Source organism: Arthrobacter alpinus (genome assembly GCF_001445575.1).
Taxonomy (GTDB): domain Bacteria; phylum Actinomycetota; class Actinomycetes; order Actinomycetales; family Micrococcaceae; genus Specibacter; species Specibacter alpinus_C.
This window is the reverse complement of sequence record NZ_CP013200.1, coordinates 3915686-4146371: the sequence shown is the minus strand read 5'-3', so window position 1 is coordinate 4146371 and position 230686 is coordinate 3915686. Positions and strand designations below refer to the sequence as shown.

Here is a 230686-nt window from a genome sequence, read left to right as displayed (position 1 = left end):
AGCTTTAGAACCAGTGACCCGCACCTTGATGGTGTCGTCCTTATCAGCCTGAACCAGCTTGTACGTTTTGGCTGTGGCTCCCGGGATGGCTGTTCCCGAGCGGTACCACTGGTACTGCAGAGTTGTTCCCGCGGTCCAGGTTCCGGTATTCGCCGTCAAGGTGTAGCCGGTCCGCAAGGTGCCACTAATGGTCGGTGTGGGCGCTGTGAGCGTCAGAGGCGGAACAACTCTCGGCGTAAAGGAGAAATCACGCACGACGACGGTTTCCGGCACCACGTGCGCCGGGTCGCCACCACCGCCCCCTGTGACCCAAAGGTTGAAGTGGATGGCTTCCTTGGCTGGCACGGGGACAGTAGCCCCCTGCATGACTGTCCTCTTGAGCAAGGCACCGGAGTAACCTTCACCGGCATATGTTTCGAAGGTCAATTTGCCCGGCTCCCAGATCAACTTATGGGTCAGGATGAGATCGTTGGTCACATCAAAGGTGATGGTGCTGTTTCCTTCGCCGGCCGGTTTGCTGGCATCAAACCAATAACCATGGCCTTGGGTAACAGGCCAGGATTCACCATAGCTACCTCCTCCTCCCCAAGCAGAGGCTTCACACAAATCGATCTCGTTGAAACCTGGCGCCGCCTCGGGGTCATAGGGGAAGAGGCAACCCCAGACCACTTCTTTCTGGAGCAGGTTGATGTTCTTCTCCACGGTGGTGCTGTACGTTCCGTAGCCGAAACCCTGGCGCGTGGACTGAAGTTCAGCTCCCGCCGGTGCCGATCCGCTCGGGTTGGAAATCTTCAAGGTTACGTAGCCGTTGGCGTCAGGGTTGCTGACATTTGCCGGATCAAAACTCTGGTTGTATTGCGGAGCCCCGCCCCAGAATCGCTTCTGCCAGTTGAAACCCTTCCACGCAAAACTGCCGGCGGGACCTGGATCCTCCGCTGCCGCTGACGTGTTGTCAGCGTGGGATGGGACTGCTCCTGCCAACATGCACATGCTCACCGCCACGAAGAGCGCAAGGTGTTTTCCCCTCCTGGAGAATGCGCTCCGTGTGGGGGGAAATGATTTTTTCTTCGTGTGAAGAAGCGCCAATACCGTCCGTGACATAGCTGAGACCTCCGCTGTTAGGTAACCCCGGTGATCGCTATGGTCCCGGGGGTAGGCAAGTCGGCATATCCCGGCTTGCCTGTGAGCCTGGACATCTGCCCAGTCACTTAGCCACATGCCCCACCCAACGCATGCAACTCCTTGATTATGGGACACGTCACCCAATTTTTGGGCCTCCTGAGCCGTGCCCTGCACCTGATCCATTTGATTCACGCGGCTTTCTCTCCGGCGTCGAGCGTCTGACGGCCCTCACACTCCTCGTGAAGGCCGTTTGGTAGACGCCAAGTTCAGCAGTAGATAGGGTCCCTCGGCCTCAGCGAGATTCCAACACGGGGGAGGCGAGCTCGCCGAGAACGGAGCGTGTGGATTCTGTCCTCGGGCGGTCATAGATACCGAGAAGCCTTTCTGCCTTTTCAGAGCCAACAAGTCCAGCCGCTTTGGCCAAAAGATCTTCCTTGGTAGCGCGAGCCCCAGGTGATCCACGGTATGCATCTGTCCTTGAAATCAGTACCGTGCCGTCCGTCAGTTTGATCTGGGCTTCCGCTGTCCAGGCGGCGGGGAAAGCATCTTCAACTGTTGGGGACGTAACACACCGCACCTTCTGCATCAGGGGCAGGAGGTCCGGGGCAAGCTCGGCTGCGAGATCGAACTGCTCTACCGTTGCGGTCCCCGTAGTGAGGGCGAGCGCGGCGCCGAAGAACATGTTGAACTGCGCGTCGACGGCCGAATTAACGTGAAGTTTCGCTGCGGCAGGAACGCTGACAAGACGGGCCCCGGCCTCAATGACAGCGAGTTCGACGTCGGTAATATCGGCAGCGGTGAGCCCCGGCCTTTGCTTGGCCACATCAAGCAGTAGATCAAGGTTGCCGTGCATGTAGCGACAGCACGGGTAGAGCTTGATACTCGTACGCCAGGCGTAACCGCCAGCGTCGAGAGGGACGTCACGTTCTGGCATGAATCCTTGACCGTAGTTGGTGAGGAATCCATCGCGTCCTTCAAGGGCAGATTCCGGGGCGATGAACCCTGCCCCGGCCAGCCGTACCGCACGGACACCCACAGCCGCCGCGTGGCCAGCGTTCAAACGCTTGGTCCATGCCCCGTCTGAGAGGAATTCGAGGGAGCCTGCCGCCAGGTTCGAGGCAACACCGATGGCATTGACGGTCTGTTCCATCGTCAGCCCCCGAAGCCGCGCCACAGCGGCACTTGCGCCAATGGCACCGGCAACGCCGGTGGGGTGAAAACCGCGACCGTAGCTTTCCGCCGCCCCCAGGACTACCCCCACATGGCACATGATGTCGTACCCGACGGCGGCCGCGTCCAAGAGTTCACCCAGATCGGTTCCCTGTTCCTCGGCGACGGCTAGAAGCGCAGGAAAGATCACCACACCGGGGTGAAGCGACGCCTCTTCGAAGGTGTCGTCAAGCTCAAGTCCATGGGCGGTGATGCCGTTGACGAGCGCCGCATCCTCGACTCCCAGCTTGAGGTCATAGCCGATCACCGAGGCCGGGCCATCGGATGAATGCAGTGGTGTGTAGGCGAGTCTGGCAGAGCGCGCAGATTCCCGTTCGCCCCCACCGAGAGTGATGGCGAGGAAATCGTAGAGAAGCGCTCGCATCCAGTCGCTGCGCTCAGGTGAAAGCGACAACGGTGCCAGTGCATGAAGTGCGTATTTTTGCGCGAGGGACATGAGAGTCCTTTCCTCATCAGCAGCGCATCCGCTGTGATGGACCGGATTAGAGGAACGTGGGGCGTCACCGCCGATGAGCGGCATCAAGGTGCAGGTAAACGAGGATTAAATGTTTCCAGAAAGCCGCTGCAGGGCTACCTTCACCCCCGGCATGAGGGAAGCCCCGCAGCGGTCTATGGTCACAGTTTCACAATGACTGTCTTTGTGGCCGTGTAGGCATCCAGTGATTCAAGGCCCTTTTCACGTCCATAGCCGGACTTCTTGAATCCACCGAATGGGTACTCCACGCCTCCACCGGCCCCATAAGCGTTCACATAGACCTGTCCGGCTTGCACACGTCGGGCGAGTCGGTGAGCCCGTGAAACGTCCTTTGTCCAGACCGCGGCCATGAGCGCATAGTCGGTCCCGTTGGCCAAGGCCACGGCCTCATCCTCGTCTTGAAAAGTCATTGCCACCAGAACAGGCCCGAAAACCTCGTTCTGAGCAATATCTGAGGTGGCGTCGACGCCGGCGATGATGGTGGGTTCAAAGAACGCTCCTGTTTCAAACGACGTTGGAATATTTCCGCCGGTAATAATCGTTCCGTTCGCTCCCTGCACGAAGTCATTGACACGCTTTTGTTGTTTGCGCGAGACCAGCGGGCCCAGATCAAGATCGTCGGAGCCCGGACCAATCGTCACAGCTTCGAAGTTCGTCTTCAATTTTGCAAGTAGTTCCTCTTCTACATCGACGTGAACAAGGAGACGGGAACCTGCCGAACATGTTTGGCCAGCGTTTTGCAAGATCCCTTTGGTAATGAAGGACGCAGCCTGGTCCAGATCTGCATCTGGGAAGACGATGTGCGGGCTCTTTCCGCCAAGTTCTAGCACTGCCGGGATAACGTTTTGAGCCGCGGCTTCAGCAATTGAGGTACCAACCGCCGTCGAGCCCACAAAACCAATATGGTTGATTCCCGGGTGTGCGGCGAGTGCCGCGCCGGCCTCGATACCGATGCCGGTAACAATGTTCAGTACGCCAGCCGGGATTCCGGCTTCGATAGCGAGTTCGGCGATTCGGACTGCAGTACGCGGTGTTTCATCCGCAGGCTTGATCACGACTGTGTTGCCCGTGGCGAGTGCCGGTGCGACAGCCCGACCAAACAGCTGCATGGGGTAGTTCCAGGCAATGACCGATCCGCAAACACCGAGAGGTTCGCGGCGGGTGTACACATGGAAGTTCTCGTCTACGGGAAGGGCCAGTCCATAGTAAGAGTCAATGGCCCGGGCATAGAAGGTGAAGTATCTGGCCAGAACGGTGGCATCAGTGCGTGCCTGAGTGAGTGGTTTGCCCGTATCTTCGGATTCGAGTTGGGTTAGCTCGTCGGCGTTGGCAAGGATCAACGCGGCTAACGCCTGCAGTAAATCTGCGCGGACTTCGGGTTTGGTTGCCGCCCAGCCTGCCTGTGCGGCACGGGCGGAAGCCACGGCCTTGTCGACGTCGTCCGCGTCGCAACGAGATACGTCTCCGAGGACGGCTCCCGACGCTGGATCGATGTTCTGGTAGGTGTTTTTTGCGGCTATGTGCTGACCGTCAATGAAAGCTGTGGTTGCCACAGTCAGTGCTGTGGATGGTGAATTTGTCGTGTCAAGCATGATTCTCCAAGGTTGTGGGGAGGGCAAAGAATGTCAGGGCGGCGATGCCGCCCTGACATTAGCGGTTTAGTCTCCGATGACGATGCCGGCTCGGGTTACTTGCCGAGATTCTGCTGCGGCAACAGCTTCGGCCACCTGATCCAAGGTGTAGTCGGCGTCGACTAGTGATTCCCAAGGGAAGTGAGGTGTATCGGCAATAAATTGAACGGCTTTACCCAGAACCTCTAGGGGGTACCGGATAGCGGCACGGATCTGAACACCGGTTCGGGTGAACAGCCCGGGGTCAAAGTCGGTGAACTTGTTCGGTGAGATGTTACCGATTTCCACGACGATGCCGCCGGCTCGGGCAGAACGAACTGATTCTGAGAACGCGGAGGGTACGCCAGTGAGATCAATGACGACGTCGGCCCCACCTCCGGTAGCGTCCTTGATCATTTGCACACGTCCATTGCCGTCAGCTGCTTGTGAGAGATCAATCGTGTGCTTGGCTCCGAATTCCTTTACCTTATCCAAACGCGACGGGGCCATCTCGGCAACGAAGACCTCAGCTCCGAGCGTTGATGCAACAGCCGAGGCACAGACACCCAAGCCACCGGCTCCAAAAATGACAACCTTGTCACCGTAAGAGACTTCGCCCAGGAGACAGCCGTAGTACACCTGTGACAAAGCACAGTTGGCTGAGGAAGCTGCCTTTGAGGAGACTTCGTCGGGGACCTTGTACACGGCTTGGTTTGGCCCTACCGCGTAATAAGTGCCGAACGTTCCGAAGAAGTGCGGAGCCACATCAGAAGGCGTCGACCAGCCGGTGTAGGCGTTGCGGCAAATATTGCCGTGCCCGTTATTGCATTCAGGACAGCGACGGCACGCCTGGAAGTAGGTGGCAACGACCCTGTCACCGACGCTAAGCGGCTGGCCCGAGAAATCCGTGCTGACGCCTTCCCCCAGCGCGGCGACGCGGCCGATGCCTTCATGCCCCATAACGCAGCCGGGACGAACAAGCGGATGATTTCCGTGGAGGATGTGGACGTCAGAGCCACACACATTAGCGCGAATCATTTTAACGACGAGCCCACCCGCAACCGGGCTTGGCATCTCATAGCTTCGAGCCTCGATAGTGTCGACATCAGCCAAGGTAATGGCTGTCCCGACGAGAGTCTCTACTGTTGTGGTTGTCATTTGTTCTCCTTGGCAGTCGTGGGGGAGGAGGACTGGCTGGCGGCCGTCGCGGCAGCCACAGACGCACCGATATCATCACCGGCACGGAGCGGTCTCCCAGAGAAAATACCTTCGTGGGCGAGGATCGGGCGCCTATCGCCAGCAAGCTCAACATACTTCTCTTCGAGCCTTTCGCGTCGCTCGATCTTTTTCCTCCAGTGCGAGACTGCATCAGGATGGCCTCGGCCGATACCTTCCCAACTGTGCGGCATTTCCGCTCTGCTGGGTCCGGCATCAGCTGCGCCGCCGATGTTCATCCGGCTGGGCACCCGGTTTGTCTCAGAGCCGCATCCGGGGCAATGCGGGTTCGCTGCGCTCATTGATTCCACCCCGGCCTCAAAGCGGTGTCCGCTGGAGCAACGGAAATCGTAAAGGATCATGAGTAGAAGCCGTCCGGTGCGAACGTGAGCTGCTTCTTCTGTTCCTCGTCATGGCCGAAGATCACTTCCGCGTTAGTCTTCTGAGCAATCCTGCGAAGTTTCTCAACTGATTCCAGCCACGCCAGGTTGTTCCAGACAATCGCGGCACCCACTGCTGGCGGGCCCCACGAATCGGCAAGGTATACGGCATCGGAGGTGAAGAGCTTCGTTCCATCGTTTTTGAGATCTACTTGCAAGGACATAGTGCCCCACGTGTGACCTGGCGTCTGAATGACGCTGACCCCAGGTGCAATTTCTTCGTCCCCTTTGATGCCGCCAATGTCCAGCCCCAAAAAGTCATCAGGGATGTGGGCACCTTGGCTGTAGCTCTCGATGGAGGCAACGCCGTCGAGCTCCGCCTGACTCGTCAGGATGCGAGTCTTTCCGTTGTCAAACATGCGGGCGTTCGCCGCGTGGTCGAAGTGGAGGTGCGAAAGAACCAAGATGTCGATGTCACTGGGGGTGAGCTCAAGCTGGGCGAGGCTTGCATCGAGATACCCGGTGTTGCCTGCGGGATCATCGAGGACAGGGAAGAATTTGTCGAAACCTGTTGGGCCCCAATGCTGTTCCCAATTCCGCGGAACGCCGGTGTCCCAGAGGATGCGGCCTTCGGGATGCTCGATGAGAACGGCGTGGGTGGGGACTTGTCCCCAAGCGCGTTCTTCGTGACGGTGATCCCGGTCCTTAATGACGCGTCCTGGCTTGAGTAGTAGCCATGAAAGGTCGGCTTCCATGGTGCCTGATTCCAAAATATGAAGCTTAATCTCATCAACCATGTTGCAATCTCCTTTTGATTGACTTCCCGCCCGTGAAGAGGGCGGTAGGTGGCTCTAGATCGATTAATTCAGTGACACCCGTCACGCTAGTCGAATATATTCGGTTGGTCAACGGGGGTTACATGAGTCAGTTTCTCCTGATAGATTCTGGGAATATTACAAAATATTCGTTGCAAGAAACGACTCGACACTGACAGTCAAAGCGTCCTTGACGTAATACGTGCGAACTAAGCGGGTAGGGCGCTGGCCCGTATCAGGCGCTAGCTCAATAGCTTTCTCCTTAGGGCGTTTGCCGGCTCACACCGGATCGACGACCAGACGGCACAGGTTCGCCTGCAGCCGCCGCAAGAAACCACATGAAGTCAACAGAAATATTAGGGAGCATTCATGAAGATCACCGGAGCTGTTCTTGAAGAAATTGGGTTGCCCCGCCCGTATGCGGAGTCAAAACCCCTCAAAATTGTGGAACTTGAGTTGGACGAGCCTGGCCCCGACGAAGTGTTGATCCGGATCCGTGCTGCAGGCCTGTGCCACTCCGATCTATCTGTTGTCGATGGAAACCGAGTGCGACCCACTCCCATGTTGTTGGGTCATGAGGCCTCGGGCATCGTGGAAAGGCTGGGTGAAAACGTCACTGATCTCGAAATTGGCCAGCAAGTCACCACAGTCTTTCTGCCTCGCTGCGGTGACTGTGACAACTGTCTGACTGATGGAAAGCTGCCCTGCACCCCAGGTTCGATTGCCAATAACGCTGGCTATTTGGTAGGTGATAACTACCGGCTTCACCGGGATGGGCAGGACATCTTCCATCATGTTGGCGTCTCGGGGTTCGCCACTCACGCGGTCCTGAATCGCACGTCGGTGGTTGCCGTCGGTGACGACGTACCCCCTGAGATCGCTGCAGTCCTCGGCTGCGCTGTGCTCACAGGCGGCGGTGCAGTTATCAATGCCGGGAAACCGAGGGACGGCGACGCTGTGATGATCGTTGGGCTCGGCGGCGTCGGCATGGCGGCATTGATCACCGCTATCTCACTGGGAAAGGGCAAGGTCATCGGAGTGGATGCCAACCCCGAGAAGCTCATTAGGGCAACGGAGCTCGGGGCGAGTGAGGTATACACGCCGGAAGAGCTGGCTAAAAATGGTGTCAAGGCGCCGGTGGTCATTGAAGCGGCTGGGCACCCTCGGGCATTCGAGACGGCTGTCGCAGCGACAGGTGTTGGTGGCACAACGGTTACGGTCGGGCTTCCATCGCCTGATGCGCGTTCGAGCATTGCACCGCTAGGTCTGACGGGAGAAGCACGCACAATCATTGGGTCCTACCTCGGCTCATCGGTACCGTCCCGCGATATTCCGTTCTATGCCCAATTGTGGCGTGAGGGAAAACTTCCTGTTGAGGAACTGATATCGGAGCGCATCAACTTCTCCGAGATCAATGATTCGCTCGATAAACTGGCTGACGGTTTGGCTGTGCGCCAAGTGATCATATTTGATCACTAAGTAGGGCAGCAAGAACTAGGGAGGGTGCGGCACTAGTGCCTCACCCTCCCTAGTTCTTTAAGTCATGGCCGCTACCTTCAGACGCCGGCTGTTGTGGTGGGATTTCCATCTTGAGCGGCGGCAACGCGTGCATCGAAGTGAGTAGCAAGCAGCTCTCCCGCGTGAATGATGTGCTCTTGCATGGCTGTCCGCGACGCGTCGGGATCCAGGGACTTGATGCAGAGGAGTAGTTCGGCGTGATCTTCCATTGTGGCCTGGGGCCAGCCAGGAATTGAAGCGTAGAACTCCCGCGGTACATACCGTGTTGTGATTCCTAGAACCCAGATGATTTTCCGAGAATCAGCCATCAAATTGATTTCGCGGTGGAAGGCATGGTTCTTCTCTTCCAACAGCGCATGGTCTTTCCTTGCCGCAGCGGCAATGAGTTCGTGATGCAGGGCCTCGAGTTCATCCGTACCGTGGTCGCTAGCTTTTTCGGCAGCACGAGCTGCGAGTTCGCCGCCGATCAGCGCTTGGACCCGAAAAATATCGCGAATGTCTTGTCCCGTCAGCGGCGAGACTTGGAACCCTCGGCCGGGGACTAGGTCGAGGAAACCCTCAACTCGCAGAGCCTGCAATGCTTCGCGTGCCGGTGTTGTGGATATTCCCAGTTCCTCGCCGACGACTTCCGGCCGAACGGACGTGCCAGGGCGAAGCTCACCCGACATGATGAGACCCCGAATGTGGGCGGAAGCCTTCTCGCTCAGTTGCGGGCCTTGCCTGCTGCTCATATGCTGGCTCTTTCTGTTCAATCGACCCACCTAACATACCGCATCGACCACGGCTGCCACGGGTGGCCGGCTGCACCGCAGTACGGGGGTCGGGAACTGCTAGATGGTACCTCCGGACACGGCTAGATATTGTTCGGAGAAGCCAAATTCGGCCAATATTTTCTGCGTGTGTTGCCCGGTTTCTGGTACTGGATCCATCCGCACCTCGAACTCACGAGACGTCACTGGAGGCAGCAAGGTCTTCAACGACCCAACTGGCGAATCAACAGCTCGCCAACGATTCCGGGCAGCGAGCTGCGGGTGTGCTGAAAACTCCTGCATCGTGCGTAGCTGGGCGTTGGCTATTCCAGCGGCGTCCAAGAGTGCCAGCACCTCGGACACCGGCAATTGTCCCAAGATGGCCGTTATGGACTCGTGCAGTTCCTGACGATGTTCCGTGCGCAGGGAATTGTTTGCAAACCGGGCGTCGACGGCCAGATCCGGTCGGCACAGCACACTCTCGCAGAATTTCGCCCATTCACGTTCGTTCTGAATGCCGAGAAATACCGTGCCGTCAGAGGCTTCGAATGGCCCGTAAGGTGCAATGCTGGCATGTTCTGCGCCGCTGCGAGGGGGCGGCGATCCGCCGTACTCGGCATAGAAGTACGGCTGGGACATCCACTCACCGAGGGACTCGAGCATCGAGATTTCAAGGACGTCACCACGTCCCGTGGTTGCCCGTTGGAGGAGTGCGGTCAAGATACCAGAATAGGTGTACATGCCGGCTGAGACATCTGCGATAGAGACGCCCACCTTGGCTGGCGCGTCACGAGTGCCTGTGACACTGAGCAGGCCGGCCTCACATTGGACCAGCAGGTCGTAGGCTTTCTTCTTTTCGTAGGATCCGCCACGGCCGTAGCCGGAAATGGAGGCGTGGATCAGACGGGGATTCATTGCCAACGCTTTATCGGCGCCCAACCCCAATCGCTCGATGGCCCCGGGGGCAAGGTTCTGCACCAGCACATCTGCGGAGGCAACGAGTTTTTGGAGTACGGCGAGACCTGCTGCGGATTTCAGATCCAGCACAATGCTTTCCTTGGATCTGTTGAGCCATACGAAGTAGCTAGCCATGCCATTGACTTTGGTGTCGTAGCCACGGGCAAAGTCACCGGTGTCTCGTTCCACTTTAATGACCCGGGCGCCAAGATCCGCGAGTTGGCGGGTGGCGAAGGGGGCGGCGACAGCCTGCTCAAGTGAGATGACGGTGAGGCCCTCTAGGGGTAGCTTGCTCATTGCTGCTCCTTGTTGGTGTTCTGAATGATCCGTTGTGCCCTGGCAATGACCGGCCTGTCAATCATCTGCCCCTTGAGCTGGCTTGCGCCCCCAAGTGAGGAGCCCAGTACAGCTGTGGCCCACTCAATCTCTGAGGGGGTTGGCCTAAAGGCTTCGTGGACTACATTCACTTGGTTGGGGTGAATGCAAAGTTTTCCGCCGAAGCCAAAGTTTCGCGCAAGCAGAGCCGAGTCCCGTACCTTCCCGCCGTCACTAATGTCCGTGGACGGCGAATCGAGCGGGGCGGCTATTCCCGCCGCACGTGAAACGAGTACTAGTTGAGCGCGTGCATGGTCCAAGAACCTGTCACCGTTGCCGGAGTTGATATCAAGGGCGTAGTCGATGGCGCCGAAGGCTAACCGGGTAACACCGGGAACCCTTGCCAATTCCAACGAATTCACCAAGCCCTCGGCTGACTCGATGAGAGGGATCAGCGCGAAGTGCGGCGGCATTCTTTGACGTAAACTCTGCACTTCCGCAGGCTGTTCGGCCTTTGGTACGACGAAACCGAGAAGGCCCGAACCGGGTATTTTGGCGGCAGCGAGAAGTTCGCGAACTTCGGCATCATGCTCGGGGGAGCCAACCTGATTCACTCGGATCAAGGCCCGCACGGTGGTGTGATTCGAGTCAGTTGGTGCAATACCCGCTAGAGCCATGGACAAGGCGTCGGCTTTAGCGGACGAAGCGACTGCGTCTTCCAGATCGATGATGACTATGCCCGCTCCGGCAGCTGCTGCTTTGGCGAAACGTTCGGGTCGGTCCGCGGGAACGAAAAGTGCACTCACCGCTGCTGCGACTTGTTCGTTTATTTCCGGGGTTCTCGTCATTGAACATCACCGGTGTCAGGGAGGCTGGACTCGTCGGGGCGTGCTAAATCGATGCCAGGTAGGTGGCCCTGCCTGTAGACCATGAATGTGCGACGGAATGAAATCACAATCTTATTGTCCTGATTGAAACCCTCGGTGGCGACGGTGACCAGCCCAAGATTGGGGCGGGATTCTGATTTTCTCGTGGAGAGGACCTTGGACCTGGAATAGATGGTGTCGCCTTCGAATACAGGCGCCGGCATCCTCACCATGTCCCAGCCCATGTTGGCGAATACGTTCATGGAGAGATCAATGGTCGACTGTCCTGTGACTAGAGCCAAAGTAAAAGTGGAGTTTACTAACGGCAGACCGAACTCAGTTGCTTTGGCAAAATTCCGGTCAATATGAGTTTTAGCCACGTTTTGGGTCATGAGGGTGAAGGTTTGGTTGTCGGCGTCTGTGACTGTCTTACCAAACGGGTGGTAGTAGATGTCGCCGGGGGTGAAGTCCTCAAATAGCCTTCCGGTCCAGCCCTGTACAACGTGGCCGGTCTCGGATGGTGTGGCGGGTGATTGTTCGGGCATTGCTCGATCTCCTTCATGGTGCTTTGGGCGATCTGTGGGTCCTGCGAGACGCCATAATATATTCTCCGTATCAACCCATATTGTTCAGGTTTCCGCAAAATGTCAATGTTTTCAACCTTTCAGCCAATGGAAACTTCAACCTTGTCGTAAGGCAATATATTCTGTAGTCTCTACATTCATAGGGTGACAGGTGGTCACCTGTACTGATCTGTAGGAGCATCGATGGCTAACACGACGAGTGAATTAGTACAGCTGCGTGAGCAGACACGTGAGCTCTGCGCCGGCTTCCCGGACGAGTACTGGCGCGAGACGGATCTCAATCGCCGATACCCACAGGAATTCGTCGACACCCTTACGGAGGCCGGTCTCCTCGGAGCGTTGATTCCGGCAGAGTATGGCGGGCTAGGCCTTGGGTTGACCGAGGCTAGCGTCATTATGGAGGAGATCAATAAGTCGGGAGGTCATTCGGCAGCCTGCCACGCTCAGATGTACACCATGGGCGCTTTGCTTCGGCATGGGAGCTCCGAACAGAAGCAGGAGTACCTGCCGCAGATTGCCTCAGGCTCCTTACGCTTGCAAGCCTTCTCCATCACCGAGGACAAGGCCGGCTCTGACACGACCAGCATAGAGACCACAGCCGTGCGTGATGGCGATGACTTCATAATTTCTGGGCACAAGAGCTGGACGAGTCGTATCGACGAATCGGATCTGCTGCTGGTGTTAGCCCGGACATCGGAGAAGCTTGAGGGACAGGGATCAGATAAGACACACGGACTGACGCTTTTCCTCGTGGATCTTCGCAAAGTTAGGGCGGAGCAGGCGGAGACGCTTGAGGTTGTGAAAGTTCGCACCATGTTTAACTACGCCACAAACCAGATCTTCTACCGTGGCATGCGTGTCCCCGCTGCATCGGTGATTGGCCAGGTGGGCAAGGGCTTCAGATATGTTATCGATGGCTGGAATGCTGAAAGGATCCTCCTTTCAGCCGAGGCGATCGGGGACGGCTATTGGTTCACTTCACGCGCGGTTGATTATGCCAATAGCCGTGAAGTGTTCGGACGGAAGATTAGCGTCAACCAAGGAGTGCAATTCCCTATTACTGATGCCTACATGAAGGTCCGGGCCGCGGACATGATGCGTTATGAGGCCGCCCGCCTTTTCGACGCCGGTGAGCCGTGCGGTGCCGAGGCAAATATGGCCAAGCACCTATCCTCGGAGGCAAGCTGGGCAGCTGCTAACGCCTGCCTCGACACCCATGGCGGTTATGGCTTTGTTGACGAGTACGACGTCGAGCGCAAGTTCCGCGAGACCCGCATGTTCCAGGTGGCGCCGGTGAACAACAACTTGATCAAGAGCTTTATCGGCACCAAGGTCCTGGGCATGGAACGCTCCTACTAACCGTTCTATGGTGGGCACTGCAGTTGCTTCATGCAGAAACAAGCCAAAATAGCCCCTTGCCGGGGCTATTTCTGGTCAATTCATGAGAGATTCAGCAGACGCGGAGCCCGTGCGGCACAAGGTTCAGGTTGATGGCTCACCACTTCTAGGCATTAGCCAAGACTACTGCTGATGTCACCGATTTCCTGAGGTGACGGCCAAGGGGCGGGGTCATCATGGTGGCTAGGTTCGTCATCGGCTGCGCTTCCTCGACGAGCGATTCCCAGTCATAGCTGTCCTGGCTCTCCTCGAGGAAGTCCATGGCTTGCTGCAGATGTGCGGGTTCATAGTTGTGGACCCCGGTGATGGTCTGCAAAGACCTGACCATCCGTTCGGGAACTATCGCGACGGCGGGACCGGGGGACACCGACCCCGCAAGCACTAACCGGCCGCCAATATCCAGGGCCGCGAGTGCTGCAATGACTGCTGGTTGCGCTCCGGACAGTTCCACGGCCACGTCGAAGGTGGCGCCGCCGGTCTCTTCGCCGGCCGCGGTGGTAAGCGTCGCGCCGAACTCGCGGGCCAGCTCCAGCCGTTCGGGGTTGAGATCGCGGACCTCCACCGACGCCGCACCTCGGGACCGTGCCACGGCGCAGGCGACGATCCCCAGCATTCCTGCTCCGCTGACCAAGACCCGCCGCCCCGCAAGAGGGCCGGCTGCTTCGAGGACGGCCATGACTGTGGCCGTGGCGCAGGCTGACGGGGCCGCGGTCCTGTCGGAGATCGTGTCCGGAACCGACACCAAGGTGATGCCGCGGGGGAGGTGGATGTGCGAGGCGTACCCACCGGACATACCCCAGGTGCCGTCCAACGGTTCGTGACCCGTTTTGAGCAGACTCCGGCATTTCGCGCTCATGCCCGCGATGCAGCGATCACATGTACCGCAGGCAACGGTGACGCTCCAGACCACCCGGTCCCCAGCTGCGAGTTCCCGGCCGAGGAAGTCACGCACACCGCCCTCGCCAATGTCCACGATGGAACCAACAGCCTCGTGCCCTAATATTCCAGGGAAGGGACCGCTCCGCCGGCCAGACACCGTATGGATATCTGAACCGCACACCGTCGCCAGAGCGATGGTGGCCAAGGCTTCGCCGGGGGCCAGCTCCGGGGTTGGGATATCCAGTGACTCGAAGTCCTGACCTCCGGTCCATATCTGGGCGGAGACAGTCAGTGGAAGTGCGTGCTTATCCATGCGGAAAGCCTTTCAATCGTGGCGAGGGTGATGTCCGGTGCGTCAGGACAAGCTGCTAGTAGGTGAGCAGCTTGCGAAGGAACATGGCGATTCCTTCGATGATGAGCACGACCGTGATGACCATCAGTGTGAAGGTTATGACGACGTTGTACTGGCTCAGCTGGGCCGCATTGAACATCGCTTGGCCCACACCGCCGGCACCCACCACCGCAAGGACAGTGGCTGCGCGAATATTGGTGTCCATAGCGTAAAAGATATGGCCGATAAACGCCGGCGAGGCCTGGGGCAGGGTGGAGGAGAAGTACACCTGCGGCCGTGAAGCGCCAACTGCCTTGAGTGCGCGCTCGGGTCCCGGATCGACCTCCTCGATCGAGTCAGCCAGAAGCTTTCCAAGCAAGCCGACTGTGCCAATACCGAGGGCGAGTGCCGCAGCGCTGCCGCCGAGGCCGGTTACCAGGATCAATACAATGGCAAGGATCAGTTCCGGGATACCGCGCACAAACAGCAGCGTGAACCGGGCACCCGTGCGGGCGCCATCACTGACGGCAACGTTTCGCGCAGCCAGAGAACCGATGACACTGGAAAGAGCGACGCCGATGAGCGTGCCAGCAAGTGCAATCGCGATGGTGTCCCACAGCATGGAAAGAGACTGAGCCCAGGTGTATTCGCCCGTAGAGAGTGGGAAGAAACTAGCAATACGTTCCGGCAGGACAGCCCAGATGGTGAGGAAGTCACCCCAGGCAGGCTGGGCTACGGCGACCGAGATGGCAATGACGACAAACGCAGTCCAGCCCATAAAGGCGCCACGGGAGCGTTCCCACCTCGTCGGAACAGACGCTGCCGTGTGTCCGCTGCGCAGGATCATCTTGCGGATGCCTCCGGAAATGAGCTCCATGGCAACGCAGAGCAAGAACATGATCAAAGCAACTGCTATGGCCCGCTGGTAATCGAGGCGTTGAATGCTTCCGGAGAGCTCGTAGCCAAGCCCCGGCATGCCAACATAGCCCAAGATGGCTGACGCTCTGAGGTTGATGTCATTGCGGTGCAGAATAGTGGCGACCCAGCTGGGTGTCACCTGCGGGAGGATGCCTGAAACGAACTGCTGCATCTTGGTTCCGCCCGCGGCCCGGATCGCCATGCGCGGTCCCTCATCGATCTGTTCGATAGCATCGGCGAAAAGCTTCCCGATCATTCCAACCGAGTGCAACCCGATGGCCAAAATACCCGGCAGCGAGCCGAGACTGAACACGGTGGCCAGAATAATAATCAGGATGAGTTCAGGGAAAGCACGCGCCAGCACAGTCAGCGCGCGGGCCACCCACTGCAGACTTGGATGCGGGCTGGTGTTGCGGGCCGCCAAGTAGGCGACGGGCAGCGAGATGATGGCCGCAAGGACGGTTCCGCAGATCACGATCGCCAAGGTAAGAATCGTCAGCCACAGCAGTTTTCCGGGTTCAGAAAAGTCCAGGGGAAGCATGCGTGCGAAGAAACGTTGTGCGGAGAGGAGGCTCTTTTGAAAGCCAACACCAGAAAAATCAAGGGATATGAAGGCAAAAATCGCTGCGGCACCGAAGGCGCCGAGGATGCCGGTGACAGTCCATGAGGCCGCCCGGCGCTTGCCCGATCCGCTCCTTGAGGTGTTGTTTTGCTGCGGGCGGGTGGCCAGAACTGTCACGAGACTGCCTGCCGGACCCGCGAAGATACTTCGACCAAGGGTAAGGGCGCCAACGCTTCTGACATTTCGGGCGCGACGGCACTGTAGATCCGCATGACGGAATCCTTATCGATGCCTGTCGTGGGGGTATCAAGGACCACTTTTCCTGCGCGCAGGCCCACGAGGCGATCGCCCCATGACATAGCAAGTTCCACCTGGTGCAGGCTGCAGATGACTGTCAAGCCTCGCTCCCTGCCGATCTCACGGATAAGGTTCATGACCTGCTGTGAGGACTCAGGATCCAGAGACGCGACGGGTTCGTCTGCGAGGAGGATCTCCGGCGACTGCATCAATGCCCGAGCGATCGCGACGCGCTGCTGTTGCCCACCCGAGAGGGTGTCTGCCCGCTGGTGCTCGCGGCCGGCGAGGCCAACGCGCTCAAGGTGACTCAGTGCCATGGAGCGGAATTCTTTAGGGTACATCCAGGTGCCCAGACGCGGCCCTTGGAGGCGTGCAAGGGAACCCGTAAGGACATTCTCGAGCACCGAAAGCGAGCCGACGAGCTCGAATTGTTGAAACACGACGCCGATGCGCGAACGCAGGCTGCGGAGGGCCTTGCCGCGGATCGTGGTGACATCCTCACCCAGGACATTGACGCTGCCTTGGGTAGGGAAATCTAGTTGATTAATATGGCGCAGTAGCGTTGATTTGCCGGATCCTGACAGGCCGAGGAGGACGACGACTTCGCCCTCCTCGACCTTGAGGCTCACGCCGTCAAGGGCGCGGGTTCCGCCATACTGCTTGACAAGCCCGTCGATTTCGACCGCGGGAGCCTTAGACATGAGTTATACGCCTTCGCAGGTTTTGACGTCGGGAAGGGTCTTGCAGAGGTCGCGCAAGGTGTTGTAGTACGCGTCATCCACAGGCTTGTAGCCTTCAGCGAAGAACTTCTCGAATGTCGGTGTGGTGGTAATGCCCGCACCCTTGAGGTCAGCGATGCTCACCGTGGACATCTTCTCTTTCAGCAGGGCCTTCATGTCGGCCGGGAGTGTGTCGGAGATTGAGAACGGAGGACCGGGGACGAAGACTTTCTCGATTACTTTGAGGTCTTCGGTCTTGAACAGGCCGGCGGCCGGGCCGGTGGTGGTGACGGTGGTTTCCTGAGCGAAGCCAGCCTCACACTCGGTGCCCTTGGCGGTCTTCTGAGCAGAGACGTCATGCTTACCGGCAAAAACGGACGTGTAATCGTCCTGTGAAAGGCCAGCCTTGGTGAGCAAGTACTGCGGGAACAAGTACCCGGAGGTCGAGTTCTCGTTGACGAAGCAAACCTTCTTGCCCTTGTACCCGGCGATGTCCTTGATATCGGAGGAAGCCGGAACGATGGCCTCGGAGTAGTAACCAGGCTCATGCGTGCTGGCATCAACCGTGGCGCCCACGGGTGTGAACGTTGCGCCATGGGCCTTGGCCTGGAGGTAGGTGAAGGCCGAGAAGGACACCACATCGACCTGGCCGGCAACGCTGGCCTCGATGAGTGCTGCGTAGTTGGAGGATTCCTTGACCTCAACCTTCTTGCCCGTGACCTTCGCAACGTAGTCGGCAATGGGCTGCCAGGTGGTGGTTGCGGAGCTCTCGTCGGGGACCATCCCGATGACAAGGGTGCTGGAGTCCTTGGCGAACGTGCCGCCGTCGGCGGCGGCGGTTACATCGGCTGCGGAGCCACATGCGCTGAGGGCAAGAATTGCGGCAAGCGCGATGGCCGAGCCCTTAGCGGCGCGGTTCATATGGGCAAGAAACATGGTGGTGCCTTCCAAGGTACGAACGGGGATACAACCAAGTATGTGTGCCGTTCAAAGACGTCTCGTGCCAAATCAGGGAGCGAAAAGGTTAACAAAAATTGAATACTGAAAGTGCCAACAAAAAAGCCCCGGCACCATGAGTGCCGGGGACTTTAAGGGACTGCCCCGGGTTTCATTGACTCTCGGGGTTTAGTGTTTCTAGGCGGCTTCGAGGCCGGTATTCATTGTCTCAAACTCGATCGGTGTTAGCCGGCCAAGTCGTCGTTGTCGGCGTTTCCGGTGGTAGGTTTTCTCGATCCAGGTCACGATTGCCAGCCGCAGTTCCTGCCGCGTGGACCAGCGCTGCCGGTCCAGAACGTTCTTCTGCAGCAGCGCAAAAAATGACTCCATGGCGGCATTGTCAGCACACGCACCCACCCGCCCCATCGACCCAGTCAGCCCGTTGCTCTTCAGGGTCCGGACGAAGGCGTTGGAACGAAATTGAGAGCCACGATCCGAATGCACCACCGCCCCCTGTGGCGACCTTAGCGACACCGCGTTGCGCAGAGCTGCAACGGCCAGAGACGCCTTCATGCGTGAATCAATCGAGTAGCCGACAATTCGATTCGAATGCACGTCCTTGATTGCGCACAGGTACAGCTTGCCCTCATCGGTGCGGTGCTCGGTGATGTCCGTCAACCACAGCCGGTTGGGTGCCGTTGCGGTGAAGTCCCGCTTGACCAGGTCGTCATGGACGGGCGGGCCCGCTTTGCGCGTCAGGCCGCGTTTCTTGGCGAACACGGACCAGATTCGCTGGCTGCTGCACAGGCGCTGGACCCGGTTCTCACCCGCAGCCAGTCCCTGGTCCTTCAACTCGTCAGCAATGAACCGGTACCCGAACGCCGGGTCGTCGCGATGGACATCTAGCGCGGCGTTGATCAGATGCGCATCAGCCCAATCCCGGTCCGTCACCGGAGCCGCCTTCCATGCGTAGAAGGCTTGCTTGGAGAAGCCGAGCACCCGGCAGGCCACCGCGACGGGGACTCCGTCCGCGGCAAGATCAAGGACCAGCGGGAACGTCATTTTGGGGGCAGCTCCCGGGCGAAGAACGCTGCGGCCCGACGCAGGATCTCATTCTCCTGCTCCAGCAGCCGGATGCGTTTCTTCACATCCCGCAGCTCGGCCGCCTCAACAGCGCTTACACCCGGGCGGGTGCCGTCCTCGATATCGGCTTTCTTGAGCCAGTTATGCAGAGTGGCCTCGGAGATCCCGAAATCCCTAGCGATCTGAGCGATCGGTGCTTCATGCTTGCGAGCCACGGAAACAACATCGCGGCGGAACTCGGCGGGAAAAGGCTTAGGCATATCAATATCCTTGCTGCAAGGAACGTATCCTCACAAGTCAGGAGTCAAGCAAAGCCGGGGCAGTCCCAAGTTTTGCCGAAAGAGGCTTTGAGGCCCTGTTGAGTTGCCGAATTCCGTTAGCTGAACAGTGCCGGAAGGTCTTTTACACCGTCAAGAATGTGGTCGTGAGGGTGAGCCGAAAGCTCCGCCCGCCCCAGCTTGCCGGTCAGAACTCCGACGGCAGTTACGCCGGCTTGCGTTGCGGCGAGCAGATCGTTGACGGTGTCGCCAGCGGCGAGGACCGTCCTGACATCCTGCACGCCGGTGCGTTCCATGGCCCGGTGGATCATGAACGGTGCCGGGCGGCCCGAGGCTACCTCGTCTGAGCAGACCACGGCGTCGAGCACCAGGCGAGCTTCTCCGGCGTCGACCGTTTCATCCGCAGAGGCAACAACCCAACCGAGGCTCGCCAACAACGGCTCGGCGACGTCGCGGGAGAACCCTGTAGTGAGGGCAATTTTCACACCTCGCCCGCGAAGGGTAGCGAGGGCTTCCTCGACGCCCGGCAAAGCGATGGGAGGGAGTTCGGCGTAGTAGCTGCCCAAGAGGGATTTGAAGTGGTTGAAGCCGCGCTCAACGAGTTCCAGCGCAGGCTCTGCGCCCACAGCGATCATGAGTCCCGTGATGGCCTCCACCTTGTCAGCGCCCATCCATTCCTGCACTTGGGCATCGCTGGGGCGTGTGCCGGCGACCTCCTGGACAGCGTCGGCAAGGGCCCGGTAGACGGATCCGTGCTCGTCAATGGTGGTGCCAGCCATGTCACAGGCGACAAGTGCGAAGGTCATAAGGTCCTCATTTAATCGAGAGGTACCGGGCCCTGACGGCGCGGTATCCGGGGTGTGGAGTTGTTGTACTTCAATTAAGCGCCGGAGGGGAGTGGTTCCTAGACCAACGGGAGGAAACAAACCGTGAACATTGTGGAGCCAAGGAAAACCTTGGCCAAACTCCTTGCGACGGGGCGGTGCTGGCTTGATTTCGACGGGGCCAACCCCCTGAGATTGAAAGCATGCATGAATATGATTTGCCCCAGACGCTCCCCGAAACTCCCACACCTGTTACCTCTTTCGACGCTGACCTCGTAGTGGTTGGCGCCGGAATTGTTGGGCTGGCCCACGCCGCCCTGGCACTGAATTCGGGGTTGCGTGTCATTGTTATTGACCGCGACCACGAGGCCGTTGGTGCCTCCGTGCGCAACTTTGGACACGCCTGCATTACCGCCCAATCGGGTGAGCTGTACGAGATGGCTCAGGTGTCACGGCGCCATTGGCTCACGATGGCCTCCCGCGCCGGTTTCTGGCTCGCCGAGTCCGGAGCCGTGGTCGTTGCACGCACCGCGACGGAGCTAGCTGTGATGGAAGAACTTTCGGCCACACGTGAACCAGGGCAGGTGGTGCTGCTGGACGCGGCGGAGACCGCCACCCGAATCGGCCGGCCGGATGCCGACGGTATCCATGGGGGTGCCTGGCTCAGAGATGATCTTCGGGTGGATCCCCGCACCACCGTCGCAAAGCTCGCCGCATGGGTTGCTGAGCACGAACGTGGAAGTGTCCGCTGGAACACTGCTGCGCTTGGTTTTGAAGCCAAGAACGACGGCGGTGCCGTCACCATCCGCACCTCCCGCGGGATCCTGCGTGCACGCCAGAGCGTTGTTTGTGTGGGGCACGACATTGACTACCTGTGGCCCGAGCTCGCTGCCGAGCATCAGATTGAACGCTGCTCGTTGCAGATGGCACTCGCCGCGGCTCCAGCGGGTCTGGATCTTGCCCCGGCCGTGCTGACCGCGACCTCCATGCTCCGCTACCCGGCCTTCACCGATATGCCGTCCGCGGCCCGACTCCGCGATGAGGTGCTGGCCAGCAGCCCCGAACTTCTGGACATCGTCGCCAATGTGATGTGCACGCAACGGCCGGACGGGACAGTGATTGTGGGGGACTCCCACGCCTACTCGCTCGCGGTGGCTCCGTTCCTGGAGGAGGACGTCAGCAGGGTCCTCATTCAAGAACAGGTGGACCTCTTAGCCCGCGAACTGACCATCACCCAACGGTGGCAAGGCGTGTACGCGTCCTCCGCCGTCGGGCCCTATCTGGTGCGTGAGGTGGAACCCGGCGTCACTGTCGTCTCGGTCACTTCGGGTGTAGGCATGACGTTGTCCTTCGGGCTGGCCGAGCGGACACTGGGAGCATTTGTGCCAGCTCTGCAGCTGAGTGTTTGAGCGGCTGATTTAGTCTGCGTGAGGGTGCTCGATGTCCAGGCGCACGTGTTGGGCTGCGAAGCGGGTGACGAGGTGCTGCAGGGGAGTGCCGTCGGGCAGGCTGTCCAGCGCCTCGGTGACAAGTACTATTGCGCCGGGCCGTAAAGACAAAAGTTCTGCCTCTGCTGTGGTTGCGTGCCGGGCACCAACAACGGTGGAGCTTCGCACGTAGTCAGCTATACCGCAGGCAAGCAGCGCGGCCGTGACCGATCCGGTGCGTCGAAGTTCGGTCGCGATGTTCGGAAGCCGCTCGACGTCGAACCAGTGCGTGCCCACCGCGATGGGTAGCTGGCCCGTCGAGCGGGCGGTTTCGACGCGGATCGCGTTTCGGTGCGGGAGTCCGAGTCGACGCACAATCTCTTCCGGTGCCTCCTCGACGGTGCTGCTCAGTACCTGGCTGCTCGTGGCTGCGCTGCCTTCATCGCCGAGGCTTCGGCTCAGCCGAGTGCGCAATCCGATCTGGTGCAAGCGTGCAGGTTCGCTGGTCACGAACGTCCCACTGCCGCGCCGGGATTCGACGAGGCCGTCCTCAATCAGGGCTGCGATGGCTTGTCGGGCGGTGTGTCGATTGACGCCGTACCGCTCGGCCAGCATGTTCTCCGTAGGCAGGTTGTCCCCGGCACGCAGCCGGTTTTCGGCGATTTCGCCCCGCAACTCCTCGGTGATCAGGCGCCACGCTGAGTATCCGCTGTTTGATCGCGCGCCTAGCTCAAATTCGCTCACAGTGCTGTCCTTCTCTTCGGTTTACCGAAAGTTCATCTAGTGCTTTCCTTCCTGTTCCCCAGAAAGGCCACGTCCCAAGATTCTACGTGCATAAAATTGAAGTTGTCTAGATGAATAGATAACTTCGAGAAGGGTCAGCCATGAAGGACATCGCATTGTGACTGCACAAGAGAGCGCCGCCTACGGGCTCGCACCGGACGAACGACGACGGGCCGCGCGAGTACTCTCGGGAGCCACTCATGCCGATCTTCACAAGCTGTGGTCCAACTGGGCGGAACAGCCGGAGGTCACGTATCTGCGGGCACCGGAAGCCGGACTCGTCATGGTGCAGGGCCGGATCGGTGGCACCGGCGATCGCTTCAATCTTGGTGAGGCAACGGTAACGCGGGCCACCGTGTTGCTGAGCGGAACCGGGATCGAGGACGTAATTGGCACGTCGTATGTGTTGGGCAGCCACCCCGACCATGCCGGGCTCGCCGCCATCTTTGATGCGCTGCTGCTTGCCCCGGAGCAACGCGCCCGGGTTCTCGCCGAGGTGATCGAGCCGCTTGAGGACGGTCAAAAAGAGCGGGACGCCAGCGCCCAAGCAGACGCGCGCAGCACGGTGGTCGACTTTTTCACAGTTGCTAGGGAAAACGAATGAGAACATTGACAAGCCAGAATCACACACCCGGGTTCGCGAACCCGGTCCACGATGCTCAACACATCTTCCGTGCAGTCTTGGAAGCACTCGCCCGCCCGGGCACTCGGCATCCTCTCGAGGCGACCCTCAACCCTCCAAAACCACTGGGCGCGAGCACCGGCGTGATTATTTTGGCCTTGTGCGATGAGCTGACGCCGATCTGGCTCGACCCTACGCTGCGCGACTCTCCTGCGGTGAGCGGCTGGATCACCTTTCATACCGGTGCACGCATCGTTGAGAATGCCTCAGAGGCGCTGTTTGTTATTGCGTCCTCGCCCAGTGCGGCACCAGCACTTGGCGAATTGATGCGGGGCACCGATGAGGAACCGCATCGCTCCGCAACGCTCATCATTGACGCTCAAGGATCCCGCAGTACCGGTGCTCTGATAGCAAGCGGCCCCGGCATCGCCGGAACCCTTGCCTGGGACGGTGCGGGCCTGCCCAGCGATTTCCTTCCGCAGTGGCGCGAGAACAGGGCGCTGTTTCCTTGCGGCGTGGACATCATCCTCCCAGCCGAAACCACGGTGCTGGGACTGCCCCGCACCACAATGCTGATTGACACGGATCAGCCAAGCCACGAGCAGAGGAACGCCTAATGTATGTTGCCGTCAAGGCAGGCGAGAAGGCGATTGCCAACGCCCACGCGTTGCTCGCCAAGCGTGGGCGTGGTGAGGTCGATGTGCCACGCATCGACTACACACAGATGCGTGACCAAATGGGCGTGCTGGTTTCACGCGTTATGGCCGAAGGATCGCTCTATGACCCCGATCTAGCCGCCAAGGCTCTGCTTCAGGCGCAGGGCGATGTGCTCGAGGCAGTCACACTGCTACGGTCCTACCGCACCACGCTGCCGCGGTTTGGTCTCACGGTTGCCGTGGACACCGCGGGCCTGCCGTCGGAACGACGCGTTTCTGCGACGTTCAAGGACATCCCCGGCGGCCAGCAACTCGGTGCAACGTTCGATTACACGCACCGCCTGCTCTCCGACGAGTTGGGCACCCCCGAGGTGCCTCATGAGGAACTTCCTCCCATTGCGGCGATGCCGCGGGTGACTGATCTGCTGGGCGCCGACGCTCTCATTGAGGCTGACAAACCCGCCGAAGGCTGGAACGATCCAGATCCGGGGGACCTCACCCGTGAACCCACCACCTTCCCCATGAGCCGGGCCGAGCGTCTGCAGGCCCTCAGCCGCGGAGACGAAGGCTTCCTGCTCTCGCTGGGCTATTCCACACAGCGCGGCTTCGGCAACAACCATCCGTTTGTTGGCGAAGTCCGTGTCGGTGAGGTCGAAATCGAGTTTGACGCCCCGGAAATCGGCCACGCCGTGCCGATCGGGTGGATCGAAATGACCGAGTGCCAGATGGTCAACCAATTCGTCGGCAATTCCGAGCAGGCACCACAGTTCACCCGCGGTTATGGTCTGGTCTTCGGCCGAGGCGAGCGCAAGGCGATGTCGATGTCGCTCGTTGATCGTTCGCTGCGGAGCGAGGAGTTCGGCGAGCGCATCGTCTCGCCAGCGCAGGACGAGGAATTTGTGATCGCGCACTCGGACAACGTCCAAGCAACGGGTTTTGTGGAGCACCTCAAGCTGCCGCACTACGTTGATTTCCAAGCGGAGCTTGGGCTGATCCGCAGCCTGCGCCGCGAGTTTGAGGCACGCCATGCCGCTGGCACACGCACCTCCGCCGCCCAAGACCAGAACGGAGAGAACGCATGAGTGCCCCGCGCATCGTTTACAACGAAGGTTATCTCGACGAGCAAACCAAGCGAGTCGTCCGCCGCGCCTTGCTCAAGGGAGTCGCCATTCCCGGCTTTCAGGTACCGTTCGCATCACGTGAAGTGCCGATGCCACGAGGCTGGGGGACCGGGGGAGTGCAAGTCACAGCCGCGGTCATTGGTCCCGCTGACACCCTGAAAGTGATTGATCAGGGTGCCGATGACACGACCAATGCGGTCTCGATCCGGCACTTCTTCGAAAAGGTTGCTGGCGCCGCCAGCACCACGGTTACGGAGCAGGCCACGATCATTCAGACCCGGCACCGGATTCCGGAGACGCCGCTGCGGGAGCACCAGATCATGGTGTACCAGGTGCCGATCCCCGAGCCACTGCGGTTTTTGGAACCGCGCGAAACGGAAACGCGCCGTCTGCACGCGCTGGAGGAGTACGGCCTGATGTACGTCAAGCTCTACGAGGACATCGCCAAGTATGGGCGCATCGCCAAGACCTATGACTACCCGGTGCTGGTGAACGGCCGGTACGTGATGGCGCCGTCGCCCATTCCCAGCTTCGACAACCCCAAGATGCACCAAAGCGCCGCACTGCAGCTCTTCGGTGCCGGCCGGGAGAAACGCATCTACGCGATTCCACCCTACACCGACGTGGAAAGCCTTGGCTTTGAGGACTTCCCGTTCGAACCTCAACGCTTTGACCGGCCGTGCGAGATCTGCGGGTCCTCCGGCGTCTATCTTGACGAGGTCTTCATCGATGACCAGGGCGGTGTGATGTTCGTCTGCTCGGACACTGACTATTGTGAACGCACCGCCACCGCAGGCGAGAGCCGCCAAACGACGGAGATAAGCGCATGAACAACGAAACCCCGCTGCTGAGTGTGACCGGCGCAGGACACCGCTACGGAGACCGCTTCGGCTGCCGCGACGTAAATTTTGAGCTGTGGCCCGGTGAGGTGTTGGCTGTTGTGGGCGAGTCAGGCTCCGGCAAGTCCACCCTGCTTGGCATGCTGTCGCAGCGGCTCACTCTGGATGAGGGAGCCATCAGCTACCTCACGACTCGCGAGGACGGCAACGAATTCACGCTGCTCGACCTGGCGACCTTGAGCGAACGGGAAATCCGCCGGCTGTGGCGCACCGAGTGGGGATTCGTGCACCAGAACGCTGCCGATGGGCTACGGATGCATGTTAGTGCTGGTGGCAACGTCGGGGAACCGCTCATGGCGAATGGATGGCGCAACTACGGCGAGATTCGCAGCGAAGCCGAAACGTGGCTGAGCCGCGTAGAAATCCCGTCGGATCGTATGGACGATACTCCTGCGACCTTCTCGGGTGGAATGCGCCAGCGTGTACAGATCGCGCGCAACCTCGTCTTCGGCCCACGCCTGGTCTTTATGGACGAGCCGACGAGCGGCCTGGACGTATCCGTGCAGGCGCGCCTCCTTGACCTCATCCGCTCACTCGTCGCTGAACTTGGTCTTGCGGTGGTCATCGTTACCCACGATCTGGCCGTTGCCCGGCTCATCTCGCACCGCACGTTGGTGATGAAAGACGGCGCCGTCATCGAATCGGGCCTCACCGACCGTGTTCTCGATGATCCGCAGGCGCCGTACACCCAGCTACTCGTTTCTTCGATCCTTCAGGGCTGATTCCCATGAGCAACAACGTAAACAATGACCTGCCTGAAACTGCCGTGTTGTCCGTGCAGAACGTCGGCAAAACATTCACCCTGCACCTTCAAGAATCACAACAGCTTCCTGTTCTGCAGGGGCTAACCTTTGATGTGCCGCGAGGGGCCTGTGTTGTGCTCGGTGGCGAATCGGGGGCAGGCAAGAGCACCGTGATGAAAATGATTTATGGCAGCTACGGCACAGACTCGGGCCGCATCTTGCTCCGGCACCAAGAAACCGTTCTGGACCTCGTCACGGCGCAACCGCGGCAGGTGCTCGCGGCACGGCGGAACACCTTGGGGTACGTCAGTCAGTTCCTGCGTGCGGTTCCCCGCGTGCCAGCGCTAGATGTCGTCGCCGAGCCACTGATCGAACGCGGCATTGATCGAGAAACGGCTCGCGAACGGGCCGGAGAGCTCCTCGCCAGGCTGAGCATCCCCACCCGACTCTGGAAGCTGCCGCCAGCGACCTTTTCCGGCGGTGAGCAGCAACGCGTCAACATCGCCCGCGGATTCATTCTCGAACGCCCGCTGCTGCTGCTCGATGAGCCCACCGCCTCACTCGATGCCAGAAACCGTGGCGTCGTCGTTGAGCTAATCCGTGAGAGTCTGGCTCGCGGGACCGGGATGCTTGCCATCTTCCACGACGCCGATGTCCGCGAGGCCGTGGCCGATATAACGATCGACGTGCAGTCGTTCACGGCGGCGCACGAACGGGCCGCCGCGTGAAACGATATGCCGTCTACGCAGTCCCCGGAATCAATGCGGAAGAAGCTGCCGAGGCGATTTTGCTCCGGACCGCTGTCGATGACTGGTACGGCCGCCCGGAGTTCGGCGACCTCACAATGGATGCTCAGCGCTACGGATTCCACGCCACACTGAAAGCGCCCTTCCACTTAGCCGCTGGCCGAACGGAAACACAGCTGTGTGCGGCTGCCGATGCGTTCGCTGCAGCGCGCGGACCAGTAGTGATTCCCGCTCCAGCGCCCACAGCGATGGGGAATTTCCGGGCCTTAGTCCCCGGCAGAGACCCGGAGGGCCTGGCTGCGCTCGCCGCCGATGCCCTGCGGGAGTTCGAGGGCTTCCGGGCCCCACTCAACGAAGGTGACATCCGCCGTCGTCGTCCTGAGCTCATGGAGCGGCGCGAGAGGGAACTCTTTGAGCATTGGGGCTATCCCTATGTGCTCGATAAGTTCCTTTTCCACTTCACGCTCACCGGCGACGTTCCGCTGGAGCGCACGGCCGAGATTGACGTTGCCATCAAGGACCATTTCGACGGCGTATCCGGCGTCGATGTGCCGCTCACCGCGATCGCGATCAGCGTCGAGCCCAAGCCCGGCGCTGCCTTCGAGATCCTGTCCGTTCACCCTTTTGCCGCCCACACCGCTTTGGAGACCACTGATGTCCCTCATTCTTCATAATGCCCGTATCGTTCTGGAAAACGAGGTCCTCCATGGATCCGTGCGCATCGAGAACGGCCTGATCGAGGAGATCTCACCTGACCCGCACCTTTCCCTTGATGGTGTGCCGGGCGAGGACATGGGGGCGGATTACCTGCTGCCCGGTCTCGTCGAACTGCACACGGACCAGGTCGAATCGCACTACCAGCCCCGGCCTAAGCGGTTTTGGGATCCGATCCAGGCCGTGATCGCGCACGACGCGCAGATGGCAGCTTCGGGTATGACGACGGTGCTGGACGCGATGCGCATCGGCAGTGGTCCGGGGGAGAACCTGATCAGCGGTAACGCCCGCACACTGGTGAACGCCGTCATCAGCGCGGCCGAGGCGGGCCTGCTGCGTGCCGACCATTACGTGCATCTGCGGTGCGAGGTGGCGACATCGGACGTCGTTGACGTGTTTGATGAGGTGGGCGGGCATGAACGGGTGCGGATGGTCTCGCTCATGGATCACACGCCGGGGCAACGTCAGTATGCAGACATCGAGTCGTTCCGGACCTATATGGTCGGCAAGCACAATATGACCGAGCTGCAGTTCGGGGACCATGTCAGTGAGATGCGGCTACTTTCGGCGAAATTCTCCGATAGTAACCGTCGCAAGATGGCGGGGCGCGCCCACGAACGAGGTATCACGATCGCCGCGCATGACGACGCTACCCAGGCGCACATTGATGAATCGACGGCAGATGGTGTGCGCATCTCGGAATTCCCCACGACCATCCTGGCTGCTCACGCTGCCCGGGCGGCAGGTCAACTCATCGTCATGGGTGCGCCAAATATTGTCCGTGGAGGTTCGCACTCCGGCAACGTCGCCGCCGCTGAGTTGCTGCGTTTGGGGTTGCTCGACATCCTCTCCAGCGATTATGTGCCGTCCAGTCCACTCCACGCAGTTTTTCTGTTGTTCAGCAGCGGGGACATTACCTTGCCTCAGGGGGCTGCGCTGGTGAGCGGCAATCCTGCGCGTGCAGCAGGGCTTGACGATCGCGGCGTCATCGCGCCCGGCAAGAGGGCCGACGTCGTTCGTGTCCAGACATATGAGGGTGCCCCGACGGAGCAATACCCACTCGGATCGTCCCTGCCGATCGTGCGTGGCGTGTGGCGCGAGGGAAAGAGGGTCGCGTGAGTGGCGCCTTCGTGGCCATTGTTGGGCCGAGCGGATCGGGGAAGGATTCGATCATTGACCATGCGCGCCTTGCCGTCGCAGAACGCGGCGGCATCATCTTTCCGCAACGCCAGATCACCCGGCCTTCAGGTGCAGGGGAAGATCATCAGCCGGTGAGCGAGGGCGAATTCGAGGAGGCCAAGGACCGCGGCGAGTTCGCGTTGACGTGGCGAGCTCACGGCTTGGGCTACGGTATCCCGGCCCACGTGTTCGGCGCCGTCGACGCGGGACACGTGGTCGTGGCGAACCTCTCGCGAGGGGTTCTGAAGTACTTGCCCGGCCTGTTCGCGAACGTGCACGTTGTGCGTGTATCGGTTTCGGATGAGGTCCGCCTGGCCCGCATCATCGCCCGCGGTCGCGAGGATCAGAATGCCGCAGCGTCCCGCATGGCTCGCCCCGACCCGGCGCCGGACCAGCCGGCCGATCTGGAGATCGTCAACGACGGCACGCTTGCGGAAGCGAGCGGGAAACTCGTGGAGTTCCTGATCGGCGTCCTCGCTACGGCGGGTGGAACCACGGAACTGCATCGCCAACCCTCGTGAGGCTCGATGCCCCGCACCCGCCATGCAACTCAGGGTTGCGAGAATCGAGATGGTGTGTAGTCGATTCCGCTAAAAGGATCATATGGGCCCTCGTTGGCTGTGACAGCAAGGATTTTGCGACCGCAGGCTCCAGAAGTTTTTTGTCCAAACAGGACAGCTTGGTCTTACTCATCTAGGGTTGAAAGTGGACGAAAGGAGCATCTCATGAAGAAAATCCTCATGGTATTGACCAGCGTTTCCGAGATCGGCGATACAGGCGAGAAGACCGGTTACAACGTGGCTGAGGCTGCGCATCCCTGGAAAGTCTTCAAGGATTCCGGGCATTTCGTTGATTTTGCGTCCATCAAGGGCGGACAACCTCCCCGTGACGAGGTGGACACGACAGATCCCATCCAAGTTGCCTTCACAGAAGATGAGACCACGCGTGCAGGTCTCTACAACACGGCCTCCGTCGACGTCGTAGATCCCGAACAGTACGACGCCGTCTACCTCGTGGGAGGCCACGGCTCCATGTGGGACTTCCCTGACAGCGAAGGCCTGCAGAACCTAGTAGCCAACGTCTACAGTGCCGGCGGTGTGGTGGGCGCGGTCTGCCACGGGCCTGCCGGCCTGGTGAACGTCAAATTGGCCAACGGCATCCACCTCGTCAATGGCCGCAAGGTGGCGGCTTTTACCAACGATGAGGAAATTGCCGCAGGAAAGGACAAAGTCATCCCGTTCTTCCTGGCTGACAGACTTGCGGAACTGGGCGCCACGCACGTCTTTGCGGACGTCTTCGAGGAGAAGGTGGAGGTGGCTGACCGTTTGGTGACAGGCCAGAACCCCGCCTCCGCTGCCGGTGTAGCCAAGGAAATGGAAAAGCTGTTGGCGGAGGTCATTCACCAGGAGAAGGCTGTGGAGCACGACGAGGCGGAAGCAGTCCGTGCCCAGAAGGACGCTGAGAAAGCGGCCAAGAAGGCCGCAACCGATACCGGTCACTGACTCAGCAACCCACACTGAAGCTGGCTGCCACACCGAAGACGGTGCGGCAGCCAGTTCACGTTTGGCTAGAAGTCTGCAGGCTCGTCGCTCGGTGGGGGAGGGGCCAGAACACTCTGTCCCGGAACCCTCAGCCCCAGAACCCCTCGTCCATGGCACGAACGGTTCCGAAGTGACTTATTACTTACGCGGCTGAGGACTCGCGGCCGCGGGGCGGGTGAGTCCGAGGACCACTGCAGTACACACAACAACGCGGATGCCTCTGGGCTCGGTGTCGGCGAAGCTGTTGGCGAGGGCGCCATCGTGGGCGGCGACCAGAGCCCGGGTAAAGGTATCCGGGTCCACCGTCAATTCACAGCCGAAGGCGTTGATGACCTCCATGAGCCTCGGGGTGAGTTGCTCCCGAAGTGCGCTTTCGCGTTCGAGATAGAGCAGTGAGAGCTTAGGATCCCGGGAGGCTTGCGCAGCGAGGTTGGTGCGGATGCGGAACCATTGAACATCGAAGGGAAGCGCGCAGACCACATGGGCGACGGCGGCTTCCAAGTTTTCGAAGACCCCGGGCTGAGAAACGTCATTTGTGCTGGACCGCAACTCCGAAATGAGCTCGTCGGAATGTTGCTCGTAGAGTGCGAGCAAAAGCTCATCCATAGAAGCGAAGTTGGAGTAGAACGCCCCACGGGTGTAGCCGGCATGCTCAGCGATCGCTTCGATACTGACTCTGTCCAGACCGCGTTCGGTCATGAGCTGACGCGCGGCAGAGAGGATTCTCGGGCGCGTTTCGCTGCGCTTGCGAGGCACACGCGCGACTTGATTCCTAACGGTCATAACTCTTTCCTTCGTCAATCCATTGCGATACAGTCTGATTTTAGTACAGGGTGTATCTAAATTGTAGTTGCTGCTGGTCACGCGTGGTCTGCCGAAGACACAGCGCCGCCGGATCAAGGTGAGATAGGGAAAGTGAGAATTAAGATGGATGCTGATGTCATCATTGTCGGCGGAGGGTTGGCCGGCCTCGTTGCCTCGAACGAACTTGTCCGTGCCGGCAAGCGGGTAGCGATCGTTGATCAGGAGAACTCCGCGAACCTCGGTGGCCAAGCCTTCTGGTCTTTCGGTGGCATATTCCTGGTGGACACCCCCATGCAGCGACGCTACGGAGTGAAGGACTCCTTCGAGCTTGCGTGGCAGGACTGGCAGGGAAGTGCGGGCTGGGATCGACTCACCGGGGACCTGCCTCAGGATGAGTGGGCCAAGAAATGGGGGAGGGCCTACGTAGAGTTCGCCGCAGGTGAAAAGCGACGATGGCTACAAGAGCAAGGCGTCAAATTCACGCCGTTGGTCGGGTGGGCCGAACGCGGCGACGGCAAGGCTGGCGGCCACGGTAACTCCGTTCCACGCTTTCACGTCCCGTGGGGAACGGGCACCGGCATCTCTGAACCCTTCGCCGATAAAGCACGTGAGGCTGCCGAAAGTAACCTCGTCACCTTCTACTACCGACATCAGGTCGACGGTCTCATCATGGACGGCAACACGGTAACCGGTGTGCACGGGACAAGACTGGCGCCTGACTCCGCGAAGCGTGGGGTGACCTCAAACCGGGAGAAGATCGGGGAATTCCAGCTGACTGCACAAGCTGTGGTGATTGCCTCGGGTGGGATCGGCGGCAACCACGAACAGGTACGCAAGTGGTGGCCCGAGCGCCTGGGCACACCCCCGAAGACGATGATCACTGGGGTGCCTAAGCACGTCGACGGACGGATGCTGGACATCGCCGACGACGCTGGCGTGCGGCTCGTTAACCGCGACCGCATGTGGCACTACACCGAAGGCGTTCAAAATTGGGACCCGATCTGGCCAAGTCACGGCATCCGCATCCTCCCCGGGCCTTCCTCGATGTGGTTCGACGCCCTCGGCCGGCGCCTGCCCTCACCCGGACTTCCCGGATACGACACCATCGGAACCCTCACGATGCTCCGGAAAACCCCAGACATTCAGAAGTACGACTATTCCTGGTTTATTTTGACCCAAGACATCATTAAGAAGGAGTTCGCTCTCTCCGGATCCGAGCAGAACCCCGATATTACGGACCGGGACCTGAAACTGATGCTGAAAAGCCGGCTCGGTGGCAACGCCACACCGCCTGTGGAAGCCTTCAAGAAGCACGGTGCGGACTTCGTCGTAGCGCAGAACCTCCGTGACCTGGTCGCTGGCATGAATAGGATCACCGATGACCCAATCCTGAACTATGAGGACATCGAACGCCAGATCGTGCAGCGAGACGCGGAAATGACTAACTCGTATTCGAAAGACACCCAGGTGATGGGCATCCACAACGCCCGCCGCTATTTGGGAGACAAGCTGTTCCGTGTGGCTAAGCCACATAAAATCCTTGATCCGGCGCATGGTCCCTTGATCGCGGTGAAACTTCACGTCATCACGCGAAAGACCCTGGGCGGGATCCAGACGGATTTGAACGGGCAAGCGTTCGCGAAGGACGGATCGCCTATTCATGGCTTGTACGCGGCAGGCGAAGCTGCAGGGTTCGGTGGCGGAGGCGCCCACGGGTATAACGCGCTCGAGGGAACCTTCCTAGGCGGTTGTATCTTTACGGGCCGAACTGTGGGCCGCTCGATTGCCCGCCAGCTCTGACAATTTCCCAATTCCCAACACGAAAGGCCGCTGTGGTGCGCCCATGACTGACATCTCTCCCGGAGTGCGGGCTACCTTCTTTGGAACCTCCACGGTGTATCTTACCGACGGAAGCTCACACATCATGATCGACGGATTCCTCACCCGGCCCCCGCTGGTTCGAGTACTCCTAGGAAGGGTTGCGCCCAATCCCCGACGTATCCAAGAAATCCTTGCCCGAGGCGGGGTAAGTGCGCTCGATGCATTATTCGTTGCTCACTCGCACTATGACCACGTGATGGATTCCCCGGAAGTCGTCAAACAACTTGGCGGAACCCTCCACGGCTCGGAATCGAGCCTGAATGTAGGGCGAGGAGCGAATCTGGCTGAGGAGCGCATGCGTGTCATTGACGACGGCGGGCAGTTCAGTTTTGGTGACTTCACAGTTCGAGTTCTCGAAGGAATCCATAGCCCCGGGAATAGGTATCCAGGAACGATCGATAAGCCCCTGGCAACTCCGAGCAAAGCCAGCAATTATCGCGATGGCAACTGCTACTCATTCCACATCACCCACCCCGCCGGAACAGTACTCATACACCCGAGCGCCAACTTCGTGCCCAACAAGTTCAACGGCCTCGACGTAGACGTGCTCTACCTCGGCGTTGGCATTCTCGGGGCGCAATCTGAGCAGTTCCGAGATGACTACTGGCGCCACGTCGTCACCCCCACGAGTCCATCGCGCATCGTGCCGGTTCACTGGGATCACTTCGGGCAACCCCTATCAAGGAACTTACGTGCGCTGCCGCCAGTCCTCGATAAATTCTCCGTGATGAAGGCCTACGTAGAGCGGAAGTGCGCAGAAGAAAGCATCGAGCTCATCGTCCAAAAAGCCTTTGAAACACTTGACCTCTTCACGGCACCTGCGAGAGCATAAAAACGCACCGCGGGTGCCGCTGGGTCAGAGGCCCATCCAACCTAGGGCAGGAGCCCATGGCCCGTGGATTATTTAGCGATCTTCTTCTCTGTAGCAGGAGGACGCATGAGCCCTTGAAGCCCTGAATTCTCCGTCTCAGGGGCTTGCTCCTCGCCGTTGGTAGCGCCGTTGGTAGCGTTGTCGGCTTCGATAGCGACAATGGTGAGGGCTTCGGTTTTGGCCTGCTCGGGCTCGGCGTCACGAGAATCCGTGGTGGCGGTGCCCGCCAAGTTGGCCTCCAACAGTGAACTGCGATGACGGCGAGCGTCAGCCAGCATGAACAAGCGTTCTGCCGCGGCAAAATCGCCCTCCTCCTTGAGGAGAGAACCGGCGGCCATCAAGGCTTCGGCAGCAACGGCGTTTTCGCGGTAATCCAGGAAGGCCCTAGCGGCTGAGTTAGCAGCGATTTCATTGACCTGGGCGCTGACGAGAGTGGCGTCCTCCAGCGAATATCCATGTCCCAGCTGGTACACCTCGTGGTACAGGAAGGCATAGTTTTCCTCCCTGAAGTCCATGGATCGATCCAGGCGAGCCTTCAACTCGGTCTGCTCCGCAGGGGAGAGATCGTCCACTTCAAGGCCAATGCGGTGGGCAAATTCGCGCAAGTATTCAGGGCTGGCCAGTGGCATGCCACTCAGAGCGATGCGAGGCTCGTTCGCCTCTGCTGGCAACGGCTTGCGAGCGGAAAAGAGGGCAAAGAATTTTTGGATCAAGGTGTTCACGGGGTCTCCATTAGTAAAAGCTGCCCTTAAATCTTCTCAGTCTTCGGCGGACTTTGCATGCATGGGATCCAGTGATGCTCGACGCAGTGTGAGGGCCTGCCTGCCGACGTCATGCCACGCCCCGTACCCGCCCGAGCACATAGGATTGTAGCCATGACCACCACCCCCTCGGATTTCTCCCGGCGCCGTCTTGCCATTTTCGCTTTCATGTTGATGTTCGGCATCGGCATGTCATCGTGGGTGGTCCGGACCCCCGCCGTGCGCGATCTGCTGGCAGCCTCCACGGCCGAGATGGGTCTGGTGTTGTTGGGCCTCTCCGTAGGCTCCATGACCGGTGTGCTTTCCTCAGCCTCCGTGGTGCGCCGCCACGGGGTACGCTTCACCGCAATTGTGGGTGGATCCAGTTTCATTACCGGCATCGCCATGATCGGCATCTTCGCGGGAATGTCCAACGTTTCCGGGGTTTTCGCGGGACTAGCACTGGTGGGCTTCGGGATCGGGGTCTCGGAAATCGCCATCAACATTGAAGGCGCGGCACTGGAAACACTCTCCGGGAAATCGGTCATGCCCGCCCTCCACGGCTGCTTTAGCTTAGGAACCGTGATTGGCGCGGTGGTGGGCATCCTCCTGACCTACATTAACTTCTCCGTCACCTGGCAACTGGTGCTGGTAGCCCTGCTTGGCGCCTGCGTGCTGGGCTCCGTGACCCGATTCATCTCAGCTGATACCGGCCGCGTCCCCCGCCTAGCACGCGGCGAGACCACCGAAAATAAACAGCAACCACGCTCATCCTGGCTGGACGCCTGGCGCGAACCACGCATCCTCATGCTTGGACTGATTATCCTCGCCCTGGCGCTCGCCGAAGGATCCGCCATGGACTGGCTGCCACTACTCATGGTGGACGGCCACGGCCTCACGCCCACGCTCGGCTCCGTGGTCTTCGCCGGATTCGCGGCAGCCATGACTCTGGGCCGATTCATGGGTGCCCCCTTGCTGAAGCGGTTCGGCAATGCCACCGTTCTACGTGCCAGCACACTGGTCTCCGCTGCGGGCATTGCGCTCGTGGTCTTCTCCGATAACCCCATCATCGCCGGCGCCGCCGTGCTGCTCTGGGGTGTGGGTGCAGCCCTGGGCTTCCCGGTCACCTTGTCGGCCGCGGCCGAGAGCGAGGACCCCACCTCCTCCGTGGCCGCCGTAGCCACCGCCGGATATGTCGCCTTCCTGGTGGGCCCGCCCTTGCTCGGATTCCTGGGCGAGGAATTTGGCCTGCGCGGGGCCATGATCCTGGTCCTGTTAGTGGTCACGCTCGCCTCCCTGCTGACCAACGCCGCCAAGTCACGTTCCCCCAAGGGAGCCACGGAACTCGAGTCAGCCACCCTCTGACCCTTCCCGTACCCCTCTTAAGGTTCGACGCCGGGAGCCCACCTTTCGTGCGAAAGGTGGGCTCCCGGCGTCGAACCTTAAGAAAGGGGAGGCCCCCTTAGCGAGGCGCGCGGCTACCTCGTGTGCGCGGGAAAATTCCTTACAGCTGGCCGCGGTAAGCCCAAACTTTCACGCAAGGTGCTGCCCGGATAAGCGGTTCGGAACAGGCCGCGCTGCTGCAAGATGGGCACCACGAGTTCCACGAAATCCGTCAGCGATTCAGGATAAGCGGGACACATGAGGTTGAAACCGTCGCAAGCCCCGGACTCAAACCAGTCCTGGACTTCATCCGCTACCTCGGTGGGTGTGCCAATCATCGTGGCATGGCCACCGCCAGCAGCCAGAAATCCCAGCAGTTCACGCAGCGTTGGGTGCTTCGTCTCAATGATGCGCTGCACCGTCAGGTAACGCCCCTGCGGACCCGTGAACAATTTAGCAGCTGGCAACGCAATGACCGGCTCCTCAAGTCCATGGTTGGTGTATTCCTGGCCGGTGAAAATGTTGAGTTGGGCGATGGCCGCGTCAATGTCCAGAAAAGCATCCAGGGCCCGTTTCTTCTCCAACGCCTCGGTGTGGGTGGCCCCGATATAGCTGACCAAGCCGGGGAGGATAGGAACTGCGGGTTCGCTGCGGCCAGCGCTTGCCAGCCGCCGGTGCATATCGGCGGCGAACTCGAGCGCAGAGTCCTTGTCCCATGAGACGGAGTAGATGGCCTCGGCGCAACGGGCAGCAAACTCCCGGCCTGATTCGGAGGAGCCGGCCTGAAAGAGCACGGGGCTGCCTTGCGGTGACCGCGGAACATTTAGGGGACCCGCCACGGAGAAATACTTGCCCTCGTGGTGGATCGGGCGAATGTGCTCGGGATCGATAAACGTTCCGGTCTCCCGATCCCGCGGAAGCGCGTTGTCGGACCATGAATCCCACAGCCGAGTAATCACGTGGACAAATTCATCGGCACGCTCATAGCGCTCGGCATGAGGTGGCAGTGCAGCCATTCCGTGATTCTGGGCTTCGGCATCAAACATGGATGTGACGATGTTGGCCCCCGCCCGGCCGCCGCTGATGTGATCGAGCGAGGCCAGCATCCGGGCGGCATGGAACGGCGTATAAAAACTGGAAGAAACGGTGGTGACCAGCCCGATGTGGTGCGTGGCGCGGGCCATGGCACTCAACGCCGTAATCGGTTCAAGAAGCCCCGGCACACCGGCTGAATACTGCCGGTTGATGCTATGCCCATCCGCGAAGAAGACGGCGTCAAGACAGCCGCTTTCGGCCAGTTGGGCCAGCTCCTCGAAGTAAGCGATGTCGCCAACGCGGTCGGCGCTAGAGTCCGGGTGCCGCCAGCCCATGGTGTGGTGTCCAGCACCAAAGACGAAGGCGTTGATGTGCATTTGTCTTGCAGTGTTCACGATCTTTCCCCGCCTGCTAGTTCATCACCAGTCCGCCGTCGACCACAAGATTTTGTCCCGTCACCGCCCGCGACCATGGAGATGCGAAGAATAAGGCGGCATCGGCAAATTCGGCGGGAGTAGTGACCTTGCGCAGCGGAGTCCCAGCAGCGATCACGTCAAAGACGCTGGCGGGGGTAGCCGAAGAAGCGTCAGTGCTGCGCAACAGCCCGCCGGAAACCATGTTGACGCGGATATTTTCCGGTCCCAGATCGGCCGCGAACGTCCGTGTCAGTGCCAAGAGGGCAGCTTTGGCCGCAGTGTAGTCGTGGTAGGGGACCACGGGATTCTGAAAGAGGTTGGTGCCGATGTTCACAATGGTGCCGAAGCCGGCTTCCCTGAGGCCCGGCAGTACGGCTTGGATGGTGTTCAGTGCCCCGCCAACAACACCGGAGAACTGGGTATGGAATGCCTCGAAGCCAATCTCATCGACTTTGGATCTTCCGTCGCCATTGAAGGAAAAGTCCGGCAAGGCATTGTTGATTAGGGTGGTGAGCGGTGCACCGAAGTGCTCGGCGGCGGCGCTGACCATCGCTGTTACTTCATCGAACGCGGTAACGTCAGCACGCAGCGCAATGGCCCTTTCCGGCCCGAATTCTGCGGCCAGCTGATGGGCGGCGGATTCGCTGTTGCGGTAGTTCAACGCCATCCGGGCGCCTTCACGGGCGAAGGAGCGTGCTATGTCCACACCGAGTCCGCGTCCAGCGCCGGTGATGAGAACTATCTGGTCTTTGATGAGCATGTGTGCACCTTTCAGAAGAGCGAAAGGATGCACAAAAGAGCGAGACATGCGCCGAAAAGGCGCTCTCGTACTAGATATCGGACCGGCATCCCTTCGCTCGGATTATCGAGATCAGGTTCGACGGGTCTAGCTCTCAGCCGCAATGCGGCACCCCGTGCAGTGTCCAAGAGCAAAGCTACCACGCCAGCCCATGGGCTCTCGGCAAGCCCTTGGTGGTAGTCCGTGCGGTTGTCAGAGCTGCCGGCCTCGAGGAAACCATGAGCTTACGGCTTTGTTGACGTCGGGCCGGTTACGGTTCAGCTTGCATGGTGCGTGGGCTGTGTAGCCAGGCCGTTCAGCATGAGATCCAGTCCGAAGGTGAAGATTTGGCCAGCATCCCGATCGGTGGTCGCCAGCAGGCCGGCGCTTATCAATCCGGAACGGGTCTGTTCGTCAGTGACTGAACCCAAAACGTAGGAAACCAGCGCTTCTGCGGCCCATTCGGCTTGATCCGCGGGCAGCTTTTCGCCTTCCAGTAGTACGCCGAAAAGCTGCAGCGGGGTCGTGGACAGTGGATCCAGGGCGTGTGCCAAGGCAACCACCTCGGCGCTGTCCCGAACCGTCAGCAGCGTTTCCCGAACACGCACCGCTAGCTCACGAAGGCTATCTGGAGCCTGAATCGCCACGGGTGTCAGGATCAGTCCGGCGAGCACTGTGAGTAATTCCTGCTTGTTTTTCACATGCCAGTACAGAGCGCCGGGCTGCACGCCAAGATCGCGAGCCAGGCGCCGCATCGACAAGTCCGCGAGGCCGTAGTCACGCAGGATTCCCATGGCTGTCTCCACGATTGCCTCACGCGTTAACGCCATCTTGGCCTACCCTTCCCAGTTCCCCATGCCATTGAGGCACCCCTCCATCTTCCCCCATCAACGGAGCCTCTGATTGACAATGTCCACAGCTCACCTCACTATTGAACAGTGTTCAATTACTTTGCAGACTTAGCCAGTCGCCAACTCGACGGCGCCACCCTGACCCGCGAGGAAGCACTCGCCATCCTTGAATCCGCTGATGATCAGCTGCTCGATCTGGTCGCGGCCGCCGCCCGGCTACGACGGGCCCACTTCGCCAACACGGTCAAGGTCAACTACCTGGTCAACCTCAAATCCGGTCTCTGCCCTGAGGACTGCACCTACTGCTCCCAGCGCCTCGGATCGGCCGCCCAGATCCTGAAATACACCTGGCTCAAACCAGAAGAGGCCGTAGCCCAGGCCGCCAACGGTATCCGCGCTGGCGCCTCGCGGGTGTGCCTGGTCGCCAGCGGCAAGGGGCCCAGCGACCGCGACGTGGACCGCGTAGCCGGGATGGTGGGTAACCTCAAAGAGCAATATCCTGCCGTGGAGGTGTGTGCCTGTCTCGGTATCTTGAAGGAAGGCCAAGCCCAGCGCCTCGCGGCCTCAGGGGCTGATGCGTACAATCACAATCTCAACACCAGCGAAGAAAACTACGCCGAGATCTGCTCCACTCACACCTTCGCCGAGCGTGTGCAGACAGTGGAATATGCCAAGGAAGCCGGCCTGTCACCGTGTTCGGGCCTGATCGTGGGCATGGGGGAGAGCAACAATGATCTCATCGACGCCGTCTTTGCCCTCCGCGACTTGGGCAGCGATTCCATCCCTGTCAACTTCCTCATGCCCTTCGACGGCACCCCGCTGGAAGACACCTGGCTGCTCACCCCCACCCAATGCCTGCGCATCCTGGCCCTGGTTCGTTTCGCCTGCCCCGACACGGAACTACGCTTGGCTGGCGGTCGCGAAATGCATCTACGCACGCTCCAACCACTAGCCCTGCACGTAGCCAACTCACTCTTCCTGGGCGACTACCTCACGAGTGAAGGCCAGTCCGGGGACGATGACCTTGCCATGATCGCGGATAATGGCTTTGTTGTGCTGGGTTCCGAGCCCTCTCAGCAGCAGAAATCGGCCGGCAAGGACTCGGCCGGCAAGGACTCGGCCCACCGAGCCCGGGACGGCGCCGGACCCTCCGCGATCCGTCCCGTCACCATCCGCCGGCGTGGGGCCGGGACGGCCGTGGCCCCTAATGCTTGATGCTGCGGCGAGGGCCGCAGCAACCACTATGAACGTTGTGCCTGGTGCGGATCTGGGGGGACGTGCACTCATTGCTCGGGACAGGGGACTGCTATGGCACCCCTATGCCTCACTGGAAGAAGACGCGCCGTACGCCGTCCACGCTGCCGCCGGGGTAAGGCTAAGCCTTGGTGCCGCCGATGGTCGTGAATTCGAGGCTATCGATGCCATGAGCTCATGGTGGTCCATGATCCACGGCTACCGCAACCCGGTACTGGACCAAGCATTGCAGGAGCAGGCGGGGAAGTTCAGCCACGTCATGTTCGGCGGGCTCACCCACCAGCCCGCCGTGGAACTGGCCGAACGGCTCACCGCCATGACCCCGGACGGTCTGGATCATGTGTTCTTTGCGGACTCGGGCTCGGTGTCTGTTGAAGTGGCTCTCAAGCTCGCCATTCAGTACCAATTGGGCCTCGGCCGCCCTAAGCGCACACAGTTTTTAGCGTTGCGTGGCGGCTATCACGGTGACACTTTCGCGGCCATGAGCGTGTGCGATCCCGTCGACGGCATGCACGCGGCGTTCCCGTCGCTAGTGGCTAAGCACCATTTTCTGCCGCGACCACCTGCGGCCCGGCTCGTGGGTGGGGAACTCGTAGCCGATCCGGCGGACGTCGCAGCCTGGATCGGGGTGTTGGAGGAAACCGTTGCGCTCCATCGGGAGGAGCTGGCCGCCATTATTCTCGAACCTGTGGTGCAGGGCGCGGGCGGCATGCACTTCTACGCACCACAGTGTCTTGCCGCCGCACGCCGCGTGGCCGACGATCACGGACTGCTGCTGATCGTGGATGAAATTGCGACAGGTTTTGGCCGGACCGGCAAGCTCTTTGCCTCGGAGTGGGCAGGTGTGGTGCCGGACATTATGTGCGTGGGCAAGGCACTGAGTGGCGGCTACCTGACGCTGGCGGCCATGCTGTGCTCCGCGCAAGTGGCACGCACCGTCACTGATTCTCCGCTGCGTGCGCTTCTGCATGGACCCACATACATGGCCAATCCATTAGCGTGTGCCGTGGCCTGCGCATCCATGGACCTGTTGTTGTCATCAGAGTGGCAGAGCAACGTGCGACGGATCGGCCAGATCCTCGCCACGGCGCTGGCGCCGGCCGCCAACCTGGGATCCGTGCGGGATGTGCGGGTCCTTGGCGCCATCGGCGTCGTTGAGCTTGCTGAAGCCGTGGATGTCCCTGCAGTGACCCGTGCTGCGCTGGAACACGGTGTCTGGGTGCGGCCCTTTCGCAATCTGGTCTATACGATGCCGCCCTACATCACTGTGCCGGCGGATGTTGCCGCCATTGGCGAGGGCATTGCCGCGGCCATCGCACAGGTGCACGGCTGATGGCGCGGACACCTCACCGCGTGTCCGCGCCAGCAACTATGGGTGTCACGGAGGGTGCAACCACCGCAATGGAGGCCTGGCTGGCCTCACGCGACGAGGTTCGCCGGCAGCGCGGCATTGTGCGCACGGACTCGATCCGGCTGTGGCCGGCCAGCCCGGAAAGCTCAGGAGATCCGGATAGTCCGGAAAGCTCAGGAGATCCGGATAGCCCGGAGGGCGGGACCGCTGGGGAGATCATTGACCTCGCCTCCAATGACTACCTGGGCCTGTCCGCAGATTCACGCGTCATTGCTGCGTCGACGGCGGCGTTACAGGAGTACGGGGCCGGGGCCCGGGCCTCGCGTGTCGTCTGCGGGACCACCCCGGCACATGTGAAACTCGAGGAGCAGCTGAGAGCCTTAACCGGGCAACGGGCTGCGCTCGCATTCTCCAGCGGCTACACAGCAAACCTTGGTGTTGTAACAGCACTTGGCGGGCCGGGAACGCTAATGGTCCATGACGCCCACGTCCACGCATCTCTCATCGATGCCGTTCGACTCTCACGCTCGCCGGCAGTCAGCGTGCCCCACAATTGCCTCACCGCAATCCGCGCGGCACTGCAGCAGCGCACCCAGCCGAGAGCCGTCGTGCTGGTTGAATCCGTGTATTCGGTGCTGGGTGATGTGGCCAATCTGCGCTCACTAGCGCAGATGTGTGCTGAAAGCGATGCCCTTTTGCTGGTCGATGAGGCCCACAGCCTAGGTGTGCTCGGTGGCGGGAGAGGCGCCGTTCACGCGGCGGGCTTGGCGGGTGCGCCGCACGTTGCTGTCACCGCCACGCTATCCAAGTCACTCGGATCCCAGGGGGGTGCCGTTCTGGGCTCGCCCGCGCTGCGTGAGCATCTGGTCAACTCGGCCCGGACCTTCATTTTCGATACCGCACTGGCACCGGCTGCGGCTGCCGGCGCCGCAGAAGCGGCACGGATTGTGCTGGCTGAACCTGAACTGGCAGACCGCGTCTGTGCCAACGCATCCATTCTGGCCCGAAGCTGTGGTGTGCCTGTGGCGGCCGGAGCCGTGCAATCGATTCCCATGGAATCAGCCGCTCGTGCCGCTGAGGTGACTGAGAAGCTGCGGGTGCGCGGGATTCATGTTGCGTGCTTCCGTCCGCCCAGCGTGCCTGACGGCATATCCCGGATCAGGCTCACCTCCCGGGCCACTCTCACGCCGGAGCAACTGCGGCGTGCCACTGAACAGCTCGCTGAGCTGGTGGGGTGGCGTGGATTCGCCAATACCTCCGAGCATTCAACACATACCCGTCCCACCAAGGAGCCCGGTTTTGAACCTGACGAGCATTAGCAATCCGCAATTGGTCAAGGAAGCCATGCGGCGCACAGAGGACTTTGTGCCCACCAACGCCTTGACCTCAGTGGTGGAAATGGCGCCGGGTACGCTGCGCATTCTGGCCAGGGCGAGGTTCGCACTTCCTCCGGTGCTGGCGTCCGCCACGGGGGAGAAACACCGCTCCGTCCGGACTATGGTCGGGAAGTTTTTCACCCCCGCCAAGGTGATGGGCATAACTGAGCACGTCCGTGCACTGAGCGTGGAGCGGCTGAAGGTGACAGCCGAGGCGCTTGACCGCGGCTCCGTGAGCCGCGATGTCCCGGGCAGTAGCGTCGTGGACCTGGCTGAATCGATCGCCATGCACATCCCGCCTATCATCATGGCAGAGCTGACCGGCCTGCCGCTGCCCGAGCTGTCCCTACTGAAACGCTGGAGCCGGGATTCTCTGGAGCTATTCTGGGGTTGGCCAGACGCAGAGAGACAACTTCATCTGGCGCACAGTGCCGCAGAATTTTATTGCTGGCTTCGAGGAGAAGCAGAAGCCGCGCGTGGGACGGATTCCCTCTTCGGGGTGCTGCACGCTGCTGGTCTGAGCCAGGCCGAGGTTTGTTCCTTGGGGTATTTCCTGGTCATTGCCGGCCAAGAAACCACCTCCTTGTTGATCAGCACGGCACTGTATCGAGGGATCGAAAAAGCGCAGAGTCCTGGCGCCCCGGCGTGGGCTGAATTGGCGGAACCCGTTGCGGCCGCCGCGCACGTCCGTAAGGTTCTGGCAACCGAATCTTCCGTGCATACGTGGCGGCGGGCCGTTGCCCGGGACACCACGCTCGGCGGAATCGACCTGCCAGCCGGTGCCGAAATTTTGCTGGAGCTCAGTGGCCATCACCCCGCTGATACGGCCTCGACTGCGTATTCGCTAGCCTTCGGTCATGGTCTGCACCGCTGCCTGGGTGCCAAATTGGCCGAGCTGGAGGCGACGCTCGTGGTGGAGGAAACCGCGCGTGCCCTGCCGGGGCTGGAGCTTACGGGCCCGGAACCTGCCTGGCTTCGGTTGCTGTCCTTCCAAGCGCCGCTCACCGTGAACGTCTCCGGACGGAACAAATGAATCAGCCCACCATCATTTTCGTCACCGGAACCGACACCGGCGTTGGAAAAACTGTCACGACGGCGGCCCTAGCGGCTTCCCTTGCGGCGGCTGGAGCCACCGTGGCCGCTTACAAACCCACCCAAACAGGCGTCACTGGCGAGGAAGCCGGAGACATGGACGAGGTGCGCCGACTCAGCGGAATCTGGAGCGTGACCGAGGGTATCCGGCTGGCGGTGCCCATGGCCCCGGTTGCCGCAGCAGAACTAGAGAGACGGATACTGCCGTCCGTGACCCAGCACGTGAACAACATCAGCGAGGTGCTAGAGACCCACGGCATTGTCCTTGTTGAGGGTGCCGGTGGGCTGCTGGTGGAAATGGATGAACGAGCTCACACACTCGCGGATCTTGCAGGACGTGTGAAGGAACTGGCTCGGGTCCTCACTATTGTGGTCTGCCGGAGTGGTTTGGGGACCTTGAATCACACTGAATTGACGCTTGAAGCCTTGGATCGCCGCGGACTTCCTGCGGCCGGATTGGTCATTGGCTCATGGCCGGAATCGCCCACAGACCTTGAGCGTGGAAACCTCCGCTACCTCAACTCCCTCCGCGTGCCATTGCTGGGCTCCCTGCCAGCAGGCGCGTCCGAGTTGGCGCCGGACACATTCCGGGAGCGCATGCCCCACTATCTGCATCTGCCTCAGTTGTGGTCGGAATCGTAGGGCGGGCGCGCTAGGGCCTCAGCAAGGTACCCACCGAACGGCAGCATCCGGCCGAAGTGCGTCAGTATCAGCTACCTTTTCCTTGCTCCACCAGAGCAAGAATGCACTGACCGCGCATCTCAGCAGCAAATTCTCCGGCGTCGAGGTTTGCGAGCTGACTTAGAGGCGCGCCAGGCGGGCGCGGGCAAAACTGTAGAGTCCGTAGGCAATGAGCCCCACGCCGATCACGATCAAGATGGCCTCCCCGAACGGCAGCGCGACGAGGGCTTTCAATGCGCCATCCAGGCCCGCAGCATCCTTGGGGTCCACCTGCACGGCGGCAACGATGAACAGCACGCCCAACGTCACAATAGCGATGCCCTTGGCAATGTATCCGGTCATCGCCAGCGCATCCACGGCCCTCTTGGCATGACCTGACGGCAGCACGATGTCCTCATGGAACTTCTTTCGGGCGCCCTTGTAAATGAAGTACCCGCCAATGCCAGCCGTGAGAACACCAACAGCGATGAGCAGCGCCTGCCCGCCCGGAAGAGAAAGAATTGTCCCGCTGGCTTGCTGCGCACTCTCGGAAGAATCAGATGGGTGGCGCAGGGCCAGCGAGAGCGCCGTCGACGCCAGTGCGGCATAGGCCACACCCTTGCCGAGCGAAATGGCACTGCGAACCCAACGCTTTTTGGACGAAGACCCTATGCCCAGCGCGGCCTGAGCCAGAAGCCACAGCGCCAGGGCCGTCAGGCCCACCACTGTGACCCACAACAGGATCATGCCGCCGGGCAGCTTCACCATCTGCGCGAAGGCTCCCGACTGGTCCGATTCCCCACCCTGGTGGTTCGCGATCCTTATGGCGAGGTAGCCCATCAGCAAATGCATCAGACCACTGGCCGCGAAGCCGAGCCTTGCCATGATGGTCAGCGCCCGGCTGTTTCCGGCTTTGCTGACAGCCTGATGAGCCTCGTTCGCGGCACTCATGTTCCATCCACCTGGGGTTGGGACTTCTCGCCGCGGATGAGTTCCCCGTGGACGCGGACCGTCCTGTGTGTATCGATGGCCATGATGGCTCCTAGGATGACAAGGGATAGTGAAATGGATGCCGCCGTGTCAGTGATCCAGTGATAGCCCAGGTACAGCCGGCTGGCCACCTGCGCCAGAATGACCACGGCGGCAAGGCTGAACAACAGCACCGTCAGGGCCTGATTTTGACGGCGGCTAGCAATCAGAAAAGCCAGTATGAGCAGGAAATCCGCTGTGCCCAGAACATGGCCGGAGGGAAAGGAGTAGGAGCTGTCGGCCCCCATGAGCATGAGATCCACTGGCGGCCGCGGATGCTGGACCAGTGGGGCGATCACCTTGGCCAAAACCACGCCAGTGATCATCCCGCCTGCCAGCAAGATGGGCCGCCAAGCATGTTTTGCCAGCAGCGTCCAGGCCACAAGGACCACCAGGACAATGATGGGCAATGCAGTGGGGCCGAACGCCACTGCCAACACGCTCATGATGGCCGTGAGCCCATCGCTCCGCAGCGCGAGAAACCAGTCTGCCACCGGCTGATCGAAGCGCTGCAACCCGCTCTGGGTCATGACACTGACAACGAGCAGCCCAAAAAGTACCAGCCCCACCACCATCAGCACTAGCGAGCTGCGGTACAGGCGCCGCCGCGTGGAAGCAGCAACTTTTCTCTCCTCCACAATGAACTTTTGCTGCCAACTCATAGGATCGCTCCCTCCTGTGGGCTTACTTCTTCGACTTGGCTAGTTTGCTTACTTTGGCTAGCTGGTTTACTTTGCCGCGGCCGTCATTCTGATGATCAGCGCCAGTGGCTCCACGCTGACCTTGAGATGGCTCACCTCGCCCAGGTGATCGCCGTCGACCTGGAATTCCTGCGGACTAGCCAGTTCAATGACAGCGGATTTGCCCGAGTAACTCTGAACTGACTTGTTCCGCTTGCTGCCCTTGCCAAAGACGCCGGCCACCACGCTCAACCAGCCAAAGCGGCCGCGCGGGGCGAGGACCAACAGGTCCAAGATGCCGTCGGTGTACAGGGCGTCGGGGAAGATTTGAACATCGCCCATCAGCTTTCCGCAATTACCCACCATCACGCTGCGCACTTTTCGGTGGACGGGGTGGTTCCCCTCAATGGTGATGGTGGCGCCTACGGGCTTGCCTGGAAGCTTGCGGATGCCGGCTTCAACATAGGCCAACCAGCCCACCCGGTCCTTGAGATCATCGTTGGTATCACCCATGATGGCAGCGTCGTAACCCACCCCTGCGGCGACCAGAAAGAGCTGTTCCTGTTTTCCGTGGTCAAGAACGGCCTTGACCACGTCAATTTTCGTTTCGGATCCGGACAAGACACTTTTGGCCGCATTGAGCGGATCGGTGACGTCCATCCCCAAGTTGCGGGCCAGCAAATTACCTGTGCCCAGCGGCATCAAGCCCATGGCGGTGTCAGTGCCGACCAGGACTGAGGCCACCGTGCGGACGGTGCCGTCGCCGCCTGCTGCAATAACGACGTCGACCCCTGCCTCAAGCGCCTGCCTCGCCTGACCGGCGCCCGGGTCTTCCTCAGTGGTTTCCAGCCACAACGGTTCGGCCCAGCCCGCATCAGCGCACAGCTGGAAAAAGTTCGTCTTGAACTCATCATCCGGAGACTTGACAGGGTTAATGACAACGGCGGCGCGCTTGTCCTGCGAAGAGTTATTCTCGGTCATTTTCGTCCCCACTTAGCTGAGCGAATCTAGATCTGAACAGAATAGTAGCCTGTGGTTAGGCGGACAGCAGCTTCTAGAGCATTCCCAGCTCTGCGAGTTGCTCTGCAAGGCCTGCCCCATCCGGCGCCGAAACCCACGGTACATCGCCGTGATGGAACGCGGCACTGTCCTCATGGGTGTGCCCACCGGCCAGCAGCGCCTCGCTGGGGGACAGTTGGCGGATGGCAACAGCCGCTGTTTGCTGTGGATGAGTCCGGGCGAACTCGGCATAAATGGCGGGATCATGCTGGCCGTCGTCGCCGATCAGCAGCCACTTGACGCTTGGGAATTCCTTGGCCAGGCGCGCCAAATTGCCGAGTTTGTGTTGTGGCCCGCTGCGGAACCAATGCTGGCGTGTAGGGCCCCAATCGGTGAGTAACAGCACACCGTCGGGGTACAAGTTCCGGGCCAGGAAGCGGGCCAGCGCCGGGGCCACGTTCCAGGCGCCGGTGGATAAATACAGGATGGGAGCGCCGGGGTTCTGCGCCATGACCCGGTCCAGCATGACGGCCATGCCCGGAGTGGGTGTCCGTGCGCGCTCACTGAGAACCAACGTGTTCCAGAGCGCCAAGAGCGGCCGGGGTAAAGCAGTGACCATGACGGTGTCGTCAATATCAGAGACGATGCCGAAACGGGCATCCGGATCGACGATCTGAACGCGAGCCTGCGCGGGTTCAGCACCGGCACTTCGCAGGGTGATGGTGTGCCATCCCGGTGTCAGGGAGCATTCCAGCACCACATCCACTAGCCCACCGGCATCGGCCTGCACCAGGTGAGCCACGCCGTCGAGCTCTACCTCAACGGTGCTGCTGCGAACGGGCACGCTCATGAAGGCTCGCCAGCCGCGCACAGTGCCTGCGGTGCTGTCCCCGGAGGTGCGCATCAGCACCACCCGGGCCAGCACGCGCACCCAACTGGTGCTGCCGTAGCCGGGGTAGGCCATCACGGTGGGGACCGCGCCGGTTGAGGTGGCAATGCGTCCGCGAATGGTATGGAGGGCATCGGCCACGCGCATGACGTGTCCAAGCAGCGCCCGCGCCCGCGGTGGTGTTGCGGCGGAGTTGGCAGGGGCGCTCGATTGCTGCTTGGCAGTAGTGCCGGACGGGGGCTTGCGCGAAGACGAGGGCATGGTTTTACTGTCCCACAAATGCGGCCCGTGACGCGAGCACGGCGGGGAAGTGCTGGCGTTCGGGGGCATCTGCTGACATGCTCCTAAGTAGCATGTGCGAAAGTCGGGCCGCAGGCCTGCCGTGATGGCGTAAACGCAGCCAGAAGAAGGAGTCCCCATGGAAATGCGGTTGGAATTGGTCCCGCTACCCACCACTGATGTTGATCGAAGCAAAGCCTTCTATCTCGACCAGGTGGGATTCATACTCGATCACGATGTGGAGCCGGGTAACGGTATGCGCGTTGTTCAGATGACTCCGCCGGGGTCAGCATGTTCCGTAGTCGTTGGGGTGGGCATCAGCGACCCAACTGCGGCGCCTGTCCACGGACTTCATTTGGTGGTGGATGACCTTGAGACCGTCCAAGGTGCCCTGCGAGGCAAGGGGGTAGACGTCTCTGACATTAGCGATATGGGAGGCGGCGTCAGGTATGCGTACTTCAGTGATCCTGACGGCAATTCTTGGGCCTTGCAGCAGATATTCGGTTCGCCACGTTTGCCTGAGTAGCGGGGCGGCCGTCAGTTCGGCGGCGACGTAGCAGTTACTTGCCAGACATGCCCATCCGGATCAGCAAAGGCGCCAACGTAACCCCAAGGCTGTTGTCCAGGTGCCGTGACGAGCGTGGCTCCTGCTTGTTGTGCCTGCTTAACCAGTTCGTCGACGCCGGACTCGCTGGCTGCTGTGATGCTGATAAAGGTCTCGCTCTGGCTGCTCGGCGCGACCTCCCGGTTGCCGACAACCCACCCGAACCCTCCGGTGGGAATGAGCATGAGTCGCAGCCCGTCATTGACCCGGAACTGCAAGGGTTCCGGGACGCCGTCCTCGGCGGCCTCACCTATGGGGCTCAGGCCAAGTCCTGCCGTGTAGAAGTCAAAAGATGTGCGGCGGTCAGCGATGGGAAAGCTGATGATTATTGGTGAGTTTTCCATGGCTTCATTATGTACCTCTGGCTTGTGCTGTACCTCGCTGGTATCTCAGTTGGAACCTCAGTTCAGGGCCAGCTCACTTGAGGTCCAGATACATCACATGCAGGCCCACAAAACCGTCCTCGGGATGATTGAAAGCGCCCGGAACTGTGCCGATGATGCGGAATCCGAGGGATTGCCATAGGTGGACCGCCGGGTGATTACTTTCAACGACGGCGTTGAACTGGATGCCACGGTAGCCTTCGTTACGGGCCCAGCTGATGACATACTCTCCGAGGCGGCGTCCGGTGCCGTGGCTCCGGTGCTCCGGATTGACCAGGAATGATGCGGTGGCGATGTGTTGGCCGCGGCCGGGCCGGTTGGGTCCCATTTTTGCCGAGCCGATGATGTGCGGCCCGTCGACGGCGACGACAGTTCGCCCTGGTGCCTGTTCCATCCACCAGGGCCTGGCCTCCTCGAGCGTCTGGTTCTCGGGGAAGGCATAGGTACGTCCTTCGGCCATCGTCGCGCGGTAGAACTCGAAAATGCCTGGCCAGTCTTCCTCAGCACTTACGCGGATGTCCATGAGGTGCAGTCTAACCGGCGTGGCTTCGCGGGATAGGGAAACCTCCCCGGACAGTCTTGTTCTGAATGCTCGACGGCGGCCCGCTCGCCGGAGTGTGCGGGGCCAGTTCGCGCCCAAAACTTAGGCAAGTCCCATTCACCTGCGTTGGGCATCCATGGTGCCGGTTCATGACACGGCACCATGGGTGCAGACCTGAGGCGCTAAGAGAAGTTGATACCACCGTCGATCAATACCGTCTGACCTGTCATGTGATCCGAATCAGGTCCTGAAAGGTATGACACCAACTTGGCGACATCTTCGGGTTCGGAGACTCGGCCAGCCAGGATGTTTGCCACCTGCGACTGGAGTGCGCTGCCGCGTGGCGTTCCATCCCGTTCGGTGAGCTTCTCATCGATGAGCTCCCACATAGCCGTGCCCACAACGCCTGGCGCATAGGCGTTGACAGTAATGTTGTGCTTTGCGAACTCCATTGCCGCAGCCTGCGTCAGCCCACGCACCGCCCACTTGGTTGCCGAATAAGACGCCAACACCGGAAACGGCCGGAAAGCAACGATGGACGCTGCGGCAATGATCTTTCCGCTAGTGCCCTGCGCGATAAAGCGCCGTGCGGCCGATTGGTAGGAGTAGAAGACGCCTTTGAGGTTCACATCGATCATCCTGTCAAGGGCCTCCGGCTTGACATCGAGGATCTCTTCGACCTGGGCGATGCCCGCGTTGGCAATGAACACGCTCAAGTCGCCCAGAGCGTCAGTTCCTTCCTGGATCATGCGCTCGATGTCCTCGGGATTGGAGACGTCCCCCGTAACGCCCACAGCGCGGCGGCCGCGCTGTTCGACGGCGGCAACCACCGCATCGATGTTCTCCTGAGCCCCGGGGATGTCGGCGACAATGATGTCGTTGCCGTCCTCAGCCAGCCTTTCGGCGATGGCCCGCCCAATTCCCCTGCCTGCTCCGGTGATCAAGGCGACGCGTGAAGTGGATGCTTCCATGGTGCTTCCTCCTGAAGTTAGCCGCTCGGGCCGGGACGGCTTGATGATTAGCTAGTCCGATACGATCAGCCTGTGCCCCAGATCACCTTGATGGGCAGCCCTCTTATCGCAGAGTGATAAAGTCAATCTCTTTGCGCTGACCCCAGTGCCCGTGACCTATCAAGGAGTGTGATGGCTCGAGATGGAGTGGATGGTGCACGCATTCTCACCAGCTGATAACAGCTGTTGGCCAGTTTGTGATCTGAGGCACAGACTAAGGGTGTGGCTCCCTGGCTGGCTGTGGCGGCGACGTCTCGTGCCAGCTCCGGGACGCGTGCCCAGCCCGTAAACCAACCGAGGTGACAACGATGGTTTTTCCCGCAAAATATTCATCACTCAATGCCCTGGAATTATCCGATGAGGCCCGGCGGATCCTGACCCGGATCATTCGGGTATCGTTCCCGCATCCGCAATTTCCGGATGGGCCCTACGATCGGATGACCGAGAAAATCATCGAGGCCTCCGCAGAGTCCAGTTGGTTCCGAATGGCCCTGACACAGGGGCTCATGACCTTGGATACGCTCAGTGACGAGCACTTCCTGGACCTGCCAGACGACCGCGCAATTGCCGTGCTCAAACGCATTGCCGACCTGGAATTCTTCGGCTTCATCCGCCGGACCGTGGTGCTGAATCTCTATGACGACCCGGAAGTCTATGCCGCGTTGGGCTATGAAGGTGAATCATTCTCCAAGGGCGGGTACCTCAACCGCGGATTCAACGATCTCACGTGGCTGCCCGAGCCCCGCATCGAAGAAAGTGGCGATCCCATCTGCGATACGGGGCCTCTGCCGTACCCTGTCGCAGCCTACGCACCCGCAGCAGGCATTGAACTCGGCGAGGACGGGCTCAAAGGAGCCGGAATCATTAAGGAAGGGCAAACCTCATGAGCGTCGAAGAAAATTCAGTCCGTTACGAGTACGACGACGACTCCGTAGTTGTCATTGTCGGGTCCGGGGCAGGCGGAGGTACTTTGGCCCACGAGCTGGTCTCCAAGGGCGTGAAGGTCGTTATGCTCGAGGCGGGTCCGTACCTCAAGAATGAGGACTATCACCAAGATGAATGGGGTGCCTTCAACCAGATGGCCTGGCTGGATCCGCGCACCACCACAGGGTCGTGGCGGATCGCCCGAGACTTCCCCAACCTCCCAGCCTGGATCGTGAAAGCCGTGGGCGGAACCACAACCCACTGGTCAGGGGCAACACCGCGTTTCAAGGCCCATGAGTTCAAGGCGCGCAAGACATATGGTCGCATTGACGGAGCCAATTTACTGGACTGGCCCATCACCTTGACCGATCTGGAACCGTATTACGATCTCGCAGAAAAGAAGATGGGCAGCAGCCATCGTCACGGCAGACCGCCGCTGCCGGCCAACAATAACTACAAGGTCTTCGCCAACGGTGCCGAGCGTTTGGGATACCGCCAATACGCCACGGGCCCCTACGCCACCAACGCGGAACCCTATGATGGCCGGCCCGCATCCATTCAGGACGGTTTCAACTTCCAAGGCGATAAGAACAAATCAAAGTGGTCCACCATGGTTTCGGAAATTCCGAAGTCGCTGCGCACCGGGCTGCTGGACCTGCGCCCGGATTCACATGCCGTGCAGGTCACCCACACCGCCAAGGGCAAGGCTGACGGCGTGGTCTATATTGATGCCGATGGCAATCCGCAGCGACAAAAGGCGCGAGTTGTGGCCGTTGCCGGCAACTCCATTGAGACCCCGCGGCTCCTGTTGCTCTCGGCATCGCCGCTCTTCCCGGATGGCTTGGCCAACTCCTCGGGACAACTGGGCCGGAACTATATGCGTCACACCACCGGCACCGTCTTTGCGAAGTTCGATCAGGTCATCAACATGCATCGCGGAGAGACCATGGCCGGGCTGATTGCCGATGAATCTCGACACGATCCCGAGCGCGGATTCTCTGGTGGCTATTACATGGAGACCATCTCGCTTGGGCCGGCGTTCCTGGCGAGCTTTGTGGAGCCCGGGGGATGGGGTCCTGAATTTACGGCGCTGCTGGACAACTACATCAATACGGCTGGGATGTGGATCACCGGTGAGGACATGCCGCAGGAGGGCAATCGGATCACGCTGAATACCAAGGTCACCGACCGGCTCGGCTTGCCCGTCCCCAATGTGCACTTCGATGATCATCCAAACGACGTCGCCATGCGCGAGCATGGGTATCAGCAGGGATCGTTGGTCTTTGAAGCAGTGGGTGCCCTGTCCACACACCGAACTCCGCCGTATCCGTCCACGCACAATCTCGGGACGGCGCGGATGAGCGAGCGTCCGGAAGACGGCGTCGTCAACGCCTTTGGGCAGGCGCATGACGTGCCGAATCTGTTCATTTCGGATGGTTCGCAGTTCACTACGGGTGCTGCCGCCAACCCGACGCTGACGATTGTTGCGCTGGCTATTCGCCAGGCGGAGTACATCGTGGATCAGTTCGCCACATCAGCGCTGTAGCACTGAAGAAGAACTGAGGAGGGGAGTGTGGTGCCCCGCTGACCGGGCCGTTAGCGCCCGAGCAGCGGGGTTCCGCGCAAAGCGCGACTGACGCGCGAGGCCACATCGCGCAGTAGAACAGAAACTTCGCTGTAGCGGGCACGAAACTCGGAAGGGTCCATGGATACGGCGACAGAACCGACCGTCTGCCCTGCTGCAGTGGTGACTGGGGCGGCCATGCAGGACGCGCCGCGGATGAATTCTTCGCGCTCGATCGCGATGCCCGAGGAACGCACCTCATCGAGTTCGATTTCAAAAGCTGCGGGGTCCATGATCGTGGCCGCCGTCATTCCCGGCATTCCGTGGCTCTCAAGGTAGGCCGTGCACCGATCAGTATCCATAGCTGCCAGGAGTACCTTGCCAAATGCTGTGGCATGTGCGCCGTCGTTGAACCCAAAGCCCATGGGCGTGATGCGTGGCCGGGCAGGGGAGTCAACCACGTGGGCCACAACAATATCTTCGCCACGATGGACGGCGTAATAGGCTGCTGCGTCGGCACGCACATGCAGTTCATGCACCAGCCGCGCTACCGACGGAGGTGTTCCAACCTGCCGGCGCAGGGAATTGTCCAAGGCATGCAACTTATAGCCCAGCCCGTAGAGGCTCTCGTCGCGGAGATGGACCAGATGTCCCGAAGCGACCAGCGTCTTCAGGAGCCGATAGACCGTTGGTAGCGGCATGCTCAGCTCAGCTGCTATCTCTTTTGCCGACATTCCACGATTGTGGGCTGCGACCACATCCAGCAGCGCGAAGGCCTTTTGGACCGAAGCAAGACCAGACAGTGAATCGTTGTATCCCATATCCCCATCTTGACTTCGGTGTCCGGTATTTCCAATTTAAGACGGACCGGGCGCCGCGTGACAGGGCTTTGGACTACCATTGGCTGCCAGAGCTCGGCGGCTGCCGTGCCGCTTAGGAGATCTCGAGCTCTCCCATGCGGTCCCAGGCGTCGCCGTCGATCTGCCGGCTGATGATCCGGGGAGTGTCGACAAGTGCCGGTGCCATATCTTTCATGGCTTGCTTAAAGTGGTCGCTTCCGACGTGGTCTGCGGCGGCGGCGTCCTGGAAAGCCTCGACGAGAGTGTACTCATTGGGATTGTCTAGACTGCGCGACCAATCAAACCAAAGATTCCCAGGCTCGGCACGGGTTGCCTCGGTGAAGGTGCGAGTGAGATCGGGCCAGCGCTGTGCCCAGTCGGGCTTGACGTGGAATTTTACGACGATGAAGATCAAGGCAGTGTCCTTTCGGTGCGCTTTACATTCCGCCTTCCCAGACCGAATGTGCTCTGGAATTAGTCTTGCGGCTGATCCTGCCCTAATCAATGGTTGTTATCAGCAGGCGAGAATGCGGACCCCGCTCACCTGGGTGGTGGCATAGGCAAGACCTGTGACATTTGATATGTTGTGAGTCACATCAAATTGTTTCATTCGAGCGAGGATCCATGAAATGACCCTGCAGCAGACACCAGTCAACGCCCCAGAGAGTAATTGGGCAGGCAACCACCACTACCGGGCCACAGTGATTCATCACCCGGAATCGGAAGCCCAGGTGCAGGCTCTGGTACGCGGCGCCAGCTCGGTTCAAGCACTGGGTTCCAGACACTCCTTCAATGCCATTGCCGACACCGACGGTATCCAGATCTGCTTGGACAAGTTGCCCGTTGCCGTCCGCATTGACCCAGAGGCCATGACAGTTACCGTTGGCGGCGGCAGTACATATGGTGCGCTGGCTGTGGAGCTGGCAGCTCACGGATTCGGACTGGCAAACTTGGCCTCCTTGCCTCACATTTCAGTGGCCGGCGCCATCGCCACGGCCACCCACGGTTCCGGAGATGACAACGCAAACCTGGCGGCCGACGTCGTAGGTCTGCGCTTGGTGGACGGCACAGGCGAGGTTCGTTCCGTGAGCCGCGCCGAGACGGGAGACTTTCCCGGATACGTGGTGGGTCTGGGTGCGCTGGGCATCGTGACCGAGGTGACGCTGAGCATTGTGCCCGCGTACTCGGTGGCCCAGCACGTCTATCTTGGCCTCGATTGGGACGCGGTGCTGGCGGATTACGATGCCGTCACCGGGCGGGCGTACTCGGTCAGCCTGTTCACCGACTGGAGCGGTGAGAGCGTTGGCCAAGCCTGGTTCAAGCAGAAAATTGGCGACGGCCGCACCAGTGATTACCCCGCAGAATTACTGGGCGGGACCGCAGCTACTGATGGGGTGCACCCGCTGCCGGGAGTTTCGGCCGTGAACTGCACACAGCAGCTGGGTGTGGCAGGGCCGTGGCAGGATCGGCTCTCGCATTTCCGGATGGAGTTCATGCCTAGTGCCGGCGAGGAGATCCAGACCGAATATCTCATCGATAGGGCCCACGCCGTTCCTGCGATCCAGGCCCTGCGCGCCCTCAGCGCCGTGATTACCCCGCTGCTGCAGGTGGGCGAGATCCGCTCCATCGCAGCCGATGACCTCTGGCTCAGCACCGCTCAGGGGCGCGACAGTGTGGCCTTCCACTTCACCTGGTTCCGTGATCAGGCCGCTGTTGAAGCTGTGGTGAAGGTAGTCGAGGAAGCGCTGGCTCCGTTTGATGCCCGGCCGCACTGGGGCAAAGTGTTCGACGCCGATGCCTCCTCGCTGGCGCCGCTCTACCCGCGCTTTGACGACTTCAAGGCGCTGGCGCAGCGGTTGGATCCCGAGGGGAAGTTCCGTAACGAGTTCTTGCAGCGGGTGGTGTTTGGGGCGTAGCAGGCGGCTCGCGGGCTAGCGGCTGGCGGCTGAGCCCGCTGGCTCTTAGCCAACCGCCTTCTTCAGCAACGCCACGAGCTTCTTCTGATCGGCGGCGGTCAACTTCGTCACGGCGTAGGCGTTGGGCCAGAAGTTGCCGTCGTCCAGTTGCGCATCGGGCTGGAAACCAATGGTGGCATACCTGACCTTGAACTTAGCCGCGGCCTGGAAGAACACCACCACCTTGCCGTCGGCGTTCGTGTAAGCGGGCATGCCGTACCAAGTCTTTGCGCCCAAGGAGGTGTTTTCTTGAACCAGGCTGTGCAGAGTCTGCGCCAGCTCGTGATCCGTGCCGGTCATGTCCGCGATGGCAGCCAAACACGTAGCCTCCATGTCCGCCCCAGCCTTGGCGGCCTTGGCCTCGGCTGCAGCGGCTCGCATCGCTGCCTTTTCCTCTTTACTAAAGGTGGTGTTGACCATGGGACCTTGTCCTTATCTTTGGGTTGAGTGGTTTGCTCTAGGCACCCAACATTAGGGGGCCGCCGTCGTCCTTGCTTCTTGAATCCTGCTCGGAATCTCTGCAACTCTCAATACTGGCGCCACAATCCGCCACGCACCGTCGCCCCGATGTATATTTCAGGGGCCGAGAGTCAACCCCCAGCGGTGAGGAATCCGACGTGTTTGCAGCAGATGTCCAAAACGTTCCCCAGGAAGCATTCACCGGCTATCTGCCCACAAAGGATCGGGTGGATGATCTCGTGGCCCAAGCCCACCAACGCTACGCCGGCCACACAGACGGGACGGTGGCCGACTACATTCCCATCCTTGCCGAAGCCAATCCGAACTGGTTTGGTCTGGCCCTGGTGGGGATCAATGGCAGCACCCACCTGGCCGGCGACGTGGATGTGCACTTCTCCATTCAGTCCATTTCAAAGGCCTTTGTCTTTGCCTTGGTGTGTGAGTCGATCGGGCATGAGGCGGTCCATGAGCGCATTGGCGTGAACAACACTGGCCTGGCCTTCAACTCCGTCATTGCCGTGGAGCTCAATAATGGCAGTCCCATGAACTCCATGGTCAATGCCGGCGCCATCGCCACCACAGCCATGATGCCTGGTGATACTGCGGAGGAACAGTGGGGAGCCGTGCGCTCGGGCCTCTCCCGTTTCGCCGGGCGTCAGTTGGAGATTGACGACGGCGTCTACCTCTCGGAAATGCGCACCAACAAACGCAACCGCTCGATTGCTGGCCTGCTCGACAGTTATGGCCGCCTCGAGAAGGATCCGCTGGAAACCGTCGATGTCTACACCCGGCAGTGCGCCCTGTCGGTGACGGCGAGGGATCTTGCCGTGATGGGTGCGACCCTGGCCGACGGGGGAGTGAACCCTGTGACCGGTGAGCGAGTGGTCTCGGCGGATGTCGCCCGAGACACGCTGTCTCTTTTGGCCTCCTGCGGGATGTATGAGAAATCCGGCGAATGGCTGTTTGAAATTGGGCTGCCAGCCAAATCCGGTGTTACCGGCGGCATTATCTCGATCTCGCCCGGCAAGGGAGCCCTCGCCACGTTCTCACCACCACTGGACTCGGCTGGCAACAGCGTCCGCGGCCAACGGGCCTGCGCCTTCCTATCCCGCGCCTTGGGCCTGAACTTGTTTGCCTCCAGCGCTCACGTTTCTCATCAGGATGGATCTCTCACTCACAGCTGAGGCCTCTTCTGTGGTTCGCAGTTCCAGGCTTTGCCCCTTGAAGTGGCCGCCTGTGCGTTAGCCCGCAGTTGCTTCCGGCTGGGCCCACTGCAGGTTCTTGATGGAGAGTTGCTCCGCCATGTCATCGAGGAAACGGATCACCACTTCACGCTCGGCGGAGTTGAGCCGGGCGGCCGAATAAAAGCGCTTGGCTTGCTGGCGGCCCACCGTGTTCATGGCTGATTCGCGAGTCACATCGGTGATGGCAATGGCCAAGGCCCGACGATCGCTGGGATGCGGTGAGCGGGTGATGTGCCCCGCCCGCTCTAGACGGTCCAGCAATTTGGTGGTGGACGCCGTCGAAATTTTCAGGTGGGCGGCAATGGCGCCCGGGGTGGTGACAGTGCCCGTGTTGGCGGCAACAATGAGGTAATGCAGTGCGCGCATGTCCGTCTGATTCAGCTTCATGTACTTCAACGACGCGTCGGAAAGCAGCTGCTCCGCTTCGCGCAAGCGGCCCAGTGCGGCCATCACCGAACCGATCTGACGCACATCCTCGGGGTCCATGGCGGAGCGATCCACAAGCTTGCTCGCGGGGTCGCTGGCATCGACGTCGTAAATGCTCGGCGGCAACGCTGTGTTTGCTGCCTCGGTACTTTCCATACGGTGATTCTATCCTGATTGAGGTATAACCGCCTCAGCTTCTATCATGCTAGGATATTTGCTAGCTAAGCGAGATTAAATTGCGGCACGACCACGGAGAGTACGGATATGAGCACTGCGGAGAAAACTGCCAAGCGGGGCGAGCACAAAGGCGAGCACAAAGCGCCGCGCAAAATCGCCAAATGGGTGCGCATTCTTTTGCCTACACTCCTTATTGTGGGCTGGCTGGCAGGGGCTGCTGTTGGTGGGCCGTACTTTGGGCGGGTCAGTGAGGTTTCCTCCAACGACCAGACCACATACTTGCCGTCCTCCGCTGATGCCACTCAAGTGCAGAAGATTTTGAGCGAATTCCGCGCTTCGGATGAAATCCCGGCCATTGTGGTCTTCGCTGGAAAAGACAAGCTCACCCCCGAGCAAATTGCCAGCATCTCTTCCGAAGTTAAGGCACTGACGGATATTGCCGGGGTGTCAAAGGACATCTCCCCGGCCATTCCTTCCGAGGATGGCAAGGCTCTGCAGGCATTCGTTCCCGTCCAGGCAGACTCCGAAATTGGTGACGTGGTGGCCGAGATTGGTGACACGCTGCGCTCCACGGCGCCCGACGGCGTGAGTGTTCACGTCACCGGGCCTGCCGGACTCACAGCCGACCTCGTTGCGGGCTTCGCCGGAATTGACGGCATTCTCTTGGGCGTGGCGCTGCTTGCCGTTTTTATCATTCTGATCTGTGTTTACCGTTCCCTCTTGCTCCCCGTAGCGGTGTTGGCGACCAGCATGTTTGCCTTGTGTGTTGCCCTCTTGAGCGTCTGGTGGATGGCGAAGGCTGGCATTTTCATGCTGAGTGGCCAGACGCAAGGCATTTTGTTCATCCTGGTGATTGGTGCGGCAACGGACTATTCCCTCCTCTATGTGTCTCGCTACCGTGAAGAGCTCCGTATGACCAGAGACAAATGGTCTGCCAGCATCCAGGCCATCAAGAAGTCCGCTGAGCCCATCGCAGCCTCCGGAGGAACTGTCATTGTTGGCCTGCTCTGCCTGTTGTTCAGCGACTTGAAGTCAAATAGTTCGCTGGGCCCTGTGGCGGCCGTTGGTATTGTCTTCGCCATGCTCTCGGCGCTCACATTGCTGCCCGCGCTGCTGTTCGCATTCGGCCGGGCTTCCTTCTGGCCGCGCCGCCCGAAGTATGAACCGGAAGTTGTTGCTGCCGAGCATGGCATGGCAACCAAGGGCATCTGGGTCAAGCTGGCTCGTGGCATCAAAAAGCGTCCGCGCACCATCTGGATCGTCACCTCCTTGATCCTGATTGTGGGCGCCATGGGTGCCACTCAGCTCAATGCCAATGGCGTGCCCCAATCCGATTTGGTGTTGGGCGCCTCCGAAGCCCGCGACGGTCAAGTGGTTCTGGGCGAGCACTTCCCCGGTGGTACCGGTAGCCCGGTGCTGGTTGTTGTACCCAAGGCTGAACTTCAGGAAACTGCCAACGTGTTGCTGGGCATGGACGGTGTGGACGGTGTAACTGTTGTAGCGGCTGACTCGCCGAGTGGCGCCGCGACGGTGACCGCCGAGGGGATCCAGGCCATGGGCGCTCCGGGCACCCCCGCTCCGGAAGCTACGGTGGTCAACGGAGACATCATGATTCAGGGAACGCTGGTCTCAGCGGCAGATTCTGACGCCGCGGCCGACGTCGTCCGTACTTTGCGCGACAACCTCGCCAACACTGTGCCAGATGCGCTGGTTGGTGGTGTCACGGCGACGGCCATTGATACGAACGATGCCTCAATTCACGATCGCAACTTGATCATTCCCGTGGTGCTCGGAGTGATTCTGCTGATCCTTATGTTGCTGCTGCGCTCCGTGCTGGCTCCGGTCATCTTGATCCTGACCACGGTCCTGTCCTTTGGAACCGCGCTAGGTGTTGCGGCGCTGGTCTTCAATGGCGTGTTCAAGTTCCCAGGTGCCGATCCTGCGGTTCCCTTGTTCGGCTTCATTTTCCTGGTGGCGTTGGGCATCGATTACAACATTTTCCTGATGACACGCGTGCGGGAAGAATCGCTCAAACACGGGACTCGCGAAGGCATTATGCGGGGGCTGGTGATCACCGGCGGTGTCATTACCTCGGCCGGTCTGGTTCTTGCCGCCACGTTCTCGGCCCTGGCCGTCATCCCCATTCTGTTCTTGGCGCAGATTGCCTTCATCGTGGCCTTCGGTGTCTTGCTCGATACCTTCGTGGTGCGCTCGGTGCTGGTTCCGGCGCTCACTTACGATATTGGCAAGAAAATTTGGTGGCCGTCCAAGTTGGCCCGCATGACTGACGAAGAAGTGGCCAAAGCTGAGGCGGCGTCAAACCTCGCCGAGGATGAAGCCGCGGCAAAGGAAGCCAACCATGAGAAGGCGATGCTCGCCGGGAAGTAGCTGCGCTACCGCCAAGCCTGCCCGTGGGCAATTGCATCATCGACACGGGCAGGCTCGAGCCGTTGGCTGTTCAGCCCCGGCGTGGCGGAGCGGACTGTTTAGTCCCGGTTTTCATCCATGAGCCGGGCAACGTGGAGCGTCAGGTAGGTGGCCTCGTCTTCTGTCATGGGGTCGCCAAGCCGGAGCTCCAGGACGCTTTGAAGTTTGAGGGCTGTGGAGTAGGCCTCCGGGTAGGAATCCCGAATGGCAGAGCCCAGCTTGCCGGCGCCTTCCTCCAGCTGTTCTCCAGAGGCGGCCCGCACAAAGAAATAGCGCAGGTGGGTGATGAAGCGGGCGGAATTGACGGTTTCGCGGTCAATGGGCCGGCCGGTGGCTTGCTCCAGAACGTCGAAGAGCTGGGCAAAAACACCTGTCATTTGGTAGGTGAATGACAAGTCTCCTGCGGTGAATCCGGCATTGACCAGATGCATAGTGATCGAGACGGCCTCCCCATCAGACAGTGGCGAATCGAGGGTGGCGTTGACGTACGCCAGAATCCGCCGGGCTGCCCGTAGTTCCGCGGGGTACAGGTGCGAGACCTCAGCCTGGAGTGGGTACTCGAATTCAATGCCGTTCTGCAATCGCTTGATGGCAAAGCTGAGGTGATCTGCCAGGGCAACCGTCAGGACAGCGCTGCGGCGGATGTCCATTTCAGTGCGTCCGGCGTCCAAAGCTTTGTCTGCGAGGGCAAGAATTTCCGGCGAGAGTGATGCCACCATGGCGCCCAAGGAGTCTGGGCTACGGCCGTCTTCGGGCACGAAAGTGCGGATCACCGCCGTCGGATCAATGCTTTGGCCAGGCTTGGCCTGAAACCCCAGCCCGCGACCGGTCAGGATCACCTCGCGGCCGTCACCGCTGGTTTCGCGGGCAAGGACAACGTTGTTGTTGAACACACGCAGGATTTCCATGCCGCTTACCCTGATTCTTCGAGCCGGAAAGTGTGAATTGTGGACAGGGCGGGGCCTGTTCGGCCCCGCCCCTTGCAGCTAGCTTAGCGTTGCGCCGTTGCTGGAAATGACATTCTTGTACCACTCGAAGGACTTCTTCGGGTACCTATTGAGGGTTCCCGATCCGTCGTCGTTGCGGTCCACATAGACGAATCCGTAGCGCTTGCTCAGCTGCGCGGTGGAGGCGCTGACAACATCGATGCAGCCCCAAGACGTGTACCCCATGACCTCGGCGCCGTCGGCAATAGCCTCGCGGACCTGCACCAGGTGATCGTTCATGTAGTCAATGCGGTAGTCATCTTCCACCGTCTTAACGCCATCGACCTCCACGAGCACATCCTTGGCGCCAATGCCGTTCTCCACAACGAACAGCGGCTTCTGCCAGCGCTCCCAGTAATCATTCATGACCACACGCAGGCCCTGCGGATCAATTTGCCAGCCCCACTCCGAAGCCTCCAAAGTGGGGTTGGGCACGCCGCCCATGATGTTGCCCGGACCCTTGAGCGCAGCCGGATCGGCTGTCTCGCAGACGCTCATGTAGTAGCTGAAGGAGACAAAGTCCACCGTGTTCTTGAGGTCCTCGCGGTCCTGCTCGGTGATATCCAGCGCGATGCCGTTGTCGCGGAAGTAGCGCAGCAGGTAGCCGGGGTAGGCGCCCCGAACGTGGATGTCGCCAAAGGCGTAGCTGCCGTGAGCTGTGTCCATGGCCTTGACCACGTCATCTGGAGACGGGGTCAACGGGTACACCGGCATGGCCAGGATCATGCAGCCAAGCTGCGCGCCAGGCGCGATCTCCCGGGCCAGCTTCGTCACGCGCGCCGAGGCGACGAGCTCGTGGTGGATGGCTTGGTACAGGTCCGTCTCGGACAGCTCGGCCTTCGGCGTGGGAATGCCGCCGGAGAGGAACGGCTCGTGCAGGACCGAGTTGATCTCGTTGAACGTCAGCCAGTACTTCACGCGGCTGCCGAAACGCTCGAACAGCACGCGGCTGTAACGTTCGTAGAAACCGATCATGGCACGGTTGGTCCAGCCGCCGTACGTGCGGGCCAGGTTCAACGGTGTTTCGTAGTGGCTGATGGTCACGAGCGGTTCGATCCCGTGCTTTTCCAGTTCGTCCAGCACCCGATCGTAGAACGCCAAGCCTTCTTCGTTGGGCTGCTCGTCATCACCGTTGGGGAAGATGCGGCTCCAGGCGATGGAGAAGCGGTAGGTCTTGAAGCCCATTTCGGCGAACAGGGCAATGTCCTCGGCGTAGCGGTTGTAGAAGTCAATCGCCACCTGCTTGAGGTTATCCGGCGTGGGACCTTCGGTGGGAGGTGTGGTGATGCCCTGCGGCATGACGTCCTGAATGGACAGGCCCTTGCCGCCGGTGTTGAAAGCGCCCTCGACTTGGTTGGCTGCCGTTGCGCCGCCCCATAGGAATCCCTCAGGGAATGCTCCGGTGGCGGGCTTGGTGATTGCAGTGTTCATGGTGCTTTAGTCCTTTCGGTACTGAGTGTTCAAAGTACTAAGTGTTCAAGGTGCTTAGAGTTCGATGTCCAGGGCCGGGACGCCATGATCCATGTGCCCTTCGCCAACAGGCACCACGGCGGTCAGCTTCTTGGTGTTGGTGACCACCATGATGGTCATGTCGTTGAATCCGGCCTCCTTGATCTTGGCGCGGTCAATCGTGGCCAGCAGATCGCCGGCTTCCACGCGCTGGCCGCGAGTCACGGCGGCCGTGAAGCCCTCGCCCTGCATCTGCACGGTGTCGATGCCGATGTGCACCAGAACCTCAACGCCGCTGTCAGTCTTCAGCCCGTAAGCGTGCCCTGTCTTCATAGCGACCTGAACGGTACCCGAAACGGGGGAGTGGACCGTGTCCTGCTCGGGGATGAAGGCCAGCCCGGTTCCCATGGCCCCGGATGCGAAGACCTTATCTGGCACCTCTGAAAGTGCGACGGCGGTTCCCGTCACCGGTGCGAGGACTACCACGTTGCCGGTGACTTTCTCAGCTGCCACGTCCGTCTCGGAAGTAGCTCCGGCGGTGACGCCGTCAACAGCGGCGTCGCGAGATCCGGCGTCGACCGTGTCAGGGGTCTCGCGAGGGCCGAAGAAGAAGGTGAGCAGGAAGCCGATGGCGATGGCGATGGCAGTACCCACCAGGAGGGTTGCGAAGCTGCCGAAGCTGGTGAAGGCGGGCAGACCGATGAGGGACGGGAACACGAAGGCACTCGCTGCGCTGCCGCCGATGGCTGCGATGGCGCCACCAATTGCGCCGCCGATGATGCCGAAGTAGAACGGCTTCTTCAGAGGCAGGTTCACGCCGTAGATGCCGGGTTCGGTGACGCCGGCCAGGAAGCCGGAGAACGCGGCGGGGGCGGCAACTTCACGGCGCTTGGCGCTGTGTGAACGGATGGCAATGGCCAGCATGGCGGCGGACTGGGCCAGAACGGCAGGAACCAGAGGAGCCATCATGACGGAGTACCCGGTGGTAGCGATCTCGTTGATCATCACTGGGACCAGGCCCCAGTGCATGCCGAAGACCACAAAAACTTGCCAGAAGCCGCCCATGACGGCCCCGGCCAGCCACGGTACGGACGTGAACATGGCGGTGATGCCGGAGGAGAGACCGTTGGCCAAGAAGATCGTGGCCGGGCCAACTGTCAGCAGGGTCAGCGGGACCATGATGGCCATGGCCAGCAGCGGCGTCATGAAGTTGCGGATGGCCGAGGGCAGGGCCTTGAGCAGGAATCGTTCCAGATAGCCCAGGAGCCAGACGGCGACAATGACCGGGATGACGGAGCTGGTGTAGTTCATGACAGCAAACGGGATCCCGACGAAGTCCGACTGGGTGCCGTTCAGCGCCACGATGGAGGGGTAAACCAGAGCGCCGGCGATCGCCATGGCCGTGAACTGGTTGGCCTTGAAGCGCCTGGCGGCCGTGATGGCTAGGAACAGGGGGAGGAAGTAGAACAAGGCGTCGGCGGCCGCGTTCAGGATCACATAGGTGGAGTTCTCGGCGGACATCCAGCCGAAGGTGCCCGCCATGCTCAGGAAGGCCTTGAACAAACCGGCGGCCGCCATGGGCCACAGGATGGGCTGGAAAATGGCTGAAACCATCTGAATGAAGCGGTTGAAGACGTTACCCTTGGCGGGGGATTCCTCAGCAGGGCTGTCATCCCCGCCGAAACGGCTGATCTTGCCCATTTCCGCGAAGACCGTGGGGACTTCATTGCCGATGACCACCTGATACTGGCCGCCAGCCTTCATCACCGTGATGACGCCGGGGAGCTTTTCGACTGCGGCCGTGTTGGCCTGTGCGTCGTCGCGCAGTGTCAGGCGCAACCTCGTGGCGCAGTGCGTTGCCGTTGCGATGTTCTTTTCCCCGCCGACACCCTCCAAGATGTCTGCGGCCAAGGTCCGGTAATTCACGGAAGCCATGGCAATCCTTTCTGTCCATTGACGTCATTCGGGCACAAAAAAAGACCCAAGACGTGCGCTTTCGCGGGTCTCAGGTCTTGCCTCGTAGCCGAGTAACAATCCTTACAGGCAACATTGCCTGCAAGGATCAGCATACCCGTGATTAGCGTCACGGGCAACTTCACGGCCGGATCAGGCCCGCTCCGGTTCCGGGGACTTTGGGCCGGATACCGTCAACGCCCTGAGCCGGACTTTGTTTATACGCACGCCGCGCGGCTGAACTTGCGGTGCAGTCACTGTGGCGCAGCTACGGCGCCTCGAGTTGCGTATAACCAAAGTTTTGGAGGACGCGGCCTGGTTTATACGCAAGCCACGCCCGGTGGGCTCGCGTATAAACCAAGTCCTTGAGGCTGGAGTGGGGCGTTTGCCGCTCAGCGGACCCTGGAGAGCAGGCCAAGTTCGGCGAAGGCTGCTGCGATCCCGTTCTGGCTTGGCGGTAGGGCTGTGCGGTCTGCGATGGCGAGCAGTTCGGGGGAGGATCCCTCAATGGCCACGCCAAGGCCCGCGAAGGCCACCATTTCCAGGTCATTTTGACCGTCACCGAACGCAATGGATGCTGATTTGGCAATGTCGAAGTGGGCAATGACGGCTGCAACGCCGTCGGCCTTGCTGATGCCGCGCTGGAAGAGTTCCCCGGCATGCGGGCCCTCGGCGGCAATGGAATTTGCGACGACGTCAATGTCACCACCGATTTCCGCCACGAGCTCCGCCATGGGGACAGGGGATTCAAAAACGGAGATCTTGGCGAAGGTGGTGGTGCTCAGATCGGCACGGACAGTCAGTCCGGCGAGGATGGCGGAGGATCCCATGGCGCGGTCAGCCGGGGCGCTGGCGTAATGGGCGGCGATGTGTGCGCGCAAACGGTCCTCGCCAGCTGGTGTCACGAAGGTGGCCTTCTGTGATTCGAGCACGTAGACGGCGTCGTGGGCCTCCAAGGCGGCCAGCGCCCGGGTGCGGAGATCAGCGGGGAAGCGCTTGTCCACCAGGACCTCCCCGGCCACCTCAATGTAGGCGCCGGCGCTCGCAACCACGCCGTCAAATCCGGCGCCCATGATGCTTTCGGGAAGCATTGGCAAGGGGCGGCCTGTGCAAATCAAGACCTTGTGGCCGGCCGCACGGACCGCCCTGACGGCCTCCACGTGAGCCTCCGGGACCACCCCGAAATCGGCATAGGTGCCGTCAACATCAAGAAAAATGGCTCGGGTGGTGTGTGCAGTGGCGAGAATGTTGGCGTTCATGATCACGGAGTCTACCTGCGTCAGATGAATGCGCGATGACCGGGTGCCTCCAGTTTGGTCCATGTGCCCGTCAGTTGCTCTCGTCCACGTGCCCGTTCGCTACGCCAGGGACAGGAACAGCTTTTCCAGCTTTCCGCTGTCCAGTTCTTCGCCTTGGCCTGAGGCCAGGCACTCCTTCAAACTGCCAGCAACCAAACCAAAGCCAGCACGGTCCAGTGCTTTTCCGACGGCGGCCATCTGCGTGACGATGTCCTCGCAATCGCGGCCATCTTCGAGCATGCGAATGATGCCAGCCAATTGTCCATTGGCGCGGCGGAGTCGGTTAATGATCGGTTTTGAAGCTTCCTCAGACAGTTGCATGATGCCCCTTTGTGGTTCTATGTCGTGTTGACAGCATACCCCCGGGGGTATGTATTCTGGAAACAGCAGATACCCGTGGGGGTATCGCAAATGAGGAGACCAGCCATGTGCCGTGCCGTGAAATGCCGTTCCTGCAACAAGACCACCTGGGCGGGCTGTGGCAGTCACGTGGATGACGTCATGCGCCACATTCCCAAAGCGGAGCGCTGCTCCTGCGACCCGAACGTACCGGCGGAAGCTAAAGAAACGTCCGGCTGGTTCGCCAAGATCTTCGGCGGAAAGTAAACACACCGTGACCTCGAATCAATTGCGCGTTGTCATCGTGGGCGGTGTGGCGGGTGGCATGTCTGCTGCCACCCGCCTGCGTCGTAACGACGAAAATGCCGTCATCACTGTCTTTGAACGCGGCGAGCATGTCTCCTTTGCCAACTGCGGCCTGCCCTATCATGTGGGCGGAGTCATTGCCGAGCGCGATGCTTTGTTGCTGCAAAGCCCGCAATCGCTGAAGTCCCGCTTCGCTATCGATGTGCATACTCGCCATGAGGTCACCGCTGTGAACGCGGCACAGAAGACCGTGACTGTCCGCAATCTTCTCACCGACGAAATTTTTGAGCAGGCCTATGACGCCCTCGTTTTATCTACCGGAGCCAAGCCAGTGCGGCCCGATCTGCCCGGTATTGAGCGTGCCCACACCCTGCGCGACGTGGCCGATGTAGATGCCATCATGGCAGAACTTACGGCCATGGAAGCCGGTTCCAGTGTGCCTTTGCATGCCGCGATTCTTGGTGGCGGTTTCATTGGTCTGGAACTGGCCGAAAACCTTGCCCTTCGTGGCGTGGAAGTGACGTTGCTGCAGTCAGGTCCGCAGATCCTGGCTCCGCTGGATCCTGAAATGGTAATGCCTGTGGTGGAACGGCTGATGGCCAATGGCGTGAAAGTCCGCACGAATGCGGTTACCTCCACCGTGGAGAAGTACGACATTATCCTCACCGACGGAACGCGCATCGCCGCGGACCTAGTGGTCACCGCTGCTGGCGTGCGCCCGGAAAGCTGGCTGGCGAAAGCTGCCGGCTTGGCGGTGGGTACCCACGGGGGAGTGGTTGTGGATGAATCCCAGCGGACCAGTGACCCGTTCATTTACGCAGTCGGTGACGCGGCTGAAAAGCGCGACGCCGTTTCCGGTGAACCGACGCTGGTGCCGCTGGCACAAACGGCGAACCGGCACGGGCGCCTCGTGGCGGACGTCATCACGGGCCGGACCGTGCAGTCGGCCGCGGTCCTGGGCACCGCCGTCGTCGGTGTCTTTGGCCTGACCGCAGCCATGAGCGGCTGGAATGAGAAGCGGCTGCGGGCTGCCGGGCGGGCGTACCGGGCCATCCATTCGCACCCGGCAAACCACGCCGGCTACTACCCGGGTGCCACGCAAATGTCCCTGAAACTGCTGGTGGATCCGGTCACAGACGCCATTCTCGGCGTGCAGGGCGTGGGTGGCGACGGCGTGGACAAGCGCATCGACGTCATCGCGACAGCCATGCGAGCCGGCATGAGAGCCAGTGAACTTGCTGACCTTGAGCTGGCTTATGCGCCGCAATTTGGCTCGGCCAAGGATCCCGTGAATATGCTCGGGATGATCGCTGACAACCTTGCCGCGGGCGTAGTGAGCACGGTGCAGTGGCATGAACTCTCCGACGCCGTGGCCGCCGGCGCACAGCTGGTTGATGTGCGTACTGCCGGTGAATTTGCCGCCGGAGCCATTGCTGGAGCCGTGAATATCCCGGTGGACGAACTGCGTGAACGGCACGGTGAGCTGCCCGCCGGACCCTTGGTGGTCCACTGCGCGGTGGGTCAGCGCGGCAATACGGCGGCGCGGATTCTGGCGCACCTGGGCTTCACCGTCAGCAATCTGGACGGCGGATTCCTCACCTGGCATAGGGGGATGCGGGCCCAGATCTCGATGGGTGGAGCGGACTTCGGGGCTGTGGCGCCGCGTGCGGCTGACTCAGAAGCGGCAGCCGTGGCTGGATAGGACGGGACAGAGGATCTGGGCACAGCAGATTCTCAGTGTAAGAAGTGCAAGACTTGAGCCATGACGAGCAAAGAGTTCAAGATCGTGCATGAAACGGAGATTGAGGGTACCCCGGAGCAGGTATTCGAGGCCACGCACGGGGCCACATCCGGGTGGATGTGGCCCATGGAGGTTGAGCCGAAACTCGGCGGCGCTGGTCCATTTGGCAGCACCGTCACTGTGTGGGACCCGCCGCACCGCTACGCCAACCGGATGGACGGCGAGGGCGGTTTCTTCAACCAGCTCGAGTTCGATATTTCGGAGTTACCGGACGGTAAATCGTGGCTGCGGTACGTCCACAGCGGCGTTTTCTTCGAGGATTGGGACAATCAGTACGCTGCAGCCGCCAAGCACACCGCCTTCTACCTGCACACCCTGGGCCAGTACGTGCAGTATTTTGCCGGTCGCCAAGCGGCGTTCGCGGACGTGCAGGGGCCCGCGGCTTCCTCTGGGCCTGAGGCTTTTGACGCGGTCAAACACGCGTTGGGTATTCACGACGCCGGAGCCGGGGGACATGTTTCGCTCACCATTGCGGGGATAGGAACCGTTGATGCCGTGGTGGATTACCTCGATGAGAACTTCGTAGGGTTGCGCACCGAGGACGCCATGATCAGGTTCTTTGGACGCAACGCCTTTGGCGCCGTAGTGGGCATGACGATTCATCTCTTTGCCGACGGTGCCGACGCCGAAGCGGCCGGCACAGCGTGGGGTGCGTGGTTGAACGGACTGTACGCATAAGACGTTCCCGCCGGGGCCAGCCGATTCCGTTGGCGCCGCGGTGAGGCTTACGGTGCGGGTGGTTCTAGCTGCCCAGCTTCAGGGCTTGCCAGCCACCTGTGCCGATCTGCAACTTGGCGCCCCACGAGTTGCGAAGGACCGGGTAATAGAACAGGTTGCCGTTGGTGGAGCGGGCTAGGACACCGTAGCTGCCTGCTCCCACATGTCCGGCAATACCAGAAATATGGCTCATGGAGCTCCAGCCGGTCCCCACCACTCGGCGCGCTTCACTGATGAATCCGCCCGTACCAGTGCCGCGGTACAGCAGCATCTGTCCTGAGCTGGTGCGCGCGAGCAGGTCTTGCTTCTTATCGCCATCAAAGTCAGCGGCAAGGATGGTCAAGGATCCCCAGCCTGATCCAATCTGCTGGCGGGTCCCAAACCGAGTGCCGTCTAGGTTTGGATAGAGGAACAATTGCCCGGTAGCGCGGTTTTTGGCGACGATGGAGGGATACGCCGAGCCTGATTTCCACTGAGTGATGACCACGTCATACTGGGCCCATCCTGTGCCGATCGTTTGCGCAGTCTTCAGGGTGCCGTTGGCTTGGCCGAAACTGATTGTGAGCCGTCCGTCCGCCCATACCGCGAACAAGTCCTGGCGGCCGTCGTTGTTGGAGTCCGCTACGGTTAGCTGCTGAACTCCGGCCCAGCCTGCGGAGATGAACTTGCTGTTCCACAAGTCACCGCCCTTGGCCGAGGGGTAGGCATAGAGGTTTCCGGCGGAGTTCACAGCGGCAATGTCGCCCGCTGCTAAGACGGGGCCAGACGTCGGTGCTGGGTGGTCGGCGCGGGGGTCGGTTTGGCCGTCGCTGGCACAGTCGGTGCTGGGGTCGGCTCGGGCGTCGCCGGGTACCTGGCCAGGTTTCCTGCGACCACCGTCATGCCGCTCCAGCCAGCTTTTGTGGTCTTGACGTAGCCCAGCCCAAAGTCGGTGAATCGCTTATCCATCAGTGCCGCACGGTGGCCAGGGGAATTCATCCACCAGTCAACAATCTGTTCGGCCGTGTTGTTGATGCCGATGATTTCCGAGTACGTGTCAAAGCCGGCAGGGAGGATGGACGTGCCGTAGTCCGGGCGATGCAACTTGGCGGTGTCCAGCGTGTCAGCGTTAATTTGCCCGTTCAGTTTCAGAACCCACTCTTGTGAACCAGTGCTAATCGCCGTGTTCAGAACCAGTGGGGCTGCGCCGTTTTGGGCCCGGTAGACGTTGGCCCTGGCCAGTACCTTCGCCACAAAAACGTCATTGGCGTTGGGGACGTAGAAGCCGGCCAGCGCGCGGGCTACAGGGCTCTTGGCTGGTTTGGCCGCTGCGGGGTCTGCCGTCACGATGGGCGATGACGAGGCAATGGCCGACTTCGTTGCACCAGCTTGGCCCGGCTCGGCACCCGCGCTGGCGGCCGGCGTCGCAATGGACGGCGTGGACGTCGTCGCAGGCGTCGGTGTAGCTCCCGCGCCGAGCTCGGCAGAAGCGGCAGGTGCGGGATCCGCCGTCGTACTTGAGGCCGCAGAGGCACTCGGGGCCACAGAGGAAACGGGTGACGGGCTAGAGCTGGCAGGCGGAGATTGTGCCAATGCAGGGGATAAACCCGAGGCCGCTAGGACGGCCGACGCCGCAACGGCGCACAGAAGGCCAGAAATTTTTCGCATGGTGAATCCCCCAGGGACTGTGATGGATCGTGGCAACTCGAGACAAGGATGCTTTTTCATCCTATCCGGGCCGTCAATATCTCCTGGCTATCTTCCGGTTTTGCTGCCCGCAACGGCTAGGATCACTTCAAAACCATTGGGTGGGCCAGATCACTGCGATTTTGGCCGCCGCATCGAAAGCCATGATCGAAAGCCATGAAGGGTCAACGCATGACTGAGAAAACATTGATGACAAGCGCAGTTCTGCGTACCTGCACAGCCACTCGGCCCTATGCGGACAGCGCGCCGCTGGTGCTGGAGCAGCTTCCCATCCCGGTGCCGCGCGCAGGCGAGGTGCTGGTCAAGATCGAACGCGCCAGCCTGTGCCACTCGGACCTGTCCGTCATCAACGGCTCCCGGATCAGGCCGCTCCCCATGGCTTTGGGGCACGAGGCCAGCGGAACCGTGGCCGGCGTCGGGCCTTCCGTGGAGGGTGTGGCTCCGGGTGACCGCGTTGTCCTGGTGTTTGTCCCCAGCTGCGGCAGTTGCAAGGCGTGCGCCAGTGGCCGGCCGGCGCTGTGCCATCGCGGCGCTGCGGCCAATGCCAGCGGCGATCTCCTGCACGGCGAGGCTCTGCTGCGCTCGCAGTCGGGGGAGCGCATCAACCACCATTTAGGTGTGTCGGCGTTCTCGGAATATGCGGTGGTGGCTCGCGAATCCGTGGTGGTGATTGACGACGACGTCCCGCTGGATATCGCTGCCATGTTTGGTTGTGCTGCCCTCACCGGAATTGGTGCCGTCATCCACTCCGCGAAGGTCACCTCGGGCCAAACCGTGATGGTGTTCGGCATGGGGGCGGTGGGTTTGAGTGCGGTCATGGCGGCCGTTCAAATTCCTTTCACCACTGTCATTGCCATTGATCCGCTGCCGGAAAAGCAAGCTCTGGCGCTGCGCTGCGGCGCACACTTCGCCGGGTCCCCGGATGAGGCCGCCGGGCTGGTCGAGGAGCACTCCGGCTTTGGTGCAGATGTGGCCATCGAAGCAGTCGGCAGCGCCAAAGTCATGGAAACCTGCCTGGGGTTGCTGGACCGCGGTGGTGCGCTGGTCTCGGTGGGGCTGCCCCACCCGGACCAGATGCTCAATGTTCAGGCGCTGCAGTTTGCCGGCACGGGTAAGCGGCTGATCGGCTCCTACATGGGTGATGCTGATCCCTCCCGCGACATCCCCGCCTACATTCAAATGTGGCGCGATGGGCAGCTGCCCATCGAGTTGCTGCACACGGACACCATGCCGATTGCGCAGATCAACGAAAGCCTCGATGCCCTGGCGGACGGCCGCGTGGTGCGCCGGCTCTTCACCTTCGGCACTGTTTAGGGCACCTGCTACTTCTCGTCGCGAGCTGCGTCCTAGCGCCAGCCTGGTCTGGGCCCGAGCGTTTCCCGAGCATTTCCACGCGATGCGCACCTAAAATACATGTGCATTTTTGCGCACCTGCTCTGCGCGAATGGTCATTGATGTTCGGGTGAGGGCGCTGGCATACTCGGAGTGCCATGCCGCGTGGTCCAGATCACAATCTGAGTGCACGTCGATCTCAGCGGGATGGCCCAGATGTCAACGTCGACAGGTGCGCCCCGGCGCAGAGGAGTAACAATGAGTACACACGCTGGGCCGACACAATCGGCAAAGGACTCTGGTCTGCGGAAGGTTGTTGCCGCCTCCATGGCTGGAACCGTGGTGGAGTGGTACGAATTTTTCCTCTACGCCACAGCCGTCACCTTGGTGTTTGGCAAGATGTTCTTCCCGAACTCCGGCTCCGAGCTCGACGCGATCATGGCAGGTTTTTTGACCTACGCCGTCGGTTTCGTGGCCCGGCCCATCGGTGGCATCGTCTTTGGCCACTTCGGTGACAAGTTTGGCCGCAAGAAGCTCCTGCAGCTCAGCATCATCCTTGTTGGCGTCTCCACATTCCTCATGGGGTGCCTGCCCAGCTTTGGCCAGGTTGGCTACTGGGCACCGGCACTGCTGGTGGGTCTGCGCTTCATCCAGGGCTTCGCTGTCGGTGGGGAGTGGGGCGGGGCCGTCCTCCTGGTTGCCGAGCACAGTCCCAACAAGTCCCGTGGTTTCTGGGCCTCGTGGCCGCAATCCGCAGTCCCGCTCGGCAACCTTCTGGCCACCGGTGTTCTGCTGACTCTCTCTTCCGTCCTCACCGAAGCTGCCTTCCTGGGCTGGGGTTGGCGCGTGGCCTTCTGGCTCTCAGCTGTGATCGTGCTGATTGGCTACTACATTCGCACCAAGGTCAGCGACGCCCCCATCTTCCTCGAGGCCCGCGAGCAGATCGAAGAAAACCCCGAGGCCGGCTACGGTGTGTTGGAAGTTCTCCGCCGCTACCCCCGCGGCGTGTTCACCGCCATGGGTTTGCGCTTCGCCGAGAATATTCTGTACTACCTTGTGGTCACGTTCTCCATCACGTACTTGAAAATCATCGTCGATATCGATACCTCCCGAATCCTGCTCCTACTGCTTGTAGCGCATGCCATTCACTTCATCGTTGTGCCGCTGGTGGGTAAGCTGTCCGATGCTATTGGACGCCGGCCAACGTACATGCTGGGTGCCATTACTGGAGCTACCTGGGGCTTCTTCGCCTTCCCCATGATGGACACCAAGGACGATCTGATGATCCTTGCCGCCGTCACCATCGGCCTGCTCTTCCACGCATTGATGTACGCCGGACAGCCCGCCATCATGGCCGAAATGTTCCCCACCCGTATGCGCTACTCCGGCGTTTCGCTGGGCTACCAGGTCACCTCGATCGTGGCCGGCTCCATGGCACCGTTTATTGCGACCGGGTTGGTGGAGCACTACAACTCCTCCGTCCCCGTGGCCCTGTACCTGCTCGGCGCCTGCATGGTCACAGCCGTCGCTGTCATCTTCCTCAAGGAAACCAAAGGTGTTTCCCTCCAAGACATTGACGACGCCGATGCTGCCGGAACGCTGGCCCTGGGCCGTGCCGCTGCGGCCAAGTCCGCAACAAGGATGGGCTAGCTGATGAATGTTTCTGCCGTCGGAGTTGCTCCGGGTTTGCCGCCAAGCTCGCTAGCCGGACGCCGCGCACTTGTCACCGGAGGTGCGGGCGGTCTGGGGGCCGCTTGCGCCAGGGCCTTGGCAGCTCAGGGTGCCTACGTCATCGTGGCCGATCGCGATGCCGCCGGTGCTGCCGCAGTTGCCGCCGAGGTGGGCGGGGAAGCCTGGCACGTGGACCTGCTGGATACTCAAGCGCTGGAATCCTTGACGCTGGAGGTTGACATTCTCATCAACAATGCCGGGATTCAAACCATTAGCCCCATCGAGGACTTTGACCCGGCAGCGTTTCGGCGCATCGTCACCATCATGCTGGAGGCGCCGTTCCTGCTGATCCGAGCGGCCCTGCCACACATGTATAAACAAGGTTTTGGGCGGATTGTCAATATGTCCTCGATTCACGGATTGCGAGCCTCGGCTTTCAAATCTGCCTATGTGTCGGCAAAACACGGACTCGAAGGCCTGTCCAAGGTCACCGCCCGCGAGGGTGGGGTGCATGGGGTGACCAGCAACTGTGTCAACCCCGGCTATGTCCGCACATCCCTCGTTGAAGGGCAGATCGCCGACCAGGCTGCATCTCACGGCATCCCTGAAGAACAGGTAGTTTCTGAGATTATGCTGGCCAAGAATGCCATCAAACGGCTGATTGAGCCCGAGGAAATTGCGGGGTTGGTGGCCTGGCTTGCCTCTGACCAGGCCGCCATGGTCACGGGTGCCTCCTATGTCATGGACGGTGGCTGGACCGCGTAAGCCCCCTGGCGCAGACCATAGCGCAGCAATGGCTGGAATTTCATGAACGCTAGCGCACTACCTGCGTTAGCGTTCGGAGTTTTCCAGCCATTGCTTCGCTAGCGTTGTTGGGGCGATGCTGGGCGCGGGGTCTATCAGTCTGGCAGGAGTTGCTTTCGCATTCGCCGGGTCTCTTGGATGAACGCTGCAAGGACGGCCTGCACGGCGGGGGAGCGCATGGACTCTGGCCTGGCAGCTGCCCAATATTGCACCACTTGCCGCACCTCGTTGGGCAGTACCTGCACAAAGTCCTCCCGCCCCTCCACCATGAAGGCCGCAATCATGGCGATGCCACCATTGGAGCGGACAGCCTCGACTTGAGCAAAAACACTCGTCGATTGGAAGTACGCAGAACCAGCAGGGAGCGCGTCTCGCTGCAGGGCCAGTTCCGAGACCTGCAAGGTGGAATCCACATAGGAAATGAAGGGGTGATGGGCTAATTCGGCCACGGTTGTGGGCATCTCATTCTCGGCGGCGTAACCCGGTCCGGCGTAGAGGCGCAGCACGTAGTCAGTCAGCAGCATGGTTTCGGAGCGCCCGGCCTCAACGGTTCCGGGAACCACCTCAATGTCCACCCCGGACCGGTTTTGGCTCAGGCGTCGAGTGGCACTGAGCAATTCCACGCGCAGGAGCGGATGCTGCTTTTGCAGTCTGATGATGGCCGGGGTGGCGATGCGGGCGCCGAAACCATCCGAGGTACTGACCCTCACCACCCCGGAGAGGACGTCGGCCCCTTCCCGGAGGCCGGTACTCAAGGTGGTCAGGCTCTTTTCGATGCCCTCGGCGGCCGAAACAGCTGCCCGGCCTAGCTCCGTCAGTTCCCAGCCCTGTGGGGTCCGCTCCAAGGTGCGCCCGCCAAGCTGCTTATCCAGAGCCAGAATCCGCCGCGAAACTGTGGTGTGTGTGGTTTCCAGGGCGTCGGCAACAGCAGTGAACCGGCCCAGGCGCGCCACCGTGAGGAGAACCAACAAGTCGTCAGGACTGGGAAAACTTTTGAATTCCATCGCCGATGTTCTCCATCTATATATGCAGGCACCCAGCCGCTGCCGTCTATGTGCATAGATGCACATGCACTCTGCCAATTTCGCTCTTGTTTGCACTCTATCAGGGTGTGATGCTGGTCATAGCGGCGCGAAGTTTGTGGCCTAGGACATAATGGCAAAGTAAGCAAAGGAGCTTTCATCATGGCAGTTGTGGCGTGGATTGGTTTGGGCAACATGGGCGGACCCATGACGGCCAATATGGTCAAGGCAGGGCATACCGTCCGGGGCTTTGACCTCAATGCAGATGCCCTCGCGGCCGCTGTTGGCAATGGTGTCGCAGCCGCCGCATCGATCGCCGAGGCTGTTGCCGGTGCCGACGTGGTCTTCACCATGCTGCCCAAGGGCGACCATGTTCGCAGCGTCTACTTTGGGGATGGCGGCATTCTGGATGCCGCGGCTAAGGAAACCCTGCTCATTGATTCCTCCACCATTGATATTGACTCCGCACAGGCCGTGCACGACGCCGCTGCTGCCGCCGGCTTCCGCTTTGTCGATGCCCCTGTTTCAGGCGGCATGAGCGGCGCGGCTGCCGGGTCACTCACCTTCATGATTGGCGGTGAAAGTGGTGCAGTGGCGGACGCCTCGGCCTACATTGAGCCGATGGCCGGCAACATCATTCCCACGGGTGGCGCAACCACCGGCCAAGCCGCCAAGATTTGCAACAACCTGATGCTGTTCATTAACTTGGCCTCCACCGCAGAAGGTGCCGTGCTGGCTGACCGTCTGGGCTTGGATAAGCAGGTCTTCTGGGACATCGCCTCCGTCTCTTCAGGTGACAGCTGGGCGCTGCGCACCTGGTATCCGGTGGCTGGTGTGGTTCCCACCTCAGCGGCCAACAACGATTTTGCGCCGTCCTTCACGGCGGAGCTGGCCAATAAGGATATTGGCTTGGCCATTGCTGCGGCCCGCAGCACCGATACCCCGCTGGAAATTGGCGAGCACGTCCAACAGTTGTTCCAGCGTCTCATTGACCAGGGCGAGGGCGGCAAGGACTGCAGCAGGATTGTCTCCTTGGTTGATGGGTCCCTGAACACTTCCGCCTCAGCCGCTACTGCTTAAGGAAAAGCCATGACTGATGTACAAACGAGCGCAGCAGTTCGCGATTGGCCCATGTGGATTGGTGGCGAAGAAGTCGCCTCCGTCAGCAGCGAATGGCGCACGGTGGAGAACCCCGCCCGCCGCGACACCATGATTGCCCGTGTCCCGGCAGGCAACGAAGCCGATGTGGACCGCGCCGTGGCCGCTGCCCGAGCAGCCTTCCCGGCTTGGCGCGCCCAGCATTTTAGTGGCCGGTCCAAGGCCCTGTTGGCCATTGCCGATGAGCTCGAGGAACGCACCGAGGAATTCGCCAGGCTCACCGCCCTGGACACCGGCAACGCCCTGCGCACCCAGGCCCGCCCCGAAGCAACCACCATGGTGTCCATGTTCCGCTACTTCGCCGGGGTTGCCGGGGAAGTCAAGGGCACCACGCTCCCCGCTGGCGAGAATCAGCTGCAGTACACGCGCCTTGAACCGCTCGGTGTGGTGGCGGCCATCCTGCCCTGGAACTCGCCGCTGATGATCGCCGCGTTCAAGATCCCCGCGGCCCTTGCTGCAGGGAACACCGTCATCATGAAAGCCGCCGACGACGCGCCGCTCACCATTTTGCTACTTGCCCAAGTGTGCAACAAGCACCTGCCAGCCGGCGTCGTCAATGCCATGACAGGCCGCGGCTCAGTCATCGGAGAAGCGCTGTCCAAACATCCCGGTGTGGACAAGGTTTCCTTCACCGGCTCCACCGAGGTGGGTCGGGGAGTGGCCGCCACGGCAGGTGCGCGACTGGCTCATATGTCCTTGGAGCTGGGCGGGAAGAACCCCTCCATCGTGTTCCCCGACGCGGTGGACGATGAACTCATCGACGGCCTGCTCATGGCATCGCGCTTCACACGCCAGGGTCAAAGCTGCACCGCCGGTTCCCGTCTTTTCCTCCACGAGGACATTTACGACGACGTGCTGGCGCGGCTCACTGCCAAGCTCGGTGCTTTGAAGGTGGGCGATCCGCTGGAGGAGGCTACCGACATGGGTGCCGTCATCAATGCCAAGCAGCATGCGGCCATCAGCGGCTACTTGGATGAGGGCCGGGCCACCCCCGGCATGAAGGCCGTGCTCGGCGGCAGTGCACCCACCGACGGTGCGCTGACCGAGGGTTACTATCACTTGCCCACCGTTTTCAGTGGGGCACAGAACGAATTCCGGCTGGCGCAGGAGGAGATCTTTGGCCCGGTGCTGGTGGCGATTCCGTGGAAGGAAACCTCGGAAGTGATCCGCATGGCCAACGACACCAACTTCGGGTTGGCGGCTTATGTGTGGAGCCATAATCTCGATGATGCCTTGAATACCGCCCACCAGGTTGAGGCCGGCTGGGTGCAGGTCAACCAGGGTGGCGGGCAGGTGGCCGGGCAGTCTTACGGAGGCTACAAGCAGAGCGGCATGGGTAGGGAAGTCTCGCTGGAAGGCATGCTGGCCGGGTTCACTCAGACCAAGCAAATCAACGTCCGCCTGCGCGGTGTGCCCAATGGCTAGCGAAACCGATCCCCACCTGAAGCTGCCGTTGGACGGCATCCGGATTCTGGATCTTAGCCGCGCCTTGGCCGGACCGTACGCCACGGCGCTGCTGTCAGACCTGGGCGCTGAGGTGGTCAAGACCGAAAGCATCAAGGGTGGGGACTCCAGCCGGGCCTGGCCCCCGTTCGAAAACGATCACAGCCTGTATTTTGATTCAGCCAACAGGGGCAAGCAGTCCATCGCTGTCGATTTCTATACCCAGCCCGGGCGGGAGCTGCTGTGGAAACTGGCGATGAGCGCCGACGTCGTGGTTGAAAATTTCAGGCCCGGAGTCTTGGCCACCATGGGTCTTGACCCTGATGAGCTGCGCGCGGCCAAGCCGGAGATCATCATCGCGTCGGTGAGCGGCTTCGGCGCCACAGGTCCTCTTTCCACAGCGCCTGGACTGGACCAAGTGGCCCAGGGCATGAGTGGTCTGATGTCCGTGACGGGTGCAGATGCCGATCACATGTACCGGGTGGGTGTGCCCATCGTGGATATGGTGTCCGGCATCAACACGGCGCTGGCTATTGCCGCGGCCCTAGTGGGCAGGGCCCGGACGGGGGAAGGGATGGAGGTCTCGACGTCGCTCCTTGAAACAGGGCTGGCGCTGGGGGCCTTTCAGAGCCAAAATTACCTCAGCAACGGCGAGGTTCCGGTGCCGCTGGGAAATACTCACCCCGTTTTGACCCCCTACGGGGTGTTCGCCACGGCTGACATTCCCATCATCATTGCGGTGGGCAATGAAAAGCAGTGGCAGCAGCTGTGTGTACTGCTCGGTGCGCCCGAACTGGCGCAGCGCCCCGAATACGCCACAGGGAAGCTGCGCCACGGCAACGAAGCGGTGCTCAAAACTGAGATTGAGCGGCTGCTTGCTCGCAGGGTTGCCAGCGAATGGCTCCCGGTGCTGCGTGCCGCTGCGATCCCGGCCGGACCCATTTACAATTACGAACAGGCGTTTGCCGACGAACAGGTCAAATCGCTGGGCATGGTGGAAACTGTGCTCCGTGCAGACGGAACCGAGCTGCCGCTGGTCAGGGGCCCCATTTCGGTCAACCGGCAGGCACCGCGCATCCGCAAGGCGCCGCCGTCGTTGGGGGAGGACACCATGGCCGTGTTGGCCGGGTTGAATCTTACGCAGGAGCAAATCGCCGGTCTTGTGGAGGCCAACATCGTCAAGGCGGCCCCGCGGGTCAGCGTGGAGGCGGCACCATGAGTGCCAACACTTCCAACACTGCCGAATCTGATTCTGAGGGTGGGCACAAGGGTGCCCCGGGCAGTGCTTCTGGCAGAAGTGCTCCTGAGCGTTCGGGGGAGAAGGCCGGAATGCTTCGGATCGAACACTCCGGGCCGGTGGCCATGCTCATCATGGACAACCCGTCCATGCGCAACGCCATCACGCAGGATATGTGGCAACAGTTTGAGGATCGGCTCGCGCAGCTGGAAGCCGACGATTCCGTCAAGGTAGTTGTGGTGCGTGGGGCTGGCGATCACTTCTCCGCCGGGGCAGACATTGCCTCCGTGCAGAAGATCTTGCACGACCCCGCCACCGGGCAGAGCAGTGGAGGCGACATCACTGTTGCCGAAAGTGCGCTGGCGAACTTCCGCAAACCCACCATTGCCGCGATTGACGGCTACTGCGTGGGCGGTGCCTGGCAGATCGCCGGCGCGTGCGATGTTCGACTGGCCTCCAGCCGCGCCGTCTATGGGATCACCCCTGCCAAGATCGGCATTGTGTATCCGCTCTCCGGCATCAAACGGCTGGTGGAGCTGGCCGGACCAGCCACGGCAAAATACCTGCTGCTCAGCGGTGACTTGGTGGACGCCCACGAGGCGCTGCGCCTAGGGCTAGCTACCAAGGTACTGAGCATTGAAACTCTGTGGGATGAAGTGCACGCCTTTGCGCTTCATCTGGCAGCGCGCTCGCAGTTCTCGGCGCAAGGGCACAAGGCGCTCGTCAACGCATTGAGTTCAGGGGCCAGCGCTACCGAGGTAGAACAGCTCAGCGCCTATTGGCAAGGACAGATGGCAATCAGCGACGACGCCGCCATTGGCGTAGCCGCGTTCCTGGCCAAGGAAACCCCGGAATTCACCTGGCTACGCCCGCGCGAAGACTGAGCTGTGAGCTGGCCGGCACTGCAGCCCCTCTGCTGGCGCCCCTGGGTGAGCTAAAACATGCTCCACTGCAAACTTTGCACTTGTGCAAAGTTTGCAGTGGAGCATAAACTGTAGTCATGCAAAAAACTCCCACCGTGCCGCTCCGTGAGCGAAACCGCCTGGAAACATGGGCGCTGATTCATGACAAGGCCTCGGGACTTGCCCTTGACGAAGGCCTAGCAAAAACCACTGTGGAGGCCATCGCCGACGCTGCCGGCATCTCCAAGCGGACGTTCTTCAACTACTTCGCCACGAAGGAAGACGCCATCATGGGCACCCAGCCCCCCACGCTCTCCGATGAGGCCGTGGCAGCGTTCCATGCAGACAGCCACGGCGATCTCTTTGGCCGCACTGTCCGGCTGATGGTTACGGTGATTCGCTCCATGTTCCCGGAAGCATCGCAACAGGCGCGCCGCAAGGCACTCAAGACCAAATACCCGGAGCTCGCCCGCACTGTCCTTCTGCACGTTGCCGCCTCGGAGCTCCTGGTCGAATCAATCCTGGTGGACCGTTATGACGACGCCGATCCTGAATTTGCGCGTGCTGGTGTGCCTGGCGGCCGTGACGGAGCGAAAGCCCTTTTGATGCTTGCCGGAACCGCTATGCGCTTCGCGTTTAGCCGTGACCCAAGCGCCGTCTCCGCAGGCGAAAGCAAAGCCGTGGATGAGTCCATTGAAATTTTCCGAGAGGCAATCAAAGCAACCTTATGAGCAACCAAACCATTGTTGAAACTCCGGTCGACGCCGGAGAAAAACGAAAAATCGTCCTTCTCTTCGCAGGCCTCATGGTCACCATGCTGCTCGCCTCCCTGAACCAGACAGTCCTCTCGACAGCGCTGCCCACCATGGTGGGTGAGCTCAACGGCGTCGAGCATATGGCGTGGGCTATCACCGCATTTATTCTGGCTTCCACCATCATGATGCCGGTCTACGGCAAGCTGGGCGACCTCTTGGGCCGCAAGCCCATGCTGCTGTTCGCCATCTCCATCTTCACCGTTGGCTCGGTCATCGGTGCGCTGGCTCCGGACATGGGCACCCTTATTGCGGCTCGCGTGGTCCAGGGCCTCGGTGGTGGTGGTCTGATGATTCTCTCGCAGGCGACCATTGCCGATGTTGTTCCTGCCCGTGAGCGCGGCAAGTACATGGGCATCATGGGCGGCGTGTTCGCGTTCTCATCGGTTGCCGGTCCGCTGATTGGCGGTGGGCTGACCGAGGGACCGGGTTGGCGCTGGGCGTTCTGGATGAACGTGCCGTTGGCAGTGCTGGCTATCTTCGCCACGATCTTCCTGCTGCACGTGCCCAAGGTTGTGCACGCCACGCGCCCCAAGATTGACTACCTGGGCATGATGCTCATTGCCGTCGCCACCACCGCAATTGTGCTGGTCGGAACCTGGGGCGGTTCACAGTATGCGTGGAGCTCCCCGGAGATCCTGGGTCTTGCTGCCGCCGCCATCATCACGGGTGTCCTGTTCGTGTTTGTGGAACGCCGTGCCAGCGAGCCGGTCATGCCCATGATGCTGTTCAAGAGCCGCAACTTCAACCTGACCACTATTGCCGGTCTGCTCACCGGAATCGCCATGTTTGGTGTGCTTGGCTACATGCCCACGTACATTCAAATGGCCACAGGCTTCTCGGCAGCACAAGCAGGCCTGCTCATGATCCCCATGATGGGCTGCCTGCTGGTCGTCTCGGTTATTGTGGGCCGTCGCGTTTCCACTACGGGCCGGTACAAGGTTGCCCCGATCGCCGGCTCCATTATTCTTGCCGTGTCATTGGCGCTGATGGCCACGCTCCATGCCGATTCGCCCGTCTACCTCATCTGCGTGTACATGGGCATCATGGGCATTGGCTTGGGTGCCAGCATGCAAATCATGACGCTGGTTGCGCAGAACTCCTTCCCGTTGAAGTTTGTTGGCACAGCTACTGCCGGGCAGAACTACTTCCGCCAGGTAGGTGCCACGCTTGGTTCCGCTGTTGTGGGCGCCATGTTCGCCACCCGCCTGCATGAGCTCGTTGCCGAGAAGATCCCCGGAGGCACGGGCGGCGGCGGTGCAGCGTCCTTTACGCCGCACATTGTCAACAGCCTGCCGGATCCCCTGAAGAAGCTCGTGATCGAGTCTTACAACGAGGCCCTGGTCCCGCTGTTCCTCTGGATGGTGCCCCTGGCCGTCATTGCCGCGATCATCCTCTTCTTCGTCAAGGAAGTGCCGCTGGCCACCAAACTTGATGGCGAATCCTCTGTGGACATCTCCACTCCCGAGATGGCCGAGTTTGAAGCTGACGTTATTGAAGCTGACCTGAAGACTGAGTTGACTGCTGAGCTGAAGCACGACGCCGGCCGCCACGGTGATCTGGAGCCGAGCCGTTCCAGCTCGGCCAAGTAAGAGACGGCTCAGTAGGGTTGGGCTCAGCAGGATTGGGCCCAGTAAATGACGGCTCAGTAAGAATTGGGCTCGGTAAGGATTGGGCCCGGTAAGAATGGGCCAGTGAAGAGTCAGCCAGCGCATGTGAAGAGCTGAGACTGTGGCGGTTGCCGGATGATTTCCCTCCGGCAACCGCCACAGTCATTTAATCTGTTTCAACTGGCCGATCGAGTGGCGATCGATTGGCCGAGCCGAGCCTGCAATCAGGGTCTTGGGCTTCGTCTTCGACAAGTTTGCCGCGGGCCAACCGGAATTTCCTTTCTGTCTGGGATGCCAAGGCCTGGTCATGGGTGACCACCAAAATGGTGGTTTTCTTCTCATGGGCCAGGCGGCGGAGCAGCTCGATGATCAGCTCACCCGTTTCGTCGTCGAGGTTTCCCGTGGGTTCATCGGCCAGGATCAGTTTGGGATTGTTAGCCAGCGCCCGGGCGATCGCCACGCGCTGTTGCATGCCGCCGGAGAGCCTGTTGGCCTTGCGGGCGTGCATCTCCTCGGTCAGTCCCACTTGATTGAGGAGCTCGGCGGCGCGGGCGCTGCGTTTAGTGTGCGAGATGCCGGCGAATTCCATGGGCAGCATGACGTTTTCCTTGGCTGAGAGGTTCGGGATCAAGTTGTACCCCTGGAACACAAAGCCAATGTCATCACGGCGGTAGGCCGTCAGCTTCCTATCCGGCAGCTTGGAAATGTTCACGTCATCGACGATCACGTCACCGGAGGTGGCTTTATCAAGGGCGCCCAGCAGGGACAACAGTGTGCTTTTTCCGCTGCCGCTCTTGCCTAGAATGGCCGCGAAGGTGCCGGCTTCCAGGCTGAAGCTCACCCCATTGACGGGTTTGATGGTGCGGTCGCCGGAATTGAAAGACTTGACTACATTTTTCACGCTCAGCATGATTTATTCTCCTCGCAACACTTCGATGGGGCGGACCTTGGCGGTCAGCAGGGCAGGGATCAAGGCGCCAATGGCGGCGATCAGCAAGATGCCCAGCACCCCGATGAGCAGTGTCTGCCAGCCCACCGAGGTGTTGATGGTGCCAATGAGCTGTTCGGCACCGGCGAAGGCGCCACGCGCCCTGTCAAAACCGCCACCACCGCCGGGACCACCACCGGCACCGGGACCACCACCGCCGGGGATGCCGAAGCCGGGACCAGTTGCGGTGCCGGTTGTTGCTGACGCGGTATTGCCGGAAACCAGGGCGTTGGCAATGGGGCTGCTGCTGAAGGCTGCCACCACAGCGCCCACCACGGTGCCCATGACCACCAAGACCATGGCCTCAATCACAAACTGCACGCCGATGGTGCGGTTGGAGGCGCCAATGGCCTTCAATACACCAATCTCACGACGGCGTTCGCGCACCACCATGATCATGATCAACAGCACGATCAAGCCGGCCGTCACCAGCGATGCGATGAAGGCGATGAGTGAGATGTTCTGGACGCTTCCCAGCGATGAAATGGCTGATTCCAGGTTTGCGGAACCTGCGCTGACGTCCACCTTGTCTGCGCCAAGGGCTGCGGTCAGGGCCGTTTGGGTGGAGGCTACGTTGTCAATGCTATTTACTTCCACGTTCAGGCTGCTGAGCTGATCGGCTTGGTCTGACAACGTTTGAGTTGCAGCCAGCGGCAGATAGATGGCGTTGTTGTCGAAGGATGTGCCGGCGTCGAAAATGCCTGTCACCTTCATGGTCCGGTCCTGAACAGTGAACGTGGATCCCACTGTGAGGGAATTCTTCTCAGCCAGTGTGGTCCCTACCAGGGCTTGAGTTGAGGTGGCTGCGAAGTCGCTCAATTCTGCGCCGCTGGTGACGTTGATGGCCGTTCCCGTTGCGGTGGTTGACGTGGCAACACCCGTGGCCTGGATCGGAATGCTGAACGACGGGGCGGCCGTGGTGCTGCCGGAGCTGGTGCCGCCAGAATCGGTGCTGCCGGACGAACTCGAACTGCCGTTGCTATTGTTCCGCTGGCCAATGGCGCCCGGCTCAACAGCGGATTTCAAACTGGTGGTGCCGCTGGTGCCGAAGCCACCCCCGGGTCCGCCGCCCTGCCCGCCGCCAGGTCCTTGCTGGGCAGTACTGCCAGTGCTTCCTGTGCCTCCCGTGCTTCCGGTGGTGCTGGCCGTGGCTGAATTGCCAAGACGGAGTGTCAAGACACCGTTGACAGAGGTGACATTCGCGACGGCGGCTGCCTTGGCGGCGTCTGCCGTGGTCAGCGGAGTGCCACCGCCTAGCCCGCCACGTGATCCTGCCGGATTCACCGTGATGGTGGTGCCCACGGAGGATTTCAGGGAGTCGACCTTTGCGCCTACGGCCTGGTTGGCGACCAACATGGCGAGTGCCAAACCAATGGCCACCGCCAAAATCACTACTACGGCGCCGCTACGCACCTTATTTCGAAACGCATTTCCCACGCTTCTAGAAACCACACCCATTTGTCTTGCTCCCTGCCATGTGGCCGCTCTCGCAGCGGCCGCTCACTTTGATACTCGGTGCGGGACTTTAGCGTCATTTGTGCGCACGCTGTGTGTGGGCTGTGAGAATCATCCCCGGTAGACTGGACGCAGCCAGTACATGCCGACGTAATTGAGGGTCTCTTGCCAGAATTTACTGCCCGATTTGCCACCGCCGCCGAGATCACCGACTGGGACGCGCATGTCACCGCCAATCCCAATGGTGGCAACTTGTTGCAGTCTCAAGCATTTGCGGCCGTGAAGAAGAACTACGGCTGGGACACCCAATTCGTGGTCTTTGAAGGCGCCGGCTACGCCAGCTACAACTTGGTTTTGGAGAAATCCTTTCCCGTGTTGGGCAAGCTGTGGTACCTCATGAAGGGCCCCGATACGGCCGAGGCTGCTCATGTCCCTGCCATGTTGGCAGCGCTGCGGGCGTTCGTGAAGCGGGCCAGGCTCAACGTCTTTGCCGCAAAAATTGAGCCTGACATTGTGGCCTCGGATGAGGCGCACGCACTGTTCAGTGGAGCCGGTCTGCTCAAGGTTGACGACTTGCAGCCGAATGATCACACGGCCATTTTGGACATCACACCTGAACCCAATGAATTGCTGCGCAAGCTGCACTCCCGTGGCCGCAACGCGGTCCGCCGCGCCATCCGCGAAGGTGTGGAAGTGCGGCGTGCCGAACCCACCGAGGAAACCATGCGGACCTTGTACGGGCTCATGGAGGGCACCTTCGAGGCCAAGAATGCTGGCAAGGCACGTGAGTTTGCCTACTTCCAGCAGTTCTGGACGGAGTTCTGCAACCGAGGTCAAGGCCATTTCTTCTTCGTCTATGAAAACGATGTTCCCTCGGTCGGTGCCTTCGTCATCAACTACGGTTCCAAAGCCACTTACAAAGATGGCGGATCGCTGCAGAAGCGGTCGCAGTACGGCGACTCGCACCTGATCCAGTGGGAAGCCATCTTGGATATGAAGGAGCTCGGAGCGGTGGAGTACGATTTCTGCGGAACGCCGCCCTCGGATCGGCTCAAAGACCCCACTCACCCGCATCACGGCCTGGGACTGTTCAAAACCAGCTTCACCAAGACTGTGACTGATTTCATCGGGTGCTGGGACCTGCCGCTGTCGCCGTGGAAGTACAAGATCTGGACTAGCGTGGGGGAGCGGGTTGCACGCCAATTTTACGTGCGCCGCACCGGAGGAAAGTTCTACTAAAGTATGTGGCGTGGGCCGGTTGGTGCGCCAGCTAGGCTGCAGCACCGCAGTAGAGCAACCGATCGGGAAATCAAAACGGTGGAAGGTGTCTTGTGGGAGTTGATCGCTGGAATCCAGCGTCGGGGGACGCGCCAAAAAAAGATGTAAAAGAAGTTCTGACCCCGGCCCAGGCTCGGGCCAACGCCACAGCTAAACGCATGCTCCGCAAGCTGGTGCAGGGGGAGGCCCCGCCCACAGCGCCCATGAGAATTGTTGACCGGCTGGCTGGCAGTCCTTACGCCAACTTCACCATTCAGGTGGGCAAGGCCGAAGAGTCAGCACGGAAGACTATTGACTTCGCGTTGCGACTGGCCGAAACCATGTTCCGCTACGGGGCTGGTGCCCTCGAGGTTGAGACCAGCATCATCGCCGTCACGGCAGCACTGGGCTTGCGCCACATTGAAGTCGACATCACCAACCAGTCAGTCATCATCAACTATGCTCCGCGAGATGCCGTGCCCATCACGCTCTTGCGTGTGGTCAGGTCCTGGACCAACAACTATGCCGGCCTGGTGGAAGTGCACGAACTCGTCACCGACATTGCCAGTGGTGGTGTTAGTCGCGATGAGGCCTACCGGCGCCTGGACATCATCATCAAAAAGCCCAAGCCGTTCCCGCGGTGGATGGTTTCGGTAGCGGAAGCTGTTTTTGCTGCTGCCGTGGTGGGCGTCATTGGTGGCACGGTCTTCGGCGCGCTCGTAGCCTTCGTCACCATCCTTGCTGCGGGGCAAACGGCCCGGGTCTTGGGTAAATGGCGGGTTCCTGATTTCTTTGTGACGGCCATTAGTTCGTTCATTGTCACCATCGTTGCCCTGCTGTGCTTCATGGTGCATCTGCCCTTGAGTCCATCCGTGGTGGTGGCCGGTGGCATCTTGCTGATGCTGCCCTCGGGAAGGCTGGTCTCGGCTGTTCAGGATGCTATTAATGGCTTCCCCGTGACAGCCGCCGGCCGGTTCCTCTCAGCCTTCTTGAGCTTCGGCGCTATTGTGGCGGGTATTTCGGTGGCCCTTGTCACCGGAGCAGTTTTTGGGGCTGAGCGGCTCAATGTGGCCGAGACCATCACAGGCTCGCTGCCCCTATTGTGGGTGCTGGTCTTGGTCGCGGTGGCCACGGTGGCTATTTGTATTGCCGAGCAAACTGCCGTTCGCTTGGTGCTGCCTACGGTGGCCGTGGCCTTGATCGGCTACGTGGTTTACTACTTCTGTATGTACTTAGGCTTGGGCGGACGGTTTGCGCCAGCGGTCGCTGCCGTGGTGATTGGCATGCTGGCCCGCATCATCTCGCTGCGGCTGGGTGCCCCGCAACTGGTGGTGGCCGTCCCCTCGATCATCTTCTTGCTCGTGGGGCTCTCCATCTTCCGCGCCATGTTCGTCATGACGCTGACCCCCGAGGATTCTGTATCCGGAGCCGTGGGCATCTTTAATGCCCTGATCGTCATTCTGGCCGTAGCAGCGGGCGTGGTCCTGGGCGATAACGCCGCACGGCCCTTCACTCGCAGCAACGGCCAGAAGGACCGCCGCCGTAACCGCCGCCGGTAACGGCAAGTCAGCGGCAAGTCAGTGCGTCAGCGGCACAGTCCGCCGGCGCAACCGCCGCCGGTAACGGCAAGTCAGCGGCAAGTCAGTGCGTCAGCGGCACAGTCCGCCGACGCAACCGCCGCCGATAGCTGGCAGCCAGCGGGGAGGCCCAGCGACACAGGCGGGCGTCCCGGAGCGAGGATGGATTTTGCACGCGAGGTACGAGCGGGAAGATCTTACTGCTCGCGAGGGATTCTCGCCTGTGCCGCCGAGCCCAGCTGTTATTTCCAGTTAGAGAATCTTGCCGATGGGCTCGCGCTTTTCGGCTTGGAAGTTGTCTTCGGTTCGGCCGTAGGCCCAGTATCCCGAGAGGGAAACTTGTGAGCGTTCCAGACCGCGCTGCTTGAAGAGGAGATCGCGCAATGCCTTTATGTATTCGCGCTCTCCATGAACAAAAGCGTCAACAGTGCCTTCGGGCCACGGGCCATTGGCTACAGCGTCCAGCAGGACCGTGGACTCGGCCGGGGTCGCCCCTTCGCGGAACACCCAGGTGAGTTCAACGCCGTCGGGCTTGGCGACGGGTTGAATGTCAGCGGCCGAATCGACCTCAATGTAGGCGTGACCGGTTGCTGTGGCGGGCAGCGACTCGATGGCCGCAGCGATGGCCGGCAGCGCGGCTTCGTCGCCGGCAAAAAGGTACCAATCGGCGTCGGGGTTGGGCGTGTAGGCGCCGCCCGGGCCGGTGAAAATAATGCTGTCGCCGGGGACAACTGCGGCTGCCCACGGACCGGCCAAGCCGGAATCGCCGTGCAAGACAAAGTCGATGGCCAACTCCTGCGCGGCCAGGTCCACCCAACGGACGGTATAGGTGCGCGTCACGGGCCAGAACTCACGCGGCAGCGTCTCACGCAGCGCCTCCACGTCCACCGGCTCCGTGTACTCAATGCCGGGATGCAGGAACTGGATTTTCACGTACATGTCTGTGGCATCTTTGGGTGCAAAATTGGCCAACCCGGGGCCGCCAGCCACGATCCGCACCATGTGCGGGCTGAGGGTTTCCTTGCGTAGCACCTGCAGGGTGTGCTGGACACGGGGTTTCCCGCCTCGGCCAGCAGGGCGGGGGGCAGCGGAATTAGTTGTCGTCACGATGAGCTCCTATGTGCCGGGCGGGGCCCGCGTGGTGGGCGCAATAATTACGCCACGTTAGGTTGTCCTAATGAGTCTAGGTCATTGCGGCAGTGCCCAGTCGATCGCGGCGCCTCCTTGCGCTACCAGCTGATCGTTGACGCGGCTAAAGGGCCTGGAGCCAAAGAACCCGCGTGATGCCGACAAAGGGCTAGGGTGCGCCGATTCAATGACCGCCGTCCCCTCCAACAGCGGTGCCAGGTTTTGGGCGTCTTTGCCCCACAACACGCTCACCAGCGGTTTCTTCCTGGCGGCGAGGGTGCGAATGACTGCTTCGGTGACCTCTTCCCACCCACGACGGCGGTGAGAGCCGGCCGCCCCTGGCGCCACCGTGAGCACCCGGTTCAGAAGGAGGACGCCCTGCCGGGACCAGGCGCTAAGGTCGCCGTGGGCCGACGCAGGGATGCCGAGATCAGTGGCGAGCTCCTTGAAAATATTGTTCAAACTGCGGGGGAGCGGGTATGTAGCTCTGTCCACGGAAAACGCCAGGCCCACTGAATGTCCGGGGGTGGGGTAGGGGTCTTGGCCCACAATCAGGACCTTAACCTCCGTCAGCGGTGCGCTCAAGGCACGCAGCACCTGGGTGGGGTGGGGCAGGAAGCGAGTTCCGGCGTCGTACTCGTCTTGAAGCATGGCGCCCAGCGCACGCAACGCAGTTTCCTGCGGGGCCAGAGCCGCGGCCCAATCCGGCGCCATCTGTGAGAGCGGATCGGATTTCAAGGCGGCCAAAGCCTGCAATTGAGTGCCATCCCAAGGTGCAGGGGCTGGCATGTCGAAAAGGCTGGGTTCGCTGTCCATAGTTCCATTGTGAGCCATGGCGAGTACCGGCTGATTCCTCCACAACTAAAGTGTGATGCGTGTCTTCTCCACTGCTCGTCCGCAGAACCCCAAATGACAGGGGTGTGATTCACCCCTTATCATTGACAGTGCGGGCTGGCGATTGCGGCCCGGGTGAGCGAGCGGAACGGAGGGCTATTGTGGCCGAAGCAGTCCAAGCGGAGAACAGCCCTGTGGACCCTGTCGCAGCACCAAAAGACCCGGCAATCCCGGCGGGCCTCAGCACGCGTGAGCAGCAAATGCTGGACCTCGAGCGCCAATGGTGGAAGTACGCCGGCGCCAAGGAACAAGCCATCCGCGATATGTTTGAGCTCTCAGCGACCCACTATTACCAAGTTCTGAATGCGTTGATCGACTCGGAAGCCGCGCTGGCGTATGACCCTATGTTGGTCAAACGCCTACGTAGACTACGTACGTCGCGGCAACAGGCCCGTTCCGCACGGCGGCTCGGGAACTAAACGCACGCCTTCGCCACCGAACCCACAAGGATGACACTGCACAATGAGTAATTACCCGCGGGATGAATTCGACGCCATCGAGGAGCACTCGGCGCGTCACGGCGTCCACCGTTCTTCCTTGGATCCCCAGCGGCGCTCATTGATGCCTTTGATGGTTGTTGGCGTCGTGGCACTGTGCGTGGGCCTGCTGGCCTTCTTCATCATGCCGAAGATGTTCAACACCACCACTCCTCCCGCAGCCGTGGTGGCCCAGAGTTCCACGGCGGCACCGAGTGCGACAGCGGCCCCGGCCACTCCCAGCGCTGCCCCCTCCACCGCTCCGGCGGAAACTCCGACGCCGACGCCCACCCCGACACCCACCCCAACGCCCACCGCCGTGGTGGACAAGACCGTTCCTGTTGCCATCTTCAATGCCGCAGGAGTGTCGGGTCTGGCCGCAAGTTATGCAGGGCGGGTTCAGGCTGATGGGTGGATGGTTTCGCAGTCCGCGAACTGGGCCGGACAGCCCCAGGCCACCTCTGTAATTTTCTACAGCGACGTTGCGCAGAAGGGTAACGCTGAGGCGCTCAGTGCCTTGTTGGGTATCCCGGCCTTGCTGGAGACGCCTGAGCTGGGCGTGCCCCTGGCCGTTGTATTGGGTCCGGGCGCGTAATCTCCTGCTGGTTCGCTGAGTTGCTCAGCCACGGGGTTTCCTGCTGGTTATGCACGGGGAAAGCTAGGAGTTTCCCGGTGGACATGGCGCTGCCCGTCCCGGACGGGGCTAGCAGCTCCCGCGTTCGCCGCAAGCTCATAGTGACGCCTGCGCTTGCACTCTGTGGTGTCGAGTGCTAATTATTGAGTTAGCACTCTGATGTGGTGACTGCTAATTATTAGCCGGTTTTGCTGCCAGAGTATTGAACTTTCCTCACTTGGCGAGGGTTCGCCGCTGGTGTAACTAGATCAGTAGCGGCTAATCCGTCCGTCGCGGGCGCCAGTTGAGGATATAGAAATCGTATAAATGACTGTCCCGAAAGGACTGAAGCCTCCATGGCCAAGCTCATTGCATTTGATGAAGAGGCACGCCGCGGCCTTGAGCGTGGGTTGAACATCCTCGCCGACGCCGTCAAGGTTACCTTGGGCCCGCGCGGTCGCAACGTAGTTCTCGAAAAGAAGTGGGGCGCCCCCACGATCACCAACGATGGTGTATCCATCGCCAAGGAAATTGAACTTGACGATCCTTACGAGAAGATCGGCGCCGAGCTGGTCAAGGAAGTCGCCAAGAAGACTGACGACATCGCCGGTGACGGTACCACCACGGCAACCGTGTTGGCTCAGGCTTTGGTCAAGGAAGGCCTGCGCAACGTAGCTGCCGGAGCTGACCCGCTGTCCCTCAAGCGAGGCATCGAGAAGGCTGTTGCAGCCGTCATCGAGGCGCTGCTTGCTTCCGCCAAGGAAATCGAGACGAAGGAAGAGATCGCCGCTACTGCGTCCATCTCCGCCGGCGACACCGAAATCGGTGCACTCATTGCTGAAGCCCTGGACAAGGTTGGCAAGGAAGGTGTTATCACCGTCGAGGAGTCCAACACCTTCGGCCTGGAGCTCGAACTCACCGAAGGTATGCGCTTCGATAAGGGTTACATCTCCGCTTACTTCGTGACCGACACCGAGCGTCAGGAAACGGTCCTCGAGGACCCGTACATCCTGATCGTGAACTCCAAGATCTCCAGCGTCAAGGACCTTGTTGCAGTTCTGGAAAAGGTCATGGCTTCAAACAAGCCGCTGCTGATCATCGCCGAAGACATTGAAGGCGAAGCACTGGCAACACTGATCGTGAACAAGATCCGTGGCCTGTTCAAGTCCGTTGCCGTCAAGGCTCCGGGCTTCGGTGACCGCCGCAAGGCTCAGCTCTCCGACATCGCCATCCTCACCGGTGGCCAGGTCATCGCTGAAGAAGTAGGCCTCAAGCTGGAAAACACCACGCTTGATCTGCTGGGTAAGGCTCGTAAGGTTGTTGTGACCAAGGACGAGACCACCATTGTTGATGGAGCCGGCGACGCCGAAGCCATCGCAGGCCGTGTTGCTCAGATCCGTGCCGAAATCGAAAACTCAGATTCCGACTACGACCGTGAGAAGCTGCAGGAACGTCTGGCCAAGCTGGCCGGCGGCGTTGCAGTCATCAAGGCTGGTGCCGCAACCGAAGTCGAGCTCAAGGAACGCAAGCACCGCATCGAAGATGCAGTGCGTAACGCCAAGGCTGCTGTCGAAGAAGGCATCGTCCCCGGCGGTGGCGTTGCCCTGATCCAGGCTGGCGTGACTGCATTCGATTCCCTGAACTTGACCGGCGACGAAGCAACAGGCGCCAACATTGTGCGTGTTGCCATTGACGCTCCGTTGAAGCAGATCGCCATCAATGCAGGCCTCGAGCCCGGCGTTGTAGTGGACAAGGTCCGCTCATTGCCCTCCGGTCACGGCTTGAACGCTGCAACCGGCGAGTACGAAGACCTGCTGGCAGCCGGCGTCAACGACCCGGTAAAGGTGACCCGCTCTGCACTCCAGAACGCGGCCTCCATTGCTGCACTGTTCCTCACCACCGAAGCCGTTATCGCCGACAAGCCTGAGAAGGCTGCTCCGGCTGGCGGCGGCGGAGACGACATGGGCGGCATGGGCGGTTTCTAACCCCCACGCCCTAGTCTTCAAGCAAAAGGCGCCATTGCCCCGCGGGCAGTAAGATTTCGCGAACCCCTCGCGTCCTAAGTAAGGACGCGAGGGGCCCAACACGAGCTTGCGAGTGTTGGGAGCGGACTTACGCCATCCCCGCTACAGGCAATGGCGCCTTTTGCTTGCCCATGGTGGGGTCAGAGATGGCACCCACTTGGCATTTAAGTGTCAGTGCAGTCTGAAAGTATGTAACTTATGACAATTATTGCTGCAGCCGATGGTTCGGCTCTTGGAAACCCTGGTCCTGCCGGCTGGGCCTGGTATGTGGATGACAACTGCTGGCGCGCCGGGGGCTGGCCGCACGGCACCAACAATATGGGCGAGCTCATGGCCGTCCTGGATCTGTTCAAGTCCACGGCCCATGTGCCGGAAGAACCCCTGCACATCTTGTGCGACAGCCAGTACGTCATCAACAGCGTCACCAAGTGGATGCCGGGCTGGAAGCGCAAAGGCTGGCGCAAGTCAGACGGCAAGCCCGTACTGAACCTTGAACTACTCAAGGAGATAGACGCGGCGCTCGTGGGCCGCAAATACACCTTTGAATGGGTCAAGGGCCACGCTGGTCACGATCTCAATGAAGCCGCTGACGACCGTGCTCGGGACGCCGCCACCGCCTACCAAGCCAAGCGCGCGCCGAACGCGGGTCCCGGATTCCCTGGTGCCCAGGCCTCAGACTCTGCCCAAACCTCAGACTCTGCCCAGACCGCCAGCGGCTCACAGACCGCCAATGGCACCATGTCCTCTGCCGCTTCTCAGAAATACGACGCCGGGACCTCCACTTCGCTTCAGAGCGCGCCTGCACCGGTCCGTGACTTAGTGCCCGCAGCATTTGGTGAACCAGCACTCTTTGGGGATCAGGACCAGCCTGATCTGTTCTCCGTTCTGGATGATGAGCCGGATCCTTCTTTTGCCCCAGGCCCAGCAACGGGCATTGAAGCAGTCATCGAACAGGAGAGAGAGCTACTGGATCCGCAGGTCCGCTCCGATCCGTTCCGGGTTGCAGAATTGTTGCACCCCGATTTCGAAGAGATAGGTAGCAGCGGTCGAGTGTGGACTAGGACCGAAACCATGCAGATGCTGAGCGAGGCACAATCAGCTGCCATCGACATGGAGGTCATGGCGCTCACTCAGCTTGATACCTCGACCGCGTTGCTGCGCTACCGGAGCAGTTCAGAGGGGCGCTCAGTTTTGCGGAGCTCACTGTGGAGTCTCGATGGCAAGCAGTGGCGCTTGCGCTTTCACCAGGGAACTCTCGAAGCATAGAACGAACAGGGATCAGAACGCTTGGGTTCTGATCCCTTGCGTTCTGATTCCTTGTGTTCAGAACTGTAGTGCTCGCAGCTATGGCACTCAGAACCCTTGTGTTCAGAACGGCGGCGCCAGAACCCTTGCGTTTAGAACGGCGGCGCCAGAACCCTTGCGTTTAGAACGGTGGCGCCATGCCGCCTTGTGTCTGAAGATAGACACGGCCGGTGGGTGTCACGGTCCTAATGACGCCAGGGCTGACATTTTCCACGATCCACCCGGTGTGGGGATCGTCCTTGACATGATGGCAGTACGGGCACCGGGGACGTAAGTTCTCGAGGCTGGTCTCGCCTAATGGCCGGACTGCGCCATCGCTAGAGTAAACAAATCTGTTGTAAGGAGTGGTGTGGTCCAGTTCGCAAGATCTGGCGGGGCGGTCACAGCCAATTCCGGTGCAAACCGGGTCCCGAAAACGCGCTTCCCGGGCCATGGCCTTTGGAGGTTTTCGGGTTTTTCTGCCAACGCTCACAATGCGCCCCGAATCCGGGTCAGTGAGGAATCTTCGCCAGAATTTTGCTGTGGCAGCCAATTCCTTGGCGTCGTCGAGGGGAATGAGCCCGTAACCGTCCAGTGTGGCTGGATCGTTCGATACTCCCAAGAGCCTGTCGGCAGAAACCGTGATGTTCAGAACCGCTGGGATGCGTTTCTTGAAATATGGCCCCCATGGCTGCCCGGGAAGAGGGGGTGCTGCAGCTGATTCGTTGGCCTCGGAACCCGAAGGAGAGTGCAGTAGCACCTGGTGGAGCAAATCCACCAGGACATCTGCGCGGTACTCTGCAAGCGAGCGTGACGGCCGCCCCGTAGGCGTGGTCCCGTGGCTGTCTTCTCCATTGGTCTTGGCTGCCTTGGCCCAGTCCTCCAGTGAATTGAAAAGCAGGGTGGCTTCCGTGGCTGGAAGGCGGGCTCCCAAACACGCCATGCCATCTGGCAGGGGAGTGATCCAGACGTCTCGGTTGGTCCGGGCCCTCCGGTGGCGTTGCTCAATGGGTTCGGGATTGTGCCGTTCTGCAATGCCACGAACTTTCCTGGTGAGCGCATTCGGATTGCAACTCATTGCGGAATTGAGGAACTTGTTTTCGATTTCGTGCAGGCTTTGCGGCGGCGTGTTCTCGCATCCACGAATTACCGCCCGGACTCGGCGCTGGTCCAAGGAACCATCACTGAACTGGGCAAAGGTGTCAGGTAAATGTTGGACCAGAAGCTCGGCGTCGGTGATCAGATGTTCTGCTGCCCCAGTGCCAATGCCAAACATGGCCATGATCTCAGCCGTGGCATAGCGCGACCGGTCCGGGTGCTTCACTGGCGGATCCTCGCCGAGTACCGGCGGGCGTCGTGTGGCGAATACGTGGATAGCTTTCGCCTGCCGGGCCATGGCCCAGGACGCCTGACGTTCCGAGGCCTGAATATAATTGAGCACGTCTTCATCATTGAGATCTTCAGGGTCCAATTCAGCCAAGGCTGCTGCGCCAAGCTGCGGCGTCCACGCTACGTAATTTTCTTGTTCCTCAGCCGTGAGGGTTGGCAGAAGCCGCTGAACACGCTTGGTCCCACCGTAAACGGGGACCGTGATTGGCCGTGGCAGGATTAGCGGTTCGGCAAATCGCAAGACATTTCGGAGAATCCACTCCGAACCTGCACCTAGCCTGCTGGCTTTAAGGTTGGCCCAGCACTCTTCCAGAGGTGAGGCGGCTGCGTCTTGGCCACTGAAGGGTTCAGTGCCGCTGAATGGTTCAGAGCATCTTGCGGGTTGAGCACCGCTGGGCTTTGGGTGAGGGGTGGCTGTTGGGGATTCCTTTGCTGCTTCGAAGCTCGCGGCCGAGTTACTCTCGATTGGTTCCTCGAGATTGAATCCTGAGTCTGACGGTCCGGAAAGGTTGGAATCCTCTGAAGATTCGGACCAGTTTGCCATGTCCATGCTTCATTTTATACTAGTAAACTTAGAATGCACATAGTTTTCTGCTATATACATTCTAATTATTTAGGATCGAATGCCCAAGAAGCCGGTCGCCGGGTACCTGTCGGTGAGCACCGCTGACGGCCCACACTGGCCTGAAATTTGGCTGCGGCCTCACTTGGATAGCGCACTGCTGGCGGCCCACACTGGCCTGAAATTTGGCTGCGGCCTGACTCGGATAGCGCACTGCTGGCGGCAAACGCTGACCGGGAATTTCGCGGGGCCTCACTAGGACAGCGCCCCGCTCGAAGGGAAGAGTTTGCCAAACACATTCCCGGACCGTTCGCATATACTGGTCGCCGGCCGGAATATGCCTTGGTCAGCGAACTGTGAACATGCGTGTATTGGCGGCCTCTGCCTGGGCGTACTGTGTTGCGGCCATGGACAGGGCTGAGTTAATGCTCTCCAATGACGCCTCCACCTTGAGTTCCGTGGCGTGCCACTCCACCATGAGTGTCTGGAAGTTGGTGGCGGCCGTTCCCGTCCACGACGACTGGAGATCCAGGAGATTGCGCTTCATGGCGTCCACCTCGGTGCGGATCCTGTCAATGGACCCCTTGACCGCTGTGCTTTTTAGTGCGAGATCGTCACTGTTGACGTTGAACTGTGCCATGGGATTTACCTTGCCTTTGTTCCTGGTGTGCAGTGATTATCACTGGCACGCCAAGCCTAGGAGCTGACTTGGAGGTAGCGAAACCCCCAAATACCCAACCGTGCGAAGCGCGGCTCCCGGCCTAGTCTGTGGAGGAATCAACGCCGGAAACGTCGGCGTGATGAGGCAGCTCAATGGACAGTGTGGCTCCGCCGCCAGGCGTCTCTTCAACCCTGACGGTGCCTTCGTGGGAAGCCACAATGGCCGAGACAATGGCCAAGCCGAGCCCGCTGCCGCCGGTGTTCCTGTCGCGGGAGGAATCTGCCCGGTAGAACCGTTCGAAAACGCGCGGTGCTTCCTCAGGGGAGATGCCAGGGCCATGATCGCGAATCTTGATGACCGAGTACTGTGTGGCACCTTCCGTCCGGGTCCCAACCAAGACCTCAATGGGAGATCCATCGGGGGTGTACCGTAGGGCGTTGCCCATCAAATTCGTGACGACCTGACGCAGTTTCGCCTCGTCTCCCACGGTCGGCGCAGAGGTGCCAGATCCGCCGTCGAGCCCCAAGACTTTAAAGGTACGCTCACGATCGGAAGCTCTGGCATCCAAGACAGCGTCGTGGCCAATGATGAGCAGGTCAACGGGCTTGAGTTGCAGGGGGCGCTGCTCATCGATACGAGCCAGCATCAGCAGGTCCTCGACAAGCTCGCCCATGCGCTTCGCTTCACTTTCGATCCGGCCCATGGCCGTGCCCACGTCCTCCGGAGTCTGCAGGGCCCCGTGGCGGTACAGCTCGGAGAAGCCACGAATGGTCACTAGCGGGGTGCGAAGTTCATGAGAAGCATCGGCCACAAAGCGGCGCATCTTCTTCTCGGAGGCAGTCCGGGCGGCGAAGGCATGCTCAATGTGGGCCAGCATGGCGTTGAGGGAGCCGGACAATCGGCCCACTTCCGTGGCGGGATTCTCAATATCCACGCGTCGGGACAGGTCTCCTGCGGCAATGGCTGCGGCGGTTTTCTCCACGCGACTAAGCGGCCTGAAGGAACGGGTGACTGTCCAGTACGCGATCATGGTGCCGAGGGTGACCGCGAGAATGGCGACCCCGGCAATGACCACGGCCAGGCGCTCCATTGTCATGTTGAGGGTTTCGTAGGGGAGGCCCACCACCACATAGCCCACATATGGGGTGGCGCTCGGGCTCGTCTCCGCTGTGCTGAAACTGAACTTCTGTGGGGCGATCACTGTCACCCGCCAAGCGGCACCGCCGTCGGTGCTGGCCACAGTGAACTTCTTGCCGTTGAGCGACTGTGCCTGGTCCATGGAGTAGTTGGGGAAGACCGGCTTGTCCTGACCAGAGCGGTTTTGATCCGCCAGTGAACCATCCGAAAAATGGAACCCCACATAGTAGTCAAAAGCAAAGGGCGTCTGGCCAGTGTTCTGCGAGTCCACCGTCCCGTACCCCACAATGGAGCGCTGGAAGGTTGTCAGCTGCGTATCCATCTGGTCTTCCAGAAAGGAATGCAGCAAAAGAAACGTTGTGGCGCCCAGCGCCAGCAGGGACACACTGAGCAGGGCGCTGATGATGGCCACCAGCTGTGAGCGCAGGGAGGCGTTCTTCCACAACGTAATCAATGTATTAGTGGGCGGCTAGCGCTTGTCGGCCGTCCGCAGCACATAACCGACGCCGCGCTTGGTCTGAATGAGGGCAGGCAGGGATGCGTCAATGTCCACCTTGCGGCGCAAGTAGGAGATGTAGGACTCCACGATGGAGGCGTCACCGTTGAAATCGTACTCCCACACGTGGTCAAGGATTTGGGCCTTGGACAGCACGCGGTTCGGGTTGAGCATCAAGTAGCGCAGCAGCTTGAACTCGGTGGGGGACAGTTCCACCGTTTTGCCGGCGCGGCGCACCTCGTGGGCGTCGTCGTCGAGCTCTAGATCGGCAACGCGCAGTACGGCGTCATCATCTTCCGTGGGCTGAGTGCGGCGCAGTACGGCGCGGATGCGGGCCACCACCTCATCCAGGCTGAACGGCTTGGTGACGTAGTCGTCGCCGCCCACTGTCAGGCCGGTAACCTTGTCCTCGGTATCATCGCGCGCCGTCAGGAACAGGACGGGGAAGTGCCGGCCGGCCGCGCGCAGGCGGCGGGTCACGGTGAATCCGTCCATGTCCGGGAGCATGACGTCCAAGACGGCAAGATCGGGATTGTGCTCTTCCGCAGCGGCCAACGCGTCGCGGCCATTGGCTGCGGCGATGACCTCAAACCCGGCGAAACGCAGGGAGGTTGAAAGGAGCTCGCGAATATTGGGCTCGTCGTCTACAACAAGCAGCTTGGCTTCAGGTCCAGTCTTTTTCACCATTTCAGTCTCCGACCATTGGCTGGGAATACGCTGGATATTCCTTGGGTATGTCCTGTCAGCTTACGCCCAGAGAGTTCCCAGCTGCTAGTGGGGACTGCGAAAAATTTCCTGACGCGGCGAGGGAGCGGACCTGGCCGGTCATTAGCTTGGGGCTGGCCGCTCCGGGACAGTTCGTCCAGGTAGGGGGGCTCAGGACCAGTCCAGTCACGGCATTGGTCCAGCCAGGGCAGGGTTGCTTTGCCGGCTCCGGCCATTGTTGGAAAGCGGTTACCGCACTAGTCTGGGACCATCGACCACGCTTTCTGAAAGGTTCACCGTGCCCTTGGCATTTTCCACGCTTGGCTGTCCTGGCGATTCCCTAGCCCAGGTCATCGCCACTGCCCATGCTGCCGGGGCCGCCGGCCTTGAGATCCGGGTGGCTGACGGCGAGTTCGCCTACCCCGGCATGGACGTTGCCGCGCGCACGGCAGTGGTCCGTCAGTTGAACGATGCGGGAATCACGGTGCTCTCGGTGGCAAGTTATGTCAAGATTTGTGAGCCGCTTGATGTCCGGGCGCCGGGTCTAAGGAAGTGCGACGGCGGGACCCTCACCTCGAGCCACGCTGCCGCTGCCGGCGCCGCTGCCACTGACGGCACCGCAGACGGCACCCCTGACGGCACCGCTGTCGCTGCCGCTACCGGCGCCACTGCCCCTGACGCGGCCGGCGCAGCCGGCGGCGCTGACGGCACCGGTGCCGCACCCACGGTCGGCGATGATCACGACGAGCTCGGCGCGAACGATCCGGTCCTCGGGGACTTGCTGGCCGCCGTCGAACTTTGCGCAGAATTGTCCGCCGGCAACACCCCCGCTGGTACCTCCGATACCGGCAATCCCCAGACGGGCCCGCAGCTGCGGGTGTTTCCGGGGGCCGGACTGGAGCCGTGCGATGTTGGGGCGGCGCCGTCGGCGGAGTTGGCGGCGGCGGACCGGCTGGGTGCGCAGCGACTCAATTTGGCGGCTCAGCGGGCCCGTGAGCTCGGGGTAACCATCCTGTTGGAGACCCACGATTCGCACCCGCGTGCCTGCGACATTGTGCGTATTTTGGCCCATGTTGATGCTGCTGCGCCGGTCAAGGTGATCTGGGATCTAATGCACCCGTGGCGTTATGACGAAGCGCCGACCCGAACGGCAGAGCTGCTCACGGACAGTGTGGCCTATGCCCAATATAAGGATGGCGTGCGGAATCCGGGCACCAACTCGGTGACGCTCACGCTGCCCGGGGAGGGTGAGCTGCCATTGCTGGCCATGCGGGATCTGGTGGCCGAGACTCTAGCGGCCCGAGGCATCAGCGATCCGTGGGTCTGCCTTGAGTGGGAGCGCGCTTGGCACCCGGAATTGCCGCCGGTTTCCGAGGCGCTGGGCTCGCTCACAAAGGCTCTGGCTTAACCGCTTGCTCGCGTGCCTGAAAATTTTCCCTAACATGCCCTTGTTTTCCTAATGGTGTTAGGCGCAGACTGAAACTATGGATGCGCTCCAAGACAAGCGGCAAGTCAGGCAGCAGGACAGACGGCACGTCCGCAGGCAGGAAACCATCGAGGAAATCCTTGCCGCGGCCGTTGACTTGATGGCGCGCGACGGCGTCGCTGGCATGTCGCTCTCGGCTGTGGCTCGTGCCGTGGGCATGAAGCCACCGTCAATTTATGAGTATTCCCGGCAAAATCAGCGCTTTACGACTCCCTTTTGCCCAAGGCGCCGCGCAGCTCCTGGCCACGGTTGCAGACGCCAGCAATCTGGAGCGTCATGACGGTGATCCGGTGGCGGCACTTCTTGAAGGAGCCCGAGCCTACATGAGGTATTCGCTTCTGCATCCGGTCATGGCTCAGCTGTTGAACTGGCGGCCGGTGCCGGGCTTCGAGCCCTCGGCGCAGGCGTACGCGCCCAGCGTCACCATGTTTGCTACATCGCAAGCACTGCTGGTGCTTGCCGTCGAGCGGGGCCGGCTCATCCCGGACGCCGCCACCGAGGAGGCCCTGCTGCTGTTCACCTCGGTGGTTGCCGGCGTCGTCTCTCAACAATTAGCCAATGAGCCCCACGCCGGGCCCGAGGATGGCCGGTACGCCCGGCTGCTGGACCCCGCGCTGGACATGTGGCTGGCCCACTACACTCCCTGAGGGAAATCGCCATGAATTCCGCCATCAACGCCACCACAGTTTCCGCCTCCACCAAGGCCGATGCGGCCGCCGCCTACCCTCCGTCATGCGAGCTGTGGCTGATGCCCTCGAGGTACTCACCACCGAACAGTGGCGGCTGGACACCGAATGCACGGGTTGGACGGTTCGTGACATGGCCGCGCATTTGTTGGGTGCCCAAGAAGATCTGCTCAGCGTGGCCACTGTTCTGTGGCGCCGGGAACGCGGACGACGGCGGCACCCTCACCTTTCGCTCTTGGACGCAGCCAACGAAGTTCAAATTCAGGACCACGCAGGCTTGTCGTCTGGTGCCTTGTGGCAGAACTACCGTGCCAACATTGCCAAGGTTGCCAAGCGTGTGGGTAGTTTCCCCTCTTTTCTGGCGGGAATTCCCGTGGACGCCACCATGGCCCCGGGAAATGCTCCGCTGCGTTTGGGGTACCTGTTCAATGTGATCTATCTGCGCGACGCTTGGATGCATGGGATGGATCTGGCGAGGGCAACCGGAGCACCGCGCATCGCCACTGTTCTCGATGCTGCGGTGATGGCACAAATTATGCGAGACGCAGCCACAGCGTGGGGTGAGGGGCCCGCCGTCGAACTTGAACTGACGGGGGAGGTGGCCAGCTCATGGCAGCTGGGTCAGGGCGTGCCAGAAGCGAGGCTGCGCACCGACGGCCTGGAGCTCTGCCGCAGCCTGTCCGGAAGGATACCGGTCACAGATATCAGCACAGTTTCGGGGAATCCGCAGCTGGCAAACTCACTGGGCGAGCTGCGAATCGTGTTCTAAGGGGGCTGGTTCACATGGCGTCTGACCCAAAGGGGACCGGGAGAGATTTCAGGGGAGGTGAGCGTAAATCTCCACCGGGGCCAGAATCCCGGACGTGAAAGCTGTCAAGAGGTTGGACATGGCACCGACCTCCACTCCAACAGGCCCTCCGGAGGACAGTGCGCGCTCCAAAAACTCAACGCCCTCGGCCAGGGGCTTCGCTTCGTGGTCAACGGCAAAACCAGCTTGGGCCAGCGCATCGGTGTACGCCAAGGGCGGTTGCACAAAGGAAGTGTCCGGCGTGACCGCCCACGGCAGGGGATACTGTTCAGTGTCGCCGCCCAGGAGCATGATGTCGTACACGGCAAAGATGCCGCCGGGGCGGAGGACGCGGGCGGCCTCAACAAAGACCTTGTCCTTGTCTTGAATATTCATGCCCACATGGAACATGAGAGCCACATCAAAGCTGTCATCGTCGAACGGCAAAGCCAAGATGCTGCCTTGGCTGAACGTCACGTGGTCCGAGAGTCCGGTGCATTCGGTGATGGAGCGGGCCGCTTCTACGAATTCAGGTGTCAGGTCTACGCCCTGCACGGTTGCCCCAAAATCGTGGGCCACGTGCCGCGAAACGCCGCCCAATCCTGAGCCCAGATCGATCACATGACTGCCCGCATTGACCCCTGCCCGAGTGGCAACGCGCGTGGTAGATGCCGCCCCGCCAATATGCAATTGGTCGGCATTCTGCAAGTCTGCTGGGGCGAAGTGTGCTGGATTTCCGCCGGATTTCTTGACAACGTCCAGCAACCGCTCCAGTATATTGCCGCGGCTGTAGTGGGCGGCTACTGCTTCTTCGGTGCTCATGACGCCTCCAGATGGTGCACGCGAACGGCGGAGAATCCCCTAGTTTTTGATCCTACTCCTGAGTGGGTGTGGCGGAGCAAGGGCAGCGAGGCTTAGTTTGCCAGCAGGGTTGCCGGATCGCATAGGTGAGCAAGAGTTGGTGGGAAACGCGCCATAGGTGAGCGATGGTTTGTGTGAGGGGTTAGTCGAGTTCTTGGGCGTCCATGATCCGATAGGCGTAGCCCTGCTCAGCGAGGAAGCGCTGACGTTTGGCCGCAAAGTCGGCATCCACGGTATCGCGGGCAACAACGGTGTAGAAACGGGCAGTCCGGCCGTCGGCTTTGGGGCGCATGAGCCGGCCCAGCCGCTGGGCCTCTTCCTGCCGGGAACCAAACGCCCCTGATACCTGAATCGCCACGGAGGCCTCCGGCAAGTCCAGCGAGAAGTTCGCCACCTTGGAGACCACCAGCACGGAAATCCGGCCCTGCCGGAACTCGTCAAAGAGCCTCTGGCGTTCCTTGACGCTTGTGCTGCCGGTGATCAATGGAGCCTGCAATGCCGCAGCCAAGCCCTCTAGCTGATCCAGGTATTGGCCAATCACTAGGATTTGCTCATCCGGATGGGATGCCACCAGCGCCTGCGCAACCACAGACTTGGCGGGGGAGGTGGCGCACATTCGGTACCTCCCGCCGTCGTCCGCGGTGGCATAGGCGAGCCGCTCGGCACGGCTCAGGTCCACGCGAACCTCAACGCAATCGGCTGGCGCGATGTGGCCTTGAGCCTCAATATCTTTCCACGGGGCGTCGTACCGTTTGGGGCCGATCAGGGCGAAAACCTCGCCTTCGCGGCCATCCTCACGCACCAATGTGGCTGTCAGTCCCAGCCGTCGGCGGGCCTGGAGGTCCGCTGTCATGCGAAAAATGGGGGCCGGTAGCAGATGCACCTCATCGTAAATGAGCAGGCCCCAATCGTGATCGTTGAGCAGATCCAGGTGCGTGAACAGGCCGTTGCGACGCGTGGTGAGCACCTGATAGGTGGCAATCGTGACCGGGCGCAGCTCCTTGAGCGCACCGGAATACTCGCCGATCTCATGCTCGGTCAGCGTGGTGCGCTTGAGTAGCTCGGCCTTCCACTGCCGGGCGGAAATGGTGTTGGTGACCAGAATCAGGACGGTGGTCCCCGACGCGGCCATGGCGGCCGCCCCCACGATGGTCTTGCCCGCGCCGCACGGGAGCACCACGACCCCCGATCCTCCTGCCCAAAAATTCTCAACAGCCTGGCGCTGGTACGGGCGCAATGTCCAAGGAGTTGGGGTGTTGGTGGTGCTCTCCTTGGTGAGGTCCCCGCTGTCGGCCACAGCCGTGTCCGTCAGCGCAGTTTCAGCCCCGGCAGTGTCCGTGAGCACAGTGTCCGTGAGCGCAATGAGGTGCGCCGTCCCGTCGACGTAACCGGCCAGATCCTCAGCGGGCCAGCCTGCCTGCAACAGCAGTGCCTTGAGTTCACCGCGGGCAGGGCCGTGAACCACTACCGTTAGCGGGTCAACCCGGGCGCCGAGCAGCGCCGCAACCTTTTTTCCGTGGGCCACTTCCTCAAGGATTAACTCGTCGTCACTGCGCAGAACCAGTCCGTGGGTGGGGTCCTTCTCCAGCCGCAGCCGGCCATACCGGGCCATGGTTTCCGCAATGTCCAACAGCAACGGATGGGGCACGGGGTAGCGCGAGAAGCGCAGCAGGGTATCCACCACATGTTCAGCGTCGTGCCCGGCTGCCCGCGCGTTCCACAGCCCCAGAGGCGTGATTCGGTAGCTGTGCATGTGCTCTGGAGCGCGTTCCAAATCAGCGAACGAGGCAAGGGCATGGCGAGCATCGTCAGCCTGCGGATGCGCCACTTCCAGCAGGATGGTTTTATCGCTCTGGACGATCAACGGTCCGTCAGTCATGACGCTCCCTGCTGGTAGTAGTGCTGCCGCTGGATGGGCTTGCATGGTCAGCTTCGATGGGCTGCGGGGCGGGGCTCAGAGGTTCTGGGTCCTGTGGTTTCGCTAGGGCGGAGATGATGCGGTGAATACTGAGCCGGCGCTCCCGTCCCGTAGCTGCCAGCCGGGCCCGCAACATCCCTGCGTCCAGCGACACCGGAAGCAGCAGCAGCTCCTCGATCTCGCCATCCCTGTTCACCGCCCGCACGCGCAGGATCCTGCCGTGCTCCAACGCCTGCCGCAATTCTTCCATGACCAGTGCCGGACCAGATTCGCCCACCCCATCATTGGCCCAGACGGGCTGACTCCGCAAGCGTTTGAGCTGCGCAAGAGCATCTGACTCGTCATGGACGACGCCGGTGCCTGGCACCGGTGGTTGCGCCGCCCACCGCTGAGCTGCTGATGGGGACGGTGCTAGTGCTTGAACGCAGGAAATGCGCGGCTCGGACTCAGCGGACACGTCACCGTCCTGACGGTTCCGGAACACCTCGGCAATGAGGAACTCCAATGATTGTGGCACAGCTGTGCTTGAACGCTCTTGGAGGAAATTCAGCAGGGAGGAACGGCTCATGCCGCCGGAGGCCGCGGCCTCGAGCGAGTGTTGGCTGAACCTGAAGATTCCTGCGGCGCCGCGCCCCTCGGGGACGGCCATGAGCTTAAGCGTCGAGGTGAGCTCGGGGGCTAGGAAACCCGGAGCGATCGCTGTCAGGTCTCCCTGCAGCACAAAATTCTCAACGGGTGCGGGCAGCAATGCGCGCAGGGTTGCCATGGCCACTGCTGGCCGGTTGTTGACGGCCGCACGGCCAGGGACGCTGACCGCACCCGCGCCGGTGATGCCGAGCCATTCCATTTCCTGCACTAGTGCCGGAATTTCGTGGCCAAGGGCGGCAGTCTGCCGCGGATGGAGCCAGCTTATTGCCTCCATGAGCGTGCGGATATCTGGCGCTGCCGCATCGGCCGCGAGCGGGTCAGTGGCCAGAGCTCCCAGGTTGGCAAGAGTGGAAGCCATCTGACGGCGCCACCATTGTGCTTGGCGGGGAGGATCGTAGGGAGACAGTGGCCTGATCTGTGCAGAGGGTGGCCGGACGCTACTCAGCCACGACCGAACCAGGACAAACCACTGATCGGGCCGCTCCAACGCCCTCCAGGATGCTTCATGCGTGCGCTCTTCATGAGTGCTCGAGTCATGAGCGCGCCACCGGCGGTCGGCTTCGTCAAAGGTCACGAGTTGTGCGGCCGCGGCCAGCTCCAGGTAGAAGTGCACGGTTTCGGCCCCGGCATCCAGTGCCTTGGATAGTTCGCGCACCGGGCGGATACCGATGGCGCCACCTCGCAAGGCACTGATTCCCGTATGGCCCACCACGTCCAGGAGCGCGCTCATGGTGCGCAACAACGCTTCAACAGCACTGCCCACGGCGTTGTCGCGTAGCGCTGGGGAGACAGGCGTTAGCCGTGGTTTCGGCGCGCTTGGGAAATCTGCAAACGCGCTGAGGGGAATCGCGCCCGCGTCACCGACGCCCACCCGCAGCGCACCATCATCACTGCCCACGGCGAGCCCCACGGCGGCGAGGGGCAGAAAAAGGCGGGTGCCGCCGTCGTACTTCTGGGTAGGAAGTGCAAGCTCAAGGGGATCCGCACGGAGGATCAGAGCTAGCTCATGAAGCGATTCCAGCTCGGCATGATCGGCGCCGCGGGGAATTGCGGCGAGGACGTGCAACTGCGGGAGGCTGAGCTGATCGAGCGCGGCGTTGATGCTGGCGGTGGTTGCGAGGCGGCTGGCGAGGTCGGCGAAGTTGGCCACCGGGGGAGTGATCGCGTCGGGGCGCAGGGTAAAGAGCCGGAGTAACTGGTGGTCAGTCCGGCCGGCCAGATCGGCGGCGAAGGCAGCCAGTGTGCCCAAGGATCTAAAGGCGGCGGCGGGCGGCCACGGAGAACAGAACGCTGGTTCCCATCATGAGAAAGGCCAACGGAAGGGCGATCATGGCGATCCAGTTGAAGCCAGGCCACGGAGTGCCGCCGGCCCATTTGCTAAGCAACACCACAATCAGGGCGATCAGGGCGACCATGGCCATGGCCATGGCTGTGTAGTTGAACAGCTGCCAACCGCGGCTTACGCGCTGCGGGGCGGAATATAGGGGGCTCATGAACATAACGCTAACAGCGGACAGGAAAGGCACAAAGCCGCGCAGTTTTCTTCAACACGGTAACCTTGTACTCAGTAGAGCTGCGCAACCTACCGCTGCAGGCACCGCCCGCCAGATTCCCGGGACCGGGAACGGCGTAGAGCAACCGCACAGGTATGGAATGCAGTTCGCGACTTTCAACTTTTAAGGGGTAATGACAGTGCCTATCGGCAAAGTGAAGTGGTACGACAACGAAAAGGGTTTTGGCATCATTGCGGCCGACGACGGTCGTGAGGTTTTCCTGCGAGCCAACGCCCTCCCAGCTGATGTCAGTGACATCAAGCCCGGAATGCGCATGGAGTTTGGTGTGGCCGACGGACGCAAGGGAGCCCAAGCCATGGCTGCGAAGATTCTTGACCACAGCGCCTCCGTGGCCAAGGCCAAGCGCATGCCCGCCCGCGATCTGGCCCCGATTGTTCAGGACCTGGTTTCGCTGCTTGAGCACTCTGTTGGTTCTCTCAATAACGGCAAGTATCCTGACGGCGACGCAAGCAAAATTGCTGCTGCGCTGCGCAAGGTTGCCGACAACTTCGACGCGTAACGGTGCCCACCATGACCGAAATTCCCAGCACTACAGCCGCCGATGCAGCTGATAATCCCGAAGCGCTGCCCGGTATTCCGGTGTGGCGTGTGGGTAAGCCTGACGCTTTCCTCGCAGCTGATGTGAGCACTGCTCGAGCTGCTGTGGCCACCATTGCCAGCGATGCAGCCATTGGTAAGCACCTCGGCGCGCGCAGTGAAGGTGTTCGCTGCGTGACGCACTTGTTCGAGTCCCGGCAGCCCGGATACTCCGGCTGGGTGTGGTTTGCCTCGTTGAGCCGTATTTCGCGCAGCAAGGAGTCCACGGTCAACGAGGTTGGCATGCTGCCCACCGAAAAATCCGTTCTGGCGCCTGCCTGGGTGCCGTGGGCTGAGCGGGTTCGTCCCGAAGATCAGCAGGACGACGCCGCTGAGCAGGCCACCGGTTCTTCTTCCGAGCGGGACGCGACGGAAGCGCACGACGACGGTGCTGACGCCGGCACTGTTGATTCCGGCGCCTTTGATTCGGACGCCTTTGATTCGGGGGACGATTCCGGGACTTCTGAGGATGACGACGCTGACGGTTTCGATGACGCTGATTCTCAAGATGGCGCTGACGAGAATAACTAGCTCAGAGTCTGCACCCGAGCCTCACTCAAGGTGAGCCGCCCGGGGTAGATAAAGATCACGCAAAAGCTAAGGCCGCTTCCTTTCCAGGAAGCGGCCTTAGCTTTTTGGTTCTTGAGAGCTAGATGTTCTCAATGACGTAGTCGATGCACTTGGTCAGTGCCGTGATGTCATCGGGATCGATGGCCACGAAGGTTGCGATGCGCAGCTGATTGCGGCCCAGCTTGCGGTAAGGCTCGGTGTCCACGATGCCGTTGGCGCGCAGCACCTTGGCAACAGCGGCAGCATCAACCGACTCGTCGAAGTCGATGGTGACAATGACGTTGGAGCGGTCTTCCGGGTTCACCACGTACGGGGTGGCGACGGCGGATTCCTCGGCCCAAGTGTACAGGCGGCCCGCGGAATCGGCCGTACGGGACGAGGCGAAGTCCAGGCCGCCATTGTCATTGAGCCACTGGACCTGGTTGTTCAAGGTCACCAGCGTGGAGAGCGCAGGCGTGTTGTACGTCTGGTTCAACAGTGAGTTGTCAATGGCCGTCTTGAGGTTCAGGAAGTCCGGAACCCAGCGGTCGGAGGCGGCGATGCGAGCTGCACGCTCAAGGGCTGCGGGGGAGAACAGACCAAGCCAGATGCCGCCGTCGGACGCGAAATTCTTCTGGGGCGCGAAGTAATAGACATCGCTCTCGCTCACATCAACGGCCAGGCCGCCTGCGGCGGAGGTCGCATCGATCAGGACCAATGAGCCTTCATCGGCACCGGCAACGCGCTTCACGGGGGCAGCGACACCGGTGGAGGTTTCGTTCTGGGGCCAGGCGTAAGCGTCAACGCCGGCTTCGGCGACGGACACCGGGCGCGTGCCGGGATCGGCCTTGATGATGGAGGACGCGGCCAAGAACGGCGCGTTGTTGGTGGCAGAGGCAAACTTGGAGCCGAATTCGCCAAAGGAGAGGTGCTGAGCTTTGTTCTCAACGAGACCAAATGTTGCCACGTCCCAGAACGCGGTGGAGCCGCCAACGCCGAGGATCACTTCGTAGCCGTCGGGAGCGTTGAAGAACTGCTTCAGACCGCTCCGAACATCGCCTACCAGGTTCTTGACCGGGGCCTGACGGTGGGAGGTGCCCAGCAGGGTGGTACCGGCCGCGGAGAGCGCCGCAACCTGCTCGGGACGAACCTTGGACGGACCAGCGCCAAAGCGGCCGTCGGCCGGTCGCAGGTTGGCAGGGATGGTGAGGGGCGTGGATTCGCTCACGAGTTGCTCCAAAATTAAGCGATGGAAGGTGTGTATTGAGCCAAGGGCTGTTGCCAATTCTGCCGTATGAAGTAGGCCCAGAGGAAAAATGTCTCACCAACTGGCGTATTAACACGACTGTGCAAAGCCGAGCGCCGCTGGGTTTCCCGGGACGGGCCGAAGCAGGATAACGTAGAGATGATGTCTTATGCCTTAAATCTTGCCCAATAACAGGAGGACGCTGCCGTGGCTGATCTGATCGACACAACTGAAATGTACCTGCGGACCATCCTCGAGTTGGAAGAGGAGAACATTGTTGCCTTGCGGGCGCGTATTGCTGAGCGCTTGCACCACTCGGGCCCCACCGTTTCCCAGACCATCGGGCGAATGGAACGCGATGGCCTGGTGATTGTTTCGGGCGACAGGCACTTAGAGCTGACGGCAGATGGCCGTGACAAGGCGACACGGGTCATGCGCAAACACCGACTGGCCGAGCGGCTGCTCTCAGATGTCATTGGGCTGGACTGGGCCTTTGTGCACGAGGAAGCCTGCCGTTGGGAACACGTCATGAGCGAGAGGGTCGAACAGCGTCTGTTCGATCTCTTGGGCCGACCCAAGGAATCTCCTTATGGCAACCCAATTCCGGGTCTGGAAGAGCTTGGCGGGGACGAAGCTCCTCTTTTTGCTGCGGGATTGGTCACACTAGTTGACGCCATGAGTAGCTATGCGCCGGATCAAGAAGTCATCATTCACAGGCTGTCCGAAAGGATACAGGTGGAGCCCGAGCTACTGCTCCAATTGGATGAGGGTGGATTGCGCCCTGGGGCCCGTATTTCCTTGGAACAAGTGGGGGAATACATCTCCGTGCGAGTCCCTGGAATTGAGGGTGCATTGGAGCTGCCGCCAGAGGTTGCATCTCACGTTTTTGTCTCCATGAGCTGACAGTTTTCTTGACATAGAACTATTGATGAAACAGGTAACGGAATTATCACGTTTACCGCTCGTACCGTATAGTAATAATCTGACGCCGTAACCAAAGCGTTACCGGACTGCGACACCGAACCTTGCCTTCGCAGCTCGGACAGTAAATATTCAGGCAAGGGCGGGGGAACCACTTTTGATGGACTAATTGTCCGTCTTGGGGTGAAGTCCACACTCGAAATGCAATACACGAAAAATGCCTAGACGCAGCTTCATTGCTGACTGCGCCTTGACTATACGTGTGCCTAAGAGCTTTGGGCCGGGTCAAAAGATACACTCTCTGATCCGAATCCGACAGCTAACTTCGCAGGTGCTTAATCAGAGAGGTTTTTAGTGTCAGAGGTCAAAACACGGGGACGACGCCGGTCGTCGTCGCCGGTAACGCATGAGCTCATGAAAGTCCCCGGCAGCCGTCGGGAAGCAATTGCCGCAGAGCGTGCAACTGCCCCATCCAGCCTTTCAGTAGCCGCGCTGCTGCGTGCCGGAGCCGTCAGCGGCGCTGGCCAGAAAATGGGCGTTGCCATGGCAGCTACAGGCTTGGTCCTGGCTGTCACACTTCCTTCCGCGCATGTCGCCGAAGACATTCCCCTGGAGGCCGCAGCGGCTGTTTCCGCGGAAACACAGGTCACAGCGGGTTCTGCGATCCCCATTACTTTCGCTACACCGGATATCAACAGTGCGTTGAACCCGGACGGCCAGCTCAAGGCAACGCTGGAGGTCAACGCATCTAACGTGACCCCGCAGGCCTCCAAAGGCACGCTGTCAGCGCCGCTGAAGACCTTGGTTGAAAGCTCACCATTTGGTAACCGCATCAGCCCCATCACCGGTCAGGTAGATGAGCGCCACACCGGCCAGGACTACGCCACCGCGAGTGGCACTGAAGTACTCGCAGCCGCAGGCGGAACCGTTACATTCTCGGGCTGGCACGACTTCGGCGGTGGCAACCGCGTAGTGGTCGACCACGGCAACGGCCTCTCCACCTCTTATAACCACATGAGCTCCAACCTGGTCAAGGTTGGGCAGAAAGTGGAACGCGGAGACATCGTTGGACTCAGCGGTTCCACCGGCGCATCCACCGGGCCCCACCTCCACTTTGAGGTCATCATTGACGACGAGGTTGTCGACCCCAAGGGTTGGCTTTAATTCCTCCACACCCCCTTCTTGATTACGACTTCGTCACAAGACCGTGACCTGAACGTGACATTGGGAAAATTCTGCTGTACCGTCGTAATCGCGCCAACTTCGAATAAAGCTGGCGCGCATGAGTCGATTGCCTAGCTCTGCCACTACTCATGGTCCGTTCGTATCAATCGTCTGGCAGGGGCGGGGGAACCAATAATCGGGATTCGTGTTTCCTGCGAAACCCTAGGGGTGAAGTCGCAAAGCGTTCGATCACTGATGAGGAAGCAATTCCTGAACAGTGAGTCCACGTGGAGCGGCCGGGTGACTCCCATCCGAATCCGACAGCTTACCTCGCAGGCTTTGGGAGAGGAATCCTTCTTGGCTTCAATTACTGCCCTCGGGCGCCACCGCGCCGAGGTTGTTAAGACCAGTCCGATCTCCACCCTCACGAAAGCCGTCACTTCCAATGTCGGCGGGGTTGGTCGTCAGGCAGCTGTTATCGCAGCAGCCTCAGGACTGGTATTGACTTCCGGTATCGCCGCAAATGCTGCTACTCCCACTGTGGAGCGCACTTCGGACGGTGCAACAACGATGAACCTGAACACGGGACTGGCTTCCGGGATCACGGCAGCATCGACGGTGAAGATTTCCTTCGCCACCCCCGCTATCACCTCCACCCCTGCTCCTGTTGTTGAAGAGCCGGTAGTTGTAGAGGCACAGTCCAGCGAAGTTCAGGCTGAAGTCGCAGCACCTGTTGCTGTTGCTGACGCTGCAGCTGTTGACGCAGCACCTGTTGCTGCTGAAGCCGCTCCGGCCGCCGCTCCGACTGTAACCATCAACACTCCTGAGGCCCCCACGCAGCAGGTTGCTAGTGGAGTCGGCGCAATCATTGCCAGCGCTGCCTTGGCTCAGCTCGGCGTCGGTCAGGACTGCACCGCGCTGGTCCGCAACGCTCTGTCTGCCGCTGGGATTTCCTGGGTTGGCTGGCCTGGTGACTACCTGAATAAGGGCCGGAACATTTCCCAGGGCGAAGCTCAGCCCGGCGACTTGATCTACTATGCAGATGGTGGCGTGGGCTTGGCTCACATCGCTGTTTACATTGGCAACGGTCAGGCAGTTCATGGCGGTTACCAGGGAACCACCAAGATCGCAGGAGCTTCTATTCCTGGAGCTTCAGCCCCCGTCTTCATCGCCGTGGGTCACTAAGTTTCACCAGCTTTTTGCTCAAAGCCCCGTCTTTTGACGGGGCTTTGGCGTTTAAACCCGCATCCGCGCTTATTTAGGCGCACCCTCCTGCCCTGAACAGCACCTCCATGGCCATCGCTGTCCAATAGTTTAGGACCCGGGGACGTGGAATTTTCGGCATCATCCAAAGGGTCAGTCCATTGGGTGATGTTGGCCAGCTGGATCGAGTGCATGGCCCGCCGCGGCGCCGGCCGGATAAAATATGTTCGTCAGGGTTCTTGCCGTGCTGCGACCGCCACGGTTGAATAGCTCCTGCCTGTAGCTCACACAGTTCTCTGGTGTCTCGGCGATCCGCCATCAAGTGCACATCAAGCCGGTATCCTCTGGGTGGGGCACGCGAGCGTGCATCCTCCGGACGGAGCACTGACACGGAAGCGTCACTACCGAGCGGACCGATACGATGGCCACATGACTGACCATCAAGAAGCACCCCTGCGCGCGCTCATTCTCGCAGGCGGGCTCTCACGCAGGCTTGGCGGGGTGCCCAAAGCCGGGCTCATAATGGATGGCCAAACTCTGCTGGCACGCACCGTCGATGCGGCTTCCCATGTAATCTCCACCCACAAGAGCGCCATCCTGCGGACGGCAGCCCACCAGAGCCCCGCCCATCAGAGCCGCGCCCATCAGAGCGCAGGCCTCCAGAGCCCCGTGGAAGAGGGCGCACACGCAGCGCTCGGTGCGGACACAGCGGCGGGAGGCATCGCCGTCGTGGGTCCCGGAGAGAAGATTACTCAGTGGCTCGAGACTGCCCAACACGCCAGCGAGGTGACGCGGGTCCAGGAAAATCCACCGTTTTCGGGGCCGGCTGCCGGACTTGCTGCGGGTGCCGAGGTCTGGGACGGTGGCTCTGGTCATGTGCTGGTCCTGGCGTGCGACATGCCGCATGCGGGTGAGCTGGCTCAGCTGTTGGCACAGGAATTGCGCGGATGTACTCCCGGGCAGGGTGTCATGGCGGTGTCCGAGGGGAAAAAGCAGCCGCTGGCAGCTATCTATCCATTGGCGCAGCTGCGGGCCGCGGCAGCTGCGGCGCGGGCGGCGCACCGTTTGGATAACGCGTCGGTTTTCTCTCTAGTTGCTAGTCTGAACATGAAGGAATGCGCCGTCCCAGCTTCACTGACGGCCGACATTGACACTTGGGCGGACGCCCGCACGCAGGGCATCGCGGCGGGGTCTGCCGGTACGGAAGGCGCACTGTTGGAAAATCATGATGAGCTGTTGGCACAATGGACCCAAAAGTTGTTGGAAGCCTTTGAAATTGGGGACATCGAGGTAGACATTCATGCTGTGCTGAATGTTGCCGGCGTCGCTGCGCACTCGATCGTGCGTCCGGCCGCGCCGCTCACCACGTTCGTGGCGGGGCTGGCAGCCGGCTTGGCCGCGGGTTCGGGACAGGCTCCCGAGGCCAAGGCCATGAAGGCGGCCCTCGGGTTGGCAAAGCAGTTAGCGGCCGCGCAGGCTCCAGCCGTGGAATCCGCCGCCGAGAACTCTGCCGGAAAATAGCGTTTCCATGGGGGAGGAAACCAGCTCCGCAGGGACGGCAAGCTCTGCTGCGGGCGCTGCCGACGAACCGGCGCTGTCTTCTGCCGTGCTGCCCCACACCTGGCAGGAAGCGCGCGATGTTGTCTGGAATGCCGCCGAACCGCTAACAGCGCATCCGGTTCCGCTATCTCTGGCCGTGGGTCGAATTCTCGCCGCGGACGTGTTTTCTGGCCACCCCATGCCCCACTACGCCTCCTCGGCCATGGATGGGTGGGCCGTTGCTGGCAGCGCCCCGTGGATTCTGGCCGAGCCTGGAAGCCGGCTGTCCCCGGGCCAGGCCGTTCCCATTGTTACCGGCGGTCTGATTCCCACGGGTGCGAAGGCCGTGTTGCGCAGCGAATCGGGTGAGCTTTCCAAGGACGACGACGGCCTGCCAGTTTTGGTCCTTGGCGCCGGCGCCCGCCCGGGCGAGCCGAAGAACGGACAACACATCCGCCCTGCCGGCCAAGAAGCACCGGAACGTGAATTGTTGATCAAATCCGGCACCACCTTGAATCCGGCCCATGTGGCATTGGCGGCGCTGGGAGGCCTCGACGAACTGCGTGTGCTTGGCCGCCCTGCCGTCAAGATTGTACTGACAGGCGATGAGGTGGTTGCCTCAGGAATTCCCGAACCCGGATTTGTGCGCGACGCGTTCTCGCCACAGCTGGGCGCCGTGGTGGCCATGTTGGGCGGCACGGTGGTTGGCCTGCAGCGCGCGGCCGATACCCTTGCCTCCATGCTGGACGCCCTGGCCGACGACGAGGACGATCCTGCCGACGTGGTCGTCACCACCGGCGCCACCGGACATTCCAGCGCCGATTTCCTCCGCGAAGCCATTCTCTCCATGGGTGGTACTTTCCACGTTCCGCACATCGCCATGCGCCCGGGCCACCCCACCTTGCTAGCCGAATTACCCGATGGACGCTTCATCGTGGGCCTGCCCGGCAACCCGCTGGCCGCCATGATTGGCCTCATGACCCTGGGCGCACCGCTGCTGGCCCGCCTCGGGAGCCTGCCGATGCCGGCACTCACCGAGGTACCTTGTGGCTCACCCATCAAGGAAAACCCAGGGCCCACCCGCATCATGCCCTACCGTCTGGTCTACGGCCTGGCCTCGCCATGCGCCCACACCGATTCAGCCATGATGCGCGGACTCGCAGCGGCCGACGGCGTCATGGCGGTGCCGCCGCACGGAGCTAAAATGGGGGAGCCGCTGCCCGCGATGGTCCTGCCGTGGAAATGAGTGCTGGCTCGGAGCGGGTCTTTACCTGCCCCGACGGCCGGGCATTGCATGGCACCGTCTTTGACGTGCCCCGCGGCGTGGAACGGCGGGGCACTGTTGTCATCGCCTGTGCCACAGCGGTCAAGGCCACTTACTACCACCGCTACGCTGCCTTCTTGGCTGCCAACGGTTTTGCCGCTGTCACCTTCGACTACCGGGGGATTGGCGAGTCCCGCGGCGGGGCCCTGCGTGGACAAAGGATTCGCTGGTACCAGTGGGGCTCCCAAGATATCGACACCGTGTTGGCGTGGGCCATGGAACACTCGGGCGGGCTGCCTGTGAACTTCGTTGGCCACAGTTTCGGCGGCTTCGGTGTGGGAATGGCGGAGCATGCGGCCGGGCTCTCACGCATACTGACAGTCGGCGCCCAGCATGCTTACTGGCGCGACCTCACACTGCGGCGCAAGGCCGGGCACTGGGGACGTGCCGCCGTGATGCTGCCACTGGTTGCCGTGATGGGGTATTTTCCGGCCAAGCGGCTGCGCCTCATGGAGGATCTGCCCGCTGGCGTGGCTCTTGACTGGGCACGTTCCCGCAAGGACTTTACAACGGCAGCCGCGGGCTCCCTGTGCGATTCCCTGCGAGCCCATCAAGCTGCTGTGCGGGCCCCCATCTTGGCATTGGCGCCCAATGATGATGAATACGCCACCATTCCCGCTATGAATCGGGCGCTTTCCTACACACCCAACAGTCCCTCCCGCGTGATCCATTTGCTTCCGGCAGATTACGGGGAGAGCTCACTGGGCCATTTTGCGCTGTTCCACAGCCGCTACCAGGACACCTTCTGGAAGCAGACCCTGGACTGGCTGGGCCGCCGCATCGATCCGTGAGATAAGGCTGTTCTGCGTGGTGAGAGGGACCTTTTCTCACGGATCGATGACCAAGGGGTGTGTCGCAGTCACCTGATGTCCTTGCGGACATGCAGCTGACCGAGCAGTGAGCGCCTGGCCAGATTCGCTGGATCGTCCCACCCTCCGAGAACAAGCATTCGCGCTATTTTGGTGATGGCTACCAGCCCGCCTTTCCCCATGTCGTGCTTGTTGATCACGCTCTGGTGCCATCCCAGAGAAGTGGTCAGGAAGTTCCGGTCGTGGTCCTTGGACTGTTGTTCCGGACTGAAATGATGGCCTCCGTCATATTCAGCACAGGTGCGGTAACGAGGGCAGGACAAATCCGGAGCAACTTGGGGAGTCCCTGCGGCGTCCTTGATTTCATAGTTGCACATGAACTCAGGAAGGGCCCAGCGCTGGATACACAGCCTGAGCTGGCTCTCAGGTGCTGAATCCGAGCCGACCCGGACGAGTTCCATCGCTGCCACCAACTTACGTATTCCGCGCAGTCCGCGGTGCTGATCAATGTATGAGCGCAGCTCACTGATTTCCACCAACGGGAGCTTTGGCGGGCCAAAACTACGGTTGTGGGCGCAAACAATCTGGTCCGCAACGGCCACGAGTTCATCAACTGTGAGCTCGGGTGCGATATCCAGGAGTGTTCTTTGCACGGACGTGACTGGAATGCCTCGTACTACGGCATAGTCAGTCGGCACCAAGGATATTTCGTGGCCGTAGACCCGGTTGCGCTGTGGCCTGCCTTGTCCCAGGTTTTTCGACAAGTGAATGTCCTGCATGTTGAGGAAACGGAACGGGAGCCGAAACTCATGGAGCTGGGCTGCGGTGATGTGGCTGATGACACTGGTGGGAGTCACGGAGGTGACTGCCCTGCACCGCTCAATCAGGCTGACATCCGCGGGGTGAGGCAGGCGGACGTCTCGGTACGGCGTCGAAAGGTCTGAGGCTCGGGTTCGGCCGCGAGTGACACCCGCTTGCAGAGCTTGAGCGAGCGTGAAGGGTCTGCCAACAAGGTGCAGGGGAAGCGGTTTCGGAGTTCTCATGTCTCCATTGACGGCCTTGTCCGCGTCCTACTCCACCATGATTGGTGGATTTGTGAACAGAACGGCGGAGGGCGGCCCTGTGGAGGAAGCAACGGGGCTGGCCAGTGGGTACTTTTGCGGTGATCAGGGAGGAAATGCCGCTTCGCAGCCATCGATCCGTGAGGAATGGTCGCTTTGATCTGTCAAAGCGACCATTCCTCACGGATCGATGAAGGAACGGTCAGGCCACGGGCTCCAACCGGATGACCACTGACTTGGAGGTGGGGGTTCCGCTGACATCAGCCTTGGAATCGAGCGGGACCAGAACGTTGGTTTCGGGATAGTACGCGGCGGCGCAACCCTCGGGGGTGGAGTAAGCCACGACGCGGAAGTTCGGGGCACGCCTATCCACACCGTCCTTCCATTCCGAAACCAGATCCACCATGGTGCCGTCGGCGATGCCGAAGGAATCCAGGTCCTTCTGGTTCACAAACACCACGCGGCGCCCGTTCTTAATGCCGCGGTAACGGTCATCCTTGCCATAGATGGTGGTGTTGTACTGGTCGTGAGAGCGCAGGGTCTGCAACAGCAGACGGCCCTCGGGCACCCGCGGGTACTCCAACTCATTGGCCGTAAAGTGGGCCAGCCCGGACTCGGTGGTAAAGGACCTCGAATCGCGCGGGCCGTGCGGCAAGATAAAGCCGCCGGGTACCTCGATCTTCGCTTCAAAATCCTCGAATCCGGGGACCACTGCCGCAATGTGGGACCGGATCAAGCTGTAGTCCCCAGCCATCGCGGCCCAGTCGGCGAGGGGCGCACCCGGGCGGGTGCCGCCGTCGTCCGTTTCAAAAAGCAGCTGCGCGAGACGGCACACAATGGCGACCTCGGAGAGCAAATTATCCGACGCCGGAGCGAGCCGGCCGCGCGAGGCGTGCACGGCGCTCATGGAATCTTCGACAGTGACGCGCTGATCACCGCTGGCTTGAGCGTCACGCTCGGTGCGGCCCAGCGTGGGCAGGATTAGGGCAGAGCGGCCCGTAATAAGGTGCGATTTATTCAGCTTGGTGGAAATCTGCGCCGTCAGGGAGAGCTTATTCAGTGCGGCTTCGGTGACAGACGAATCCGGGGTGGCCCGGACAAAGTTGCCGCCCATGCCGAGGAAAACCCCTGCCAAACCGTCGCGCATCGCCTCGATGGCGGCCACCGTGTCAAAGCCGTGAGGGCGCGGAGAGGAGAAGGAGAACTCGGCATCGAGGGCGTCGTGGAAGGAATCCGGCATGCGCTCAAAGATGCCCATGGTGCGATCACCCTGGACGTTGGAATGGCCGCGGACCGGGCACACGCCGGCGCCGGGCTTGCCGATGTTGCCCTGGAGCAGCAACACATTAACCACATCGCGCAGCATCGCCACTGAGTGTTTGTGCTGCGTCAGGCCCATAGCCCAGCAGACCACCGTGGCCTTGGATTTGATGAGGCGTTCGCCGGTGGCCCGGATTTGCGCCTCGGTGAGCCCGGTGGCCGTGACAATCTCGGCCCACGTGACGTGCTCGAGCTGTTCCAGATACTCGCCCAGACCGGTGGTGTGGGAGTCGATGAAGGCGGTGTCAAAGATGCGGCCGGCATTGGGGGAGCCGGGGCGGCGCTGTTCCTCGAGCAGGAACTTGCCCAGACCCTGGAACAGTGCCTGGTCGCCACCGAGCTTGATCTGCAGGAAATCGTCGGCCAGATCAGTGCCGCCGCCCACCAGACCGCGCGCAGTTTGTGGGTTTTTGAAGTTCATCAGCCCGGCCTCTGGCAGCGGGTTGACAGCCACAATCACAGCCCCGTTTTTCTTGGCCTTTTCCAGCGCCGTGAGCATGCGGGGGTGGTTGGTGCCGGGATTCTGGCCCGCAATGAGGATCAGCTCGGACTGGTAAATGTCCTCCAGCGACACCGAGCCCTTACCAATGCCAATGGTCTCCGTCAGGGCCGAACCGCTGGACTCGTGGCACATATTGGAGCAGTCGGGCAGATTGTTGGTGCCGAGTCCGCGCACCATCAGCTGGTACAGGAATGCGGCCTCGTTAGATGTTCGCCCGGACGTGTAGAAAATCGCCTCATTGGGGTTCTTCAGCGCCTTGAGTTCATCCGCTAAAATCCCTAGCGCACGCTCCCAGGAAACGGGAACGTAGTGGTCGCTGCCCTCGGCGAGGTACATGGGATCGGTCAGGCGGCCCTGTTGTCCCAACCGGTAATCGTCCCACGTGCGCAGCTCGCTGACGCTGTGCTCTGCGAAGAACGACGGCGGCACACGCCTGTTAGTTGCCTCCTCGGCGACAGCTTTGGCACCGTTTTCGCAAAATTCCGCCTTGTGCCGCTTGTCGGATTCGGGCCAGGCACAGCCCATGCAGTCAAAGCCGTCTTTTTGGTTGACTTGCAGCAAGGCTCGTGCAGCCCGGAAGGGGCCCATCTGCTTGAACGAGATCTCCAAGGAGTGAACAACGCCGGGAATACCCACGGCCTTCTTTTTCACACTTCCGACTGAGAGTTGCTGTTCGTCAATGTTTTCCTGCGGCGCTTTGCCAGCCATGATGATTCCCTTCATCGCGGAGCATCTACTGTTGATCTTAGACGCTTTATTTTTTTGAAAGGATTTACATGGGACGGCTTATCCGCCGGGTCAAGGCCACCAAGATCAGCATCACCGATGGTCGCCGGGTTGTTCGCGAGGAGGCACTGGCCGTAGAGGAGCCTCTCGAAATTCGTTTAGGGCACGAGTCCTTCATGGTCACTATGCGCACCCCGGGCGATGATTTTGATCTGGTGGCAGGTTTACTGGTCTCGGAGGGGATCATCTTTGAACCTGTTCAGCTGATTTCGCTGCGGTTCTGTGCTGGCGAGGACGAAAACGGGCAGCAGACCTTCAACGTGGTTGAGGCTCAACTTCGCCCCGATGTGGCCATGCCATTACCAGCGGCCCAACGCCATGTGACTACCTCAAGCGCGTGTGGGATTTGCGGAACGGCCTCCATTGACGCCGTGCACAAGTCCTCCCACTTTAGGGTCGCTGCTCCCGTGGATGGGGTACTTCTTTCAGCGTCTGTGCTGGCAGCGCTGCCTGACACGCTGCGGGAACAACAGAAATTGTTTGAAAAGACGGGCGGCGTCCACGCGGCGGGGCTGTTTGCCCCGGATGGGGAGCTCCTCTCGCTGCGTGAAGACGTTGGCCGGCACAATGCCGTGGACAAGGTGGTGGGTGCCGCGTTCAGGGACAAGCAGCTCCCCTTGGACAACACCATTTTGCAGGTCTCGGGACGGGCCTCGTTTGAGCTCGTTCAAAAGGCAGCGATGGCAGGGGTGCCGATGCTCGCGGCCGTGAGTGCGCCGTCGTCCTTGGCTGTTGAACTGGCCCAAACCGCGGGGATCACTCTGGTGGGCTTTAGTCGCGGCAGCACGTTAAACGTGTACACACATCCCGGGCGCGTAGGCTGACGCCACAGTTGAAAGTCCGGTAGCAGCGTTTTGTTGACCGGGGGTTTCTGCGGCCCGAGGAGGAGAAATACATGCCGAAAAGTTCAGTTTCGGTCCGTGCGCTTTCGGTCGGCGCGATGCGAGGCGCCATTCGCGCGGTCGCTGCGCTGCCGGAAGGTGTTCAGCGGCTGATCGCCGGCAAGCCGATTGAGATTGATGGCCAACGGTTGTTTACCGAAGTGCAGATGGCGTTGCGGCTGCTCAACGCGCTCCCGGAATCGGAAGATCTCTCCTTGTCGCAAGCACGGGAACAGACCGAGGATGCGGCCCTGTTGCTTGGTCTAAATACGCCGGTGGGGCAAGTGCTGAACATTGCTATTCCGACCCGTGCAGGCTCGGTGGGTGCCCGCGTTTACGTCAATGATCCAGCCGTCCCGGTGGAAGCAGCCGTGGTCTATTTTCATGGCGGCGGATGGGTAGTGGGTGGCCTCGATTCCACGGACTCGGTGTGCCGCTACATTGCCGCCGAGGTGAACGTGGCCGTGATTTCGGTGGACTATAGGCTGGCGCCGGAACATCGCTTCCCGGCCGGACTCGAAGACGCCATCGATGCGTATAGGTGGGTGCGGGCGCAGCAGCAATGGGGCGATGTTGTGGCGGTGGCCGGTGATAGCGCCGGCGGTACCCTCAGCGCGGCGGTGTGCGCCGAGACGCTTGACGAGGGTGCGCCGGATTACCAACTGCTGTTCTACCCAGCGACGGATTTGTCTAGGAAACACCGCTCTTATGAACTGTTCGGCGAGGGGTTCTTCCTGACAGACACCAAAATGGATTGGTACCGGGAGCGTTATCTGAGCGATCCCACGCAAGCCACCGATCCTCGGGTCTCACCACTTCTGGCCGAGCTGGCCGGACATCCGCCAGCGCACGTGGTGGTCGCGGGGTTTGACGTGCTGCGCGATGAGGGGCTGGCGTACGCCGACAAGCTTGAGGCGGCAGGAACTCCTGTGACACGGCAGATCGCTTCCGGACACATCCATGCCTTTGTCAACGTCATAGGCGTTGGCAAGACCGGCCGCCGGGAGCTCGGTCTTGCCGTCGAATCTCTGCGGGCTGGGATTGCCGCGATTCGCCGGTCTAGGGTTGATCCCTAAAACGATCCGCGGTTGATCCTTGAAATTGCGGTGGGCGTTCTCACTAACCTGTTTAGTGCGCGCCGCTGGCGAATTCCCGGATCTGATCCACGGTAGGTGTGATCGGGAGCCCTAACGCAGAGGGGCGAATGCCGTTTTCCTCGTCACCCTCAGTGAAGACGTAGTAGGACACTGAAATGGTGCCCCTGGTCGAGCCGGAGGTGTCGGCAAAGGTGTGCAGAGAATCGGAGAGCACCGTTTCCAAGGAGGCATCCGCGGACGCGGTGATACGGACTGTGATGCGTGTGCTCATCCCGTTGTTGGTGTTGTAGTCGGTGCTGACGTGAACTACCCCAGGGACGTCAGCGAGTGCGGCGTCCATGTCTTTGACAAAGGATGCGCCACCATTGGAGCAGGCGGCCAGAAGTGCTGCAAAGAGTCCCATAAGAAGAACCATACGCAATCTGCGAGCCTTTATACTCATGTTGGATTTACCTCCGGCTTACGGGGATGTCTACAGCGCTCACCCTGTCGGGATCGTTGCTGAGGAAGACATCCATTGATGGATCTTGTTCGTACGAGCCTATGCCAGGGTACTTCGAGGTGTTGGCCAAATCATTCTTGTACAGGTCCGTTGCATGGTTGGTGGAGACATCCCGAACGTCTTGGACCAAATTGCCAATCGGCGACGGCGCATAATGCAGGATGTTGCCCAAAGCATCACGTGGCGGGTCATCCATGGTGACAACTGTGACATTGGACGGAGTGCCCGGCATGTTGAAGTTGGCGTCCAGCCCACCCAGATCCAGCTTTGGAACAAGATCGCCCTGGTGCTGCGCCTCGAGCACGTGGACGCGCGGGTCAATATCCACACCGTTCACGGGGGACCCCACTGTCACCACATTGGTGACGTTGTACCGGTCCATGAAACCGGGGTCTGAGGCAAGGGCAGCCGCGATCATGCCGCCCTGGCTGTGTCCTGCCAGCAAAACCGGGGCTCCCGGTGGAATGCCTGCCTGTTGCATGGCCAGCTCGATGGCCCTTTGGGCGGAGCTGGATTGACCTGCCATGACCATCAAGTTGCTGGTCAGGTCTCTGCCCTGCCCGCTGCCGTTGATACCCCACGTCTCTGTGCCGGGGATGTTGACGATGTAGGCCATGCTGCCGTCAGGCTGTTCCACGCTGACGATCCGCACATCCCCGTCCGGTGTGCCTGGTGTTCCTGCCACATTGTAGGCGTCCTCGACCCCGCCGAAGATGGAACTAATCGAGTTGGGCAGCTGTAACGGGTGATCGGAACTATTGCTGACAGGTTGAGGCTCCCCAGCATAGGGCTGGCCGTCTTCGAATAGATTCAGGTTGACGTGCCCGCCGGTGAGGACGCTTACTCCGGTGCTGAAGCTACTTCCCAGGACCAGACCGGCCGAGGCAGCAAGTCCAGCCAGCGAGGGTGGATTGCCGTCCAGCCACTGGCCAGCCATGCCCAGAAAATGACTCAAATGCCCGGCACCCGTGGTCGCAGCCTTATTGATGGCGGAAAAATCAATCTGCTGACCAATCCAGCTGAGCCCGTCCTCAACCGCATTGACCACGTTGTCAGCGGCGTCATGGATGCCGTCCACGACGTTGTCCACGCCATCAGTGACGTCATCCCACAAGTCCTTGCCAGCGCCGACAATGCCGTCCCACAGGCTTCCACCGCCAGTATCCACAGCGCTGGTGCGTTCCTGCTCAGCTATTTCACGCAGCAGCTGGGTTGCTGCATCCTCCAATTCTCGGGCAGTGGTGCTCAGACGCTTCCTGTTCGCCGGCCACTGTGCGCGGAACCGGTGGCTGTCCGGGCCCTGCCATCCCGTGCGGCCAACCGTCTGGGCGAGAGACGCTCCCGCCTGCTCCAGTTGGGCGGCCGATTTTTCAGTATTTTGACGAGCTCACGGCAGTCCGCCGGATCCAGCCCCTGCATTCCGGAGCTCATTGGGCGCCATCTTCAGTAGCAGCAGGAGCTGCAGCTGCAGCCGCAGCCAGGGCGTCGTGTGCGCCGGCCACCGCGAATACCAGCTCATGGGCAATGTGCCCCGCAGGCACCTTGGTTAGTCGCAATTCCGGGGCTTCACTGCTGGTTGCCGGGCTGGATGCCGTGTTGCGGGTGGTCACCGAATACAACGTCTCGCCCTGCACCGACCACATGCCAGAGAAGACCCGCGGCGGAAGTCCTGGCGCTACCGTGGTGACGCTGAGGGTAATGTTCGCGTCCTCGGCAGGAAGCGACGCTGGCGTGGTTCCTGCGCCAATGACCACCGACGGCTCGGAATTCATGGGCGCTGCCTGGGCGCGAGCACGGACAACATCCAGCGGCGGCAGCAGACGGGACACAGCACCCCACACGTTTTCCTCGTTGAACAGCGTGATCTCCATGCTGTCCTCGCTGCCGGTGATAGTGGTGCCAGCAGAGCCCTGCTCAGACACATGCCGCTGGTGGACGGCCAGCCCGCGCCCGGCCCGCAGCCCCAAAGCACTGGTGGTACTGACACCGTTGTACGTGCCCCGCGCCGTCACCGTGATGGGAGCTGTTAGAAGAAGTGCGACGGCGCCTGTCCACTGCCGCGTTACCTCACCTGGCAGCGGGGACATCTCCAAAGTATGCAGCTCTGCCCAGCCAGCTGCTGTGGCTGCTTCGGTCAAGGGCTCGGCGCCTTCGGCGGCCGCGGTGGTGGGAAGTCCCAGCGTGGCGCTGGTTGATTCGCACAGCAAGGTCCACGCGGTGGTGCTCATCTGCACACGGCGCAAAATGATGGGACGTGCCGTGGATGGTTCAGTCATGTGTTTCCCCTGTGCAGTGTCGGTGGTGCAATCTCGGTAGGCGCCGGGCGGACTACCCAGTCCAGACGCGTAGAACAGCTCTGTATCAAGCTATGTCACCGGAGGTGGCGTTGGCGATGGGGTGCACTCCCCATGACCTCGGCTGGGGGTTGGGGTTGGGCTCGGCTAGGGGATAAGGGATACAGGCCTAAATTTCGTGAAGCAGGCGCCGCACGAACGCCTGTGTACGTTCCTCTTTAGGGTTGCGCAACACTTGGCTGGCCGGACCGCGTTCCACCACCACACCGCCATCCATGAAGACCACCTCATCGGCTGTCTGCCGGGCAAAGGCCAGCTCGTGGGTGACAATCACCATGGTCCACCCTTCGTCAGCCAGTTCCTTAATAACGGCAAGGACGTCATCCACCAGCTCAGGATCGAGGGCCGAGGTGGGCTCGTCAAAAAGAAGCAGTTGCGGCTTCAGCGCCAGGGCGCGCACAATGCCGACACGCTGCTGCTGGCCACCGGAAAGTTCAAAGGGGTAAGCGTCGAGTTTGTCCGCTAAGCCCACACGCGCCAGCAGCTTTTCCGCCTCGGCCACAACGTCAGCGCGGGGACGCTTCTGCACTTGAACCGGGCCCTCGATGACATTTTGCAGGACCGTCTTATGCGGGAAGAGGTTGTAGTGCTGGAACACCATGGCGCTGCGGTCACGTAACGCGGCAACCTCAGCAGCCCGAGCCTTTTTCGAGCTCGCCGTAGCACCGAAGTCAATGGTGAGATCTTGCTCAGCGGATGCGTCCCGGGCACCCACGGTGACTTTTCCGGCGTCGGGCATCTCAAGTCCATTAAGGGAACGCAGAATGGTGGTCTTGCCCGAACCGGACGGGCCAATGAGTGCCACCACCTTGCCGCGGGGGACATCGAGATCGATGCCGCGCAGCACGGTGTTGGTGCCGAACGCCTTGGTCAGGCCACGAACCTGTAAGACGGAATCAGTGGGCGACATAGCGGTCCAACCTCTTTTCCACACGGGTCTGGGCAGTCGACAACACGAGGCAAATGACCCAGTAAATGAGGGCCGCCTCAAGGTAAAGCAGCATGAATTCCCCGCTGAACGCCGCCACCTGCTGGGCAACGCGGAACAATTCGGTGACGAGAATCAGCGACGCCAGCGAGGTGTCCTTGACGAGCGAAATGAAGGTGTTGGAGAGCGGCGGGACGGACACGCGGGCGGCCTGCGGCAAAATGATCCGCAGCAGCGTCTGATTGCGCGACATGCCGATCATGTGCCCGGCTTCCCACTGGCCACGAGGCACAGAGAGGATTGCGGCGCGAATGATCTCGGCCGCGTAACCGCCCACATTCAGGGAGAAGGCGATGATGGCGCTGGGCCAAGGATCCAGCTTCACCCCAATGGTGGGCAGCCCGTAGAAGATCACGAACAGCTGCACCAACAGGGGAGTTCCGCGGATGATCGAGACGTAGACCCCGCCCACGCCACTGGCCAGTTTGTTCGAGCTGATACGCATGACCGCAATGATCAGCGCGATCAGTAAGCCCAGAACAAACGAGGCCAGTGTCAGTGGAATGGTGCCCTTGATGGCGCCCAACAACATGGGGCCTAAGGAACTCCAGAAGAGATTAAAGTCCATGGCTGAACTCTAGCGGGTTCGGTGCCGGCGCTTACTTGCTGAAGTCTTCGCCGAAGTACTTTTCGCTCAACTTGGTCAAGGTGCCATCCGCGCCGAGATCCTTCAGTGCTGCGTCGACAGCATCCTTGAGGGCAGTGGAGCCCTTGCGGAAGGCGATTGAGGCGTCGGAGGATTCATCGGTGGTGGCGGCGATCTTCAAACCCGAGTTAGGCGTGTTCTTCAGGTAATCCACAACCGTGAGCTTGTCATTGACGCTGGCATCAACACGGCCGTCCTTCAACAGTGTGGCGGCCTGGGCCCAGCCTTCAACGGCCTCCACCTTGGCGCCGCTGGAGGTGGCCAGTTTGTACCAGTTGCTGGTCAGCGACTGGGCCGTGGTCTTGTCCTTCAGATCGGCAAAAGACATGATGTCTTTGTTGCTATCCAGGGTCACGATGACGCCATGGGACACCGTGTACGGGGTGGACAGCTCATACTTTTCCTGGCGTTCAGGGCTGACGGTCACCTGATTGGCGATGGCGTCAAAGCGCTTGGCTTCCAGACCGGCAAAGATGGAATCCCACTGGGTTTCTTCAAACTTGGCCTTCACGCCGAGCTTGTCAGCAACAGCCTTGGCGACCTCGACGTCGTAACCAGTCAGATCGCCGGCGCCGCCTTCGTGGTAGCTGAACGGCTTGTAGGTGCCCTCGGTGGCGAACACAATCTGGCCAGCATCCTTCACGCTGCTCAGGGATGTGTCCCCGCCAGCAGAGGTACCCGTATCGGAGGTGCCGCCGCACGCCGCCAGGACTAGTGATGCTGCTGCAAGTAATCCGACGACTCCAAAGCTGCGACGATTCATTTCTACGTTTCCTTTGCTGTGCTGTGCTCGATGGTGAGATGCCGCGAAGGTGCTGAGTCGCGGCGGTTCCGTCATTGGACGCTATCACTGTGAAACCCCAAAACGGGCGGCAATATTTCCCCCTGAGTAGCAAGGGTGACGTTGGTGATGTGAATCTCATGCCCGGGACAGGCCTGAAGCGTGCCTTGGACAGGCCTCAAGCGGAATTGGAACCCGGGAATTCCCAATGTAGGGCAGGGCGTTTAGGCTTATAGCTTGCCCACTTAATGATGAGGAATACACGCATGAGTATGGAAGGCGCGGCCTGGAGCTCACTTTGGAGCACCATGCGCTCGGACAAGTCCAACGGCGGAATCTCGAAGGACACCCTGCGCCGAACGATCCTTTTCGCCAAGCCCTACAGTCGCAAACTGTTGGTCTTTGTGGTGCTGTCGGTGATCTCGGCGGCGCTTGCGGTGGCCACTCCGGTGCTGGCCGGCCAAGTAGTGGATGCCATTGTGGCGAAATCTGCCGTGGATGTGGTGGTGCGTCTGGCAGGCCTCATTGCGCTCGTGGCGGTTTTGGATGCAGGGCTCTCACTGGTGATCCGCTGGATTTCGGCGAACCTGGGTGAGGGGGTCATCTTGGATCTGCGCACCGCCGTGTTCGATCACGTGCAGCGTATGCCCATCGCCTTCTTCACCCGTACCCGCACGGGCGCGCTGGTGAGCCGGCTCAATAACGATGTCATTGGTGCGCAGCAGGCGTTTTCCGGCACGCTCTCCGGCATTGTTTCCAACTCCGTTCAGCTGGTATTGACGCTCATTGTCATGTTGAACACCTCGTGGCTGGTGACGTTGCTGGCACTTGTTCTGCTGCCGATCTTCCTCATGCCGGCCCGCCGCTTTGGCCGCCGACTGGCTGGGTTGCGCCGCGAGGCTGCTGACCTGAACGCCGATATGAGCACGCAGATGACAGAGCGCTTCTCCGCTCCCGGTGCCACCTTGGTCAAGCTGTTTGGCCGCCCCGCCGAGGAGTCACGCGAGTTCGCCTCCCGTGCGAACCGCGTCCGCGACATTGGCGTACGCACCGCGATCATGCAGTTCGTGTTCTTCACGGCGCTGATGCTGGTCTCCTCACTGGCGCTGGCGCTCGTGTATGGCCTGGGTGGCGCCCTCGCCATCGGTGGCACGCTTAACGCGGGCGACGTCGTCGTACTGGCCCTGCTGTTGACTCGCCTGTACGCCCCGCTCACCGCCTTGGCGAATGCGCGCGTGGACATCATGAGCGCGCTGGTCTCCTTTGATCGCGTGTTTGAGATTCTCGATCTGAAGCCGCTGATTACTGAAAAGCCCGTTCCGGTGGTGCTTCCAGCGGGCCCGCTCGCCGTGGAGTTCTCCGACGTCCGCTTCGCCTACCCGTCGGCGGACAAGGTCTCGCTCGCCTCGCTCGAAGATGTTGCGGTGCTGGACACGCGCGGCGGCGAGGATGTGCTGCACGGGATTTCCTTCCGGGCCGAACCTGGCCAGACCATTGCGCTGGTGGGTTCCTCGGGGGCGGGCAAGTCAACCATTGCGCAGCTTCTTTCAAGGCTGTACGACGTCGATTCCGGCACCGTGCGCTTGGGGGGCGTGGACGTGCGGGATCTGTCCTTCGATGGCCTCCGCGCCGGCGTTGGCATGGTCACGCAGGACGGACACCTGTTCCACGAATCCATTCGATCCAACCTGCGCCTGGCCAAGCCCACCGCGACGGATGCGGAGATTTGGGATGTGCTCAAGCGTGCTCGGCTCTCGGCCTTCGCGGAGGCTCTGCCCGATGGTCTGGACACCGTGGTGGGGGAGCGCGGATACCGGCTCTCCGGTGGTGAACGCCAGCGCCTGACCATTGCGCGCCTGTTGCTGGTGCAGCCAGCCGTAGTGATTTTGGATGAGGCCACCGCGGCCTTGGATTCCACGAATGAGGCCGCCGTGCAGGCCGCTTTGGGTGAGGCATTGGAAGGCCGGACGGCGCTGGTCATTGCGCACCGGCTCTCCACCATCCGCTCCGCCGACGTGATTCTGGTGCTGGAAGCTGGACGCATTGTGGAACGTGGCACGCACGACGAACTCATTGGCGCCGGCGGGCGCTATGCGGAATTGCACGACACCCAGTTTGCCCAGGCCGTGGCCGCCGTTGCGGACGCCGAGGTACCGGATGGTTCCTTCCCCAAGGAGGCATAGCGGCTTCGGTTTGCGGCTGCCGTTCTTGCTTGCCTGCTAGAGCTGCTAGTTAAGGGAAGTTATGCGCTCAGCAGGCGCGGGAGCACGTACTCGGTCAGTAGCGGGGCGAGGTCTTCGTAGTCGGCTGCGTCGATCAGGTGCATCCAGCGCAGCTCGGCAATCTCCGCTGCCGGGACGATTGAACCGGCGGCCCAGCTTCCCGGAGCGGTAAAGACTGTGGCCTCGATGTCCGTGTTGGCTTCGTTGGCGGCGGTGCCGTGCCAAACACCCATGAGTGTGAGGTCTGCGGCGGCGATCTCCAGACCCACTTCTTCGGACAGCTCCCGAGACCCGGCTTCTGCTGCGCTCTCGCCCGGTTCGGGCTTGCCGCCAGGGTGCATGAACTTATCGGTGCCGTTTTTGCGGACCGTGAGGAGCCGTCCGTCGTGATCGTAGATGCAGACGGCGGATACTTTCAGGACGTTTTTCACGTGGTCAATCCTATCGGGTGCAGGTTTCTACACCTTTCCTGCTCATTTCCTCCCGAGCCCACCCCGCGAGGATGCAGTAGTTGCCAATGATTGCGAGGAACATTAGCAACTGCTGCATCCTCGCGGTCGGCGGAGGTAGGGGTAGTGCGGTCGGGGCGCGAACACTAGACCGGGCGGGGCGCGAACATGATGATGCTGACGCCGGCCAGAGCCACGAGGGCGCCGATGATGTCCCAGCGGTCGGGCGTGAATTTGTCCACGATCATGCCCCAGACCAGGGAACCGGCAATGAACACCCCACCGTACGCGGCCAGAACCCGGCCAAAGTTGGCGTCTTGTTGCATGGCTGCGATGAATCCGTAGGCGCCCAGGGCTACGATCCCCAGACCTGCCCACCACCACGCTTTGTCCTCGCGCACGGCCTGCCAGATCAGCCACGCACCGCCAATTTCAGCCACGGCGGCCAGTGCAAACAAGATGATGGTTTTCGTGATGCTCATGATTCATCTTCTCCCAGCGCGAGCAGTGCGTGCGGTGAGTGTCCACTTAATGTACGTTTGAGCGCCGAAATGGGCTCGAAGCGTACGTTAAGTGGACACTCGAGGGGATGGGATGGGGTGGCGGCCTGGCGGAGAGGCGTAGGGAGGATCCGTCGAAACGCCCCAATCGCTGAGGGAGGGTCCGTCGAAACGCCCCATTCGCTGAGGGAGGGTCCGTCGAAACACCCCAATCGCTGAGGGAGGGTCCGTAGTGGTGGTCAGGGCTTGGGCAGTGCCTTTCGCCGGCCGTCCACAGCTAGGAGTAGCAGCGCCAACAAGATGGGGCCGTAGGTGAACATGGCGGACCAGCCAAGGGTCTCGCCCAGAAAGAGTGAAACGCCCACCAGCAGGACCGGCTCAACGTAGCTCAGCAGTCCAAACAAAGACAATGGCAGCCACTTGCTGGCCAACAAATACAGTGCCATAGCGATGCCACCGAGAATGCCAATGGACCAGGCCGCCCAAAGCCCTTCGGTGTCACCTCCGGAGCTCAAACCGTGCGGGCCGGCCAGAATGAAATACACGCCCACGGGCAACAGGACGAGCAATTCCGCCGCAAACGCCGGCAGATGATCGAAACCGCTCTTGCGCCTCAGCACAAAGTACACGGGGTAGCCCAGACACACCAGCAGTGTAGGCCAGGCCAGTCCGCCCGCGGAGAACGCCTCATGGGCAACTCCCACGGCAGCTGCGGCGACAGCCAATTTACGTAACGGGCTGAGCCGGTCGGCGAAGAATGCTCGGCCAGCCAGCACCATGGTCAGCGGAAGCAGGAAGTAACCAAAGGACACCGACAGCGCCATGCCATTCAGGGGCGCCCACATGAAAAGCCACAGCTGGACTCCGACAATACCGGCCGCCAGTAGCCCGGGCAGAAGGAGCGCCGGCCGACGTCGAACTTTAAGGAAGAGGTCACGGAACTCGGCACGCGCCCCGGGAAGAAACGGGAAGATCGCACCCAACGTGGCAAGGGTCAAGACCACGCGCCAGCCAAAGATTTCCTCGGCGCCCCACCCTGGCAACAGCCCGGCGATCAGAAAGATGACGGCGAACAGGACCGATGCAATGAGGGAGGTGGCCACGCCGCGCCCGGCATGAGCATGAGACGGGGCGCTTGTGGAAGCAGATCCGGAATCCATGGCCGTGTTCTCTTTCTCACAGGCGCCCTCACAGGCGCCGAAAATATCCGGCGCGGCCGCGATGTGTGCGGGCATAAAAAGTGCCCCCGCCGGGGATCGAACCCGGATCTGCCCTTTAGGAGAGGGCTGTCTTATCCATTGGACTACAGAGGCGCGTCCCCAAGCCTAGCGGAACAGGCAGGCAAGCAAAAAACGGGACGGGTCAGGCTTGCTCGGGCGCTGCCTTCTTGGGGCGGCCCAGGAACAGTGCGACGCCGATCGCCAGCAGTGACGCAATCAGCAGCATCCAGGACGCTGTGACAAGCCCTGACGCCAGAGACACTGCTCCGGAATCAAGGGTTTCGGCCCCGAGCATGGAATCGACGGCTGCGTTGGCCCACAGGGAGATTGCGGCAAAGGCCAGCGGCAGCACCCACAGTGTCCAGCGCAGCGCTTTCTTGGCCACATTGCTAGCAATGACCGTCAGGGCCGTGATGGCGAAAATGAGGGCGAACAAGGTCCCGGCGGTTTTGCCTACATAGTTCAGCTGTCCCAGCGCATCGGCGTTCATGGCCAAACGCAACGCCTCAACATGTGCGGAGCTAAATCCGAACACGAACGACTGCGGCATGGCCAGGCCGTCGGCGAGGTCCTTCATCTGGTTCAGCGTCAGCAAATGGAAGTACGCAAACAAGAACAAGCTGGCCACGGAACCGGCAATCAGGATCAGGTTCGCGTTGCCCTGAGCCTTTTGCGGGGTGCGCTTGGTGCTGGTGTTGACGATGGGAGCACTTGGGCCAGTGGCAGCTTTGCCATGCAGGGCGGCGCGCTGTGCGGGAGTTTTAGCCATGTTCTCATTATCGCCCAGATTAGGCTTACCCCATGGCACACCTTGAGAATTCAGCGCCCAGCGACAGCGATTTGGCGGCGAAACTCCTCCGCGAGGCCGGCGCCTTGGCACTGTCCATCCGAGCCGACGGCCTGGCCACGTTGCAAGCCGGGCGCCAGATCAAGGCCAATGTGTCCGATTTCGCCACGGCCGCCGACCTCGCCGCAGAGACCCACATCTTTAATGCCCTGCGCGCAGCCCGCCCCCTGGACTCCATTCTGGGCGAAGAAGGCGCCGGACACGTGGGCACCTCAGGCCGCACGTGGGTGATCGACCCCGTTGATGGCACCTATAACTTCACCAGCGGCTCTACCTATTGGTGCTCCGCGCTGGCCCTGGTCCGCGCCGATGCGCCGTCCTCCGATGAAAGCCCCGATCAAAGCTCCGATGGAAGTTCGACGCCGGCCCCCCTCAGCAATGCGGAGGTGCTGCTGGGCGCCGTGTTCCAGCCCGAAGAAGACAAATTGTGGTTGGGCGGGACCACTGTTGCCTCCACGCTCAATGGCGATCCTCTTCATCTCGGTGCGCAGCCGGATGTGGGCGAACTCTCTGCCGCCACCTATATTCACCCGGGCTGGCTGGCCCAGCCCCGGGCGGCGCTGCCGTGGCAGAAAGCCGCCGAACTGCCCGCCACGCTGCGCATGCTCGGCTCCGGATCGTGCGATCTGGCACGGGTTTCCCAAGGTGAGTTGGGCGTATGGTTTCAGCACAGTGTCCCGTCCTGGGACTGGCTCCCAGGCAAAGGCATCGTGGAGGCGGCGGGTGGGGACACCGCCGTCGTCCGTGTCAATGGATTGGACTGGTGCCTGGCCGGTCCTAGGGGTGCCGTGGCAGAACTCGCCACAGCGCTTCGGAGTGGTGAGCTGCCGGTCTAGCCGCGGGCAAATGGCGGGCGGGCACGGGAATGTCGGTGGGGCGAACTACACTGGATTGCACCATGGATATGTTGTTTGACCCTTACCCCCAGAAGCCCAAGCCCACACACAGTGCAGGTGCCGGTCTGCCCGCGTGGCAGCCTTTTGAGCAGGAAGATCCTGGCGCCGACATGCCGGAATTCGCCGGGGCAGCCCCTGCCTGGGAGCGGCACGCGCAGCCGGAGGAGCCTTCGCAGCGGCGCTGGCCCGATCCTGCTGAACTGCTCGAGGGCATGAATCCGCAGCAGGAAGCCGCAGTAGTCCATACGGGCTCACCGCTGCTCATTGTGGCCGGTGCAGGCTCGGGCAAAACCCGGGTACTCAGCCACCGCATTGCTTATTTGCTGGCTACGGGGCAGGCGCATCCGGGGCAGATTTTGGCCATCACCTTCACGAACAAGGCCGCCGCGGAAATGCGCGAACGCATTGAGGCGCTCATTGGGGACGCGGCGAAGAGCATGTGGATTTCCACGTTCCACTCGTCGTGCGTGCGGATTCTGCGCCGTGAAGCCAAGACCATTGGCCTCAATTCCAACTTCTCCATTTATGATTCGGCCGATTCGCTGCGCCTGATTACCTTGGTGGCCAAGGGGTTGGATCTGGACCCGAAGAAGTTCACGCCGAAATCGATCATGCACAAGATTTCAGCACTGAAAAATGAACTCATCGACGACGATGAAAACTCCATGAACACCAATTTCAGCGACCCCTTCGCGGCGGCCGTGGCCGAGGTTTACAAGGGCTATGCCCAGCGCCTGCGCCAGGCCAACGCCATGGACTTCGATGACCTGATCGCCCAAACGGTGTACATGTTCCGCGCCTTCCCGGGCGTTGCTGACTACTACCGGCGCCGTTTCCGGCACGTCTTGGTGGATGAGTACCAGGACACCAACCACGCCCAATACGCGCTGGTGAAGGAAATTGTGGGCACCGAAGCTGGCGGCGATGTGGCTCCAGCCGAACTGACTGTGGTGGGCGACTCCGACCAGTCCATTTACGCGTTCCGTGGCGCTGACATCCGCAACATTGTGGAGTTCGAGCAGGACTATGCCAACGCGGCCACCATTAAATTGGAGCAAAACTACCGCTCTACGCAGAACATCCTCAGCGCCGCCAATGCCGTGATTTCGCGCAACCCCAATCGCCGGGAGAAGCGGTTGTGGACTGCCGAGGGCGACGGCGAGAAGATCGTGGGCTATGTGGCCGAATCCGAGCATGAAGAGGCCCGGTTCATCGCCAAGGAGATTGACAAGCTCCAAGACGAGTCCGATCTGCGCCCCGGCGACGTTGCCATTTTTTACCGCACCAACGCCCAGTCACGCGCCATTGAGGACATCCTGGTCCGCGTGGGCCTGCCCTACCGCGTGGTGGGTGGCACCCGTTTCTACGAGCGCAAGGAAATCAAGGACGCCCTCGCCTACCTGCGTGCTCTGGTCAACCCGGACGACGACGTCAACTTGCGCAGGATTCTTAACGAACCCAAGCGCGGGATTGGCGACAGAGCCGAAGGCGCCGTGGCGGCTCTGGCCGAACGCGACCGGATTTCTTTCTCGGCGGCCATGGCTCGAGCCGATGAAGCGCCCGGCATTGCCTCCCGTTCGTTGAACGCGGTTAACACCTTTGCCAAGATGATGGGTGACTTGGCCGAGATTGCGGCAACGTCCACACCGGCCACGGCGCTGGAGGCTGTCTTGGAACAAAGCGGCTACCTCGAAGCACTGCGTACCAGTACTGATCCGCAGGACGAATCGCGGGTCGAAAACTTAGCTGAGCTGGTCGCCGTGGTGCGTGAATTTTCGCAGGAAAACCCGGAGGGGACACTCGGGCAATTCCTGGAGCAGGTCTCTCTGGTGGCTGACGCTGACCAGATTCCCGATGCGCCCGGTGGCTCCGAGGCGGAAGCCGCGGCTGCCGTGGCTGAGGCCAAGCGGCTGGGTGTGGTCACGCTGATGACCTTGCATACGGCCAAGGGACTGGAATTCCCGGTGGTGTTCTTGACGGGGCTGGAACATGGTTTGTTCCCGCATTCACGTTCCGCAACAGACCCCAAGGAACTCGCTGAGGAGCGGCGCCTGGCTTATGTGGGGCTCACCCGTGCCCGCAAGCGGCTATACATCACCCGTTCGGAAGTTCGCAGTTTGTGGGGGCAGAGCCAGTACAACCCGGCCAGCCAGTTTATTGATGAGATTCCGGCGGAACTGATCGAATGGAAGCGTGAAGGCACCTCCCGGGTGGCCCCGGTGGAGGGAAACTTTGGATCCAGCCGCTACTCCGGTTCCTCGTGGGGAGCAGGAACGGCCGTGGGTGGCCGCGATTCCGGGGCACTGCCGCCGAGCATCTCCGCCCGCACCGCAGCCGGACGCGTGGAACCGCAGAAGGAAGTCATTTCCGTCAGCGTGGGGGACAAGGTCAACCACACCAGCTTTGGCAACGGTGTTGTGCTGGAAATTAGCGGTGCCGGTGATAAGACCGTGGCCAAGGTGCGCTTTGAGATTGGTGAAAAGCGATTGCTGCTGCGTTATGCGCCGCTGGTGAAAGAAGAGGGTTAGCGGATGGGAATCGCCCTACGCAGACCTGGCGCTTTGTTGGCAGCCGTACTGGCAGCAGTGCTGTGCCTAGCCTTGTCAGGGTGCATCACCGTGCCGGATCCGGCTCCCGTGCCCACTCTCAGCCAGGGGCCCACAGATCCGCCGGATTATGTGGAGCGATTGAAAGCCACCCCCGTGGACAAGCCCACGGATGCGCCGGATAGCTCCGCGCTGCCGCAGTTCGTCACCGATTCCCGCAACATTGCCTGTGTTTTCACCACGTCGCAGGCCGGTAACCTGAACCAGCCGTGGGAGCCCAACAACTACGGAGACCGTGCCAACGAGGCGGCCCCAATAATCCCTGTGGCCAACTGTGAGATGGCTAGCTACCCGGCGCCTGCCCAGGGCGACATTGCGGATAATTGCGCTGGCACCAACATCGGATACCTCGGCGGCACCGCTCTGCTGTACCCGGACCGAGCCGTTTACGGTGGATGCCGGGCAGGTGTTACGGCTGTGGAAGCGGCCTTCGGCATCGACGGAACCGCCAACCAAGACATGGAGAGCATTCCAGTTTTGGCCCCAGGCCATGCCATGGAAGCGCAAGGTTATCGTTGTGCCCCGTTGGATGATGGTGTTGCGTGCGCCAACTTGGCCGTCGGGATGGGATTCTTCATTGCAGCCGGAAAATATGAGCTCTTTGGGCCCGGTACCAAGGAAAAAGCCAAGGAAGGTCCCAGCGGGAAACCTAAAGTACAGACCACGGAAACGGCTAAGGTCGCGAGCTAGCGCGGTTCTGAGTCGCTCAGGGCCGGTTCAGCCCCGGAGTAGCGTCGGGCCAATACCGGGCCAATAACGGGCCATTGTCGGGCCAGCGCAAGGGGCGGAAGCCGCGGAAGGAGGGGCACGCCGTCGTACATTTCCAGTGCTCAATGTGAGCCGAATAACCCGTTAACACTGTGGTGCATTAGTCAAATATGTGCTTGCGGTGTGAGACGGTAATGTGTGAAAGGGGCTAATACCCTCAAAATCACTACTTCGACGCAGAAGGACACTAATCCGTGGACCTGTTTGAATACCAGGCGCGCGACATGTTTGAGGCTCACGGCGTTCCCGTGTTGGCCGGCATCGTGGCGCACACCCCTGAAGAAGCAAAGGCAGCAGCCGAGAAGATTGGCGGCGTAACCGTCGTCAAGGCACAGGTGAAGGTCGGTGGCCGCGGTAAGGCTGGCGGCGTCAAGGTAGCCAAGAACGCTGAAGAAGCGTTTGGGTATGCCTCTGACATTCTCGGCATGGACATTAAGGGTCACACCGTCAACACGGTCATGATCGCACAGGGTGCAGACATTGCGCAGGAGTTCTACTTCTCCGTACTGCTGGACCGTGCCAACCGCAACTACCTGGCCATGTGCTCGGTAGAAGGTGGCATGGAGATCGAGGAGCTCGCCGTTGAGCGCCCCGAGGCTCTGGCCCGTGTTGCAGTAGATCCGGCCGTCGGCATCGATGCGGCCAAGGCCGACGAGATCGTAGCGACCGCAGGCTTCAACGCCGAGCTGGCACCTAAGGTTGCCGCCGCCATCATCAAGCTGTGGGACGTCTTCGTCAAGGAAGATGCCACCCTCGTTGAGGTCAACCCGCTGGTTCTCACCGGCGCCGGCGACATCGTGGCTCTGGACGGCAAGGTCTCACTCGATGAGAACGCTGACTTCCGTCACCCGCACCACCTGGAACTCGAAGACGCAGCTGCTGCTGACCCGTTGGAGGCCAAGGCTAAGGCTGCGGACTTGAACTACGTCAAGCTCGACGGCGAAGTTGGCGTTATCGGTAACGGTGCCGGCCTGGTTATGTCCACGCTGGATGTTGTTGCTTACGCTGGCGAAAACCACGGCGGCGTCAAGCCCGCCAACTTCTTGGACATTGGCGGTGGAGCATCCGCAGAGGTCATGGCCGCTGGCTTGGACGTCATCCTCAATGACCCTCAGGTCAAGAGCGTTTTCGTCAACGTCTTCGGTGGCATCACTGCGTGTGACGCTGTTGCCAAGGGCATTGTTGGCGCACTGGCCGAGCTCGGTTCAGCTGCTAACAAGCCGCTGGTTGTCCGCTTGGACGGCAACAACGTTGAAGAAGGCCGCCGCATCCTCAACGAAGCCAACCACCCGTTGGTTACCCTGGCCGCCACGATGGACGAGGGCGCCGACAAGGCTGCCGAACTCGCCAACGCTTCAAAGTAGAGGTTTAGAAAACTTATGTCTATCTTCTTGAACAAAGATTCCAAGGTCATCGTCCAGGGCATCACCGGCGGCGAAGGCACCAAGCACACCGCTCTGATGCTCAAGGCTGGCACCCAGGTTGTTGGCGGCGTGAACGCACGCAAGGCCGGCACCACGGTTGTTCACGGCGACGTTGAACTGCCCGTCTTCGGTGCAGTCACCGAAGCTGTTGCCGCTACCGGCGCCGACGTGTCCATCGTCTTCGTCCCCCCGGCATTCACCAAGGACGCCGTCGTTGAAGCCATCGAAGCCGGCATTCCGTTGGTTGTTGTCATCACCGAAGGCGTGCCCGTTCAGGACGCTGCCGAGTTCTGGGCACTTGCTCAGTCCAAGGTTGACGCTAACGGTGAGCAGATCACCCGCATCATCGGCCCGAACTGCCCCGGCATCATCACCCCCGGCGAAGCACTGGTTGGCATCACCCCGAACAACATCACCCAGAAGGGCCCCATCGGCTTGGTTTCCAAGTCCGGTACCCTGACCTACCAGATGATGTTCGAACTGCGCGATCTGGGCTTCTCCACCGCGATCGGCATCGGTGGCGACCCCGTCATCGGCACCACGCACATCGACGCACTTGCTGCGTTCGAAGCTGACCCGGAGACCAAGGCCATCGTCATGATTGGTGAAATTGGTGGCGATGCTGAAGAGCGCGCAGCCGAGTACATCAAGGCTCACGTCACGAAGCCCGTTGTTGGCTACGTTGCAGGCTTCACCGCTCCTGAGGGCAAGACCATGGGCCATGCTGGCGCCATCGTTTCCGGCTCCGCAGGCACGGCTCAGGCCAAGAAGGAAGCCCTCGAGGCTGCCGGCGTCAAGGTTGGCAAGACGCCTTCCGAGACCGCTACCCTGCTGCGCGAAGTTTTCGCAGCGCTGTAACTCTTCTGTATCAGAGAGGCCCCGTGGATTCTATCCGCGGGGCCTCTCTGGCGTTTGAGGTGCTGGTGCTCGAGTCAGACGGAGCCCCGTCGAGACCGACGCAGCCCAACGTCTGACTCGACGGCGCTCCGTCTGACTCGGCGAGTGGGGCCGGGTGTGGCGCTACGTGGCAGGAACCGCGGCGTGGAGCTGGGGGAGCGCGGTAACCAGCGGTGCCAGCTCGGGCAACAGGGCCGCTTCGGCGAGGGCACACTCGAGGGCCTCGTCGTGGACGGGACGCGCCATGACTAGCAGCTCGGATCCCGCGGGCGTGAGCTCGGTGTAGATGCCGCGGCGGTCATCGGCGCACAGAATCCGCGTGAGCAGGCCACGATCCTCCAGTCGGTTGACCAAGCGAGTAGTGGCGCTAGGGCTCAGCGCCGTAGCCCGACCCAGTTGTTGCATGCGCATATGCCAGCCATCCTGCCGCGCAAGAGCGTCCAGAACCGTGAACTCAACAACGGAGAGCTTTGCCGCATTCTGCAGCGACTTTTCCATGTTGGACTCAATCAGTCCGTGCAGAGCAGCCAGCGTTCGCCACCCCTGGGCACGAACTTCAACGGCGTCGTCCTTGATGCCCATGGACCTTCCCTTCCCGAGATTGCGTGCTGTGCAGCACAAAAGCATTTAGTTGCTTGCGCGCTATAGTTGCGTGTGCAACAATTTATAACGCGTCTGCAACTAATAGTTTACGTGTATTGCCAGCAGTACCCAAGTCTCCCGAAGGAAAATCATGCCTCTTGGCCTCATTGCACTGGCCCTGGGTGGGTTCGGCATCGGACTCACCGAGTTTGTCATTATGGGCCTGCTGCCGGAAGTCTCAGCCGACTTCCAGATCACCGAAGCCACCGCCGGCTGGCTTATTTCCGGCTACGCGCTCAGTGTGGTGATCGGTGCCCTGTTCCTCACCGCCGGCGTTACCCACCTTCCGCGTAAGCCCGTGCTTGCCTCACTCATGGTCCTCTTCATTGCCGGAAACCTGCTGTGTGCCATCGCGCCCGACTACAGCACCATGATGATTGGCCGCATCATTGCCGCCCTCTGTCACGGAGCGTTCTTCGGCATTGGCGCGGTGGTGGCCGCCGACATGGTGGCACCCAACAAGAAGGCCGGCGCCATCGCCATCATGTTCACGGGCCTCACGGCGGCCAACGTTTTGGGCGTGCCGTTGGGTACCTTGCTTGGCCAGCACGCCGGCTGGCGCTCCACCTTCTGGGCCATCACGGGGGTCGGCGTGGTTGCCTTGGTCGGCATTCTGATCCTGGTCCCCACGATTAGCCACGAACGCAGCGGCGGCCTCCGCGGCGAATTGCAGGCCTTCAAATCACGTCAGGTGTGGCTGTCCATTGCCGTGACAGTGCTCGGCTACGGCGGCGTGTTCGGAGCCTTCACCTACATCGCGTTCACGCTAACCAATGTCTCCGGATTCGCCGCCACCTCGGTACCTTGGCTGCTGATCCTCCTCGGAGTGGGCCTGTTCATCGGCAATGCACTCGGCGGCAAGGCAGCTGATAAGAACGTCGACAAGACGCTCATGGTGATCCTGCCGGCCCTGGTAGTCATCCTCGCCGTGTTCGCCCTGACCGCCACGAATCAGCCCTTGACCCTTGCGTCCCTGTTCCTGTTGGGTGGCATTGGTTTTGCGACCGTTCCCGGTCTGCAGATGCGTGTCATGAAATGGGCGACGGCGGCACCCACCTTGGCGTCCGGCGCCAACATTGGCGCGTTCAACTTGGGCAATGCCTTGGGCGCCTGGTTGGGCGGAGTCACCATTACGGCCGGACTCGGCTACACCTCGCCCATCTGGGCTGGTGCGGGGCTGACTCTGCTGGCCGTGGGCGTCATGGCTTTTGCTGCTGTTGACGGCCGCAAAAGCGAGACCAAAGAACTCAGCCGCCCGGCCGCCGTCGACCATGTTGCGCAGCATGAGCCCGCTATTCCTGCGGCACTATAGTTCCCACTAATTTTCCGCACCATCAATGAAAGAAGAGCACATCATGACTTCCATTCCTACCATCACGCTGAACAATGGCGTGGCCATGCCGCAAATCGGTTTCGGCGTCTTCCAAGTCCCCAATGATGAGACGCAGAACGCTGTGACGGCCGCACTGGATGCCGGTTACCGAAGCATTGACACGGCTGCCGTCTACGGAAATGAGGAGGGTGTGGGCCGCGCGTTGGCCGCAGCAAAGCTGCCACGGGCGGAATTGTTCATTACGTCCAAGGTGTGGATTTCCGATCTCGGGTATGAAGCGACACTGGCCGCCTATGATGCGAGCCTGGCCAAACTTGGCCTTGAATACCTCGATCTGTACCTGATTCACTGGCCGGCTCCGGCAACGGATGCGTATCTGGAATCGTGGAAGGCGCTGGAGGAACTGCTGGCGGCTGGCCGTGTACGGGCGATCGGTGTCTCCAACTTCCTGCCCGAGCACCTGGAAAAGGTCATTGCCCTCGGAGGAACCGTTCCGGCGGTGAATCAGGTGGAGATTCACCCGGCATTGCAGCAGCGTTCAATCACCGACTTTGATGCGGCGAACGGCATTGCCACCGAGGCCTGGAGCCCGCTGGCCCAAGGAGCTGTGCTGAGCGATCCAGCCGTGCTGGCCATTGCCGAGGCGCATGGAAAAACACCCGCTCAGGTTGTCCTGCGTTGGCATGTGGAACAGGGGCGGGTCATCATTCCGAAGTCGGTTACCCCGGCTCGCATCGTTGAGAACCTGAACATTTTGGACTTCGAACTTACTGATGCCGATCGCGCGTCGATCGATGCCCTTGAGCGCGATGGCCGGACTGGCCCGAACCCGGCCGACTTCAACGGCTAACACGGACTATTCCGACGGCGGAGGTGAACTGGCCGTGGCAAAAATGCTGCCGTTTGACGTTTTCGCTAGAGTTCAAACACTAGCGAAAACGTCAAACGGCAGCATTTTTCGTTGGGGGCAGCGCAAACGTTCACGCCAAGGGCCGTTTAGGCGTCCGGCGAAACCATGGGCAGGCCTTCGGCTTCCCAGCCGCTCATGCCGCCAGCCAAGGTGTCGGCATTGAAACCGAGCTCGGTCAGGGCTGCGGCAACGCGTCCGCTGCGACCGCCACCGTGGCACACGGCAATGACGCGGCGGTTCTTATCAAGTTCCCCGGCACGCTCAACCACTGAGCCGGCAGGCATGTGGACGGCGTCCTCGATCATGCCTGTGGCCAGTTCGGGGGTTTCTCGGACGTCAATGATCTGAACGTCGGGGTCCGCTGCCAGGATGTCGGCGGGGGTGATTTCTTGCATGAGTGCTCCCAAAGGTGAGGTCGACGCGTAGGCAAGGCCCCGGCGTCGAACATTAAAGTGATACTCCCACCGTAGCCGGAACGCCGCGCCGCCACCTGACTCGCGGCTAAGCTGAAGGCGTGAATGCACCCCTGGAGCCTCAGGCCCGCACCGTTGAGATTGAAGATTTGGACCGTTTTGCTGCGCTGATCGCCAGCGGCGCGACGTCTATGCGTGGCTGGCATTTCCAATCGGTCGATCTGCGCGAGAGCTCGGCCGCGCTCGTGGCGCTGCATGCTTCGGGCGCTATTTTCATGGGGTGCAGCTTTGCTCGCGGGGTGGAGGAATTGCTGCGTGGACGCGGAGCCTTGATTTTCCCCGCGCTGCCGCACCTGCCCTTCAATGCCTACCGTGGCCACCTGTACACGGGTGCCGAACTGTTCGCAGGGATTGCTACCGCTGAGTACCAGGATGTGCCGGACGCCCGCATTTATCAGTGGAGCCTGCAGCCCCGGCCCGCCCTGCACGCCACACTCGCCACCGCCATGCACGATCACGCCATCACCGATGCCCTTGATGATTTTCTCGCGAGTCATCCAGCGCCGATGGTGGGGGTTATGGGCGGGCATGCTGCGCAGCGCGGCACGGGAGCGTACACGCAGGCGACCCAGTTGGGGCGGGCCCTGACCCATGCGGGATTTCTGGTGGCGACCGGCGGTGGCCCCGGTGCCATGGAGGCTGCAAACCTGGGCGCCTACCTCTCCACGTACGACGCCGGGACCTTAGAAAGTGCGCTGCTCACCTTGTCTGCCGTCCCCGGCTTCCATCCCTCGGTCACCAATTGGGCGCGGGCGGGGATGTCGGTGGTGGAACGGTATCCGAACGGGGCTCAGACCCTGGGGATTCCGACCTGGTTTTACGGGCATGAACCGCCCAATGTGTTTGCCAGCGCCATCGCGAAATACTTCACGAACGCGCTCCGCGAAGCTATCTTGCTGGACCGCTCACGTGGCGGGATCGTGTTCCTGCCCGGCGCCGCGGGGACTGTCCAAGAAGTCTTCCAAGACGCCTGCGAGAACTATTACGCCGCTGAAGGGGCCGTAGCGCCGATGGTGTTGGTGGGGCGTCATTATTGGAACGTAGAAGTCCCCGTACTGCCGTTGCTGGCGACGCTTGCCACGGGCCGGATCATGGCGGACTTTGTGCACGTGGTGGATACCGTGGAGGAAGCCTGTCAGGTTTTGGCTGGCTAATCCTGTCAGGATGCCCGTGATGAGCACTCCCGTGCGCTCGAGTGTCCAGTTAACGTACGCTTTCCGGTGGTTTTCGGCCTCATAACGGCATTATCTGGACACTGACCGCCGGGTCAGGAGCCGGAGTTAAGCGATCACGCCGCCGAACGCCAAGCCCAGCAGGTAGGTTGCCGCGGCGGCACCCATACCGATAGCCAGCTGGCGCAGTCCACGCCATAGCGGAGACGCTCCGGAGAGCAGGCCCACCACGGCGCCGGTGCCCATGAGTGCAATGCCCACCAAGACGCAGGAGAGCAGCAGCGAGCCGATTCCCGTCATGCCAAACAGGAACGGCAGGATCGGAATGATGGCGCCAGAGGCGAAGAAGCAGAAGCTGGATCCGGCCGCGCCCCAGGCTGTGCCCAGTGTTTCGTGTTCGTCAGGGGATTCAAAGTTCTCCGGCCGCAACGACAAGCTGGGATCACAATCGCAGGTGAATGCTCCCATGCGTTCGGCTGCACGATGCTCGGCGGCGTCGCGTGACATGCCGCGGGCCAGGTACACCAAGACGAGTTCGTTGTTTTCCAGATCCAACGACTGAGCGGCCGTCAGGGTGACCTGGGTGGGCTGCGAGGCGTCGAGGAGTTCACGCTGGGAACGGACCGAGACAAATTCTCCGGCACCCATGGACAGTGCTCCGGCCAGCAGTCCTGCGATACCGCTGAACAACACCACTTGGCTGGAAACGCCCGTGGCGGCCATGCCGACTACCAGCGAGAGGTTGCTGACCAAGCCATCGTTGGCACCAAAGACGGCTGCCCTGAAGGAGCCGGACAAGCGGATGCGCCCACGCGTGGCCAAGCCGCGGACCACTTCCTCATGGATGGACTCATCGGCGGCCATGGCGTCGGTGGCATCAACATCGGTGGCGTACGGCGAACGGGACTCGGAGCGTTGCGCCAGCGCCAAGACAAAAACGGAGCCAAAGCGCCGGGCCAGCAAGCCCAGCATTTGGTTGCGGAATGACGCCCGGACGGGAGTACCCGCATGCTCGCCCAAGAGGTCCAGCCAGTGCCGTTCATGGCGACCTTCGGCTGCGGCCAGGGCTAACAAGATGGCTTTCTCTTCACCGTCACGGCGTTTGGCCAAGTCCCGGTACACGGATGCTTCGGCTCGTTCATCGGCCAAATATTGGCGCCACCGCTTGATTTCAGCGGGTGTGGGTATGCGTTCGGGCATGGGGCTGCTCCTCTAAGTCAGCCACCACTGTAGCCCGGATTTACAAGGATTTTCGGCCGGTTGTCCTCGTAAATAAGTTTAGGCATGCCGGAAAATTGCCCCGAAGTAACAATATGAAAGTACTTGACGCAATGGAAAGTACTTGCTTACAGTTAACTCACAACTTCCAACAAGGGACACCAACTAGGTCAAGGAGCGCATCATGAATGCCATGAAAAACACCAAGATCAACCACGGCACCAAGGCCAAGAACGACGGAACCCGCTACATGTGGATCGGCTTCGCCATGGGCTTGGCCTGCATGGCCGCACTCTTCATCGCAGGCTTGATCACTCGTAGCGCCGGCATGACAGTCATGGCCGCCAGCACGGCAGGTATCCTCGTTGCCATCTTCGCCTCCACCACGGTCGCGGCGAAGAGCGCAGCTAAGAAGTCCGCTAGCGCAACCAACGCCTAGTCGCCGAGCCTAGGGCAAGTGCCACATGCGGCAGTCGCAATTTGGGAGTGTCTTCTCCCGCAACTCAGTTCTCGCCTATGCTGAAACTCCAACGGCCGCGCGAGTGGTCCGGCTTTGAAAGGTGGCACCGCGGCATGGAAATCCTCTTCCCTCAGATGTCCGGAGACCCCACCGAGCCCGGCGTCCTGCTCGAATGGCGGGCCCCCAACGGCAGTGCCGTCATCGCCTATCAAATCATCGCTGAGGTCACCGTTGACAAGTTCGACGCCGAGATTAACTCCCCAGTCGACGGCACCTTGGAGTGGCTGGTCGAGGAGGGGGACGAGGTGGCGCAGGGCGCGCCAATCGCCGTGGTGCGTTAGCCGCGGAGTGTGTGAAGACGTTGCGTTAGACGCGCAACGCACACGTCTGGAAAGCTAAACCCACGCAGATCGAACCCTGATACTCAGTAAGCGAAGAGGCGGAATCCAACATTGCGGCCAGCGCGCACGCCGGTCTGTGCCACCGTGACCACCAAGGTTCCCAGCTCGGGAATCCATCGGGCCGGTCGTACCGCCTGGGTCAGCGCCGTGGCGAGTTGTTCCGGCTCCTTGGTCCCATAGGTGTGGTGCCCGGTGGGCGTCTGAAACGTGACGGCGCTGCGGTGGAAGTCCACGGCGGGCAGCACCGGAATCCCCGTTGATTGACTCTTGCCTGGCTGGTTCGGGCGCGAACCGATCTGGCCTGCTTGGCGCGGACGGGATGTGACAGAGGTGCGTGGAGACATGGCAGTGGCCTTTGCTTGCTCTTGCCTGCGAAGGTTTCCGCCGGCCGCTTCCTCATCCGAACCACCCGTGAAGCATGGGGTTGGTGTGCGGCCAGTCGGAGCTTGGCACCGCATCTCTTGAAGCTGTCCCCCAGACTACTGCTTTGAGGGCCGACGGCGGGAGGTGACGTAATAAATTACGTCACCTCCCCGCCCGCTCCCCAACCTCATCCTTCGGCTGGAGCCCCTCGCGGGCGTGGGCCCACCACCCGGCCCCAACCTCATCCTTCGGCTGGAGCCCCTCGCGGGCGTGGGCCCACCACCCGGCCCCAACCTCATCCTTCGGCTGGAGCCCCTCGCGGGCGTGGGCCCACCACCCGGGCCCAGCCTCATCCTTCGGCTGGAGCCCCTCGCGGGCGTGGGCCCAGCGCCGTCGTGCTTGGGAAAAGTGTTACTTCACCAAGGTGGCGTTCTCGTTATCCGGGTTGGTGTCCGTGGCGGCTGCGGCGAGGCGATCGTCCCACGCCTTGCGGATATGTGCCGGGGTGGCCGGGGTCAGCAAGGAGACCACAATGTAGACGATCAGCGATGCGCCGAGGCCGAAGTAGATCGGTTCGTTGGCGTAGATGCCGTCCGCGCTGGGGATGATGGCCGTGGCGTAGAGAACCAGCATGATCAAGGTCAGAGCGCAACCCACGGCCATGGACCAGGCGGCTCCGAGGCCCGTGCCGCGCTTCCAGATGAGGCCGCCAATGATGGCGACAAGCAGCCCGCCCACCAGAATGTCGTAGGCGATGGTCAGGGCAAACACGACATCGCTGACCACGATGGAGATCACGATGACCAGCACTCCCAGGATCAGCACGTACCAACGGTTGGCACGGACGTCATGCTCGGGGTTGGAGGTGTCGGAGGCGTCGATGGTCTTGCCGAACCAGCTGGCGACGAAGGGGACAACGTCCTTGCGTGCCACGGTCGCGGCTGCAATCAGAGCCCCGGAAGCAGTGGACATCATGGCGGCCACAGCGGCGGCCATCACGATGCCGCCAATGCCGATGGGCAGCAGGTACGTGGCGACTTCGGCGTAGACAGCGTCCTTGCCTAGATTTGCGACGTCGATGTTGGGCAGTGCCACGAAGGCGGCCATGCCGATCATGGCGCCGGCGACGCCGTAGAGGATGCAGTAGATGCCGGCCGTGGCGCCGCCCCAACGAGCAACTTGCGGATCCCGGGCGGTGAAGACACGCTGCCAGATGTCCTGACCGATCAGCAGACCCAGGGTGTAGACCACAAAGTACGTGATGATGGTCTGGACGCCGATGCCATCCCACGAGAAGAAGCTGGCGTCAACGCGCTCCTTGATGCCGGACAGCCCACCGGCAGCGTTCCAGGTGAAGGGCAACATCAGGAAGAAGATGCCCACGGTCTTGATGACGAACTGCACCTGATCGGCGAGCGTGATGGACCACATGCCGCCAATGGTGGAATAAATCAGCACAATGACGCCGCCAATGGCGATGGCCAGCCAACGGTCCAGATTGAACAGCACCATGAAAATGGTGGCGTAAGCGCCGGTGGAGGTTGCCGAAATCATGATCGTGTAGGCCAGCATGACGATGCCGGACATCTTGGTGGTTTCCTGGCCATAACGCAGGCTCAGCATCTGGGAGACCGTGTAAATCTTTAGCTTCTGCAGGGTCGGGGCGAAGAGCAGGCTCAACAGCAGCACGCCGACGCCGATCGCCACCACCAGCCACATGCCGGAGATGCCGAACTTGTAACCGAGCCCTACGCCACCCACGGTGGAGGCGCCACCGAGGACTACGGCGGCCATGGTCCCGGTGTAGAGGAAGGGGCCCAACCGACGTCCGGCGACCAGGTAATCGCTATTGTTCTTCGTCCGCGATTTCCCCCACCAGCCAAAGGCAAGCATGGCCACCAGATATAGGATGACGATGGCAATATTTAAGTCCACGTGGTGCTCCAATAAGCGAAGTGATGTGAGATGCCCAGAAGTGAGGATGAGAATCCCGGCGAGCAAAATTGCCTTTTAGGCAACGTTTGTTGTCTATTAGGCTAAACTGTGATTGCGATTACAGTCAATGTACGCATGAAATTCCGGACAGCCTTGAGGAGCCGTCGTGAAAGCTTTAGCCCTAGAACCTAGTTCCGGGCCGGTTGCCATTGGTTCGCGCATCCGTGCTGCACGCCAGGATCAGCGGCTCACCATTGAGCAGGTAGCTGAGGCCACCGGATTGACGAAGGGCTTTCTGAGCCGGGTTGAACGCGACCTCACCTCGCCCAGCGTGGCCTCGCTGGTCACGATGTGTCAGGTGCTCTCCATTTCCATTGGTGATTTGTTTGCTGTTCCCGAAACACATTTGAGTCGCAAGGGTGAAGGTCCGCGGATCTCACTAGGTGGAGAAGGGATCGTGGAGCGCCTCTTGACCTCACGCTCGGAACGGCGACTGCAAGTGCTTGGGGCCACCATTGAGCCCTACGGACGCGGAGAATCTGAGCTGTACGCAGTGGACTGCGACGTTGATGTGCTGCACATTATCAGTGGTGAACTGACGCTCATCATGACCCAAGAATCCTACGATCTCCAGGCCGGGGATACGCTCTCCTTCCCAGGCCGTGAACCGCACAGCTGGGAAAACCGCACGCCCCTTCCGGTGGAAGCGCTCTGGATTTTGGTTCCCGCTGCCTCGGGCTCAGGAGCGAGCTAGAACGCGATTCTTGCGGGCTGATTACCGGACGGTAATGTATGTGTGAGTCACTTCACATAGGGGACTGCACTTAAAAGGGGACAGCCTTGTCAGAGATCACGCCCACGATGGCCGCGCCAGATGCGCAAACCGAGCCACTCCTCGGCACCCGCACCTGGCTGACCCTGATTATTGTGGGCTTCGCCGGACAGCTCGCCTGGACCGTGGAAAACATGTACCTCAACGTGTTTGTCTACAACACCATCAGTACCAACCCCGCCGTCCTGGCGTTACTGGTTTCCTCCAGTGCCGTGGTGGCTACCCTGGCCACATTTTTGGTGGGTGCCGCATCGGATAGGGCCCGCCGCCGTCGGGTATTCATCGCCGTGTTCACCATCATTCCGGTGCTGCGGTTGCGCCGCTCCGCGGTGGACGTAGACACTTTCTCGAGCGACTCCGAGGCTGCCGCCGCGGTGGCAGACGCGTGAGCGGGAACCCGCGCGGGGAGCGCAAGGACGGCGCGCGCCCGGATCGTTTCACCGTCTGGGGCGAAGCCTTGGACCCGGAGTCGGTCCTGCAGGAATACCCGCGCCCGCAATTGGTGCGCGATAGCTATCTCAACCTCAACGGCCTGTGGCAGTACGCCATCTTGACCCAGCCCGGAGAAACGCCTGGTGCTCACTCCAGTACAGCGCCGGGTGATGTCGCCGACGGCCAGATCCTGGTGCCGTTCTCTCCGGAAACCCCCCTGTCCGGGGTGGGGCGTCAACTGCAACCGGGGGAGGAGCTGAGGTATTGGCGCAGCTTCACCGTGCCTGAGGGGTTTGTGCAAGATCGCGTTCTGCTGCACTTTGGCGCCGTCGATCAACGCTGCCAGGTCCGGGTCAACGGTATTGACGTGGGTGGTCACGTGGGCGGCTTCCTGCCCTTCACGCTCGACATCACAGCTGCTCTGCACCGCCGCGAGCACGGCTGGGCTGGGCCGCACACCCTGGAAGTAACTGTCCAGGACGACAGCGATACTTCCTATCATTCACGCGGCAAACAAAAGCTCAGGCGTGGCGGGATTTGGTACACGGCGCAATCGGGAATCTGGCAGACGGTGTGGCTGGAATCGGTCGCTGCAACCCATATTCAGAAGTTGGTGATCATTCCTGACCTGGCCGGATCCGCCGTCGAACTTACCGTGATGGGGGCCCGCGGTACGGCCACCGTGGTGATTAAGGACGACGTCGGTGAACTCACCACTGTTGAGGTGGACGTGAACGTGCCCACCCGCATTCCGTTGGCGCGGAGTCATCCATGGTCGCCCGAGGACCCGTTTCTCTACGACGTTGCGGTGTGGCTGGGTGAGGACCAGGTGGGCAGCTATTTTGGGCTGCGGTCCTTTGGGATGGGTGCCGATGCAGATGGCCACCTGCGGTTGCTGCTCAATGGCGAACCGTACTTTCACGCGGGGCTGCTGGACCAGGGCTACTGGTCGGACGGATTCCTCACGCCGCCCTCGGATGAAGCGCTGGTGTATGACATTGCCACGGCGAAACGGCTGGGGTTCACCATGCTGCGCAAGCACATCAAGATCGAACCGCTGCGCTGGTACTACCACTGTGACCGGTTGGGGATGCTGGTGTGGCAGGACCTGGTGAACGGCGGCACCGATTACAAGGCGCCAATCATCACGGTGCCGGCGTTGTTGCCGATCAGGCTCAAGGACAGTCATTACGCGAGATATGGTCGGGCATCGGCGCAGGGGCGGGCTGAGTTCATGGCGGAATTGCAGGGAACTGTCGAGTTGCTGCGCAACGTGGCTTCGCTGGCCGTGTGGGTTCCGTTCAACGAAGCGTGGGGGCAATTTGATGCGCTCGCAGTCACCCATGAACTGCGCCGGCTGGATCCCACCCGCACTATTGACCATGCCAGCGGGTGGCATGACCAAGGCGGCGGGGATATGAAAAGTCTCCATGTCTATTTCACGCCGCTCAAGCTGCGCAAGCGGTGGAAGAATGATTCCCGGGCCGTGGCGCTAACGGAATATGGCGGGTACAGCTTGCGGATGGCTGGCCATGATTTCAGCGACCGCGAGTTTGGCTACCGCAGGTATCGCAGTGTTGCCGATCTCGGAGACGCATTTGTCAGGCTCCATGAGCGCGAGATTGTGCCGGCCATCGCGGAGGGGCTCTCTGCCGTGGTGTATACCCAGCTAAGCGACGTGGAAGATGAGCTCAACGGACTTCTCAGCTACGACAGGCGCGTGTCCAAGCTGCCCGAGCGCCTGGTTCAGGGTGTCACAGCGCAACTAGTTCTGAATCCTCCCGCCCCACTTTCCCCTGACCCCAAAACGAGGAACGCCATGAGCGCAGGCATGCTGGTTGAACATGAAATTACCTCCCGAGTTGCCTTGACCCTGCCCAACGGCAGGCTGAATCCATCGGCCATTGGCTGGAGCCGCACGCCGCTGCATGACACCTCCGGGATTGGCCGCGGGATGCAACGATGGGGGCGAAACAAGCGCTGGGAGTACTGGGCTATCACCTCGCCCACACACATTGTTTCCCTGACAGTGTCCTCGCTGGATTATGCCGCGGTGCATGAACTGTGGGTGCTAGACCGCGCCACAGGTGCTTCTATCGGTACCAACGTGACGGGCGTTCTCGGCGGAAGTGCCACGTTGCCGGCGTCGTTGGGGGACGGCTCCGCGCGGGCCAAGACAGGCAAGCTACAGATCGACATTGCCGAGGTGCCCGGCGGGACGCGACTGCGCGCTTCCACGCCCCGGGTCCGTCTGGACATCCTGGCTGAGCGGCCTGCGGGGCACGAATCACTGGGTGTTGTGGTGCCCTGGAACAGCCGCCAATTTCAGTACACCGTCAAGGACGTGGCCCGCCCGGCCAGCGGCACGCTTTCCGTGGACGGGGTCATGGTGAGCGTGGTCGCGGGAGAATCGTGGGCAGTGCTGGATCATGGACGCGGCCGGTGGCCCTACTCGATGCACTGGAATTGGGGTGCCGGATCCGGGGTCACAGATGGGCGAACCATCGGCATTCAGCTGGGCGCCAAGTGGACCGACGGCACCGGTGCCACCGAAAATTCGCTGCTGGTGGATGGCCGCTTGCACAAGATCAGCGAAAACCTGATCTGGGATTACAGCACCACCGACTGGCTGGCCCCGTGGCACATCCACGGCGCCACGGCGGATCTGGTGTTCACGCCGTTCTATGACAAAGTCTCCGCAATCAACTTGGGTGTGCTGGGCAACAACACGCACCAGTGCTTTGGCCACTACGACGGCGAGATCGCCGACAGCGACGGGAGCCGGATCAAGGTGGCCGGCATTCTCGGCTGGGCCGAGGACGTGCACAATCGCTGGTGATCCCCACGCCCTCCCTAACCTCGTGCCTCGGCCAGGGAACCCTCGGACGCGTGGGCCCAGGGCGCCTCGCTATCCTCGTGCCTCGGCCAGGGAACCCTCGGACGCGTGGGCCCAGGGCGCCTCGCTATCCTCGGGCCTCGGCCAGGGAACCCTCGGACGCGTGGGCCCAGGGCGCCTCGCTATCCTCGTGCCTCGGCCAGGGAACCCTCGGACGCGTGGGCCCAAGGTACTTTAGCCGACGTGGACCCACGGGCGGTGCATGAGATCCGGCTCTGCCTCACGGAGAACTTCCCTAGTGACAGGAGCAATTTCGCCCTCACCAATGAACAAGAACTTGAGCAAATTGGTGATGGGGTTGCCCTCATTCCAGCGGAAGTAAATGTGCGGAATGAGGCCAGTGGTGTCGCGAACGTGCAGCAGCACAGCGGCAATGGTGTTGGGGACGTTTGAGGCATGAACCTGCAGGATGTTGAAGCCGTGTCGGGTGATGCCGTGAATTTCCAAGGCCGTTTCAAAGTCCGAGGAATCATCAACGATGACTTCCAGGAACAAGACATCTTGCGGATTTCCCATTGCGTTGACGTAGGAGGCATGGGCCAGCTTGCGGCGGTATGCTGCGGCACTTTTGGTTTTGGGATCGTGGGAAATGATCCTGATGGTGTCCTTGTTGATGGATGCCACAAAGCTGATGGCGGCCTCGTCCATGCGAATGGAGGTGGCACGTAGTTCAAAGGCCCGCCGCATGCGTGAGAGCAGGCTGACCACCACAATCCCCAAGATAAACAGGGCGGCAATTTTGAGTCCGTCGGGCCGCTCAATGGAATTGGCTACGGTGGTGTAAACGAAGGCGAGTGAGACTGCACCGAAACCAATCGCCCTCTTTTTCTCGCCCTTGCGTTTGGCTGAGAGGGTAACGGCGATGGCAGCCGAGGTGATGAGCACCAGCACTCCTGTCGCGTAGGCACCTCCCTGGGCATCGACGTCGGCCTTGAAAATGATGGTGATCAGAACTGCGACGGCGGTGAACACCAGAACCAGCGGCCGCACAGCTGCCGCCCATTCCGGGGCCATGCCAAAGCGGGGCAGGTAGCGGGGGACCAGGTTGAGCAGTCCGGCCATGGCGCTGGCACCGGCGAACCAGAGGATGGCGATGGTGCTCAGATCGTAGGCGGTGCCGAAGCCCTCACCGAGGAGGTCGTGGGCAAGGAATGCTAGGGCACGGCCATTGGCGGCGCCGCCGGGCTGAAATTCGGCGGCCGGGATCAAGATGGTGGTGGCCAGCGAGGACGTGATGAGGAAGGTGCTCATGATGAGCGCCGCCGTCGTCAGTAGCTTGTGAGCGCCCTTGATGCGACCTTCCGGGTTCTCATGGGTATCGCTGGCGCGGCCCTTGATCTGCGGCATGACGGCCACACCGGTTTCGAAGCCGGAAAGGCCCAGAGCCAGCCGAGGGAAAACGAGAAGTGCCACGGCAACAATCATGAAGGGGCTGCCGTGTTGAGTAGTCAAGGCGCCCCACCAATCGGCCGTCAGAAGGGGGCTTTGCGTCACTTTTGTCAGCGCCACGGAGATCACGATCAAGTTCATGGCGAGGAAAACGGCCACCAGGACCACGGCAATGCTCATGGCCTCCTTGAATCCGCGCAAGAACACGGCAGCCAGTCCGGCGATCAGTATGAGGGTGATGCCGATGTTGTGGCCCTGCAGAAAGGCGGGGGCGAACGGGTTTTCGATGATGTGAGCTGTGGCGTCGGCACCGGAAAGGGTAATGGTGATCATGAAGTCTGTGGCGGCAAAGCCCAGCAGTGCCAGAACGAACAGCTTTCCCCACCATCGTGGCAGGAGGCGTTCGAGCATGGCAATGGAACCGGCGCCGTGGGGGCTCTCCCGAGCAACCCGCTTGTAGACGGGAAGTGCGCCGAGCAAGGTGATAAGTACCAGAACGATCGTGGCCAACGGTGCCAGAACCCCTGCTGCCAGGGCGGCGATGGCCGGCTGGTAGCCCAGTGTTGAAAAGTAATCCAGACCCGTCAGGCACATGACTCGCCACCATGAGGCCGGATGGTGGTTTTCAGTTGGCCGGCCGTGGGGGCCCTGACGTTTACCGGAGCTTTCCGGCAATCCCTCGAGTAGCCAGAGTCGCAGGGCTGCTTTTCCGCGCGGTTTCCCTGGTGCTCCGGCCTTGGATGGAGCTGCTGCTCGGGATGTCACATGCGGCCTTCCTTGTCATGGCCGTCCACTGTCGGCTTATGGAGACTAGCACCGGCCCGGGCTGAAATACCCCTTTCTTGACGAAATCTTTACGCATGCCTTTGATGCGGCGCCATGGCTAGGGTGGCGATCGCCCACAAACACACCAAAATATGTCTGACGTGAAACATTTGGTTCACATTGGTCAACAAAAGTTGTACGATGGTGAACAACTGCCGGATGTGACGTAGATCTACTGTCGCGCTCGATCTGCTGAAAACTGTTATTGAGATGAGGACGAAGATGAAAGAGCTCCGTATCGAGGCCAACGGGAACCTAGGCCCGATCGATTCCGCCCAAATTCCCCGCTATGCCGGTGCTGCAACCTACGCGCGACTGCCTCGACTGGACCAGGTAGCCAAGGCTGATGTTGCCGTGGTGGGGGTCCCCTTCGACAGCGGAGTCTCTTACCGCCCGGGCGCCCGTTTCGGTGCCAATCACGTCCGCGAGGCATCCCGCCTGCTGCGTCCCTACAATCCGGCGTGGGACGTGTCGCCGTTTGAAAACTGCCAGGTGGCCGATGCCGGCGACATGGCCGTGAACCCCTTCAATATCAATGAAGCTATTGAGACCATCCAGCAAAATGCGTTGGACCTGACCTCCGACGGCGCCAAACTCCTGACCATCGGTGGCGACCACACCATCTCCTTGCCCCTGCTGCGCGCCGCCGCCGAGCGCGCCGGCGAGCCCGTGGCCATGCTACATTTCGATGCCCATCTGGATACCTGGGACACCTACTTCGGAGCCGAATACACGCACGGGACCCCGTTCCGCCGCGCCGTCGAGGAAGGAATTCTGGACACGGAGGCCATCTCGCACGTTGGAACCCGCGGCCCGCTGTACGGCAAAAAGGACCTTGACGACGATCACCGTTTTGGCTTCGGAATCGTCACAGCAGCAGATGTTTACTACCAGGGCGTTCTGGAAACTGTGGCCAAAATTAGGGATCGCATCGGCAAGCGCCCGCTCTACATTTCCGTAGACATCGACGTCTTGGACCCCGCCCACGCACCCGGCACCGGTACACCTGAAGCTGGTGGCATTACGAGCCGAGAACTCATTGAAATCATTCGCGGCTTCCGTGGCATGAACTTGGTGGGCGCGGACATCGTAGAAGTGGCGCCCGCCTACGACCACGCCGAGATCACTGGCATCGCCGCCAGTCACGTGGGCTTCGAACTCGTCACCTTGATGGCTGACAACTTCCGTGAAGGCGACCGCTTCGGTACCCCCAACGGCTACGCTGCGCAGGCCCTCGATGCACAAGCGCGGCGTAAGCCGGCCGGGTTCCGCGCAGCCGGCACCGAAGGTACTCCTAGCACCACTAACCTCGAAGGCGGCAGCAAATGAGTCCCCAGCCGCTCCCCAACCTTGCAAGCTCGGCTGGGGCCCCGCGCGTCAGTGGGCCCACGGCCGGGGACCCCTCGCGGCCGGAGGCCCCTCCGCAGCGGAACGGCGGAGACCTCGTCGTTGAAACTCTCACGGCCTTGGGCGCCAAGACTGTCTTCGGTATTCCAGGCCAGCACGCACTTGGCCTCTTCGATGCGCTCAGCCGATCGCCCTTGCACTTTATTTCTTCCCGGGTGGAAAACAACTCGGCGTTCGCGGCCGACGGCTACTCCCGCGCCACCGGCGAAGTGGGCGTGCTGTTCCTATCCACCGGCCCCGGGGCGTTGACTGCGCTGGCCGGATTGCAGGAAGCGTACGCCACCGGCGTGCCCATGATTGTGGTGGCCAGCCAGATTCCGTTGGAGGGATTGGGTGCCCGCCGCAAGGGAATGTTGCACCAGCTCGATGACCAGAAGGCGTCCGCAGCGAACGTCACCAAGAGCCAGCGGCTCATCCAGCATGCCTCCGGAATCCCTTCGGCCATCCAGGACGCCTGGACCGAAGCCGTGTCCTCCCCACAAGGGCCGGTGTGGGTGGAAGTGCCGCAAAACGTGCTGCTGGATCCCATCTTCGTCCCGGCTGTTGAGGATGCGCTGGCCGAACCGTTCGACAACCCGCCGCGCGTGGAGCTCGTGCGGGAAGCCGTGAAATGGCTGACGGCGGCCAAGCGGCCGGCCATTGTGGCCGGTGGTGGCACCCGCCGCGGCCGCGCCGAAAAGCAGTTGCTCTCCATCGCCGAAAAGCTCAACGCACCCGTGGTTTGCACCCCCGGCGGTAACGGTGCGTTCCCATGGAACCACGAGCTGTCGCTGCAGTCCTGGATGGAGGACCGCTACGTCACCGAGGTGCTTGAAGACGCGGATGTGCTGGTGGTTATCGGTTCCTCGCTGGGAGAGGTGGCCAGCAATTACTTCACCATGGAGCCGCGTGGGCGCATCATCCAGATCGACGCCGAACCCCGGGTCCTGGAATCCAACCGACCCGCACTGGGTATCCGGGCCGACGCCGGACAGGCGCTGCGTGCTCTCGATGAGGCCCTTGACCCATCGTTGCGGGACGATGCCGATTGGCACGGAGCCACACCGCAGGCCGTCGTGGCAGAAACTCTGGCGAAGGTGCAGGCGCGCCTGGACAGCCAGGATCTGGGACTGGAACGTAAATTCATGGCGGATATCCGGGACGCCGTCCCGGCGGACATGCAGACTTTCTGGGACATGACCATCTCCGCTTATTGGGGTTGGAGTTGCTGGGATGCCAAAGATGGCCAATTCCACTCCGCGCAAGGTGCCGGCGGGCTCGGTTACGGCTTCCCGGCGGCGCTCGGCGCGGCGCTGGGCCTGCAAAGCCAAGGGAAGTCGCCACGCGTTTTGGCGGTGGCTGGCGACGGTTCCTCCATGTACTCCATCTCCGAACTGGCCACGGCCCGCCAGCACAACGCGCCCGTCACCTGGCTGATTGTGGACGACGGCGGCTACGGCATTCTGCGCGAATACATGGTTGACACCTTCGGCAAGGCCACCCACACCGAGCTGGCGCGGCCGGACTTCGTGAAGCTGGCAGAGGCGTTCGGGGTGCCGGCACAACGAGTGGCGCCCGAGGACGTGGGGGACGCGCTCAAGGCGGCCTTCGCTGCCGACGGTCCCAATGTCGTCGTGGTTGAGACGCTGCTGAAGATGTTCGGTCCCACTCACCTGGACCTTTAACGCGCCGGCCGCCAACCTCCGCGCACGTCCCCGCTTTCCGCGTATGTAGGGACGTGCGCGAAAAGCGGGGACGTGCGCGGCGGCGCCGAGGGCTGTGGGTGGCGGCCGATAGAATGGTTCCCATGAGTTCCGCTGTGGGGTCCCAATCCCGTCCGTTCCAAGTTGACCTGCACGGCGTTGTTGACCTGCTGAGCCGTCACATTTATTCCGGGCCGCAGGTTTATCTCCGTGAGCTAATCCAAAACGGGCGTGACGCCATCACAACACGCAGGAATTCCGGAATCGGCGAGGCCGAGGGGAGAGCTGGGCGTTGGGAGATTCGCATTTTCCCGTCGAGTCCGGACAATCCCGAGTTCCGCATTGATGATGACGGTGTGGGACTGAACGCCGAGGACGTGGCGCAATTGCTGGCCACCGTGGGGCGCAGTTCCAAGCGTGACCTCTTTGACATGCCGCGTCAGGACTTGCTGGGCCAGTTCGGTATTGGTCTGCTTTCCTGTTTCATGGTGGCCGATGAAATTGTGGTGGTTTCCCGCAAGGCCGGCGAGAGCGCTGTGCGGTGGGTCGGATCTGCGGCGGGCACGTTCAGCGTGACTGTGATGGACGGAGACGATCTGCCCGTGGGAACCAGCGTGAAACTGCGCCCCCGCGCCGATGACGCCGAGCTCTGCGGCCGCAAAAAGGTGACGGAACTGGCTACTCGTTACGCCCAATACCTGCCCGTTCCCATCTTGATTGCCGATGGCACCGGCGGCTTCGACACCATCAATCAGCCGCCGGTTTTCGCTCTGGTCGGGGACGAACGCACTGAACACCGCAGTGAATTGATGGAGCTGGGAACTGCCCTGATCGGCGCACGCCCGCTGGATGCCATTGAGCTCGGCAGCCCCGCCACCGGCACGCGCGGCACCGCCTTCATCCTCCCGTTCACCCCGCCGCCCTCGGCCCGGCCGGCGCACGCCGTCTACCTCGGCGGCATGTTGGTGGATGAGCGCAGCCAGGATCTGTTGCCGGAGTGGGCGTTCTTTGCGCGGTCCGTGGTGGATTCCACGGGGCTCAAGCCCACGGCGTCGCGCGAATCGCTCGTTGCCGATGAAGCGCTGGAGGTGACTCGGACCGAGCTCGGAGCGGCGTTGCGTGCCTGGGTCATCCGCATGGGCGCCGGGAACCCGAATAAACTCGCTAAGTTTGTCGCCATCCATCACCTGGGGCTGAAATCGCTTGTGGCGTACGACGACGAACTTGCCTCCTTCTTGACCCGTTGGCTGAGCGTGGAAACCACTGCCGGACGAATGACCATCGAAGAGTTGGTGTCCCGGCAAAAGCACATCCGCTACACCGAATCGATGGAAGAGTTCCGCCAGATTGCCGCGATCGTGCCCACCGAATCGCCTGTGGTCAACGGTGGCTATGTATATGACGCCGAGATTATTCGCCGCCTGCCGTTCCTTTTTGACGGCACCAGCGTGGAACAAGTCGCGCTATCATCACTGCTGGATTCGCTCGCGGTCCCGGCGTTGGCGCAGCGTGCGCCGGTCTTGGCCTTTGAACAACGTGCCAGCGCAGTGCTGAAATCCTTTGACGTTCAGGTGAGTGTGCGCAGCTTCGCCCCGGCAGATGTCTCCGCCCTCTATTTAGCCGACGATGCCGTGCTTCGCGGGATGCAGCGCAGCGCCGCTCGGAGGGTGTCCAACTCGCTGTGGAACGGGGTGTTGGCCAAGGCAGAAAAGTCTCGGGAGGCCGCCGTCGAACTTAATAACCAGATGGCCAAGGCCACGTTGTGCGCCAATTGGGACAACCCGCTGATTCGCACGCTGGCCCAAAGCCCCGATGAGGCCGTGTTCAACCGAACCATGAAACTGCTGTACGTGCAGGCCATGCTCGCCGCACACTTGCCACTCGGTGCGGCCCAGCGCAGTCTGCTCACCGAATCGCTCAGCGATCTGGTGCAGCTGAGCATCAGCCACTAAATGGTCCGCCCCCACAGCTTGCGGGGGAGCCACCGTATGCCAATAGACGGGCCACGTCCGGCCACTTTGAGGAACGTAAATGAAGACCACAGCCGAACTTGAAGAGCTCATCAGCCGAGCCACGGAATCCGTGTGGGGGCCGGAATTGAGTGGTCTTTTGGAGACTGCATTGGCGCTGGCGGTGGAACGGGGCGATGAATCCGGTGAGTACCGGGTACGCCTTGTCATGGCTAACAACGCCCAGATGATGGGGGATACCGACCGGCTCCTGACCAACTTTGCCTGGTGCCTGGCCAAGCACGACGACGATCCGCTCACCTTCCCGATCGAACCGGATGACGGCAGCGATCTGATGTGGCAGTTCAAGTGGATGGTGGGCGTGTTGGGTGCAGATCCACGGTTCTCCACGGAGCAGATTTCAGCTGTCTTGGCCGATATGGACGACCACTTTAGGAAGGCCAATCTGGGACTCTCAGGTGTGGCCATGGCCCGCTTTGAATCGGCGTTCCACAACGGTCATCTGGAACAGGCACGTGCAGCTTTCTCGGCTTTGACTTCCACGGAACGGGACAATTATTCCCATTGCGACGCCTGCGTGCGGTCCGTGGCCATGGAATACCACTTCAGCATCGGGGAACAGGTGGCGGGTGCGCGCGCGTTCACCGAGATCATGGAGGGCGGCTTCAGTTGCGGTGAAGAGCCTGAGCACGCCATCTCCGTGGCCTTGCTGCCGTTGCTCCGCGCCGGCGATACGGACGGCCTGGCTTCGCTGCATCGACGCAGCTACCGAGAAGCCCGCGGCAATGCCGACAATGTGGGCATCGTCGCCAATCATGTGGCGTTCTGTGCGCTCACGGGCAATGAGGCGCGGGGCGTGACCCTGGCCGAACGGCACTTGGCGTGGTTGGCTCACGATCCGCTCTCGCACCGCAAACACTTGAACTTCCTGAGCGCTCTGGGCCTGCTTCTGGAGAAGGTAGTAGCGGGTGGACACGGTGAGATTCCCATTCGGGGAACAGAGCACACGGCGCTCATTCCCTTCTTTGGGCAGCGTAGCGAAGTTCTTTCTGCGGCCGAGTTGGCGCCACTGTGCTGGCAGGCGGCGGAAGCGCTGGCCGCGGACTTTGACGCGCGCAATGGCAACGATTGGCATGCTCGGCAGATTGCCGCACGCAAGGATATGGTGACCGAAACGTATCCCCTGTCTCTGGGGGATGAGACGTTTGGTAGCCCGGAACCGCGTCCAGTTGCCGAGCCGCGCAGCACTGAGCAGTGGCGGGTCCGTGCCATGGACCTGTGTGCGGCAGGACTCTACGATGCTGCCTTGGCCGCCTACGCCAGCGGTGTGCGCGGAACGGAGAATCCGCGTGAGTTGGCGGCGTTGCACCGCAGTGCCATCAGCATTCATGGCCAGCTCCCGGGACAGAAGCATCAGGACTTGTTGCTCGAGTGCGTCGCTTTGCGCGCTGCCGCCCTGCGTGCCGCCGGGGATCCGGAGCTGGCGTCACTGACTGAAAGGGCCGACGCGCTGTTGACTGGCCCGGACAAGAGTGAGAGCAACGATGAAAAGCTGGCTGTCATCAACTCAGAACTTCTGGCGTTGGCGGAGCATCCCGAAGCGCTGTGCCTGCTCACTGCCGAACTTGCCCACATTCTGGTTGGTCTGGGCAAACTGGAGGAAGCCCGGACCGCGCTGGTCTCTCTGGAGCAAGCCATCGATGACTGGGCGGCTTCTGCGCATGCTGGCCCCGTCGCCGCCGGGGTGACCAGCCCTGCCGCGCATCCATCCGATGAAACCATCGTCCGGGCCAGGTCGCAGTACGCCTCGCTCATGTTGCACGTGGCCGTTGAGGGCGCCGATGTGGATGAGATGAACGTCTGGGTGGGTAAGAGCCTGGAACACGAAACCTCAGTGGTTCGCCGGGCATCGGCTTTGGGGCTACGGGCCCGTCTGGCGGCACAACGAGGCGAACTCGCCAGCGCTCTGGCCGATGCCGAAGAATCCACGGAGCTGCTGGCGGGTCTGGGGGCACGGGAATCCGTGGCGCAGTCAACCCAGCTCACCGCCGCCATTTTGCAAGACCTGGGCCGCACCGATGAGCTCCGCTCACGCCTGCGTTTTGGCATCCAGCAGGCCAAACTCGCGGAGTCTCCCTACGTTTTGGGGCTGGCGTACTCGCTGGCTAAAAACCTGGTGGACCACGGCTCTGATGAGGAAGCCATTGAGGTGCTCGACGAGACCCTGAACAATTCCGGCGTCGACATTGGCGATCACGACCGCGGCGAGCTCTACGATCTGCTGGGCACGTCCTTGCGCAGCACCGGCGAACCAGGCGGTGCCCTGAATGCGTGGACACTGGGCCTTGACTGCTTCGAAGCCAATGGTGAAGCGGACCGGGTGGCGCAACTGCACATGGCCATGAGCTCCACCTACCAGGAAGCCGGTCATTTTGAGGCAGCAGCCGAAGAAGCCCAATCCGCCGTGGACGTGCTGAGCGCCGCACTTGCTGGCGAGTCAAAGAACAATGAGCAGCCGGAGGTTGACCATCCGGCCTTGATAGCGGCTTACATGCAGCTCGCTGAAATGTTGAGCACGGGCGGTGCTGAAGGTGCCACGGAGGCAATCGATACTGCCACCGCCCTGGCTATTTCGGCGAAGTCTGACGTCCAGACGGCTGAGATTCAGCTGGTCCGGGCGCGCCACCTGTTCCGAACGGGTGAGGTTGATGCGGCCGTGGCACAAGCCCTACAGGCATCCAGCGCCTTGGAACTGCTCGATGACGCTCAGCAACAATCGCTGCTTGCGCTGTTGCAAGCCGCTCACATGTTGGATAACGCCAAACGCCATGACGATGCGGTAGCCATTTACCACGCTGTTCTTGGTGCTCTGGAGGGAGATCGCCAGGGTCAGGAGATCGTGCGCCACCAACTGGCGGACTGCCTCGAAGCCGCGGGACGAAGCGCCGAAGCCGCGAGCGTCCGGGCCGAGGCGGAAGAAGACCGCCAGCACGGCTAGCAGCCGCCTGCCGTAAAGCGATGCCGCCTAGACTGGGTCGCATGGCTATTGTTTATGATGCGCAGCTGACTCCCTCTAAGTCCGAACTCCTAGAGGCGTGGTTGCCGCAGCAGCCGTGGTTCAGCGGCGACGCGTCCGCTTTGGTGCGTTTGGGGGCTTTTCGCTTCGACGATCCCGCTGGTGAGGTCGGCATCGAAACGCACGTGGTCGCCGTCGACGGTAAGACGTATCAGGTGCCGCTGACCTATCGCGGTGCGCCGTTGGAGGGTGCCGAGGAGTTTCTGGTGACCACAATGGACCACTCGGTTCTTGGTTCGCGCTGGGTCTATGACGCCACGGCTGACCCGGTGTATGTCAGCGAACTTGCCGCCGCCATCCTCACGGGGAAGCCGGTGGCCGTGCAGTGTTTGGTGGTGGGGGATGCCACGGAGGTGCTCCCCGAGACCATGGTGGTGAGTGGTGCGGGGACGCCCAGCGCCGATCTGCCGGAGTTGCGCTTCGGAGCCCCGCGCACCCAAGCCGGAGTCACTTTCATTCCGGCAGGCCCGGTGAACTTCGCCGTTGCGCGAGAACTGGAGACCATCGTAGAAATCCAGTGTGAGCGTTCGCTGACGGCACGGTGGGAACGCCAAGACGTGCCCGTCGTGTTGGCCACCGCGATCATGGCCTGACGCAGAACTGTGGAACCTACAACTCTAGAAACCGGGACCATGGCCGTGCCTCAGCCCAGAAAGAAAGCCCTGGGAATTCTCTTTCGGGTCCTGATTTACGCTGCGGCCTTTGTCTTGCTGATCTTCCCTGACGTGTTCTTGTTCATTGGCCTCCAAGCTCTCGGCAGCAGTATGGGTCTCTGGGTTGGCGAACCTACCTCGAATGACGGCGAAGAATTATGGGCCACCATTGGTGGCGCCGGCGCATTCCTGGCGATTCTTGGCTGCGCCGGGCTCGGTGCGTGGCCGCTGTCCCGGCGGTATGGCATGCGTCCTTGGCTGACGATGGCCATTGCAAGTGGCGCCGTAATTATGGCGTACCTACTGCTTTTTGTTCCGCTTTTCTTCTAACCTCAACTACTTCCCAACTCCGGTACTTAGCGCTACTATGTACTTAGTAGCTAGTACTACTAAGTAGTTGAAGGAGGTGTGCAGTGGGAAAGCAAATGACAGAGATGCTCAAGGGCACTCTGGAGGGTATTGTTCTGGCAATTCTGGCCACGCAGCCCGCCTATGGCTATGAAATCACCGCGCAACTGCGGGACCGAGGCTTTGATGACATTGCCGAAGGTACTGTGTACGCGCTGTTGGTGAGGATCGAGCGCAACGGGATGGTCGACGTCGTCAAGCTCCCCTCCGAAAAGGGCCCGCCGCGCAAGGTGTATTCGCTGAACCCGCAGGGCCGGGAACAACTTCAGGAATTCTGGAAAACCTGGGGCTTCGTAGCCGAGAGGCTGGAAAAGCTCCGTCAAGGAGGAGCGCAATAATGGCTGCAAAATGGATCGAGACGGTCACTGGATCGCTCGAGCAAAAGAAGCAATACAAGGCCAACAAGGCGCGCATGCAAGCGCTTCCGCCGCCGTACCGCACGGCCGTCGAGGCGATTGAGCGGTACCTGATGTACTTCGGTGCCATCAGCAAGGGCGATGTTTTGATCACCATGCTTGAGGACCTCGGTGACCTCTTCGAGCAGGCGGCGGCGGACGGCACCCCGGTCCGCGACATCGTGGGCGCGGACCCCATTGAATTCGTGGAGGTGTTTCTGGCAAATTACTCCGAGGGACAGTGGATCAACAAGGAACGCCGGCGCTTGATCGATGCCATAGACAGCATCGCGGAAGCTTAGAGGAGCCCGCCATGACGTCGATTGCGCCCCAGGCGATTGCCATCTCCGTGCGGGATCTGGAGAAGTCATTCAAGGATGTCCATGTGCTGCAGGGCGTGGATTTCGAGGTGGCCAAGGGCAGCATTTTTGCCCTTCTAGGGTCCAATGGGGCCGGCAAAACCACCATCGTGAAGATCCTTTCCTCGCTGTTGAAGTCCGACGCCGGTGCTGCCGCAGTTCATGGCTTCGACGTCGCCTCTCAGCCGGGCAAGGTCCGGGAGTCGATCAGTCTGACCGGGCAGTTTGCCGCGGTTGATGAAATCCTGACGGGGCGAGAGAACCTTGTGTTGATAGGCAAGCTGCGGCACGTGGCGGATCCTGATGCCGTGGCTGATGGCCTTCTAGACCGTTTTTCACTCTCTGAGGCAGGCTCCCGGAAGGTGGCTACTTATTCCGGCGGAATGCGGCGCAGGCTCGATATCTCCATGAGCCTGATCGGAAATCCACCGGTCATTTCCTTGACGAGCCAACCACCGGGCTCGATCCGGCAGCGCGCATCGACGTGTGGGCTGCTGTCAAGGAGTTGGCAGGGCAGGGCACCACGGTACTGCTCACCTCCCAGCTGCTGGATGAGGCCGAACGCCTGGCCGACAGGATCGCAATCCTGCACTCTGGCCTAATTATTGTCAACGGAACCTTGGCTGAGCTTAAGGCGCTGCTGCCGCCGGCCACGGTGGAGTACGTGGCAAAACAGCCCACCCTCGAGGACGTCTTTTTCGCCATTGTCGGTGATCACGGGAACGACGGCGGTGACGCTGGCGGAGAGCGCGGCGCTGCCGCAACCGACTAAGGAGCTCATTATGAGCACGTATTTCTTCTCAGATACAGCTGTCCTGCTCGGCCGATCACTTCGGCACATTACGCGCAGCATGGACACCATCATCACCACAACAATCATGCCGATCGCGTTCTTGCTGCTGTTTGTTTACGTCTTTGGTGGGGCCATTCACGCGGGCACGGACTCCTATGTGAGCTACCTGCTGCCGGGCATCTTGATCATCACCATTGCCTCGGGCATTTCCTACACATCATTCAGGCTGTTTCTGGACATGCAAAGCGGCATTTTTGAGCGCTTCCAGTCCATGCCGATTGCCCGCTCTTCGGTGTTGTGGGCACACGTGGTGACATCGCTGGTGGCAAACACAGTCTCGCTGATCGTCGTCGTGCTTGTGGCCGTTCTCATGGGGTTCCGTTCGGGGGCTGGACTCTTGACGTGGCTGGCCGTGGCCGGAATTCTGCTGCTGTTGACGCTGGCGTTGACCTGGATCGCCGTCATTCCGGGGCTCACTGCCAAATCGGCAGACGGGGCGAGTGCTTTTGCTTATCCGATCATTTTCTTGCCGTTTATCAGTTCGGCGTTTGTCCCTACGGAGACCATGCCTGGCCCGGTGCGCTGGTTTGCCGAAAACCAGCCCGTGACCTCCATTGTGGATTCGATCCGGAACCTACTGGCGCAACTGCCCGTGGGTGGGGATATTTGGCGGGCGCTCGCTTGGTGCCTGGGCATCTTGGTGACCGCGTACATTTTCGCGATGATGGCCTACCGGAAGAAAATCTCGTAGTCGTCGTGGGAATCCGTTTCTCCATCAGACGCTTCCTCACGTTTCGGGGTGTTTTCGCGGACGCTCCCTCGATCCCGGGATCCTTTGTCCCCCGTGCCCGAGGCATTTATGGCAAACATCCCTGCCGCGGGTTTGTGTGGGTGGTTTACACCAGGGGTTCCGGCTTGGCGCGGGGGAGCAGAGCCGCGTAGGCGCAAACGGCGGCTGTGAAAAAGAGCAGGAAACCCAGCATGCCCATGGCCACTGAATTGCCGGATACCTCGTTCTGGTCGAGGCCCACGAGTCCCACGATGGTTCCCAGCGCCACGCCGAGGATGCCGTATCCCAGTGACACGAAGCAGACCACCACGGCTTTCTGGGTGGGAAACCAGTGACCGTCCCGGAAGAACCCACGGGCCAGCGCCCCGCCAATAAGGAACGGGAGAATGGCGGCGGCGAAGATGACAGCCATGATGAGCGCCGTCGAGCTGTATCCCACGCCGTCGGGTCCCACATGACGGGCAATTTGGCTGGGGATCAAGGCCCTGAGAATGAGGAAAAGAACCACGGCCAGGATCAGCGAACAGCTCGGGCTCACGATCAGTAACGGCAAGGCTCTGGTGTTCAGGCGGGTCATGCCGCTCTTGCTTGAATTCACAGTCAATCTGTCCCCTCAGATTCCAATCCCGAAATGGATTGCAGTAACTAATGTATCTACATGGGGACCGTGGAGTTGAACCCTTCTGTCCAGGGGTGCCAATGAAGGCTGTAGCGCCGGAGACGGCGATCTGATTACGATGGTCTTATGACACACACCACACCAGCGCCCCTGATCTACGTCAGTTTCCCCGGCACCGCGCGTGAAGCACTCACGTTCTATGCCGACATCTTTGGCGGGGAGCTCATGCTGCACACTTATGAGGAATTCAGCCGCACCGATGGTCCGGGCCAGGCGATAGCCCATGGAATGCTCGTGGGTCCGGTCTCCTTGGCGGGGTCGGATGCTGCCACGGGACAAAAAACGGTTCGGATGGAAGGGGCCATGCTCTCCTTGCTTGGTACCGCGGACGCCGACGTCCTCAGGGAGTGGTTCGACAAGCTGGCGGTGGACGGAAATGTTGTGGATCCCCTAGCTGAAAAGCCATGGGGAGCCTGCGACGGGCAGGTCATTGACCGTCACGGCCTGCATTGGCTCATTGGGTATGAGCATTGAGCGTCCGGGGAAGCTAGTTAGCTAGCCCTCCAGTGGTCCCAAAAGTTGAACGTGTTCAAAAATGATGCTTTACTCAGAACTGAACACGTTCAAAAGATGGGATTCGACATGGCCGGAAAACAGTTGGACAGCAAGAGCGAGCAAACCAAGGCGCTCGTGTTGGAAACTGCGCTGAGGATGTTCCGCAGCAAAGGATTCGCAAAGACCACCATGCGGGCCATCGCAACAGAGGCCGGCGTTTCCCTCGGGAGCGCGTATTACTACTTTGCCTCCAAAGAAGAATTGGTTCTGGAGCTGTACCGGGAGTCCGTTGCCGAACAACGCGCAGCGGCATCGAAGGCATTGGACGGTGTGAGCGGTTTGGGCGACAGGCTCAAGGTTGCCTTGCACGCCGGCGTGGATGCCCTCACTCCCTATCACGGCTTCGGTGGCACGTTCATCAGTAGTGCCCTGCCTCCGCAATCGGCCACGAACCCTTTCGGTGAGGCGTCGAGCCAAGCGCGGGAGGACGCCGTCGGAATTTTCAGTGAGGTCATTGACGGAGCCAAGGTGCCACAATTCCTCCGTGCTGAGTTGCCGGAATTGTTGTGGCTGGCCTATATGGGGGTGGTGCTCTTTTGGGTGTACGACCGCTCCGAAGATCAACGCCGCACGCGAACCCTGATCGATGGGGCAGCGCCGCTCATCGCCAAGCTGGTCGCGTTCTCGCGGCTGCCGGTAGTCAAACCGCTGGTCGAGGAAGCGCTCGCGCTCAAGGCAAAGGTGCGGTCATGAAATCCGCGGTCATTGCCGGAGCTTCCGGATTCATTGGCGCGTATTTTCGTGCCGGGTTCGCCGCCGAAGGCTGGCAGGTGCGCACCGTGGGTCGCAATGACGCAACCGCTGACGCCGTGTGGGGCGACACCCCTGCCATCACCGAGCTGCTGGACGGCGCTGATGTGCTGATCAATCTCGCCGGGAAATCGGTCTCCTGCCGCTACACCCCTGAGAACAAGGCCGAGATCGTGCGGTCCCGGACGGAGACCACCGCCGAGCTTGGCCGGGCCATTGCCGCCTGCGCCACGCCGCCTCGCGATTGGTTCAACGCCAGCACCGGCACCATTTACAGGGATGCGCGGGACCGTCCGCAAGACGAGGACGACGGCGAACTTGGCTCCGGTTTTTCCGTCGAGGTAGCACGGGGCTGGGAGGAAACGCTGGCGGCTGCCGATGTTCCCGCAACACGAAAAATCCCGCTGCGCATGACGATCGTTATGGGTCCGGGCGGCGGCGTGATGCGCCCCTTCAATAATTTGGCGCGGCTGGGGCTCGGCGGGCGCATGGGTGATGGTGGACAAAAATACAGTTGGATTCATGTCCAGGACCTGTTCCGGGCGGTCCTCTTTCTGCACGAGCGCCGGGAGATCACCGGGGCCGTGAATATCGCCGCACCGGAAGCGGTGACGAACGCGGAGTTGATGGCGGGCGTGCGCCGCGTAAACCGGGCACCGTTCGGGGTCCCCACACCGGCATGGCTGCTGAAGATGGGTGCCGTACTGATCCGCACCGAAACCGAGCTGGTGCTCAAGAGTCGCTGGGTCCGGCCCGGGAAGCTGGAGGATGCAGGCTTCACCTGGCAGCACCCGGAGCTGGAAGGTGCACTCGCCGACATCGCCGGGCGGCGCAACGCACAGGACGGAACGGTGTATTCACAATGACGGGCGTTGGCAACGAGAGCGGTCCCGGGGTCCACCGTCTCGGCGCGGAGCGCACGGAAGCCGGCCCCTACACGCCGGGGCAGCTGGCCCGATGGTCTAAACAGGACGCGTTCCGCATGGAATACGGGGTGCTGGCCCTGCTGACGGGCTGGTTTGTGACCTTCGTAGTGTTTTGCTTGGGCCTGACGGTGGCCAGTGTTGGGGCCGGGGGATCCGACGGCTTTGGCTGGGGCTTCCTGTTTCTGGCGTTGATGTTCGGCTTTCCTGTCGCGGCGATCATCGGGCTGCCGCTGGCCATCGCGATCGCTTCACCCTTGCGGAGGGTTCACAACCAATGGCTCCACGTGCCGGTTTTTGCACTGGCAGTAGGCGCAGCCATGGGCGTAGTTGTTGCATTCCCCTACGATCTCCAGGAGAAGGACGTGTGGCTGTTACTTGCCCCGGTTCTCTGGGCTGCCGCCAGCGCAGCAATTGGCCGGGCGAGTGTCATCAAGATGGTGGCCCGCCGGAACTAGCGCCGGTCGGGGGACGGAAGGGGCAGCTTTGGCAGGGGGTAGGGAAAAACCCGCTAGGCTCACAGCAATAGGGCTCTACCGCCTTCTGCGAGCCCCTCGACTGTGATTGGACCTCCTATGTCAGCCGTCTCCACTCTGAAAATCACGTCACGGACCCTTGAGTTGGCGGAATTGGGCCACGATTCGTCAATGCCCTCCGTGCAGCCACTGCTGGAGCCGCCCTACGCGGTGGGCGCGGACATCCCTGAGGAGATTTCAGCAGGGGTGCGCTGGGGTAAGGCGCGCAACATTTACCCGTATCCAATGCAGGAGAGCTATTCGCGAGAGACCCGCGCAACGGAACTGACCGCCGTCGTACTTGAAAATGAGCATGTGAAGGCCACTTTCCTGCCGCAGCTGGGCGGGCGCCTGTGGGAACTGACGGACAAGGCCACGGGCAAGGCGCTGCTGCACACGCAGGACAGGATTCAGTTCGCTAATCTGGCTCTGCGCAATGCCTGGTTCGCCGGTGGGATTGAGTACAACATTGGCACGCGCGGGCATTCGCCCACCACCTGCGTGCCGCTGCACACGGCGGTTGTACGCACGCCGGAGGGGCAGGATGTCCTGCGGATGTGGGAGTTCGACAGGCTCCGCGAAGTGGTTTTCCAGATCGACGCGTGGCTCCCGACGGACTCCAAAGTGGTCCTGGTGTCCGTGCGGATTCGCAACCCCAATGACAAAACCGTGCCCATGTATTGGTGGAGCAATGCTGCCGTTCCGCAGTCGCCGGCCACACGCGTGATTGCTCCGGCAACGCACGCCTACGCGACCGATTACGACGGCTCCATAACCCGCGTTGACACCACCAGCTTCCACGGTGCGGATGCCACCTGGCCCATCAACAACACCCAGGCGGTGGATTTCTTCTTCGACATTGCCCCTGAGGAGCGGCGCTGGGAAGTGGCCGCGGACGCTGACGGTGACGGGCTGGCCCTGATTTCCTCGGCGCAACTGCGCGGCCGGAAGCTGTTTGTTTGGGGTGAAGGCGTGGGCGGGCACCGCTGGCAGGAGTGGCTTTCGCCTTCTGATCCTGGCGAGCCGAGGCGCTACGCAGAAATCCAGGCCGGTCTGGCCCAGACGCAGTTTGAGCACGTACCCATGCCCGCCGGGGCCAGCTGGCAGTGGATCGAGGCGTACGGCAACGCGGGCCTTGATCCGGCGCTCGCCGTGGGGGAGTGGGACGCCGCCGTGGCCCATGGTGCCCAGCGCGTGGAGGCTTTGGTCTCTGAGGCGACTATTGCCAAGGCACTGTCCGACGCCGGACGCTGGGCTGATCTGCCGCCTTCCGAAATGGTGGTGGCTGGCAGCGGTTGGGGTGCTTTGGAGCGGGTCCGTCGCCAACATTCCACCCTTGACTGGATCGATGAGGCGGGCACGCCCTTTGGGGTTGAGACGCTGACGGCGGATCAGGTGCCGTGGCTGGAGCTGCTCAACGCTAACGCGGGCATTGTTGAGAAACCCTTTGAAGCGTCCGCTGCCGAGGTGCCGAACCAGCCCTTCGGCGGGGCGTCCTCCTATGTCCGCGGGCTGGATTGGGAAGACTTGCTCACTGCCGGCCGGAATGCCAGTGCCGAGGGCGCGTTCCATCACGCCGTCATGGTGCATGCCCGGGCGTCCACGTCTGCGGGGGACCAGAGCGTGGTTGCGTCGTTGTATCGGCAGGCGCTCGACGGGACCTTTGTGGCAGGAGAGCCCTTGAGCGCGGGCAGCCAGGCGTTGGCGCACCGTGGTTTGGGGTTGACGCTGATTGCCGCCGCTGATGTTGCCGGTGGCCTGGCCGAAGTGGTGGCAGCCTGTGCCGCGGATCCGCTGAGCCGCGAGCTGTTGATCGAGGCCATGACGCTGGCTCAGGACAACGGGGCGCCCGCCATAGCGCTGGATCTACTCAGCGGGGCATCGGAATCGTTGGCCGGACTTGGCAGAGTCCGGTTCCTTGAGGCCAAGGCGCTCGCCGCGCTGGGAGAGGACGCCGCCGCGGCCGCGATTCTTACGGCCGGGGTGGAAGTGGCCGATCTCCGCGAGGGCGTCAACTCGATCTCCGAGCTCTGGTTGCAGGTCTGTCCAGGGCAGGACGTTCCGGCGGAGTACCAGTTCTCCATGAAGTAGCCCGGCTGCGGCCAGGGCTGTCCGGGCCTTCCCTCAATGTGCGCCGGCTAGCGTTTAGTGAGCGAGCGTTGGCCAAAAGTGCCCCGTTAGCGTTAATGAGCGAGGGTTGGGGGTTCAGTCTGCGCGGCGAGAAATTCGGCCAGGGACTGCGGCTTGCGACCCGTGAGCTCCTCAACGGAGGTACTCAGCTGTGCCATGGCGCCCGAGCCAATGGAGGTATAGGTGGATACCCAGGCATCGTATTGCCATTGCGGAGCGTCCCAGGCTTTACGGGATGCGTAGGCTTCCTCCACCGTTTCGTTGTGAAATCTGATGCTCCGCTTCAAGCCGGAACTGAGAATAGCCGCAACCTCCGCCATGGTGAGAGCCTCCGGGCCGGTGAGTTCGTACGTCCGTCCAGTGTGGGCAGCAGGGTGCTGGAGGATGGCGCCGGCCGCTGCGGCTACGTCGCGGCGGGAGACCAGCGCGGCCCTGCCGTTCCCTGCCGGGCCGCGGATGACGCCGTCGTCCCCTACCATCATGGGCATGAAGTCCAAGTAGAAGTTGTCCCGCAGAATCGTCCACGCCATGCCGGAACCGCGTAGGTGCTCCTCCGTGGCGAAATGGTCGCGGGCCAGCGTGAAAACAGCATCCGGGGCGGCCGCCACAAAGGAGGTGTAGACAATGTGCTGCACCCCGGCAGTGGCCGCACCGTCGATGAACGCCTTGTGCTCATCCAATCGGTTGGCGCTTTCCGCGGCGGAGACCATGAGAACCGTGTGAATTCCCGTGAGTGCATGTTCGACGCCGGAGCGGTCACCAAACGCTGCCACCGCCACCTCAGCTAATGGAAGGTCCGGTGCTCGCTCCGGGTTGCGGACAACCAGTCGCTGGGGGAGCCCCGCGCCAGCCAGTGTCCGGGCCGTGTGGCCGCCAATGAATCCTGTAGCGCCGGTGACGGCGATGGTTGGAAGAGTCATGGCTCAAGTACATCCTTGGGTGCCGAGTTTGTCGAGGGCGCACATGCTGCTGGCGGCAGCTGGAGCCGACTCTCATGCTGCAGACCTAGTGTGGATTCCTGCAAGGTGCTTCTTCATCAACGCCAGTGCGAAAGGACTTTCTTCTCACGGCACCCCTGCCCCAATCGCTGAGGGCGCGTCCGGGATTATGCCCCAATCGCTGAGGGAGGGTCGGCAAAAAATGCCCAATCGGTGATAGAGCGTTGGGAGGGGCGGGTTGACAGGGCGCTGTGAGCGGTGTCATAGTCGTGGTTATGAACTTGTCAGACAGCTGGACAGCAGGACAGGGGCCGATTCTTCGAGTCAGCGCGGCCGAAGCCGTCTTCACAGCCATCCGCACGGCGATCGAGGCCGGCGCCCTGAAGGTCGGAGCCAAACTCAGCTCCGAAACTGCGCTCGCAGCCCAATACGGTGTGAGTCGGTCCGTGGTCCGTGAGGCGTTGCGCTCCTGCACGGCGCTGGGCCTGACGGAAACTCACACCGGCAAAGGCACCTTCGTCATTGCCAACCAGGTTTCCAACGATCTTGTCCTGGGGCAGTTCTCGGCCCGCAGCCTCATGGAAGCCCGTCCGCACATCGAAGTACCGGCCGCCGAATTCGCTGCCACCCGCCGCAGCCCCGAGCAGCTCGAAGAAATGCGCGGCATCCTGGCCCTCATGGCCGAAGAAGACGACCCCGAAATCTGGGTCAGCCTCGACGCCAGCTTCCACGCAGCCATAGCCCGCGCCAGCGGCAATGGCGTGTTCCAACGCGTGGTCGAGGACATCCGCGGCGCCATGGTGAACCAGTCCGAAACCATTAACCTCATCACCGGCCGCACGCGCCAATCCGATGTGGAGCATCTCGTCATCCTTGACGCCATCACACGCCGCAACACCAAGGAGGCGGGCCTCGCCATGGCCACACACCTCTCCGCCGTCGACACCGCACTCAGCCGCATCATGGGAGCTACCGAAGCATGAACCTCACAGATTTCCCGGCCCACGCCCCGCTTGCCGTGCAGACGCGCGGCGAGCTCGTGGAGAGCGTCCACTACGGTTCACTCATTGCCATAACGAACGACGGCGTGAGCCTGATTTCGCGCGGAGAGCCCACCGCCCGCGTGTACCCTCGCTCAGCGTTGAAGCCGCTCATGGCCGTGGCCATGCTGCGCGCCGGTTTGGAGCTGCCCGATGAGCAGTTGGCGCTGGCCGCGGCCAGCCATTCCGGATCGGCCGAGCACCAGAGCGCCGCCGCTGCCATCTTGACGGCAGCAGGCCTGTGCCCGGCGGATCTTGGCAACTCCACGGATCTGCCCTACGGTGTGGCTGAGCGCGCGCAGTGGCTGGCTACCGGAAACGGGCCCACGCAATTGGCCCAAAACTGCTCCGGCAAGCATGCCGCCTTGCTGGCCACCTGCGTCCACAATGGCTGGCCGGTTGAGAGCTATTTGGGCGCGGAGCACCCGCTCGCCGCCCTGATCCGCGCCACAGTCGAAGACCTGACCGGTGAAACCATCACCGCGGTCAGCACCGACGGCTGCGGCACTGAGGTGTTTGGTCTGTCTCTCATTGGTATGGCCCGCGCCTTCGCCCGCATGACAACGGCCCAGCCAGGCACCCCGGAACGCCGCGTGGCCGATGCCATGCGTGCCCGCCCCGACATGGTGGCCGGCCACGGCCGCGACGTCACCGCGCTGATGCAGGCCGTTCCCGGGATCCTGGCCAAGGACGGCTTTGAAGGCATCCAAGTGATTGCCCTCGCGGACGGCAGCGCCGTAGCATTGAAAATTTCCGACGGCGGAGACCGGGCTCGCATGCCAGCGGCCACTCCGGCGCTCATCGCCTTGGGCATCGACCCGGACCAGCTGACTGCCTTCAATCGCCTCCCTGTCTATGGAGGCGGACACCCAGTGGGCGAGCTACTGGGGCTACCGGCCCACAATTAGCCTCACCTCCAACCACTACCCACCCCACCGTTGGTCCGCACCTGTGCGTGCCCGTTTTGTAGCGCAATGAAGCGCCGCCTCAAGGAAAATCATGACTGAAACTTTGTCCATCACGTCCGTATCTGATCCCGTCGAATACCGCAGCGAGCACGATCTCATTGGGGACCGCGATATCCCAGTGGATGCCTATTGGGGTGTGCACACCCTGCGCGCTGTGGAGAATTTCCCCATCACCGGGATCCCGCTGAGCAACAACACGCATCTAGTCAACGGTTTGGCCATGGTTAAGCAGGCCGCCGCACAAACCAACCATGAGCTTGGCTTGCTTGACGACGTCCGGGCCGGGGCCATCATTGCGGCCTGCCAGGAAATCATCGCAGGGAAACTACACGAGCAGTTTGTGGTGGACGTCATCCAGGGAGGTGCCGGGACGTCGTCGAACATGAACGCCAATGAGGTCATCGCCAACAGGGCGCTGGAAATTCTGGGCCACAGCAAGGGCGACTACCAGCACCTGCACCCGAACGACCACGTCAACCTGAGCCAGTCCACCAACGATGTTTACCCGACGGCTGTCAACGTGGCAACGATCTTCGCGGCGAAATCGCTGGTGGTAGCCATGGAATACCTGTGCGATGCCTTCGCTGCCAAAGCGCTGGAATTTAGGACTGTGGTGAAAATGGGTCGCACGCAGCTGCAGGACGCGGTGCCCATGACGCTCGGTCAGGAGTTCAACACGTACGCGGTGACCATGGGGGAGGACCGGGCTCGGCTGGCCGAATCCACACTGCTGGTGCATGAGATCAACCTTGGCGCTACGGCGATCGGCACCGGCCTGAACGCTCCGCGCGGCTATTCGGAACTGGCCTGCCGCCACCTCGCGGAGATTTCCGGACTGCCGCTCACCACCTCCGTTGACCTGATTGAAGCCACTCAGGACGTTGGAGCGTTTGTGCACCTCTCCGGCGTGCTTAAGCGTGTGGCCGTGAAACTGTCCAAAATTTGCAACGATCTGCGGCTCTTGTCCTCCGGTCCGCGCGCTGGCTTCGGCGAAATTACGCTGCCGGCCGTGCAGGCGGGATCATCCATCATGCCGGGCAAGGTCAACCCTGTCATCCCGGAAATGGTGAATCAGGTGGCCTACGAGGTGGTTGGCAACGATGTCACCATCACCATGGCAGCAGAAGGCGGGCAATTACAGCTCAACGCCTTTGAACCCGTCATTGTTTATAGCTTGACCAAGAGCATGCGCCATCTGGAAGCGGCCTGCATCACCTTGGCCGATAAGTGCATCCGCGGCATCACAGCCCACGAGGACAAGCTGCGCGCACAAGTTGAGCACTCCATTGGCCTGGTCACGGCGCTCAACCCGCGCCTTGGCTACGCCACCTCCACCGCCATTGCGCTGGAAGCACTGGCCAGCGGCCGCGGCGTGGCCGAGCTGGTGCTCGAACGCAAGCTCCTCACGGCGGAGCAGCTCAATGAGCTGTTGCGCCCGGAATACCTCGCCAACCTCAGCGACCTAACTCCGGGCAACTGAGCTCTTCAATAGCCGAGCTCTTCAGTAGCCGAGCTCCCAGCAACAGGTCTGCGCAACCACGCACCTCCCCGCGATAATCCGGTGGCCCGCAACGGCGCGTTTCACCTCTGAACAAAGGACCCCATTATGCGTCACCAGGAACAAAGCGATACCTCTGATTTAGTTCAAGACCAGCCCAGCTCCGCGTTGACCGCTGAAGATGCTGGGCTGCACAAGGGACTGAAGTCCCGCCAAATTCAAATGATTGCCATTGGCGGGGCCATTGGCACCGGCCTGTTCATGGGTGCCGGTGGCCGCTTGGCCGGGGCTGGCCCGGCGCTCATGTTCAGCTACGCCATTTGCGGTTTCTTTGCATTCTTGATTCTGCGTGCCCTAGGCGAGCTGGTCATTCACCGGCCGTCCTCCGGATCATTTGTCTCCTATGCGCGGGAGTTCTTCGGCGAGAAGGCGGCGTTCGTCTCCGGCTGGTTGTACTGGCTGAACTGGGCGATGACAGCGATTGTCGACATCACCGCCGTCGCACTTTACATGCACTTCTTCGGCAAATACCTGCCCTGGATCGACTCCGTTCCGCAGTGGGTCTGGGCACTGGCCGCACTCATGCTGGTGCTGGGACTGAATCTGGTCTCCGTGAAGGTCTTCGGTGAGATGGAGTTCTGGTTCGCGCTGATCAAGGTCGTTGCGTTGGTGACGTTCTTGCTGGTGGGTACCTACTTTGTCATCTTTGGGACCCCCGTCGAGGGGCATGAAGTTGGCTTCTCGCTGATTGCCGACAACGGCGGATTCTTCCCCAATGGGCTACTTCCGGTGGTGGTGGTGATGCAGGGCGTGGTGTTTGCGTACGCATCCATTGAGCTCATTGGTACGGCCGCGGGGGAGACGCAGAATCCGGAAAAGATCATGCCCAAGGCCATCAATACGGTCATTGTTCGTATTGCGGTCTTCTACGTTGGTTCGCTGGTGCTGCTGTCACTGCTGCTGCCATACACGGCATACAAAGCGGGGGAGAGCCCGTTCGTCACCTTCTTTGGCTCCATTGGGGTGGAGGGCGTGGACTCAATCATGAACCTGGTGGTTCTCACGGCGGCCATGTCATCTCTGAACGCCGGCCTGTACTCCACCGGGCGGATCTTGCGCTCCATGGCCATGTCCGGCTCAGCTCCGAAGTTCACCGCAAAACTGAACAGCCGCGGCGTACCGTACGGTGGCATCTTGCTCACGGCTGGCGTGGCAGTTCTGGGCGTGATTCTCAACGCGGTGGTGCCTGCTGAGGCGTTCGAGATTGTGCTGAACATGGCTGCCCTAGGCATCATCGCTTCCTGGGCCATGATCGTGCTGTGCCAGCTGGCGCTCTATCGGCTGACCAAAAAGGGACTGGCCATCAGGCCCTCGTTCCGCATGATCGGCGCACCCTACACGGGGTACCTGACGCTGGCATTCCTGCTGGCCGTGCTGGTCCTGATGGCGTTCGATAGCCCCGTCGGCACCTGGACCATCGCCTCGATCGTGGTCATTGTGCCAGCCCTGGTCATTGGCTGGTACTGCTCACGCGGACGGATCAATGCAATTGCCGCCAGCCGCGACGGTTACACGGGAGCCCATCCTGTCATTGCCCATCACAGCGCTGCTACTGCAGCCCGTGATGCCGCCGAAGCTGCCCAGGCCGGGGCGAGGGACTAAGGTTTCGCGCCGGGCGGCGCCGGGAGCCGGGGCCGCCCGGCTCAGGTTCGGCGGCGCCCGTTCGCGGGTCCGAAGGACCCCAGGGAATAACTCTGGAACCGCTCCTGTTGACCACAGTAGATGCAAACGCATGAACTTAGGAGCAATAATGCAGCGTACGGTAGTGGTCATTTCGGCAGGTCTCGGCGTTCCTTCATCCACCCGGATGTTAGCGGATCAAATCTCCGCAGATGTGCAGCAGCGGTTGTCCGCGGCTGGTGCCGATCCGATCATTGACGTCATTGACCTGCGCGATTATGCCACCGACATTGCCAATAACATGGTGTCCGGTTACGCCGGGCCGGCCCTGGCCGAGGTTATCAAGCGTGTAGAAGCTGCGGACGCCATGATTGCGGTGACTCCCACCTTCAGCGCTTCTTACAGCGGCTTGTTCAAGTCCTTCTTTGACGTCCTGGACCCAAAGTTCCTAGACGGGATGCCTGTTGTGTTCGGGGCCACGGGAGGGTCATCGCGCCACTCGTTGGTATTGGATATGGCTATCCGCCCGCTCTTTAGCTACCTGCGTGCCCACACGATGCCCACCGCTATTTACGCTTCCCCGGAGGATTGGGGCGGCTCGGGCACCAACACGCTCGAGCGTCGGATCGGGCAGGCCGCCGCAGAACTGACCACTGTCTTGATGGGTCAGCAGGGATCAGCCACCGGAGCGTCGGGAGCCGTCCTGATTGATCACAAGGCCAAGAGGGCGCAACGTGAAGTCTCCGATATGACGTCACTGCCGTTTGCGGAACTTCTCGCCCAAACTCAGCGCCGATAACTTAGCGCCATTAACTTAGTGGTGCGCTGTGTGGATGCAGCAGCCGTGAGAGCCGGATCAGCCTAGAAAATGGGCTGGTCCGGCTTCACTGTCAGCGGCAGCGGATCCAGCTTGTCCAGGACCACCGCGAGTGCGGTGCGGTAAATGTCCGGATATATTTCAGGGCTGGCGTGGCCGGTGTGCGGCACATCGTAGGCGTAGTGCGGGTTGCGCGGCATCAGCGTTTCCCAGCCCCGCTTGGCCAGCCGGGCATCGACAATGAAATCTTCGGGATCGTAAAGGAGCCCGATCCCGGTACTGGTGGGCAGGCCGCCGTCGTACTGGTGGGGGAACGCCTGTAAAAATGTGGCCTGAGTTGTGCTCAGGATCAGCGAATTGTTGTTCTGGTCCAACGATCTGGCGACGCCGCTACGGGCCGCGTCATACATTCCCTGGCCGTTGGGGTTGCTCAGACCGCCCCAAAGGCCCGCGCCCAGACGGCCCAAAAATCCCAGATAGGGCACTACTTTCCCGGCGACGGAGATGTATTCCTTGCCCGGGTCCAAAGTGTCAGCCACATTCGACGGGCTCGAACCCATCACGATCAGCCGCACCTTGACGCCGATGTCGGTCAACAGCGAGGCAAGAACCACGGCCGCCATCCCACCGAAGCTGTCCCCATAGAAATACACGGTGTCGATCTGGCGCTCATACACATCGCGTTGAATGGCAATAAAGAGCTGAGCCACGTCGATGCCTTCATTGGAGTAGCCAATGTATGAGGCGGATGCGCGCTGGTTCATGGCTGGCTGGAGAGCTGCGAGTTTGCGGCCGGCGTCGCGGTAGCTGACCCGGAAACCTCCCAGCAGGTACCAGGTTTTGCCGGGAAAACGTGCGGCTGCAGTCCTATTTTCTTCATTGTCAGGGGTGGCGATGCGGTACTGGCTGCGTTCAGTGAGACGCGCATCCAGGGCAATGTTGGCCTGAAACCCCGTGGTGATGGCGCCCGCACCCACGGTGAGAAAGAACAATCGGCGCGGGACATCTGGAATCTGGTGCGCAGGCTTGCCAGCTGGCGCGGGCTGCTCGGGGGTGCCGGCGGCCGGCTTGCTGCGGTTACGTCCTGTGCTTGCTGTCATGGCGAATCATCATTATTCTTTCACGCTTCGTGGCCATCTTTTGTCTCACGTCTGAGCGGGGTCTTGGTCAACGTTCGACGGCGTTTCCCAGCGTGCGTGCCTCCTCGCCAGCGCCGCTGGGGTCACGCCGCTGGGGACGACGCGCCGCGAGAGGAATTGCCGTAATAGCTGCGATATTATGCCTTTGATAGCAGCCGCAGCGATTGAATCCTATAGGATTTGGACTATGAAACCATTGACCGGCCCCCACGCCATTAGCCGCCAGGTTTTGGCTGATCACGTCTATGACGAGATTTTAGAATCTCTGATGGATGGGCGCCTGATGCCCGGGGATGCGGTGAGCATTGACGGGACCGCCCGTGACCTGGAAGTCTCTCCCACACCGGTCCGCGAAGCATTGGCTCGTTTGGAACACACCGGGCTGGTTCAGCGCGCTGCCTTGAAGGGTTACCGCGTCGCGCCACTGTCATCCGCTGCGGAAATGGCCCAATTGATGGAAGCCCGGCTGGTGATTGAACCAGTCAATACGCGGCTGGCCGGCGAATTCATGACACCGCAGACACTGGCCGCTCTGGAGCAGTCCATTGAGGATTTGTCGACGGCGCCGCGCGGGCCGTCGTTCGCGGAGTTCAGGGACTATTTCGACGCGGATGAGCGCTTTCATCGGCTCATTGCAGAAAATGCTGGGAACCCGTTTTTGCTCGCTGCGTACAACGCGCTCGGTGGCCAGGTGCAGCGCTTTCGGCTCTTCAGCGGCGTTGGTATCACTGATGCCAACTTAGCCATTGCAGAACACCGAGCCATTTTTGAAGCCTTCCGTGCCGGGGATATCGATGGCGCTGCCGCCAAGATGACCGAGCATGTCTCCAACGTTCGTGCCCGAGCCATGGCTGACGCGCCAGTAGATTCATCAGCAGAGCAATCAGCAAGAGCAATCAGCAAGGCATAATCACTGGGCGCCCGCCTTTCAAACACTTAGTCACCCGGCTTGCAACCACCAGGCGCCCGCACTCCAAGCACTCTGCCACCCGGCTTGGAACCACCAGGCGCCCGCACTCCAAGCACCGAAACGCCAAGTACCGAGACTCCGGCCGCTGGGCAGGCAAGCCCGCTCGTTGACGCTCCATGAGCCGTCGCTGGCGGGCTTTTTGTGCTCACAGTCAGTCTTCAAAACCACGCGGTGAAGACCTCGCCACGAGCTTGAGTGGCCTCCGCGCGAGTCTTTCCGGTGTGCTTTGCAGTGTTCCTCGCAGGAGTCGCGTGAGTCGCCGGACCTCAGGCCTGAGATAAACCCAGCGATCTCGCGGCAAAAACCCCTCATGAATGTGACGCTTGACATATCCACTTTCTTTCAGGATAGTAGATCCTATAGGAAACAGGATTCGTCACAAGGGAGTGAAACTATGGCTTACACAGCCGAAAATTGGCCCATCACCGCGGCCCTGCTGCAGTTCTCAAACACCAACGCCGCTGGCGTTCACATCAACGAAGCAGATTCGTCAGCTTGGGTAGATGTCTTTCAGGAAGTCAAAGATGCCGGCTTCGGCAACGCAGATTTGACCGATAGCTGGGTTCGCCCGGGGGACCTTAGCGCAGCGCGACTTGCGGAATTCAAAGCCGCGGCAGACCACGTTGGCATCGGCATCCCGGTCATCTCCGCTATTCGCAGCAGCGTCATTGAAGAAGCCAACTGGGAAGCAAACCTGGCCTACAGTCACCGCACCATTGACGCCGCAGCGGCGCTCGGTTGTGAAGTTGTCTCCGTGGGCCTCCACCAGGCACTCACGCCCGAGCAGCAGAAGCAGTTGTGGTTCTGGACCGTTCAGGGTCACGTGGATCCGGTGGGAGACACCGAAACCTGGAACAAGGCCGTCACTCGCCTCCGCGAACTGGGTCAGCACGCAGCCGAGGTCGGCATCTTGCTCTCCCTGGAAATGTACGAGGACACCTACTTGGGCACTGCGGATTCTTCCGTTCAGCTGGTTCAGGACATCGACTTGGCCAATGTGGGCCTCAACCCGGACATTGGCAACTTGATCCGTCTGCACCGCCCCATCGAGGACTGGCGCGAAGTGGTTGCCAAGACCCTGCCGTACTCCAACTACTGGCACGTGAAGAACTACATCCGTGATGAGAATGTGGCCCGCGGCCAGTACGTGGCCATGCCGGCTCCCATGGAAAGCGGCTTGATCAGCTACCGCGAAGCCTTCAAGGTTGCCATCTCTGTTGGCTACCAAGGCATCATCTGCACCGAGCACTACGGCGGCGACGGGCTCAGCGTTACGGCAAGCAACCAGGAATACCTGCGTTCACAGATCTTGCCGAAGACAGATGGCTACGCACTAGGCACCAGCCAAGTAGCGCAGGGCCGCCAACTTCCCGCACCGGCAGCCTCGCTGCTCACCGTCTAAGGCATTCGCTAGGCAGCTGGCAGGGCTGCCAGGAGAAATCCATCCCTGCCAGCGCCAACGCATAGGACTGAAGAAGGAATCATGACTCAGATATTCGACAATCCCGCTGAATTTGCCGACGACGCCCTGGACGGCTTCGTGGCCGCGAACCGGCAGTATGTCACCCGCGTTGATGGCGGTGTGGTCCGCTCGACCGAGATGAACCAGGGGCAGGTTGCCTTGGTTGTTGGTGGCGGCTCCGGGCATTACCCGGCCTTTGCTGGCCTGGTGGGAGCCGGACTCGCGGCCGCATCAGCCTGCGGAAACATGTTCGCCTCACCGGCCGCAGGTCAGATCTACCGCGTGGCAAAGGCCGCCAGCATGAACGGTGGTGTGCTGCTTAGCTACGGCAACTACGCCGGTGATGTGCTCCACTTCGGCCAGGCCCAGGTGCGCCTCAACGCCGAGGGTATCGAGACTCGCACCGTTGTGGTCACCGATGACATTGCCAGTGCGCCCCTCAACGAGTGGGAAAAACGCCGGGGCATTGCCGGGGATCTGACAGTGTTCAAGATTGCCGGAGCCGCTGCCGAAGCCGGGCTCGACCTGGACGAGGTGGAACGCCTTGCCATCAAAACCAACTACCGCACCCGCTCACTGGGCGTTGCCTTTGACGGCTGCACCCTGCCTGGCGCGGATGAGGCACTGTTCCACGTTCCCGCCGGAATGATGGCGCTGGGCCTAGGCATTCACGGCGAGCCTGGCATCTCCGAGCACCCGATGCCGACGGCGTCCGAGCTGGCAGAACTGCTGGTCTCACGTTTGCTGGCTGACAAGCCTGACGACGCCGGCACCGAGGTCGTGGCGATCGTCAACGGTCTGGGGACTGTCAAATACGACGAGCTGTTCCTCCTGTTCGGCAGGATTGAAAAGCTCCTGAGTGATGCAGGCCTGAGCGTCATTGAGCCCGAGTGCGGGGAATTGGTGACCAGCCTGGACATGTCCGGCCTGTCGCTGACCCTGCTGTGGCTCGACGACGAACTTAAGGAATACTGGGCGGCACCTGCCGACACCCCCGCCTTCCGGAAGGGCAATGCCGCTCCTCGTGCACAGCGCAGCGTGACTGCGCAAGTCGCAGCAGAGGCAGCACAGCTTGAGGCTCCCACACCGGCCGCGGCTGCGTTGGGTCTTCAGGCGGTGGGAGCAGTTTGCGCCATTCGCGATGTGGTTATCGAACACGAAGAAGCTTTGGGAAACCTTGACGCCATTGCTGGCGACGGCGATCACGGCATCGGCATGCGTCGAGGCGTTGACGCTGCCAGCGCCGCCGCACAAAAGAGCGCCGATGTTGACGGTGGCGCATCAGTTGTTTCTGTATTGACGGCGGCCGGCGAAGCCTGGTCCGAGAAGGCCGGTGGCACCTCGGGTGCGTTGTGGGGAACGGCGTTTATCGCCGCCGCGGCTGCTCTTGGTAATAGGGAGTCATATTCGCACGAAGATGCTTCTCTTGCCGTCGCTGCGTTCACTAACGCCATCACCACCTTGGGTAAGGCCGAGCCGGGGGATAAGACCATGGTGGATTCCATGATCCCGTTCCGGGACGCGTTCTTGAAGTCAATAGCGGCTGGCAACTCAGTGGTCGATTCACTCAAGGATGCTGCCGTTATCTCCAAGGAGGCCGCAGCTGCCACGGCCAATCTGCGCCCCTTGAAGGGCCGGGCCCGCCCGTTGGCGGAAAAAAGCCTTGGGCATCCTGACCCAGGAGCTGTCTCCTTCGGCTTGATCGTAGAGCGCTTGGGCCAACATTTTGAGAACGAACTAATGGAAAGTGGGACACGAGCATGAGCTCCACGGAATCAACCGGTTACCGGATCATCGTCGGAAATGACGAGGCTGGTGTCGAATACAAGAACGCCTTCGTAGCACTACTTGAGGCAGACCCTCGTGTCCAATCAGTGCAGGACATTGGCGTCGGAGCGAACGACAACCGGGCCTACCCGCACATTGCCGTCGATGCAGCACGTATGGTGGTTGACGGAAAAGCTGACCGGGCGCTACTGATTTGCGGTACCGGTCTGGGCGTCGCTATTGCAGCCAACAAGGTCCCCGGCATCCGTGCCGTCACCGCACACGACAGCTATTCGGTGGAACGCTCCGTGCTGAGCAACAACGCACAGGTACTCACCATGGGTCAGCGCGTCATTGGCTTGGAGCTGGCCAAGAAACTGGTCACCGAATGGCTTTCCTACACTTTCGATGAATCCAGCGCCTCTGCGGAAAAAGTCGACGCAATTTGCTCCTACGAACCGAACTACACGAAGGCCATCTGATCATGAGTAATGCAGTAGAAAATACAGAAAATACCGAAAAGCAGCTGCAGTTCGCCGTCGTAGGTTCCGGTTACATGGGTGGCGGCATCGCCCAGGTTCTGGCACTGGGTGGAGCCCGCGTAGCCCTGGCCGATGTCTCGGCAGAGATTGCCGCAGCAAACTATGAGCGTCTGCTGGTGGAATCAGACCAGTTTGTCGCTGACGGTTTGTTCCCCGCCGGCTCCACCGAGAAGCTGCGCAAGAACCTGTGGCCGGCCAAGGACATTGAGGAAGCAGTCGCCAACGCGGACTTCATCGAAGAAGCCGTCCCGGAAGTCATTGCCATCAAGCATGCAACCCTGGCTCGCATTAGCGCCGCTGCCCGCCCGGACGCCATCATTGGCTCCAACACCTCCACCATCTCCATTGCCGATCTGGCCGAGCCCGTGATCAACCCGGAGCGCTTCTTAGGTGTTCACTTCTCCAACCCGTCGCCGTTCATCCCCGGTGTCGAGATCATCCCTCACGCTGAAACCTCGGCAGCCACCGTTGGTGCAGCCCGTGACATGGTCCACTCGACCGGCAAGCAGACAGCTGTTGTCAAGGACGTCACCGGCTTCGTGCTGAACCGTCTCCAGTACGCGCTGTTCCACGAAGCTGCTCAGCTGGTTGAGCAGGGCATTGCCACGGCGGACGACGTCGATACCCTGGTCCGCACCACCTTCGGCTTCCGTTTGCCGTTCTTTGGCCCCTTCGCCATTGCCGACATGGCCGGCCTGGATGTGTACGACTTCTGCTACAAGTCCCTGCAGACCGGATTCCCCGAGCGCTTTGCCACCCCGAAGATCCTCAGCGATCTGGTTGCGGCTGGCAAGTTGGGCACCAAGACCGGCTCCGGCTTCCTGGATGTCCCCGCCGAAAAGACGGCAGAGCTCATCGCGTACCGCAACAAGGCTTACGTAGCCATGTCAGCGTTGCTCGAAGACCTCGGCCCGGCTCCCATCCACTAACTGGCATGAGCCACCCACATTTATAGGAGAAGCTATGTCTGAAACAGCTGGAAAATTCCCCGCAGAACGCACTGCCATCATCACCGGCGCCGTCTCCGAACGCGGCATTGGCCGGGCAACCGTCAACTACCTGGCCGAGAATGGCTGGAACATTGGCATCATCGACCTGGATGATGCAGCCTGTAAATCAGTGGCCGCATCTGTCGTCGCTGAGTTCGGGGTCAAGGCTCACGGTGTAGGTGCCAACGTCGGTGACGAGGCCTCCGTTCGCACTGCCATTGACGAGCTGGAGGCGGAGCTGCCGCAGATCGTTGCGTTGGCCAATGTTGCCGGAGTCAGCTCTCCTGTGGGGTATTTGGAGGTGACGCCGGAGGAATGGAACCGGGTGCTGAACATCAACCTCAACGGTGTTCACTACGCCACTCGCCGCGTTGCCGAGTCCATGGTGAAGAACCGCATTGGCCGGATCGTGAACATCTCCTCCGTGTCAGCACAGCGCGGCGGCGGAACGTTCTCAAAGACGGCTTACTCCGTAGCGAAGGCCGGCGTCATTGGTTTGACCCGGTCCACCGCACGCGAACTGGGCCCCTACGATATCACCGTCAACGCCATCTCTCCTGGCCCCATTGACACTGACATCATGGGCGGCACGCTTTCGCAAGAACGCAAGGACGAACTGACTCAAGACCTCGTCGTCAACCGAGTGGGAACCACCCGGGACATCGCAGCAGCTATCCACTTTTTGATCAGCGAAGACACCGGCTACATCTCCGGTCAAACGTTGAATGTGGATGGCGGACTGTACATGCACTAGGAGCTTTGATGAACAACCAGAATTCCGTCAAGTGGACCTTGGCCCGCAAGTTGTACCTAGCCGTAGGGATCGTCATCTGTGGCGTCGCCATCGTCCTGATGACCTACCCGCGCTAACCCAGACCATGGGCGTTGCGCTCCGAACGCGACGCAAAGCTTATTCAAAAGTTTGACTCAACGAGGAGTTTCGTATGGCAGCATCACCCACGCAGGAGACCACAGCATTAGAGTCTCCGGCGCTCAAATCAGCAATTAAGAAGGCGACCTTCCGGCTCATGCCGATGCTGGTCATCCTCTACGTCGTAGCATTCCTGGACCGCACCAACGTTGGCTTCGCAGAATCAGCGCTGGAAATGGACCGCGGCATCACCGCCGGAGCCTACGCTCTCGGTGCCGGTATCTTCTTCATCGGCTACGCGATCTTTGAAATCCCCAGCAACTTGATGATGAAGAAGGTGGGTGCCAAGTTCTGGCTGGCCCGCATCGCCATCACCTGGGGTATTGTCTCGGCCTGTTTCGCCTTTGTTCAGGGCGATACATCCTTCATCGCGCTGCGCTTCCTGCTCGGTGTGACCGAAGCTGGTCTGTTCCCCGGTGTCATCATGTACTTGGCCGAATGGTTCCCCAACAAGCATCGCGTGAAGATGTTCGCCATCTTCTACCTCGCACAGCCCTTCTCCCAGGTCATCGGCTCGCCGTTGTCCGGTTGGCTTATCAACATTGGTGACCAGGTTCCCGGCGTTCACGGCTGGCAGGTCATGTTCTTCGTTGAAGGTTCGCTGGCCATCATTGCCGGTATCTTTGCCTTCTTCCTCCTTATCGATGGTCCGCAGAAGGCCAAATGGCTCCGTCAGGATGAGAAGGATGCGCTGACAGCAGCCATGGAGCAAGAAGACTCGATTAAGAAGGAGACCGGTCCGTCCGGTGTCAGGGCGGCATTGACCAATGGCCGCGTCTGGTACTTCACCATCATTTACTTCTGCCTTCAGATCGCCGTTTACGGTGTGACGTTCTACCTGCCGCAGCAGGTGGCGCAGTTGACCGGCCAAAAGGTGGGCCTGACCGTTGGCCTCCTCGCAGCCGTACCGTGGTTCTTCGGAATGTTCGCGTGCATCTTGATCGGCCGCTACGCCACCACGGTTATTCGCCGTCGAGTGCTCGGAACCTGGCTATTCGTTTCCACAGGCTTGTGCATCATTGGTTCGGCATGGGCTGGCGCCAACCACCTCCCGGCAGTGGGCATCATCTTCATCACGCTGGCGGTATGCAGCTTCCTCGCCATTGGCCCCATCACCTGGTCATACCCGACGGCGTTCCTCACCGGAACAGCGGCGGCGGCAGGTATTGGCCTGATCAACTCCTTGGGTAACCTTGGCGGATTCGTGGCACCGATCATGCGCACCAACATCAATGAAACCTTTGCTTCTGAATCAGGGGCCATGGGCATTGTGGCGTTGGGCATTCTGCCCTTCGTGGCGGCTCTCATGATGTGGGGAACCCGCCGTTTCAAGACCAAGGCTGATGACCTGCTCGAGAAGTAAAACATGCAAAAAAGCAGCAACTCGTTAGTGAAAGTGGAAATATCGTGACGCACCACAGTGCAACAGACAGCTTGCCCACGGCGGTAGACGCACCCCTATATATAGGTGTGAGTAGCAAAATGTACATGGGCTACGCAGACAGCTTGCGCTGGCTGCAGGAGTTGCGTCACGAAGTGGATACCCGCCCGGCTCTCGCAGCCGGGCGGGTGGTCCCGTTTGTCATCCCGTCATTCCCGGTACTGCCGGCTGCGGCGCAGATCATTGCCGGCTCGCCACTGGTCTTGGGTGCACAGAACTCCGGTTGGGCCGATGGCCCATGGACCGGTGAAGTGGCGCCGTCAATGCTTGCCGAGCTGGGCGTTGCCTTGGTGGAGCTGGGGCATGCCGAGCGCCGTCGTTATTTTCATGAAGACAACGCCATGGTGGCGCAAAAAGTGGCCGCTGCGTGGGCGGCGGGCATGACACCGTTGCTGTGCGTGGGAGAGCTAGAACATGCGGGGCCGGCAGAGGCTGCCCAGGTTGTTTATGAACAGATCGCCGCAGCGGTGGGGGAATGGGACAGTGCCGCGGACCTGGTCATTGCCTATGAGCCAGTCTGGGCCATTGGGGCGCCGGAACCGGCGCGCCCAGCGTACATTTCCGCAGTGGTTCAGGCCCTGCGAGACCTTCTGGCGCAGCATCAACTAGCTGCGCTGCCCATCATTTATGGTGGCTCGGCCAAGCCCGGACTTTTACCCGAACTGAGCGGTGTCTCCGGGCTCTTCCTGGGACGGTTTGCGCACGATGCACGCAACTTTGGGGCTGTGCTCGATGAAGCACTCGCAGCCCAACGCGGTGCGGGTGTCGTCAACTAGACTTGGGGGTGTGAACACTCGGCCTTCCGCACCGCATCCCAGTCTCCCGGAGCTGCCACCCGCCGGAATCGGAGCCGGGCGTGTGTACTCAGGGTTGCAGCCGTCAGAGCGGACCCGGGAACGGTACGAGAAGTTCATTGACGCTGGCATCGAGCTGTTTGGCACCGTGGGTTATGCCTCCGCCAAGATCAAGACGTTGTGCCTTTGTGCGGGCTTGAGCGAACGCTACTTTTATGAGTCCTTCGATTCCCGCGAACACCTGCTGACCGACGTGTATGAGTCGGTGTCCGCCAAGCTGATGGACCGGGTGACCGAGGCCTTGTCAAAGCCTGATGCGCATCCTCAGGATGCCATCCGGGCCAGCATGGCCGCCGTGGTCAACTTCATGCTGGGCGACCCTCGCCATGCCCAAATCATCCTCGTGGAGATTGTTGGGGTTTCCGAAGAGCTGGAAGTCAAACGCCACCAGGCCATGACCAATTTTGCCGGCCAATCGATGGGTGCCCTGTTAATACTGGCCGGGATCAAAGCCTCCGTGGTCAAACAGCTGCTCGGTGGTGGCCTGGGCAGTCACGGTGGCGGCAGCAACAACCCCGGTGGCAGTGCAGGAGCGCGCCTGCAGGCCGTTGACCCGAGCCACCCCCTTGCCGATGCACTGGAATTTGCCCGGCTGACGGCCATCTCCATGGTGGGTGGGGTGAACAATATGCTTCTGGACGCCGTGATTGGCGGAACCACCTGTAACGCTGAGCGCATCATCGAGGTCTCCTACCAGTTGCTGTGCAACGCCTCATCCGGGATCAGGGCACTTGCCGGCACTGGCCAAACACATCCGGCCCCAAAAGTAACCCCCGCCACGTAACTATTGGTCGCTTAGCGGCAAAGTGACACGATGGACCATGTCCTTTCCTGAACTCTTCGGCGCTTATTGGTGGTTGCTCTTCCCCTTGGGAGGTATGGCGGCCGGCGGCTTCAAGGCCCTGTTCGCGTCCCGTGAACGTGCGCAGGATCGCGCGCATGAGCGCGAGATAGAGATGTACAAACTTCAGCACCCGGAAGCGGCGGCACTGGATGCCGCAAACCGCCCGCAGCCTTTAGCAGACACCGTCAGTCTGGCCAAGGATGGCTATTCCGAAGCCGATGTGGCCAGGGTGAAGGGTGAACACGATTCCGTCAACAAGCGCTGGCTCAGCTATGAGCTGGACGTTGGCAAGCTGATCGACTTTCCCATGATGAGCGATGTCCGCCAGCCGCTGACCGTTGCGTTCTTACGGGCCAAGCGCGACGCCGATGCCCTCCGTCCGCTCGAAGGCGATGAGATCTCTGCCAAGAGCCGTTGGGACGATTACCGCAATGCCGTGAACGCCTTCGCCGTGGCCTTCGACGTTGCGGAAAAAGAAGCACACCGGATCAAGGACTCTGCCTTCAGCGATGCGGAACGCCAGCGCCTTGGCACTGCTCGCAAGCTGGTCAACATTGCCGAGAACGACGCCGCCAGCCCTGCCGAGCGCCAAACGGCCTACAAGCGGGCACGCAAGGAACTCGACGGGCTGATTGTTCTCCCGGACGTCACCATCGCCTCGCTCGAACAAAAAGTGGCACGCATGCTTGACGGCACCGCAGGCTAAATAACTTAGCTTTCAAAGCGTCAGCGCACTCACTCTCCACCAACATCAAGGATCCGAAACCATGAATGCCTCGAGCCCCGCCTCAATTGTTAGCGCTAACCTGGCTTCTGCACTGACCGCCAACTTGGCCGCGCACCCCTACGAGGGCGTTATGGACCTGAAAAACCCGGGTCCTGGCACTGGCGGGATTCGCCCACGAGCCCATGTGGAAAGTGGCTTGCCCACTCTCTCGCTCAACGGCGACTGGCGCTTTCACTACGCACCAACGCTGGCTGCGGCCCCTGTGGGGATCGAATCCGAGGCTTTCGACGACGCGGCTTGGGACACCCTGCCCGTCCCTTCGAGCTGGAACTTCCATGGCTACGGTGCTCCCGCCTATACCAACGTGCAGTTCCCCTTCCCGTTGGATCCGCCATTCATGCCGGATGCGAATCCTGTAGGAGATCATCGGCTCAGCTTTGATGCGGCGGATCAATTCCTGAATGGCGCTATTTTGCGCTTTGATGGGATCGATAACGCTGGAACCATCTGGCTTAACGGAGTGCTGCTGGGCACCACCCGCGGATCGAAGCTGGTGCAGGAGTTTGATGTCAGTGAGGTTCTGCGGGCCGGTAAAAATCTGCTGGTAGTGAGGGTTTCACAATTTAGCGCCTCCAGTTACTTAGAGGACCAGGACGCGTGGTGGCTGCCGGGCATCTTCCGCGACGTGACCTTGCTGGCCCAGCCAGCCGAGGCCGTGCGGGATGTTTTTGTGCACGCGGGCTTCATCAACGGTAGTGCGGGCACTGGTACCGGCACCTTGCGCGTGGAACTTGATCCACCGCTGCCGGGAACCGTAGTGGAGATTGCCCAGCTGGGCCTCTGCGAAACTCTTTCATTTTCTGATGTCTCGGCAGAGTCCACTGCAGAAAACTCAGGCACCGTGGGCGCCGCCAGCTCCGCCGGAACGTCGCAGACACTCAACGTGGGAGCTGTGGAGCCTTGGAGCGCCGAATCGCCCACCCTGTACCAGCTGCGGATCACCACGCCCGTGCAAACCCTGAGCCTGAACGTGGGCTTTAGGAGCATCACAGTTGAGGACGCGCAGATCAAACTCAACGGTGAGCCACTGCTCTTTAGGGGCGTCAACCGGCATGAACACAACCCGGATCTGGGCCGCGCCGTTCCGCAGCAGCAGGTGCTGCGTGAGCTGCACCTGATGAAACAGCACAACATCAACGCCATCCGCACCTCCCACTACGCCCCGCATCCCTTCCTGCTGCACGCCGCAGACCAGCTGGGCTTCTACATCATTGACGAGTGCGACTATGAAACGCACGGCTTTGAACATGGTGATTGGGCTGGCAATCCCAGCGCTGAACCGCAGTACCGGGACGCCCTGCTGGACCGTATGCAGCGTCTGGTGGAGCGGGACAAGAACCACCCCTCGATCATCCTGTGGTCGTTGGGTAATGAGGCAGGCAAGGGAGCCAACCTTGAGGCCATGGCTCAGTGGACCAAGCAGCGCGACCCCGAGCGGTTGGTCCACTATGAGGGTGACTGGGCAAGCCCCTACGTGGACGTGTATTCACGCATGTACATCACACCGGCGGAAGTGGAGCTGATCGGCCGCCAGCAAGAGACGCCGTTGGCGGATCCTGGCCAGGACAGGCACCGGCGCAACTTGCCGTTCATCCTGTGCGAATATGTGCACGCCATGGGCAATGGCCCCGGTGGCCTGCAGGAATACCAGGACTTGTTCGATAAGTACCCGCGGCTCCAGGGCGGCTTCGTGTGGGAGTGGATTGAACACGGCATCCGCCAGCACACCCTCGACGGTGAGGCGTACTTTGCCTACGGAGGCGACTTTGGCGAAAAGGTCCACGACGGAAACTTTGTCATTGACGGGTTGGTCTCCGCGGATTTGGAGCCGCGCCCGGGCCTATTGGACTTCAAGAAAGTGGTGGAACCGCTAAGCCTGATCATCGATCGGCGCTGGCAGATGCTGAGCGTTCGCAACAAGTTTGACTTCCTCGACACCTCTCATCTTTCGTTCATTTGGAAGGTTGAGGGGCCTGATGGTTGCGCAGCACAAGGCACGCTCGAGGTGCCGGTGACGGCGGCGGGCGAGGAGTCCGTCGTCGTGCTTCCGGCGGAGCTGAGCGCCCTATTGGGGGATCAGCGGGTGGTTTCGATCAGTGCGGTGCTCGCCACCGACGAGTTGTGGGCGCCGTCCGGGCATCAGATCGCTTGGGGCCAGCAGGGGCAGGTGGCCGCGCCGCTTCCTGAGGTGATTGGTGATGGGCAAGCCGAGGTACGGGGGCGGAAGGTGCACTTTGGCCCGGCCGTTTTTAGCCTCGACACGGGGGAGCTGAGCGCGTTCAAGGGCGTGCCCATCAATGGCCCGCGGCTGACCGTGTGGCGCTCGCCGACCGACAATGACAACGGCAAGAATTGGGCGCTGCCGGGGGCGCCGCGTGATGCGGACGCGTGGATTGCTGGCGGCCTGCCGCTGCTGGAGGGTCGTTTGCAATCGATGGAGCACGACGGCGGGAAGCTGAGCGTGCTCGTGCGTTACGGTACGCCGATTCTCCGGCACCATGTTGATGTTGAGTATGTGTGGAGCACCGATGGGCACAGCCTTGAGCTTGCGGCCAAAGTTGAGCCGGGGCCGGGATGGGGCGTGAGTTGGCCGCGCGTCGGCTTTGATTTTGAGTTGCCGGGCGAGTTTTCACAGGCGTCGTGGACCGGATTCGGGCCGGGGCAACGGTACCCCGACACGGGTATGGCTGCGCAGTTGGGCTGGTTCAGTGCCTCAATTGAGGAACTCCAAGTACCGTACGTGCGGCCGCAGGAGAACGGGGCCCGGGCGGGAGTCTCACACTTGCAGCTGGCGGCGCTGGACGCCGGGCAGAGCATCACTTTCCAGAGTGAAACGATGTGGTTCACGCTGCGCCCGTGGTCCCAAACTGTGCTCACGGAGGCCAAGCACACGCCGGATTTGGTGGCCGATGGCATGAGTTATCTGACGCTGGATGCTGCGATGCATGGGATTGGTACGGCGTCATGTGGGCCCGGCGTGCTGCCGGCTTACCACTTGGCACCGGGACCGGTGAGTTTCACTGTGGTGCTGTCCTGAACGGGTTCTAGGCAGCTCTTACCCAGCGTCGCTACAGTGTCCGGGGGTATGCTGAAAAAACTTTCTAAGGGGTGTTTTATGAAACGAACAGTAGTCATCACCGGTGCCAGCGACGGGATCGGGGCGGCAGCGGCAAGAATGTTGGCGTATCCGGGGGACACTTTAGTTCTGGTGGGACGCTCGCCGGAGAAGACCCGTGCCGTCGCGGAAGAACTCGACGCCGACTATTTTCTCTGCGATTTCAGTGAGCTGGAACAGGTACGCGCACTTGCGGCCGCTCTCTCCCAGAAATATCCGCGCATTGATGTCTTGGCGAACAACGCAGGCGGCATCATGGCAGACCGGGAAGAAACCGTGGACGGGCATGAGAAGACGTTTCAGGTGAACCACCTGGCCCCGTTCCTGCTCACCACCTTGCTCATTGACAATTTGGTGGCTAGCCGGGCCACCGTTATCAATACCTCAAGTTCGGCGCACAAGCTGATGGCGAAATTCGACATTGACGATCTGGACGCTCGCAAGCACTACAGTCCCAGCACGGCCTATGGCAACGCCAAACTCGCGAACATCTTGTTCACCAAGGAGTTGCAGCGCCGCTACGGGGACCACGGCATTAACGCAGCTGCCTTCCATCCGGGCGTGGTGGGCACCAATTTTGCCGCCGAATCAACTCCCCTGATGAAGCTTGGCTACGGACCCATTGCCAAGCGCCTGCTGCTCTCTCCGGAACAAGGTGCAGACACGTTGCTGTGGCTAGCCACCACAGTCCCCGGAGTTGTTTGGACACCGGGGGAGTACTACGCCAAGCGCAAAATAGCCAAGACGAGCCGGCAGGCGCAGGATCCCGCGCTGGCCGTGCAATTGTGGGAGCACAGCGACGCCATGGTGACGGCGGTCTAGACGCTCACGCCTGGAGGTGACCTCCGGTGTACACGCCCTCGGCCAGCTGCTGGGCAATCCAGGGGCTGAAGGCGAAGGGTGTGGCCGTTACTGCTTCTTCAACGTCCACTACGTCGGCCCAAGCCCAGTCACAGACTTCGGCGGGGTTGGGCGCGATGGTGGCATCGCCGTCGTACACGGCAGTGAAGACGGGGCAGATCTCGTTCTCCACAATGCCGGAGGCGTCCACGGCGCGGTAGCGGAAATCCGGAAGTGCCGGCTGGATGTCGGTGACTACGATGTTCAATTCGACGGCGGCGCGGCGGATGATGGCGTCTTGGAAGGACTCCCCGGGTGCCGGGTGGCCACAGAAGGAATTGGTCCACACTCCCGGCCAGGTCAGCTTGGATAGTGCCCGGCGGGTCAGCAAGGTGCGGCCCTGAGCGTCCAGAAGGTGGCAGGAAAAGGCAAGGTGGAGGGGCGTCGTCTCGGTATGAACCAGCGCCTTATCTGCGGTGCCGATCTCTGCTCCGCTCTCATCTAGCAACCTGACCAGCTCAATCTCAATGTCGTGACCCACGGTGGGACCAGCTCCTTCTACTCGCAGCATTCTTAGCAGGGTCGATGCGATTTCCCTAGGCAAATAGCACCAAAGACCAGTGTATCCGGGGTCGCCGCCGGCAGGTTTTTGTGCCGGGAAGCAGCCAGCACGAGCTAGTGCCATTGACATTCATTTTGGCAATCGGTTGCCAGTGGCGCTTCCCTCAGGATACGGTGGGAAAGTACGTGGATCTCTGATGTTTGTGTGGCTGATCATCTTCTCAATGAGCGGCAAGCAATATTAGAAGGCATGCAATTGCCATTGGTCTCAGTTGAAAGTCCTCCATTACTGTTGCACAGTCGAGGATAAGGAGATCGGCTGACTTCACGGATACTTTCTACGATTTTTAGACCAGTTTCTTGGAGAACACCTTGACCTTGCAATACCCTGGCCAGCTCATCGCAACCCACCTTTTTGCCGCAGGCCATGGGTGCGGCCCATCGGGCCAGGCATCGCAGCTGCGTCGCAAGCTATTCCAGGCTGGTTTTTAGGATGGCCGTGACGCTCAAGGCAAAAACCTTCGCGCAGTCCAAAGCGCCGGCAAGGGCACTGATTACCGGTGTTCCTTTGGCCGTTGCCGCGGGGCTGACATTACCTCTGCAGGCTCGGATCAACGGTGAGTTGGGACATCGGCTGCAAGACCCACTCTTGGCAGGACTATTCAGCTTCGCGGGAGCTGCGCTGGTCATGGCCCTTGCTACCCTGGTGATTCCCAGCGGCCGGACCGCGTTTATCAAACTCATCTCAAATACTCGACAACGGAAAATCCCCTGGTACTTCCATGCGGCCGGCTTGATCGGGGCATACTTTATCTTTGCGCAGACTAGTTTTGTAACAGGGGTAGGGATCGCCATCTACACGGTGGCGGTGGTGACCGGACAGACGGTCAGCGGGCTGGCCGTAGACCGAATGGGGTTGGGTCCGGGCGGTAAACGAGCCATCACCGCGCTGCGAGTGCTCGGTGTCGTTCTTACTGTGAGTGCGGTGTTCTGGGCTGTGTCGCCTCGCATCTCCGGAGCCCCGGACCCTGTGGCCCTGCTGATCCCGCTTGCTTTGGTCATCCTGGCCGGGGTCCTGATGACGTTTCAGCACGCGGTGAACGGCAGAATCGCCGCCGAAGTCCAGTCACCCATCCCCGGGACATTGATCAACTATGTGGTCGGAGGCGTGGCGCTGGCATTGATCTGGACTGTCAAATTAGCTCTCACAGGTGGGCTGCCGACCTTGCCAACTGACCCATGGCTGTATCTAGGGGGCGTGCTGGGCTGCATCAATTTGGTCCTCAGCGCCCTGCTGATCCGGCGCATTGGTGTGCTGCTGACGGGATTGAGCATGATTGCCGGACAGCTGATTGGTGCCCTCCTGATGGACTGGCTTCTTCCCGTTGCTGGCAGTGCCATCTATCCGCAGACCATCTTCGGTATCCTGCTCACACTTGTGGCAATCGTCGTGGCCGCACTGCCCGGATCTCCATTGTCGAAAATGTGGCGGCGCAACAACACGGTCCAGCAATCGCGGGAACCGTAAGCGGGGAGGCTCAAAGCCGGGTTCAGGGCTTGACCACGTCGTGTGGGACCACTGCATGGAGCTCTACGCCACCGGCCTGCAGCTTCCAGTAGTGCAGCCGCAGCGCCCCAGCAGTCCCCTTCTCCACGTACAGGCGCCAGCACACGTCATCGCCACGCAGGGTGGGCTGCGCCTGAGCGCCCTCATTGAGCCGCAACATGTGCGGTTCCCGCTTGCGCAACGGACCCTGCCAATCGGCCACCAGATCCACCACGGCCCGCAATGTCTTGGTGCGCTGCTGCTCGGTGAGCGTGCCCCACGAGTCCAAAAACAGTGGGCTGACACTGAATTTCCCTAGCGGATACAGGGACTTTTCGGCAGCCGGAACCACCCGTGCCCAGACTTGCTGCAGCTCAAAGGTGAATTGTTGCTCTGGATCTAAGAACAGCGCGTCCAGCGCGTTTTCGGTCCGTGACGCGGCCGATCGGCGCTGTTGGCGCAGTTGCACCAGCGTCGACTTTGCCTTGGCCAGCTCCGTCTTGAGCGCCTCCACTTGATGGGTGGCCATGTTGTGTTCGCGCGCCAGATCGGCAGCCGCCCTCCGCCCATCTTCCAGCTGGTCCTGCAGCGCCCGCGCCACCTTGTCAGTGGCACCCTGCCGTTTCGCCGCAGCCATTAACTCGTCAATGGTGTGGCGGGCCGATTCCAACTGCATCTGCGTAGTTTGCAGCGCTGTCCGCCGCGCAGCAGGGGTGAGAAGGGATTCTGACTGTGCAGGTTCGACGCCGGAGCGTGCGGATTCCTCGCCGTCGTCCGGGTTTGCGGGGGCTGGGGAGGAAACGGGGGAGCGATTGGCGAAGATGGAGGCATACGGCCTCTCCAGGTCTAGCCAGGGTGGGCCGCCGCGAAGGAGCGGCGGCGTCGGGACTGCCGGTTCGTCGTCGTCCACGTCCAGCATGGACAACACCACGGCGCCGTTGTGGTAAAGCACCCGTACCCGGACCACCTCGCCTTCGGTCAGGAGGTCTTCGGCGGAGTCCAAGTCATTGGAAGAGATATGTTCCACACCAATGGGGAAGTCGCTGCCGGGCCACAGCTGGACCGTGGCATGGCGGGGGCAGACGGCTTTAACTCGGGCCAACGCCACATCGCCGTGACTGTAGACGGTGACGGGGGACGGGCGGGGGAGCAGGAGCGTTCCGATGTTTAGAACGTGGGTGGCCGGATCCAGTGTCCCGGAAAGTAACTGGGCCTTGGCCACCAGCCAGTCCAGCGGGATCCCCGGCAGCAGGTCCTCGCTGCGAATCAGTGCCTGCTCGCCGCTGGGAACCAGCTCAACCATGGCCCTGTCCTCGGCCGGGAAGCCCTTGACTACTGCCTCAGAAATCACGCTGATGGGGGCGGTGGCGGGCCGGGGCGGCTCGAAATGTTGGGCAGCGAGGACCTCGTTCTCAAGTTTTTGGTACAGCTGCGGCAACTGGGAGAGGTGGTGCGGCACGTGCGCCCCCGGTACCCGTTCCAGCCAGCGCTCGCCATGCGGATAGACCCGGGCACCCGTGCCGAAAATGTGTAGCTGCGCAGGCAATCGGTCTTGCAGATGGCGGGTTTCAATCCCGTTGCTCACCTGGATGATGCGGGCTTCATCTCCCAGTCGGGCCGCCAGCGCCTCCGCATCAATATGAAAGTCCGCATCTGCCATGCGGGAGATGACAAGCACCGTGAAGTTGCGCAGTGGATCCAGCAGCTCACGGGCTAGGGCATCGCCACCCATGTGCACAACGGCGGGGGTGATCTGCTCGCTCGGAACGGGCGGCGCTGCCTGCGAGAGCCGATTCCTGTTCTTCTGTGCAGGCATCATGGCTCCTTTGCCATCGGAAAAACCGGATCGTGTTAGTGCCCCACCCTACATCCCAGCAGTGAATGGGACTTGTCATAGTCGTTTGAGTTACGCCAACACGGTAACAACCACAAATGGCCCGAAGTAGCCGGTTAAAAAAGGAAGCTGTGTGGCTCCGGGGCGATTGCGGAACCACACAGCTGATCGTGCTTCAAGAAGCTATTTAAGCGTGTTCTTGGCCCGGCGCTTGTTGAAGACGTCAAAGGCTACGGCGGCAAGAAGGACCAGTCCCTTAATGAGCTGTTGGAATTCTGTACCCACCCCCATAATCGACATGCCGTTGTTCAAGATACCGATGATCAAACCGCCGATAATGGCGCCGATCACGGTTCCCACACCACCGGTCACTGCCGTGCCACCAATGAAGACGGCGGCGATGGCGTCAAGTTCAAAGCCTTCACCCGCTTTCGGGTTGGCGAGGTTGAGCTGCGCGGTGAACACCAGGCCAGCCAAAGCTGCCAGCACACCCATATTAATGAACAGAGTGAAGGTGACGCGCTTGGTGTTCACGCCTGAGAGCTCGGCCGCATGGGCGTTGCCGCCCACTGCGTAAATATGCCGGCCCCAGATGGAATTTGCCATGACGGCCGAATAGCCCACCATGAGAACGCCCATGACCAGCAGCACAATCGGTGTTCCCCGGTAGCTAGCCAACAGGTAGGCGATGAGCAAAATGAGGGCAGAGGTGAAGACCAACTTGGCGATGAACCAAGCAGTCGGTTCGTCAGCGAGGTTGTACTTCTTCAGATTCGAGCGCTGCTTGATGCCAGCGATGACGAACGCCGCTGCAGCAAGCACACCCAGAACTGCCGTCAGCGGTTCAAGGAACGATGTTCCGCCGCCGAGGTCGGGGAGGAAGCCACTGCCCAGGGACCGGAACTCATCAGGGAAGGGGGAAATCTGCTGGTTCTGTAGAGCAATCTGCGCCAAACCACGGAAGGTCAGCATGCCTGCCAGTGTGACGATGAACGATGGAATGCCGAAGTAGGCAATCCAGAAGCCCTGCCAAGCGCCAACTACGGCACCGAGGACCAAGCATGCAATGATCGCCAGCCACCACGGCATGTGCCACTGGGTAATCATGACTCCGGCCATGGCACCAACAAACGCCACCACTGAGCCAACGGACAGATCAATGTGTCCGGCAATAATGACCATGACCATGCCCACAGCCAGAATGAGGATATAGCTGTTTTGAACGATCAAGTTGGAGACGTTGATCGGTGCCAGCGTGATGCCGTTGGTTGTGATCTGGAAAAAGACGATGATCACAATCAAGGCGATGAAGAGCCCCACTTGCCGGAGCTGGCCGGTCAGGTACTGAAAGGCGGAATTAATGGCAGTCATCAGATGTCCTGCTCCTTTGCTTGGGTCATGAAACGCATGAGATATTCTGCAGTTGCTTTGGCTTTGGGTACATCAGCCGTAATCCGGCCCTCGGCCAGGGTGTAAATCCTGTCGCAGATACCTAATAGTTCGGGCAGCTCAGAGGAGATGACGAGGATGCCTTTACCCTCGTCGGCCAACTGATTGATGATGTTGTAAATCTCGTACTTGGCACCCACGTCAATGCCGCGGGTAGGCTCGTCCAAGATCAAGACATCAGGGTTGGCGAACATCCATTTGGAAAGGACAACTTTTTGCTGATTTCCGCCAGAGAGCTTACCGGTGATGGAACCTACACCCGGTGCCTTGATGTTCATGCTCTTGCGGAATCCCTCGGCAACCACGTGTTCTTTGTGGCGGTCTACCCAGCCCCACCGCGATAGCTTGGACAGTGCAGCGCCTGAAACGTTCCTCCGGATGTTGTCCAAGAGGTTCAGGCCGTAATGCTTACGGTCCTCAGTCGCGTAGGCGATGCCGTGCTTGATGGCTGCCGCGACAGTCTTGGTTTCAATGGCAACGCCTCTTTTGTACACGGTGCCACTGATGTTTGTTCCGTAAGTCCGCCCGAAAACGCTCATGGCAAGCTCGGTTCGGCCAGCACCCATGAGTCCGGCGATGCCAACAATCTCTCCAGCATGGATCTTAAGGTTTGCTGCCTTGACCACCTGGCGGCTTTGATCCACCGGGTGGTGAACGGTCCAGTCTTCGATGCGCAGGAGTTCTTCGTCAATGGTTGGGGTGTGATCTGGGTAGCGACTGTTCAGATCTCGACCCACCATGCCCTTGATGATGCGTTCCTCGGAGATATCGTCGGCATGCATGTCCAAAGTTTCAATGGTCTGACCATCGCGAATGATGGTCACCTTGTCGGCAACAGCCTTGATTTCATTGAGTTTGTGACTGATCATGATCGATGTAATGCCCTGGCCTTGCAGGTGTTTGATCAGGTTCAGCAGGTTTTCTGAGTCACTGTCATTAAGGGCAGCCGTGGGCTCGTCAAGAATGAGCAGCTTAACTTTTTTGGAAAGGGCCTTGGCGATTTCCACTAGTTGTTGCTTGCCAACACCTAGATCAGAGACTTTGGTGGTGGGGTGATCGTTCAGACCTACCCTGGCCAGTAGCTTTGAAGCTTCAAGATTGGTTTTGTTCCAGTCGACAAAACCCTTTTTGGCGAGCTCATTGCCCAAGAAAATATTCTCGGCGATGGAGAGGAACGGGCTCAGTGCCAGTTCCTGGTGAATGATGACAATGCCGGCAGCTTCAGAGGACTTGATGTCTTTGAACTGGCAGAGGTTGTCCTCAAACCAGATTTCACCGTCGAAGGTACCTGCCGGGTAGACACCGGAGAGTACTTTCATAAGCGTCGATTTACCGGCACCGTTTTCGCCACAGATGGCGTGTACTTGTCCGCGTGTGACCTCGAGCGAAACATCTTGGAGGGCCTTGACCCCTGGAAATGTCTTGGTGATGGCACGCATGTCAAGGATCGTTGATGTCACGATGGACCTTCATTTCGCGTTCGTGATGGGAATTGCATTCCTTCCTGTTGCGGCGGTGTGAGCCGCCGCAACAGGAAGTTCGCACTACTTAAGGTCGTCGGCGGTGTAGTAACCGCTCTCGACGAGTTCCTTCTCGTAGTTGGCCTTCGTGACCACAACAGGCTGGAGCAAGAAGGTCGGAACAACCTTGACCTTGTTGTTGTAGCTGGTGGTGTCGTTGACCTCGGGAGTCTTGCCCTTGAGGAGGTCATCTGCCATGGCCACGGCCTGGTCGCCCAGCTTGCGGGTGTCCTTGTAGATCGTGGAGTACTGCTGGCCGGCAATGATGGACTTCACCGATGCTGCCTCTGCATCCTGGCCGGTGATAACCGGAAGGGCACTGGCGGCATAGCCAGAGGATTCAAGAGCGGAGATGATTCCGATGGAAATTCCATCGTAGGGGGAGAGGATGCCGTCAACTTTGGCTCCACCGGAGGAGTAGCTGCTGGCGATCAGGTTCTGCATACGCTTCTGAGCGGTTGCCGGATCCCAACGAAGCGTTGCGATCTGGGTGAAACCGGTCTGGCCGCTCTTGACGACCAGTGTGCCGTTATCGATGTACTTCTTCAGCGTTTTCATGGCGCCGTCGTAGAAGAAGGTTGCGTTGTTGTCATCCGGGCTTCCGGCGAACAGCTCCACATTGAACGGACCGGTCTTGCCGGTTTCCTTGCCGGCTTCGTCCAGGATGCCCAAACCGGTCAGCAGTGACGTGGCTTGGTCGACGCCGACCTTCTCGTTATCAAAGGTGGTGTAGTAGTCAACGTTGGCGTTGCCGTTGATGAGGCGGTCATAGGCAATGACTTTAATGCCGGCCTTGGCGGCGTCATCTAGCTGATCGCTCAATGCTGTTCCGTCGATGGAGGCAATGATCAGGACTTTGGCGCCCTTGGTGATCATGTTGCTGACCTGCTGGACCTGCTGCGGGATCTTGTCATCGGCGTACTCGAGTGTGGTCTTGTACCCCAGCTTCTCCAGCGACTGCTGAATGGCAGTGCCATCCTTGATCCAGCGTTCGGAGGTTTTGGTCGGCATCGCAATGCCAATCAGTGCACCGCTATTGTCGCCTGATCCGGCTGCATCGGTTGATTCGCCGCCGCGGGTTCCGCAACCTGCGGTTCCCAAAGCGAGGCCAAGCGCCAAGGCGCCAACGATCAATCTCTTAAATTTCATGGTGAGTTCCTTTTGAGTCCAGTGAGCGTCGTTGCCACGAGAGAGTAGGTACTGCGAGTTGTTGGCGATTAGCCTCAACAACGAAATCTGCGCCATCAATATTTGTTAGCGCTAACATTCGTAGATAGTGTAACCCGGCACACATCTAGCATGTCAAGTGCGGGTTTGGTCGAGATGGGCTTGTGAGCTGAGTGGTGTTTCTGATGCGTTCAAAATGTGAACGCTCACCCCTCCTTAAACGCAGCAGCCCGGCACACCAGATCATCGCGAGGAATCAATCTGGTGTGCCGGGCTCAGCGGCAGTGACGGAGGGGCAACCTTAGGCGCCGGAATGAACCCCGTAGTGCTCGCGGATCACGGGGCGGTAATCAGCTGTGGGTTCTGCATCGAGGTCCAGTTCCCATGCTGGACGGGCGCCTGAAAGCGCCCAGGCAGCCTGCACGGCCGCACCGCGGGCAACGTATTCCCCGGGGGCCGGTACCGTCACCGGCACGCCAAACACCTGCGCGGCCACTGCCTGCACGGCAGGGTTTTGCGCAGCTCCGCCAATTAATAGCAACCGTTCGGCGCTGACGCCCGTGGCGGCGACAGCGTCCAAGCCGTCGGCCAAACCACAGAGCATGCCCTCAATGGCGGCCCTGGCCGTGTTGGCGCGGGTAGTTGAGGCAATGCTCAGGCCATGGAAGCTTGCCGTGGCCGTTGGCAGATTAGGAGTGCGCTCGCCCTCGAAATAAGGAACCAGCACCACGCCGCCGCTGCCAGGTTCTGCCGTCAGAGCCAGTTCGGCAAACTCGTCAAAGGAGACAGCCAACAAATCTGCAACCGAGCTCAGGATGCGTGCGGCATTCAGGGTCACCGCGATCGGCAAATACGCGCCGGCCGCATCGGCAAAGCCCGCCACCGTCCCGGAAGGGTCGTTGACGGCGGCAGGGGCTGCGGCAAACACTGTGCCGCTGGTACCCAAGGAAATGACAATATCTCCGGCGGTGATGCCAAGGCCCAACGCACCGGCAGCGTTGTCACCGGCACCTGCGCCAACAATAATCTCGCTGCCATCGGCGTAGTCTGCGTGGACTTGGCCCATGACGCACGACGGCGCTGCAACCTTGGGCAGCACAATCAGACTTCCAGCCGGCTCACCCGAGCCGGCTTCGCGTGCCAGGCGCCCAAAAGCAGCCTCGAATAGTTCCAGATCGTAAGCCTCACGTGCCGGAGACCAATAGCCGGTGCCGCTGGCATCGGAACGGTCGGTGACAAGTTGTTCCAGATCAGGGCCCAGCGGGCTTTCATCAACAGGTCCGTAACCTCGGATCCGCCATGACAGCCAATCGTGGGGGAGGGCAACGGCCGCAACGCGTGCGGCGTTCTCGGGTTCGTTGTCACGTACCCAGCGGACCTTGGTGCTGGTCAGCGAGGCCACGGGGACCGAACCGGAACGCTCCACCAACGCCGCAGCGCCGAATTCAGCCACAAGGGCATCGGCGGAGGCGGCGGATCGGGTGTCGTTCCAGAGGAGGGCATCGCGAACTACACGCCCTTCGCTGTCCAGCAGGACCATGCCATGCTGTTGCCCCGCGATGGCGAGGGAAGAAACATCAGCCAGCCCTCCGGCGTCGTGCAGTGCTTCTAGCAAAGCGGTCCACCAGTAGGAGGGGCTGATTTCCGTGCCGTCCGGGTGGGATGCCCGGCCGGTGCGGATGGTGGCGCCGGTGCCGGAATCGAGAATGACAACCTTGCAACTTTGGGTCGAAGAATCGATCCCGGCAACTAGCGCCATGGGATTACCGCGCGCCCAGCAAGTGCTCGATGAAGAGCTGCTGCAGCTTGACGAAGCCGAAGCCCTTGCCGCCGAAGTAGGATTCCGTGTCGAAGTCCTCGTAGGAGGCCTTGTCGGCACGAAGTGCTTCCCAGCCCTCGCCCGGGTTCAGGGTGGGCTGGTTGATCTCTTCCACGCGGGAGGCCAGCAGTGCGGCCTGAACCTCGGGATCGGCGCGGAAAGCTGTGGCGCGTTCCTTCAACAACAGGTAGGTCTGCATGTTGGCAGCTGCAGAATCCCACACACCAGTCATGTCCTCGGTGCGTGAGGGCTTGTAATCGAAGTGGCGCGGGCCGGTGTAGGACGGGCCGCCGTTGGGGCCGCCGTTTTCCAACAGATCAACCAGGGAGAAAGCGTTCTGGAGATCGCCGTGACCAAAGACAAGGTCCTGATCGAACTTGATGGAGCGCTGGCCGTTGAGGTCAATGTGGAACAGCTTGCCCTGGTAGAGCGCCTGGGCGATGCCGTGGGTGAAGTTCAGGCCTGCCATCTGCTCGTGGCCGGTTTCCGGGTTAATGCCGACCATTTCGGGGCGTTCCAGCGTTTCAATGAACGCCATCGCGTGACCAAGGGTGGGCAGGAGGATATCGCCGCGAGGTTCGTTCGGCTTGGGCTCAATCGCGAAACGGATGTTGTAGCCCTTGTCGGTGACGTAATCGCCCAAGAGGTTCACGGCCTCGCGGTAACGCTCAAGTGCGCCGCGGATATCCTTGGCGGAATCGTACTCGCTGCCTTCGCGACCGCCCCACATGACGAAAGTTTCGGCGCCAAGCTCGGCAGCCAGGTCGATGTTCTCGATGACCTTGCGCAGTGCAAAGCGACGCACGCCGCGATCGTTGGAGGTGAAGCCGCCGTCCTTGAAGACGGGGTGGCTAAAGAGGTTGGTGGTCACCATCGGCACAATCATGCCGGTGGAATCCAGCGCACCCTTGAGGCGGTCGATCTCGTGCTGACGCTCGGTGGCCGTGGCGTCGAACGGGAACAGATCGTTGTCGTGGAAGGTCAGGCCGTAGGCGCCGAGGTCGCTGAGGCGGTTGACGGCTTCAACGGTGTCTAGCTTGGGGCGGGTTGCGGAACCGAACTGGTCCTGTGCTTCCCATCCAACGGTCCAGAGGCCGAATGAAAATTTGTCTTCGCGTGTTGGCTGCAGTGCCATGATGTTCCTCCGGGTGATGTGCGTCTCAAAAGATAAGTTCTGAGTACAAACATATTGGACATTTTGACGCACGTCAAGCGTCGGCGGTGAGAACTTTTTTGAACGATGGGGCGTGCAGGTGCTTTTGTAATGTGGTCATACTGCGCCGAAGACATATTAAGTTGCTAATGTAATCAAATGTGGTTGGTTTGGCCTCTCCGTGCACGACGCCGGAACGTGGCTCAGGTGCTGACCCGCGGAAATCAGCGGCGAAGGCGGATAACGGCAGGGGCTAGGACGGTGCGGAGCACAGTACGCTTACTGGCAGTGAAAGAGGTGAATTGAGTGGCATCCATGGATCAAGCACGCCCGGCTCAACGGGGCAACAATCTCGATGACGTGAGGCGTAATAACCTAGCCATTGTGCTGGGCCTGGCCCATGTCCGGGGCAGGGTTTCCCGTGCCGAAGTCACCAAGGTGACCGGGCTGAACCGCTCCACGGTAGGCGGCCTCGTGGCCGAGCTGGTGGAGCTGGGTCTGGTAGTTGAGCAGGAGCCGGACGCTGCGAGCCATGCCGGGCGGCCCAGTGCCATCATTGTTCCGCGCCCCGACATTGTTGCCATTGCCGTCAATCCTGAAGTTGATGCTGTCACCATTGGTCTGGTGTCCCTCTCTGGCGAGGTGCTCAAAAGAATCAGGTACGACACCGCACACGTCCCCACTCCCCAAGAAGTGGTCAACATTGTCACAGCTGTAGTTGCCGGGATGCGTGGTGAGCTGGACAGGTCATTTAGGACTGTTGGTGTTGGGGTTGCAGTCCCGGGCCTGGTCAGAGCTGACGATGGTGAGGTGGTTGTTGCTCCGCATCTTGACTGGCACAATGTGCCCTTCTCGGCAATGCTCAGCGATGCCTTGGGCTTGCCCGTTGTCTCGGCGAACGATGCTTCTGCCGGAATTACCGCAGAAAGCACCTTCGGTTCCGGCCGTGAGGCGAATGATCATATCTACCTCAACGGAGGAGCCAGCGGCATTGGCGGTGGCATCGTCATCAACGGATCCTTGTACCCCGGTGTCAGCGGGTTCGCGGGAGAGTTTGGTCATTCGCTGGTGAACTCCGGCGGGGTTCTGTGCCACTGTGGCGCTTATGGTTGCCTAGACACGGAAGTTCGGCAATCCGCACTGCTGGCAGCCGTTGCCTTGGACGCCGCAGATAGTGAGCAGCTGGAGAGTGTTCTCACCGCCCAGTTCGCCAGAGCGGAAGGCCCTGACGCTGCTGTGCTGGAACTGGTAAACCGTCAGATCGGCTTCCTCGCGGAATCGTTGCGGGGCACCGTGAATATCTTCAACCCCGAGCTTGTCATTCTGGGTGGTTTCCTTGGCACGCTCTATGCAGTAGCCCCGGAACTGTTGGAATCCGGCGTGCGTGACAGGGCCTTGATGGGCCCACGCGAAGATGTCAGGTTTGCCAGGGCAGAGCTCGGCTTGGACCTGCTCATGATTGGGGCCGCACAGTTGGCGTTTGCCCCCATGCTTGCCGATCCGGCCAGCATCGACAAAGCGTTGGGCAAAGCCAGCTGAGCCAGGGTGCCGAGCCCTCCCGTAACTGGGCCCCATACCGTGAGGCTGGCTCGAGATCAGTGTCTTGGGCCAGCTCATTGTCATGCCCATCTAGAGACGCCACTTTAGTTGAAATACCGACTCCGCCCGCGTGGATTAGTTGTCCCCGTCATCCCGTGAACCCGCTCTCAGTCCGGGCATGTCATGCGTGTAACGCTTCGGTTACAGTTCGATAACTGCGCCGAGTCCACTTTTGCGATGATTCGCGGATTCTGGCGGAATTGCTGTAAAGCACAACGTTACTGATGAGTAGTCCTTTTGGACAGGACCCCCATTTACTGCACCAAACGGACTGTAAGCTGCTGTAGATTGGCCTGAACGAGTGTGAGGGGGATAACATTTCCGCTCCCTCAAAGACCAAGAAAACCTCGTCGAGGTCCGGCCGTCACCCATGGCCGCCACTGCGAGCTAGCTCAAAAGGATGACTTAATGCCACTGCACTCACCCACGCAGCGGAGGTCGCATCTTGTTGCCATCGCTGCATTGCGGAGGCTGATTCCATGATCGGCTTCATCGCAAAACGGTTTATCAATTACGCGATCCTGTCGGCGATCGCCACATTGAGTGCCTACGTTTTAGCCAGCCTGATTTTGAACCCGGCCAGCAGATACCTTGGCCGTAATCCCCGCCCCTCGGATGAGACCATCAAGGCCATCCTGGACGGCCTGGGCGTCAACCCCAACACCCCTGTCATTGAGCGGCTCTGGGCCTGGATCGTGAATTTGGTGACCCACGGCTCCCTAGGCGATACCATCCACAACACCAGCGTGATCTCCGAGATGACGGCACGCGCCGGCACCAGCCTGCGACTCCTGATACTCGGTACCATCATCGCCGCACTGATCGGCGTCTTCCTGGGCGTCTGGGGTGCTGTTCGGCAGTACAAGCTCAGCGATCAAGTCATCTCCTATGGCTCCTTCACCATCTTGGCCATGCCGTCCTTTGTGATCGGCATCTTGCTGATGATCGCGGCAACCTCGCTCAACAACGTTCTGGGCATCCAGTTGATCAACTTCACCGGCGAATACACTGCTGGGCTGGAAGGCAGTTGGTGGGTCCACACTTGGGACCGCGCAGCCCACCTGCTTTTGCCCACCATTTCCTTAGCCCTCATGGGCGCCGCTGGATACTCCAGATATCAGCGCAGCGCCATGCTTGATGTGCTCTCGGCGGATTACATCCGTACGGCCCGCTCCAAGGGCCGCACCCGGGGCTCGGCCCTTGTCCGCCATGGAGTCCGGGTGGCCTTGATCCCCATGTCCACGTACTTTGCCTACTCCTTCGCCACCGTCCTGGCCGGTGCCGCCGTCACCGAGCTGGTCTTCAGCTGGCACGGCATGGGCGAGATGCTGGTGCAATCCATCCAACAAAGCGACATTAACGCTTTCACCGGAGCCATTTTGTTCAATGCCATCTTGATTCTGATTGCCGGAACCCTCGCCGATGTTGTCTATGCCGCCCTTGACCCGAGAGTGAGGGTGTAGCCATGTCCATGCTTGAAGAAGTTTCCGTTCCTGATGTAACCGCTGCTAATCCTGACGTTGTTAGATCCAAGAAGCCGGTATCCCGTTTCAAATTAGTCATCTCCAGGCTGCGGAGCACACCGCGGTTCTGGGTAGGCATTGTGGGCCTTGGCGTCATCATCCTGTGGGCCATTTTTGGCTTAGCTCCCAATGCCTGGAATTACACGGACCTTGATGTCTACAACATGGGTTCCAGCCCATCGGCCCTCCACTGGTTTGGTACCAGCGATATTGGTGAGGACATCTACGCACAAACCATTGTTGGCCTGCGCAAGTCACTCATCATTGGTCTTTTGGTGGGCCCGTTGGCCGCCATCATTGCCGGGATCGTGGGCGCAGTGGCAGGATACCTGGGCGGTTGGTGGGACCGGGTACTTGTCTGGCTCATCGATCTGCTGCTGGTTCTGCCGAGCCTGTTCCTGTTCATCCTGATTGGTAGTGCATTCAAGGGCTTGTCATGGGTTGCCTTGATATTCCTTCTAGCTGGCTTCGGCTGGATGATCATGGCCCGCGTGATCCGCGCACAAACCAAATCCTTGCGCGAACGCGATTTCATCAAGGCAGCCCGGTTTATGGGTGTAGATACGTGGACCATCATTCGCCGCCACGTCTTGCCGAACGTATCCTCATTGCTCATCATCGATGCGACGCTGGGTATTGGCGGTGCCATCTTGAGCGAAACCACCCTGAGCTTCTTCGGCTTTGGTATCCAAGCCCCAGATGTCTCCTTGGGGACGCTGCTCTCCGCAGGCCAAGGCGCGGCCGTAACCCGACCCTGGCTCTTCGTCTTCCCCGCGGCCATCCTCGTATTTACGGTGCTCTCGGCCAGCCTTGTTGGCGATGCCTTGCGCGACGCCGTGGACCCTACCTCCGGAGTCAACCGTGACTGACATTCTTACTTCTGCAACAACCACACCGCTCAAGCCCTCCAACCATCTCTTGGAAGTGCGCGATCTCCATGTCACCTTCCCTCAACCTGGCGGGGCAGTCACCGCCGTTCGCGGCGTCAACTACCACGTGGACAAGGGTGAGTTCCTTGGCATTGTGGGGGAGAGCGGATCCGGTAAATCTGTTTCCTCGCTAGCAGTGATGGGTCTGCTGCCCTCATCGGCCAAGATTTCCGGAGACATCCTCTTCGAAGGAAAATCCCTGCTGGGCCGCAGTGATAAAGAGCTGTCCAAGCTGCGCGGGCAGGGAATCTCTATCATCTTCCAGGACCCGCTGTCCGCACTGACACCGGTGTACACCATCGGCACACAGATCGCTGAAGCACTCCAACTCCATGACAGCAAACTCTCCAAGCTTGCCGCCAACACCCGCGCCGTGGAACTGCTCAAAATTGTGGGCATACCCAACCCCGAGCGCCGCGCGCAGGCCTTCCCACATGAGTTCTCCGGCGGCATGCGTCAGCGCGCCATGATTGCCATTGCCATCGCTAACAACCCTCGCCTGATCATCGCCGATGAACCCACCACGGCGTTGGACGTCACCATTCAAGCGCAGATCCTTGAGGTGCTCCAAAAGGCGAAAGATCTGACCGGCGCTGCAGTGGTGCTGATTACCCATGATCTTGGTGTGGTGGCAGGCAACGCAGACAGGCTCGCCGTCATGTATGCCGGCAGAATTGTGGAAACCGGCACGGTGGATCAAGTGTTCCGGGCTCCGTCTATGCCATACACCATTGGGCTGTTGCGTTCCATGCCGAACCTTGCCACGGCCGGCCATACCCGCCTGGTCCCGTTGGAAGGGCGCCCGCCACAATTGAGCAACCTGGCGCCAGGCTGTCCTTTTGCTCCCCGGTGCCCTGCTGTCATTGATGCGTGCCGCACTACGGAGCCACCGCTGACCATGATCGACAATGAACCGTTGAATGCCTCCGCCTGCCTGCGGGTAGCCGAGATTGCCAGTGGCGAACTGAGCAGGAGCACCTTGTATCCTGTGCCGGAGCCCGTGGCCGCCGCCCAACGCGCCGAGGTTCCTCCGGAAAACGTCATGGTCGTTTCCGAACTCCAAAGGCACTTCCCACTATCCAAGGGCTCAATCTTCAAACACACCATTGGTACCGTGCGTGCTGTGGACGGAGTGAGCTTCCAGATCCAGGCCGGCAAGACGCTGGGCCTGGTGGGTGAATCGGGGTGTGGCAAATCCACCACCATCATGGAGATTTTGGAATTGGCCAAACCCCAAGCTGGCCAGGTGGTGATTAATGGCCGTGATGTGGCGAGCCTTTCGGCTAAAGAACGCCGGGCGCTGCGTAAAGACATTCAAGTGGTTTTCCAGGACCCCATGGCGTCCTTGGATCCGCGGCTTCCGGTCCAAGACATTGTGGGTGAGCCACTTTCTGTTCATGGAATTTCTGCCAAGGAGCGCCTGAAAAAGGTGGCCGATGTTCTTGAGGTCGTGGGCCTTGATCCGTCCATGGCATCGCGCTATCCTCATGAGTTCTCCGGAGGTCAGCGTCAGCGTATCGGCATTGCCCGTGCGCTGGTGACGGATCCCAAGATCGTGGTGCTGGATGAGCCGGTGTCTGCGCTGGATGTTTCCATTCAAGCCGGCGTCATCAACCTGCTCCAAGATCTTCAGGAAAAGCTGGGGCTGTCCTATTTGTTTGTGGCCCATGACTTGGCCGTGGTGCGGCAAATTGCCGACGACGTGGCCGTCATGTATCTGGGGCGGATTGTGGAAAGCGGTCCCACAGAGAACATTTTTGATAACCCTCAACATCCCTACACGCGGGCGCTCCTATCCGCCGTGCCCGTCCCTGACCCAGCCATAGAGCGTAGCCGCACCAGAATCATTCTGGATGGTGATCTACCCAGCCCCACCGAGGACATCACTGGCTGCAACTTCCGCACCCGCTGCCCCCTGTACCGGCTCATGGACGAGGCCGGACAACAGAAATGCCGCACCATCGATCCTCAAAATCGCTCAGTCAATGGCAGCGACGTAGCCTGCCATCACGCCGAACACATAGACCTCATGACTCCTGCTTAAGCAGAGGCTAACGGCCTACTAAAACCAACGGACGCACCAAAACCACAGAACACTCGGATTGCAAGATCTGCAACGCGGGGGTTCACCCACTGGGAGGAAACAAATGAAACACATCAACAAAATGTTGGGGGCGAGCGTTCTGGCGCTTGCTCTCACCGTCACTGGCTGTAGCGCTGGCGGCGGCGGAAATACACAGAACACTGTTGACAGCAGCAAGGGTGCGGCAGATTCTGCAAAACTTCCCACCATTTCGTGGGAAGTTGCAGACTACGCTTCAGTCAAAGCCGGTGGAACTCTGACCTTGGCTGTGGATCAGCTGCCGGACAACTGGAACGCCCTGCAGGCAGACGGTGCAAATGAGGCAGGTACCTCCGTGCTTGACCCCACAAGCGGAGGTCCCGTTCGGATCACTGCTGACGGCTCTTGGGAGGTCAACCCTGATTACGCCACGGAGGTCAAGCTCATCAGTGATGACCCCGAGGTTGTCGAAATCAAGCTGAACCCCAAGGCCGTCTGGGAAGATGGCACCCCCATGAGCTACAAGGACTTTGATGCAACCGTCAAGGCCAACAATGGCTCCAACGCTGCGTTCCAGAATGCTGCAGATAACGTCTTCAAGGACATTGAATCTGTAACCCGCGAGGATTCGGATCAGAACTTCAAGATCACCTTCAAGAACAAGAATGCAGACTGGATGTCCATCTTGGGCAACAAGGGATCGGTTCTGCCGGCATCCGTTGCTTCCACGCCCGAGGCTTTTAATACCGGTTATGCAACAAAGCCCATGCCTTCCAATGGTCCGTACGTTGTGTCCAAGATTGACACCACTGCCCAAGTTGTAACGCTGGTACCGAACCCCAAGTGGTGGGGTCAGAAGCCCAAGCTGGACAAGATCATCATGAAGGTTGTGGCCCGTGACTCGCTAGCTCAGGCTTACGCCAACAAGGAAATCGACGCGATCATCGTTGGCACCAGCAAGGACAACTATGACACCGCCAAGAAGCGTGAAGACGGTGTAATGCAGCAGTCCGGCGGTGTGACGTGGAGCCACATTACGTTGAATGCTTCCAAGGGCCCGTTGGCCGATGTGAAGGTTCGCCAGGCCGTTGCGCATGCCATTGACCGTGACACCATCGCAGCTAGCCGATTGAGCCCCATTGGTGCTCCCATAACGAATCAGAACAACTACATCTTCATGCCCGGTCAGAAGGGTTATGAGGACAATGGAACGGCCGCCATTGGTTATGACGTTGCAAAGTCGGAGGCCTTGTTCAAAGACGCTGGATATGCCAAAGGCAGCGACGGAACTCTGGCCAAGGGCGGCACAGCGCTGACCCTTACTTACACGCTTCCGGCCAACAACCCCGTGTCAGAGCAGATCTTCAAGCAGGTCCAGGCCAATCTGAAGGTTGTTGGAGTGACTCTGAAGAACAATTCGGTTCCGTCCGATAAGTACTTCTCTGACTACGTCACACCGAAGAATTTCGAATTGACTGGTTTCTCATGGGTTGGCACGCCTTACCCGATCTCTTCAACCGAATCGATCTTCTACCCGGTTGCTTCCGAGCAGAACTTCACCGGAATCACCGAGGAAAAGCTGGGGGATCTGTGGGCCAAGGCCAATGCTGAGCTCGATCCTGAAAAGCGCATTGCGCTGGCCAACGAGATCGACAAGGCCATCTTTGCCTACGTCCCCGTCATCCCGTTGACTCCGGTCCCGAAGACCTATGGCGTCAAGAAGGGCCTGGTCAACTACGGAGCCGCGCAGTTCCAGGACTTTGACTGGACCACGGTGGGCTTCAAGTCCTAAGTAGCCACCGTTAGTGAGGCCCGGTCCGCTCGTGAAGAGCCGGCCGGGCCTCACTTTTGCGTTCTAGCTCAGGGTGCTGATGACACCCAGAGTCACCAGAAGGACACCCACGACGACGACCGGTACGTTCCAGCGGCTCGTTACCTTACTGGGGTGACCGGGCTGGGAGACAGGGGAAGGCTGGGAGGAGGTCTCGGCGTCGTGCATCATCAGGCTGTGGCTGCGCTCCCAAAGATCCCACTGATTTTGGATGACAGTTTGGGTGTGGGGGAGTGAGGGCAGATTGGCAGGGCCAGTTCTGGCGAAGCGTGGGCCCATCTTGCCGGCGCCCGGTGCGCCCCAGCTGGAGATGCGCCCGGAGGTGGTCTCCAGGGTGACGGTGTGGATCACGCGCAGGGAAATCAGTTCGCTGAACGGGATGGTGTGCTCGCGCAGGATGTTGCGCACCCTCAGACCGTCAGGGCGCACCAACAGGCAGGGGCGCCAGAGGAGAACGTACATGCCCCACGCGACAAACAAGAGCCACGGCAAAAAATGCCAGATGGAGCCGGGAGTGCCGGCCATAATCAGGTTCACGGCGAGGGCTGCACAGATGGCTAGCCCCACGGCGGCGAGCACGCGGGTGGGGGTCGAATAGACGGACACGGTACGCGGGGCGTCGGAGGCTGATTCCATGGTCCTTCTAGAATGCCAGACTTTTATCAAGCCCGTTCCGGCTATCCCCAGAAAGCGTGGCGGGGCGTCCCGGCGCCATGATTCCTAGAGTGAGTCCGGCTCTATTTGAGCTTCCTTGGCCAATTCCTCGGCGTGCTCATTGATCTCTGCAATGTCCGGGCTGATCATCTCGGTGTAAACCTCTGCCAGTGGATCCTTGGCAGAGGATTCGTGGGTCAGGTCTTTCTCGTCAAAATCTGGATTTTTGCTCATGCTTTCACCTTAGCCGTGGGGATGCGGCACTGCTAGAGGTCAAGGAAAGCCAGGGCAACGCCCAAGCTCCTGCCGTGCGTTAAAGTAGAGAAGCCCGGCAACCGGCTTATTTTCGCTCGCCCGGGACTCGGATCAGATCTGGCTCGCATTGTTTGCGGACCGGTGATCCGCCCCATCGATCAAGCCTGAATGGAGCCAGTCATGGCCGTCACAACAGCAACGGCCACCCCAACACCGGAGCAACTACAATCCGTGTGGGGCACTCTGAAGTCTCCGCGCAGGTTGAAGACGGAAGTCCTGGGTGGCCTGGTGGTGGGGCTGGCGTTGATTCCCGAAGCGATCGCCTTCTCCGTCATTGCTGGCGTGGACCCGCGGGTTGGACTGTTCGCGGCCTTCACCATGGCGGTGACCATTGCCTTCACGGGTGGTCGGCCAGCCATGGTTTCGGCTGCAACGGGGGCGGTGGCGTTGGTGATCGCTCCGTTGGTGCGGAGCCACGGCGTGGACTATCTGATTGCCTGTGTGATCCTGGCCGGGGTCATCCAGATCGTCTTGGCGCTGGCTGGTGTGGCGAAGCTGATGCGGTTCGTCCCGCGATCGGTCATGGTGGGCTTCGTCAACGCACTGGCTATTCTGGTCTTCATCGCGCAGCTGCCGGAACTCATCGGCGTTCCGTGGCTGGTCTATCCACTGGTGGCCGCGGCCCTCTTGATCATGTTTGTGCTGCCGCGATTCACCCAAGTGGTGCCGGCGCCGTTGGTGGCGATCGTGGTGCTGACAGCGGTGACAGTGCTGACCTCAATGGTGGTGCCGACCGTCGGTGACAAGGGGGATCTGCCCAATTCGCTTCCCACAGCGCTCATCCCCAATGTTCCGTTCACGTTCGAAACATTGCAGGTGATCTTTCCGTTCGCGCTGGCCATGGCGTTCGTGGGCCTGCTGGAATCGCTCATGACAGCCAAATTGGTGGATGACATCACTGACACCCGCTCCAGTAAGACCCGTGAAGCCTGGGGTCAGGGCGTGGCCAACATTGTGACCGGTTTCTTCGGCGGCATGGGCGGGTGTGCCATGATCGGCCAGACCATGATTAACGTGAAAGCCTCAGGCGCCCGCACACGGATTTCTACCTTCTGCGCCGGTGTTTTCTTGCTGCTCTTGGTCGTGGTGCTGGGCGATATTGTCCAGCTGATCCCGATGGCCGCGCTGGTGGCCGTCATGATCTTCGTTTGTTGGGCAACGTTCGATTGGCACAGCATCCGCCCGCGCACTCTCAAAGCACTGCCCAAGAGCGAAACGCTGGTCATGGTGGCCACCGTTATCGCCACGGTTGCCACTAACAATCTGGCCATCGGCGTTGGTACCGGAACGGTGCTGGCCATGGTCCTGTTTGCCCGGCGCGTGGCGCACTTTGTCACCGTGGAGCGAGTGGTGCTCCAAGACGGTGAGTGCGAGGAGAGCGTCACCTATGTGGTCAACGGTGAGTTGTTCTTCGCCTCCTCAAACGATCTGTACACGCAATTCGAGTACGCCGTTGATCCGGAGCACGTGGTCATTGACCTGCGCGCATCCCATCTCTGGGATGCCTCCACCATCGCCACCTTGGACGCCATCACCGATAAATACCGCCGCCACGGCAAGGACGTGGAGATAGTGGGCCTGAACGACGCCAGTGTTGCGATGCACCAGCGCCTCGCCGGGAAACTGGGCGGGAACTAACCCTTCATCAGTGGAAGTTCTGCGGCGCCTGCCTCACCGTGCGCTGGTGGTCACCGTGCGCAAACGGATGATCAAGGTGAATGCAACTACCACGATGGCCCCCACCAAAGCTGCTATAGCCGCAGGCGTTGACAGCAGCTCACCGCTGAAACGAGCCACGGCTACCCAGGCTAGGCCCCAGCCCAATGATGCGGCCGGAGCCAGACGGCCCTTGCCATAAATCGCCAGAGCAACTCCAACGGCAGCAGCGACTGCCAGAACAAAGACTGCCCAGGCGTTGGGATTCAGACCGAAGCCGTTGAAGCCAGCGGCCACTAAGACGGCGGAAATGTTTGCTGCTGTTGCCACACAGACCCAGCCCAAGTACAAGCCCATGGTGCCATCTGTGATGATGGCGTCCACGGTGTTGGTTGGCCGGTGGCGAAGGATCAGCACAAAAATGTAGGCAAGTACGGCTAGCAAGACGGCAATGATCGGCACGCTCAACGGCAGCAGATCGAATTGAACGCTGAGGATCCATGCGGCGTTCAATAGTAGTGATGCTGCCACGGGGTAGCCCAACAAGCGGTGCCTGTGCTCGGTTTTCTGTTTGGGCAAAAACTGCCACACAGCGTAGGTCACCAGTCCCAAGTAGATAACGCTCCAAATGGAGAATGCCGGACCGCCCGGTGCAATGAGCGTTGAATCCGCTGAAAGCGCCCCGTTGGAGGCGTTCTGAATTTGGGTGCCCCCGGCCGCGCCAGAGCCAATGAATGAGCCGATGATAGCTGCCAGGGCGCTTGCGGCAACAACTATCTGGCGCAGGGTGTCGTTCTTTGCTGGTGTCTGGTCCATCTTTCCACCCTAGCGTCCGGGCGGGCTCTGCGTCATGGAGTTGAAACTTTCCAGCACTTAACCGTCCGTTTGCATAGGAATGTGGACTAGTCCGCTGGCCAGATAAATGAGGGCCTACTCTGCCGCTCCGGGCACAAAGAATGTGCTCGAGGTAAGCCGCGAACCGTCCAGCACCACCACCCATTCGTACGTGGCACTCGGTGGCAGCGGCAGCCCGCCGGGGAAGTTCAGCACAATATTTGAGGTCCCAGGGAACCCCATGGGCGGTTGTTGGATCTCAGGGTTGGCAGGATGGCGAAAATCCACGTCTTGTTGGAACATTATGGTGTTCTCGCCCTCGGGCCCGCCAAGGGTGACAGGCTGCCCATCGGCGTCCACCAGCAGTACCTCCACCGCGGCCGAGGTCTCCTCAAACGAGGGAATGGTGACGGTAATATTCACGTACACGGCAAACGGCGCTGTCAGCCCGGTTTTCGGATCTGAACCGAGGAACTGGATCCCGCCGCCAATAATATTGACCTTGCCCGCGGCGTCCACATTCACAAAGTCGGCGATCAACACCGTGCCGCTGCCACTGCTTGAACTCATTGTCATGCGAAATTCTCCATAGCGCTCAGGGCCGGCTGGTTCCTTAACCATAGGTCCTTACGTGCGGTGACCTCGTTTCCCGCGGCGTCTGTGAACTATGCCTGTGAAGTTCGACGCCGGACGCTCACCTTGGGTGCTTAGCTCACCTGCTCCTCGGGCGTCGGAATATCTAAGAAGCTCTCAAGTGATGTGCAGTATCCGGGTTCCCTGAGCTTCTTCATGGTTAGTGATTCAATCTGACGGATGCGCTCACGAGTCACGCCGTAGACCTGCCCGATTGCGTCAAGGGTCTTGGGTTCCCCGTCGCCGAGGCCATATCGCATGGATAGAACTCCAGCCTCGCGCGCACTGAGGGTATCGAGGACGTTATGCAAGGCGGCCAGCATGTCGGTGCGCTCGGCGTATTCGTGAGCGGTTGCCTCTAGCGGGTCGTACATTTGCTCTGACAGTGGTTCGGATCCGCCATGACCGTCGGGAACAAGCATGTCTAAGGAGAACACTGGGGCCGCGTACTTCATGATCTTGCGAACATCTGCAGGGGTTGAATCCAGTTGGTGAGCCAATTCTTCTGGAGTTGCAGGCCTTCCCAACTCCACCGAAAGGTGGCGTCGCACGGAAAGAAGCTTGTTAATCTGTTCCGTCATATGAACTGGAACACGGATGGTGCGTCCAAAATCTGCAATAGCGCGGGTAATTGCTTGACGGATCCACCAGGTTGCGTAGGTCGAGAACTTGTTGCCCAAGGTGTAATCGAACTTATGGACGGCGCGCAGCAGGCCCAGATTTCCCTCTTGGATGATGTCAATAAAATCGAGGCCCCGATCCAGATACTTCTTCGCAATGGAGACAACGAGCCGCAGATTTGCGTTCATCATCGTTTCAAGGGCACTGGCACCAAGCCGGGCCAGCTTTTCCAAGTCATGGCGTTCGCGGCGGGAGCCCAACACGCAGTTTTCTAATTTGTAGGTAGCCATCAAACCAGCCTCGATAGTTTGGCCTAGGTCCACCTCGGCAGCTGCGTCAAGAAGAGGAAACTTTCCAATCCGTTTGAGATAGTCGGCCACAATATCGTCCGTCAGGCCTGTAATGTGGGCCAACAACTCGGCCGGCTCATCATCGTCGTCCTCCGGCAGCTCAAACAGGGGAGCAGCCGGTTCCGGAACCACAGCGTCTGGTTCCAGTTGCGGCGATGGAGTGGAATTCTCATCACCGGATGTTGCCTGACCTTCACCGCCAGCCGATGGGGCATCAGCCGAGACTTCAATTTCCGGATACCTCAGGAAATCTTCGATCTCCTGCAGATCGGTGACGATTTCAAAGAACTCATAGCGACGCGCAAAGGGAAGTACGCGGCCCAGGAATTCTTCCCCCTGCACATCAGGGTCTTCCACTGTATTGATCGCAAACAGCACCACGAGTCGACCAACACGCCCGTCCTTCTTTTTACGGATCACACGGCCCAGCCGCTGCACCATCTGGCGCTGGCTGCGATTGGCGGCCACGATGATGCCCAAATCTGCCTCGGGCACGTCTACGCCTTCATCGAGAATGCGTGGTGCAGCCAATACTTGGGCATCGCGATTGCTGAAATCAACGAGTCCCTGCTTGCGCTCCTCGGGCCGCATGCCGCTGTAGATTGCTGTGGCGGAACATCCCACCGTGCGGTAAATGTCCTGGGCGCTACGAGCTGAGGCTTGGGTCTGGGTGAAAACCAGTGTTCCTCCGGACTCTGCAACAGGCTGATGCAGAGCGGCCAGCACCAACCCCTTGGTCTTGGTTTCGGCCAATAGCGACAAGCGTGCGGACATAGCCTTCATGTATTTGCGGGCCAGACCAGCCTCGGCTGTGAGCCCTGCGGAAGCTGCCAGTGCAGCGACTGCGGCAATGAACGCGGGAAATGGAAGTGGTGGCACATTGGCGTACTGCTTCAGATAACGGGCGGCCTCGGACATGCTGTCGGAGAACTCGTCGTAATTGGCCCGCTCAGCTGGTGTGAGCTCAACACCGATCAGAGCGATGTCGAACGGGGCAATAACCTCGTCACGCAACGCCCTGTCATACCAAAGGTTGAAGACCACTCCGCCAAAGTAGGGAGACAACATTTCGTGATGGCCGCCGTCGTTCCTCTCATACGTGGCAGTCAATCCCAAACGCCAGTTGTATCCCTGCCCCAGAGCCGCGGCGAAGAGGGGAGCAGCGTAGCGGTGGCACTCGTCGGCGATCAGTAGCCCGGCTTTGTGCGCACGCAGTGTCTGGTGCGTAGCTGCCGAGTGCACGATGGCGATGAGGACATCCACATCGTCCAGAGAATCCTTGCCACCGTTGCCCAGTAGTCCCGTGGATGCGGAGGGAAAATCGCGCTTGAGGGTAGCGAGCCATTGACGCTGGAGCTCTGCGGTGGGGACCAGAATGAGTACTTTGATGCCCTGCCGGACAGCCTCATGAGCAGCCGCAACACCGAGGCGTGTCTTGCCGGAACCGGTGACAGCCTCAATGACGCCACGGCGAGCATTGTTATGCCAGGCGTCGAGCGCCTCCTGCTGCCAGGGGTAGAGGAAACCGTAATCGGCTGCGGCAGGTATGCTCCGTAGGATGGGCGGCAAGGTGTCATGACGGACCTCGTCGGCACTTGCCAATGGTGTGTCCACTACCTGTGTCATGATGACTCCTTTTCCTACGCGATCCACCGGAACATGATGGTGGTCTCAGGCTAGGAGGAGGGTCTGACATTTAAGAGTTACAAAACTTTTGTAACTCTTGATTTGACAAACCGAGAGTTACAAAAGTTTCGAGAACGCGTTTGACGGGCCAGATTCTTCCGGTGAGAATCAACAGACATCCTGCAACTTTGCATGGATGGCCTGCCGAGAATGGACATGCTATGTGGACTATGGACGCAACTTGGGGAAGCCTACGGGCGACGCGGCGACAATTCGCAGAGACCGGAGGTTGGACGAGCTCGACAGACCATTTGGCGCACCCGGGGGCCTTGGATTCATCCATGGAGCACCTCGATGATGAACCGTACTTTTCCTATGACGCGCGCCAGCACTACGTGCCAAGCGAGGTGAAGCACTACTTAACCGGTGCCAACGGTCGTGCCATTCGCCTCACTAAAACGGACGAATCTGCTGGTACCAGCCTGTATCGCCGCGACGGTGAATGGGTTCCCAACGACCACCTAGATGTTCCTGCTGACGCCGGCACTGCTCACGTCACGGAAAATGCGGTTGAAGTGTGGGAAAGTTTCAAGGGGAAAGCGTCTGTGCGGGCTTTTTCCAATACCAATCTGGATATCCCGGCAAAAAACTGAGGCACCGCCTAAGCCCCGCGCAAAAACCCTACGCCGCCAGGGCCAGCGAGCCTTGGCCAGCCAGCCCCAGAACCGACTCCTGAATACTGCACAGCAACACGTTCCGTTGGCTGGAAGTCAGCTCCGCTTCCTTTGCGCGGCGGGCCAGAACAGCGAGCCGGTCAGCAGTGTTGTTGAGGTCGTTACTCCCGTGTCCCTTGACCCACTGGAACGCCACCAGTGACTTCTGCGTCAGAGCACGGATGCCGGCTACTTCTGCTCGGCACGCAGCGTTGAGGCCGGAGGGAAGAGAGGACGGGTTGGCGAGAACGTTGACCGCTGTCTGATTATCGGAGAGAACAGTGACGGCGCAGCGGCCGTCCAAGGTCCCAGAGAACCGGGAACGCGCGGCCAACAGTCCTAAGTGAATGGAGTGCAGCTCGGCCGCCAGGATGTTTCCATGTTGACTGGCCCGCAGCCCCAAGATGAGAGGGCTGCCCAAGCCGAAGTCCATGACCCAGCCATGGCCTCGCCACGAGCTGCGGGATCCCTTGGACGCATCAGTGGCGATGACTAGATTGGTGAGCAGAGATTCGAGGTGTTCGGGAACCGCGTTCTCAATGGCCGCAGTAGCTGCCCCGGGCGCGTACAGAGGGCTGACAGTGACACCAGCCGCTTCTAGAAGACCGGCAAGAGTGTCCGCATAGACGGGTACCTCAACAGTTGATTGGAGCGACTTGATGGCAGCCAGAATTTCTGCCAGCTGACCGCCACAATGGTCTTTGATCCTCGGCACCAACGTGGAACCGATATGCATGTCCACAACGTCCGGTCCCTGAGTCCGCGTAACAACCCAGACGCACCGGCCCCCACGGAACTTCACCGCGGCAGTGATGCCGTGCCGGGCCCCAACTTCCACGAAGGCTGGCCGCAGGCGAAGGAGCCCAGGCCCGGGCAGCGGTAGCTTTCGGCTGGGTGTCGCGACCGTTGCTGATGCGCTGCTGCTGTCCATGGTGGCACTCCCCGAATCGTCGATGTGGCTATTGAATGCGAGCCTAGGGCCAGGCTCTGACATTGTGAGCAGACGGGGTGGCGACCATGCAGAGCGTTAGGGGAATGTCGCCCTTCGGGGTCGTAACAATCTTGCGATGTCGGACCCCTATGGTTCATTGAGATCATGAAGCTACCTAAGATCCTAGATTCCGCCCATGTCGAGCAGGCCGCAGCGCTGGTCAATGAGTACTACACCAAGACCTACAAGCGTGGCGAAGTGCAGACTGGTGCCCGCTTCGAATCATGGATGGGTGGCGGTGATGCATCTGAGGTGGTCAACACCATCACAGCCGATGACCTGATTGCCGTCACGTTCTTGTCCGTTGACGTCCCCGCACCGGCAGCCATTGGAATTCTGGAAACCCACAAGGACAAGATTTCTGAGTTGCTAGAACAGATCCCGTCTGACCTTGACCTTGCCAAGGTATCGGCCGAGGACTTCGCCTCAACGTTGGGCACCGATAGTGCGGCCGTCCAGCTCTGGCGGCTCCTGCGTCAATCTGATGCGGAGTGGTGGGGCATTGGCCAGACCAGAGCGAGCAAGATCATGGCCCGAAAGCGCCCTCGGCTGATTCCGATTTATGATTCCGTGGTGGGCCCGTTGATGGGTCTGAAGAATTCAAACAAGCAGTGGAGCACGTGGCACGAGCTACTGACTGACGGTTCAGGACTGCCCGAGCGGCTAAAGGAAATACAGGAGAAATCGGCAGTTGCTCCTGACGCGTCGGCTTTGCGCATCATGGACGTGGTGCTCTGGAAGCACGGCAAGAATCTGGCCACGTCGAAGTCTGGCGCCGGCCACCGGGACTAATGCGCAGGCCTCACCGAATCGGTGAGGCCTGCGCATTGTGTGGACGTTGTGGTCACCGGGTGCTGAGGGTTCCCAGCGTACTTGCCATGAGGGAGTCCATGTTTAAGAGGGCTCCTCTGACACGGCGTTGTGTGGTTACGGGGCTTAGCTTGTGTGGCGCTGGGTCGGGGCAAGAACCTTGATGACAGCGGAGTCATCCTCTGCAGCCAATCCCTGTGCCTGGCCCAAGAGGAAGAGCTGTTCTGCGGCTGCGGCCACGGGTGCGGCCAGTCCGGCTGCGCGGGCTGCCTTGCCCACGATCCCCAGGTCCTTGACGAAGATGTCCAGCCGGCTGAGCACCTCGGCGCCATCTTCGGTGTAGGCCTCCAGGATGCGAGGTCCACGGTTGGAGAGCATGAAGGAACCGGCGGCTCCGGCTTCGAGGGCGGCCAGAGTTTTCGCCTGGTCAAGACCCAGGGCATCAGCCAGAGCCAGAGCCTCGGCGGCTGCAGCAATGTGCACACCACAAAGCAGCTGGTTGACGGTCTTGAGCGCCTGACCGTCGCCGGGGTTATCGCCCACAATGGACAGGGTGGAAGCGAGCAGTTCAAGCACCGGGGCAGCCTGACGCTGGGCTGCCGGCGTAGCGCCAACCACAATCAGCAGATCGCCCTCACCTGCACGGACAGGGCCGCCGGACAGCGGTGCGTCAACAAGTTCCACACCGAAATCGGCCAGCCGTGCCACAGTAGCCGGAATAGCCTCGGTGCCCACGGTGCTGGTGAGGATGACCACTGAGCCCTTGGACAGGACGGCGGCTACGCCGTTGACGCCGAACAGGACCTCATCGAGCTGTTCGCTGTTACGAACGGCCAGTAGGAGGGCGTCGGCCCCACGTGCTGCTGCTTGCGCGGAATCAAAGGTGTTGATGCCAGCCTCTTTGGCCAGTTTCAGGCGAGGCTCGGCGATATCAAAGCCATTGACGGTGAGTTTGGATGCCAGGCGGGTAGCCATGGGCAGCCCCATTGCACCCAGCCCCAATACTGCGACGGTGTAATCGTTGTTCATGGTGGTCTCCTTGAAAATTTCTTCGTTTAGAACGTTGTGCTGAGCTTGCGGGTGACGTCGGCCAGGGATTGATCGTCGCCAACGTTGCCGGCGAAGACAATGTAGGGAATGCCAGCGGCCGGGCCGTCCACGGGTTCCCAGAGTGAAACGATGCCCGGGAGCATGGGCCCGCGAACAATGGCGTGGCGAATTTCCAGCCCGTGCGCAGCCACATCCGAAGACGTGATGCCACCCTTGGCGATAACGAAGCGTGGGGGAGTGGCCTTGAGCGTTTGGTTGACCACATCGACGACGGCGGCCGAGACTGTGCGGGCAATCAACAGGCTCGCTGCGGCGTCGTCAGATTTGATCAGCAGGCGGCTGGTATGGACAATCACGTCACCCGTTGCCAGCGCTTGGGTAATGTCGGCGACGACGTCGGACACGTGGGTGGCGCCGTCGTCGGCCAGTAGCTTTTGAACATCGATCTCAACGATCCGGGCCGAGCGGTGTGCATCGGTCAGGGCTTTAAGTTGGCGGGTGGTGACGCCCACGTGGGAACCCACCACTATCAGCCCGCCGCGAGCCGAACCTGCCGGAACGGTGCGGTCGGCGTGGAAGATTTCTTCCGGTGCCAGTGGCGCGTGGATTTCCTGACCAATGCGGGCGCGGACAAACGGCGGCCCAACGCGGTAGATGAAGGACTTTCCGCGGCGCTCGGATTCTTCCAGACCCAGCGCGAGGACGCGCAGGTCATTTTCTGTGACGGCGTCAACCACAATCGGGGTGGAGGCGGTGGCTGCCTCGAGAGCGTCGGCGATGGCCGTGGCTCCGGCAACGGGGGTGCCGCGGCGAATCAGGGGCAGGTCCAGGGTGATGACCCGGGAGGCAGGGATGCGGCCCTGGGATTTCTCTTCCACGTAGTCCGCAAGGGAGGAGTGCGTGAAGCCGAAGCTGGCATCGTTGGCGAACTCGGTCTCGGCTACCGGGATGAGCGTGCCGTTCCCGCCGCGGGTGTAATGAATGCTGCCAATGGTGATGCGGCCGGCGTCGGGAAAGGCCGGGACAATAACAACACCGTCAATGGTTCCAGCATTCTGGGAGGCAATGGTTGTGGCAATGGTGTCCGGCTCGAGGGGGAAGTGTCCGCGGAGTGTGGAATCGCTGCGGCTGACAAAGCCCACAGAAATGCCTGCGTTCCGGGCGGAAGTCAGGGCGTTGAGAACAATCTCCTCGTTCCGGGTCGCAGCCTCGGCGGGATCCAAGCTGCGGGTGTTGGTGAGAACGTACACAGCCTTGGCCAGAACTCCGTCAATCCGGTGGCCGAAGACCCAATCGAAGTCTGCAACGTCCCACTGTGTGAGAACTGGCAGGTTGGCAACCGACTGAGTTCCGGTGGGGTCGTCGTCGAGCACAATGAGCACTCGGTTTGCGGCGGCAACCTTGGCAGAAACCAGAGCCGCCGGTACGGAGACCTCGGCCGGGTAAGCAGCCAGGAGTTCGGATTCAAGGATCATTTCTTCACACCTCTTTGTGGGGAATACTTTTGTAAGATGTCTGACATCTAACATTTGAATGCTAGTGTGGCACACGACACGTCAAGCTTGCAAGCCACTACCGGAAGGCCCGGCAAGAAGGCCCTAAACTGTAGTTTCATTCGTGTGGGGAAAGGGAATCATGGCACGCAAGTCATTGACCGATGTGGTGGCTGATGATCTGCTGGACCGAATCGTCGCCGGTGAGTTCGCGCCGAACTCGTTAGTCCCGGGTGAACTGGAGCTGAGCTCCCAACATGAAGTGAGCCGGATGACGGTTCGCGAAGCCATGAAGACCCTTGTCGCGCAGCGCATTCTCAGGGTGGAGCGGGGGCGCGGAACATTCGTCAACCCCCTCGCCAGCTGGGGTTCCCTCAACGCCGTGCTCCGGGCCGTCTCGGAGGGTGAGGATCACGCCGTCGTGGCTGTCCAGCTGATTGAGCTGCGGCGCATGCTGGAAACCGGCGCCTGTGAACTGGCAGCGTCGCGCATCACCGATGAAGACCTCGAAGATATGGGCCAGCAGCTCAGCAAGATGAAGGCTGCCCATGAGGCGTCTGATGTGCCGGCGTTCGTGGCATCCGACCTCGCATTCCACGACATCATTTTGCAGGCGTCCGGCAATATTTTCGTGTCGGTGCTCTTTGACCCCCTGCACCGCATTTTGGAGAGCCGTCGCGCCGAAACGTCACAGGTTCCGCAGATCCAGAGCAACGCCATCGCCATGCACGGGGCCATTTTGACGGCGCTCAGCAAGCGAAAGCCGGAGTTGGCCCGGGTCGCCATGGACAACCACATGGCCCAAACGCTCGATGACCTGAAGAGCTACGTGCTGCGCTCGCAGTAAGGGCTCCACCACAATAAAGGACGACGGCGGCCGGCTCGCCTACCGCTGTTGGCGGCGATGGCTGCCGCCTATTGCGGACTGCGTTCATGCCTGGCAAGGATTCCCTGCCAGGCATGAACGCAGCTAACTCAACCCTTGTTGGCGCACTGCTTGCAGCGGGGGTACCCGCCCGTGCCGGGCAGTCGATTCCGGCTCGGAATCTGCTGGCCCGTTGGGCAGTCGATGTGGACGTGGTGAACGTCAGGATCCGACTGGTTGGACGAGTGATAGGCACTAACCTTCATAACGCACTCCCTTGTGTGAAATTCAGCTTCACCGTGAAACCAATTTCAGCCTACCGAGTGGGTCTGACATTTAAGGAGTGTGGCATGGTCCCCGCCCCTATCTGAGGGTGGTGATGGCTACAGTGATGACCGTGGCCAGGCGCTGGACGCCCGTCACAATCTTCTTGGCCGGGACGGCGCCGTACGCGAGGCGGAGTTCATGGTACCGCTCGGAGCTGGGCAGGAAGGGGGCGCCATGAAAGAACGACACATTCTCATCCAGTGCCATCAGCGTCACGGTCACCAGCTGAGGAGTTAGCGCTAGCCTCGGTGACCTGGTCATGGCCGACGACAACGGGGTTCTTGCTCTCAGCGTTGCGGCTGCCGCGGCAATCGTGGACAAGGCGTTCGCCCCGCCAAAAGGCGAGGGGAGCGCCGTCGTCCATTCATTTTACTTGAAGCATCAACTAATATTGAGGTATGCTTGCTGTATGACCACTTCAGCAGAGCTTCCCCCGGTACTTTTTCTCTCACACGGCGCGCCGCCACTTGCCGACGACGCCACCTGGACTGCCGAGTTGGCAGCATGGTCGGGGACGATGGAAAAACCCAAGGACATCTTGATGATCTCCGCGCATTGGGAGAATGCGCCAGTCACGCTGAGTGCCTCACGCAACAAGCAGGAACTTGTCTACGATTTTTGGGGCTTCCCGCAGCGTTACTACGACGTGCGCTACGATGCGCCAATGGCGCCCGATCTTGCCGACGAGGTGGCCCGCCTGGCTGGCACCCACGGCCACCACGTGGAGCGTGACGAGTCTCGCGGTCTCGATCATGGTGCCTATGTTCCTCTGAAGGAAATGTTTCCAGATGCCGATATCCCGGTGGTGCAGATGTCGATGCCCACCTTGGATCCGCAGGGCCTGTTTGTGCTGGGACAGTCGTTGGCGCCGCTGCGTGAGCGTGGCACCATGATCGTTGGATCCGGATTTACCACGCATAATTTGGCGTGGTTCAACCCTGCGGCCGGGCCGGACACCGCACCTCCTGCTGCGTCGAGCGAATTCGACCACTGGGCCGAAGAGGCCATGGCCCGCGGTGATGTGGATTCAATTCTGGACTTCCTGCACAAGGCCCCGGCCGCCCGCGAAGCTCACCCGCGCTCGGAACACTGGGCGCCGCTCTATGTGGCGCTTGGCGCGGCTTACGAATCCGGCGGCATTGAGGCAAAGACCGCCATTGACGGTTTCTGGTTCGGGCTCTCCAAACGCTCGTGGTCGCTCACGTAAACCTGCTGTGTGGCCACAGCCCGGAGTGAACATCCGCAGTTCAGGCGGCGCCGCGTCCGGTGCCCTGGTACGCAACAACAACTTGTGGGTACCCGGGCACGTTCAACTTCCGTTGTTCAAAGTCGCTGAGCCGGACAAACGTTATTCCGTCCCAGCCCTCGTCCCGGGTGTTGCCGCCCGCCACAACCGCCCAGTCTGCCCCGGCAGCATCGCTCCAGACCATGACTGTTTCATGAGGAACGTCCAGGGGCGCGATTCGTTCGTCACCGGTGTCAAGATTGAGCACGGAAAGGTTCGGGACGCCGTCGGCATTGCCAAAGGACCCAGTCCCCACAGTGAGCAGAAGGCGTCTGGCAAGAGCGGTGCCGTGAGCGTGCGAATTTGCGGCGCTGGGAATGGTGCTGGACTTGCCTGTCACTGGGTCAAGCCGCACCACAACCTTCCCCTGCACGGGCAGCAGAATTGTCCCGTCCGCATCCACTGCGGCGTAATGGATCTTCTCCCAGGAGGCCAGCCCGCCTTCCGTCCCAAAGGGTGCAATCTTGCGGGTCGTGGCATGGAGCGAAGCGGGGTCCACCACCGTGACCGTGAAACTGTCGTGATCTATGGTCGCCACCCACGCGCCGTCGGGGGCCACCACAACATCGAACGGCCGCCACCCCACCCGCACCGAGCCCGTGAAAACTCCCCGCTGAACATCAAACACTTCGAGGAAACACGTCTGCGTATCCACACTGACGGCAACGTAAACGGCTGATCCGTCGGGCGCAACGGCCAGGCCCAGCCCACCCGGACGGTACTCGCCCTGGCTAATTTCTGGCGCTGGATGCAGGTACGGCACCAAGGCTTCCCGCTTGAACGTCGCCAAATCTACAACCGCCAAGCCCTCCGCAGTCGCCACATAAGCGGCATGGGTGGGGGAGTAGACGCCAATGCCCCACGGTGCCGCACCAACAGTGAGGAATTCAACCGCGTCCTTGTCCTGGTTCTCCGGATCGATGCGCGCGATCTTGTCCGTGTGCGCCAGTGTCGCCAGCAGAAAGGAAGAGTTCGACGGCGGATGGCTCGCCGTGGGTGCCGTGCCCGCTGACGGCTTCGGGGCAGCAACGGTGCTGGGCTTCTGCCCTGGCACACCATCTGTGGTGCAGCCGGCTAGGGCGAGAGCCGCAATTCCGGCCACGCCAAACACGGTCCGCCGAGCGATTACGGGCTCCACTGCCGCGCCCGAGAAAGAGCTAAACGTAGCTGCGTGCCGCCGGCCTCGGCGATCAGCCCCGTGTCGCCAACAACCACCAGCAACGTTCGTGCTCGGGAAAGCCCAACATAAAGCAGCTCGGCTGCACGCTCCATATCCTTGAAACCATTGACGCACAGGATAACAACGGAGCGTTCAAGACCTTTGAAGCCCAAGACGTGGCCGTAGAACTCACTTTCGTTGGCATGGAATTCACGCCAGTACTCACCGATTTCATTGCGATCAGAGTATTCCAGATGGATTGGATGCCGGTTTTTGGTTGTCAGCAGGGCAATTTGGTTATTGGTCCAGCCGTCTTCAATGAGTGCATCGATGCAGCTACTCGCAACGTCCAAAGCGGCATCCGTAGCACATTGGACCATCCGGACGGCCATTCCGGTGCTGCCTCGGGAGATGAACTTATCCCCCGCAAAGTCCTTGAAAGTTTCGGCAATCTTCTTTGTATTGCGCAGATTCTCGTCAATGTGGATCGGGAGGAGATCGGCTATTGCATCATCGCTGGACCAGCGCTTGTAGACGTCCTGGCCATCATCCATAAACGCATAGATTTCAGACTCTTCAGGGTCCTTCAGGCAGGCACGCAGCGCCTCCCACCACAGCGGGGCAAAGTCCTGCGCCTCATCAACGATCACGGCATCGAACTTCTCATGCTCCGGAAGGTCTGCGGCAAGCTCTTTCAAAA

The 230686-nt window shown here is 60.8% G+C and carries 209 protein-coding genes, 1 tRNA gene, 1 pseudogene and 4 riboswitches (2 of these 215 cut by a window edge); of the genes and pseudogenes, 117 read left to right on the top strand and 94 right to left on the bottom strand.

The window, feature by feature from the left end; all coding sequences use genetic code 11:
- From AS189_RS18425 to AS189_RS18400, 6 genes are all read right to left on the bottom strand, one after another.
- Positions 1-990: the 5' portion of a hypothetical protein gene (locus AS189_RS18425; protein ID WP_237759922.1), read on the bottom strand. Its footprint begins 51 nt before the window's first position; the window shows 990 of its 1041 coding nt (coding positions 1-990); the start codon lies at positions 988-990; the stop codon falls past the left edge of the window.
- 424 nt (positions 991-1414) lie between these two features.
- Positions 1415-2788, bottom strand: a complete 1374-nt coding sequence (locus AS189_RS18420) for an MmgE/PrpD family protein (protein ID WP_062292293.1) — start codon at positions 2786-2788, stop codon at positions 1415-1417.
- 179 nt (positions 2789-2967) lie between these two features.
- The gene (locus AS189_RS18415; protein WP_062292289.1) at positions 2968-4419 is read right to left on the bottom strand and encodes an aldehyde dehydrogenase family protein; all 1452 of its coding nucleotides are present in this window, start codon (positions 4417-4419) and stop codon (positions 2968-2970) included.
- Positions 4420-4485: 66 nt separating this feature from the next.
- A complete protein-coding gene (locus AS189_RS18410; protein ID WP_082634434.1) occupies positions 4486-5595 on the bottom strand; it encodes a zinc-binding dehydrogenase in 1110 nt (369 codons plus the stop codon).
- Positions 5592-5954, bottom strand: coding sequence for a zinc ribbon domain-containing protein (locus tag AS189_RS18405; protein WP_337589185.1), 363 nt, complete (start codon positions 5952-5954; stop codon positions 5592-5594). Before AS189_RS18405 ends, AS189_RS18410 begins: the two co-directional genes overlap by 4 nt.
- 56 nt (positions 5955-6010) lie before the next feature.
- On the bottom strand, positions 6011-6829 hold the full coding sequence (locus AS189_RS18400) for an N-acyl homoserine lactonase family protein (RefSeq protein ID WP_062292281.1): 819 nt from the start codon (positions 6827-6829) through the stop codon (positions 6011-6013).
- Positions 6830-7216: 387 nt separating this feature from the next.
- Between AS189_RS18400 and AS189_RS18395 the strand changes: the two genes are divergently transcribed.
- Complete coding sequence (locus tag AS189_RS18395; protein WP_062292278.1) at positions 7217-8326, top strand: alcohol dehydrogenase catalytic domain-containing protein; 1110 nt, start codon at positions 7217-7219, stop codon at positions 8324-8326.
- A gap of 77 nt (positions 8327-8403) precedes the next feature.
- Here AS189_RS18395 and AS189_RS18390 read toward each other — a convergent pair whose 3' ends face one another.
- From AS189_RS18390 to AS189_RS18375, 4 genes are all read right to left on the bottom strand, one after another.
- Positions 8404-9096 carry a GntR family transcriptional regulator gene (locus AS189_RS18390; RefSeq protein WP_062292273.1) on the bottom strand — a complete coding sequence of 231 codons (693 nt, stop codon included), beginning with the start codon at positions 9094-9096 and terminating at the stop codon, positions 8404-8406.
- Between the two features lie 99 nt (positions 9097-9195).
- Positions 9196-10368 carry a CaiB/BaiF CoA transferase family protein gene (locus tag AS189_RS18385; RefSeq protein ID WP_062292270.1) on the bottom strand — a complete coding sequence of 391 codons (1173 nt, stop codon included), beginning with the start codon at positions 10366-10368 and terminating at the stop codon, positions 9196-9198.
- Positions 10365-11192 carry an HpcH/HpaI aldolase/citrate lyase family protein gene (locus tag AS189_RS18380; protein WP_237759921.1) on the bottom strand — a complete coding sequence of 276 codons (828 nt, stop codon included), beginning with the start codon at positions 11190-11192 and terminating at the stop codon, positions 10365-10367. Before AS189_RS18380 ends, AS189_RS18385 begins: the two co-directional genes overlap by 4 nt.
- Positions 11193-11230: 38 nt before the next feature.
- The gene (locus AS189_RS18375; RefSeq protein WP_062292265.1) at positions 11231-11797 is read right to left on the bottom strand and encodes a MaoC family dehydratase; all 567 of its coding nucleotides are present in this window, start codon (positions 11795-11797) and stop codon (positions 11231-11233) included.
- 222 nt (positions 11798-12019) lie between these two features.
- Between AS189_RS18375 and AS189_RS18370 the strand changes: the two genes are divergently transcribed.
- Entirely contained in the window at positions 12020-13195 is a 1176-nt protein-coding gene (locus tag AS189_RS18370; RefSeq protein ID WP_062292261.1) for an acyl-CoA dehydrogenase family protein, read from the top strand.
- A gap of 145 nt (positions 13196-13340) precedes the next feature.
- On the opposite strand, the gene AS189_RS18365 is transcribed toward AS189_RS18370, so the two are convergent.
- From AS189_RS18365 to AS189_RS18335, 6 genes are all read right to left on the bottom strand, one after another.
- Entirely contained in the window at positions 13341-14426 is a 1086-nt protein-coding gene (locus AS189_RS18365) for a zinc-binding dehydrogenase (RefSeq protein ID WP_062292258.1), read from the bottom strand.
- Positions 14427-14481: 55 nt separating this feature from the next.
- Positions 14482-16101 (bottom strand): phosphonate ABC transporter, permease protein PhnE, encoded by a 1620-nt coding sequence (phnE, locus tag AS189_RS18360; RefSeq protein WP_062292256.1) that lies wholly within the window; start codon positions 16099-16101, stop codon positions 14482-14484.
- On the bottom strand, positions 16098-16922 hold the full coding sequence (gene phnC, locus AS189_RS18355) for a phosphonate ABC transporter ATP-binding protein (protein WP_062292253.1): 825 nt from the start codon (positions 16920-16922) through the stop codon (positions 16098-16100). The genes phnE and phnC overlap by 4 nt, the downstream gene beginning before the upstream one ends.
- Positions 16923-16925: 3 nt before the next feature.
- A complete protein-coding gene (gene phnD, locus AS189_RS18350) occupies positions 16926-17876 on the bottom strand; it encodes a phosphate/phosphite/phosphonate ABC transporter substrate-binding protein (RefSeq protein ID WP_062292250.1) in 951 nt (316 codons plus the stop codon).
- A 198-nt stretch (positions 17877-18074) separates the two neighbouring features.
- Positions 18075-19219, bottom strand: a protein-coding gene (locus tag AS189_RS18345) for an IS3 family transposase (RefSeq protein ID WP_129587218.1) whose coding sequence is annotated in 2 segments (ribosomal slippage) — positions 18075-18946 and positions 18946-19219 — 1146 coding nt in all. Because the reading frame shifts where the segments join, the coding sequence is not laid out codon by codon here.
- A gap of 116 nt (positions 19220-19335) precedes the next feature.
- Positions 19336-20043, bottom strand: coding sequence for a phosphonatase-like hydrolase (locus AS189_RS18335; RefSeq protein ID WP_062292247.1), 708 nt, complete (start codon positions 20041-20043; stop codon positions 19336-19338).
- 221 nt (positions 20044-20264) lie between these two features.
- Here AS189_RS18335 and AS189_RS18330 point away from each other — a divergent pair, with 221 nt between their 5' ends.
- The gene (locus AS189_RS18330; protein WP_082634433.1) at positions 20265-21470 is read left to right on the top strand and encodes a TIGR03364 family FAD-dependent oxidoreductase; all 1206 of its coding nucleotides are present in this window, start codon (positions 20265-20267) and stop codon (positions 21468-21470) included.
- Positions 21471-21479: 9 nt separating this feature from the next.
- On the opposite strand, the gene phnF is transcribed toward AS189_RS18330, so the two are convergent.
- Complete coding sequence (phnF, locus tag AS189_RS18325) at positions 21480-22232, bottom strand: phosphonate metabolism transcriptional regulator PhnF (protein ID WP_062292236.1); 753 nt, start codon at positions 22230-22232, stop codon at positions 21480-21482.
- A 157-nt stretch (positions 22233-22389) separates the two neighbouring features.
- On the opposite strand from phnF, the gene phnG reads away from it, so the two are divergent.
- From phnG to AS189_RS18275, 10 genes are all read left to right on the top strand, one after another.
- The gene (gene phnG, locus AS189_RS18320; RefSeq protein ID WP_202814109.1) at positions 22390-22875 is read left to right on the top strand and encodes a phosphonate C-P lyase system protein PhnG; all 486 of its coding nucleotides are present in this window, start codon (positions 22390-22392) and stop codon (positions 22873-22875) included.
- Entirely contained in the window at positions 22872-23510 is a 639-nt protein-coding gene (gene phnH, locus AS189_RS18315; RefSeq protein WP_062292230.1) for a phosphonate C-P lyase system protein PhnH, read from the top strand. Before phnG ends, phnH begins: the two co-directional genes overlap by 4 nt.
- Positions 23510-24631: a carbon-phosphorus lyase complex subunit PhnI gene (locus AS189_RS18310; protein WP_062292227.1), complete on the top strand. Its 1122-nt coding sequence runs from the start codon at positions 23510-23512 to the stop codon at positions 24629-24631. Before phnH ends, AS189_RS18310 begins: the two co-directional genes overlap by 1 nt.
- Entirely contained in the window at positions 24628-25500 is an 873-nt protein-coding gene (locus AS189_RS18305; protein ID WP_062292225.1) for an alpha-D-ribose 1-methylphosphonate 5-phosphate C-P-lyase PhnJ, read from the top strand. Before AS189_RS18310 ends, AS189_RS18305 begins: the two co-directional genes overlap by 4 nt.
- Complete coding sequence (gene phnK / locus AS189_RS18300) at positions 25497-26291, top strand: phosphonate C-P lyase system protein PhnK (RefSeq protein WP_062292222.1); 795 nt, start codon at positions 25497-25499, stop codon at positions 26289-26291. The genes AS189_RS18305 and phnK overlap by 4 nt, the downstream gene beginning before the upstream one ends.
- A 5-nt stretch (positions 26292-26296) precedes the next feature.
- Positions 26297-27040 carry a phosphonate C-P lyase system protein PhnL gene (gene phnL, locus AS189_RS18295; RefSeq protein ID WP_062292219.1) on the top strand — a complete coding sequence of 248 codons (744 nt, stop codon included), beginning with the start codon at positions 26297-26299 and terminating at the stop codon, positions 27038-27040.
- The gene (locus tag AS189_RS18290) at positions 27037-27732 is read left to right on the top strand and encodes a DUF1045 domain-containing protein (RefSeq protein WP_062292216.1); all 696 of its coding nucleotides are present in this window, start codon (positions 27037-27039) and stop codon (positions 27730-27732) included. Before phnL ends, AS189_RS18290 begins: the two co-directional genes overlap by 4 nt.
- The gene (locus AS189_RS18285; protein ID WP_062292213.1) at positions 27713-28891 is read left to right on the top strand and encodes an alpha-D-ribose 1-methylphosphonate 5-triphosphate diphosphatase; all 1179 of its coding nucleotides are present in this window, start codon (positions 27713-27715) and stop codon (positions 28889-28891) included. The genes AS189_RS18290 and AS189_RS18285 overlap by 20 nt, the downstream gene beginning before the upstream one ends.
- Positions 28888-29472: a phosphonate metabolism protein/1,5-bisphosphokinase (PRPP-forming) PhnN gene (gene phnN / locus AS189_RS18280; protein WP_202814108.1), complete on the top strand. Its 585-nt coding sequence runs from the start codon at positions 28888-28890 to the stop codon at positions 29470-29472. The genes AS189_RS18285 and phnN overlap by 4 nt, the downstream gene beginning before the upstream one ends.
- Positions 29473-29676: 204 nt before the next feature.
- The gene (locus tag AS189_RS18275) at positions 29677-30453 is read left to right on the top strand and encodes a type 1 glutamine amidotransferase domain-containing protein (RefSeq protein ID WP_062292208.1); all 777 of its coding nucleotides are present in this window, start codon (positions 29677-29679) and stop codon (positions 30451-30453) included.
- Positions 30454-30630: 177 nt separating this feature from the next.
- On the opposite strand, the gene AS189_RS18270 is transcribed toward AS189_RS18275, so the two are convergent.
- Positions 30631-31275, bottom strand: coding sequence for a TetR/AcrR family transcriptional regulator (locus AS189_RS18270; RefSeq protein WP_062292205.1), 645 nt, complete (start codon positions 31273-31275; stop codon positions 30631-30633).
- A 144-nt stretch (positions 31276-31419) separates the two neighbouring features.
- Here AS189_RS18270 and AS189_RS18265 point away from each other — a divergent pair, with 144 nt between their 5' ends.
- Both AS189_RS18265 and AS189_RS18260 read left to right on the top strand, forming a co-directional pair.
- Positions 31420-33096 carry an FAD-binding dehydrogenase gene (locus AS189_RS18265; protein WP_062292202.1) on the top strand — a complete coding sequence of 559 codons (1677 nt, stop codon included), beginning with the start codon at positions 31420-31422 and terminating at the stop codon, positions 33094-33096.
- Positions 33097-33139: 43 nt separating this feature from the next.
- Positions 33140-34009, top strand: a complete 870-nt coding sequence (locus tag AS189_RS18260; protein WP_062292197.1) for an MBL fold metallo-hydrolase — start codon at positions 33140-33142, stop codon at positions 34007-34009.
- Positions 34010-34077: 68 nt separating this feature from the next.
- Here AS189_RS18260 and AS189_RS18255 read toward each other — a convergent pair whose 3' ends face one another.
- A complete protein-coding gene (locus AS189_RS18255) occupies positions 34078-34770 on the bottom strand; it encodes a hypothetical protein (protein ID WP_062292193.1) in 693 nt (230 codons plus the stop codon).
- Between the two features lie 153 nt (positions 34771-34923).
- On the opposite strand from AS189_RS18255, the gene AS189_RS18250 reads away from it, so the two are divergent.
- A complete protein-coding gene (locus AS189_RS18250; RefSeq protein WP_062292190.1) occupies positions 34924-36153 on the top strand; it encodes an MFS transporter in 1230 nt (409 codons plus the stop codon).
- A gap of 113 nt (positions 36154-36266) precedes the next feature.
- Here AS189_RS18250 and AS189_RS18245 read toward each other — a convergent pair whose 3' ends face one another.
- From AS189_RS18245 to AS189_RS18235, 3 genes are all read right to left on the bottom strand, one after another.
- A complete protein-coding gene (locus AS189_RS18245) occupies positions 36267-37601 on the bottom strand; it encodes an LLM class flavin-dependent oxidoreductase (RefSeq protein ID WP_129587341.1) in 1335 nt (444 codons plus the stop codon).
- Positions 37602-37617: 16 nt separating this feature from the next.
- The gene (locus AS189_RS18240) at positions 37618-38382 is read right to left on the bottom strand and encodes a 3-oxoacyl-ACP reductase (protein ID WP_062292184.1); all 765 of its coding nucleotides are present in this window, start codon (positions 38380-38382) and stop codon (positions 37618-37620) included.
- Positions 38383-38453: 71 nt separating this feature from the next.
- A riboswitch (TPP riboswitch) is annotated at positions 38454-38547 on the bottom strand.
- A 131-nt stretch (positions 38548-38678) separates the two neighbouring features.
- Positions 38679-39230: a TetR family transcriptional regulator gene (locus AS189_RS18235; RefSeq protein ID WP_082634430.1), complete on the bottom strand. Its 552-nt coding sequence runs from the start codon at positions 39228-39230 to the stop codon at positions 38679-38681.
- Positions 39231-39338: 108 nt separating this feature from the next.
- Between AS189_RS18235 and bioB the strand changes: the two genes are divergently transcribed.
- Genes bioB through bioD form a run of 5 tightly spaced genes read left to right on the top strand, consistent with a single transcriptional unit; the run spans position 39339 to position 44966 of the window.
- A complete protein-coding gene (gene bioB, locus AS189_RS18230) occupies positions 39339-40466 on the top strand; it encodes a biotin synthase BioB (RefSeq protein ID WP_062292179.1) in 1128 nt (375 codons plus the stop codon).
- Positions 40467-40494: 28 nt separating this feature from the next.
- Positions 40495-41838 carry an adenosylmethionine--8-amino-7-oxononanoate transaminase gene (gene bioA / locus AS189_RS18225; RefSeq protein WP_062292176.1) on the top strand — a complete coding sequence of 448 codons (1344 nt, stop codon included), beginning with the start codon at positions 40495-40497 and terminating at the stop codon, positions 41836-41838.
- The gene (locus AS189_RS18220; protein WP_237759920.1) at positions 41838-43175 is read left to right on the top strand and encodes an 8-amino-7-oxononanoate synthase; all 1338 of its coding nucleotides are present in this window, start codon (positions 41838-41840) and stop codon (positions 43173-43175) included. Before bioA ends, AS189_RS18220 begins: the two co-directional genes overlap by 1 nt.
- Positions 43156-44265 (top strand): cytochrome P450, encoded by a 1110-nt coding sequence (locus AS189_RS18215; protein ID WP_062292173.1) that lies wholly within the window; start codon positions 43156-43158, stop codon positions 44263-44265. The genes AS189_RS18220 and AS189_RS18215 overlap by 20 nt, the downstream gene beginning before the upstream one ends.
- Positions 44262-44966 carry a dethiobiotin synthase gene (gene bioD, locus AS189_RS18210; RefSeq protein WP_062292169.1) on the top strand — a complete coding sequence of 235 codons (705 nt, stop codon included), beginning with the start codon at positions 44262-44264 and terminating at the stop codon, positions 44964-44966. Before AS189_RS18215 ends, bioD begins: the two co-directional genes overlap by 4 nt.
- A 159-nt stretch (positions 44967-45125) precedes the next feature.
- On the opposite strand, the gene AS189_RS18205 is transcribed toward bioD, so the two are convergent.
- The 4 genes from AS189_RS18205 to AS189_RS18190 form a co-directional block, all read right to left on the bottom strand.
- A complete protein-coding gene (locus tag AS189_RS18205; RefSeq protein WP_082634429.1) occupies positions 45126-45935 on the bottom strand; it encodes a DUF1206 domain-containing protein in 810 nt (269 codons plus the stop codon).
- Positions 45932-46675, bottom strand: a complete 744-nt coding sequence (locus AS189_RS18200) for a phosphatase PAP2 family protein (protein WP_062292166.1) — start codon at positions 46673-46675, stop codon at positions 45932-45934. The genes AS189_RS18205 and AS189_RS18200 overlap by 4 nt, the downstream gene beginning before the upstream one ends.
- 66 nt (positions 46676-46741) lie before the next feature.
- A complete protein-coding gene (locus AS189_RS18195) occupies positions 46742-47674 on the bottom strand; it encodes a diacylglycerol/lipid kinase family protein (RefSeq protein ID WP_062292164.1) in 933 nt (310 codons plus the stop codon).
- Between the two features lie 73 nt (positions 47675-47747).
- Positions 47748-48842, bottom strand: coding sequence for an App1 family protein (locus tag AS189_RS18190; protein WP_082634580.1), 1095 nt, complete (start codon positions 48840-48842; stop codon positions 47748-47750).
- 157 nt (positions 48843-48999) lie between these two features.
- Between AS189_RS18190 and AS189_RS18185 the strand changes: the two genes are divergently transcribed.
- A complete protein-coding gene (locus tag AS189_RS18185; RefSeq protein WP_062292156.1) occupies positions 49000-49386 on the top strand; it encodes a VOC family protein in 387 nt (128 codons plus the stop codon).
- Positions 49387-49397: 11 nt separating this feature from the next.
- Here AS189_RS18185 and AS189_RS18180 read toward each other — a convergent pair whose 3' ends face one another.
- From AS189_RS18180 to AS189_RS18170, 3 genes are all read right to left on the bottom strand, one after another.
- Positions 49398-49808 carry a VOC family protein gene (locus AS189_RS18180; protein ID WP_062292155.1) on the bottom strand — a complete coding sequence of 137 codons (411 nt, stop codon included), beginning with the start codon at positions 49806-49808 and terminating at the stop codon, positions 49398-49400.
- A gap of 73 nt (positions 49809-49881) precedes the next feature.
- Positions 49882-50370 (bottom strand): GNAT family N-acetyltransferase, encoded by a 489-nt coding sequence (locus AS189_RS18175; RefSeq protein ID WP_062292152.1) that lies wholly within the window; start codon positions 50368-50370, stop codon positions 49882-49884.
- 200 nt (positions 50371-50570) lie between these two features.
- On the bottom strand, positions 50571-51359 hold the full coding sequence (locus AS189_RS18170; RefSeq protein WP_062292149.1) for an SDR family NAD(P)-dependent oxidoreductase: 789 nt from the start codon (positions 51357-51359) through the stop codon (positions 50571-50573).
- Positions 51360-51706: 347 nt separating this feature from the next.
- Here AS189_RS18170 and AS189_RS18165 point away from each other — a divergent pair, with 347 nt between their 5' ends.
- Both AS189_RS18165 and AS189_RS18160 read left to right on the top strand, forming a co-directional pair.
- Positions 51707-52285 (top strand): hypothetical protein, encoded by a 579-nt coding sequence (locus tag AS189_RS18165; protein WP_062292146.1) that lies wholly within the window; start codon positions 51707-51709, stop codon positions 52283-52285.
- Positions 52282-53868, top strand: coding sequence for a GMC family oxidoreductase (locus AS189_RS18160; protein ID WP_062292142.1), 1587 nt, complete (start codon positions 52282-52284; stop codon positions 53866-53868). Before AS189_RS18165 ends, AS189_RS18160 begins: the two co-directional genes overlap by 4 nt.
- A gap of 50 nt (positions 53869-53918) precedes the next feature.
- On the opposite strand, the gene AS189_RS18155 is transcribed toward AS189_RS18160, so the two are convergent.
- Both AS189_RS18155 and AS189_RS18150 read right to left on the bottom strand, forming a co-directional pair.
- Positions 53919-54707, bottom strand: coding sequence for an IclR family transcriptional regulator (locus AS189_RS18155; protein WP_062292138.1), 789 nt, complete (start codon positions 54705-54707; stop codon positions 53919-53921).
- Positions 54708-54819: 112 nt separating this feature from the next.
- Positions 54820-55140, bottom strand: a complete 321-nt coding sequence (locus AS189_RS18150; protein WP_062292135.1) for a putative quinol monooxygenase — start codon at positions 55138-55140, stop codon at positions 54820-54822.
- 214 nt (positions 55141-55354) lie between these two features.
- Here AS189_RS18150 and AS189_RS18145 point away from each other — a divergent pair, with 214 nt between their 5' ends.
- Positions 55355-56641 carry a D-arabinono-1,4-lactone oxidase gene (locus AS189_RS18145; protein ID WP_062292131.1) on the top strand — a complete coding sequence of 429 codons (1287 nt, stop codon included), beginning with the start codon at positions 55355-55357 and terminating at the stop codon, positions 56639-56641.
- A gap of 45 nt (positions 56642-56686) precedes the next feature.
- On the opposite strand, the gene AS189_RS18140 is transcribed toward AS189_RS18145, so the two are convergent.
- Entirely contained in the window at positions 56687-57100 is a 414-nt protein-coding gene (locus AS189_RS18140; RefSeq protein WP_062292127.1) for a DUF1801 domain-containing protein, read from the bottom strand.
- A gap of 197 nt (positions 57101-57297) precedes the next feature.
- Between AS189_RS18140 and glsA the strand changes: the two genes are divergently transcribed.
- Positions 57298-58323: a glutaminase A gene (gene glsA, locus AS189_RS18135; RefSeq protein ID WP_062292124.1), complete on the top strand. Its 1026-nt coding sequence runs from the start codon at positions 57298-57300 to the stop codon at positions 58321-58323.
- Between the two features lie 57 nt (positions 58324-58380).
- On the opposite strand, the gene AS189_RS18130 is transcribed toward glsA, so the two are convergent.
- On the bottom strand, positions 58381-58965 hold the full coding sequence (locus AS189_RS18130; RefSeq protein WP_062292122.1) for a MarR family winged helix-turn-helix transcriptional regulator: 585 nt from the start codon (positions 58963-58965) through the stop codon (positions 58381-58383).
- 108 nt (positions 58966-59073) lie between these two features.
- Between AS189_RS18130 and AS189_RS18125 the strand changes: the two genes are divergently transcribed.
- Positions 59074-61374, top strand: a complete 2301-nt coding sequence (locus tag AS189_RS18125; RefSeq protein ID WP_082634428.1) for an MMPL family transporter — start codon at positions 59074-59076, stop codon at positions 61372-61374.
- A 98-nt stretch (positions 61375-61472) separates the two neighbouring features.
- On the opposite strand, the gene AS189_RS18120 is transcribed toward AS189_RS18125, so the two are convergent.
- The 5 genes from AS189_RS18120 to AS189_RS18100 all read right to left on the bottom strand — a co-directional run bounded on the left by AS189_RS18120 (position 61473) and on the right by AS189_RS18100 (position 67420).
- A complete protein-coding gene (locus tag AS189_RS18120; protein ID WP_062292119.1) occupies positions 61473-62321 on the bottom strand; it encodes a PRD domain-containing protein in 849 nt (282 codons plus the stop codon).
- Positions 62322-62399: 78 nt separating this feature from the next.
- Positions 62400-63830 (bottom strand): glycoside hydrolase family 1 protein, encoded by a 1431-nt coding sequence (locus tag AS189_RS18115; protein WP_062292112.1) that lies wholly within the window; start codon positions 63828-63830, stop codon positions 62400-62402.
- Between the two features lie 54 nt (positions 63831-63884).
- On the bottom strand, positions 63885-65783 hold the full coding sequence (locus AS189_RS18110; protein WP_062292109.1) for a beta-glucoside-specific PTS transporter subunit IIABC: 1899 nt from the start codon (positions 65781-65783) through the stop codon (positions 63885-63887).
- A 410-nt stretch (positions 65784-66193) separates the two neighbouring features.
- On the bottom strand, positions 66194-67060 hold the full coding sequence (locus tag AS189_RS18105) for an HAD-IIB family hydrolase (RefSeq protein WP_160320871.1): 867 nt from the start codon (positions 67058-67060) through the stop codon (positions 66194-66196).
- A gap of 99 nt (positions 67061-67159) precedes the next feature.
- Positions 67160-67420: a metal-sensitive transcriptional regulator gene (locus AS189_RS18100; protein ID WP_062292101.1), complete on the bottom strand. Its 261-nt coding sequence runs from the start codon at positions 67418-67420 to the stop codon at positions 67160-67162.
- A 105-nt stretch (positions 67421-67525) separates the two neighbouring features.
- Between AS189_RS18100 and AS189_RS18095 the strand changes: the two genes are divergently transcribed.
- The 3 genes from AS189_RS18095 to AS189_RS18085 are packed head-to-tail and all read left to right on the top strand — an operon-like array spanning position 67526 to position 70223.
- Complete coding sequence (locus AS189_RS18095) at positions 67526-67705, top strand: hypothetical protein (protein ID WP_062292098.1); 180 nt, start codon at positions 67526-67528, stop codon at positions 67703-67705.
- A 22-nt stretch (positions 67706-67727) separates the two neighbouring features.
- A complete protein-coding gene (locus AS189_RS18090; RefSeq protein WP_202814152.1) occupies positions 67728-69446 on the top strand; it encodes an FAD-dependent oxidoreductase in 1719 nt (572 codons plus the stop codon).
- 60 nt (positions 69447-69506) lie between these two features.
- A complete protein-coding gene (locus tag AS189_RS18085) occupies positions 69507-70223 on the top strand; it encodes an SRPBCC family protein (protein WP_062292092.1) in 717 nt (238 codons plus the stop codon).
- Between the two features lie 64 nt (positions 70224-70287).
- Here AS189_RS18085 and AS189_RS18080 read toward each other — a convergent pair whose 3' ends face one another.
- Together AS189_RS18080 and AS189_RS19680 are read right to left on the bottom strand one after the other, a co-directional pair.
- Positions 70288-70992 (bottom strand): FG-GAP repeat domain-containing protein, encoded by a 705-nt coding sequence (locus AS189_RS18080; RefSeq protein WP_062292090.1) that lies wholly within the window; start codon positions 70990-70992, stop codon positions 70288-70290.
- A 20-nt stretch (positions 70993-71012) separates the two neighbouring features.
- Positions 71013-71909, bottom strand: a complete 897-nt coding sequence (locus AS189_RS19680) for a CAP domain-containing protein (RefSeq protein WP_160320870.1) — start codon at positions 71907-71909, stop codon at positions 71013-71015.
- A 228-nt stretch (positions 71910-72137) separates the two neighbouring features.
- Between AS189_RS19680 and AS189_RS18070 the strand changes: the two genes are divergently transcribed.
- The 3 genes from AS189_RS18070 (at position 72138) to AS189_RS18060 (ending at position 75716) form a co-directional block, all read left to right on the top strand.
- Positions 72138-73262 (top strand): alcohol dehydrogenase catalytic domain-containing protein, encoded by a 1125-nt coding sequence (locus AS189_RS18070; RefSeq protein ID WP_062294041.1) that lies wholly within the window; start codon positions 72138-72140, stop codon positions 73260-73262.
- 276 nt (positions 73263-73538) lie between these two features.
- Entirely contained in the window at positions 73539-74930 is a 1392-nt protein-coding gene (locus AS189_RS18065; RefSeq protein WP_062292082.1) for an MFS transporter, read from the top strand.
- Between the two features lie 3 nt (positions 74931-74933).
- Positions 74934-75716, top strand: coding sequence for a 3-hydroxybutyrate dehydrogenase (locus AS189_RS18060; protein WP_062292076.1), 783 nt, complete (start codon positions 74934-74936; stop codon positions 75714-75716).
- 134 nt (positions 75717-75850) lie between these two features.
- On the opposite strand, the gene AS189_RS18055 is transcribed toward AS189_RS18060, so the two are convergent.
- A complete protein-coding gene (locus tag AS189_RS18055; RefSeq protein ID WP_062292072.1) occupies positions 75851-76759 on the bottom strand; it encodes a LysR family transcriptional regulator in 909 nt (302 codons plus the stop codon).
- Positions 76760-76939: 180 nt separating this feature from the next.
- Here AS189_RS18055 and mmsB (AS189_RS18050) point away from each other — a divergent pair, with 180 nt between their 5' ends.
- The 6 genes from mmsB (AS189_RS18050) (at position 76940) to AS189_RS18025 (ending at position 83921) form a co-directional block, all read left to right on the top strand.
- Positions 76940-77857: a 3-hydroxyisobutyrate dehydrogenase gene (gene mmsB, locus AS189_RS18050; RefSeq protein WP_062292070.1), complete on the top strand. Its 918-nt coding sequence runs from the start codon at positions 76940-76942 to the stop codon at positions 77855-77857.
- Between the two features lie 9 nt (positions 77858-77866).
- A complete protein-coding gene (locus AS189_RS18045; protein WP_062292067.1) occupies positions 77867-79360 on the top strand; it encodes an aldehyde dehydrogenase family protein in 1494 nt (497 codons plus the stop codon).
- Positions 79353-80597 (top strand): CaiB/BaiF CoA transferase family protein, encoded by a 1245-nt coding sequence (locus AS189_RS18040; RefSeq protein WP_062292065.1) that lies wholly within the window; start codon positions 79353-79355, stop codon positions 80595-80597. The genes AS189_RS18045 and AS189_RS18040 overlap by 8 nt, the downstream gene beginning before the upstream one ends.
- On the top strand, positions 80594-81499 hold the full coding sequence (locus AS189_RS18035) for an enoyl-CoA hydratase/isomerase family protein (RefSeq protein ID WP_062292064.1): 906 nt from the start codon (positions 80594-80596) through the stop codon (positions 81497-81499). Before AS189_RS18040 ends, AS189_RS18035 begins: the two co-directional genes overlap by 4 nt.
- Positions 81500-81615: 116 nt before the next feature.
- Positions 81616-82248, top strand: a complete 633-nt coding sequence (locus AS189_RS18030) for a TetR/AcrR family transcriptional regulator (RefSeq protein ID WP_062292061.1) — start codon at positions 81616-81618, stop codon at positions 82246-82248.
- Positions 82245-83921: an MDR family MFS transporter gene (locus tag AS189_RS18025; RefSeq protein WP_082634425.1), complete on the top strand. Its 1677-nt coding sequence runs from the start codon at positions 82245-82247 to the stop codon at positions 83919-83921. The genes AS189_RS18030 and AS189_RS18025 overlap by 4 nt, the downstream gene beginning before the upstream one ends.
- Positions 83922-84105: 184 nt before the next feature.
- On the opposite strand, the gene AS189_RS18020 is transcribed toward AS189_RS18025, so the two are convergent.
- Together AS189_RS18020 and AS189_RS18015 are read right to left on the bottom strand one after the other, a co-directional pair.
- Entirely contained in the window at positions 84106-84849 is a 744-nt protein-coding gene (locus tag AS189_RS18020; protein WP_082634424.1) for an ABC transporter ATP-binding protein, read from the bottom strand.
- A 3-nt stretch (positions 84850-84852) separates the two neighbouring features.
- Positions 84853-86385: an ABC transporter permease gene (locus AS189_RS18015; RefSeq protein WP_062292059.1), complete on the bottom strand. Its 1533-nt coding sequence runs from the start codon at positions 86383-86385 to the stop codon at positions 84853-84855.
- A gap of 162 nt (positions 86386-86547) precedes the next feature.
- On the opposite strand from AS189_RS18015, the gene AS189_RS18010 reads away from it, so the two are divergent.
- Both AS189_RS18010 and AS189_RS18005 read left to right on the top strand, forming a co-directional pair.
- A complete protein-coding gene (locus AS189_RS18010; RefSeq protein WP_062292057.1) occupies positions 86548-87621 on the top strand; it encodes a lipid II:glycine glycyltransferase FemX in 1074 nt (357 codons plus the stop codon).
- Between the two features lie 92 nt (positions 87622-87713).
- Positions 87714-89198, top strand: coding sequence for a threonine/serine ThrE exporter family protein (locus AS189_RS18005; RefSeq protein WP_062292054.1), 1485 nt, complete (start codon positions 87714-87716; stop codon positions 89196-89198).
- Positions 89199-89468: 270 nt separating this feature from the next.
- Here AS189_RS18005 and AS189_RS18000 read toward each other — a convergent pair whose 3' ends face one another.
- Together AS189_RS18000 and AS189_RS17995 are read right to left on the bottom strand one after the other, a co-directional pair.
- Positions 89469-90323 carry a siderophore-interacting protein gene (locus tag AS189_RS18000; RefSeq protein ID WP_062292047.1) on the bottom strand — a complete coding sequence of 285 codons (855 nt, stop codon included), beginning with the start codon at positions 90321-90323 and terminating at the stop codon, positions 89469-89471.
- A gap of 81 nt (positions 90324-90404) precedes the next feature.
- Positions 90405-91160 carry a uracil-DNA glycosylase gene (locus tag AS189_RS17995; RefSeq protein WP_082634422.1) on the bottom strand — a complete coding sequence of 252 codons (756 nt, stop codon included), beginning with the start codon at positions 91158-91160 and terminating at the stop codon, positions 90405-90407.
- Positions 91161-91372: 212 nt separating this feature from the next.
- On the opposite strand from AS189_RS17995, the gene AS189_RS17990 reads away from it, so the two are divergent.
- The 4 genes from AS189_RS17990 to AS189_RS17975 all read left to right on the top strand — a co-directional run bounded on the left by AS189_RS17990 (position 91373) and on the right by AS189_RS17975 (position 95617).
- Complete coding sequence (locus tag AS189_RS17990) at positions 91373-91657, top strand: DUF3263 domain-containing protein (RefSeq protein ID WP_062294034.1); 285 nt, start codon at positions 91373-91375, stop codon at positions 91655-91657.
- A gap of 43 nt (positions 91658-91700) precedes the next feature.
- A complete protein-coding gene (locus AS189_RS17985) occupies positions 91701-92309 on the top strand; it encodes a LytR C-terminal domain-containing protein (RefSeq protein ID WP_062292042.1) in 609 nt (202 codons plus the stop codon).
- A 374-nt stretch (positions 92310-92683) separates the two neighbouring features.
- Positions 92684-94312 (top strand): chaperonin GroEL, encoded by a 1629-nt coding sequence (gene groL, locus AS189_RS17980; protein ID WP_062292039.1) that lies wholly within the window; start codon positions 92684-92686, stop codon positions 94310-94312.
- Positions 94313-94549: 237 nt separating this feature from the next.
- Positions 94550-95617 carry a ribonuclease HI family protein gene (locus AS189_RS17975; RefSeq protein WP_062292037.1) on the top strand — a complete coding sequence of 356 codons (1068 nt, stop codon included), beginning with the start codon at positions 94550-94552 and terminating at the stop codon, positions 95615-95617.
- Between the two features lie 160 nt (positions 95618-95777).
- On the opposite strand, the gene AS189_RS17970 is transcribed toward AS189_RS17975, so the two are convergent.
- The 4 genes from AS189_RS17970 to AS189_RS17955 form a co-directional block, all read right to left on the bottom strand.
- Positions 95778-97265, bottom strand: a complete 1488-nt coding sequence (locus AS189_RS17970) for an HNH endonuclease signature motif containing protein (RefSeq protein ID WP_160320869.1) — start codon at positions 97263-97265, stop codon at positions 95778-95780.
- 667 nt (positions 97266-97932) lie between these two features.
- Positions 97933-98226 carry a WXG100 family type VII secretion target gene (locus AS189_RS17965; protein ID WP_062292032.1) on the bottom strand — a complete coding sequence of 98 codons (294 nt, stop codon included), beginning with the start codon at positions 98224-98226 and terminating at the stop codon, positions 97933-97935.
- Positions 98227-98347: 121 nt separating this feature from the next.
- Positions 98348-99838 (bottom strand): sensor histidine kinase, encoded by a 1491-nt coding sequence (locus tag AS189_RS17960; RefSeq protein ID WP_062292030.1) that lies wholly within the window; start codon positions 99836-99838, stop codon positions 98348-98350.
- Positions 99839-99853: 15 nt separating this feature from the next.
- Complete coding sequence (locus AS189_RS17955) at positions 99854-100564, bottom strand: response regulator transcription factor (protein ID WP_062294031.1); 711 nt, start codon at positions 100562-100564, stop codon at positions 99854-99856.
- Between the two features lie 319 nt (positions 100565-100883).
- On the opposite strand from AS189_RS17955, the gene AS189_RS17950 reads away from it, so the two are divergent.
- From AS189_RS17950 to AS189_RS17940, 4 genes are all read left to right on the top strand, one after another.
- Positions 100884-101993, top strand: coding sequence for a sugar phosphate isomerase/epimerase family protein (locus AS189_RS17950; protein ID WP_062292028.1), 1110 nt, complete (start codon positions 100884-100886; stop codon positions 101991-101993).
- A 76-nt stretch (positions 101994-102069) separates the two neighbouring features.
- A complete protein-coding gene (locus AS189_RS21365; protein ID WP_082634420.1) occupies positions 102070-102351 on the top strand; it encodes a helix-turn-helix domain-containing protein in 282 nt (93 codons plus the stop codon).
- Positions 102248-102718, top strand: coding sequence for a WHG domain-containing protein (locus AS189_RS17945; protein ID WP_062292025.1), 471 nt, complete (start codon positions 102248-102250; stop codon positions 102716-102718). Before AS189_RS21365 ends, AS189_RS17945 begins: the two co-directional genes overlap by 104 nt.
- Before the next feature lie 85 nt (positions 102719-102803).
- A complete protein-coding gene (locus AS189_RS17940) occupies positions 102804-103526 on the top strand; it encodes a maleylpyruvate isomerase family mycothiol-dependent enzyme (protein ID WP_062292023.1) in 723 nt (240 codons plus the stop codon).
- A 48-nt stretch (positions 103527-103574) separates the two neighbouring features.
- Here the strand turns inward: AS189_RS17940 and AS189_RS17935 are convergent, their stop codons facing one another.
- The 4 genes from AS189_RS17935 to AS189_RS17920 all read right to left on the bottom strand — a co-directional run bounded on the left by AS189_RS17935 (position 103575) and on the right by AS189_RS17920 (position 108464).
- Positions 103575-104366, bottom strand: coding sequence for a class I SAM-dependent methyltransferase (locus AS189_RS17935; protein ID WP_062292020.1), 792 nt, complete (start codon positions 104364-104366; stop codon positions 103575-103577).
- Positions 104367-104547: 181 nt separating this feature from the next.
- Positions 104548-106284, bottom strand: a complete 1737-nt coding sequence (locus tag AS189_RS17930) for a DNA repair helicase XPB (RefSeq protein WP_062292016.1) — start codon at positions 106282-106284, stop codon at positions 104548-104550.
- Positions 106277-108220, bottom strand: a complete 1944-nt coding sequence (locus AS189_RS17925; RefSeq protein WP_062292013.1) for a helicase-associated domain-containing protein — start codon at positions 108218-108220, stop codon at positions 106277-106279. The genes AS189_RS17930 and AS189_RS17925 overlap by 8 nt, the downstream gene beginning before the upstream one ends.
- 4 nt (positions 108221-108224) lie before the next feature.
- Positions 108225-108464 (bottom strand): hypothetical protein, encoded by a 240-nt coding sequence (locus AS189_RS17920; protein WP_129587340.1) that lies wholly within the window; start codon positions 108462-108464, stop codon positions 108225-108227.
- Between the two features lie 199 nt (positions 108465-108663).
- Between AS189_RS17920 and AS189_RS17915 the strand changes: the two genes are divergently transcribed.
- Positions 108664-109044, top strand: coding sequence for a cold-shock protein (locus AS189_RS17915; protein WP_062294029.1), 381 nt, complete (start codon positions 108664-108666; stop codon positions 109042-109044).
- Positions 109045-109055: 11 nt separating this feature from the next.
- Positions 109056-109652, top strand: coding sequence for a DUF3027 domain-containing protein (locus tag AS189_RS17910; RefSeq protein ID WP_062294027.1), 597 nt, complete (start codon positions 109056-109058; stop codon positions 109650-109652).
- A gap of 118 nt (positions 109653-109770) precedes the next feature.
- On the opposite strand, the gene serC is transcribed toward AS189_RS17910, so the two are convergent.
- Positions 109771-110898, bottom strand: a complete 1128-nt coding sequence (gene serC / locus AS189_RS17905) for a phosphoserine transaminase (RefSeq protein WP_062292006.1) — start codon at positions 110896-110898, stop codon at positions 109771-109773.
- A 225-nt stretch (positions 110899-111123) separates the two neighbouring features.
- On the opposite strand from serC, the gene AS189_RS17900 reads away from it, so the two are divergent.
- The 6 genes from AS189_RS17900 (at position 111124) to AS189_RS17875 (ending at position 117858) form a co-directional block, all read left to right on the top strand.
- Positions 111124-111819: a metal-dependent transcriptional regulator gene (locus tag AS189_RS17900; RefSeq protein WP_062292003.1), complete on the top strand. Its 696-nt coding sequence runs from the start codon at positions 111124-111126 to the stop codon at positions 111817-111819.
- Positions 111820-111932: 113 nt separating this feature from the next.
- Positions 111933-112183: riboswitch (cyclic di-AMP (ydaO/yuaA leader) on the top strand.
- 68 nt (positions 112184-112251) lie between these two features.
- Positions 112252-113001 (top strand): M23 family metallopeptidase, encoded by a 750-nt coding sequence (locus AS189_RS17895; RefSeq protein WP_062292000.1) that lies wholly within the window; start codon positions 112252-112254, stop codon positions 112999-113001.
- Positions 113002-113143: 142 nt separating this feature from the next.
- Positions 113144-113354: riboswitch (cyclic di-AMP (ydaO/yuaA leader) on the top strand.
- Positions 113355-113358: 4 nt separating this feature from the next.
- Positions 113359-114186: an NlpC/P60 family protein gene (locus tag AS189_RS17890; RefSeq protein ID WP_237759919.1), complete on the top strand. Its 828-nt coding sequence runs from the start codon at positions 113359-113361 to the stop codon at positions 114184-114186.
- A gap of 447 nt (positions 114187-114633) precedes the next feature.
- Positions 114634-115725: a DUF6457 domain-containing protein gene (locus AS189_RS17885; protein WP_062291997.1), complete on the top strand. Its 1092-nt coding sequence runs from the start codon at positions 114634-114636 to the stop codon at positions 115723-115725.
- A gap of 7 nt (positions 115726-115732) precedes the next feature.
- Positions 115733-116989, top strand: a complete 1257-nt coding sequence (locus AS189_RS17880; protein ID WP_062291994.1) for a molybdopterin molybdotransferase MoeA — start codon at positions 115733-115735, stop codon at positions 116987-116989.
- Positions 116986-117858 carry an alpha/beta fold hydrolase gene (locus tag AS189_RS17875; RefSeq protein WP_062291991.1) on the top strand — a complete coding sequence of 291 codons (873 nt, stop codon included), beginning with the start codon at positions 116986-116988 and terminating at the stop codon, positions 117856-117858. Before AS189_RS17880 ends, AS189_RS17875 begins: the two co-directional genes overlap by 4 nt.
- 68 nt (positions 117859-117926) lie before the next feature.
- On the opposite strand, the gene AS189_RS20420 is transcribed toward AS189_RS17875, so the two are convergent.
- Positions 117927-118919 (bottom strand): hypothetical protein, encoded by a 993-nt coding sequence (locus AS189_RS20420; RefSeq protein ID WP_193393497.1) that lies wholly within the window; start codon positions 118917-118919, stop codon positions 117927-117929.
- On the opposite strand from AS189_RS20420, the gene AS189_RS20105 reads away from it, so the two are divergent.
- Complete coding sequence (locus AS189_RS20105) at positions 118918-119097, top strand: hypothetical protein (protein WP_129587338.1); 180 nt, start codon at positions 118918-118920, stop codon at positions 119095-119097. The genes AS189_RS20420 and AS189_RS20105 overlap by 2 nt on opposite strands.
- A gap of 42 nt (positions 119098-119139) precedes the next feature.
- Here AS189_RS20105 and AS189_RS17865 read toward each other — a convergent pair whose 3' ends face one another.
- A complete protein-coding gene (locus AS189_RS17865) occupies positions 119140-121467 on the bottom strand; it encodes an FdhF/YdeP family oxidoreductase (protein WP_062294022.1) in 2328 nt (775 codons plus the stop codon).
- 68 nt (positions 121468-121535) lie between these two features.
- On the opposite strand from AS189_RS17865, the gene fdhD reads away from it, so the two are divergent.
- The gene (gene fdhD, locus AS189_RS17860; RefSeq protein ID WP_062291986.1) at positions 121536-122369 is read left to right on the top strand and encodes a formate dehydrogenase accessory sulfurtransferase FdhD; all 834 of its coding nucleotides are present in this window, start codon (positions 121536-121538) and stop codon (positions 122367-122369) included.
- A gap of 71 nt (positions 122370-122440) precedes the next feature.
- On the top strand, positions 122441-123502 hold the full coding sequence (locus tag AS189_RS17855; RefSeq protein ID WP_082634415.1) for an alpha/beta hydrolase: 1062 nt from the start codon (positions 122441-122443) through the stop codon (positions 123500-123502).
- A 52-nt stretch (positions 123503-123554) separates the two neighbouring features.
- Here AS189_RS17855 and AS189_RS17850 read toward each other — a convergent pair whose 3' ends face one another.
- From AS189_RS17850 to AS189_RS17825, 6 genes are all read right to left on the bottom strand, one after another.
- On the bottom strand, positions 123555-123926 hold the full coding sequence (locus AS189_RS17850) for a hypothetical protein (RefSeq protein WP_062291984.1): 372 nt from the start codon (positions 123924-123926) through the stop codon (positions 123555-123557).
- A gap of 46 nt (positions 123927-123972) precedes the next feature.
- A complete protein-coding gene (locus AS189_RS17845; RefSeq protein ID WP_062291981.1) occupies positions 123973-125253 on the bottom strand; it encodes a hypothetical protein in 1281 nt (426 codons plus the stop codon).
- 199 nt (positions 125254-125452) lie between these two features.
- Positions 125453-126301, bottom strand: a complete 849-nt coding sequence (locus tag AS189_RS17840) for a hypothetical protein (RefSeq protein ID WP_062291978.1) — start codon at positions 126299-126301, stop codon at positions 125453-125455.
- 187 nt (positions 126302-126488) lie between these two features.
- Positions 126489-127289 carry an amino acid ABC transporter ATP-binding protein gene (locus AS189_RS17835; RefSeq protein WP_062291974.1) on the bottom strand — a complete coding sequence of 267 codons (801 nt, stop codon included), beginning with the start codon at positions 127287-127289 and terminating at the stop codon, positions 126489-126491.
- Complete coding sequence (locus AS189_RS17830) at positions 127276-127935, bottom strand: amino acid ABC transporter permease (protein ID WP_062291971.1); 660 nt, start codon at positions 127933-127935, stop codon at positions 127276-127278. The genes AS189_RS17835 and AS189_RS17830 overlap by 14 nt, the downstream gene beginning before the upstream one ends.
- 31 nt (positions 127936-127966) lie before the next feature.
- Complete coding sequence (locus tag AS189_RS17825; protein ID WP_062291968.1) at positions 127967-128776, bottom strand: amino acid ABC transporter substrate-binding protein; 810 nt, start codon at positions 128774-128776, stop codon at positions 127967-127969.
- Positions 128777-129060: 284 nt separating this feature from the next.
- Here AS189_RS17825 and AS189_RS17820 point away from each other — a divergent pair, with 284 nt between their 5' ends.
- Positions 129061-130977, top strand: coding sequence for an ABC transporter ATP-binding protein (locus AS189_RS17820; protein WP_062291965.1), 1917 nt, complete (start codon positions 129061-129063; stop codon positions 130975-130977).
- A gap of 59 nt (positions 130978-131036) precedes the next feature.
- Here AS189_RS17820 and AS189_RS17815 read toward each other — a convergent pair whose 3' ends face one another.
- The 5 genes from AS189_RS17815 to AS189_RS17795 all read right to left on the bottom strand — a co-directional run bounded on the left by AS189_RS17815 (position 131037) and on the right by AS189_RS17795 (position 133954).
- Positions 131037-131447 carry an NUDIX hydrolase gene (locus AS189_RS17815; RefSeq protein ID WP_062291962.1) on the bottom strand — a complete coding sequence of 137 codons (411 nt, stop codon included), beginning with the start codon at positions 131445-131447 and terminating at the stop codon, positions 131037-131039.
- A 164-nt stretch (positions 131448-131611) separates the two neighbouring features.
- Positions 131612-131947, bottom strand: coding sequence for a YnfA family protein (locus AS189_RS17810; RefSeq protein WP_062291959.1), 336 nt, complete (start codon positions 131945-131947; stop codon positions 131612-131614).
- Between the two features lie 257 nt (positions 131948-132204).
- Positions 132205-133200 (bottom strand): EamA family transporter RarD, encoded by a 996-nt coding sequence (rarD, locus tag AS189_RS17805; protein ID WP_202814106.1) that lies wholly within the window; start codon positions 133198-133200, stop codon positions 132205-132207.
- 6 nt (positions 133201-133206) lie between these two features.
- Positions 133207-133278: transfer RNA gene (locus AS189_RS17800), tRNA-Arg, on the bottom strand.
- Between the two features lie 49 nt (positions 133279-133327).
- The gene (locus AS189_RS17795) at positions 133328-133954 is read right to left on the bottom strand and encodes a hypothetical protein (RefSeq protein WP_062291955.1); all 627 of its coding nucleotides are present in this window, start codon (positions 133952-133954) and stop codon (positions 133328-133330) included.
- 32 nt (positions 133955-133986) lie between these two features.
- Between AS189_RS17795 and AS189_RS17790 the strand changes: the two genes are divergently transcribed.
- The 5 genes from AS189_RS17790 (at position 133987) to sucD (ending at position 140584) form a co-directional block, all read left to right on the top strand.
- Entirely contained in the window at positions 133987-134868 is an 882-nt protein-coding gene (locus tag AS189_RS17790; protein ID WP_062291953.1) for an inositol monophosphatase family protein, read from the top strand.
- A gap of 62 nt (positions 134869-134930) precedes the next feature.
- Positions 134931-137456 carry a DNA helicase PcrA gene (pcrA, locus tag AS189_RS17785; RefSeq protein ID WP_237759918.1) on the top strand — a complete coding sequence of 842 codons (2526 nt, stop codon included), beginning with the start codon at positions 134931-134933 and terminating at the stop codon, positions 137454-137456.
- A gap of 3 nt (positions 137457-137459) precedes the next feature.
- On the top strand, positions 137460-138224 hold the full coding sequence (locus AS189_RS17780; protein WP_062291950.1) for a hypothetical protein: 765 nt from the start codon (positions 137460-137462) through the stop codon (positions 138222-138224).
- Between the two features lie 272 nt (positions 138225-138496).
- The gene (sucC, locus tag AS189_RS17775; RefSeq protein ID WP_062291947.1) at positions 138497-139666 is read left to right on the top strand and encodes an ADP-forming succinate--CoA ligase subunit beta; all 1170 of its coding nucleotides are present in this window, start codon (positions 138497-138499) and stop codon (positions 139664-139666) included.
- Between the two features lie 15 nt (positions 139667-139681).
- Positions 139682-140584: a succinate--CoA ligase subunit alpha gene (sucD, locus tag AS189_RS17770; RefSeq protein ID WP_062291944.1), complete on the top strand. Its 903-nt coding sequence runs from the start codon at positions 139682-139684 to the stop codon at positions 140582-140584.
- Positions 140585-140746: 162 nt separating this feature from the next.
- Here the strand turns inward: sucD and AS189_RS17765 are convergent, their stop codons facing one another.
- Entirely contained in the window at positions 140747-141205 is a 459-nt protein-coding gene (locus AS189_RS17765; RefSeq protein WP_062291941.1) for a MarR family winged helix-turn-helix transcriptional regulator, read from the bottom strand.
- 151 nt (positions 141206-141356) lie between these two features.
- Between AS189_RS17765 and AS189_RS17760 the strand changes: the two genes are divergently transcribed.
- Positions 141357-142577, top strand: a complete 1221-nt coding sequence (locus tag AS189_RS17760) for an MFS transporter (RefSeq protein ID WP_062291938.1) — start codon at positions 141357-141359, stop codon at positions 142575-142577.
- Positions 142578-142620: 43 nt separating this feature from the next.
- Positions 142621-143448: an aldo/keto reductase gene (locus AS189_RS17755; protein WP_272946731.1), complete on the top strand. Its 828-nt coding sequence runs from the start codon at positions 142621-142623 to the stop codon at positions 143446-143448.
- A gap of 146 nt (positions 143449-143594) precedes the next feature.
- Here the strand turns inward: AS189_RS17755 and AS189_RS17750 are convergent, their stop codons facing one another.
- Positions 143595-143903 carry a rhodanese-like domain-containing protein gene (locus AS189_RS17750; protein WP_062291936.1) on the bottom strand — a complete coding sequence of 103 codons (309 nt, stop codon included), beginning with the start codon at positions 143901-143903 and terminating at the stop codon, positions 143595-143597.
- Between the two features lie 119 nt (positions 143904-144022).
- Between AS189_RS17750 and AS189_RS17745 the strand changes: the two genes are divergently transcribed.
- A complete protein-coding gene (locus tag AS189_RS17745) occupies positions 144023-145135 on the top strand; it encodes an LOG family protein (RefSeq protein WP_062291933.1) in 1113 nt (370 codons plus the stop codon).
- A gap of 126 nt (positions 145136-145261) precedes the next feature.
- On the opposite strand, the gene AS189_RS17740 is transcribed toward AS189_RS17745, so the two are convergent.
- Positions 145262-146353 carry a VIT1/CCC1 transporter family protein gene (locus AS189_RS17740; protein ID WP_062291930.1) on the bottom strand — a complete coding sequence of 364 codons (1092 nt, stop codon included), beginning with the start codon at positions 146351-146353 and terminating at the stop codon, positions 145262-145264.
- Between the two features lie 202 nt (positions 146354-146555).
- Here AS189_RS17740 and AS189_RS17735 point away from each other — a divergent pair, with 202 nt between their 5' ends.
- Together AS189_RS17735 and AS189_RS17730 are read left to right on the top strand one after the other, a co-directional pair.
- Entirely contained in the window at positions 146556-146810 is a 255-nt protein-coding gene (locus tag AS189_RS17735) for a hypothetical protein (protein ID WP_062291927.1), read from the top strand.
- A gap of 134 nt (positions 146811-146944) precedes the next feature.
- Complete coding sequence (locus AS189_RS17730) at positions 146945-147172, top strand: biotin/lipoyl-containing protein (RefSeq protein ID WP_062294010.1); 228 nt, start codon at positions 146945-146947, stop codon at positions 147170-147172.
- Between the two features lie 83 nt (positions 147173-147255).
- Here AS189_RS17730 and AS189_RS20100 read toward each other — a convergent pair whose 3' ends face one another.
- Positions 147256-147576 carry a hypothetical protein gene (locus tag AS189_RS20100; RefSeq protein ID WP_129587336.1) on the bottom strand — a complete coding sequence of 107 codons (321 nt, stop codon included), beginning with the start codon at positions 147574-147576 and terminating at the stop codon, positions 147256-147258.
- Positions 147577-147588: 12 nt separating this feature from the next.
- Positions 147589-147699, bottom strand: a riboswitch (SAM riboswitch).
- 307 nt (positions 147700-148006) lie between these two features.
- Positions 148007-149488 carry a sodium:solute symporter gene (locus AS189_RS17725; RefSeq protein ID WP_082634577.1) on the bottom strand — a complete coding sequence of 494 codons (1482 nt, stop codon included), beginning with the start codon at positions 149486-149488 and terminating at the stop codon, positions 148007-148009.
- Positions 149489-149696: 208 nt separating this feature from the next.
- On the opposite strand from AS189_RS17725, the gene AS189_RS17720 reads away from it, so the two are divergent.
- The 3 genes from AS189_RS17720 (at position 149697) to AS189_RS20905 (ending at position 153633) form a co-directional block, all read left to right on the top strand.
- Complete coding sequence (locus tag AS189_RS17720) at positions 149697-150284, top strand: helix-turn-helix domain-containing protein (protein ID WP_062291921.1); 588 nt, start codon at positions 149697-149699, stop codon at positions 150282-150284.
- An 86-nt stretch (positions 150285-150370) separates the two neighbouring features.
- Entirely contained in the window at positions 150371-150751 is a 381-nt protein-coding gene (locus AS189_RS17715; RefSeq protein ID WP_062291918.1) for a hypothetical protein, read from the top strand.
- Positions 150748-153633, top strand: a complete 2886-nt coding sequence (locus tag AS189_RS20905) for a DUF2804 family protein (protein WP_237759917.1) — start codon at positions 150748-150750, stop codon at positions 153631-153633. The genes AS189_RS17715 and AS189_RS20905 overlap by 4 nt, the downstream gene beginning before the upstream one ends.
- A gap of 231 nt (positions 153634-153864) precedes the next feature.
- On the opposite strand, the gene AS189_RS17705 is transcribed toward AS189_RS20905, so the two are convergent.
- On the bottom strand, positions 153865-155844 hold the full coding sequence (locus tag AS189_RS17705) for an APC family permease (RefSeq protein ID WP_062291916.1): 1980 nt from the start codon (positions 155842-155844) through the stop codon (positions 153865-153867).
- A 282-nt stretch (positions 155845-156126) separates the two neighbouring features.
- On the opposite strand from AS189_RS17705, the gene speB reads away from it, so the two are divergent.
- The 10 genes and pseudogenes from speB to AS189_RS17655 all read left to right on the top strand — a co-directional run bounded on the left by speB (position 156127) and on the right by AS189_RS17655 (position 167398).
- Positions 156127-157233 carry an agmatinase gene (gene speB / locus AS189_RS17700; RefSeq protein WP_062291913.1) on the top strand — a complete coding sequence of 369 codons (1107 nt, stop codon included), beginning with the start codon at positions 156127-156129 and terminating at the stop codon, positions 157231-157233.
- The gene (locus AS189_RS17695; RefSeq protein WP_082634413.1) at positions 157230-158975 is read left to right on the top strand and encodes a thiamine pyrophosphate-binding protein; all 1746 of its coding nucleotides are present in this window, start codon (positions 157230-157232) and stop codon (positions 158973-158975) included. Before speB ends, AS189_RS17695 begins: the two co-directional genes overlap by 4 nt.
- Positions 158976-159097: 122 nt before the next feature.
- The gene (locus tag AS189_RS17690) at positions 159098-160945 is read left to right on the top strand and encodes an HSP90 family protein (RefSeq protein ID WP_062291910.1); all 1848 of its coding nucleotides are present in this window, start codon (positions 159098-159100) and stop codon (positions 160943-160945) included.
- A gap of 79 nt (positions 160946-161024) precedes the next feature.
- Complete coding sequence (locus tag AS189_RS17685) at positions 161025-163961, top strand: hypothetical protein (protein WP_062291909.1); 2937 nt, start codon at positions 161025-161027, stop codon at positions 163959-163961.
- Between the two features lie 41 nt (positions 163962-164002).
- Positions 164003-164632, top strand: a complete 630-nt coding sequence (locus AS189_RS17680; protein ID WP_062291906.1) for a CG0192-related protein — start codon at positions 164003-164005, stop codon at positions 164630-164632.
- Positions 164633-164677: 45 nt separating this feature from the next.
- The gene (locus AS189_RS17675; protein ID WP_160320868.1) at positions 164678-165022 is read left to right on the top strand and encodes a hypothetical protein; all 345 of its coding nucleotides are present in this window, start codon (positions 164678-164680) and stop codon (positions 165020-165022) included.
- 83 nt (positions 165023-165105) lie between these two features.
- Entirely contained in the window at positions 165106-165438 is a 333-nt protein-coding gene (locus tag AS189_RS17670; protein ID WP_062291900.1) for a PadR family transcriptional regulator, read from the top strand.
- Entirely contained in the window at positions 165438-165797 is a 360-nt protein-coding gene (locus AS189_RS17665; protein ID WP_062291898.1) for a DUF1048 domain-containing protein, read from the top strand. The genes AS189_RS17670 and AS189_RS17665 overlap by 1 nt, the downstream gene beginning before the upstream one ends.
- An 11-nt stretch (positions 165798-165808) precedes the next feature.
- Positions 165809-166626: pseudogene (locus tag AS189_RS17660) on the top strand (ABC transporter ATP-binding protein).
- A gap of 10 nt (positions 166627-166636) precedes the next feature.
- Entirely contained in the window at positions 166637-167398 is a 762-nt protein-coding gene (locus tag AS189_RS17655) for an ABC transporter permease (RefSeq protein WP_062291895.1), read from the top strand.
- 145 nt (positions 167399-167543) lie between these two features.
- Here the strand turns inward: AS189_RS17655 and AS189_RS17650 are convergent, their stop codons facing one another.
- On the bottom strand, positions 167544-168041 hold the full coding sequence (locus AS189_RS17650) for a hypothetical protein (RefSeq protein WP_129587335.1): 498 nt from the start codon (positions 168039-168041) through the stop codon (positions 167544-167546).
- A gap of 141 nt (positions 168042-168182) precedes the next feature.
- On the opposite strand from AS189_RS17650, the gene AS189_RS17645 reads away from it, so the two are divergent.
- The 5 genes from AS189_RS17645 (at position 168183) to AS189_RS17625 (ending at position 172950) form a co-directional block, all read left to right on the top strand.
- Entirely contained in the window at positions 168183-168590 is a 408-nt protein-coding gene (locus tag AS189_RS17645) for a VOC family protein (RefSeq protein WP_062291889.1), read from the top strand.
- 108 nt (positions 168591-168698) lie between these two features.
- Positions 168699-169364, top strand: coding sequence for a TetR/AcrR family transcriptional regulator (locus tag AS189_RS17640; protein ID WP_337589184.1), 666 nt, complete (start codon positions 168699-168701; stop codon positions 169362-169364).
- Positions 169361-170287: a TIGR01777 family oxidoreductase gene (locus tag AS189_RS17635; RefSeq protein ID WP_062291886.1), complete on the top strand. Its 927-nt coding sequence runs from the start codon at positions 169361-169363 to the stop codon at positions 170285-170287. The genes AS189_RS17640 and AS189_RS17635 overlap by 4 nt, the downstream gene beginning before the upstream one ends.
- Positions 170284-170802: a hypothetical protein gene (locus AS189_RS17630; protein WP_062291883.1), complete on the top strand. Its 519-nt coding sequence runs from the start codon at positions 170284-170286 to the stop codon at positions 170800-170802. Before AS189_RS17635 ends, AS189_RS17630 begins: the two co-directional genes overlap by 4 nt.
- A 117-nt stretch (positions 170803-170919) precedes the next feature.
- A complete protein-coding gene (locus tag AS189_RS17625) occupies positions 170920-172950 on the top strand; it encodes a DUF5107 domain-containing protein (RefSeq protein WP_193393496.1) in 2031 nt (676 codons plus the stop codon).
- A 92-nt stretch (positions 172951-173042) separates the two neighbouring features.
- On the opposite strand, the gene AS189_RS17620 is transcribed toward AS189_RS17625, so the two are convergent.
- Complete coding sequence (locus AS189_RS17620; protein WP_062291880.1) at positions 173043-173909, bottom strand: SDR family oxidoreductase; 867 nt, start codon at positions 173907-173909, stop codon at positions 173043-173045.
- A gap of 293 nt (positions 173910-174202) precedes the next feature.
- On the opposite strand from AS189_RS17620, the gene AS189_RS17615 reads away from it, so the two are divergent.
- From AS189_RS17615 to AS189_RS17595, 5 genes are all read left to right on the top strand, one after another.
- Positions 174203-174910 (top strand): FadR/GntR family transcriptional regulator, encoded by a 708-nt coding sequence (locus AS189_RS17615; RefSeq protein ID WP_062293999.1) that lies wholly within the window; start codon positions 174203-174205, stop codon positions 174908-174910.
- A complete protein-coding gene (locus tag AS189_RS17610) occupies positions 174907-175875 on the top strand; it encodes an asparaginase (RefSeq protein WP_062291878.1) in 969 nt (322 codons plus the stop codon). The genes AS189_RS17615 and AS189_RS17610 overlap by 4 nt, the downstream gene beginning before the upstream one ends.
- 91 nt (positions 175876-175966) lie before the next feature.
- On the top strand, positions 175967-177415 hold the full coding sequence (locus tag AS189_RS17605) for an aspartate ammonia-lyase (protein WP_193393495.1): 1449 nt from the start codon (positions 175967-175969) through the stop codon (positions 177413-177415).
- A 126-nt stretch (positions 177416-177541) separates the two neighbouring features.
- On the top strand, positions 177542-179095 hold the full coding sequence (locus tag AS189_RS17600) for an amino acid permease (RefSeq protein WP_062291875.1): 1554 nt from the start codon (positions 177542-177544) through the stop codon (positions 179093-179095).
- A gap of 145 nt (positions 179096-179240) precedes the next feature.
- On the top strand, positions 179241-179912 hold the full coding sequence (locus AS189_RS17595) for an FMN reductase (protein ID WP_424581612.1): 672 nt from the start codon (positions 179241-179243) through the stop codon (positions 179910-179912).
- 62 nt (positions 179913-179974) lie between these two features.
- Here AS189_RS17595 and AS189_RS17590 read toward each other — a convergent pair whose 3' ends face one another.
- Positions 179975-181030 (bottom strand): hypothetical protein, encoded by a 1056-nt coding sequence (locus AS189_RS17590; RefSeq protein WP_062291868.1) that lies wholly within the window; start codon positions 181028-181030, stop codon positions 179975-179977.
- Positions 181031-181256: 226 nt separating this feature from the next.
- Here AS189_RS17590 and AS189_RS17585 point away from each other — a divergent pair, with 226 nt between their 5' ends.
- From AS189_RS17585 to AS189_RS17530, 12 genes are all read left to right on the top strand, one after another.
- Complete coding sequence (locus tag AS189_RS17585) at positions 181257-181979, top strand: GntR family transcriptional regulator (protein ID WP_062291864.1); 723 nt, start codon at positions 181257-181259, stop codon at positions 181977-181979.
- A gap of 454 nt (positions 181980-182433) precedes the next feature.
- Complete coding sequence (locus AS189_RS17580; RefSeq protein WP_062291861.1) at positions 182434-183441, top strand: sugar phosphate isomerase/epimerase family protein; 1008 nt, start codon at positions 182434-182436, stop codon at positions 183439-183441.
- Positions 183442-183522: 81 nt separating this feature from the next.
- Positions 183523-185265, top strand: coding sequence for a dihydroxyacetone kinase subunit DhaL (gene dhaL, locus AS189_RS17575; protein ID WP_062291859.1), 1743 nt, complete (start codon positions 183523-183525; stop codon positions 185263-185265).
- Positions 185262-185750: a ribose-5-phosphate isomerase gene (locus AS189_RS17570; protein WP_062291855.1), complete on the top strand. Its 489-nt coding sequence runs from the start codon at positions 185262-185264 to the stop codon at positions 185748-185750. Before dhaL ends, AS189_RS17570 begins: the two co-directional genes overlap by 4 nt.
- A 2-nt stretch (positions 185751-185752) precedes the next feature.
- Positions 185753-186739, top strand: coding sequence for a 3-hydroxyacyl-CoA dehydrogenase family protein (locus AS189_RS17565; RefSeq protein WP_129587334.1), 987 nt, complete (start codon positions 185753-185755; stop codon positions 186737-186739).
- 34 nt (positions 186740-186773) lie between these two features.
- Complete coding sequence (locus AS189_RS17560; RefSeq protein WP_062291851.1) at positions 186774-187553, top strand: SDR family NAD(P)-dependent oxidoreductase; 780 nt, start codon at positions 186774-186776, stop codon at positions 187551-187553.
- A gap of 190 nt (positions 187554-187743) precedes the next feature.
- A complete protein-coding gene (locus AS189_RS17555; RefSeq protein ID WP_062291848.1) occupies positions 187744-189093 on the top strand; it encodes an MFS transporter in 1350 nt (449 codons plus the stop codon).
- 44 nt (positions 189094-189137) lie between these two features.
- Complete coding sequence (locus tag AS189_RS17550) at positions 189138-189947, top strand: triose-phosphate isomerase family protein (protein ID WP_272946730.1); 810 nt, start codon at positions 189138-189140, stop codon at positions 189945-189947.
- 10 nt (positions 189948-189957) lie between these two features.
- Positions 189958-190809, top strand: coding sequence for a TetR/AcrR family transcriptional regulator (locus AS189_RS17545; protein ID WP_160320867.1), 852 nt, complete (start codon positions 189958-189960; stop codon positions 190807-190809).
- A gap of 37 nt (positions 190810-190846) precedes the next feature.
- Entirely contained in the window at positions 190847-191575 is a 729-nt protein-coding gene (locus tag AS189_RS17540; protein WP_062291842.1) for a hypothetical protein, read from the top strand.
- Positions 191576-191636: 61 nt separating this feature from the next.
- Positions 191637-194693, top strand: coding sequence for a glycoside hydrolase family 2 TIM barrel-domain containing protein (locus tag AS189_RS17535; protein ID WP_062291840.1), 3057 nt, complete (start codon positions 191637-191639; stop codon positions 194691-194693).
- Between the two features lie 78 nt (positions 194694-194771).
- Positions 194772-195593: an SDR family oxidoreductase gene (locus AS189_RS17530; protein WP_062291838.1), complete on the top strand. Its 822-nt coding sequence runs from the start codon at positions 194772-194774 to the stop codon at positions 195591-195593.
- Positions 195594-195597: 4 nt separating this feature from the next.
- Here AS189_RS17530 and idi read toward each other — a convergent pair whose 3' ends face one another.
- A complete protein-coding gene (gene idi, locus AS189_RS17525; protein ID WP_062291834.1) occupies positions 195598-196182 on the bottom strand; it encodes an isopentenyl-diphosphate Delta-isomerase in 585 nt (194 codons plus the stop codon).
- Between the two features lie 489 nt (positions 196183-196671).
- Between idi and AS189_RS17520 the strand changes: the two genes are divergently transcribed.
- On the top strand, positions 196672-197700 hold the full coding sequence (locus AS189_RS17520) for a DMT family transporter (RefSeq protein ID WP_237759915.1): 1029 nt from the start codon (positions 196672-196674) through the stop codon (positions 197698-197700).
- Positions 197701-197722: 22 nt separating this feature from the next.
- On the opposite strand, the gene AS189_RS17515 is transcribed toward AS189_RS17520, so the two are convergent.
- From AS189_RS17515 to xylA, 6 genes are all read right to left on the bottom strand, one after another.
- The gene (locus AS189_RS17515) at positions 197723-199537 is read right to left on the bottom strand and encodes a PspA/IM30 family protein (RefSeq protein WP_062291830.1); all 1815 of its coding nucleotides are present in this window, start codon (positions 199535-199537) and stop codon (positions 197723-197725) included.
- A gap of 198 nt (positions 199538-199735) precedes the next feature.
- A complete protein-coding gene (gene mmsB / locus AS189_RS17510; RefSeq protein WP_062291827.1) occupies positions 199736-200923 on the bottom strand; it encodes a multiple monosaccharide ABC transporter permease in 1188 nt (395 codons plus the stop codon).
- Complete coding sequence (gene mmsA / locus AS189_RS17505; RefSeq protein ID WP_424581610.1) at positions 200923-202440, bottom strand: multiple monosaccharide ABC transporter ATP-binding protein; 1518 nt, start codon at positions 202438-202440, stop codon at positions 200923-200925. The genes mmsB (AS189_RS17510) and mmsA overlap by 1 nt, the downstream gene beginning before the upstream one ends.
- Before the next feature lie 105 nt (positions 202441-202545).
- Positions 202546-203670 carry a multiple monosaccharide ABC transporter substrate-binding protein gene (gene chvE / locus AS189_RS17500; protein ID WP_129587333.1) on the bottom strand — a complete coding sequence of 375 codons (1125 nt, stop codon included), beginning with the start codon at positions 203668-203670 and terminating at the stop codon, positions 202546-202548.
- 319 nt (positions 203671-203989) lie between these two features.
- Positions 203990-205447 carry a xylulokinase gene (gene xylB / locus AS189_RS17495; RefSeq protein WP_062291819.1) on the bottom strand — a complete coding sequence of 486 codons (1458 nt, stop codon included), beginning with the start codon at positions 205445-205447 and terminating at the stop codon, positions 203990-203992.
- Positions 205448-205451: 4 nt separating this feature from the next.
- A complete protein-coding gene (gene xylA / locus AS189_RS17490) occupies positions 205452-206642 on the bottom strand; it encodes a xylose isomerase (protein WP_062291816.1) in 1191 nt (396 codons plus the stop codon).
- A 333-nt stretch (positions 206643-206975) separates the two neighbouring features.
- Here xylA and AS189_RS17485 point away from each other — a divergent pair, with 333 nt between their 5' ends.
- The 5 genes from AS189_RS17485 (at position 206976) to AS189_RS17465 (ending at position 214565) form a co-directional block, all read left to right on the top strand.
- On the top strand, positions 206976-208199 hold the full coding sequence (locus tag AS189_RS17485; protein ID WP_062291813.1) for an ROK family transcriptional regulator: 1224 nt from the start codon (positions 206976-206978) through the stop codon (positions 208197-208199).
- A 539-nt stretch (positions 208200-208738) separates the two neighbouring features.
- Positions 208739-209722 (top strand): ABC transporter permease, encoded by a 984-nt coding sequence (locus tag AS189_RS17480; protein WP_062291810.1) that lies wholly within the window; start codon positions 208739-208741, stop codon positions 209720-209722.
- A 2-nt stretch (positions 209723-209724) separates the two neighbouring features.
- The gene (locus AS189_RS17475) at positions 209725-210651 is read left to right on the top strand and encodes an ABC transporter permease (protein WP_062291807.1); all 927 of its coding nucleotides are present in this window, start codon (positions 209725-209727) and stop codon (positions 210649-210651) included.
- Positions 210644-212755, top strand: a complete 2112-nt coding sequence (locus tag AS189_RS17470) for an ABC transporter ATP-binding protein (protein ID WP_062291804.1) — start codon at positions 210644-210646, stop codon at positions 212753-212755. Before AS189_RS17475 ends, AS189_RS17470 begins: the two co-directional genes overlap by 8 nt.
- A gap of 103 nt (positions 212756-212858) precedes the next feature.
- Entirely contained in the window at positions 212859-214565 is a 1707-nt protein-coding gene (locus tag AS189_RS17465) for an ABC transporter family substrate-binding protein (protein ID WP_062291801.1), read from the top strand.
- Positions 214566-214628: 63 nt separating this feature from the next.
- On the opposite strand, the gene AS189_RS17460 is transcribed toward AS189_RS17465, so the two are convergent.
- On the bottom strand, positions 214629-215240 hold the full coding sequence (locus AS189_RS17460; RefSeq protein ID WP_062291798.1) for a PH domain-containing protein: 612 nt from the start codon (positions 215238-215240) through the stop codon (positions 214629-214631).
- Positions 215241-215324: 84 nt separating this feature from the next.
- Entirely contained in the window at positions 215325-215492 is a 168-nt protein-coding gene (locus AS189_RS20315; protein WP_160320866.1) for a hypothetical protein, read from the bottom strand.
- 201 nt (positions 215493-215693) lie between these two features.
- On the opposite strand from AS189_RS20315, the gene AS189_RS17455 reads away from it, so the two are divergent.
- Complete coding sequence (locus AS189_RS17455) at positions 215694-217211, top strand: SulP family inorganic anion transporter (RefSeq protein WP_062291793.1); 1518 nt, start codon at positions 215694-215696, stop codon at positions 217209-217211.
- A 33-nt stretch (positions 217212-217244) separates the two neighbouring features.
- On the opposite strand, the gene AS189_RS17450 is transcribed toward AS189_RS17455, so the two are convergent.
- The 3 genes from AS189_RS17450 to AS189_RS17440 all read right to left on the bottom strand — a co-directional run bounded on the left by AS189_RS17450 (position 217245) and on the right by AS189_RS17440 (position 221293).
- Complete coding sequence (locus AS189_RS17450; protein ID WP_062291791.1) at positions 217245-218045, bottom strand: TspO/MBR family protein; 801 nt, start codon at positions 218043-218045, stop codon at positions 217245-217247.
- A gap of 114 nt (positions 218046-218159) precedes the next feature.
- On the bottom strand, positions 218160-218639 hold the full coding sequence (locus AS189_RS17445; RefSeq protein ID WP_150116786.1) for a DUF6941 family protein: 480 nt from the start codon (positions 218637-218639) through the stop codon (positions 218160-218162).
- A 131-nt stretch (positions 218640-218770) separates the two neighbouring features.
- Complete coding sequence (locus AS189_RS17440; RefSeq protein ID WP_062291783.1) at positions 218771-221293, bottom strand: sigma-70 family RNA polymerase sigma factor; 2523 nt, start codon at positions 221291-221293, stop codon at positions 218771-218773.
- 341 nt (positions 221294-221634) lie between these two features.
- On the opposite strand from AS189_RS17440, the gene AS189_RS17435 reads away from it, so the two are divergent.
- Entirely contained in the window at positions 221635-221946 is a 312-nt protein-coding gene (locus tag AS189_RS17435) for a hypothetical protein (RefSeq protein WP_062291780.1), read from the top strand.
- A gap of 28 nt (positions 221947-221974) precedes the next feature.
- Here the strand turns inward: AS189_RS17435 and AS189_RS17430 are convergent, their stop codons facing one another.
- A complete protein-coding gene (locus tag AS189_RS17430) occupies positions 221975-222937 on the bottom strand; it encodes an RNase H family protein (protein WP_062291777.1) in 963 nt (320 codons plus the stop codon).
- A 165-nt stretch (positions 222938-223102) separates the two neighbouring features.
- On the opposite strand from AS189_RS17430, the gene AS189_RS17425 reads away from it, so the two are divergent.
- A complete protein-coding gene (locus AS189_RS17425; protein WP_062291774.1) occupies positions 223103-223789 on the top strand; it encodes a DUF6308 family protein in 687 nt (228 codons plus the stop codon).
- Between the two features lie 144 nt (positions 223790-223933).
- On the opposite strand, the gene AS189_RS17420 is transcribed toward AS189_RS17425, so the two are convergent.
- Together AS189_RS17420 and AS189_RS17415 are read right to left on the bottom strand one after the other, a co-directional pair.
- On the bottom strand, positions 223934-224836 hold the full coding sequence (locus tag AS189_RS17420) for an NAD(P)-dependent oxidoreductase (protein ID WP_062291771.1): 903 nt from the start codon (positions 224834-224836) through the stop codon (positions 223934-223936).
- Positions 224837-224862: 26 nt separating this feature from the next.
- Complete coding sequence (locus AS189_RS17415; protein WP_062291770.1) at positions 224863-226332, bottom strand: four-carbon acid sugar kinase family protein; 1470 nt, start codon at positions 226330-226332, stop codon at positions 224863-224865.
- 160 nt (positions 226333-226492) lie between these two features.
- Between AS189_RS17415 and AS189_RS17410 the strand changes: the two genes are divergently transcribed.
- Positions 226493-227197 carry a FadR/GntR family transcriptional regulator gene (locus AS189_RS17410; protein WP_062291767.1) on the top strand — a complete coding sequence of 235 codons (705 nt, stop codon included), beginning with the start codon at positions 226493-226495 and terminating at the stop codon, positions 227195-227197.
- Between the two features lie 381 nt (positions 227198-227578).
- Here the strand turns inward: AS189_RS17410 and AS189_RS20310 are convergent, their stop codons facing one another.
- Entirely contained in the window at positions 227579-227758 is a 180-nt protein-coding gene (locus tag AS189_RS20310) for a hypothetical protein (protein ID WP_160320865.1), read from the bottom strand.
- A 193-nt stretch (positions 227759-227951) separates the two neighbouring features.
- Here AS189_RS20310 and AS189_RS17395 point away from each other — a divergent pair, with 193 nt between their 5' ends.
- Positions 227952-228749: a dioxygenase gene (locus tag AS189_RS17395; protein WP_062291760.1), complete on the top strand. Its 798-nt coding sequence runs from the start codon at positions 227952-227954 to the stop codon at positions 228747-228749.
- 40 nt (positions 228750-228789) lie between these two features.
- On the opposite strand, the gene AS189_RS17390 is transcribed toward AS189_RS17395, so the two are convergent.
- Complete coding sequence (locus AS189_RS17390; protein WP_062291757.1) at positions 228790-229965, bottom strand: hypothetical protein; 1176 nt, start codon at positions 229963-229965, stop codon at positions 228790-228792.
- On the bottom strand, positions 229953-230686 hold the 3' end of the coding sequence (locus AS189_RS17385; RefSeq protein ID WP_062291754.1) for an NERD domain-containing protein. The gene runs 922 nt beyond the window's last position; the window shows 734 of its 1656 coding nt (coding positions 923-1656); its start codon lies off the right edge, out of view; its stop codon occupies positions 229953-229955. Before AS189_RS17385 ends, AS189_RS17390 begins: the two co-directional genes overlap by 13 nt.

Coding starts and splice junctions, on each gene's coding strand:
- AS189_RS18420 (WP_062292293.1), bottom strand. CDS start 2,788: ATGTCCCTCGCGCAAAAATACGCACTTCATGCACTGGCACCGTTGTCG.
- AS189_RS18415 (WP_062292289.1), bottom strand. CDS start 4,419: ATGCTTGACACGACAAATTCACCATCCACAGCACTGACTGTGGCAACC.
- AS189_RS18410 (WP_082634434.1), bottom strand. CDS start 5,595: ATGACAACCACAACAGTAGAGACTCTCGTCGGGACAGCCATTACCTTG.
- AS189_RS18405 (WP_337589185.1), bottom strand. CDS start 5,954: ATGAGCGCAGCGAACCCGCATTGCCCCGGATGCGGCTCTGAGACAAAC.
- AS189_RS18400 (WP_062292281.1), bottom strand. CDS start 6,829: ATGGTTGATGAGATTAAGCTTCATATTTTGGAATCAGGCACCATGGAA.
- AS189_RS18395 (WP_062292278.1), top strand. CDS start 7,217: ATGAAGATCACCGGAGCTGTTCTTGAAGAAATTGGGTTGCCCCGCCCG.
- AS189_RS18390 (WP_062292273.1), bottom strand. CDS start 9,096: ATGAGCAGCAGGCAAGGCCCGCAACTGAGCGAGAAGGCTTCCGCCCAC.
- AS189_RS18385 (WP_062292270.1), bottom strand. CDS start 10,368: ATGAGCAAGCTACCCCTAGAGGGCCTCACCGTCATCTCACTTGAGCAG.
- AS189_RS18375 (WP_062292265.1), bottom strand. CDS start 11,797: ATGCCCGAACAATCACCCGCCACACCATCCGAGACCGGCCACGTTGTA.
- AS189_RS18370 (WP_062292261.1), top strand. CDS start 12,020: ATGGCTAACACGACGAGTGAATTAGTACAGCTGCGTGAGCAGACACGT.
- AS189_RS18365 (WP_062292258.1), bottom strand. CDS start 14,426: ATGGATAAGCACGCACTTCCACTGACTGTCTCCGCCCAGATATGGACC.
- phnC (WP_062292253.1), bottom strand. CDS start 16,922: ATGTCTAAGGCTCCCGCGGTCGAAATCGACGGGCTTGTCAAGCAGTAT.
- phnD (WP_062292250.1), bottom strand. CDS start 17,876: ATGTTTCTTGCCCATATGAACCGCGCCGCTAAGGGCTCGGCCATCGCG.
- AS189_RS18335 (WP_062292247.1), bottom strand. CDS start 20,043: ATGACCTTCGCACTTGTCGCCTGTGACATGGCTGGCACCACCATTGAC.
- AS189_RS18330 (WP_082634433.1), top strand. CDS start 20,265: ATGCATGAATATGATTTGCCCCAGACGCTCCCCGAAACTCCCACACCT.
- phnH (WP_062292230.1), top strand. CDS start 22,872: ATGAGAACATTGACAAGCCAGAATCACACACCCGGGTTCGCGAACCCG.
- AS189_RS18310 (WP_062292227.1), top strand. CDS start 23,510: ATGTATGTTGCCGTCAAGGCAGGCGAGAAGGCGATTGCCAACGCCCAC.
- AS189_RS18305 (WP_062292225.1), top strand. CDS start 24,628: ATGAGTGCCCCGCGCATCGTTTACAACGAAGGTTATCTCGACGAGCAA.
- phnK (WP_062292222.1), top strand. CDS start 25,497: ATGAACAACGAAACCCCGCTGCTGAGTGTGACCGGCGCAGGACACCGC.
- phnL (WP_062292219.1), top strand. CDS start 26,297: ATGAGCAACAACGTAAACAATGACCTGCCTGAAACTGCCGTGTTGTCC.
- AS189_RS18285 (WP_062292213.1), top strand. CDS start 27,713: ATGTCCCTCATTCTTCATAATGCCCGTATCGTTCTGGAAAACGAGGTC.
- AS189_RS18275 (WP_062292208.1), top strand. CDS start 29,677: ATGAAGAAAATCCTCATGGTATTGACCAGCGTTTCCGAGATCGGCGAT.
- AS189_RS18270 (WP_062292205.1), bottom strand. CDS start 31,275: ATGACCGTTAGGAATCAAGTCGCGCGTGTGCCTCGCAAGCGCAGCGAA.
- AS189_RS18265 (WP_062292202.1), top strand. CDS start 31,420: ATGGATGCTGATGTCATCATTGTCGGCGGAGGGTTGGCCGGCCTCGTT.
- AS189_RS18260 (WP_062292197.1), top strand. CDS start 33,140: ATGACTGACATCTCTCCCGGAGTGCGGGCTACCTTCTTTGGAACCTCC.
- AS189_RS18250 (WP_062292190.1), top strand. CDS start 34,924: ATGACCACCACCCCCTCGGATTTCTCCCGGCGCCGTCTTGCCATTTTC.
- AS189_RS18240 (WP_062292184.1), bottom strand. CDS start 38,382: ATGCTCATCAAAGACCAGATAGTTCTCATCACCGGCGCTGGACGCGGA.
- AS189_RS18235 (WP_082634430.1), bottom strand. CDS start 39,230: ATGGCGTTAACGCGTGAGGCAATCGTGGAGACAGCCATGGGAATCCTG.
- bioA (WP_062292176.1), top strand. CDS start 40,495: ATGAACGTTGTGCCTGGTGCGGATCTGGGGGGACGTGCACTCATTGCT.
- AS189_RS18220 (WP_237759920.1), top strand. CDS start 41,838: ATGGCGCGGACACCTCACCGCGTGTCCGCGCCAGCAACTATGGGTGTC.
- bioD (WP_062292169.1), top strand. CDS start 44,262: ATGAATCAGCCCACCATCATTTTCGTCACCGGAACCGACACCGGCGTT.
- AS189_RS18205 (WP_082634429.1), bottom strand. CDS start 45,935: ATGAGTGCCGCGAACGAGGCTCATCAGGCTGTCAGCAAAGCCGGAAAC.
- AS189_RS18200 (WP_062292166.1), bottom strand. CDS start 46,675: ATGAGTTGGCAGCAAAAGTTCATTGTGGAGGAGAGAAAAGTTGCTGCT.
- AS189_RS18195 (WP_062292164.1), bottom strand. CDS start 47,674: ATGACCGAGAATAACTCTTCGCAGGACAAGCGCGCCGCCGTTGTCATT.
- AS189_RS18190 (WP_082634580.1), bottom strand. CDS start 48,842: ATGCCCTCGTCTTCGCGCAAGCCCCCGTCCGGCACTACTGCCAAGCAG.
- AS189_RS18185 (WP_062292156.1), top strand. CDS start 49,000: ATGGAAATGCGGTTGGAATTGGTCCCGCTACCCACCACTGATGTTGAT.
- AS189_RS18180 (WP_062292155.1), bottom strand. CDS start 49,808: ATGGAAAACTCACCAATAATCATCAGCTTTCCCATCGCTGACCGCCGC.
- AS189_RS18175 (WP_062292152.1), bottom strand. CDS start 50,370: ATGGACATCCGCGTAAGTGCTGAGGAAGACTGGCCAGGCATTTTCGAG.
- AS189_RS18170 (WP_062292149.1), bottom strand. CDS start 51,359: ATGGAAGCATCCACTTCACGCGTCGCCTTGATCACCGGAGCAGGCAGG.
- AS189_RS18165 (WP_062292146.1), top strand. CDS start 51,707: ATGGTTTTTCCCGCAAAATATTCATCACTCAATGCCCTGGAATTATCC.
- AS189_RS18160 (WP_062292142.1), top strand. CDS start 52,282: ATGAGCGTCGAAGAAAATTCAGTCCGTTACGAGTACGACGACGACTCC.
- AS189_RS18155 (WP_062292138.1), bottom strand. CDS start 54,707: ATGGGATACAACGATTCACTGTCTGGTCTTGCTTCGGTCCAAAAGGCC.
- AS189_RS18145 (WP_062292131.1), top strand. CDS start 55,355: ATGACCCTGCAGCAGACACCAGTCAACGCCCCAGAGAGTAATTGGGCA.
- AS189_RS18140 (WP_062292127.1), bottom strand. CDS start 57,100: ATGGTCAACACCACCTTTAGTAAAGAGGAAAAGGCAGCGATGCGAGCC.
- AS189_RS18130 (WP_062292122.1), bottom strand. CDS start 58,965: ATGGAAAGTACCGAGGCAGCAAACACAGCGTTGCCGCCGAGCATTTAC.
- AS189_RS18125 (WP_082634428.1), top strand. CDS start 59,074: ATGAGCACTGCGGAGAAAACTGCCAAGCGGGGCGAGCACAAAGGCGAG.
- AS189_RS18120 (WP_062292119.1), bottom strand. CDS start 62,321: ATGGAAATCCTGCGTGTGTTCAACAACAACGTTGTCCTTGCCCGCGAA.
- AS189_RS18115 (WP_062292112.1), bottom strand. CDS start 63,830: ATGAACACTGCAATCACCAAGCCCGCCACCGGAGCATTCCCTGAGGGA.
- AS189_RS18110 (WP_062292109.1), bottom strand. CDS start 65,783: ATGGCTTCCGTGAATTACCGGACCTTGGCCGCAGACATCTTGGAGGGT.
- AS189_RS18105 (WP_160320871.1), bottom strand. CDS start 67,060: ATGAACGCCAACATTCTCGCCACTGCACACACCACCCGAGCCATTTTT.
- AS189_RS18100 (WP_062292101.1), bottom strand. CDS start 67,420: ATGCAACTGTCTGAGGAAGCTTCAAAACCGATCATTAACCGACTCCGC.
- AS189_RS18095 (WP_062292098.1), top strand. CDS start 67,526: ATGTGCCGTGCCGTGAAATGCCGTTCCTGCAACAAGACCACCTGGGCG.
- AS189_RS18085 (WP_062292092.1), top strand. CDS start 69,507: ATGACGAGCAAAGAGTTCAAGATCGTGCATGAAACGGAGATTGAGGGT.
- AS189_RS19680 (WP_160320870.1), bottom strand. CDS start 71,909: ATGCGAAAAATTTCTGGCCTTCTGTGCGCCGTTGCGGCGTCGGCCGTC.
- AS189_RS18070 (WP_062294041.1), top strand. CDS start 72,138: ATGACAAGCGCAGTTCTGCGTACCTGCACAGCCACTCGGCCCTATGCG.
- AS189_RS18065 (WP_062292082.1), top strand. CDS start 73,539: ATGAGTACACACGCTGGGCCGACACAATCGGCAAAGGACTCTGGTCTG.
- AS189_RS18060 (WP_062292076.1), top strand. CDS start 74,934: ATGAATGTTTCTGCCGTCGGAGTTGCTCCGGGTTTGCCGCCAAGCTCG.
- AS189_RS18055 (WP_062292072.1), bottom strand. CDS start 76,759: ATGGAATTCAAAAGTTTTCCCAGTCCTGACGACTTGTTGGTTCTCCTC.
- mmsB (WP_062292070.1), top strand. CDS start 76,940: ATGGCAGTTGTGGCGTGGATTGGTTTGGGCAACATGGGCGGACCCATG.
- AS189_RS18045 (WP_062292067.1), top strand. CDS start 77,867: ATGACTGATGTACAAACGAGCGCAGCAGTTCGCGATTGGCCCATGTGG.
- AS189_RS18040 (WP_062292065.1), top strand. CDS start 79,353: ATGGCTAGCGAAACCGATCCCCACCTGAAGCTGCCGTTGGACGGCATC.
- AS189_RS18035 (WP_062292064.1), top strand. CDS start 80,594: ATGAGTGCCAACACTTCCAACACTGCCGAATCTGATTCTGAGGGTGGG.
- AS189_RS18030 (WP_062292061.1), top strand. CDS start 81,616: ATGCAAAAAACTCCCACCGTGCCGCTCCGTGAGCGAAACCGCCTGGAA.
- AS189_RS18025 (WP_082634425.1), top strand. CDS start 82,245: ATGAGCAACCAAACCATTGTTGAAACTCCGGTCGACGCCGGAGAAAAA.
- AS189_RS18020 (WP_082634424.1), bottom strand. CDS start 84,849: ATGCTGAGCGTGAAAAATGTAGTCAAGTCTTTCAATTCCGGCGACCGC.
- AS189_RS18015 (WP_062292059.1), bottom strand. CDS start 86,385: ATGGGTGTGGTTTCTAGAAGCGTGGGAAATGCGTTTCGAAATAAGGTG.
- AS189_RS17995 (WP_082634422.1), bottom strand. CDS start 91,160: ATGGACAGCGAACCCAGCCTTTTCGACATGCCAGCCCCTGCACCTTGG.
- AS189_RS17985 (WP_062292042.1), top strand. CDS start 91,701: ATGAGTAATTACCCGCGGGATGAATTCGACGCCATCGAGGAGCACTCG.
- groL (WP_062292039.1), top strand. CDS start 92,684: ATGGCCAAGCTCATTGCATTTGATGAAGAGGCACGCCGCGGCCTTGAG.
- AS189_RS17975 (WP_062292037.1), top strand. CDS start 94,550: ATGACAATTATTGCTGCAGCCGATGGTTCGGCTCTTGGAAACCCTGGT.
- AS189_RS17965 (WP_062292032.1), bottom strand. CDS start 98,226: ATGGCACAGTTCAACGTCAACAGTGACGATCTCGCACTAAAAAGCACA.
- AS189_RS21365 (WP_082634420.1), top strand. CDS start 102,070: ATGGATGCGCTCCAAGACAAGCGGCAAGTCAGGCAGCAGGACAGACGG.
- AS189_RS17945 (WP_062292025.1), top strand. CDS start 102,248: ATGAGTATTCCCGGCAAAATCAGCGCTTTACGACTCCCTTTTGCCCAA.
- AS189_RS17940 (WP_062292023.1), top strand. CDS start 102,804: ATGCGAGCTGTGGCTGATGCCCTCGAGGTACTCACCACCGAACAGTGG.
- AS189_RS17935 (WP_062292020.1), bottom strand. CDS start 104,366: ATGAGCACCGAAGAAGCAGTAGCCGCCCACTACAGCCGCGGCAATATA.
- AS189_RS17930 (WP_062292016.1), bottom strand. CDS start 106,284: ATGACTGACGGACCGTTGATCGTCCAGAGCGATAAAACCATCCTGCTG.
- AS189_RS17920 (WP_129587340.1), bottom strand. CDS start 108,464: ATGAGCCCCCTATATTCCGCCCCGCAGCGCGTAAGCCGCGGTTGGCAG.
- AS189_RS17910 (WP_062294027.1), top strand. CDS start 109,056: ATGACCGAAATTCCCAGCACTACAGCCGCCGATGCAGCTGATAATCCC.
- AS189_RS17895 (WP_062292000.1), top strand. CDS start 112,252: ATGAAAGTCCCCGGCAGCCGTCGGGAAGCAATTGCCGCAGAGCGTGCA.
- AS189_RS17885 (WP_062291997.1), top strand. CDS start 114,634: ATGACTGACCATCAAGAAGCACCCCTGCGCGCGCTCATTCTCGCAGGC.
- AS189_RS17880 (WP_062291994.1), top strand. CDS start 115,733: ATGGGGGAGGAAACCAGCTCCGCAGGGACGGCAAGCTCTGCTGCGGGC.
- AS189_RS17875 (WP_062291991.1), top strand. CDS start 116,986: ATGAGTGCTGGCTCGGAGCGGGTCTTTACCTGCCCCGACGGCCGGGCA.
- AS189_RS20105 (WP_129587338.1), top strand. CDS start 118,918: ATGTCTCCATTGACGGCCTTGTCCGCGTCCTACTCCACCATGATTGGT.
- AS189_RS20420 (WP_193393497.1), bottom strand. CDS start 118,919: ATGAGAACTCCGAAACCGCTTCCCCTGCACCTTGTTGGCAGACCCTTC.
- AS189_RS17865 (WP_062294022.1), bottom strand. CDS start 121,467: ATGGCTGGCAAAGCGCCGCAGGAAAACATTGACGAACAGCAACTCTCA.
- fdhD (WP_062291986.1), top strand. CDS start 121,536: ATGGGACGGCTTATCCGCCGGGTCAAGGCCACCAAGATCAGCATCACC.
- AS189_RS17855 (WP_082634415.1), top strand. CDS start 122,441: ATGCCGAAAAGTTCAGTTTCGGTCCGTGCGCTTTCGGTCGGCGCGATG.
- AS189_RS17850 (WP_062291984.1), bottom strand. CDS start 123,926: ATGGGACTCTTTGCAGCACTTCTGGCCGCCTGCTCCAATGGTGGCGCA.
- AS189_RS17840 (WP_062291978.1), bottom strand. CDS start 126,301: ATGACTGAACCATCCACGGCACGTCCCATCATTTTGCGCCGTGTGCAG.
- AS189_RS17835 (WP_062291974.1), bottom strand. CDS start 127,289: ATGTCGCCCACTGATTCCGTCTTACAGGTTCGTGGCCTGACCAAGGCG.
- AS189_RS17830 (WP_062291971.1), bottom strand. CDS start 127,935: ATGGACTTTAATCTCTTCTGGAGTTCCTTAGGCCCCATGTTGTTGGGC.
- AS189_RS17825 (WP_062291968.1), bottom strand. CDS start 128,776: ATGAATCGTCGCAGCTTTGGAGTCGTCGGATTACTTGCAGCAGCATCA.
- AS189_RS17820 (WP_062291965.1), top strand. CDS start 129,061: ATGAGTATGGAAGGCGCGGCCTGGAGCTCACTTTGGAGCACCATGCGC.
- AS189_RS17810 (WP_062291959.1), bottom strand. CDS start 131,947: ATGAGCATCACGAAAACCATCATCTTGTTTGCACTGGCCGCCGTGGCT.
- rarD (WP_202814106.1), bottom strand. CDS start 133,200: ATGCCCGCACACATCGCGGCCGCGCCGGATATTTTCGGCGCCTGTGAG.
- AS189_RS17795 (WP_062291955.1), bottom strand. CDS start 133,954: ATGGCTAAAACTCCCGCACAGCGCGCCGCCCTGCATGGCAAAGCTGCC.
- AS189_RS17790 (WP_062291953.1), top strand. CDS start 133,987: ATGGCACACCTTGAGAATTCAGCGCCCAGCGACAGCGATTTGGCGGCG.
- pcrA (WP_237759918.1), top strand. CDS start 134,931: ATGGATATGTTGTTTGACCCTTACCCCCAGAAGCCCAAGCCCACACAC.
- AS189_RS17780 (WP_062291950.1), top strand. CDS start 137,460: ATGGGAATCGCCCTACGCAGACCTGGCGCTTTGTTGGCAGCCGTACTG.
- sucD (WP_062291944.1), top strand. CDS start 139,682: ATGTCTATCTTCTTGAACAAAGATTCCAAGGTCATCGTCCAGGGCATC.
- AS189_RS17765 (WP_062291941.1), bottom strand. CDS start 141,205: ATGGGCATCAAGGACGACGCCGTTGAAGTTCGTGCCCAGGGGTGGCGA.
- AS189_RS17760 (WP_062291938.1), top strand. CDS start 141,357: ATGCCTCTTGGCCTCATTGCACTGGCCCTGGGTGGGTTCGGCATCGGA.
- AS189_RS17755 (WP_272946731.1), top strand. CDS start 142,621: ATGACTTCCATTCCTACCATCACGCTGAACAATGGCGTGGCCATGCCG.
- AS189_RS17750 (WP_062291936.1), bottom strand. CDS start 143,903: ATGCAAGAAATCACCCCCGCCGACATCCTGGCAGCGGACCCCGACGTT.
- AS189_RS17740 (WP_062291930.1), bottom strand. CDS start 146,353: ATGCCCGAACGCATACCCACACCCGCTGAAATCAAGCGGTGGCGCCAA.
- AS189_RS17735 (WP_062291927.1), top strand. CDS start 146,556: ATGAATGCCATGAAAAACACCAAGATCAACCACGGCACCAAGGCCAAG.
- AS189_RS17730 (WP_062294010.1), top strand. CDS start 146,945: ATGGAAATCCTCTTCCCTCAGATGTCCGGAGACCCCACCGAGCCCGGC.
- AS189_RS20100 (WP_129587336.1), bottom strand. CDS start 147,576: ATGTCTCCACGCACCTCTGTCACATCCCGTCCGCGCCAAGCAGGCCAG.
- AS189_RS17725 (WP_082634577.1), bottom strand. CDS start 149,488: ATGCTTGCCTTTGGCTGGTGGGGGAAATCGCGGACGAAGAACAATAGC.
- speB (WP_062291913.1), top strand. CDS start 156,127: ATGAAAGAGCTCCGTATCGAGGCCAACGGGAACCTAGGCCCGATCGAT.
- AS189_RS17695 (WP_082634413.1), top strand. CDS start 157,230: ATGAGTCCCCAGCCGCTCCCCAACCTTGCAAGCTCGGCTGGGGCCCCG.
- AS189_RS17690 (WP_062291910.1), top strand. CDS start 159,098: ATGAGTTCCGCTGTGGGGTCCCAATCCCGTCCGTTCCAAGTTGACCTG.
- AS189_RS17685 (WP_062291909.1), top strand. CDS start 161,025: ATGAAGACCACAGCCGAACTTGAAGAGCTCATCAGCCGAGCCACGGAA.
- AS189_RS17680 (WP_062291906.1), top strand. CDS start 164,003: ATGGCTATTGTTTATGATGCGCAGCTGACTCCCTCTAAGTCCGAACTC.
- AS189_RS17665 (WP_062291898.1), top strand. CDS start 165,438: ATGGCTGCAAAATGGATCGAGACGGTCACTGGATCGCTCGAGCAAAAG.
- AS189_RS17655 (WP_062291895.1), top strand. CDS start 166,637: ATGAGCACGTATTTCTTCTCAGATACAGCTGTCCTGCTCGGCCGATCA.
- AS189_RS17645 (WP_062291889.1), top strand. CDS start 168,183: ATGACACACACCACACCAGCGCCCCTGATCTACGTCAGTTTCCCCGGC.
- AS189_RS17640 (WP_337589184.1), top strand. CDS start 168,699: ATGGCCGGAAAACAGTTGGACAGCAAGAGCGAGCAAACCAAGGCGCTC.
- AS189_RS17635 (WP_062291886.1), top strand. CDS start 169,361: ATGAAATCCGCGGTCATTGCCGGAGCTTCCGGATTCATTGGCGCGTAT.
- AS189_RS17630 (WP_062291883.1), top strand. CDS start 170,284: ATGACGGGCGTTGGCAACGAGAGCGGTCCCGGGGTCCACCGTCTCGGC.
- AS189_RS17625 (WP_193393496.1), top strand. CDS start 170,920: ATGTCAGCCGTCTCCACTCTGAAAATCACGTCACGGACCCTTGAGTTG.
- AS189_RS17620 (WP_062291880.1), bottom strand. CDS start 173,909: ATGACTCTTCCAACCATCGCCGTCACCGGCGCTACAGGATTCATTGGC.
- AS189_RS17615 (WP_062293999.1), top strand. CDS start 174,203: ATGAACTTGTCAGACAGCTGGACAGCAGGACAGGGGCCGATTCTTCGA.
- AS189_RS17610 (WP_062291878.1), top strand. CDS start 174,907: ATGAACCTCACAGATTTCCCGGCCCACGCCCCGCTTGCCGTGCAGACG.
- AS189_RS17605 (WP_193393495.1), top strand. CDS start 175,967: ATGACTGAAACTTTGTCCATCACGTCCGTATCTGATCCCGTCGAATAC.
- AS189_RS17600 (WP_062291875.1), top strand. CDS start 177,542: ATGCGTCACCAGGAACAAAGCGATACCTCTGATTTAGTTCAAGACCAG.
- AS189_RS17590 (WP_062291868.1), bottom strand. CDS start 181,030: ATGACAGCAAGCACAGGACGTAACCGCAGCAAGCCGGCCGCCGGCACC.
- AS189_RS17585 (WP_062291864.1), top strand. CDS start 181,257: ATGAAACCATTGACCGGCCCCCACGCCATTAGCCGCCAGGTTTTGGCT.
- AS189_RS17580 (WP_062291861.1), top strand. CDS start 182,434: ATGGCTTACACAGCCGAAAATTGGCCCATCACCGCGGCCCTGCTGCAG.
- dhaL (WP_062291859.1), top strand. CDS start 183,523: ATGACTCAGATATTCGACAATCCCGCTGAATTTGCCGACGACGCCCTG.
- AS189_RS17570 (WP_062291855.1), top strand. CDS start 185,262: ATGAGCTCCACGGAATCAACCGGTTACCGGATCATCGTCGGAAATGAC.
- AS189_RS17565 (WP_129587334.1), top strand. CDS start 185,753: ATGAGTAATGCAGTAGAAAATACAGAAAATACCGAAAAGCAGCTGCAG.
- AS189_RS17560 (WP_062291851.1), top strand. CDS start 186,774: ATGTCTGAAACAGCTGGAAAATTCCCCGCAGAACGCACTGCCATCATC.
- AS189_RS17555 (WP_062291848.1), top strand. CDS start 187,744: ATGGCAGCATCACCCACGCAGGAGACCACAGCATTAGAGTCTCCGGCG.
- AS189_RS17540 (WP_062291842.1), top strand. CDS start 190,847: ATGTCCTTTCCTGAACTCTTCGGCGCTTATTGGTGGTTGCTCTTCCCC.
- AS189_RS17535 (WP_062291840.1), top strand. CDS start 191,637: ATGAATGCCTCGAGCCCCGCCTCAATTGTTAGCGCTAACCTGGCTTCT.
- AS189_RS17530 (WP_062291838.1), top strand. CDS start 194,772: ATGAAACGAACAGTAGTCATCACCGGTGCCAGCGACGGGATCGGGGCG.
- idi (WP_062291834.1), bottom strand. CDS start 196,182: ATGCTGCGAGTAGAAGGAGCTGGTCCCACCGTGGGTCACGACATTGAG.
- AS189_RS17515 (WP_062291830.1), bottom strand. CDS start 199,537: ATGATGCCTGCACAGAAGAACAGGAATCGGCTCTCGCAGGCAGCGCCG.
- mmsB (WP_062291827.1), bottom strand. CDS start 200,923: ATGACTGCCATTAATTCCGCCTTTCAGTACCTGACCGGCCAGCTCCGG.
- mmsA (WP_424581610.1), bottom strand. CDS start 202,440: ATGCGTGCCATCACCAAGACATTTCCAGGGGTCAAGGCCCTCCAAGAT.
- chvE (WP_129587333.1), bottom strand. CDS start 203,670: ATGAAATTTAAGAGATTGATCGTTGGCGCCTTGGCGCTTGGCCTCGCT.
- xylB (WP_062291819.1), bottom strand. CDS start 205,447: ATGGCGCTAGTTGCCGGGATCGATTCTTCGACCCAAAGTTGCAAGGTT.
- xylA (WP_062291816.1), bottom strand. CDS start 206,642: ATGGCACTGCAGCCAACACGCGAAGACAAATTTTCATTCGGCCTCTGG.
- AS189_RS17485 (WP_062291813.1), top strand. CDS start 206,976: ATGGATCAAGCACGCCCGGCTCAACGGGGCAACAATCTCGATGACGTG.
- AS189_RS17480 (WP_062291810.1), top strand. CDS start 208,739: ATGATCGGCTTCATCGCAAAACGGTTTATCAATTACGCGATCCTGTCG.
- AS189_RS17475 (WP_062291807.1), top strand. CDS start 209,725: ATGTCCATGCTTGAAGAAGTTTCCGTTCCTGATGTAACCGCTGCTAAT.
- AS189_RS17465 (WP_062291801.1), top strand. CDS start 212,859: ATGAAACACATCAACAAAATGTTGGGGGCGAGCGTTCTGGCGCTTGCT.
- AS189_RS17460 (WP_062291798.1), bottom strand. CDS start 215,240: ATGGAATCAGCCTCCGACGCCCCGCGTACCGTGTCCGTCTATTCGACC.
- AS189_RS20315 (WP_160320866.1), bottom strand. CDS start 215,492: ATGAGCAAAAATCCAGATTTTGACGAGAAAGACCTGACCCACGAATCC.
- AS189_RS17455 (WP_062291793.1), top strand. CDS start 215,694: ATGGCCGTCACAACAGCAACGGCCACCCCAACACCGGAGCAACTACAA.
- AS189_RS17450 (WP_062291791.1), bottom strand. CDS start 218,045: ATGGACCAGACACCAGCAAAGAACGACACCCTGCGCCAGATAGTTGTT.
- AS189_RS17445 (WP_150116786.1), bottom strand. CDS start 218,639: ATGACAATGAGTTCAAGCAGTGGCAGCGGCACGGTGTTGATCGCCGAC.
- AS189_RS17440 (WP_062291783.1), bottom strand. CDS start 221,293: ATGACACAGGTAGTGGACACACCATTGGCAAGTGCCGACGAGGTCCGT.
- AS189_RS17435 (WP_062291780.1), top strand. CDS start 221,635: ATGGAGCACCTCGATGATGAACCGTACTTTTCCTATGACGCGCGCCAG.
- AS189_RS17430 (WP_062291777.1), bottom strand. CDS start 222,937: ATGGACAGCAGCAGCGCATCAGCAACGGTCGCGACACCCAGCCGAAAG.
- AS189_RS17425 (WP_062291774.1), top strand. CDS start 223,103: ATGAAGCTACCTAAGATCCTAGATTCCGCCCATGTCGAGCAGGCCGCA.
- AS189_RS17420 (WP_062291771.1), bottom strand. CDS start 224,836: ATGAACAACGATTACACCGTCGCAGTATTGGGGCTGGGTGCAATGGGG.
- AS189_RS17415 (WP_062291770.1), bottom strand. CDS start 226,332: ATGATCCTTGAATCCGAACTCCTGGCTGCTTACCCGGCCGAGGTCTCC.
- AS189_RS17410 (WP_062291767.1), top strand. CDS start 226,493: ATGGCACGCAAGTCATTGACCGATGTGGTGGCTGATGATCTGCTGGAC.
- AS189_RS17395 (WP_062291760.1), top strand. CDS start 227,952: ATGACCACTTCAGCAGAGCTTCCCCCGGTACTTTTTCTCTCACACGGC.